This is a genomic window from Sphingobium sp. TomTYG75 (genome assembly GCF_054771635.1).
In genome coordinates, this window is the sequence record NZ_BSRE01000001.1 from 1,468,776 (window position 1) to 1,692,449 (window position 223,674).

General features: G+C 62.7%; 225 protein-coding genes, 4 tRNA genes and 2 riboswitches (2 of these 231 running past the window's edge). Of the genes, 136 read left to right on the forward strand and 93 right to left on the reverse strand.

Annotation, left to right across the window (positions count from 1 at the left end):
* Both ACYU81_RS07440 and ACYU81_RS07445 read right to left on the reverse strand, forming a co-directional pair.
* On the reverse strand, positions 1–364 hold the 5' portion of the coding sequence (locus ACYU81_RS07440) for a YcgN family cysteine cluster protein (protein ID WP_230463201.1). Its footprint begins 62 nt before the window's first position; 364 of the gene's 426 nt are visible here — the first part of the coding sequence; it begins with the start codon at positions 362–364; its stop codon lies off the left edge, out of view.
* A gap of 4 nt (positions 365–368) precedes the next feature.
* Positions 369–1,025, reverse strand: coding sequence for an SCO family protein (locus tag ACYU81_RS07445; protein WP_460987058.1), 657 nt, complete (start codon positions 1,023–1,025; stop codon positions 369–371).
* A gap of 46 nt (positions 1,026–1,071) precedes the next feature.
* Between ACYU81_RS07445 and ACYU81_RS07450 the strand changes: the two genes are divergently transcribed.
* A complete protein-coding gene (locus tag ACYU81_RS07450; protein WP_460987059.1) occupies positions 1,072–1,695 on the forward strand; it encodes an ankyrin repeat domain-containing protein in 624 nt (207 codons plus the stop codon).
* A gap of 289 nt (positions 1,696–1,984) precedes the next feature.
* Positions 1,985–2,218: a hypothetical protein gene (locus ACYU81_RS07455; protein WP_449474527.1), complete on the forward strand. Its 234-nt coding sequence runs from the start codon at positions 1,985–1,987 to the stop codon at positions 2,216–2,218.
* A 24-nt stretch (positions 2,219–2,242) separates the two neighbouring features.
* Here the strand turns inward: ACYU81_RS07455 and ACYU81_RS07460 are convergent, their stop codons facing one another.
* The 11 genes from ACYU81_RS07460 to ACYU81_RS07510 all read right to left on the reverse strand — a co-directional run bounded on the left by ACYU81_RS07460 (position 2,243) and on the right by ACYU81_RS07510 (position 9,310).
* On the reverse strand, positions 2,243–2,734 hold the full coding sequence (locus tag ACYU81_RS07460; RefSeq protein WP_460987060.1) for an MmcB family DNA repair protein: 492 nt from the start codon (positions 2,732–2,734) through the stop codon (positions 2,243–2,245).
* Between the two features lie 109 nt (positions 2,735–2,843).
* Entirely contained in the window at positions 2,844–3,491 is a 648-nt protein-coding gene (locus ACYU81_RS07465; protein ID WP_449474529.1) for a cell wall hydrolase, read from the reverse strand.
* Between the two features lie 181 nt (positions 3,492–3,672).
* Positions 3,673–4,011, reverse strand: coding sequence for a DUF1491 family protein (locus ACYU81_RS07470; RefSeq protein ID WP_460987061.1), 339 nt, complete (start codon positions 4,009–4,011; stop codon positions 3,673–3,675).
* Entirely contained in the window at positions 4,001–4,540 is a 540-nt protein-coding gene (locus ACYU81_RS07475; protein ID WP_449474531.1) for a PaaI family thioesterase, read from the reverse strand. Before ACYU81_RS07475 ends, ACYU81_RS07470 begins: the two co-directional genes overlap by 11 nt.
* Positions 4,458–4,925, reverse strand: a complete 468-nt coding sequence (locus ACYU81_RS07480; RefSeq protein WP_449474532.1) for a PTS sugar transporter subunit IIA — start codon at positions 4,923–4,925, stop codon at positions 4,458–4,460. The genes ACYU81_RS07475 and ACYU81_RS07480 overlap by 83 nt, the downstream gene beginning before the upstream one ends.
* A 137-nt stretch (positions 4,926–5,062) precedes the next feature.
* Positions 5,063–5,668: a ribosome hibernation-promoting factor, HPF/YfiA family gene (gene hpf, locus ACYU81_RS07485; protein ID WP_449474533.1), complete on the reverse strand. Its 606-nt coding sequence runs from the start codon at positions 5,666–5,668 to the stop codon at positions 5,063–5,065.
* A gap of 80 nt (positions 5,669–5,748) precedes the next feature.
* A complete protein-coding gene (dnaQ, locus tag ACYU81_RS07490; protein WP_460987062.1) occupies positions 5,749–6,441 on the reverse strand; it encodes a DNA polymerase III subunit epsilon in 693 nt (230 codons plus the stop codon).
* A gap of 34 nt (positions 6,442–6,475) precedes the next feature.
* Positions 6,476–7,069 carry a dephospho-CoA kinase gene (coaE, locus tag ACYU81_RS07495; protein ID WP_460987063.1) on the reverse strand — a complete coding sequence of 198 codons (594 nt, stop codon included), beginning with the start codon at positions 7,067–7,069 and terminating at the stop codon, positions 6,476–6,478.
* 5 nt (positions 7,070–7,074) lie between these two features.
* Positions 7,075–7,896, reverse strand: coding sequence for a shikimate dehydrogenase family protein (locus ACYU81_RS07500; RefSeq protein ID WP_460987064.1), 822 nt, complete (start codon positions 7,894–7,896; stop codon positions 7,075–7,077).
* Complete coding sequence (locus ACYU81_RS07505) at positions 7,893–8,486, reverse strand: Maf family protein (RefSeq protein WP_449474537.1); 594 nt, start codon at positions 8,484–8,486, stop codon at positions 7,893–7,895. Before ACYU81_RS07505 ends, ACYU81_RS07500 begins: the two co-directional genes overlap by 4 nt.
* Complete coding sequence (locus ACYU81_RS07510) at positions 8,483–9,310, reverse strand: pyruvate, water dikinase regulatory protein (protein WP_449474538.1); 828 nt, start codon at positions 9,308–9,310, stop codon at positions 8,483–8,485. The genes ACYU81_RS07505 and ACYU81_RS07510 overlap by 4 nt, the downstream gene beginning before the upstream one ends.
* Positions 9,311–9,598: 288 nt before the next feature.
* On the opposite strand from ACYU81_RS07510, the gene hemE reads away from it, so the two are divergent.
* Positions 9,599–10,660 (forward strand): uroporphyrinogen decarboxylase, encoded by a 1,062-nt coding sequence (hemE, locus tag ACYU81_RS07515; protein WP_460987065.1) that lies wholly within the window; start codon positions 9,599–9,601, stop codon positions 10,658–10,660.
* Positions 10,660–11,100 (forward strand): CopD family protein, encoded by a 441-nt coding sequence (locus ACYU81_RS07520; protein WP_460987066.1) that lies wholly within the window; start codon positions 10,660–10,662, stop codon positions 11,098–11,100. Before hemE ends, ACYU81_RS07520 begins: the two co-directional genes overlap by 1 nt.
* A gap of 350 nt (positions 11,101–11,450) precedes the next feature.
* On the opposite strand, the gene panC is transcribed toward ACYU81_RS07520, so the two are convergent.
* Positions 11,451–12,314 carry a pantoate--beta-alanine ligase gene (panC, locus tag ACYU81_RS07525; protein WP_460987067.1) on the reverse strand — a complete coding sequence of 288 codons (864 nt, stop codon included), beginning with the start codon at positions 12,312–12,314 and terminating at the stop codon, positions 11,451–11,453.
* 103 nt (positions 12,315–12,417) lie between these two features.
* Here panC and ACYU81_RS07530 point away from each other — a divergent pair, with 103 nt between their 5' ends.
* From ACYU81_RS07530 to ACYU81_RS07580, 11 genes are all read left to right on the forward strand, one after another.
* A complete protein-coding gene (locus ACYU81_RS07530; RefSeq protein WP_449474542.1) occupies positions 12,418–13,227 on the forward strand; it encodes a division plane positioning ATPase MipZ in 810 nt (269 codons plus the stop codon).
* Entirely contained in the window at positions 13,227–13,673 is a 447-nt protein-coding gene (locus ACYU81_RS07535) for a J domain-containing protein (protein WP_460987068.1), read from the forward strand. The genes ACYU81_RS07530 and ACYU81_RS07535 overlap by 1 nt, the downstream gene beginning before the upstream one ends.
* Positions 13,674–13,691: 18 nt before the next feature.
* The gene (gene pgmG / locus ACYU81_RS07540) at positions 13,692–15,062 is read left to right on the forward strand and encodes a phosphoglucomutase/phosphomannomutase PgmG (protein ID WP_460987069.1); all 1,371 of its coding nucleotides are present in this window, start codon (positions 13,692–13,694) and stop codon (positions 15,060–15,062) included.
* Between the two features lie 322 nt (positions 15,063–15,384).
* Complete coding sequence (locus ACYU81_RS07545; RefSeq protein ID WP_460987070.1) at positions 15,385–16,692, forward strand: OmpP1/FadL family transporter; 1,308 nt, start codon at positions 15,385–15,387, stop codon at positions 16,690–16,692.
* A gap of 51 nt (positions 16,693–16,743) precedes the next feature.
* Positions 16,744–17,904 (forward strand): flavodoxin-dependent (E)-4-hydroxy-3-methylbut-2-enyl-diphosphate synthase, encoded by a 1,161-nt coding sequence (gene ispG, locus ACYU81_RS07550; protein WP_460987071.1) that lies wholly within the window; start codon positions 16,744–16,746, stop codon positions 17,902–17,904.
* Positions 17,905–18,076: 172 nt separating this feature from the next.
* Positions 18,077–19,000: a DMT family transporter gene (locus ACYU81_RS07555; RefSeq protein ID WP_460988134.1), complete on the forward strand. Its 924-nt coding sequence runs from the start codon at positions 18,077–18,079 to the stop codon at positions 18,998–19,000.
* A 145-nt stretch (positions 19,001–19,145) separates the two neighbouring features.
* Entirely contained in the window at positions 19,146–21,473 is a 2,328-nt protein-coding gene (locus ACYU81_RS07560) for an FtsK/SpoIIIE family DNA translocase (protein WP_460987072.1), read from the forward strand.
* A gap of 264 nt (positions 21,474–21,737) precedes the next feature.
* The gene (locus ACYU81_RS07565; protein ID WP_460987073.1) at positions 21,738–22,376 is read left to right on the forward strand and encodes a LolA family protein; all 639 of its coding nucleotides are present in this window, start codon (positions 21,738–21,740) and stop codon (positions 22,374–22,376) included.
* Between the two features lie 268 nt (positions 22,377–22,644).
* A complete protein-coding gene (locus ACYU81_RS07570) occupies positions 22,645–23,442 on the forward strand; it encodes an exodeoxyribonuclease III (RefSeq protein ID WP_449474550.1) in 798 nt (265 codons plus the stop codon).
* Between the two features lie 13 nt (positions 23,443–23,455).
* Positions 23,456–24,514 (forward strand): GTP cyclohydrolase II, encoded by a 1,059-nt coding sequence (ribA, locus tag ACYU81_RS07575; protein ID WP_449474551.1) that lies wholly within the window; start codon positions 23,456–23,458, stop codon positions 24,512–24,514.
* Positions 24,511–25,011, forward strand: a complete 501-nt coding sequence (locus tag ACYU81_RS07580; protein ID WP_449474552.1) for a L,D-transpeptidase family protein — start codon at positions 24,511–24,513, stop codon at positions 25,009–25,011. The genes ribA and ACYU81_RS07580 overlap by 4 nt, the downstream gene beginning before the upstream one ends.
* A 2-nt stretch (positions 25,012–25,013) precedes the next feature.
* Here the strand turns inward: ACYU81_RS07580 and ACYU81_RS07585 are convergent, their stop codons facing one another.
* Positions 25,014–27,776, reverse strand: a complete 2,763-nt coding sequence (locus tag ACYU81_RS07585; protein WP_460987074.1) for a [protein-PII] uridylyltransferase — start codon at positions 27,774–27,776, stop codon at positions 25,014–25,016.
* 15 nt (positions 27,777–27,791) lie between these two features.
* On the reverse strand, positions 27,792–30,437 hold the full coding sequence (gene mutS / locus ACYU81_RS07590; RefSeq protein WP_460987075.1) for a DNA mismatch repair protein MutS: 2,646 nt from the start codon (positions 30,435–30,437) through the stop codon (positions 27,792–27,794).
* A gap of 127 nt (positions 30,438–30,564) precedes the next feature.
* Here mutS and ACYU81_RS07595 point away from each other — a divergent pair, with 127 nt between their 5' ends.
* On the forward strand, positions 30,565–32,826 hold the full coding sequence (locus ACYU81_RS07595) for an NADP-dependent malic enzyme (protein ID WP_460987076.1): 2,262 nt from the start codon (positions 30,565–30,567) through the stop codon (positions 32,824–32,826).
* A 12-nt stretch (positions 32,827–32,838) separates the two neighbouring features.
* On the opposite strand, the gene cofC is transcribed toward ACYU81_RS07595, so the two are convergent.
* Genes cofC through cofE form a run of 3 tightly spaced genes read right to left on the reverse strand, consistent with a single transcriptional unit; the run spans position 32,839 to position 35,105 of the window.
* Positions 32,839–33,417, reverse strand: a complete 579-nt coding sequence (gene cofC, locus ACYU81_RS07600; RefSeq protein WP_460987077.1) for a 2-phospho-L-lactate guanylyltransferase — start codon at positions 33,415–33,417, stop codon at positions 32,839–32,841.
* Between the two features lie 3 nt (positions 33,418–33,420).
* The gene (cofD, locus tag ACYU81_RS07605) at positions 33,421–34,353 is read right to left on the reverse strand and encodes a 2-phospho-L-lactate transferase (protein ID WP_460987078.1); all 933 of its coding nucleotides are present in this window, start codon (positions 34,351–34,353) and stop codon (positions 33,421–33,423) included.
* Entirely contained in the window at positions 34,350–35,105 is a 756-nt protein-coding gene (gene cofE, locus ACYU81_RS07610; RefSeq protein ID WP_460987079.1) for a coenzyme F420-0:L-glutamate ligase, read from the reverse strand. Before cofE ends, cofD begins: the two co-directional genes overlap by 4 nt.
* Positions 35,106–35,207: 102 nt before the next feature.
* Between cofE and ACYU81_RS07615 the strand changes: the two genes are divergently transcribed.
* Positions 35,208–36,188, forward strand: coding sequence for a polysaccharide deacetylase family protein (locus ACYU81_RS07615; RefSeq protein ID WP_460987080.1), 981 nt, complete (start codon positions 35,208–35,210; stop codon positions 36,186–36,188).
* Positions 36,189–36,220: 32 nt separating this feature from the next.
* Here the strand turns inward: ACYU81_RS07615 and ACYU81_RS07620 are convergent.
* Positions 36,221–36,312 (reverse strand) — tRNA-Ser (locus ACYU81_RS07620).
* A 233-nt stretch (positions 36,313–36,545) separates the two neighbouring features.
* On the opposite strand from ACYU81_RS07620, the gene ACYU81_RS07625 reads away from it, so the two are divergent.
* Positions 36,546–37,340: a DUF1134 domain-containing protein gene (locus ACYU81_RS07625; RefSeq protein WP_460987081.1), complete on the forward strand. Its 795-nt coding sequence runs from the start codon at positions 36,546–36,548 to the stop codon at positions 37,338–37,340.
* A gap of 6 nt (positions 37,341–37,346) precedes the next feature.
* On the opposite strand, the gene dinB is transcribed toward ACYU81_RS07625, so the two are convergent.
* Genes dinB through ACYU81_RS07640 form a run of 3 tightly spaced genes read right to left on the reverse strand, consistent with a single transcriptional unit; the run spans position 37,347 to position 39,525 of the window.
* Positions 37,347–38,426, reverse strand: coding sequence for a DNA polymerase IV (gene dinB / locus ACYU81_RS07630; RefSeq protein ID WP_460987082.1), 1,080 nt, complete (start codon positions 38,424–38,426; stop codon positions 37,347–37,349).
* 56 nt (positions 38,427–38,482) lie between these two features.
* Complete coding sequence (locus ACYU81_RS07635) at positions 38,483–39,013, reverse strand: YceD family protein (protein WP_449470539.1); 531 nt, start codon at positions 39,011–39,013, stop codon at positions 38,483–38,485.
* Positions 39,010–39,525 (reverse strand): ubiquinol-cytochrome C chaperone family protein, encoded by a 516-nt coding sequence (locus ACYU81_RS07640; RefSeq protein WP_460987083.1) that lies wholly within the window; start codon positions 39,523–39,525, stop codon positions 39,010–39,012. Before ACYU81_RS07640 ends, ACYU81_RS07635 begins: the two co-directional genes overlap by 4 nt.
* 88 nt (positions 39,526–39,613) lie before the next feature.
* Between ACYU81_RS07640 and ACYU81_RS07645 the strand changes: the two genes are divergently transcribed.
* From ACYU81_RS07645 to ACYU81_RS07660, 4 genes are all read left to right on the forward strand, one after another.
* A complete protein-coding gene (locus ACYU81_RS07645; protein WP_460987084.1) occupies positions 39,614–40,171 on the forward strand; it encodes an outer membrane protein assembly factor BamE in 558 nt (185 codons plus the stop codon).
* 532 nt (positions 40,172–40,703) lie between these two features.
* Positions 40,704–41,465, forward strand: coding sequence for a LuxR C-terminal-related transcriptional regulator (locus ACYU81_RS07650; protein ID WP_449470543.1), 762 nt, complete (start codon positions 40,704–40,706; stop codon positions 41,463–41,465).
* A 174-nt stretch (positions 41,466–41,639) separates the two neighbouring features.
* Positions 41,640–42,272: a DUF1326 domain-containing protein gene (locus tag ACYU81_RS07655; RefSeq protein ID WP_460987085.1), complete on the forward strand. Its 633-nt coding sequence runs from the start codon at positions 41,640–41,642 to the stop codon at positions 42,270–42,272.
* A gap of 46 nt (positions 42,273–42,318) precedes the next feature.
* Positions 42,319–43,089, forward strand: a complete 771-nt coding sequence (locus ACYU81_RS07660; protein WP_460987086.1) for a DUF2182 domain-containing protein — start codon at positions 42,319–42,321, stop codon at positions 43,087–43,089.
* Between the two features lie 80 nt (positions 43,090–43,169).
* Here the strand turns inward: ACYU81_RS07660 and ACYU81_RS07665 are convergent, their stop codons facing one another.
* Positions 43,170–44,534, reverse strand: coding sequence for an aspartate aminotransferase family protein (locus ACYU81_RS07665; RefSeq protein WP_460987087.1), 1,365 nt, complete (start codon positions 44,532–44,534; stop codon positions 43,170–43,172).
* A gap of 337 nt (positions 44,535–44,871) precedes the next feature.
* Between ACYU81_RS07665 and putA the strand changes: the two genes are divergently transcribed.
* Entirely contained in the window at positions 44,872–48,477 is a 3,606-nt protein-coding gene (gene putA, locus ACYU81_RS07670) for a trifunctional transcriptional regulator/proline dehydrogenase/L-glutamate gamma-semialdehyde dehydrogenase (protein ID WP_460987088.1), read from the forward strand.
* 45 nt (positions 48,478–48,522) lie between these two features.
* Here putA and ACYU81_RS07675 read toward each other — a convergent pair whose 3' ends face one another.
* Positions 48,523–49,299 (reverse strand): 3-keto-disaccharide hydrolase, encoded by a 777-nt coding sequence (locus tag ACYU81_RS07675; RefSeq protein WP_460987089.1) that lies wholly within the window; start codon positions 49,297–49,299, stop codon positions 48,523–48,525.
* Between the two features lie 219 nt (positions 49,300–49,518).
* Positions 49,519–49,605, reverse strand: a tRNA-Leu gene (locus ACYU81_RS07680).
* A 142-nt stretch (positions 49,606–49,747) separates the two neighbouring features.
* Between ACYU81_RS07680 and ACYU81_RS07685 the strand changes: the two genes are divergently transcribed.
* Together ACYU81_RS07685 and ACYU81_RS07690 are read left to right on the forward strand one after the other, a co-directional pair.
* Positions 49,748–50,506 (forward strand): alpha/beta fold hydrolase, encoded by a 759-nt coding sequence (locus ACYU81_RS07685; protein WP_460988136.1) that lies wholly within the window; start codon positions 49,748–49,750, stop codon positions 50,504–50,506.
* Positions 50,503–51,333, forward strand: coding sequence for a tetratricopeptide repeat protein (locus ACYU81_RS07690; RefSeq protein WP_460987090.1), 831 nt, complete (start codon positions 50,503–50,505; stop codon positions 51,331–51,333). The genes ACYU81_RS07685 and ACYU81_RS07690 overlap by 4 nt, the downstream gene beginning before the upstream one ends.
* A gap of 6 nt (positions 51,334–51,339) precedes the next feature.
* Here ACYU81_RS07690 and ACYU81_RS07695 read toward each other — a convergent pair whose 3' ends face one another.
* Positions 51,340–52,044, reverse strand: a complete 705-nt coding sequence (locus tag ACYU81_RS07695; protein ID WP_449470630.1) for an SIMPL domain-containing protein — start codon at positions 52,042–52,044, stop codon at positions 51,340–51,342.
* A 103-nt stretch (positions 52,045–52,147) separates the two neighbouring features.
* Here ACYU81_RS07695 and ACYU81_RS07700 point away from each other — a divergent pair, with 103 nt between their 5' ends.
* Genes ACYU81_RS07700 through ACYU81_RS07710 form a run of 3 tightly spaced genes read left to right on the forward strand, consistent with a single transcriptional unit; the run spans position 52,148 to position 53,768 of the window.
* Positions 52,148–52,582 (forward strand): VOC family protein, encoded by a 435-nt coding sequence (locus ACYU81_RS07700; protein ID WP_449470631.1) that lies wholly within the window; start codon positions 52,148–52,150, stop codon positions 52,580–52,582.
* Positions 52,583–52,586: 4 nt separating this feature from the next.
* Positions 52,587–53,309, forward strand: a complete 723-nt coding sequence (gloB, locus tag ACYU81_RS07705) for a hydroxyacylglutathione hydrolase (RefSeq protein WP_460987091.1) — start codon at positions 52,587–52,589, stop codon at positions 53,307–53,309.
* Between the two features lie 57 nt (positions 53,310–53,366).
* Positions 53,367–53,768 (forward strand): hypothetical protein, encoded by a 402-nt coding sequence (locus ACYU81_RS07710; RefSeq protein ID WP_449470635.1) that lies wholly within the window; start codon positions 53,367–53,369, stop codon positions 53,766–53,768.
* A 3-nt stretch (positions 53,769–53,771) separates the two neighbouring features.
* Here ACYU81_RS07710 and ACYU81_RS07715 read toward each other — a convergent pair whose 3' ends face one another.
* The 3 genes from ACYU81_RS07715 to ruvA form a co-directional block, all read right to left on the reverse strand.
* Positions 53,772–55,514 carry an AMP-dependent synthetase/ligase gene (locus tag ACYU81_RS07715; RefSeq protein ID WP_460988137.1) on the reverse strand — a complete coding sequence of 581 codons (1,743 nt, stop codon included), beginning with the start codon at positions 55,512–55,514 and terminating at the stop codon, positions 53,772–53,774.
* Positions 55,515–55,646: 132 nt separating this feature from the next.
* On the reverse strand, positions 55,647–56,666 hold the full coding sequence (gene ruvB, locus ACYU81_RS07720) for a Holliday junction branch migration DNA helicase RuvB (RefSeq protein ID WP_460987092.1): 1,020 nt from the start codon (positions 56,664–56,666) through the stop codon (positions 55,647–55,649).
* Complete coding sequence (gene ruvA, locus ACYU81_RS07725) at positions 56,663–57,271, reverse strand: Holliday junction branch migration protein RuvA (RefSeq protein WP_460987093.1); 609 nt, start codon at positions 57,269–57,271, stop codon at positions 56,663–56,665. The genes ruvB and ruvA overlap by 4 nt, the downstream gene beginning before the upstream one ends.
* A gap of 136 nt (positions 57,272–57,407) precedes the next feature.
* Between ruvA and ACYU81_RS07730 the strand changes: the two genes are divergently transcribed.
* From ACYU81_RS07730 to ACYU81_RS07740, 3 genes are read left to right on the forward strand one after another with little or no spacing between them, the layout of a single operon-like run.
* On the forward strand, positions 57,408–57,983 hold the full coding sequence (locus ACYU81_RS07730) for a peptidase S14 (protein WP_460987094.1): 576 nt from the start codon (positions 57,408–57,410) through the stop codon (positions 57,981–57,983).
* Positions 57,984–58,024: 41 nt separating this feature from the next.
* A complete protein-coding gene (locus tag ACYU81_RS07735) occupies positions 58,025–58,663 on the forward strand; it encodes a DUF1345 domain-containing protein (RefSeq protein WP_460987095.1) in 639 nt (212 codons plus the stop codon).
* Between the two features lie 44 nt (positions 58,664–58,707).
* Entirely contained in the window at positions 58,708–60,009 is a 1,302-nt protein-coding gene (locus ACYU81_RS07740; RefSeq protein WP_460988138.1) for a methyltransferase family protein, read from the forward strand.
* A 1-nt stretch (position 60,010) separates the two neighbouring features.
* On the opposite strand, the gene ACYU81_RS07745 is transcribed toward ACYU81_RS07740, so the two are convergent.
* Both ACYU81_RS07745 and ACYU81_RS07750 read right to left on the reverse strand, forming a co-directional pair.
* Positions 60,011–61,384, reverse strand: coding sequence for a glutamate--cysteine ligase (locus tag ACYU81_RS07745; protein ID WP_460987096.1), 1,374 nt, complete (start codon positions 61,382–61,384; stop codon positions 60,011–60,013).
* A 112-nt stretch (positions 61,385–61,496) separates the two neighbouring features.
* Positions 61,497–62,243 carry a 16S rRNA (uracil(1498)-N(3))-methyltransferase gene (locus tag ACYU81_RS07750; protein WP_460987097.1) on the reverse strand — a complete coding sequence of 249 codons (747 nt, stop codon included), beginning with the start codon at positions 62,241–62,243 and terminating at the stop codon, positions 61,497–61,499.
* 120 nt (positions 62,244–62,363) lie between these two features.
* On the opposite strand from ACYU81_RS07750, the gene ubiA reads away from it, so the two are divergent.
* Positions 62,364–63,266, forward strand: a complete 903-nt coding sequence (gene ubiA / locus ACYU81_RS07755; RefSeq protein WP_460987098.1) for a 4-hydroxybenzoate octaprenyltransferase — start codon at positions 62,364–62,366, stop codon at positions 63,264–63,266.
* The gene (locus ACYU81_RS07760) at positions 63,263–64,711 is read left to right on the forward strand and encodes a phospholipase D-like domain-containing protein (RefSeq protein WP_460987099.1); all 1,449 of its coding nucleotides are present in this window, start codon (positions 63,263–63,265) and stop codon (positions 64,709–64,711) included. The genes ubiA and ACYU81_RS07760 overlap by 4 nt, the downstream gene beginning before the upstream one ends.
* Before the next feature lie 15 nt (positions 64,712–64,726).
* On the opposite strand, the gene smc is transcribed toward ACYU81_RS07760, so the two are convergent.
* The 4 genes from smc to ACYU81_RS07780 all read right to left on the reverse strand — a co-directional run bounded on the left by smc (position 64,727) and on the right by ACYU81_RS07780 (position 70,308).
* Positions 64,727–68,167: a chromosome segregation protein SMC gene (gene smc / locus ACYU81_RS07765; RefSeq protein ID WP_460987100.1), complete on the reverse strand. Its 3,441-nt coding sequence runs from the start codon at positions 68,165–68,167 to the stop codon at positions 64,727–64,729.
* 92 nt (positions 68,168–68,259) lie between these two features.
* Entirely contained in the window at positions 68,260–68,994 is a 735-nt protein-coding gene (locus ACYU81_RS07770) for a thioredoxin domain-containing protein (RefSeq protein ID WP_460988139.1), read from the reverse strand.
* Between the two features lie 45 nt (positions 68,995–69,039).
* Positions 69,040–69,720, reverse strand: coding sequence for a thioredoxin domain-containing protein (locus ACYU81_RS07775; RefSeq protein ID WP_460987101.1), 681 nt, complete (start codon positions 69,718–69,720; stop codon positions 69,040–69,042).
* A 45-nt stretch (positions 69,721–69,765) separates the two neighbouring features.
* A complete protein-coding gene (locus ACYU81_RS07780) occupies positions 69,766–70,308 on the reverse strand; it encodes a DUF721 domain-containing protein (protein WP_460987102.1) in 543 nt (180 codons plus the stop codon).
* 26 nt (positions 70,309–70,334) lie between these two features.
* On the opposite strand from ACYU81_RS07780, the gene mutY reads away from it, so the two are divergent.
* The 4 genes from mutY to ACYU81_RS07800 are packed head-to-tail and all read left to right on the forward strand — an operon-like array spanning position 70,335 to position 74,478.
* Positions 70,335–71,402, forward strand: coding sequence for an A/G-specific adenine glycosylase (gene mutY, locus ACYU81_RS07785; RefSeq protein WP_460987103.1), 1,068 nt, complete (start codon positions 70,335–70,337; stop codon positions 71,400–71,402).
* Positions 71,392–72,294 (forward strand): NAD(+) diphosphatase, encoded by a 903-nt coding sequence (gene nudC / locus ACYU81_RS07790; RefSeq protein ID WP_460987104.1) that lies wholly within the window; start codon positions 71,392–71,394, stop codon positions 72,292–72,294. Before mutY ends, nudC begins: the two co-directional genes overlap by 11 nt.
* Positions 72,295–72,335: 41 nt before the next feature.
* Complete coding sequence (locus tag ACYU81_RS07795) at positions 72,336–73,682, forward strand: TldD/PmbA family protein (protein ID WP_460987105.1); 1,347 nt, start codon at positions 72,336–72,338, stop codon at positions 73,680–73,682.
* Positions 73,669–74,478, forward strand: a complete 810-nt coding sequence (locus ACYU81_RS07800; protein WP_460987106.1) for a 3'(2'),5'-bisphosphate nucleotidase CysQ — start codon at positions 73,669–73,671, stop codon at positions 74,476–74,478. The genes ACYU81_RS07795 and ACYU81_RS07800 overlap by 14 nt, the downstream gene beginning before the upstream one ends.
* Positions 74,479–74,510: 32 nt before the next feature.
* On the opposite strand, the gene ACYU81_RS07805 is transcribed toward ACYU81_RS07800, so the two are convergent.
* Positions 74,511–75,236 carry a GDSL-type esterase/lipase family protein gene (locus ACYU81_RS07805; RefSeq protein ID WP_460987107.1) on the reverse strand — a complete coding sequence of 242 codons (726 nt, stop codon included), beginning with the start codon at positions 75,234–75,236 and terminating at the stop codon, positions 74,511–74,513.
* A 114-nt stretch (positions 75,237–75,350) separates the two neighbouring features.
* On the opposite strand from ACYU81_RS07805, the gene ACYU81_RS07810 reads away from it, so the two are divergent.
* Positions 75,351–76,310 carry an acyltransferase family protein gene (locus ACYU81_RS07810; protein WP_460987108.1) on the forward strand — a complete coding sequence of 320 codons (960 nt, stop codon included), beginning with the start codon at positions 75,351–75,353 and terminating at the stop codon, positions 76,308–76,310.
* Here the strand turns inward: ACYU81_RS07810 and ACYU81_RS07815 are convergent.
* Together ACYU81_RS07815 and purD are read right to left on the reverse strand one after the other, a co-directional pair.
* Positions 76,307–76,819 carry a hypothetical protein gene (locus tag ACYU81_RS07815; RefSeq protein ID WP_460987109.1) on the reverse strand — a complete coding sequence of 171 codons (513 nt, stop codon included), beginning with the start codon at positions 76,817–76,819 and terminating at the stop codon, positions 76,307–76,309. The two genes, ACYU81_RS07810 and ACYU81_RS07815, sit on opposite strands and share 4 nt — an antisense overlap.
* Before the next feature lie 78 nt (positions 76,820–76,897).
* Positions 76,898–78,175, reverse strand: coding sequence for a phosphoribosylamine--glycine ligase (purD, locus tag ACYU81_RS07820; protein ID WP_460987110.1), 1,278 nt, complete (start codon positions 78,173–78,175; stop codon positions 76,898–76,900).
* A 7-nt stretch (positions 78,176–78,182) separates the two neighbouring features.
* Between purD and xseA the strand changes: the two genes are divergently transcribed.
* The 4 genes from xseA to ACYU81_RS07840 all read left to right on the forward strand — a co-directional run bounded on the left by xseA (position 78,183) and on the right by ACYU81_RS07840 (position 84,160).
* Positions 78,183–79,688 (forward strand): exodeoxyribonuclease VII large subunit, encoded by a 1,506-nt coding sequence (xseA, locus tag ACYU81_RS07825; RefSeq protein WP_460987111.1) that lies wholly within the window; start codon positions 78,183–78,185, stop codon positions 79,686–79,688.
* 33 nt (positions 79,689–79,721) lie between these two features.
* Complete coding sequence (locus ACYU81_RS07830; RefSeq protein WP_449470660.1) at positions 79,722–79,934, forward strand: DUF2093 domain-containing protein; 213 nt, start codon at positions 79,722–79,724, stop codon at positions 79,932–79,934.
* Positions 79,931–80,770, forward strand: a complete 840-nt coding sequence (locus tag ACYU81_RS07835) for a M23 family metallopeptidase (protein WP_460987112.1) — start codon at positions 79,931–79,933, stop codon at positions 80,768–80,770. Before ACYU81_RS07830 ends, ACYU81_RS07835 begins: the two co-directional genes overlap by 4 nt.
* 318 nt (positions 80,771–81,088) lie before the next feature.
* Positions 81,089–84,160, forward strand: coding sequence for a TonB-dependent receptor plug domain-containing protein (locus tag ACYU81_RS07840; protein ID WP_460987113.1), 3,072 nt, complete (start codon positions 81,089–81,091; stop codon positions 84,158–84,160).
* 101 nt (positions 84,161–84,261) lie between these two features.
* Here ACYU81_RS07840 and clpB read toward each other — a convergent pair whose 3' ends face one another.
* On the reverse strand, positions 84,262–86,841 hold the full coding sequence (gene clpB, locus ACYU81_RS07845) for an ATP-dependent chaperone ClpB (RefSeq protein WP_460987114.1): 2,580 nt from the start codon (positions 86,839–86,841) through the stop codon (positions 84,262–84,264).
* 74 nt (positions 86,842–86,915) lie between these two features.
* Positions 86,916–87,089, reverse strand: coding sequence for a hypothetical protein (locus ACYU81_RS07850; protein ID WP_460987115.1), 174 nt, complete (start codon positions 87,087–87,089; stop codon positions 86,916–86,918).
* On the opposite strand from ACYU81_RS07850, the gene ACYU81_RS07855 reads away from it, so the two are divergent.
* From ACYU81_RS07855 to ACYU81_RS07865, 3 genes are read left to right on the forward strand one after another with little or no spacing between them, the layout of a single operon-like run.
* The gene (locus tag ACYU81_RS07855; protein ID WP_460987116.1) at positions 87,088–89,964 is read left to right on the forward strand and encodes a M16 family metallopeptidase; all 2,877 of its coding nucleotides are present in this window, start codon (positions 87,088–87,090) and stop codon (positions 89,962–89,964) included. The two genes, ACYU81_RS07850 and ACYU81_RS07855, sit on opposite strands and share 2 nt — an antisense overlap.
* A 23-nt stretch (positions 89,965–89,987) precedes the next feature.
* Positions 89,988–90,290 (forward strand): hypothetical protein, encoded by a 303-nt coding sequence (locus ACYU81_RS07860; protein ID WP_449470669.1) that lies wholly within the window; start codon positions 89,988–89,990, stop codon positions 90,288–90,290.
* A gap of 48 nt (positions 90,291–90,338) precedes the next feature.
* Positions 90,339–90,788, forward strand: coding sequence for a MarR family winged helix-turn-helix transcriptional regulator (locus ACYU81_RS07865; protein WP_460987117.1), 450 nt, complete (start codon positions 90,339–90,341; stop codon positions 90,786–90,788).
* Between the two features lie 168 nt (positions 90,789–90,956).
* Here ACYU81_RS07865 and pal read toward each other — a convergent pair whose 3' ends face one another.
* The 6 genes from pal to ACYU81_RS07895 all read right to left on the reverse strand — a co-directional run bounded on the left by pal (position 90,957) and on the right by ACYU81_RS07895 (position 95,590).
* The gene (pal, locus tag ACYU81_RS07870; RefSeq protein WP_449470672.1) at positions 90,957–91,472 is read right to left on the reverse strand and encodes a peptidoglycan-associated lipoprotein Pal; all 516 of its coding nucleotides are present in this window, start codon (positions 91,470–91,472) and stop codon (positions 90,957–90,959) included.
* 59 nt (positions 91,473–91,531) lie between these two features.
* Complete coding sequence (gene tolB / locus ACYU81_RS07875) at positions 91,532–92,854, reverse strand: Tol-Pal system beta propeller repeat protein TolB (RefSeq protein ID WP_460987118.1); 1,323 nt, start codon at positions 92,852–92,854, stop codon at positions 91,532–91,534.
* Positions 92,851–93,777 (reverse strand): cell envelope biogenesis protein TolA, encoded by a 927-nt coding sequence (locus ACYU81_RS07880; RefSeq protein WP_460987119.1) that lies wholly within the window; start codon positions 93,775–93,777, stop codon positions 92,851–92,853. The genes tolB and ACYU81_RS07880 overlap by 4 nt, the downstream gene beginning before the upstream one ends.
* 18 nt (positions 93,778–93,795) lie before the next feature.
* Complete coding sequence (tolR, locus tag ACYU81_RS07885) at positions 93,796–94,275, reverse strand: protein TolR (protein WP_460987120.1); 480 nt, start codon at positions 94,273–94,275, stop codon at positions 93,796–93,798.
* 125 nt (positions 94,276–94,400) lie between these two features.
* Positions 94,401–95,123: a protein TolQ gene (gene tolQ, locus ACYU81_RS07890; RefSeq protein ID WP_449470678.1), complete on the reverse strand. Its 723-nt coding sequence runs from the start codon at positions 95,121–95,123 to the stop codon at positions 94,401–94,403.
* Positions 95,120–95,590 carry a YbgC/FadM family acyl-CoA thioesterase gene (locus ACYU81_RS07895; protein WP_460987121.1) on the reverse strand — a complete coding sequence of 157 codons (471 nt, stop codon included), beginning with the start codon at positions 95,588–95,590 and terminating at the stop codon, positions 95,120–95,122. The genes tolQ and ACYU81_RS07895 overlap by 4 nt, the downstream gene beginning before the upstream one ends.
* A gap of 213 nt (positions 95,591–95,803) precedes the next feature.
* On the opposite strand from ACYU81_RS07895, the gene ACYU81_RS07900 reads away from it, so the two are divergent.
* Complete coding sequence (locus ACYU81_RS07900; protein WP_460987122.1) at positions 95,804–96,682, forward strand: 3-hydroxybutyryl-CoA dehydrogenase; 879 nt, start codon at positions 95,804–95,806, stop codon at positions 96,680–96,682.
* 63 nt (positions 96,683–96,745) lie between these two features.
* Here the strand turns inward: ACYU81_RS07900 and pspF are convergent, their stop codons facing one another.
* Positions 96,746–97,762, reverse strand: coding sequence for a phage shock protein operon transcriptional activator (gene pspF, locus ACYU81_RS07905; RefSeq protein WP_460987123.1), 1,017 nt, complete (start codon positions 97,760–97,762; stop codon positions 96,746–96,748).
* A 147-nt stretch (positions 97,763–97,909) separates the two neighbouring features.
* Between pspF and pspA the strand changes: the two genes are divergently transcribed.
* The 6 genes from pspA (at position 97,910) to ACYU81_RS07935 (ending at position 100,534) form a co-directional block, all read left to right on the forward strand.
* Positions 97,910–98,578: a phage shock protein PspA gene (gene pspA / locus ACYU81_RS07910; protein ID WP_460987124.1), complete on the forward strand. Its 669-nt coding sequence runs from the start codon at positions 97,910–97,912 to the stop codon at positions 98,576–98,578.
* Positions 98,579–98,595: 17 nt separating this feature from the next.
* Positions 98,596–98,877 carry an envelope stress response membrane protein PspB gene (gene pspB / locus ACYU81_RS07915; protein WP_460987125.1) on the forward strand — a complete coding sequence of 94 codons (282 nt, stop codon included), beginning with the start codon at positions 98,596–98,598 and terminating at the stop codon, positions 98,875–98,877.
* Position 98,878: 1 nt separating this feature from the next.
* Positions 98,879–99,259, forward strand: a complete 381-nt coding sequence (gene pspC / locus ACYU81_RS07920) for an envelope stress response membrane protein PspC (protein WP_449470685.1) — start codon at positions 98,879–98,881, stop codon at positions 99,257–99,259.
* A 21-nt stretch (positions 99,260–99,280) separates the two neighbouring features.
* Positions 99,281–99,514 carry a hypothetical protein gene (locus tag ACYU81_RS07925; RefSeq protein ID WP_449470687.1) on the forward strand — a complete coding sequence of 78 codons (234 nt, stop codon included), beginning with the start codon at positions 99,281–99,283 and terminating at the stop codon, positions 99,512–99,514.
* Between the two features lie 35 nt (positions 99,515–99,549).
* Positions 99,550–99,972: a SufE family protein gene (locus tag ACYU81_RS07930; RefSeq protein ID WP_449470688.1), complete on the forward strand. Its 423-nt coding sequence runs from the start codon at positions 99,550–99,552 to the stop codon at positions 99,970–99,972.
* Positions 99,973–100,039: 67 nt separating this feature from the next.
* On the forward strand, positions 100,040–100,534 hold the full coding sequence (locus ACYU81_RS07935; RefSeq protein ID WP_460987126.1) for a hypothetical protein: 495 nt from the start codon (positions 100,040–100,042) through the stop codon (positions 100,532–100,534).
* A gap of 112 nt (positions 100,535–100,646) precedes the next feature.
* Here the strand turns inward: ACYU81_RS07935 and ggt are convergent, their stop codons facing one another.
* Positions 100,647–102,347, reverse strand: a complete 1,701-nt coding sequence (gene ggt, locus ACYU81_RS07940) for a gamma-glutamyltransferase (RefSeq protein WP_460987127.1) — start codon at positions 102,345–102,347, stop codon at positions 100,647–100,649.
* Positions 102,348–102,405: 58 nt separating this feature from the next.
* Positions 102,406–103,476, reverse strand: a complete 1,071-nt coding sequence (locus tag ACYU81_RS07945; protein ID WP_460987128.1) for a quinone-dependent dihydroorotate dehydrogenase — start codon at positions 103,474–103,476, stop codon at positions 102,406–102,408.
* 342 nt (positions 103,477–103,818) lie between these two features.
* On the opposite strand from ACYU81_RS07945, the gene ACYU81_RS07950 reads away from it, so the two are divergent.
* The 12 genes from ACYU81_RS07950 to ACYU81_RS08005 all read left to right on the forward strand — a co-directional run bounded on the left by ACYU81_RS07950 (position 103,819) and on the right by ACYU81_RS08005 (position 112,434).
* Entirely contained in the window at positions 103,819–104,763 is a 945-nt protein-coding gene (locus ACYU81_RS07950) for a helix-turn-helix domain-containing protein (protein WP_460987129.1), read from the forward strand.
* 113 nt (positions 104,764–104,876) lie between these two features.
* Positions 104,877–105,287, forward strand: a complete 411-nt coding sequence (locus ACYU81_RS07955; RefSeq protein ID WP_449470695.1) for an RrF2 family transcriptional regulator — start codon at positions 104,877–104,879, stop codon at positions 105,285–105,287.
* A gap of 13 nt (positions 105,288–105,300) precedes the next feature.
* Positions 105,301–106,800, forward strand: coding sequence for a Fe-S cluster assembly protein SufB (sufB, locus tag ACYU81_RS07960; protein ID WP_460987130.1), 1,500 nt, complete (start codon positions 105,301–105,303; stop codon positions 106,798–106,800).
* A 134-nt stretch (positions 106,801–106,934) separates the two neighbouring features.
* Positions 106,935–107,183 carry a DUF559 domain-containing protein gene (locus tag ACYU81_RS07965; RefSeq protein WP_460988140.1) on the forward strand — a complete coding sequence of 83 codons (249 nt, stop codon included), beginning with the start codon at positions 106,935–106,937 and terminating at the stop codon, positions 107,181–107,183.
* The gene (locus ACYU81_RS07970; RefSeq protein ID WP_460987131.1) at positions 107,180–107,635 is read left to right on the forward strand and encodes a hypothetical protein; all 456 of its coding nucleotides are present in this window, start codon (positions 107,180–107,182) and stop codon (positions 107,633–107,635) included. The genes ACYU81_RS07965 and ACYU81_RS07970 overlap by 4 nt, the downstream gene beginning before the upstream one ends.
* A 3-nt stretch (positions 107,636–107,638) precedes the next feature.
* Positions 107,639–108,385 carry a Fe-S cluster assembly ATPase SufC gene (gene sufC / locus ACYU81_RS07975; protein WP_196225023.1) on the forward strand — a complete coding sequence of 249 codons (747 nt, stop codon included), beginning with the start codon at positions 107,639–107,641 and terminating at the stop codon, positions 108,383–108,385.
* The gene (locus ACYU81_RS07980) at positions 108,382–109,134 is read left to right on the forward strand and encodes a SufD family Fe-S cluster assembly protein (protein ID WP_460987132.1); all 753 of its coding nucleotides are present in this window, start codon (positions 108,382–108,384) and stop codon (positions 109,132–109,134) included. Before sufC ends, ACYU81_RS07980 begins: the two co-directional genes overlap by 4 nt.
* A complete protein-coding gene (locus tag ACYU81_RS07985) occupies positions 109,131–110,354 on the forward strand; it encodes a cysteine desulfurase (RefSeq protein ID WP_460987133.1) in 1,224 nt (407 codons plus the stop codon). The genes ACYU81_RS07980 and ACYU81_RS07985 overlap by 4 nt, the downstream gene beginning before the upstream one ends.
* Positions 110,347–110,826, forward strand: coding sequence for an SUF system Fe-S cluster assembly protein (locus ACYU81_RS07990; RefSeq protein WP_460987134.1), 480 nt, complete (start codon positions 110,347–110,349; stop codon positions 110,824–110,826). The genes ACYU81_RS07985 and ACYU81_RS07990 overlap by 8 nt, the downstream gene beginning before the upstream one ends.
* A gap of 107 nt (positions 110,827–110,933) precedes the next feature.
* Positions 110,934–111,296 (forward strand): HesB/IscA family protein, encoded by a 363-nt coding sequence (locus tag ACYU81_RS07995; RefSeq protein ID WP_196225027.1) that lies wholly within the window; start codon positions 110,934–110,936, stop codon positions 111,294–111,296.
* Between the two features lie 93 nt (positions 111,297–111,389).
* The gene (locus tag ACYU81_RS08000) at positions 111,390–112,196 is read left to right on the forward strand and encodes a Rossmann-fold NAD(P)-binding domain-containing protein (RefSeq protein WP_460988141.1); all 807 of its coding nucleotides are present in this window, start codon (positions 111,390–111,392) and stop codon (positions 112,194–112,196) included.
* Positions 112,197–112,278: 82 nt separating this feature from the next.
* Positions 112,279–112,434, forward strand: a complete 156-nt coding sequence (locus tag ACYU81_RS08005) for a hypothetical protein (protein ID WP_460987135.1) — start codon at positions 112,279–112,281, stop codon at positions 112,432–112,434.
* Between the two features lie 136 nt (positions 112,435–112,570).
* Here ACYU81_RS08005 and ACYU81_RS08010 read toward each other — a convergent pair whose 3' ends face one another.
* Entirely contained in the window at positions 112,571–113,473 is a 903-nt protein-coding gene (locus tag ACYU81_RS08010) for a DMT family transporter (protein ID WP_460987136.1), read from the reverse strand.
* Positions 113,470–114,483 carry a threonine aldolase family protein gene (locus ACYU81_RS08015; protein ID WP_460987137.1) on the reverse strand — a complete coding sequence of 338 codons (1,014 nt, stop codon included), beginning with the start codon at positions 114,481–114,483 and terminating at the stop codon, positions 113,470–113,472. Before ACYU81_RS08015 ends, ACYU81_RS08010 begins: the two co-directional genes overlap by 4 nt.
* Before the next feature lie 158 nt (positions 114,484–114,641).
* Between ACYU81_RS08015 and ACYU81_RS08020 the strand changes: the two genes are divergently transcribed.
* Together ACYU81_RS08020 and ACYU81_RS08025 are read left to right on the forward strand one after the other, a co-directional pair.
* Positions 114,642–115,733, forward strand: coding sequence for a branched-chain amino acid aminotransferase (locus ACYU81_RS08020; RefSeq protein WP_460987138.1), 1,092 nt, complete (start codon positions 114,642–114,644; stop codon positions 115,731–115,733).
* 185 nt (positions 115,734–115,918) lie between these two features.
* Positions 115,919–117,127, forward strand: coding sequence for an FAD-dependent monooxygenase (locus ACYU81_RS08025; RefSeq protein ID WP_460987139.1), 1,209 nt, complete (start codon positions 115,919–115,921; stop codon positions 117,125–117,127).
* Between the two features lie 72 nt (positions 117,128–117,199).
* Here ACYU81_RS08025 and ACYU81_RS08030 read toward each other — a convergent pair whose 3' ends face one another.
* Both ACYU81_RS08030 and acs read right to left on the reverse strand, forming a co-directional pair.
* Positions 117,200–117,715, reverse strand: a complete 516-nt coding sequence (locus tag ACYU81_RS08030) for a cytochrome b (RefSeq protein ID WP_449470716.1) — start codon at positions 117,713–117,715, stop codon at positions 117,200–117,202.
* A 24-nt stretch (positions 117,716–117,739) separates the two neighbouring features.
* Positions 117,740–119,683, reverse strand: coding sequence for an acetate--CoA ligase (gene acs, locus ACYU81_RS08035; protein ID WP_460987140.1), 1,944 nt, complete (start codon positions 119,681–119,683; stop codon positions 117,740–117,742).
* Positions 119,684–119,853: 170 nt separating this feature from the next.
* Here acs and ACYU81_RS08040 point away from each other — a divergent pair, with 170 nt between their 5' ends.
* Entirely contained in the window at positions 119,854–120,525 is a 672-nt protein-coding gene (locus tag ACYU81_RS08040) for a glutathione S-transferase family protein (RefSeq protein WP_196225035.1), read from the forward strand.
* A 4-nt stretch (positions 120,526–120,529) separates the two neighbouring features.
* On the opposite strand, the gene ACYU81_RS08045 is transcribed toward ACYU81_RS08040, so the two are convergent.
* Both ACYU81_RS08045 and ACYU81_RS08050 read right to left on the reverse strand, forming a co-directional pair.
* On the reverse strand, positions 120,530–121,693 hold the full coding sequence (locus tag ACYU81_RS08045; protein WP_460987141.1) for a GGDEF domain-containing protein: 1,164 nt from the start codon (positions 121,691–121,693) through the stop codon (positions 120,530–120,532).
* A gap of 92 nt (positions 121,694–121,785) precedes the next feature.
* On the reverse strand, positions 121,786–122,667 hold the full coding sequence (locus ACYU81_RS08050) for a LysR substrate-binding domain-containing protein (RefSeq protein WP_449470721.1): 882 nt from the start codon (positions 122,665–122,667) through the stop codon (positions 121,786–121,788).
* A 337-nt stretch (positions 122,668–123,004) separates the two neighbouring features.
* Between ACYU81_RS08050 and ACYU81_RS08055 the strand changes: the two genes are divergently transcribed.
* The 3 genes from ACYU81_RS08055 to ACYU81_RS08065 all read left to right on the forward strand — a co-directional run bounded on the left by ACYU81_RS08055 (position 123,005) and on the right by ACYU81_RS08065 (position 127,566).
* Positions 123,005–125,299: a CDC48 family AAA ATPase gene (locus tag ACYU81_RS08055; protein ID WP_460987142.1), complete on the forward strand. Its 2,295-nt coding sequence runs from the start codon at positions 123,005–123,007 to the stop codon at positions 125,297–125,299.
* A 151-nt stretch (positions 125,300–125,450) separates the two neighbouring features.
* Entirely contained in the window at positions 125,451–126,077 is a 627-nt protein-coding gene (locus tag ACYU81_RS08060) for a class I SAM-dependent methyltransferase (protein WP_460987143.1), read from the forward strand.
* Between the two features lie 223 nt (positions 126,078–126,300).
* Positions 126,301–127,566: a glutamate-5-semialdehyde dehydrogenase gene (locus tag ACYU81_RS08065; RefSeq protein WP_460987144.1), complete on the forward strand. Its 1,266-nt coding sequence runs from the start codon at positions 126,301–126,303 to the stop codon at positions 127,564–127,566.
* Between the two features lie 114 nt (positions 127,567–127,680).
* Here ACYU81_RS08065 and kdsA read toward each other — a convergent pair whose 3' ends face one another.
* Together kdsA and ACYU81_RS08075 are read right to left on the reverse strand one after the other, a co-directional pair.
* Positions 127,681–128,508, reverse strand: a complete 828-nt coding sequence (gene kdsA / locus ACYU81_RS08070) for a 3-deoxy-8-phosphooctulonate synthase (protein WP_460987145.1) — start codon at positions 128,506–128,508, stop codon at positions 127,681–127,683.
* Between the two features lie 5 nt (positions 128,509–128,513).
* Positions 128,514–128,807 (reverse strand): hypothetical protein, encoded by a 294-nt coding sequence (locus ACYU81_RS08075; RefSeq protein WP_449470727.1) that lies wholly within the window; start codon positions 128,805–128,807, stop codon positions 128,514–128,516.
* 21 nt (positions 128,808–128,828) lie between these two features.
* On the opposite strand from ACYU81_RS08075, the gene ACYU81_RS08080 reads away from it, so the two are divergent.
* Entirely contained in the window at positions 128,829–129,956 is a 1,128-nt protein-coding gene (locus ACYU81_RS08080; protein WP_460987146.1) for a tudor domain-containing protein, read from the forward strand.
* Entirely contained in the window at positions 129,953–131,317 is a 1,365-nt protein-coding gene (locus tag ACYU81_RS08085) for a cytochrome P450 (protein ID WP_460987147.1), read from the forward strand. The genes ACYU81_RS08080 and ACYU81_RS08085 overlap by 4 nt, the downstream gene beginning before the upstream one ends.
* A gap of 141 nt (positions 131,318–131,458) precedes the next feature.
* On the opposite strand, the gene ACYU81_RS08090 is transcribed toward ACYU81_RS08085, so the two are convergent.
* Entirely contained in the window at positions 131,459–131,755 is a 297-nt protein-coding gene (locus ACYU81_RS08090; protein WP_460987148.1) for a hypothetical protein, read from the reverse strand.
* Positions 131,756–131,834: 79 nt separating this feature from the next.
* Positions 131,835–131,945: riboswitch (TPP riboswitch) on the forward strand.
* 55 nt (positions 131,946–132,000) lie between these two features.
* Here ACYU81_RS08090 and ACYU81_RS08095 point away from each other — a divergent pair.
* The 8 genes from ACYU81_RS08095 (at position 132,001) to ACYU81_RS08130 (ending at position 140,397) form a co-directional block, all read left to right on the forward strand.
* Positions 132,001–132,408: a DUF2065 family protein gene (locus tag ACYU81_RS08095; protein ID WP_460987149.1), complete on the forward strand. Its 408-nt coding sequence runs from the start codon at positions 132,001–132,003 to the stop codon at positions 132,406–132,408.
* Positions 132,409–132,422: 14 nt separating this feature from the next.
* Positions 132,423–134,270 (forward strand): phosphomethylpyrimidine synthase ThiC, encoded by a 1,848-nt coding sequence (gene thiC, locus ACYU81_RS08100; RefSeq protein WP_460987150.1) that lies wholly within the window; start codon positions 132,423–132,425, stop codon positions 134,268–134,270.
* Between the two features lie 136 nt (positions 134,271–134,406).
* Positions 134,407–134,691, forward strand: coding sequence for a hypothetical protein (locus ACYU81_RS08105; protein ID WP_449470733.1), 285 nt, complete (start codon positions 134,407–134,409; stop codon positions 134,689–134,691).
* 59 nt (positions 134,692–134,750) lie between these two features.
* The gene (locus tag ACYU81_RS08110) at positions 134,751–135,851 is read left to right on the forward strand and encodes a hypothetical protein (protein WP_460987151.1); all 1,101 of its coding nucleotides are present in this window, start codon (positions 134,751–134,753) and stop codon (positions 135,849–135,851) included.
* Entirely contained in the window at positions 135,796–136,905 is a 1,110-nt protein-coding gene (locus tag ACYU81_RS08115) for a nucleotidyltransferase family protein (protein WP_460987152.1), read from the forward strand. Before ACYU81_RS08110 ends, ACYU81_RS08115 begins: the two co-directional genes overlap by 56 nt.
* A 115-nt stretch (positions 136,906–137,020) precedes the next feature.
* The gene (locus ACYU81_RS08120; protein WP_460987153.1) at positions 137,021–138,961 is read left to right on the forward strand and encodes a DUF4838 domain-containing protein; all 1,941 of its coding nucleotides are present in this window, start codon (positions 137,021–137,023) and stop codon (positions 138,959–138,961) included.
* Positions 138,962–139,027: 66 nt separating this feature from the next.
* Positions 139,028–139,819 (forward strand): transporter, encoded by a 792-nt coding sequence (locus ACYU81_RS08125; protein WP_460988142.1) that lies wholly within the window; start codon positions 139,028–139,030, stop codon positions 139,817–139,819.
* 11 nt (positions 139,820–139,830) lie between these two features.
* The gene (locus ACYU81_RS08130; RefSeq protein ID WP_460987154.1) at positions 139,831–140,397 is read left to right on the forward strand and encodes a DUF4337 domain-containing protein; all 567 of its coding nucleotides are present in this window, start codon (positions 139,831–139,833) and stop codon (positions 140,395–140,397) included.
* A 19-nt stretch (positions 140,398–140,416) separates the two neighbouring features.
* Here the strand turns inward: ACYU81_RS08130 and ACYU81_RS08135 are convergent, their stop codons facing one another.
* Both ACYU81_RS08135 and ACYU81_RS08140 read right to left on the reverse strand, forming a co-directional pair.
* Positions 140,417–141,856 carry a hypothetical protein gene (locus tag ACYU81_RS08135; RefSeq protein WP_460987155.1) on the reverse strand — a complete coding sequence of 480 codons (1,440 nt, stop codon included), beginning with the start codon at positions 141,854–141,856 and terminating at the stop codon, positions 140,417–140,419.
* Positions 141,853–143,379 (reverse strand): virulence factor family protein, encoded by a 1,527-nt coding sequence (locus tag ACYU81_RS08140; protein WP_460987156.1) that lies wholly within the window; start codon positions 143,377–143,379, stop codon positions 141,853–141,855. Before ACYU81_RS08140 ends, ACYU81_RS08135 begins: the two co-directional genes overlap by 4 nt.
* A 308-nt stretch (positions 143,380–143,687) precedes the next feature.
* Between ACYU81_RS08140 and ACYU81_RS08145 the strand changes: the two genes are divergently transcribed.
* The gene (locus ACYU81_RS08145; protein WP_460987157.1) at positions 143,688–143,858 is read left to right on the forward strand and encodes a hypothetical protein; all 171 of its coding nucleotides are present in this window, start codon (positions 143,688–143,690) and stop codon (positions 143,856–143,858) included.
* Between the two features lie 267 nt (positions 143,859–144,125).
* Here ACYU81_RS08145 and ACYU81_RS08150 read toward each other — a convergent pair whose 3' ends face one another.
* On the reverse strand, positions 144,126–144,341 hold the full coding sequence (locus ACYU81_RS08150; RefSeq protein WP_460987158.1) for a hypothetical protein: 216 nt from the start codon (positions 144,339–144,341) through the stop codon (positions 144,126–144,128).
* A gap of 494 nt (positions 144,342–144,835) precedes the next feature.
* On the opposite strand from ACYU81_RS08150, the gene ACYU81_RS08155 reads away from it, so the two are divergent.
* The 4 genes from ACYU81_RS08155 (at position 144,836) to ACYU81_RS08170 (ending at position 150,007) form a co-directional block, all read left to right on the forward strand.
* Positions 144,836–147,322 carry an autotransporter domain-containing protein gene (locus ACYU81_RS08155; RefSeq protein WP_460987159.1) on the forward strand — a complete coding sequence of 829 codons (2,487 nt, stop codon included), beginning with the start codon at positions 144,836–144,838 and terminating at the stop codon, positions 147,320–147,322.
* Positions 147,323–147,697: 375 nt separating this feature from the next.
* Positions 147,698–148,153, forward strand: a complete 456-nt coding sequence (locus ACYU81_RS08160; protein WP_460987160.1) for a carboxymuconolactone decarboxylase family protein — start codon at positions 147,698–147,700, stop codon at positions 148,151–148,153.
* On the forward strand, positions 148,153–149,004 hold the full coding sequence (locus ACYU81_RS08165) for a sigma-70 family RNA polymerase sigma factor (protein WP_460988143.1): 852 nt from the start codon (positions 148,153–148,155) through the stop codon (positions 149,002–149,004). Before ACYU81_RS08160 ends, ACYU81_RS08165 begins: the two co-directional genes overlap by 1 nt.
* A gap of 223 nt (positions 149,005–149,227) precedes the next feature.
* Positions 149,228–150,007 (forward strand): transglutaminase-like domain-containing protein, encoded by a 780-nt coding sequence (locus ACYU81_RS08170; RefSeq protein ID WP_460987161.1) that lies wholly within the window; start codon positions 149,228–149,230, stop codon positions 150,005–150,007.
* A gap of 320 nt (positions 150,008–150,327) precedes the next feature.
* Here the strand turns inward: ACYU81_RS08170 and ACYU81_RS08175 are convergent, their stop codons facing one another.
* Together ACYU81_RS08175 and ACYU81_RS08180 are read right to left on the reverse strand one after the other, a co-directional pair.
* A complete protein-coding gene (locus ACYU81_RS08175) occupies positions 150,328–150,648 on the reverse strand; it encodes a hypothetical protein (RefSeq protein ID WP_449470751.1) in 321 nt (106 codons plus the stop codon).
* 40 nt (positions 150,649–150,688) lie between these two features.
* Positions 150,689–151,048 (reverse strand): hypothetical protein, encoded by a 360-nt coding sequence (locus ACYU81_RS08180; protein WP_449470753.1) that lies wholly within the window; start codon positions 151,046–151,048, stop codon positions 150,689–150,691.
* Between the two features lie 111 nt (positions 151,049–151,159).
* Here ACYU81_RS08180 and ACYU81_RS08185 point away from each other — a divergent pair, with 111 nt between their 5' ends.
* The 4 genes from ACYU81_RS08185 (at position 151,160) to ACYU81_RS08200 (ending at position 152,612) form a co-directional block, all read left to right on the forward strand.
* Positions 151,160–151,498, forward strand: a complete 339-nt coding sequence (locus ACYU81_RS08185) for a hypothetical protein (protein ID WP_449470754.1) — start codon at positions 151,160–151,162, stop codon at positions 151,496–151,498.
* Between the two features lie 253 nt (positions 151,499–151,751).
* On the forward strand, positions 151,752–152,123 hold the full coding sequence (locus ACYU81_RS08190) for a DUF6481 family protein (protein ID WP_449470756.1): 372 nt from the start codon (positions 151,752–151,754) through the stop codon (positions 152,121–152,123).
* Positions 152,124–152,238: 115 nt separating this feature from the next.
* Positions 152,239–152,430, forward strand: a complete 192-nt coding sequence (locus ACYU81_RS08195) for a hypothetical protein (protein WP_449470757.1) — start codon at positions 152,239–152,241, stop codon at positions 152,428–152,430.
* Complete coding sequence (locus ACYU81_RS08200) at positions 152,427–152,612, forward strand: hypothetical protein (protein WP_449470759.1); 186 nt, start codon at positions 152,427–152,429, stop codon at positions 152,610–152,612. The genes ACYU81_RS08195 and ACYU81_RS08200 overlap by 4 nt, the downstream gene beginning before the upstream one ends.
* A 359-nt stretch (positions 152,613–152,971) precedes the next feature.
* On the opposite strand, the gene ACYU81_RS08205 is transcribed toward ACYU81_RS08200, so the two are convergent.
* Positions 152,972–153,058, reverse strand: a tRNA-Leu gene (locus tag ACYU81_RS08205).
* A gap of 151 nt (positions 153,059–153,209) precedes the next feature.
* Between ACYU81_RS08205 and ACYU81_RS08210 the strand changes: the two genes are divergently transcribed.
* On the forward strand, positions 153,210–153,692 hold the full coding sequence (locus tag ACYU81_RS08210) for a hypothetical protein (RefSeq protein ID WP_460987162.1): 483 nt from the start codon (positions 153,210–153,212) through the stop codon (positions 153,690–153,692).
* Between the two features lie 81 nt (positions 153,693–153,773).
* Here the strand turns inward: ACYU81_RS08210 and gltB are convergent, their stop codons facing one another.
* The 7 genes from gltB to ACYU81_RS08245 form a co-directional block, all read right to left on the reverse strand.
* Entirely contained in the window at positions 153,774–158,294 is a 4,521-nt protein-coding gene (gltB, locus tag ACYU81_RS08215; protein WP_460987163.1) for a glutamate synthase large subunit, read from the reverse strand.
* Complete coding sequence (locus tag ACYU81_RS08220; RefSeq protein WP_460987164.1) at positions 158,291–158,827, reverse strand: DUF2059 domain-containing protein; 537 nt, start codon at positions 158,825–158,827, stop codon at positions 158,291–158,293. Before ACYU81_RS08220 ends, gltB begins: the two co-directional genes overlap by 4 nt.
* Complete coding sequence (locus ACYU81_RS08225) at positions 158,824–160,275, reverse strand: NAD(P)-dependent oxidoreductase (RefSeq protein ID WP_460987165.1); 1,452 nt, start codon at positions 160,273–160,275, stop codon at positions 158,824–158,826. The genes ACYU81_RS08220 and ACYU81_RS08225 overlap by 4 nt, the downstream gene beginning before the upstream one ends.
* A gap of 163 nt (positions 160,276–160,438) precedes the next feature.
* Positions 160,439–161,248 carry an undecaprenyl-diphosphate phosphatase gene (locus ACYU81_RS08230; RefSeq protein ID WP_460987166.1) on the reverse strand — a complete coding sequence of 270 codons (810 nt, stop codon included), beginning with the start codon at positions 161,246–161,248 and terminating at the stop codon, positions 160,439–160,441.
* Between the two features lie 174 nt (positions 161,249–161,422).
* Positions 161,423–162,370, reverse strand: coding sequence for a complex I NDUFA9 subunit family protein (locus tag ACYU81_RS08235; protein WP_460987167.1), 948 nt, complete (start codon positions 162,368–162,370; stop codon positions 161,423–161,425).
* Positions 162,371–162,459: 89 nt separating this feature from the next.
* Positions 162,460–163,038 carry a TMEM165/GDT1 family protein gene (locus ACYU81_RS08240; protein ID WP_460987168.1) on the reverse strand — a complete coding sequence of 193 codons (579 nt, stop codon included), beginning with the start codon at positions 163,036–163,038 and terminating at the stop codon, positions 162,460–162,462.
* Positions 163,039–163,137: 99 nt separating this feature from the next.
* Positions 163,138–163,266: riboswitch (yybP-ykoY riboswitch) on the reverse strand.
* Between the two features lie 68 nt (positions 163,267–163,334).
* The gene (locus ACYU81_RS08245) at positions 163,335–164,765 is read right to left on the reverse strand and encodes a pectate lyase (RefSeq protein ID WP_460987169.1); all 1,431 of its coding nucleotides are present in this window, start codon (positions 164,763–164,765) and stop codon (positions 163,335–163,337) included.
* 348 nt (positions 164,766–165,113) lie between these two features.
* On the opposite strand from ACYU81_RS08245, the gene ACYU81_RS08250 reads away from it, so the two are divergent.
* Together ACYU81_RS08250 and ACYU81_RS08255 are read left to right on the forward strand one after the other, a co-directional pair.
* Positions 165,114–166,244 carry a hypothetical protein gene (locus ACYU81_RS08250; RefSeq protein WP_460987170.1) on the forward strand — a complete coding sequence of 377 codons (1,131 nt, stop codon included), beginning with the start codon at positions 165,114–165,116 and terminating at the stop codon, positions 166,242–166,244.
* A 33-nt stretch (positions 166,245–166,277) separates the two neighbouring features.
* Positions 166,278–166,721, forward strand: a complete 444-nt coding sequence (locus ACYU81_RS08255; protein WP_460987171.1) for an EamA family transporter — start codon at positions 166,278–166,280, stop codon at positions 166,719–166,721.
* A 27-nt stretch (positions 166,722–166,748) separates the two neighbouring features.
* Here the strand turns inward: ACYU81_RS08255 and ACYU81_RS08260 are convergent, their stop codons facing one another.
* From ACYU81_RS08260 to rpsM, 11 genes are all read right to left on the reverse strand, one after another.
* Positions 166,749–167,507: an HAD family hydrolase gene (locus tag ACYU81_RS08260; protein WP_460987172.1), complete on the reverse strand. Its 759-nt coding sequence runs from the start codon at positions 167,505–167,507 to the stop codon at positions 166,749–166,751.
* Positions 167,462–168,451 (reverse strand): UbiA family prenyltransferase, encoded by a 990-nt coding sequence (locus ACYU81_RS08265; RefSeq protein ID WP_460987173.1) that lies wholly within the window; start codon positions 168,449–168,451, stop codon positions 167,462–167,464. Before ACYU81_RS08265 ends, ACYU81_RS08260 begins: the two co-directional genes overlap by 46 nt.
* A 567-nt stretch (positions 168,452–169,018) precedes the next feature.
* Positions 169,019–170,452: a DNA recombination protein RmuC gene (locus ACYU81_RS08270; protein ID WP_460987174.1), complete on the reverse strand. Its 1,434-nt coding sequence runs from the start codon at positions 170,450–170,452 to the stop codon at positions 169,019–169,021.
* A 70-nt stretch (positions 170,453–170,522) separates the two neighbouring features.
* Positions 170,523–171,695 carry an aminotransferase gene (locus ACYU81_RS08275; RefSeq protein WP_460987175.1) on the reverse strand — a complete coding sequence of 391 codons (1,173 nt, stop codon included), beginning with the start codon at positions 171,693–171,695 and terminating at the stop codon, positions 170,523–170,525.
* A gap of 221 nt (positions 171,696–171,916) precedes the next feature.
* Entirely contained in the window at positions 171,917–173,476 is a 1,560-nt protein-coding gene (gene guaA / locus ACYU81_RS08280; protein WP_460987176.1) for a glutamine-hydrolyzing GMP synthase, read from the reverse strand.
* Between the two features lie 42 nt (positions 173,477–173,518).
* On the reverse strand, positions 173,519–174,772 hold the full coding sequence (locus ACYU81_RS08285; protein WP_460987177.1) for a TCR/Tet family MFS transporter: 1,254 nt from the start codon (positions 174,770–174,772) through the stop codon (positions 173,519–173,521).
* Positions 174,773–174,947: 175 nt separating this feature from the next.
* Positions 174,948–175,514, reverse strand: a complete 567-nt coding sequence (locus ACYU81_RS08290) for a hypothetical protein (RefSeq protein ID WP_460987178.1) — start codon at positions 175,512–175,514, stop codon at positions 174,948–174,950.
* 183 nt (positions 175,515–175,697) lie between these two features.
* Positions 175,698–176,123 carry a 50S ribosomal protein L17 gene (rplQ, locus tag ACYU81_RS08295; RefSeq protein WP_460987180.1) on the reverse strand — a complete coding sequence of 142 codons (426 nt, stop codon included), beginning with the start codon at positions 176,121–176,123 and terminating at the stop codon, positions 175,698–175,700.
* A 172-nt stretch (positions 176,124–176,295) separates the two neighbouring features.
* On the reverse strand, positions 176,296–177,357 hold the full coding sequence (locus ACYU81_RS08300; RefSeq protein ID WP_449470787.1) for a DNA-directed RNA polymerase subunit alpha: 1,062 nt from the start codon (positions 177,355–177,357) through the stop codon (positions 176,296–176,298).
* A gap of 118 nt (positions 177,358–177,475) precedes the next feature.
* Positions 177,476–177,865 carry a 30S ribosomal protein S11 gene (gene rpsK / locus ACYU81_RS08305; protein ID WP_004208752.1) on the reverse strand — a complete coding sequence of 130 codons (390 nt, stop codon included), beginning with the start codon at positions 177,863–177,865 and terminating at the stop codon, positions 177,476–177,478.
* A gap of 101 nt (positions 177,866–177,966) precedes the next feature.
* Complete coding sequence (gene rpsM, locus ACYU81_RS08310; protein ID WP_007707977.1) at positions 177,967–178,335, reverse strand: 30S ribosomal protein S13; 369 nt, start codon at positions 178,333–178,335, stop codon at positions 177,967–177,969.
* A gap of 394 nt (positions 178,336–178,729) precedes the next feature.
* On the opposite strand from rpsM, the gene ACYU81_RS08315 reads away from it, so the two are divergent.
* Positions 178,730–179,254 (forward strand): hypothetical protein, encoded by a 525-nt coding sequence (locus tag ACYU81_RS08315; RefSeq protein WP_460987183.1) that lies wholly within the window; start codon positions 178,730–178,732, stop codon positions 179,252–179,254.
* A 599-nt stretch (positions 179,255–179,853) separates the two neighbouring features.
* Here the strand turns inward: ACYU81_RS08315 and ACYU81_RS08320 are convergent.
* From ACYU81_RS08320 to ACYU81_RS08330, 3 genes are all read right to left on the reverse strand, one after another.
* Positions 179,854–180,138 (reverse strand): 3TM-type holin, encoded by a 285-nt coding sequence (locus tag ACYU81_RS08320; protein WP_460987185.1) that lies wholly within the window; start codon positions 180,136–180,138, stop codon positions 179,854–179,856.
* Positions 180,131–180,670, reverse strand: a complete 540-nt coding sequence (locus ACYU81_RS08325; RefSeq protein WP_460987186.1) for a glycoside hydrolase family 108 protein — start codon at positions 180,668–180,670, stop codon at positions 180,131–180,133. Before ACYU81_RS08325 ends, ACYU81_RS08320 begins: the two co-directional genes overlap by 8 nt.
* Before the next feature lie 165 nt (positions 180,671–180,835).
* A tRNA-Pro gene (locus ACYU81_RS08330) sits at positions 180,836–180,912 on the reverse strand.
* A 185-nt stretch (positions 180,913–181,097) separates the two neighbouring features.
* On the opposite strand from ACYU81_RS08330, the gene yajC reads away from it, so the two are divergent.
* The 7 genes from yajC (at position 181,098) to ACYU81_RS08365 (ending at position 187,911) form a co-directional block, all read left to right on the forward strand.
* Entirely contained in the window at positions 181,098–181,433 is a 336-nt protein-coding gene (gene yajC / locus ACYU81_RS08335) for a preprotein translocase subunit YajC (protein ID WP_196225079.1), read from the forward strand.
* 7 nt (positions 181,434–181,440) lie between these two features.
* Complete coding sequence (gene secD, locus ACYU81_RS08340) at positions 181,441–183,039, forward strand: protein translocase subunit SecD (protein ID WP_460987187.1); 1,599 nt, start codon at positions 181,441–181,443, stop codon at positions 183,037–183,039.
* Between the two features lie 18 nt (positions 183,040–183,057).
* On the forward strand, positions 183,058–184,044 hold the full coding sequence (gene secF / locus ACYU81_RS08345; RefSeq protein WP_460987189.1) for a protein translocase subunit SecF: 987 nt from the start codon (positions 183,058–183,060) through the stop codon (positions 184,042–184,044).
* A 53-nt stretch (positions 184,045–184,097) separates the two neighbouring features.
* Positions 184,098–184,439 carry an MTH938/NDUFAF3 family protein gene (locus tag ACYU81_RS08350; RefSeq protein WP_449474570.1) on the forward strand — a complete coding sequence of 114 codons (342 nt, stop codon included), beginning with the start codon at positions 184,098–184,100 and terminating at the stop codon, positions 184,437–184,439.
* Positions 184,440–184,573: 134 nt separating this feature from the next.
* Entirely contained in the window at positions 184,574–185,692 is a 1,119-nt protein-coding gene (locus ACYU81_RS08355) for a Ppx/GppA phosphatase family protein (RefSeq protein WP_196225081.1), read from the forward strand.
* Positions 185,689–186,363: an RlmE family RNA methyltransferase gene (locus ACYU81_RS08360; protein WP_460987190.1), complete on the forward strand. Its 675-nt coding sequence runs from the start codon at positions 185,689–185,691 to the stop codon at positions 186,361–186,363. The genes ACYU81_RS08355 and ACYU81_RS08360 overlap by 4 nt, the downstream gene beginning before the upstream one ends.
* Before the next feature lie 39 nt (positions 186,364–186,402).
* On the forward strand, positions 186,403–187,911 hold the full coding sequence (locus ACYU81_RS08365; protein WP_460987191.1) for a YifB family Mg chelatase-like AAA ATPase: 1,509 nt from the start codon (positions 186,403–186,405) through the stop codon (positions 187,909–187,911).
* Between the two features lie 72 nt (positions 187,912–187,983).
* Here ACYU81_RS08365 and ACYU81_RS08370 read toward each other — a convergent pair whose 3' ends face one another.
* Positions 187,984–189,090 carry a M23 family metallopeptidase gene (locus tag ACYU81_RS08370; RefSeq protein ID WP_460987192.1) on the reverse strand — a complete coding sequence of 369 codons (1,107 nt, stop codon included), beginning with the start codon at positions 189,088–189,090 and terminating at the stop codon, positions 187,984–187,986.
* Positions 189,091–189,293: 203 nt separating this feature from the next.
* On the reverse strand, positions 189,294–191,579 hold the full coding sequence (locus ACYU81_RS08375) for a putative bifunctional diguanylate cyclase/phosphodiesterase (protein ID WP_460987194.1): 2,286 nt from the start codon (positions 191,577–191,579) through the stop codon (positions 189,294–189,296).
* A gap of 365 nt (positions 191,580–191,944) precedes the next feature.
* Between ACYU81_RS08375 and rpsL the strand changes: the two genes are divergently transcribed.
* The 28 genes from rpsL to ACYU81_RS08515 all read left to right on the forward strand — a co-directional run bounded on the left by rpsL (position 191,945) and on the right by ACYU81_RS08515 (position 210,557).
* Positions 191,945–192,316, forward strand: coding sequence for a 30S ribosomal protein S12 (gene rpsL, locus ACYU81_RS08380; protein WP_007686591.1), 372 nt, complete (start codon positions 191,945–191,947; stop codon positions 192,314–192,316).
* A 13-nt stretch (positions 192,317–192,329) separates the two neighbouring features.
* The gene (gene rpsG / locus ACYU81_RS08385; RefSeq protein WP_013847768.1) at positions 192,330–192,800 is read left to right on the forward strand and encodes a 30S ribosomal protein S7; all 471 of its coding nucleotides are present in this window, start codon (positions 192,330–192,332) and stop codon (positions 192,798–192,800) included.
* A gap of 152 nt (positions 192,801–192,952) precedes the next feature.
* Entirely contained in the window at positions 192,953–195,046 is a 2,094-nt protein-coding gene (fusA, locus tag ACYU81_RS08390; protein ID WP_460987195.1) for an elongation factor G, read from the forward strand.
* A gap of 137 nt (positions 195,047–195,183) precedes the next feature.
* Positions 195,184–196,374: an elongation factor Tu gene (gene tuf, locus ACYU81_RS08395; protein WP_449470807.1), complete on the forward strand. Its 1,191-nt coding sequence runs from the start codon at positions 195,184–195,186 to the stop codon at positions 196,372–196,374.
* 208 nt (positions 196,375–196,582) lie between these two features.
* A complete protein-coding gene (rpsJ, locus tag ACYU81_RS08400; RefSeq protein WP_004208724.1) occupies positions 196,583–196,891 on the forward strand; it encodes a 30S ribosomal protein S10 in 309 nt (102 codons plus the stop codon).
* A gap of 274 nt (positions 196,892–197,165) precedes the next feature.
* Positions 197,166–197,921, forward strand: coding sequence for a 50S ribosomal protein L3 (gene rplC / locus ACYU81_RS08405; RefSeq protein WP_449474571.1), 756 nt, complete (start codon positions 197,166–197,168; stop codon positions 197,919–197,921).
* Positions 197,922–197,924: 3 nt separating this feature from the next.
* On the forward strand, positions 197,925–198,548 hold the full coding sequence (gene rplD, locus ACYU81_RS08410; RefSeq protein WP_460987196.1) for a 50S ribosomal protein L4: 624 nt from the start codon (positions 197,925–197,927) through the stop codon (positions 198,546–198,548).
* Positions 198,541–198,858 carry a 50S ribosomal protein L23 gene (locus tag ACYU81_RS08415; RefSeq protein WP_021239762.1) on the forward strand — a complete coding sequence of 106 codons (318 nt, stop codon included), beginning with the start codon at positions 198,541–198,543 and terminating at the stop codon, positions 198,856–198,858. Before rplD ends, ACYU81_RS08415 begins: the two co-directional genes overlap by 8 nt.
* 2 nt (positions 198,859–198,860) lie before the next feature.
* Positions 198,861–199,697, forward strand: a complete 837-nt coding sequence (gene rplB / locus ACYU81_RS08420; RefSeq protein WP_196225088.1) for a 50S ribosomal protein L2 — start codon at positions 198,861–198,863, stop codon at positions 199,695–199,697.
* Between the two features lie 5 nt (positions 199,698–199,702).
* Positions 199,703–199,981 (forward strand): 30S ribosomal protein S19, encoded by a 279-nt coding sequence (rpsS, locus tag ACYU81_RS08425; RefSeq protein ID WP_007686576.1) that lies wholly within the window; start codon positions 199,703–199,705, stop codon positions 199,979–199,981.
* Positions 199,981–200,367: a 50S ribosomal protein L22 gene (gene rplV, locus ACYU81_RS08430; RefSeq protein ID WP_449470811.1), complete on the forward strand. Its 387-nt coding sequence runs from the start codon at positions 199,981–199,983 to the stop codon at positions 200,365–200,367. The genes rpsS and rplV overlap by 1 nt, the downstream gene beginning before the upstream one ends.
* Before the next feature lie 4 nt (positions 200,368–200,371).
* Positions 200,372–201,067 carry a 30S ribosomal protein S3 gene (gene rpsC / locus ACYU81_RS08435; protein WP_196225090.1) on the forward strand — a complete coding sequence of 232 codons (696 nt, stop codon included), beginning with the start codon at positions 200,372–200,374 and terminating at the stop codon, positions 201,065–201,067.
* Between the two features lie 21 nt (positions 201,068–201,088).
* Positions 201,089–201,520 carry a 50S ribosomal protein L16 gene (gene rplP, locus ACYU81_RS08440; RefSeq protein ID WP_267249803.1) on the forward strand — a complete coding sequence of 144 codons (432 nt, stop codon included), beginning with the start codon at positions 201,089–201,091 and terminating at the stop codon, positions 201,518–201,520.
* Between the two features lie 3 nt (positions 201,521–201,523).
* Positions 201,524–201,727 carry a 50S ribosomal protein L29 gene (gene rpmC / locus ACYU81_RS08445; RefSeq protein WP_326289522.1) on the forward strand — a complete coding sequence of 68 codons (204 nt, stop codon included), beginning with the start codon at positions 201,524–201,526 and terminating at the stop codon, positions 201,725–201,727.
* Between the two features lie 12 nt (positions 201,728–201,739).
* Positions 201,740–202,003, forward strand: coding sequence for a 30S ribosomal protein S17 (gene rpsQ / locus ACYU81_RS08450; protein WP_006960320.1), 264 nt, complete (start codon positions 201,740–201,742; stop codon positions 202,001–202,003).
* A gap of 164 nt (positions 202,004–202,167) precedes the next feature.
* Positions 202,168–202,536 (forward strand): 50S ribosomal protein L14, encoded by a 369-nt coding sequence (gene rplN, locus ACYU81_RS08455; protein ID WP_007686569.1) that lies wholly within the window; start codon positions 202,168–202,170, stop codon positions 202,534–202,536.
* A complete protein-coding gene (rplX, locus tag ACYU81_RS08460) occupies positions 202,536–202,847 on the forward strand; it encodes a 50S ribosomal protein L24 (protein WP_460987199.1) in 312 nt (103 codons plus the stop codon). The genes rplN and rplX overlap by 1 nt, the downstream gene beginning before the upstream one ends.
* Positions 202,847–203,419 (forward strand): 50S ribosomal protein L5, encoded by a 573-nt coding sequence (rplE, locus tag ACYU81_RS08465; RefSeq protein ID WP_449470813.1) that lies wholly within the window; start codon positions 202,847–202,849, stop codon positions 203,417–203,419. Before rplX ends, rplE begins: the two co-directional genes overlap by 1 nt.
* Positions 203,420–203,471: 52 nt before the next feature.
* Positions 203,472–203,777 carry a 30S ribosomal protein S14 gene (gene rpsN, locus ACYU81_RS08470; protein ID WP_007707881.1) on the forward strand — a complete coding sequence of 102 codons (306 nt, stop codon included), beginning with the start codon at positions 203,472–203,474 and terminating at the stop codon, positions 203,775–203,777.
* A gap of 12 nt (positions 203,778–203,789) precedes the next feature.
* On the forward strand, positions 203,790–204,185 hold the full coding sequence (rpsH, locus tag ACYU81_RS08475; RefSeq protein WP_021239751.1) for a 30S ribosomal protein S8: 396 nt from the start codon (positions 203,790–203,792) through the stop codon (positions 204,183–204,185).
* The gene (gene rplF / locus ACYU81_RS08480; RefSeq protein ID WP_460987202.1) at positions 204,185–204,718 is read left to right on the forward strand and encodes a 50S ribosomal protein L6; all 534 of its coding nucleotides are present in this window, start codon (positions 204,185–204,187) and stop codon (positions 204,716–204,718) included. Before rpsH ends, rplF begins: the two co-directional genes overlap by 1 nt.
* A 1-nt stretch (position 204,719) precedes the next feature.
* Positions 204,720–205,085, forward strand: coding sequence for a 50S ribosomal protein L18 (gene rplR / locus ACYU81_RS08485; protein WP_449470817.1), 366 nt, complete (start codon positions 204,720–204,722; stop codon positions 205,083–205,085).
* A gap of 2 nt (positions 205,086–205,087) precedes the next feature.
* Entirely contained in the window at positions 205,088–205,813 is a 726-nt protein-coding gene (gene rpsE / locus ACYU81_RS08490; RefSeq protein WP_449470819.1) for a 30S ribosomal protein S5, read from the forward strand.
* Between the two features lie 5 nt (positions 205,814–205,818).
* A complete protein-coding gene (rpmD, locus tag ACYU81_RS08495) occupies positions 205,819–205,998 on the forward strand; it encodes a 50S ribosomal protein L30 (protein WP_196225097.1) in 180 nt (59 codons plus the stop codon).
* A 279-nt stretch (positions 205,999–206,277) separates the two neighbouring features.
* Positions 206,278–206,802, forward strand: a complete 525-nt coding sequence (rplO, locus tag ACYU81_RS08500; RefSeq protein WP_449470820.1) for a 50S ribosomal protein L15 — start codon at positions 206,278–206,280, stop codon at positions 206,800–206,802.
* Between the two features lie 216 nt (positions 206,803–207,018).
* A complete protein-coding gene (gene secY / locus ACYU81_RS08505; protein ID WP_196225099.1) occupies positions 207,019–208,383 on the forward strand; it encodes a preprotein translocase subunit SecY in 1,365 nt (454 codons plus the stop codon).
* Between the two features lie 45 nt (positions 208,384–208,428).
* Positions 208,429–209,085: an adenylate kinase gene (locus ACYU81_RS08510; protein ID WP_449470821.1), complete on the forward strand. Its 657-nt coding sequence runs from the start codon at positions 208,429–208,431 to the stop codon at positions 209,083–209,085.
* A 431-nt stretch (positions 209,086–209,516) separates the two neighbouring features.
* On the forward strand, positions 209,517–210,557 hold the full coding sequence (locus tag ACYU81_RS08515; RefSeq protein WP_449470822.1) for an acyltransferase family protein: 1,041 nt from the start codon (positions 209,517–209,519) through the stop codon (positions 210,555–210,557).
* Positions 210,558–210,647: 90 nt separating this feature from the next.
* On the opposite strand, the gene ACYU81_RS08520 is transcribed toward ACYU81_RS08515, so the two are convergent.
* Positions 210,648–211,460, reverse strand: a complete 813-nt coding sequence (locus ACYU81_RS08520) for a CsgG/HfaB family protein (RefSeq protein ID WP_449470823.1) — start codon at positions 211,458–211,460, stop codon at positions 210,648–210,650.
* Positions 211,461–211,624: 164 nt separating this feature from the next.
* Here ACYU81_RS08520 and lepA point away from each other — a divergent pair, with 164 nt between their 5' ends.
* The 3 genes from lepA to ACYU81_RS08535 all read left to right on the forward strand — a co-directional run bounded on the left by lepA (position 211,625) and on the right by ACYU81_RS08535 (position 214,792).
* Complete coding sequence (gene lepA, locus ACYU81_RS08525; RefSeq protein WP_460987206.1) at positions 211,625–213,430, forward strand: translation elongation factor 4; 1,806 nt, start codon at positions 211,625–211,627, stop codon at positions 213,428–213,430.
* Positions 213,431–213,555: 125 nt separating this feature from the next.
* Positions 213,556–213,942, forward strand: a complete 387-nt coding sequence (locus ACYU81_RS08530) for a PH domain-containing protein (RefSeq protein WP_460987207.1) — start codon at positions 213,556–213,558, stop codon at positions 213,940–213,942.
* 166 nt (positions 213,943–214,108) lie between these two features.
* A complete protein-coding gene (locus ACYU81_RS08535) occupies positions 214,109–214,792 on the forward strand; it encodes a hypothetical protein (protein ID WP_460988144.1) in 684 nt (227 codons plus the stop codon).
* Positions 214,793–215,158: 366 nt separating this feature from the next.
* Here the strand turns inward: ACYU81_RS08535 and ACYU81_RS08540 are convergent, their stop codons facing one another.
* Both ACYU81_RS08540 and rnd read right to left on the reverse strand, forming a co-directional pair.
* The gene (locus ACYU81_RS08540) at positions 215,159–215,455 is read right to left on the reverse strand and encodes an I78 family peptidase inhibitor (RefSeq protein ID WP_460988145.1); all 297 of its coding nucleotides are present in this window, start codon (positions 215,453–215,455) and stop codon (positions 215,159–215,161) included.
* A 12-nt stretch (positions 215,456–215,467) separates the two neighbouring features.
* Positions 215,468–216,634, reverse strand: a complete 1,167-nt coding sequence (gene rnd / locus ACYU81_RS08545; RefSeq protein WP_460987208.1) for a ribonuclease D — start codon at positions 216,632–216,634, stop codon at positions 215,468–215,470.
* Positions 216,635–216,762: 128 nt separating this feature from the next.
* Between rnd and aspS the strand changes: the two genes are divergently transcribed.
* The 5 genes from aspS (at position 216,763) to ACYU81_RS08570 (ending at position 222,607) form a co-directional block, all read left to right on the forward strand.
* A complete protein-coding gene (gene aspS, locus ACYU81_RS08550) occupies positions 216,763–218,547 on the forward strand; it encodes an aspartate--tRNA ligase (protein WP_460987209.1) in 1,785 nt (594 codons plus the stop codon).
* Between the two features lie 164 nt (positions 218,548–218,711).
* On the forward strand, positions 218,712–219,485 hold the full coding sequence (locus ACYU81_RS08555) for a polyphosphate kinase 2 family protein (RefSeq protein WP_460987210.1): 774 nt from the start codon (positions 218,712–218,714) through the stop codon (positions 219,483–219,485).
* A gap of 94 nt (positions 219,486–219,579) precedes the next feature.
* Positions 219,580–220,899, forward strand: coding sequence for a methyl-accepting chemotaxis protein (locus ACYU81_RS08560; RefSeq protein ID WP_460987211.1), 1,320 nt, complete (start codon positions 219,580–219,582; stop codon positions 220,897–220,899).
* An 80-nt stretch (positions 220,900–220,979) separates the two neighbouring features.
* Entirely contained in the window at positions 220,980–221,165 is a 186-nt protein-coding gene (locus ACYU81_RS08565) for a hypothetical protein (RefSeq protein WP_196225106.1), read from the forward strand.
* 92 nt (positions 221,166–221,257) lie between these two features.
* The gene (locus tag ACYU81_RS08570) at positions 221,258–222,607 is read left to right on the forward strand and encodes a S41 family peptidase (protein WP_460987212.1); all 1,350 of its coding nucleotides are present in this window, start codon (positions 221,258–221,260) and stop codon (positions 222,605–222,607) included.
* Between the two features lie 258 nt (positions 222,608–222,865).
* Here the strand turns inward: ACYU81_RS08570 and greB are convergent, their stop codons facing one another.
* Together greB and ACYU81_RS08580 are read right to left on the reverse strand one after the other, a co-directional pair.
* On the reverse strand, positions 222,866–223,348 hold the full coding sequence (gene greB, locus ACYU81_RS08575; RefSeq protein ID WP_460987213.1) for a transcription elongation factor GreB: 483 nt from the start codon (positions 223,346–223,348) through the stop codon (positions 222,866–222,868).
* 106 nt (positions 223,349–223,454) lie between these two features.
* Positions 223,455–223,674: the 3' portion of a lytic transglycosylase domain-containing protein gene (locus ACYU81_RS08580; protein ID WP_460987214.1), read on the reverse strand. The gene runs 1,820 nt beyond the window's last position; 220 of the gene's 2,040 nt are visible here — the last part of the coding sequence; the start codon falls outside the window, past its right edge — the gene reads right to left on this strand; the stop codon is at positions 223,455–223,457.

The following is a 223,674-nucleotide window of genomic DNA, read 5'->3' on the forward strand; positions in this document are numbered from 1 at the left end:
AGCCGCGCACCGACTCCTTCGCGCGATGCACCGCCTCGCGATCGCCGCTGATCAGATAGTGCCAGGACGGCAACGGCTTGCCCTCACCCCGTAGCCGATAGGCGCAGGTCCGCGGAAGCCAGCTGATCGTCTTCACCTTTTGCGGGGTCAGCCGAACGCAATCGGGCACGAAACGCCGCCGTTCGCTGTAATTGCTGCACTGTCCGCTATGCCGGTCGAGCAAGCGGCAGGCGACGTTGGTCGGATAGACGCGCCCGGTATCCTCATCCTCCGCCTTGTGCAGGCAGCATTTGCCGCAGCCATCGCACAGCGCTTCCCACTCTGCGCGGTCCAGCTTGTCGAGGGGCTTTTCCCAGAAGTTCAAACCGTTACTTGACCCATTTTTCCAGGAAAGCGCGCACATTGTCTCGTCCTCCCTCATCTTGGTCCGGCGTCCCCGGATCGTCCACCGGCACTAGCGCCACGGGCTGGCCGTCCGGCCCAAACAAATAGGGCGTGCGTGTGTGGCTGACCAGATACTCGCTGTCGCCCTTCACTGGTTCCTTATTAGCGATGACGACGAAATCCTTTTCCACCTTGGCGATTTCCTCGGGCGTGCCGGTCAGTCCAATCAGCTTGGGGTGAAACGCCGCCACATAAGTCTTCAGCACCGCAGGCGTGTCACGCTCCGGATCGACGCTGATGAAGATCGGCTGCACCTTCGCCGCCCGCTTCGCATCCGCCTTCTCGAACTGCGAAAAGCCCTGCATGATATGCTGCAAATCCAGCGGACAGACGTCAGGGCAATAGCTGTAGCCGAAATAGACCAGCCGGTACTTGCCCTTGAAATCGTCCCACCGCACCTTCTTCCCATCTTGGTCGGTCAGGGTGAAGGGCGCGCCGATCCGCGCCCCGGCGAGATCGCCGCGCGTCCCTTCCATCTCGCTTGATGCATTGCCGCCAGCACCCATATTGCAGGCGGCCAGCAGGGCGGTGAACGGCAGGATGAGGGAACGGATCGCTTTGTTCATGGCGCCGCCAGCCATGCCCTGCTATGGGCGCTATTGCAAATGCCAACGGGGCTTAAGGACGATGATGAAGGCTTTTCCGGCTTGGATAGGCGCAGCGCGCGCGGCGGCTCTGGCACTCGCGCTGCTGTCGCCAGTCGCGGCGCAGGCGCAATTTTCGGACAGCTATAATTTCCTGAAGGCGGTCAAGGACGCCGACGGGCAGAAGGTCACCGACCTCATCCAGAAGCCAGGATCGACCGTCATCAACAGCCGCGACGTCACCAGCGGCGAAACCGCGCTGCACCTCGTCATCGCCCGTCGCGACAATACCTGGCTGTCCTTCCTGCTCGCCAAAGGTGCCAATCCCAACCTTGCCGACAATCGGGGCAATACCCCGCTCATGAACGCGGTGCAGGCCCGGTTCGAGGACGGGGTCCGCACATTGCTCGCGGGCGGCGCACAGATCGACAAGACCAATGGCAGCGGCGAAACCCCGCTGATCCGCGCGGTGCAGATACGAGACATCGGACTCGTCCGCCTGCTTGTTGCTCAAGGGGCGAATGCGGACAAGCGCGACACGATCGCTGGCATGTCCGCGCGCGACTATGCGGAACGGGATGCGCGCACCTCCGGAATTGTCGAGGTGTTGGCGGCATCAAAGCCGAAGGCCGCGCCTTCTGGGCCGGTGCAGGGTCCAACCTTCTAGGACGACCGGGTTAGACGCCTTCCTTGCGCCTGCTTTCGGGAATTGTGCCCCATATCGCGCTTACCTAACCCCGTTCGGGCTGTCCGAACGAGTCACTTGCCTCGTTCGAATGTCGAAGCCCTTTCCGTGTTCTGAAAAGAAGGGGAGCCCTTCGACAAGCTCACGGCGAACGGAGCGCTTTTCATTGGAGGCACGACGCTCCGGTCTCACGTCAAGCATGCCATGCCTTGTCTCACGCCCTCTGCCTTCCCATCTCCTTTATATCATCCCAAGCCCGGAGAGGCAGGTTATGGAGCGCAAGAACGACATCGAGAAAGCCTGGGAACAGGCCCTCGGCAATATCTTCCAGCCCTATACGCATGCACCGCATGAAACGAAGAAGGCGCTGGAGTCATTTCATACCGGACTGAACAACAGCAGCTATGACATACGCCGCCACATGGCGCGGACAGCAGCGCGGCAGGGATCGACGGCGCTCCACCGATTCCTGGCCGATGAATATTGGGGTACGCGCCCCCGCTGACGCCTCATGGTGGATGTCCTTACGTCACCATCCCAGTTCGGCGGCATGATCGGGATCGGCCAATGCAGTCAGCCGCCGTGCCGCCCGCCGTGCAAAGCGCAGGGTCTCCGCTTTCCGTCGTGCCGCCGCGAGCGGTTCCACGGGCGCAGGCCGCAGCAATTCGGCATCATATTGATCCGCGACGATCAGGCCCGTACGCGCTGGCCATAAAGCCTCGCTGTCGAACAACGACAGGTCAAAGCCGGAAGGCACCGCCCAGAAGAAGCGATCGCAATAATCGAGATAGTCCGGCCATTTCATGTCACCCAGCAGGTCGGCGCGGCTGCACTTGATCTCGACGATGCTGATCCGCCCCGCGCTGTCCAGCGCCATAATGTCAGCCCGGCGGCCATTGGGCAGCGGCACTTCCAATATCCCGCTCATATCATGGCGAAAAAACAGCCGCAGCGTGCCACGCGCTACGGCCAGCGCCGTACCATCGGTCAGGGGAGAGCAATCCCGATCGGGGGCGGGCATGGAAGAAACCGGACTCATGCCCATATCTTAGAACAAGAAGGGAACAAAAGAAAAGGCCGATTCAGTTTCCTGAACCGGCCCGCTGTCCTTGTGATGTGCGACCCGAGGATCAGCGATAGAAAATATGATTGTCGATCGAGGCCAGTTGGCGCTTGCCCCAGCTCGGCGACACGCGGCGGGCATGGAAAAACAGGGCGCCTTCGGCCTTGCTGTTCCAGCTGTCCTGCATTGCGATCTGCGCGATCGCGACAGCATTGCGCCAGCTTTCGCTGGCCATCGGGATTGCCGGCATACCACGGCCACGGACAAAGCTGAATTGGCCCGGCTGATAGACGACGCCGCACAGGCTGCTGGCGAAACGGCCCGACTTCACGCGATTGATGATGACGCGGGCAACGGCCAGCTGGCCTTCCAGGCTCTCGCCCTTCGATTCGAAATATACCGCGCCAGCCAGGCATTTCATGTCGCTGTCCAGGTCTTCGGCTGCACCCTGTGCATCGACCAGAGCGGACAGATTGTCGGCACGCACATCGGCGCTATTGGAAAGATCGGCCAGCGGCTGGGCGACTTCGCGCGGCGCGGCAAAAATAACAGCGGGCTTGGAAGCCGCCGGAGCTGCATTCAGCTCTTGATTCCCGGCAAGGGATACGACCGAAGGAGCGACTTCGCTAGCGCTCGACATGTCGGCCGCCGTAACCGCGACGGTGGCGGTCAGGGCAAATGCCGCGGCAGTCGCGGCCTTCAAACGAAAACTCATTACAACTCAGAAACATGCGGTTCTTGGCCAGGGACGTCGGGAAAAACCCCATCACATAATCGACGTCAGGCCGCCCCCCGTCTGCGTGTTTACCTCGCCCGCCCCCCACGGGCGAATTTGGCAACCTGCGCGTTAAGCGTTGGGTGGGGCCAGTGCCTTTCCATCTGTTCAGAGTCAACGATCAACAGATCGTTTCAGCGGCGAACCGTTCCGCATCCGCGATATCGAGTTCCACGACCCACAGATCGGGGTCTGATCTGCGACGCCTCGCTATATATTGATTGAGGGACTCGGTTCCCTCATCCGGCGCGGGTCCGCAACGCTCCAACCTATATCCACCGGCAAAGTCGGAAACCCGTTCGAACAGGCCCATAGCCTGCCCTCTTTCAGCGGTTTCGATAAGGATTGCGCCGCTAATCTCGTCACCCTTGACCAGTACCGTGGCGAATCCGCCTGCCCCGGCCGCGCGCCTTACCAGCACGCCAACCAGCATCGCGCTGGTCAGCCGGTCAGCCTGCATAGCCCGGCAGCGAAGACAGCGGGAATTGTGACCGCATGAAGGTGCCCGTTCCCCGGCCTACCTCTTCGCCGTCCATGTCGATCAGGCTCGCTTCGGCGACGAACACCCGCCGCTTCCCGCTGATCCACCGCCCTTCGGCCCGAATCCGGCCCGGCCCGATCGGGCGAGTGAACAGCAGGTTGAAGGCGGTCGTCAGCAGGAATCGATCGCTGACAAGGCTGTTCGCCGCATAAAAGGCGGCATCGTCCATCATCTTGAAATAGACGGTGCCATGAACCGCGCCCGCCGCGTGGAACTGTTCTTCATCGACATCGAACTCGATGATCGACCGGCCGGCCTCGGGAATCGTCAGCTCCGACCGGAACATCCGGTTGATCGGCGCGGAACGGTAGAGATTCTCCAGCGCACGGAAATGCGCCGCCTCGCCGCTCGGCGCGCCGTCCACCTCAGGCGGCGTCACGCGCTTCGCCACCGGCCAGCAGCGCGTGCAGCGCCTCCGCCGACTTCGCGCCACGCAGCCGGGCGACATGCCCCTCATCGCGCAGATAGCGCGACACGCGGGCCAGCGTTTTCAGATGTTCCGCGCCGCTATCGACCGGCGACAGCAGGGCGAAGACAATGTCGACCGGCGCATCATCGACCGCGTCGAAGGCAATCGGGGGATTGAGCAGGACGACGACGCCCCTCATCCGGTCCAGACCGGGAATCTTCGCATGCGGGATGGCGACTCCGCCGCCAAAGCCGGTCGACCCCAGTCGCTCGCGCTCGAAAAGCGCTTCCGATACCGCGCTCGCGTTCAGACAATAGGCGGACGCCGCCAGTTGCGCGATTTTCTGGAACAGCGGCTTCTTGCCGTTTGTCGAGACCTCTGTGGCAAGTGCCTGCGGCGCGACGATGTCGTTGAAATGAACCATGACCAACCTGGAACAGCCGGCATGCGCGCTGCCCCTTAAAAACCGCGCTTGTCCGGGGATATAAAGCCCGGCCCCATAGGCTGCCTGCCGCTCTGGGTCAATGGCAGCCGGGGCCGGACCCCAGTGTCAGGCACCTGTCAGGCGCGCGCTTCCAACCGCGGTTCCACCCAGCCAATCGTCCCGTCGTGGCGGCGATAGACCATGTTATAGGCGGCCGTTCCGGCATTCAGGAACAGCAGAGCATTGGTGTTGCGCAGGTCCAGCATCATCACCGCATCGGACACGCTGGCTTCAGGAATATCGACCCGCGTTTCCGCCACGATCAGCGGCGCGTCGGCCGGTTCCTCCTCCTCCGGCGACGAAGCAAAGATGGTATAGCCCGCGCCGTCCATGCCGTTCAGCTCATATCCATTGGCCCGCTGAGCCTCCGCCGCAATGGCTTGAGGGTGGCGGTCCTTCAGGCGTCGCATGTACCGCCGCAGCTGCCGTTCGATCTTTTCCGCGGCCTGGTCGAAAGCCGGATGCGCTTCCTGCGCTTCACCGGACCCTTTCAGGATCAGGCCGGTCATCACATGGCAGACGATATCGCAATGGAAGGCGCCGTGCGGCGCGGGCCGGAACGTGACATGAGCGGAAATCGTGCGCGAAAAATATTTCTCGGCCATGGCCTCCAGCCGGGTCGCGACATGCTCCTTTAGAGCGTCGCCCGTATCGACCTGATGCCCAGAAACACGAATATCCATATGCCTTCTCCTTGTTCTTGCCGGGCTGCAGGAGGCAGTCCGGGTGGGCGAAGCGTGAAGGGCAGTATGTCAGCCAGCCTTCAAGCCTCCTCCAGCCAGAGCGGCTTTTCCAGCGTCGCGACAAACGCTGCATGCCTCTCCAGCTCCATCGCGCTGGCCATGAAAACCCGCGCGGGACGAACAGGGCGAACCGCGATACCGCTCGCAAGTTCCACCCGAATGGCGTCTTTATCCTCCTCCTGTGCAAGACCGAGGCCGATCTGACGGCCTCCCCTAAGTTCGATATACAGTTGCGCCAGCAATTCGGCGTCCAGCAAAGCGCCATGCTTGATGCGATGGCTGCGATCGATCCCATAGCGTGTGCAGAGCGCATCCAGGCTATGCTTCGCCCCCGGATGCATCTGCCGCGCGATCGCGACCGTATCGATCATCCGGTGCAAGCCCACTTCCGGCAGGCCGCACAGTTTCAACTCATGGTTGAGGAAGCCGAAGTCGAACCGCGCGTTGTGCGCCACCAGAGGGCTGTCCTCCAGAAAATCCAGCAACTCCTCCACTCCATGAGCGAAAAGCGGCTTGTCCTTCAGGAATATGTCTGACAGCCCATGAATCGCCTCGGCGGCGGCGGGCATCGCCCGCTGGGGATTATAATAAGCATGGAAGGTGCGGCCCGAAGGCACCCGGTTCACGAGTTCGATACAACCGATTTCCACGAGCCGGTCGCCCGATACAGGGTCAAATCCAGTCGTTTCGGTGTCGAAAATAATCTCGCGCATGGACCTCTTCACACCGACTCTGCCGGGTTTTTCCTTATCGACCTGTCTTTGATCCAAGGCAAGCCGCCAAGCGCCTCACCTGTACCCGCGTGGCGGCAAATGTGGTGCCTGTATAGATGATATAGTCCGCCCGCCGCCGTTTTTCAGCATCGGGCGTCTGCAAGTGCAGGATTCTGCGAAATTTCGCCGCCGTCATGCCCTTGCGCGCCAGTACGCGCTTGCGCTGCTTCCAGGCGGGCGCCGTCACCACGATGACTCCGGCCAGCGTCCGCTCCATATGGCCTTCGAACAGCAAGGGGATATCCAGCACGACGAAGGCGCGCGAGCGGTGGCGGCGCAGGAAAGCCTTCCGCTCCTCCTTGACCGCCGGATGGACGATCGCCTCCAATGCCTTCAATTCCTGGGGATGCCCAAACACCGCCGCGCCGAGCTTCCCCCGATCCACGCCCTCTGGCCCCGTCGTTCCCGGAAAGCGCGCCTCGATCGCGGGCAGCAACCTGCCGCCGGGTCCCTGCAACCGATGCACCTCGGCGTCCGCGTCGAACAAGGGCACGCCTTCTTGGCCAAACATGGCGGCGACGGCCGACTTCCCCATGCCGATAGATCCGGTCAGCCCATAGACTTTCATGGCCTTCAGGCCGCCAGCAGCAGCGCGCGCAATTCATCGTCCCGGTCGCGCGGCGCTTGCGCATCGAAGAAAATATCGAACGCCAGCGCGGCCTGCCCGATCAGCATCTCCAACCCATCCAACGCCTTCAAACCCCGCGCCCGTGCTGCCTTGAGCAGCCCAGTCTCCAGCGGCGCATAAACGATGTCATAAACCGTCGCATCGCAGGCCAGCGGCGATAGATCGAGATCAAGCACCGGCTGCCCCACCATGCCGAGCGAACTGGTGTTGACCAGAAGATCGGCCGCCGGAAGCGGATCACCCATGCCGATCACCCGCCCCTTGACCTTGGCGCGGTCCAGCAACGCCTGCCCCTTGGCTGCATCGCGCACCATGACGGTGATGTCCTCCACCCCCAGACTCGTCAGCGCAAACAGGATCGCTCGCGCCGCACCGCCCGCGCCGACCAGCACGGCGCTTGTCCCCGTCCATTTGTCGCGCAGCAGCGGCTGGAGGAATCCGCCCGCATCGGTATTGGTGCCGATCAAAGGTCCGCCGGTCTCGCTGGCGATCGTGTTCATCGCCCCGATCCGCTCGCGCACGCCGCCCGGATCGTCGGTATAGTCCATCACCGCGATCTTGTGCGGAATGGTGACATTGCATCCCAGCCAATCCGGATCCGCCCGCCGCTCCAGAAAATAGGCGGCCAGACCCTCGGCCGTCACATGCGTCTTGCGATATTCCGCCTCGATCCCCAGGCAATCGAGCCAGAAATTGTGGATCAGCGGCGATTTGCTGTGCGCGATCGGATCGCCGATCACTTCTGCATAAGGGAGGTTGTCGGTCATGCTGGCAGAACGCCCCGGACGCGTAGAAAGTCAAGCAGCGGCAGCAACGGCAGCCCTTGAATCGCAAACTGGCTACCCTCAACCTTGCTGAACAATTGCACGCCCGGACCCTCGATCCGGTAATTGCCGACGCACCAGCGGCAATGTTCCCACTCCTCATCAAGATACTTAGCTATGAAACTATCTGACAACGTCCTTACCGTCATCCGCACCCGCTCGACATGCCGCCAGATCGGCTCGCCGTTCAGGGCAATCACCGCTGCGCTGTGCAAATGATGCACCCGCCCCGACAACGACCGCAAGATTTGCTCCGCATCAGCGCGGTCCACCGCCTTGTCGATCATGCTGCCATCATCCAGGCTCAGCGTCTGGTCGCAGCCCAATATCAACCCGCCCGGCACCCGGCGCGACACCCGCAATGCCTTCAATTCCGCCAGCGCATCGGCCAAAGCGCGCGCATCCAGTCCATCACCGCGCAGCGCTTCCTTCGCCGCCTCTTCATCCACACCGGGCGACATAGCCTCGAACGGCACCCCCGCCGCCTGCAACAGCGCCCTGCGGCTCGCGCTTTGCGATGCCAGCACGATCATAGGTCACTCCCTTCCGCCAATACGCGGTCGTTGAACAGATTGATGATAGCCGCCGCCGCTTCCTCGATCGACCGGCGCGTCATGTCGATCACCGGCCAGCCATTGTCGGCGAACATCCGCCGGGCAAAAGCCAATTCCTCCTGCACCTTATCCAGATCGACATAACTGGTTTCCGGCGCCTGATTCAAAGACAGCAGGCGATTACGGCGGATCTGCACCAGCCGCTCGGGACTGACGGTCAGGCCCACAACCATCGGATGCTTCAACCCGTAAAGGCTACGCGGTGGCGGCGACTGCACCACCAGCGGGATATTCGCCGTCTTGTACCCACGGTTGGCGAGATAGATGGAGGTCGGCGTTTTGGAAGCGCGTGACACGCCCGCCAGAACGATGTCGGCCTCCTCCCAATTCTCATGCCCCACGCCATCATCATGGGCGATGGTGAACTGGATCGCCTCGATCCGCGCGAAATAGGCTTCGTCCAGGATATGTTTGCGCCCAGGTCGGTTGCGCGTTTCCTGCCCCAATATGTTGGAAAGCGCGTCCGTCACGCTGTCCAGCGCCGCAACATGCGGCAGGCCGAGCGCCCGGCAGCGCGTTTCCAGCCGCCGTCGCAACTGATGATTGGACAATGTGAACAGCACCAGCCCTGGATTAGCCGCAATCTCTTCCATGATCCGGTCGAGATGGACATCGGACCGCACCATCGGCCAGAAATGGCGCACCGCTTCCACATTTTCGAACGCGCCGATCGCCGCCTTGGCGATATTTTCCAGCGTCTCGCCGGTGGAGTCAGACAGCAAATGCAGATGGATACGCGACATGACGCATATCTCTGTGGGGAGCCTGTGGATAAAGCAAGGGATAGGTTGCGGGCAAAACTACCCCTTCTGGATAGTACCCATTGGCCGGAATCTTATCCACATGCCCCCAACAGGTCCTCATTTTCATCCACAGCCTGTGGATAGCGTGGATGGCCTGCACTGACTCGGTCCCGAATCCGTAGGCTTGGAGAGTCAAGCTGTTGGCAAATCCGGGCGCTGCGCATAAACCCCGCTACCAACTGACCTACTATCTCCATCATCCTTTTAAGAATCTAAATAAGAGAGTTTATGACGGGACCAGATACCGGCCTTTCCGCTGGGCCTTCCAAGCCGCTGCTTTCCGTCCTGAAGGGGGAATGCCTCTCCCCGCCGCCTATGTGGCTGATGCGCCAGGCGGGCCGCTATCTGCCCGAATATCGCGCCTTGCGGGCTGAAAAGGGCGGATTCCTCGAACTCGTCTATGACAGCCCCACCGCCGCCGAAGTCACGCTTCAGCCGCTGCGCCGTTTCGGTTTTGACGGCGCGATCCTCTTTTCCGACATTCTGATCGTGCCCTATGCGATGGGTCAGGACCTTTGGTTCGAAACGGGGGAGGGACCGCGTCTCGCCCCGATCCTCAGCGAAACCGACCTTTCCGCGCTCAAGCCTGATCTCAGCCGCTACGAGGCTGTCTATGAGACCGTTCGGCAGGTGAAGGCAGCGCTCGACCCCTCCGTCACTTTCCTGGGCTTTGCAGGCAGTCCCTGGACCATCTCGACCTATATGGTGGCCGGGCAGGGCAGCAAGGATCAGGGCGCGGCCCGCCGCCTCGCCTATCAGGACCCTGAACGCTTCGGCGCGATCATCGACGTGATCATTGAATCTACCGTCACCTATCTTTCGGGCCAGATCGAGGCAGGGGTAGAGGCGGTGCAACTGTTCGACAGCTGGGCAGGCAGCCTCGCGCCGCTCCAGTTCGAACGCTGGGTAATCGAACCCAATCGCCGGATCGTGGAAAAGCTCAAAAGCCTGCATCCCAATATCCCCGTCATCGGCTTTCCCAAGGGCGCGGGCGCCAAACTCGCCGATTATGCGGCAGGCACGGGCGTCGATGCGATCGGCGTGGATGAAACCATCGATCCGCACTGGGCCAATCGCGTCCTGCCACAGGGCTTGCCGATACAGGGAAATCTCGATCCGCTGGCGCTGATCGCTGGGGGCAGGGCGGTTGAGCAATCGATCGACAATATCCGCTCCGCCTTCGCCGACCGGCCCCATATCCTGAACCTGGGCCATGGCATTCTTCCCGACACGCCCATCGCCCATGTCGAAGCGTTGATCGCCTATGTCCGGCAAGGAAAGAGAAGCTGATGCCCTATCTCGGTGCCGCCTATCTGTGGGTGAAGGCCGCCCATGTGATCTTCGTCATCTTCCTGATGGCGGGATTGTTCATGATGCCCCGCTTCTTCGTCTATCACCACCAATGTGCCGTGGGATCAGACGAGGACCGAAAATGGATCGATCGCGAACGGCGTCTGCTCAAGATCATCCTCAACCCCTCGCTGATCCTCGTCTGGGTCTTCGGGCTCATGCTGATGGTCGAAATCGGCGCCTGGCATTTCGGCTGGTTCCACCTGAAACTGCTCTTCGTCCTTGGCCTCTCCGCCTATCATGGCTGGATCGCAGGCTATGCGAAGAAACTCGCCAGGGGTGAGCGTCCCTTGCCGGAGGGGAAGCTCCGTCTCATCAACGAAGTCCCCGGCATCGCCGCTGCGGTGATCGTCGTCGCGGTGATTGTCAAACCCTTCTGAAGAAAACCGTCACTCCCCAAAAAGTCCGTCATCCCAGCTTTCGCTGGGATCTCGTGAGGCCGGACCAAACATCAAGAAAGTTTCAGCTTCCGTCGAAATGACGGCGGTCCGCTGACCCGTTCAACCAGTCTGGTCTGCTGCCACCCCTAACTTAATTCGCATGTCGATCGACATATTGCAGCAATGAAAGCCGACGCTAATTTCCTCGCCAAATAATAAGGGGAGAAGGGTCGTGAGCAGCTTCGTTCTGCGCGCATTGCGTGCATTCAGTCACCGTCGCCATGTTCGCCAGCGTCTTGAACAGATCAGGCATGAAAATGCGGGCTCAGGCGCCAGCAGATTCAATCTGATTATGTAGTTGGGGCAAGCTCGGGCGGATCGACCGCGATATTGTCGATCAGCCGCGTCCGCCCCAATTTCGCCGCGCCCAGCAACCGCGCCGGACGATCCAGCACATTCATCGGCTCCAGCGTCATCGCATCGCACAGCGTCACATAATCAATGGGATCAAAGCCATGCGCGGCCAGCATCGTGATCGCCTTGGCAATCGCCGCCTCGACGCTCGCGCCCTTCTCCATCTGCCGCGCCGCTTCACCCAGCGCGCGGGGCAGGGCGAGCGCATCCTTGCGCTCATCCTCGGTCAGATAGGCGTTGCGCGATGACAAAGCGAGGCCATCCTCGGCCCGCTGCGTCGGCACGCCGATGATCTCGATCCGCATATCAAGGTCGCGCACCATCTGCCGGATCGTCGCGAGTTGCTGATAATCCTTCTCGCCGAACAGCGCGACATCGGGCTGCACCTGGTTGAACAGCTTGGTAACGACCGTCGCCACCCCGTCGAAATGCCCCGGCCGCGCCGCGCCATCGAGTCCCTCGGTGACACCCGAGACGGAAATATTGGTCGCATAGCCCGCCGGATACATGACCTCGGCCGTCGGCGCCCACAGTGCATCGACTCCCGCCGCTTGGCACATCTGCGCGTCCTTGGCCTCGCGCCGGGGATAAGCGTCCAGATCCTCATTGACCCCGAACTGTCGCGGATTGACGAAGATCGACACGACCACATGCCCGGCATGCCGCCGCGCTTCCTCGACCAGCGCCATATGCCCTTCATGCAGAGCGCCCATGGTCGGCACCAGCGCGACAGGCCGCCCATCGCTTTTCATCGCATCGATGGCGGTTCGCAGGGAAGGAAGGTCACGCAGGGTTTGCACGGGACGAGGGGCTCCGATATGGCAGGGGCACGGGGACTATCCTGCTAAAGGCACGACCCGGCAAGTGGGTCAAGAATCGTTGCGGCAATAAACGGGGATATCAATGGGTCCGAACACCCAAACGCATCATATCGTCTTCGCCAATGAAAAGGGCGGGACCGGCAAGTCGACCACCGCCGTGCACACCGCGATCGCCTTGACCGCGCTCGGCTACAAGGTCGGCATGATCGACCTCGATCCGCGCCAGCGCACCGTCACGCGCTACATGGAAAATCGCGCGGAAACGGCCCGCCGCCGGAACATCGACCTGCCCGCGCCCGATTTCGCCGTGCTGAAGGGCGACACGGTCGAGGCGCTGGAGGAAGAATCCGCCGCCGTTGCCGAGGGCAAGGATTTCCTGGTCGTCGATACGCCCGGCCGAGATGACCTGTTCGCCCGCCACATGGCCGCCCGCGCCAACACGCTGGTGACGCCGATGAACGACAGCTTCGTCGATTTCGACCTCATCGGCCAGGTGGACGCGGAAACCTTCAAGGTCCGCCGCCTGTCCTTCTATTCCGAACTCATCTTCGAAGCGCGCAAGACCCGCGCGAAGGCCGATGGCGTCTCGATCGACTGGGTCGTGCTGCGCAACCGCGTCCAGCATCATGACGCCCGCAACAAGAAGCGCGTGGGTGATGCTCTCATGGAACTGTCCCGCCGCGTCGGCTTTCGCGTGATCCCCGGCCTGTCAGAACGAGTCATCTTCCGCGAACTCTTCCCGTCCGGCTTGACCCTGCTCGACAAGGGCCATCTGGGCGACCTTGGCGTCAGCCACATCGCCGCGCGCCAGGAACTGCGCGAGATGGTTTCCGGCCTCGCCCTCCCCGCCCGTGAGGAAAATTCGCCGGTCGATCTTCTCGGCGCGGCCTGATGGGCCTTTTCGCTTTTCTTCTTCTCGGGCTGGCCGCCTGGCTCATCTGGACGGGACGACTACAGCGCATGAGCATGAAGGATGGCATGGTGCTCGGCGGCGCGCTGGTCGGCGCGGTCATGGCGGCCAAGGGCAAACCGCTAGCCGGAGCGCCCCTGCTCCTCGGCGCGGCACTCTTCTTCCTGTCCCAATCGCAGCAGAAGAAAAGGCGATCCGCCACTCCGCCCAAGGCGCCCCCCGAAGCCCCCAGCATAGCAAGAGCGCGCGCCCTGCTCGGCGTACCCGAAGATGCCGATGAGACCATGATCCGTTCAGCCCACCGGCGACTCATCGCCTCGGTCCATCCCGATCGCGGCGGCACCGAAGCCTTGGCGGCGGAAATCAACGCAGCCCGCGACCTGCTACTCGCCGAGCCCGAGAAAAAAGAAGCCGCCCGCCGCCGCTAAGGCTGTAGAACAGAGCCCATGGCCCACCGCTTCCATCCCTCGCTGCTGCGCGAATATGACATGCGCGGCATCGTCGGCAAAACCTTGGGAGAGGAAGACGCCTACGCGCTGGGCCGCAGCTTCGGCACGATCGTCAGGCGCAAAGGGGGATCATCGGTCGCGGTCGGCTATGACGGCCGACTCAGCTCACCGATGCTGGAATCGGCCGTGGTCGATGGCCTTGCCGACAGCGGCACCAACGCCCTGCGCATCGGCATCGGCCCCACGCCAATGCTCTATTATGCCGAAGCGACGCTCGATGTTCATGGCGGCATCCAGATAACCGGCAGCCATAATCCCGCCGATCACAATGGCTTCAAGCTGGTACTTGCGCATGAAGCCTTTTTTGGCACGGACATCAGCCGGCTGGGCGAAATCGCAGCCGCTGGCGATTGGGAACAGGGCAGCGGGGGCTGTGCCACCATCGACATCATGGACCGCTATGTCGCCCGCCTGATGGAAGGATTCGACGGTGCCCCCTGCCGCATCGGCTGGGACGCGGGCAATGGCGCCGCCGGTCCGGTCGTGGACAAGCTCGTCCAACTGCTCCCGGGTGAGCATCACACGCTTTTCACCGAAATAGACGGCAATTTTCCCCATCATCACCCCGACCCGACGATCGAGGCGAATTTGCACGACCTGCGCGCCCTTGTCCTCGCCAACAACCTCCATTTCGGACTGGCCTTTGACGGGGACGGCGACCGCATCGGCGTGGTCGATGGGCAGGGCCGCACCATCTGGGGCGATCAGCTGCTATCCCTGTTTGTAGAACCCGTGCTGATCGACCGGCCTGGCGCCACCATCGTCGCCGACGTGAAATCCAGTCAGGCGCTGTTCGATCGCGTCACGGCGCTGGGCGGCACCCCGCTGATGTGGAAAACCGGCCACAGCCTCATCAAATCGAAGATGAAGGAAATCGGCAGCCCATTAGGCGGCGAAATGACCGGCCACATCGTCTTCGCCGACGATTATTACGGCTTTGATGATGGCCTCTATGCCGCCGTGCGCCTGATCCGGCTGGTCAGCCGCCTCGGCCAGAGCGTGACCGCCCTTCACGACGCGCTGCCGCTGCTGGTAAACACGCCCGAATTGCGGTTCCCGGTGGAGGAAGACCAAAAATTCGCGATCGTCGCAGAGATAGTTTCGCACTTGCGGGCGGAAGGCGCGAGCGTCAACGCTATCGACGGCGCCCGTGTGACAACCGAAGACGGCTGGTGGCTGCTGCGCGCATCCAACACCCAGGCGGAACTGGTGGCCAGAATCGAATCGACGAATCAGCAGGGCCTCGTTCGCCTGCGGGCCGATCTTTTCCGCCATTTGTCCGAATCGGTGCTCGATTTCTACGCTTGAGTCGGATCGCCACAGCCGATCCCTCCCAAATCTTCACCGACCGCCTTCTCCATTTCCGCTACGGAAATCGCCCCAAATGTTGACAGTTGCAATAAACGCAACCGTATACTTGTCTTTCGCAGTTGCGAAAGAAAGCGTCGGCCCGCAAAGAGGACGGGCCTTTCAGGCATCCTCTCCTAAAACTTTCCAAGCCGTCCTTCGGGGCGGCTTTTTTTTCGCCTGGCGCACAGGCTGCCCGAACCGGAAATTAACCATATCGCTGCCATAGCGCGGGATGATAATGCGTGCCCGACGCCGCAACGGGATTTCAAAGGGGAATTGCATGTTTTCAAGCCGCCGCATTGCCACCACTTTCCTGTCTGCGGGCTTTCTGGCGCTTCCCATGCCCGCGCTCGCCGGCGGCTTCTATCTTCAGGAACAATCGCCCAAGGAAACGGGCAGGGCGCTTTCGGGTGCCGGTGCGGCGGCGGATGATCCGTCGGCCATCTATTTCAATCCTGCCGCGATCACCGAACTTCCCGGCGTGCAATTGTCCGCTGGCGCCGTGGCGCTTTTCGCCACCGCTCAGCAATCGAACCAGGGCAGCGATCGCACCGTGCCGGGTTTTCCGGGTGTCACCGTGCCGATCACCGGCAATTCGGGCGGCAATCCGTTTGACAAGGTCATTCCCGTGCCCAGCTTCTATGTCACTGGTCAGGTCACCGACCGGCTGTGGCTCGGGGCGGGCGTCAACGCCCCCTTCGGCCTGAAGCTGGATTATGACCCAGGCTTCTTTGGTCGCTATGAATCGCTCCACACCGACCTTAAGGCTTATAATGTCCAGGCGTCCGCCGCCTATAAGCTCGACGATCATTTCTCCATCGGCGGCGGCGTGGACGTCCAATATGTGAAGGTTACGCTGACCAACGCCCTGCCGCAACTTTCGCCCCTGATCACGACCGATGGCCTTGCTCGTGTGACGGGCAAGGATTGGACGCTGGGCTGGAATGCGGGCCTTTTCTATACCGATGGCGACACGAATGTCGGCATCTCCTATCGCTCTGGCATGGGCCATCATCTGACCGGCACGCAGACGATTTCGGGCCTCCAAAGTCTGCTGGCGCCGCAAAATGGCAGCAGCGACGCCACCGCGCCGCTTGAACTGCCCGACATCGTGACCGTCGGATTCATGCATCGGCTGACGCCCAGCCTTCGCGCCATGATCAGCGCACGCTGGTATAATTGGTCGGTCTTCAAATCGATCGCGATCACGGCGGCTGGCCGCACCTCGGTCAAGGAACTGGATTACAAGGACAGCTACAGCGTCAGCCTGGGCGGCGAATATGACGTTAGCCCCGCGCTCACCTTGCGCGCGGGCACGATGTTCGATCGCTCGCCCACCAATCCTCAGCATCTGACGACGCGGGTGCCCGATGGCGATCGCGCCTGGCTGTCGGCCGGGGCGACCTACAATATCTCGCCCGCCATCGGCCTCAACCTCAGCTACGCGCATAATTTCGTGGAAAAGGCGAATATCATCCGCCCCGAAACCTATTATGCCGGGACTGCGGCGGCGACCACCGTCACCACCCTGTCCCGGACCAGCGGCAATGCGGACCAGATCGCCGCATCAGTGACGGCGCGCTTCTAACTTGGCTCGTGAATCACTATAGGGGCTCCATCAGCACGGAGCCCCTAGTTCATGTCCGACCATAATCCCCGCCTGCGTCCCTGGCGCGACATCGCCCGTCGCCCATGCCGCCAGATCATGGTGGGCAATGTGCCCGTCGGTGGCGGCGCGCCCGTCACCGTGCAGACGATGACCAACACGCCGACCTTCGATGTCAAAGCGACGATCGACCAGATCCGCCGCTGCGAGGAAGTGGGCGTGGACATCATCCGCGTGTCCTGCCCGGATGAGGAATCGACCGCCGCGCTGAAGCAGATCGTGCGCGCCGCCCGCGTGCCGATCGTCGCCGACATCCATTTCCACTATAAACGCGCGCTCGAAGCCGCCGACGCGGGCGCCGCTTGCCTGCGCATCAACCCCGGCAACATCGGCTCGGAAGCGCGCGTCAAGGAAGTGGTCGACGCCGCCAAGTCCAATGGCTGCGCCATCCGCATCGGCGTCAATGCAGGCTCCCTTGAAAAGGACCTGCTCGAAAAATATGGCGAACCCTGCCCGGAAGCGCTGGTCGAAAGCGCGCTCGACCATATCAAGCTGCTCCAGGATCAGGATTTCCACGAATATAAGGTCGCGGTGAAGGCCAGCGACGTCTTCCTTGCCGTCGCCGCCTATATGCAGCTGGCCGAAGCCGTGGATTGCCCGCTCCACCTTGGCATCACCGAAGCGGGCGGCCTGATCGGCGGCACCGTCAAAAGCGCCATTGGCATTGGCAATCTCCTCTGGGCCGGGGTCGGCGACACCATCCGCGTCTCCCTCTCCGCCGAACCGGAAGAGGAAGTGCGCGTCGGCTATGAAATCCTCAAATCCCTCGGCATCCGCACGCGCGGGGTAAAGGTCATCTCCTGCCCCAGCTGCGCGCGTCAGGGCTTCGACGTCATCCGCACGGTGCAGGCGCTGGAGGAACGGCTTCAGCATATCCACACGCCCTTGTCGCTCTCCGTCCTCGGCTGCGTCGTCAACGGCCCCGGCGAAGCGCGGGAGACCGACATCGGCCTCACCGGCGGCGGCGCTGGAAAACATATGGTCTATCTCTCCGGCCTCACCGACCACACCATCCAGGACGAAGGTATGATCGACCATATCGTCGGGCTGGTGGAAGCCAAGGCGGCGGAGATCGAAGCGGCCAAGCTCGAAGCGGAAACGACCGACGCAGGTCGGGCGGAGGCGGCGGAATAGGGCAGGGGGCCTCCCGCCACCCGCACACTCGCCGCCGTCACCTTTATGGGTAGGGTACGGTCCTCCAAGCCACCCCACCCCGTTCGGGCTGAGCCGGTCGAAGCCCTTTCCTTCTTCTATTTCCCCGCTCGAAAGTGCCGAGCGCCTTGACCGTCACCCCCATGCTATGACCATGACCCAGCCCCGCTCCCTCGCCATCCCCTTCGCGGTCTGCTGTGCCGCCGTCCTGCTCTTCGCCATCATGGACGCGGCGATGAAGGGGTTGAGCCTCTCCATCGGCCTCTTCAACGCCTTGTTCTGGCGCGCCCTCGCGGGAACGCTGCTCGGCCTTGCGATCATGCTGCCGGGCCGCCATCGCTGGCCGGGCAGGGCGGCCCTGCGCCTGCATGTCCTGCGCGGCTGTGTCGTCACGCTGATGGCCAGCCTCTTTTTCTTCGCGCTGATGCGCATGCCGCTCGCCGAAGCCATAGCGCTGTCCTTCATCGCGCCGCTCATCGCCCTCTATCTCGCCGCGCTGCTCCTGGGCGAACGGATCGGGAAGCGCGCCATCAGCGCCTCGCTGCTGGGCCTCGTCGGCGTCGGGGTGATCCTGTCGGGTCGAATGCAGGACAGCTATAATTGGGACGCCCTGCTTGGCGCCGCCGCCGTGCTGATTTCGGCGGTCCTCTTCGCCTGGAACCTCATCATCCAGCGCCAGCAGGCTCAGCTTGCCTCACCGGTCGAGGTCGCCTTCTTCCAGCACTGCGTCATGCTCATCCTCTTTGGCCTGTGCGCGGCCGCCGCATGGGTCGCGCCTGATCTGGTGCCGCTGCACCTCGACCTCCCCCGACCTGATTCCGCGCTCCTCATCGTCGCCTGCGCGGCCTTCGCCTTCACCTCGCTCGCCGCCTTCGCCTGGGCCTATGCGCGGGCAGAGGCCCAGCATCTCATCCCCGTCGAATATACCGCCTTCATCTGGGCAGCGATCATCGGTTGGCTCGCCTTCGGGGAGCGGCTGACTCTCACCACCCTCGCGGGCGCGGCGCTGATCATCGCCGGATGCCTCATCGCCCTGCGCGCCGCGCCCGCCGCGCAAATGCATGAAGGAATCGCATAGCGTTCCGATTCACCTGCAAAATCCGTTCTTCTCGCCACTTTCTTCATGACTTTCCCACGACCAGCCGAAACGCCGGACTCTTGACGCGGACTCCCCGCTCGGCGCATTGTGCCGGAACGGAACATTTGGGGGACATTCAAAAGCCATGGCTGTCAGCCGCGGAGCCAAGCGCACGCCGGAATGGCGCGAGATGCTGAAACGCAGCCTCATCCGCAGCGGCGCGCTCATCAGCGCGATCGCGCTGATGCTGGCGACCTTGTTCCTGGCGCTCGCGCTGCTCAGCTTTCGCCTCAGCGATCCATCAATGATGACCGTCGCCGATAATCAGGTCCAGAATATCATGGGCTGGCCCGGCGCCTGGGTTTCCGCCTTCCTCTTCACCCTGCTCGGCGTGCCCGTCGCGCTCGTCCTTCCGCTGCTTGCAATCACCGCCCGTCGGCTTTGGGGTGATCAGGACATGACCGGGTGGAAAGGGCAGTTTGGCAAATGCTTCCTCGGTATCATCCTCATCGGCATCGCGCTGGCGATGTTCCAGCCTGACTCGCTGATCGATCTGCCTTCGGGCTGGGGCGGCCTCATCGGCCTGGCCACCGCTAACGGCGTACGCAGCCTGACGTCCGCCGCGCCAGCTGCCCAAGGCTGGATCACCGGCATTCTCGTGGTGCTGATGCTGCTCGCCGGTTTCTTCACCTGGTATCGCAGCCTTGCGCTGGAAAAGCCGATCCTCGCCCTGCGCCGTCCCACCTTGCCGCGTCTCAGCCTTCCCAAACCGGCCCTCGCTTTCGCGGGCGGCGGGAGCGTTACTGCCGACGCGCAAGATGACGACGACGAAGCGGCAGAACGCGTCATCGCTCCCCGCCGCGCCGTGTCCAACGAGCCGAAGCCGCCGATCACCATCCAGACTCCGAAACCCGCGCCCGCCCAGCGACAGATGGCGCCAGTGTCGCAGGATGACCTGTTCGGCCACAGTTCGCTGCCCTCGGCCGACCTGCTCAATCCGATCCCGGCTAGTCAGGCGCAGAAGATCGACAAGGCCGCGTTGGAACGTAACGCCCGCCTGCTCGAATCCGTGCTCGACGACTTCCATGTAAAAGGCAACATCGTCGAAGTGCGACCCGGCCCGGTCGTCACCATGTACGAGCTGGAGCCCGCGCCCGGCATCAAGGCGAGCCGCGTCATTGCTCTGGCCGATGACATCGCCCGCAACATGTCGGCTCTTTCCGCCCGCGTCGCGACCATTCCCGGCCGGACGGTCATCGGCATCGAACTGCCCAACGCCAACCGGGAGGGCGTTTCCTTCCGCGAACTGATAACCTCCGAACAGTTCGTGCAGGATGCGACTCTGCCGATCATCCTGGGCAAGAATATCTCAGGCGAGCCGATCATCGCCGATTTAGCTCCGATGCCCCACCTGCTCATTGCGGGCACCACCGGGTCGGGTAAGTCGGTTGGCCTTAACGCCATGATCCTGTCGCTGCTCTACCGCATGACGCCGGACCAGCTGCGCCTGATCATGATCGATCCCAAGATGCTGGAACTGTCGACCTATGACGACATCCCGCATCTTCTATCTCCGGTCGTCACCGAGCCTGCCAAGGCGATCCGCGCCCTCAAATGGGCGGTGGAGCAGATGGAGGACCGCTATCGCATGATGGCGTCCATCTCCGTCCGGAACCTCGCTAATTATAATGAGAAGGTTCGGGCAGCAAAAGCCAAGGGCAAGCCACTCGGCCGCCGGGTGCAGACGGGCTATGACCCGGAAACCGGCAAGCCGATCTATGAGGAAGAACAGCTCGACTTCCAGCCATTGCCGCAGATCGTGGTGGTGGTCGACGAACTGGCCGACCTCATGATGACGGCGGGCAAGGAAGTCGAGTTCCTGATCCAGCGCCTGGCGCAAAAGGCGCGCGCGGCGGGTATTCACCTGATCCTCGCCACGCAGCGCCCATCCGTTGATGTCATCACCGGCGTCATCAAGGCGAACCTTCCGACTCGGATCAGCTTCTTCGTCACTTCGAAGATCGACAGCCGAACGATCCTGGGTGAGCAGGGCGCCGAACAGCTGCTGGGCAAGGGCGACATGCTCTACATGCACGGCGGCAAGGGCCTGATGCGCGTTCATGGCCCCTTCGTTTCCGATGACGAGGTGCGCGTGGTCGCCGACCACTGGCGGGCACAAGGGCAGCCGGACTATATCTCGGCCGTGACCGAGGAGCCGGAGGAGGGCAGCTTCGCGCTCGACGGTGTGGATTTGGGCGATGATAGCCCCGATGCGCAACTGTTCCGGAAGGCATGTCAGCTGGTGTTTGAAAATCAGAAGGCTTCGACCAGCTGGCTGCAACGTCAGCTCCGCGTTGGCTATAATTCGGCTGCACGCCTCATTGAGCGGATGGAAGAAGAAGGACTGGTCGGCCCTCCCAACCATGTCGGCCGACGTGAGGTATTGCGCGACGAAAATGGCAATCCGCTATGACGGTTGCGTCAAACGCAATCGAGCTGGCCCTCTATGCATTTGCGAAAAGGATCAGCGCCGTTCAATAAGAGCGGGCCTTTCAGGCATCCTCTCCTAAAACTTTCCGGCTGGTCTTCGGACCAGCCTTTTTTGTTCGCCGCGCGAGCTACCCCACGGCTGCAAAGCGGCCCATGCAGGGTTCGGAGATCAGGAACGCATCAGTTCACAATGGGTTCAACGCCTGATCGCTACTCCTTGACCTCTCAACAAAGCGGAGAAGAATGCATGAAGCGCTTGTTTGCGCCACTCGCCCTGGCCCTGGCCGCCGCACCGTTGTTCGTTCCAGCCGCGCGCGTTGCCGCGCAGCAGTCGTCGGACGGCATGGACCGGGTAAATGCCTATATTCGCGGCGTCACCACGATGACGGCCGATTTCGTGCAGACCGACCGCGCCGGTCAAACCCTGACGGGCAAACTGACGATCAAGCAGCCCGGCAAGGTGCGGTTTCAATATCAAAAGGGTGTACCGCTGCTGATCGTCGGCGACGGCAAGGCCTTAACCATGATCGACTATGAAGTCCGTCAGGTACAGCGCTGGCCCATCGGCAGCTCGCCTTTGGGCGCCTTGCTCGATCCGAAAAAGGACCTGTCCCGCTTTGGCAAGCTGATCCAGACGGGGGATCCGAAGGTGATCAGCGTTCAGGCACGCGATCCCAAGCGTCCGGAATTCGGCACCATCACGATGATCTTTGAACGGGATCCGGCCGGGCCGGCAGGTCTTCAGCTTTACGGATGGGTAGCGCTCGATTCTCAGAATAACCGCACTAGCGTGCGCTTGTCGAACCAGCGTTATGGCGTCCCGGTTGCGAATTCCGCCTTTCGTTGGACAGACCCGCGCCCGAAGGGTCGCGTAGCCGGGGGGTGAAACGGGCCTGGCATGAGATGGATGGTGCTCACCTGAATCTTGTTCATCTTCGGCTCATATCCGGAACCCTAATAAGAACTCCACGGCGCGAGACGAAGTCCGGGATTTCCCCCCTGTTACTCGGAACGCAGCTCCCGCCGCAAAGCGCTTCAAGGGCGCGATCGAGACCCCCGTTCCATGCCCCCGGAGCGGGGGTCTTACTTTGCCAGCGGCAGGTCGGCGCAGAGCCAAGCTTGCGAAGCCGTTCGCAGGCCCTTAGGGGATCAGCATGCCGAAAACACTGAGCATCGCATCCTGGAACATCAACAGCGTCCGCGCCCGGATCGACATCGTCGAACGTTTCCTGACCGAAGAGGCGCCTGACCTTCTTTGCCTTCAGGAGACGAAGGTGGTGAATGACATATTCCCCACCGACATGTTCAGGCGTCTGGGCTATGTTCATCAGGTGCTGAATGGCCAGCGCATGCATCATGGCGTGGCGATCATGAGTAAAGTGCCCATTCATGAGGATGACCGGCTCGATTGGCAGGCCAATGGCGAAGCGCGTCATGTCGGCGTCCGTTTGGACAACGGCGTGCGGATAGAAAATGTCTATGTCCCTGCCGGAGGCGATATTCCCGACCGGACAGTCAATCCGAAGTTCGGTCAGAAGCTCGATTTCATTGAGCGCATGATCGAATGGTCCTCCCAGCTTGAAGACAAGCCGACGATCCTCACTGGCGACTTCAATATCGCGCCTATGGAATGCGATGTGTGGAGCCATAAGCAGCTGCTCAATGTCGTCAGCCATACGGCAACCGAATGCGAACTGCTGGCCCGGTTGCAGGAATCGAACAATTGGATCGATATCGGCCGCCAATTCTTTCCTGCTCCGGAGCGGCTTTATACCTGGTGGAGCTATCGCGCGCGGGATTGGGCGGAATCGGATCGTGGGCGGCGGCTGGATCATATGTGGATGACGCAGGATGTCGCGGCAAAGGCCATCGGGCACCGTGTTGTCGAACCGGCGCGCAGCTGGACCAAGCCATCGGATCATGTCCCGATCATCACGGAGTTCGCCTTCTGATGGACCGTCTGCCATGAACGGGCGCGCCGCCGCCCGCGCGATTGACGCTCTGCGCCGTGGTTGGGCGGTTACCGTTCGTGCGACTGACGGCGCCATACGCGTCATGGCGGTTGAGGGCGCGGATGCGGTGACGCTGAAGACTTTCGATCCTGCGGGCAAAGCGGACATATTGATAGCAGCAGCCCGGGGCGAGACATTGAAGCTCGCCAACCAACTGGCAGCGGCTGATCCCGACATGCCCGTGCTGATCGCCCGCGCGCCCTGGATCGATGGCGATGTTGCTACCGCGATCGCTGACCCGGTACTGGACCTCTCATCACCGCTGAAGGGACCGTTTGCGGCCAAACCCCTTGCCGCGCCGCTGGCGGCAAAGGCGACGCTCAAGCTCGCCCGGCTGGCGGGTATCCTGCCTGCTTTCTTTTTGGGATCGGAGGGAGAGAGCGAGGCCGAGGTCAGTGCCGATGACATCGACGCTTATGATGACGCCGCTCATCTTGCCATAGCGACGCGCGCGCGGCTGCCGGTGTCAGCCTGCGAGACCGCCGAGATCATCGCTTTTCGCAGTCCGGACGAGCCCCGAGAGCATGTCGCCCTGATCGTCGGGACGCGGGATTCCTCGCCGCCGGTCATCAGGCTGCACAGCGAATGCCTGACTGGGGACGTGCTGGGCAGCCTCAAATGCGATTGCGGGCCTCAATTGCATGAGGCGCTGCACCGGATCGCGGACTCACGTTGGGGCGTGTTGCTTTATCTGCGGCAGGAGGGGCGCGGGATCGGCCTCATCAACAAATTACGGGCCTATGCCTTGCAGGATCAGGGGTTCGATACCGTCGATGCCAATGTCCGCCTTGGCTTTGCCATCGACGCGCGTGATTTCTCGGTCGCGGCGCGCATGCTAAAGCTGCTGGGCATAGAAGAAGTGCGGCTGCTCACCAACAATCCCAAGAAGGTGGAGGGGCTTGAAGGCGCGGGTATCAAGGTGGCTGAACGCCTGCCCATCATACTGCCCGCCAACCCGCACAATGAACAATATCTGGCGACCAAGCGCGATCGTACCGGGCACCAGCTGTGACCACAATTCGCGTGGGCAGCGCCGCCGGGCGGTTGCGGTTAGGCATGCTGGACATCCCATGCACGCTGGGCCGGGGCGGCGTGTGCGCGGCGACCGATAAGCGGGAGGGAGACGGCTGCACGCCGCTAGGGGCCTGGCCGCTGCGGGGCGTTCTGCTGCGGCCGGGAAGGGTGGAGCCTGCCGCAATCCGGCTTCCATGGCGCTGGGTGAGGGAAGGTGATGGCTGGTCCGACGACCCTGCCGATCCCGCCTACAACCGGCCGGTCCATCTGCCACGGCGCTTTTCGGCGGAATCGCTCCTGCGCGGCGATGATGCCTATGATGTGATCGTCGTGCTGGGACATAATGACGCGCCGCCTGTGCCAGGGCAGGGCAGTGCGATCTTCCTCCACCTGTCCGAAGGGCGTCCTACGGCGGGCTGTATTGCTATCGACCGTGGCGACATGTTGAAACTGCTGCCGCTGCTGGCTGCCGGCGACGTTGTGGAGATAGTTTAGGCTCAGGCCTGCTCAAGAGCCTCATCGACCTGATCGCCAGCAGCTTCAAGCAGCCGCCGCTCGAGCGTCTGGATACGCGCCTTGCTCTCGATCTTGCCGCCCAAAAGGTCGGTCACATAAAATGTATCGACCGCGCGTTCGCCATAGGTGGCGACATGTGCGCTGTGCACGGTGACCTTCGACTGGAACAACGCGTTGGCAAGGCTGAAGAGCAGGGCCGGGCGATCGCGTGCATTGACCTCGATCACCGTGAACCGATTGGAAGCCTTGTTGTCGATCAGCACATTGGGCTCGATCCGGAACGCTTCGGCGCGGGTGCGGGGCAGGGGACGCGCTTCCAGCTTCGTTATCATGCGATGACGATTCGCCAGCGAATCCTCGATCGCATTGCGGATACGGGTCAGCTGTTCCGGGCTATGGAAAGCGCCGCCCAAAGGGTCCTGCACCAGGAAGTTGTCGATGGCGACGCCGTCGCGCGTGGTGTGGATACGCGCATCGATGATATTGCCGCCCGCCAGATGGATCGCTCCGGCAATCCGGTAGAATAGGCCCGGATGGTCAGCGGCATAGACGGTGACAAGCGTGGCGCCGCGCTGCGGATAATATTGCGCGGCAATCGACAGCGGCGAATCGGCTGACGCCAGGATATGCTGCGCGTTGTGGATCAGGATGTCCTCAGGCTCGGCGATCCAGTAGGATTCGGGCAGACGCTTGCTGAGCTTCTGGAAGTCGGCCTTCGACAAGCCGAGCGCTTTGCGCAGTGATTCCTGCTTGGCGGTGACGCGTTCGCCACGCCCCTTTTGCTTGTGGCCAAGCCGCAGCACTTCCTCGGCAGCCTCATAGAGGTCTCCCAGTAGTTGCCGTTTCCAGCTGTTCCACACGCCGGGACCCACGGCGCGGATGTCCACGACGGTGAGGCAGAGCAGCAGGCGAAGCCGCTCGGGGCTCTGCACCACCTCGACGAAATCGAGGATCGTCTTGTAATCGGCCAGATCACGCTTGAACGCCGTGGCCGACATCAGCAGGTGATGGCGCACCAGCCAGGCGACAGTTTCCGTTTCGGCCGGCGTCAAGCCAAGGCGCGGGCAGAGATGATCGGCAACCTCGGCGCCAAGCACGCTATGGTCGCCGCCGCGGCCCTTCGCGATGTCGTGCAGCAGAACCGCGACATAGAGCACCCGGCGCGACACCAATTTGCCCATGATCTCGGTGGACAGTGGATGGTCTTCCACCAGAGCGCCCTTTTCCACGCGGGCCAGAAGCCCGACTGCGCGAATGGTATGCTCGTCCACCGTATAATGGTGATACATATCGAACTGCATCTGCGCCACAACGCGGCGGAAATCGGGAATGAACCGGCCAAACACCGTCGATTCATTCATCCAGCGCAGCACCGTTTCCGGATCACGGGGCGATGTCAGCACATCCATGAAAGCGGCGTTGGCGCGAGCATCGCGGCGGATTTTTGCCGTGATCAGACCTGCGTCCCGGCTGGCGGTGCGCATGGCGCTTGGGTGGATGCCCAATTCATGACGATCGGCTACCGCGAAGATTTCGAGCAACCGCACCGGGTCCTGCTGGAAAAAGTCGTCGCTTGGCAGCGCGAGCCGACCACGGTCGAGCACGAACCCGTCCAGCTTCTTTGGCCGACGGAATATGGACGGAATATAGCGCCGCCCCTTCGCCGCCATCTGGTCGTCCAGATGCGCCAGGAACACCGCGGTCAGGTCGCCCACGATTTTCGCGTTCAGGAAATAATAGCGCATGAAGCGCTCCACGCCAGAGCGGCCCTGCCGCCCCGTAAAGTGCATCCGCGTGGCGGTTTCCAGCTGTAGATCGAACGTCAGGCGATCTTCCGCCCGCCCCGTGATCATGTGCAGATGGCATCGGACGGCCCAAAGAAAATCCTCAGCCTTCTGGAATTGCCGCAGTTCCAGATCGGTCAGCAAGCCCACGTCCACCAGTTCGGCGACGGACTTCACCCGATTCACATATTTGCCAATCCAGAACAGCGTGTGGAGGTCGCGCAGCCCCCCTTTGCCTTCCTTGACATTGGGTTCAACGACATACCGGCTATCGCCCATGCGCTTGTGCCGATCGTCCCGCTCCACCAGCTTTTCGGTGACGAAAGCGCGCGCCGTCCCCTGCATTACCTCAGCATCGAATCGCTTGGCGGTGTCCTCGTACAGCGCCCGGTCGCCCCAGACATAACGCGATTCGAGCAGTGCCGTGCGCACGGTCAGATCCGCCTTGGCCATGCGCATGGTTTCATCGATCGACCGGCTCGAATGCCCGACCTTCAGGCCCAAGTCCCAGAGCGAATAGAGCATGGATTCGATGACCTGCTCGGTCCACCCGGTGGGCTTCCATGGCGTGATGAAGGCGATATCCACGTCGCTGTGCGGCGCCATCTCGCCACGGCCATAGCCGCCTACGGCCATCAGGGTAATGCGCTCACCCGTGCTGCGATTGCTGGCAGGGTATAGATGATGCGTCGTTGCATCGTAGAGCAGGCGCAGAATCTGGTCGATCAGAAACGCAAAGGCGGTCACGGCCTCGCGCCCGCGCGTAGGCTTGGCCTCCAACCGCTTTGCGACGTCGACCCGTCCGGCATCCAGCGCGGTCTTCAGCTCGCGGACCACCAAGGCCCGCAGCTTCGCCGGATCGCCCCGATGCTCCTGCGCCAACGCGTTGATGCTGTCCGAAATCGCGCGCCGGTCGATGATGGAGCGGCGAGAGCCAAGGGAGGGAAACTGCATGACCATGGGCGCAGTCTAGTGTCAGCTGCTGGCCGCGGCCAGTTGTTTCAAGCGATAAAGCTGTTCCAGCGCCTCCCGGGGAGAAAGCGCATCGGCATCGATCATGTCGAGCGCGGCGCGCAGGGCATCGACCGCTTCCTCTTCCTGCGCCGCGGCGGCGGCGAAGAGCGGAAGGTCGTCCAGGCCCGCCGCGATGCCGCCCGTCTTTGCCCGGCCAGCCTCCAGTCGGGTCAACACATCCTTGGCACGCTTCAGAACGGCGGGCGGCAGCCCGGCAAGTCGAGCGACGGCGAGGCCGTAGCTGCGGTCTGCTGGTCCCTCCGCCACCTCATGAAGCAGAATGAGATCGCCTTTCCATTCGCGGGCACGCACATGATGCAGCGATAGCGACGACAGAGTCTCCGCGAGCCGCGTCAGTTCATGATAGTGCGTCGCGAAGAGACACCGGCAGCGGTTGACCTCATGCACCGCTTCGACCACCGCCCAGGCGAGGGCCAGCCCGTCATAGGTGGAGGTGCCGCGTCCGACTTCATCCAGGATGACGAAGCTGCGTTCCGTCGCCTGCGAAAGGATCGCGGCGGTCTCCACCATTTCGACCATGAAGGTCGATCGCCCGCGTGCAAGATTGTCCGATGCCCCCACGCGACTGAACAACCGATCGACCAATGTCAGGGTCGCCGACTGAGCAGGGACATAGCTGCCCGCCTGCGCAAGAATCACGATCAGCGCATTCTGTCGCAGGAAGGTGGATTTGCCGCCCATATTGGGGCCGGTGACCAGCCAGAGCCGGTCTTCGGCACCCAAACAGCAATCGTTGGCGACAAAGGGCTGCCCTTCCTTCCGCAGCGCGTCCTCGACCACCGGATGTCGGCCGCCGATGATCTCAAGGCACGGCTCGCCGCCCTCCTGAGGTAGAAAATGCGGCCGCTGCCAGCCTCCTTCGGCTGCGCGTTCCGCCAGCGCTGCTGCAACGTCCAGCCGGGCCAGCGCGTCAGCGGCCAGCGCGATCTCTGCCTTGCGAGCCAGGGCGGCTTCGACAAGATCCTCCAGATGCGCGGCCTCGGCCACCAGCGCATGGGCACCCGCCTGCGCCACCCGCCCCGCCTGTTCATGCAGGTCGACCGAATTGAATCGCACCACGCCCGCCAGCGTCTGGCGATGCGTGAAGCCGCTGTCCGGTTGCATCAGTGGATCGGCGGCCCGTGCGGGCACTTCGACATGATAGCCAAGTACGCCATTGTGCCGGATCTTCAGAGACGCGATGCCGGTGCGCTCGCGATAGCTTGCCTCCAGTGCAGCGATCGCCCGCCGTCCGTCGCCTGCCATCCGCCGCAGTTCATCCAGAGCCGGATCGTAGCCGTCGGCAATATATCCGCCATTGGCCGTCTCGGTCGGCGGGCTGGGCACCAGCGCCCGCGAAAGGCTGTCCACCAATGCTCCGTGGCCATCGAGGGCTGGCAGCAGTTGCTGGAGCAGCGGTGGCTGATCAGGCAACCGTCCCAGCCTTTCGCGCAGCATCCGCGCTTCATTGAGCCCGTCGCGCAGCTGTCCCAGATCGCGTGGACTGCCCCGGCCTACGGCGATGCGTCCGAGTGCTCGCCCTACGTCGGGCAGAGCCCTCAACGCGGCACGCAACTGGTCGCGTAGTAGCGGGTCATCATGGAGGAGTTGCACCAGACCCAGCCGGGCCTCGATCAGCCCTTGATCCATCAACGGCGCCGACAGGTCCTGCGCCAGCAGCCGGGCGCCTGCGCCCGTGACCGTCCGATCCACCGCCCCCAACAGGCTGCCCGCCCGCGCGCCGCTCATCGTCGCGCTGATCTCCAAACTTTCCCGGGTGGCCGCGTCGATCGCCACATGGGCGCCGCTCGCCTTGCGAACGGGGGGCGCCAGAAAGGGCAGGGTGCCCTTGCCCGCATGATCCAGATAGGAGACCAGTCCGCCCATCGCGGCCAGCTCCGCCCGGCTGAACTGGCCGAATCCGTCGAGGGTAGCCACGCCAAACAGCCGCTTGAGCGCTGACTCGGCCCGATTGCTGGAAAATGCCGCACGATCGAACGGATGCGCCTCGGGCAGATCGAGGGCGAGCCCGTCGGGCACGACGATTTCGCTCGGCCGCAGCCGCGCCAGTTCGGCAGGCAGGTCGCTGGTCCGCAGCGTCAGCGTTTCGAACCGTCCGGTGGAAATGTCGGCTGCGGCTATCCCGATCTCGCCCGCGCCATCGCCGCCCGTCTGGGCCAGCGCCACCAACATGTTGTCGCGCCTGGAATCGAGCAGCGTCTCCTCGGTCAGCGTGCCCGCCGTGACATAGCGCACGATGGCGCGGGCCACGAGCGCCTTGCTGCCGCGCGCCTTAGCCTCTGCGGGCGTTTCGGTCTGTTCGGCGATGGCGACCCGATGCCCCGCCTTGATCAGCCGGGCCAGATAATTTTCCGCGCTATGCACGGGCACGCCGCACATGGGAATCGGCGCGCCGCCATGTTCGCCCCGGCTGGTAAGCGCGATGTCCAGCGTCGCTGCGGCAGCCTTTGCGTCGTCGAAGAACAGTTCGAAAAAGTCGCCCATGCGGTAGAATAGCAAGCAATCCTGCGCCTCAGCCTTCAACGCCAGATATTGCGCCATCATCGGCGTCGGCTGGGTCGCGGCGTTTTCCTTAGGGCTGTGCATGACCGTCAGGCGATAGCGGCAAGCGGCAGTTCAGGAAAGGGCGTGAAAAAACGTACCGCTCGCGCTTGCCGACAGGTCGGGCTTGCCGCTAGGGCCTGTTTACTAGGTAAAGAGGGGCGGATGCGTCATGGCTGATAAGTCGAGTGTGGAATTTTCCGAGCGCGAGGCGCTGTTCTTCCATTCGACTGGCAGGCCGGGCAAGATCGAAATCATCGCGTCGAAGCCTATGGCGACGCAGCGTGACCTCAGCCTTGCCTATTCGCCGGGCGTCGCCGTGCCGGTGCGCGCCATCGCCGCCGATCCGCAGGCCGCCTACGACTATACGGCCAAAGGCAATCTGGTCGCGGTCATTTCCAACGGCACGGCTATCCTTGGCCTTGGCAATCTGGGCGCGCTTGCATCGAAGCCGGTGATGGAAGGCAAGGCAGTGCTCTTCAAGCGCTTCGCCGACGTGGACTCGATCGATATCGAGCTTAAGACCGAGGACGTCGATAAGTTCATCGATGCGGTGGAACTGATGGAGCCGAGCTTTGGCGGCATCAACCTTGAAGATATCAAGGCGCCGGAATGCTTCATCATCGAACAGACGCTGAAAGAGCGGATGAACATCCCGGTTTTCCATGACGACCAGCATGGGACGGCGATCATCGCCGCCGCTGGCGTCATCAATGCGGCGATGCTGACCGGGCGCGACCTTAAGGACATGAAGGTCGTGGTGAATGGCGCAGGCGCGGCCTCCATTTCCTGCACCGAACTGATCAAGGCGATCGGCGTCTCGCACGACAATGTCATCATGTGCGACAGCAAGGGCGTGATCTATCAGGGCCGCACCGAAGGCATGAACCAGTGGAAGTCGGCGCATGCGGTGAAGACCGACGCCCGCACGCTGGGCGAAGCGATCAAGGGCGCCGACGTGTTCCTCGGCTTGTCCGTCGCGGGGGCGGTATCGCAGGACATGGTCAAGGCGATGGCGGAAAAGCCGATCATCTTCGCCATGGCCAATCCCGACCCGGAAATCGCGCCTCCCGAGGTTCTGGAAGTTCGCCCGGATGCGATCGTCGCTACGGGCCGGTCGGATTATCCCAACCAGGTCAACAATGTGCTGGGCTTCCCTTTCATTTTCCGGGGCGCTCTGGACGTGCGCGCAACGGGCATCAACGAACCGATGAAAGTGGCGGCGGCGCATGCCATTGCCGAACTGGCGCGCGAACAGGTGCCGGAGGAAGTGGCCAAGGCTTACGGCCGTTCGCACAGCTTTGGTCCCGACTACATCATCCCCGCGCCGTTCGACCCGCGTCTGATGGAGGTTGTGCCTGCCGCTGTCGCGCAAGCGGCGATGGAAAGTGGGGTCGCGCAAAAGCCGATCGCCGACATGGCGGCCTACCGCCAGTCTCTCAAAGGCCGATTGAATCCGACGACGTCGGTCCTCACCACGGCCTACGAGGTCGCCAAGGCCAATCCCAAGCGCGTCGTGTTTGCCGAAGCGGAGGAGGAAGTGGTGCTGCGCGCCGCCATCCAGTTCCGTGACCTCGGCTATGGCATCCCCGTCCTCGTCGGCCGGAACGAAGTCTATGACAAGCTGAAGGCGCTTGGCGTCCGCGATCCTGAAAGTTTCGAACTGCATAACAGCGTCAATTCGCCTCTGGTGCCCGAGATGGTGGATACCCTCTACAGTCGGTTGCAGCGGCGCGGTCATCTGCGGCGCGACTGCGAACGCATGGTCAATCGCGATCGCAATATCTTTGGTACCTTGCTTGTCAGCATGGGCCATGCTGATGCGATGATCACAGGCGTGACGCGGCCCTTCGCCCAGACTCTGCGCGAGGTGAAGCGCGTCATGGACCCGGTGGTGGGGCGCACTGCCTTTGGCATCCATATCATGGTGTCGAAGGACAAGACGGTGTTCCTGGCCGACACCACCGTCAATGAACGGCCCTCCGCCAGCGAGCTGGCCGACATCGCCGAGGGCACTGTCGCGGTCGCACGGCGCATGGGTCATGACCCGCGCGTCGCCTTCCTGTCCTATTCCAACTTCGGCAACCCGCCAGGCGGCCATCTGGAAAATGTCCGCGATGCGCTGAAGGTTCTCGATGGCCGTGACGTCGATTTCGAATATGAGGGGGAAATGACGGCGGATGCGGCGCTTAATCCCGCCGTCATGAAAAATTATCCCTTCAGCCGCCTGTCCGGCCCGGCCAACATCCTGGTCATGCCCGGCCTGCAATCAGCCAACATCTCGGCGAAACTGTTGCGCGAACTGGGCGGCACGACGATGATCGGCCCGATGCTCGTGGGCATGGAGAAGTCCGTGCAGATCGCGACCATGTCTTCAAATGCGTCCGAACTGCTCACACTGGCGGTACTCGCTTCGGCAGGGGTGGCCCTCTAAGGCAGGGACGGGCTAGCCCCGCCGCCAGAGCGCGAGCTCTTCCGGCCGATCGATATCGAGTTCCAGTCCGGGTCGTTGCACGCTGCGAAAAAGCAGGCCGAGCCTGTCCGCTTCGGCCTCATGCGCGGCAAAACTGCCCTCTCCATAATGGAAGCGGAACTCGGCCGCGCCGGGGAGGGGTAGTAAGAGCGCGTTGGTGCCCGTGCCCGCATGATCGGGCGCGACCGCGATGCTATCCCTCGGCAGGTTAAGCAGTGCCGTCACATCATCAGGCCCGATCAAAGGAAGGTCCGCCGACAATATCAACAGCCGGTCGACCCCTTCCCCGATCGCCGCGTCTCGCGCACTCATCAGGGCTGCGTTCAAGCCGCGTCCCGGGTCAGCAAGTAGCGGAATATCCTCTGCCAGATCATGCCGCGACGGCCCCAGCAACAAAACCTGCTCCCGCCCCGCAACTGCTTGAGCGGCAGTAACGGTTCGGCGCAGCATCGTCGCCACCAGCCTTCGCCTCTCATCCTCGCCAAGCACAGCGGATAGCCGCGTCTTGCACAATTGCGGCGCCTTGACCGGGATGACGATCCAGCAGCGCACGGTTCAGCTGGCGATCCGGTCGGCCAGCATCAGAGCAGCACGCGCAACTCTTTCCCGGTCCTCCAGCGTCTTCATCAGCGTGTCGCAAACGTCGTGTGGGATCGAAATGTCAGAGGCGTCGTCGCGTTCGTCGATCAGTAGCCCGTCGATCACATCGGCGTAATGGGCCGCGATGCTTTTATTGGTCACGGTCAGGCCCAACTCCTGCATGAGCTTGGCGGTGGGTCCCTTGACCGCCCGCCCCCCGACGATCGGCGACACCGCAACAACCGGCGCGCGAGCGGAGACCAACGCTTCCCGGATGCCAGGCACCGCAAGGATCGGATCGACACTCAGCCAGGGATTGGACGGTGCTATCACAATGGCCCGTGTGTCAGGGGCGGTGATCGCTTCGATCACGCCTGCCGCCGGTATAGCGCGCTCTGCGCCTTCGAAACGAATGGCCCGCACCTCCGGCGCGCAGCGGCGTTCGACGAAATAGCGCTGGAAGGGCATGTCGCCTTCGCTGGTGTTGAGATGCGTCGCAACCGGGTCATCGCTCATCGGCAGGATGGTAAGGTCCAGCCCCCATGCAGCAGCGAAGCGGGCGGTAATCGAGCTCAGCGTCTCTCCCCGCGCCAGCAGATGAGATCGCAGCACATGCAGCGCCAGGTCGCCATCGCCTAGCAGGAACCAATCTTCGCCGCCCAAGGATTTGAGGGCGTCCATGAAGCTCCAGCTCTCGCCTTCCCGGCCCCACCCCTGTGCTGCATTGGCCTTACCGGACAGGGTGTAGAGAAGGGTGTCGATGTCAGGAGAGATGGTGAGCCCGAAGTGCCGGAAATCGTCGCCCGTATTCACGATGGCGGTAATCTGTTCTGGCGGGCAAATGCGCATGAGGCCCAGCACCAGCTTGGCGCCGCCCACGCCACCAGTCAGCGCCACGATACGGCTCATCGAAACAGATCCTCCTCCAGCGGCCGGACAAGCGCCGTTGCAGGCGCATCACCCATGGGTAACCGCAATCCACGCATCAGCACGGCTGGAATGCCTTCAGCCCCTTCGCCTGTGACCAATGCGGCGGCGGTCGCAATCTGGTCAGCCAAGGCGATCTGCGTCACTTCCAGGCGGCGGCCATCCCTGTCCCTGTCTCCCCTTCGGTCGATCAGCGCAGGCAAACGTGCCGCGCCTATGGCAACGCCGACCACCCCGTAGCGCCATGGCCGCCCGAAGCTGTCGGATATCACCACCGCAGGCGCGATCCCGCCGTCGGTAAGGGCATGGCTGATCGCGGCAGCTGAGCGATCAGGATCGAGGGGCAACAGCAACGCCCGTTCCGGGCCGCCCGGGCCGATATTCGACCGGTCTATGCCGCTATTGGCCATGACATGGCCCAGCCTGTGACGAGTGATCAATATGTGGGGCACGGCACGGACGACGGCGACGCTTTCCCGCAGCACAAGCTCGACAAGGCGCGGGTCCTTTTTGGTGATTGTCGCCAGTTCCAGAGCCTCCGGCGTCGGCTCGACCTGGGTAAGATCGACCATGCGACCTTCCGCCTTGGACAATATCTTCTGCGTGATGACCAGCACGTCGCCGTCCAGCAACGGCCAGAGCCCTGCCACTTTCAAAGCGTCTCTCAACAGCGCGGCCAAATCGTCACCGGCACAAATTTCAGCCATGCCGGTCAGCGGGTGAATTGAAATCATAAGGCGATGTAGCGCGCGACTGGTCCAGTGGGTAGCCGCCCTGTCGCCATAATCAGGGCGGTGTTACGGCTCCTTAACATGGATGGGGTAGGGGCTTTGACAATGACTGCCCTGCTGATCACCGTGGACACAGAATTATCGTCACTGCTTCACGAGCGGGGAATAAGCCTGGAGGATAATATCCGCCTGTCCATCTGGGCGGAGTCTCAGGGCCAAGCCTACGGCATCGGCTGGCAAATGGCCGAACTGGAAAAGCATGGTCTCAAAGGCGTGTTCTTCGTCGATCCGATGCCCGCGCTGCTTTATGGAACCGCGTTTTTGAAGCCCATCGTCACCTCAATCGTGGACCGGGGGCACGAGGTGCAACTGCACGTTCACAGCGAATGGCTCCGCTGGGCGCGCCACTCCCCTGTCGAAGGGAGGCTGGGCCGCAATATCGGTGACCTTTCGATGGATGATCAGTTCACCTTGCTGCGCTTGGGCAGGCAATGGCTGGAGGAGGCTGGTGCGCCTGCGCCCATGGCCTTTCGAGCAGGCAATTTTGGTGCCAATGACGATACGCTGCGCGCCCTCGGTCATGTCGGCATGACCTGGGACAGCAGCGTAAACCCCGCCTATCACCGCTATGGCTGCCGCATCAACGGTGCGCGCGATCAGGTCGCACCAACGCGCAGCTTCGGTGTCTGTGAGCTTCCGGTTTCGGGCATCACCGACCGGCCCGGCAGCTTTCGCCCTGCGCAAATCTGCGCGATGTCGGCGAAGGAGATGCGCACCGGGCTGCATCACGCGGTGCGCGAGCGGCACGCCGCGTTCGTCGTCGTCACGCACAGCTTCGAAATGCTGACCCGCGACCGCCAACGTCCCAATCATGCAGTGATGCGTCGGTTCACCGCTCTCTGCCGGGAGGCCGCGAAGCTGACGGGCCTTAGTGTCTGCGGCTTCCATGACCTGCCGCCCAGCCTGGAGACAAAGGCGAACTCCTCGCACAGCCGCGTCCCGCCCGATCGTCTTCGCACCACCAGCCGGATGGTTCAGCAGCTATGGGCCAGCTGGCGCTACGAACGCCGCTTCATCCCGGCCTGAACAGCGGCGGCGGACGGGATTTTACGGAAAGGTGGCGGAGACGGAGGGATTCGAACCCTCGGTGCCGAATTCTCAGCACGACGGTTTAGCAAACCGTTGGTTTCAGCCACTCACCCACGTCTCCAAACATGGCCTGAACACCCGCTTGGGGCGGGACAGCGGCTAGGCGAGAAGCGCTATAACGGTGGCTTTCGCGCAAGGCAACGGGTGTATGCCATGAAATTCTTACAAACTTGTCCGCAGGATTCGTTCCAGCCCAGAATCGACTCGGGTCGCCGTTCGTTCATTGTCGTTTCAGCTTGCTTTCCGATAATCTGATAGTTGGTCGAAGAGCGGAAAATTCGGGGAGTAGCGGGCATGATCGGGATTTTAAGGCGTGCGGCGGCTCGCAATGTGCGGCGGGGTGCGATGGCATTTGCCGCCGCGGGCATGGCGTTCAGTCCAATTGTTGCGACTGCGCAGGTGCGCACGGTCGATCCCAATACCGCGATCGACGCGGACCTCGCGCCCGTTCCGCCCGCGAACAGCACCCCCACCGACCCCGGCGTCGACCACAGCGTTCCGCCCCCCAGCAATACGGCGCCGGATTATGCCCCGCCTGCGGCGAACAGCACCGCCACCGGCGCGCCGGTAACGTCCAACTCGCCCCCCGCCGCCTTGAGCCCGAGCGAATCCTATCAGGAAGATGACCTGATCGGGGCGGCCGAGGGCGTCTTTGGCAAGGGGGCCGAGGGGCTTGCCGGCATGATCGAGAAGATCCTGAAGGATCAGGGACGTCCCAACGCCTATATTGCCGGTCGGGAAGCATCCGGCGCCTTTGTCGTTGGCTTGCGCTATGGATCCGGCACGCTCAACCATAAGGTGGAAGGCAAGCGGGAGGTGTATTGGACCGGGCCATCCATCGGCTTCGATGTGGGCGGCAATGCGTCCAACACCTTCGTCCTGGTCTATAATCTCTACGACACGCAGGACCTTTATCACCGCTTCCCCGCTGCCGAAGGCACGGCCTATCTCGTCGGTGGCTTCACAGCCAGCTACCTGCGTTGGGGCAGCGTAGTGCTGATCCCGATCCGTCTGGGCGTTGGTTATCGACTGGGCATCAATGCTGGCTACATGAAGTTCACGGAAAAGCGGAACTGGCTGCCTTTCTGATCTGGTTTAAAGGACAAAGCTGAGTTGCTGGCCTCCCTCGACCGGCTCTTCGGCGTCAAGATTATGCACCCCAAGACCCAGCAGCCGAGCCCCCATGGGTAGCGGCAGCTGGGCGAGTAGCAGGGCACGCGCCGTTTCCGCCAGCAAGTCGGGCGACCGTACTGGGGCGCCCATGCTTTTCGACCGGGTGATGATTCGGAAATCGGCAAATTTGATTTTCAGGACGATGGTGCGGCCATAGGCGCCGCTCTTCTCGATCCTTCCCCAGAGGCTTTGCGAGATACGGTCTATTTCTGTGACCAGCGCGTCCTGCGTTATCAGGTCGTCGAAAAATGTGTCCTCAACGCTGACGGACTTCCTTTCCTGCCGCTCGTGGACCGGCCGGTCGTCCTCCCCGCGCGCGGCACGATAATAGAAGGTGGCGGCGCTGCCGAAATGCTGCTGAAGGAAAGGCAGGTCGCGGGCGCGAAGGTCGGCGCCGGTTTCAATCCCCAACGCCTGCATCCGCCGTGCCGTCACCGGCCCCACGCCATGGATGCGTCGCACAGGCATCTCCGCCATGAAGCCTGCTCCTTCGCCGGGTCGCACGACGCAAATGCCGTCCGGCTTGTTCTGATCTGAAGCGAGTTTGGCTATCAGCTTGTTGTAGGAAACGCCGGCCGAGGCGGTGAGGCCCGTTTCTTCGTGGATCATGCGCCGGATTTCCTGGGCGATGACCGTTGCGGAGGCCAGGCCCGGCTTGTTCACCGTGACATCGAGATAAGCCTCATCAAGCGACAGCGGCTGAATGATGTCGGTGAAGCGGGCGAAAATCTCCCGCACATGAGCCGAAACGGCGCGATATACTTCGAACCGAGGCTTCACGAACAGAAGGTCCGGACAGAGCCGCCGCGCCCGCGCGCCGGGCATGGCCGATTTCACGCCAAATGTGCGAGCCTCATAGCTGGCGGTGGCAACGACCCCTCGCGGGCCGCCTCCGCCCACGGCGATCGGCTTGCCCTGCAAGGTTGGGTCGTCGCGCTGTTCGACCGACGCATAAAAGGCATCCATGTCGATATGGATGATCTTGCGCGGCCCGGAATCCATGGCAGGGGTTTATGCCACAGCAGGAACGAAAGCAAAACGCGGAAGGCGTCGTCAGGTCAGGACTTCTTGTCCTTCAAAGACTGGAGGACAGCGAAAGGACTGGCCTGTTCTTCCGAAAGGACGCCCGCTTCCCGCAAATAGGAGTCTGCGTCGGCAGAACGGGGATAGGGCGCCATGGCCAAGGCCATAGTTTCGGCGACCGCTTCCCCCATGTCGATTGTCTGCCCATCAAAGCCGATGATGTCGCAATCCTCCGAATCGATCTCCATCTCTTCGTCATCGCCTTCATCGCCGCGCTCCGCGACGAAGCGCAGCAGGAATTCGGTGTCGATCTTCTCGGGCACGGCCACGCCGGTAGCGACGCAGGGCTGGGCCAGTTCCGCCCGCACGCGCCCGCGTGCCTCGATGCCGCTATCATTTTCGCTCAGCGTATAATCGGCTTCAAGGCGGCTGAGCGAAAGCAGATGGAAACGCTTCGCCAGTGCTTCCCGCTCGTTGGCGTCGGCGGTGATCGTCACTCCTTGCGCATGCCGCACGATCTGATCAGCGCGCACCGGGCGAGAGAATTCGGGTGCAGGGTTGCTCATCCAATATCTCCGGTCAGCAATGCGTCCAGCGGCAACGCGGAAAGCCGAACCCAGCGCGATCGCAAGCGAGATTCGACATGATTGATCGCACCATCACCCGGCGTCGCGCCACGATACAGGTTGCGCTCCAGCGCTTCCCGCAGCTCCGCCTCGCCCAGTAGTGCAGCTTTATAGGCTGACAGCCTGCCGCCCAGCGCGCTCACCATCCGGCCGATATGCTTGCCCACCACGACGTCGCCCACGCCTTCCTGACGCAGCTGGCCGTCCATGTCATCGACGAATAATTCCGTCAGCCAAACGCTCTCCTGCGCGGCGCCGATCGCTTCCATCCGCATCAGCACCTGCGCGAGGATGGCGACGATCATGTCGAACCGGCCGTCCATGGTGTCGGGGACCTGGCCTTCCATATACCAGTGCGGCTGACGCCCCTCGTGGACGATGGCCTGATAGAGCGGCTGCATCGCTTCCTTGGGATCGGTTCGCGCGAACAGGCGCTGGAATAGGTTTGGCATGTCGAAGCAGTTTCCTGGCTGAGCTGAGCGGAGGCCCCCTTGCCGGGGGTCGCGCATTTCCATATTGATCGGCGGGCCGCGCGATGCAATGGCGGCTTTGGTTTTCGCGTTTTCCCGGGGCCTGTCCCGGCAGGAGAAGTTCATGCGTCAGTTCAGCCGACATCTGTTGCTCGCCGTCGGCCTTGGCGCGCTGGTCCTCGGCACATCCGCCTGCACCCGCATCCGGACGCATCAGGGCTATCAGGTGGACAAGCTGTTGGTCGATTCGATCCAGCCGGGCATCGACAACCGTGCCTCCGTTGAAGGAACGCTGGGCCGACCCAGCTTCACCGCGCAATTCGGTGATCAGGACTGGTATTATGTGTCGCGCGACATGCGGGCGCTTGCCTTCTCCAATCCCAAGCCCGTGGCCCAGACCGTGTTGCATGTCCGTTTCGACCCGGCGGGCAATGTGACTGCCGTGGATCGCATGGGGCTTGAGCAGGTCGCCAAGATATCGCCCGCGGGCGACAAGACGCCGACCCTTGGCCGTCATCGCAGCCTGTTCGACGAGATTTTCGGGAACATCGGCACGGTGGGAGCCGGTGGCATGGGCGGCGGCGGTGGCGGCAGCAATACCGGCGGCGGCGGTCCCAACGGTTCCTAAAGACAGGATAGCAAGACTGTCCGGGGTCAACGCTCCCTTTTAGCGGAAGCCTTATTACCGGATTCCCCCTGGCGGCTGTGGCAAGAAAGCCCCGCCTTCGCGAGTCTCGAGCAGGCTTGCGCGCCAGCAGCGGCGACATCAAAAAATTCCGGCGATCCAAGTCATTGGACTCGTTTGGAAACATGGTTAATTTTTCGCGTTAACAAATAGAGACTCGCAACTGCGACGGCTCAGGCATATGCTTGATCAGTGTCGTCGGCCGTAAGACTAAAGTAGTATATCTCGCGCTGCACGTACGGCATACTACATAAGGTTAAAGTCAGAATATAACGCATTAACAGTTCGTTAGCGAATTCTGACACTAACCCCAAATTTCCGCGAGCAGTTCAGGACTCTTGTCGCGCAAATATGCTAGTCATAACTTATTGAAACGAAAAGAAAGGGTCGCACTGCAGGCATTTGGAAACTGGTCTTTCACGCTTCGTTTGGGGCCTGCTAACGAAGGTGGAAGGGATCATGAGGGGAATACCCAATGGCTTACCCAGTCAATGTGCGTCTGTTGTGCGGTAATGCAATTGTTAGAGAAGGGCTGAGCCGGATTCTCACTGAACGAGATTTCCGGGTTAACCAATATCCCAATATTGCCGCTGCACTCCAGAAGGCGGAGGTGCCGGAAGAAGATACCGGACCGTCGCTGCTCCTGGTCGATAATGGAACCGAAGAACTTGATGCGGACAGCGTCGCCGTCCTTCAACGGCGATTTCCCTGTTCCTATCTGGTGGTTCTGTCCGACCGGTTCGATTTCCAGACGATGCTGAAGGCCTTCCGGCTTGGTGCAATGGGTTATATCATCAAGGAAATCAGCTGCGACCGCCTGGTGGCGACGCTGCATCTGGTGGCGATGGGCGAACGGGTGCTCCCACCGCAACTCGCCGATGAATTGCAGTCGCGACCGACACTCACGGACGCGCTGGAGGTTGAACGGCCAGTCGATGCCGCCAGCCTGTCGGATCGCGAGCTGGAAATCCTGCGCTGGTTAATCATGGGGTGCCCCAACAAGGTGATCTCCAAGAGAATGGAAATCAGCGAGGCGACGGTGAAGGTCCATGTGAAGGCGGTGCTGCGCAAGCTGCGCGTCAAGAACCGCACCCAGGCTGCGATCTGGGCAGCCAATCATGGAATGCGTGGACGGGTGCCGGAGGTAGAGCCCGTAGTGCCAGTGGAGGTGACGATCCCCCATCCCGCGCAGCTGCCGCCGCTTGAAATGGCTGCCATGCCGCTTAGCCGTGCCTGAACTGGATCGTCGCCCGAAAAGGGCTGCGGTCACCCCCTCATAAATTCTGAATGATGCTCCTGCGCGCAAACGCAGGAGCCTCAGAAGCCCAAGGCAGAGCAGGCTTCGGCCTGTTGAACAACAGCAAAAGCTGCTATGCTGACCCCGTCCAAGACTCAAGGCGGGAGAGGTCCCATGGCCACGCGCTGGACCATCAAGGGCAAGGAATTTGTCCACTGCAATTGCGCCTATGGTTGTCCCTGCCAGTTCAATGCGTTGCCGACGCATGGCCATTGTCAGGCCGTTGCCGCGATCGACATCGAACAGGGCCATCATGATGACACCGACCTGTCGGGCTTACGCATCGGCCTGATCGTCGCCTGGCCGGGGCCGATCCATGAAGGCATGGGCGAAGCCGTTCCGATCGTCGATGAGCGGGCGGACCCGACGCAGAGAGAAGCGTTGCTGCGCATCATGAGCGGGCTGGACACTGTGCCTGGCGCCACCTTCTTCCAGGTTTTTGCCACGACCTACACCAAGGTGCACGATCCCGTATTCGCGCCCATCGACCTACGGGTGGACATTGACGGCCGATCCGCCCGGCTGAATGTTCCCGGCTGGATCGACGCGCGTGGCGAACCGATCGTCAACCCGGTGACGGGAGAAGCGCATCGCGCGCGCATCAACCTGCCCCAGGGTTTTGAATATGATGTGTGCGAGGTCGGTCGCGGTTGGGCGAAAACCCAGGGGCCGGTCGATGTGCAGCTCAGCGATTCCCATGCGCAGTTCGCCGAGCTTCACCTGACCGAGAGTGGCGTTGTCCATTAGGCCGGTGCCACCACCAGACGGCACCCCTTCTGTTGTCCATCAGCTATTGTCGCGAAACAACCTGATCGTCGGAGCGGCGCTGCTGCTGCTGGTGATGATGGCCTGGATGTGGCTCATTTCCACGCCGGACGCCTCAATGGGGGACATGGCGGGGGAAGGAATGGCAGACATGCCGATGGGCGCGATGCCCATGGCCATCCAGCCCTTGTCGCCCAGCTATTTTCTCGCCGCCTTCGCCATGTGGTCGATCATGATGGTCGCCATGATGCTTCCTTCCGCCGCGCCCATGATATTGCTGCATGCGCGGATTGATCGAGCGACCAGTGACTATGCGCGTTTGCTGCACAGCCTTACGGTCATGGGCTCTTATCTGCTCATATGGATAAGTTTTTCAGCGATCGCGGCTGGTGCACAGGCCTTGCTGCTGCATGGTGGCTATTTGTCCGCCGCGACCTTGTCTCTGGGTGGTCGCCTGGGCGCTGCTGGCCTGTTGCTGGTGGCGGCTTTCTATGAATTGACGCCCGCCAAGCATCGCTGCCTGGAAAACTGCCAGTCGCCGCTCATCTTCATTCATCGCTACTGGCGCCCCGGTGCAGGCGGCGCGTTCCAGATCGGCATGCGGCATGGACTTTATTGTCTGGGCTGCTGCTGGGCGCTGATGCTGCTGCTGTTTGTGGGCGGCGTCATGAATCTCGCCTGGATAGCATTTTTCACATGCCTGGTCGCAGCCCAAAAGATGGCGCCGCCGCGCTGGCGGTTGGACCGATGGACCGCTGCATTCCTGTTTTTCGCGGCACTGTTTGTCGCGCTTCGCTGACGCTAGGTGAGCCGCGCGGCAACCGGGGCCGGACCGGAGCAACCGCTGCGTCGCGCAGCCGTTACTCCGATGCCGGACTGTCAGCCGATGGTTTCTTCGAAGATAGCCATCGTACGTTCGAACCGAGCGAACAGATCATCAAGCTCTTCGGCGGTGATGATCAGCGGCGGGCAGAAGACGATCGTATCGCCCAGCGCCCGCACGATCAGGCCCTGCGTCAGCCCGATTTCGACCAATCGCGCCCCGGCCTTTGCTGCGGGGTCGAAGCTGGTCCGGTTTTCAGGATCGGCATAAAGCTCGATGGCGCCGACCAAGCCGACCCCACGTACTTCGCCCACATATTTGCGGCCTTCATAGCTGCGCAGCGCCTTCGAGAATTGCGGCATCAACGACTGCACGTGGCCGACGACATTATCTTCTTCGTAGATTTTGAGCGTTTCCAGCGCGATGGCGCAGCTGACCGGATGGCCCGAATAGGTGAAGCCGTGGCCGAAGGTGCCGATGGTGCCGCTGTTCCGGGCGATCGGCGCATAGACCTTCTCATTCACCATCACGGCGGAGATCGGTGCATAACCAGATGACAGCCCCTTCGCCGTGGTGAGGATATCGGGCTTCATGCCGAAAGTGGTCGAACCGAACATCTCCCCCGTCCGGCCGTAGCCGCACACCACTTCGTCCGCGACGAGAAGCACGTCATATTTCGCCAGTACCTTCTGGACCTTTTCGAAATAGGTAGCCGGCGGCGTAAGCACCCCGCCCGCACCCATGACTGGTTCGGCGAAGAAGGCGGCGACCGTCTCCGGACCTTCTTCCAGAATGAGCTTTTCAAGATTGTCGGCGAGGCGAGTCGCGAAATCCTCTTCGCTTTCGCCCGGTTCGGCATAGCGGAAGTAATGCGGGCAATCGGTATGCAGAATATTATGGATGGGTAGGTCGAAATCGCGATGATTGGTGACAAGCCCGCTCAGGCTGGCCGACGCCACGGTAACGCCGTGATAGGCGTTGCGTCGGGCGATGATCTTCTTCTTCTCCGGCTTGCCGATGGCATTATGATAATACCAGATCAGCTTCACAGCAGAGTCGTTTGCTTCAGATCCGCTGTTGGCGAAGAACACCTTCGACATCGGCACGGGCGCGATCGACAACAGCTTGTTGGCCAGCGCGATCACGGCTGGATTGGAACGGCCGGTGAAGGTGTGATAATAGGGTAATCCACGCAGCGCTTCGCTGCCCGCCTTGGCCAGACGCTCGTTGCTGAAGCCCAGAGAGGCGCACCACAGCGCTGATACAGCTTCAAGATAGCGGTTCCCCCGATCGTCTTCCACGAAGACGCCGTCGCCCTTGGTTATGACAAGGGGGCCGACCTCAGGATGGGTCGCCAAATTCGTGAAGGAGTGGAGGTGAGCTGCAATATCAGCTGCAGCATTTTCTCTGGGATCGTACATTATCTTCGTGCTTCCGATCTTTTAGAAACTGACATTTCGGCCGTCCCGGAGATGGATATGCGCCCGACGACCATTACGCGCAGAATGTGGGGATCGACTTACCCTCATCCATGCAGGGAAGTAGCGTGCCCGCCGGATGCATAAGAATTTTGTGGACACTTATCAACACATGATCATGGGACGGGGCGGTTTGTCTGAGATTTCCGTCGATTGAAGGCGGCGAACAAGTCCAGATAGAGTGATTTTCCAGCTTTTCCCCGACCGGGATGCTGAATTGGGTCAATCCATCCATATATGCGATTCTTAGGCCCAATGATGGAGGGTAGTTGGAGCTGCCATGACCAGACGCGTGCCCTTCCAAGGCTTTGCGCCGCCCATACGTCCCCAGTCACCTCTTCGGCGAGCGATCACCGCCGCCTACCGGCGGGAAGAGCCCGCGTGCATCGCGCCGCTGCTGGAAGCCGCGACTCTTGAGCCATCGGATCGCGAAGCGATCAGAAAAGTCGCCCGCCTGCTCGTGACCACGCTCCGCGCCAACCACAGGGGCAACGGCGTGGAAGGGCTGATCCAGGAATATTCACTTTCCAGTGAAGAGGGCGTGGCGCTGATGTGCCTCGCCGAAGCCTTGCTGCGTATCCCCGATCAGACGACACGCGACGCATTGATCCGCGACAAGCTTTCTGAGGGCGATTGGGGATCGCATCTGGGCGGTGGCAAATCACTGTTCGTCAACGCCGCGACATGGGGCCTGGTCGTGACCGGCAAGCTGGTCGGCAGCGTCGATGATGATGGGCTGGGCGCCGCGCTGACCCGGCTGGTGGCGCGCGCGGGGGAGCCAGTGATCCGTCGCGGCGTGGATCTCGCCATGCGGATGATGGGCGAACAGTTCGTCACGGGCGAGACGATCGAGCAAGCATTGAAGCGAGCGCGCAGGCTGGAAGCGAAGGGCTTCCGCTACAGCTACGACATGCTGGGTGAGGCGGCGACGACCGGGGCCGATGCCGACCGCTATCATGCCGATTATGAGCGTGCCATTCACGCGATCGGAAAGGAGGCGCGCGGACGCGGCGTGTATGAAGGCCCCGGCATCTCGATCAAGCTTTCGGCGCTGCATCCCCGCTATGCCCGCTCTCAGGCGGATCGGGTGATGGGGGAATTGCTGCCCCGCGTGCGGCAACTGGCTCTGCTCGCCAAAAGCTATGATATCGGCCTCAACATCGATGCCGAGGAAATGGACCGGCTCGAACTCTCCCTTGACCTTCTCGAAAGTCTGGCGACAGACGCGGAATTGGCAGGATGGGATGGCCTGGGGTTCGTCATTCAAGCCTATGGCAAGCGCTGCCCCTTCGTCATCGACTGGATCATCGATCTTGCCCGGCGTGCAGGACGCCGCATGATGGTCCGTCTGGTGAAGGGCGCCTATTGGGATGCGGAGATCAAGCGCGCCCAGGTGGACGGCCTTGCCGACTTCCCGGTCTACACGCGCAAGGCGCACACCGATGTCGCCTATATCGCTTGCGCAAAAAAGCTGCTTGCGGCCCCCGATGCGATCTTTCCGCAATTTGCGACCCATAATGCGCAGACCCTCGCTACCATTTACCGCATTGCCGGGCCGGATTTCAGCGTCGGCCAATATGAATTTCAGTGCCTGCACGGCATGGGAGAGCCGCTATACGAACAGGTCGTGGGCAAGGAAAATCTCGACCGCCCGTGCCGCATCTATGCGCCGGTTGGCACGCATGAGACGCTGCTAGCCTATCTGGTCCGCCGCTTGCTTGAGAATGGCGCCAACTCTTCCTTCGTCCATCGTATCGCGGACCCGGCGGTTTCGGTCGAGGATCTGATCGCTGACCCGGCCGAGGTCGTCCGTGCCATGCCCCATCCCGGCGCGAAGCATGACCTGATCGCCCTGCCTGCCGATCTGTATCCCGATTGGCGCAATTCAACTGGCTTCGACCTTAGCGACGAAGGCACGCTCGCCGCCCTGTCGCAGGCCCTTCGCGATAGCGTCGCGATCGAATGGATGGCGGCCCCGACCTTCGGTTCAGGCGAGGAGCGCGCCATACGCAATCCAGCCGATCATCGGGACAGGGTCGGCACGGTGGTGGAACTGGCGGCCGAGAGCGCCGCCGCCCTCGTTTCCCGTACCGCGACATCCGATTGGGGAAGCGGGCCGGTGGAGGAGCGCGCAGCCATTCTGGAACGCACCGCCGACGCGATGCAGGCGCGCATGCCCATCCTGCTCGGCCTGTTGATCCGCGAAGCCGGAAAATCTCTTTCCAACGCGATCGCGGAGGTTCGCGAGGCGGTCGATTTCCTCCGCTATTATGCCGCGCAGGCACGGGCTAATCTCGGCGCCGGGCAGGAGCCTCTGGGACCGATCCTGTGCATCAGTCCGTGGAATTTTCCCCTCGCGATCTTCACCGGTCAGGTCGCCGCCGCTCTGGTTGCAGGCAATCCGGCGCTGGCAAAACCCGCAGTCCAAACGCCACTGATCGCGGCGGAGGCCGTGCGCTTGCTGCATGAGGCGGGCGTGCCCCGGCATGCTCTTCAATTGGCGCCCGGCGATGGTGCCTTGGGCAGCGCTCTGGTGGCGGCGCCGGAAACCGCCGGCGTCATGTTCACAGGATCGACCGCCGTCGCGCGACTGATTCAGGGCCAACTTGCCAAGAGGCTTTCACCCGCAGGCCGCCCTATTCCGTTTGTCGCTGAAACGGGCGGGCAGAACGCGATGATCGTCGACTCGTCCGCTCTCGCCGAACAGGTGGTAGCGGACGTGCTGGTCTCCGCATTCGACAGCGCGGGTCAGCGCTGTTCCGCGCTGCGCATACTCTGCCTGCAGGAAGAGGTGGCGGATCGCATTCTCCTGATGCTCAAGGGCGCGTTGGGGGAAATGCGCGTTGGCAGCACCGATGCGCTGAGGACGGACATCGGCCCGGTGATCACGCAGGCGGCAAAGGCGGGGATCGATCAGCACATTGCCAGAATGCGCGTGCGCGGAAAACGGGTTGATCAACTCACCCTGCCTGCCGAGGCGGCACACGGCACCTTCGTTGCGCCAACGATTATCGAGATCGACGATATAGCCGAGTTGGAGCGGGAGGTTTTCGGCCCGGTCCTGCATGTCGTGCGTTTTCGCCGGGAGCGGTTGGGCACGCTGATCGATTCGATCAACGCCACTGGCTATGGGCTGACCTTCGGCCTTCACACCCGGCTCGATGAGACCATCTCTTATGTCACATCGCGGGTGAGGGCGGGCAACCTTTACGTGAACCGCAACATGATCGGCGCAGTTGTCGGCGTCCAGCCGTTCGGGGGCTGCGGGCTTTCTGGAACGGGACCCAAGGCTGGCGGGCCGCTTTATCTTAACCGACTGGTGACGCGGCCATTCGCATGTGGATGGAAGTCGCGGCATCCTGTTTCACCCATCCATGATTTCGCGGATTGGCTGGAAGAAAAGGGAGAAATCGGCAGCGCGAGGAAAGCTCGTGCCTATGCCGCCGCCTCTACTCTTGGAGTGGAACGCGCGCTCGCCGGACCAGTCGGGGAACGCAACCTTTACAGCCTGCATCCCCGTGGTCAGGTGTGGATGATGCCGCAGAGCCGGGATGGCTTGTTCGAACAGATGGCCGCCATCCTTGCGACCGGGAACCGGGGCGTGGTTGTGGAGGCGCTTCCCGACGATTTGCCCCCAAATGTCGCCGCTGCATTCGCTGGCCTGCCTGACGGGCCTTATGCAGTTGCGCTGGTGGAAGGACACAGGGCAGCCGTTGCCCGAGCCCTGGCGGAAGTCACAGCGATGCCGGGGCCTATCATTTCCGTTCATGCAGCTGAGCCGGACCAGCCCCTTGCCTATCATTGCGATTGGTTGCTTGAAGAAGTGTCGATTTCCATCAACACGACCGCTGCTGGAGGTAATGCCAGCCTGATGATGATCGGATAAGCGCCAACGCCGACGCTTCCATAGCCGATCCCTTCACGGATTGCGCTACAGCAGCTTCAACCGGATGTTGCGGAATTCCACCTTCATCGGCGGACCTACGTGCGCCTGCATCCCGATTTCGCCCTTGCGCCGACGATCCGCCGACTCATCGATCGCGGCCGCCATCAATTGGCCGTTCAACAGATGATAGATGGCCGGACCCTTGGCGATGATATGGGCTTCGTTCCATTCAGCTTTGATCGCTGCTTTCAGAGGGCCGGACTCACCAATGGAACTGATTATTTGCGACGGCGGTGACGTTGTTCGCGCAAACTGACCACGGCGGGCGATAAAGCCGCGCCCCCGTTCCTCGTAGACCATGGCCGTGAAGAGATTCCGGCCGTCGATATCAAACTGTAGCCCCGACATGGCGAAGCGATTGGTAGGCGTGATCGCGTCTTTGACAACGGTGCTGCGGTAATTGACGCCGCTATTGCCTTCAGGGGTGATCCGATACTCCGCCTTCAATTCGAAATCCTCGGGCCTCCCGCCTTCCCAGATCAGGAAAGTGTTGCTCCGAAGCAGGGTGTCCGGCGTCACTTCGCCAACTATGCAGCCGTCTTCCACGCGCCAGTATCGCGGATCACCGCGCCAGCCCGCCAGAGTGTGACCGTCAAACAAGGATCTGAACCCCGGCCCGTCGCCGTCAACCGGCCGGGGCATCAGGGGCATGGCTTTTGGCGCAGGTGCCTCTGGCCGTTGCGCCGCTACGGCCAAGTGCGGGAACAGCGTCAACGTGGTCGCTCCGGCGATGAACGTCCGACGTCCGGTCCTTTGATCCATGCTGCTCTCCAATGTCGATACGCTGGTTCGACGATTAACAGCATGGTCGCGAAAAGTCCTGCTTGGTCAAGCCGGGTACCGCCCGCACCGCCGGAAGGATCATCAAAAGCGATATATTACTGGAGATTATAATTGGATTTCGCAGGACAGCGTCCGGCAATTTTCTGTCGAAAGCGCTGTAAAATCAGTCGCTCGCTTGGCGCCTTTAGCGTCCAAAAATGGTGCCCAGAAGAGGACTCGAACCTCCACGACCTTGCGATCGCCAGCACCTGAAGCTGGTGCGTCTACCAATTCCGCCATCTGGGCACGGGGTAGGACGGCGCGATTAGCCGTTGGTCCTCACACTGTCAATTCCGCGACGGGCATTATTTTTCTTCCTTTCTGGTTTTCTGCGCGTCAGCGTCTATTGCATCAGGCAGGATGCATTGATCGCCAGTGGAGACAGCCGATAGCCCCCTTCCAAGCCGCGCCGCTCGCGCTGTTCGCCCGTCCCGATGGGGTCCGGCTCGCCTACCGGCATCGCGGGGGTGCCGGGCCGACGATCGTCTTTCTGCCTGGCTACATGTCCGACATGGAAGGCGGCAAGGCGGTGGCGATCGACGCTTGGGCGGCGGAGGCGGGAAGGGCGATGCTGCGGCTCGACTATGGCGGCAACGGCGCCAGCGAAGGCCGCTTTGAGGATGGTACGCTCGCCAGCTGGCGCGACGATGCGCTACTGCTGGTCGACGCCCTGACGGAAGGGCCGTTGCTGCTGGTGGGGTCGTCCATGGGCGGCTGGATTGCCCTGCTCATCGCGCTGGCTCGCCCTGACCGGGTTGTCGGGCTGGTCGGCATCGCGGCCGCGCCGGATTTCACCGAATGGGGCTTTAGTGACGCGGACAAGGCTTTGTTGGCAACCCAGGGGCGGCTGACCGAACCCACGCCCTATGGCGATCAGCCGCTGGTGACGACGCTTGCCTTCTGGCAGTCGGGCCAGGCGCTACGCTTGCTGAACGGTCCTGTCGCCATCGATTGCCCTGTGCGGCTGATCCAAGGGCAGGAGGACCGCGACGTCCCTTGGCAGACCGCGCTGCGGCTAGCCCAGCGCCTGCATTCATATGATGTGCAGACGCTGCTGATTAAGGATGGCGACCACCGTCTGTCGCGCGATGGCGACATTGCATTGCTGATCCACACTCTCGGCAGTCTTTTGGACAATCTTCGATGAGCTTTATCCTTCCGTTGCTGCTTTTGACGCCGCAAGCCTATGATCCGGAAATTGAGGCGGTGATGAACCGGCCCAAGAAGGAGGCGCAGGCGCCCGCACCAAGCCCCGCTGCTGACGGTCGCATTCCCGTTCCGGAAAAATATGCGAAGCCCTTCCAGGCCTGTCTCGACGAGGCGCTTCAATCGCCCGAGCAGGGCGTCGCGTTCGCGCAGAAATGGCGGTTGGAAGGGGGCAGCTTCTACGCGCGCCATTGCATGGGTTTCGCCTATGCCCGTGCGGAGCGGTGGGCGCCCGCGATTGTGTCTTTTGAACAAGCTGCTGATGAGGCCGAGCGTAGCGGTGAAATGGCGCAGAGCGCGCGCTTATGGGCGCAGGCCGGTAATGCCGCGCTGGCGGCGGGCGATCCCGCCAAGGCGCGCACCAGTTTCGACGCGGCACTGGCGCGCGGCCTGCCCGACGGCGTGGAAAAAGGCGAAACCCATCTCGATCGCGCCCGCGCCCTCGTCGCGCTGGGTGAGGTCAAGGAAGCGCGCGATTCGCTCGATGTGGCTCTGGCGCAGGTGCCGCAGGACCCGCTGGCGTGGCTGCTATCGGCCACGCTGGCCCGCCGCGCGGGGGAGTTGAAGCTGGCGCAGGCGCATATCGCGCGGGCGGTGCAGCTCTCTCCCGATGATGCGTCGGTGGCTTTGGAGGAGGGCAATATCGCTGTCCTGACTGATCATGCCGACATCGCCCGATCGGCCTGGCAAAGAGCAGTCAAGCTCGCGCCGCAATCGCCCGCAGGCAAGGCGGCCGCCGATAATCTCACCCGGCTGCCGCCCGCCTGAGCCCGTCTATTTAAGGTAGAAGTCGACGGTCGTGACGACGCGGACCTTCTTGTAGGGGGTGTCGCTCGATCCGTCCGCCTCTCCATCGCGTGGATCGATGGAAAAATAGCCCTGGGTGGCGCTCTTGATGCCGCCGACGCTTGCCCCGCTGTCGCGCGCGAATTGTTCGGCTGCGGCGCGGGCATCGCGGGTCGCGGCGGCCACCATGGGCGGCTTGACGTCGTTGAGCTTTGTGAAGCTGTAGCGCATGCCGGAACCTTCCTGGAGCGTGACGCCCCGCCGGACGAGGTCGAACTGCTGCGCGACTGCTTTCTGAGCGCGTGCGATGTCGGTCGTGCGCAACAACATACGTTGAGTGATAGTGATCGTGTTGACGCCGTTGTTGATATATTGATTGACGCCCGCGCCCGTAGGGGTCAGCGCCTCCGGCTTGAAGCCGAGGCTTGCGAAATAGGCCTTCAGCTCTCGCGTATTATTGTCGATCTCCGCACGCACCGCAGGCAGGTCGAAGCCGGTTGCGGCATAGCTGATCGACCAGGTCGCAAGGTCGGCCGTGACATTGCGCTCGGCCAGACCCCTGACCGTGACGGATCGGTCCGCAGCCTTTGCGCGCTTCAGCCCGTCACCCAGCAGATAGCCGCCGCTGACCAGCCCCAGCGCCAGCAACCCGGCACAGCCCAGCAGCACCTTGTCGCGATACTCGATTGCCATTCGCGTCTCCTCTTCCATCCACGCCTGCGCCGCCCTATCTTGAGATCATTCCTGCCATTGCCGAGATGAACCGTTGCTTGATGGCGACGAACGGAGCGACCGCTTGACCAAATATCTGCATACCATGATCCGCGTGACTGACGTTGACCGCACGGTCGCCTTCTTCAAGCTGTTGGGGCTGGAGGAGCAGAAACGCTTCGACAATGAAAATGGACGCTACACCCTCGTTTTCCTAGCCGCGCCGGGCGATGAGGATGCTCAGGTGGAGCTGACCTACAACTGGCCACCGGAAGACGGCAGGCCAGCGGAAAGCTATGGCGAGGGCCGGAATTTCGGCCATCTCGCCTATCGCGTCGATAATATCTACGCGGTGTGTCAGCGGCTGATGGATGCAGGCGTCACCATCAATCGCCCGCCACGCGACGGCCACATGGCCTTTGTCCGCACGCCCGATAATATCTCGATAGAATTGTTGCAGGACGGATATCTCGATCCTGCCGAACCTTGGGCGTCGATGCCCAATACCGGCGTCTGGTAAGCCGATGCTGAGCGTTGTCCGAATCCCGGTGCTGTCCGATAATTATGTCTGGCTGCTGCATGATGATGCCAGTGGCGAGACCGTGGTGGTCGACCCGGCGGTGGCGGACCCTGTGCTGGCGGCGGCGGCCGAGCGGGGCTGGACCATCAGCCAGATCTGGAACACGCATTGGCATGGCGATCATGTGGGCGGCAACGCGGCGATCAAGGCGGCGACCGGCTGCCGGATCACCGGGCCGACCGCAGAGGCGGCCAAGATCGGCACGCTCGACCGCGAAGTGGGGGAAGGGGATGAGGTTCGCATCGGCGATCATGTTGCCACAGTGATGGAGGTGCCTGCCCATACGGCGGGGCATATCGCCTATCATCTGGCCGCCGATCACATCATCTTTGTCGGCGACACGTTGTTCGCCATGGGCTGCGGGCGGCTGTTCGAAGGGACGGCGGATCAGATGTTCACCAACATGACCCGCCTCGCAGCGTTGCCAGACGAAACGATGGTCTATTGCGCCCATGAATATACGCAGGGGAATGGCCGTTTTGGCCTGACGATCGAGCCGGACAATGAAGCACTCGCCGATCGCATGGTGCAGGTCGATGCCGCCCGCGCACGCGGCGAGGCTACCGTGCCCACGACCATAGGGCTGGAGCGCGCGACTAATATCTTCATGCGCGCCAGCGACGCGGATGAGCTGGCACGCCGCCGCAAGGCCAAGGATACCGCCTGACGGTTCGGGCGTTACGCCGACGTCTCCATTCATGGAGACATGTGCAGGAGGATTGCCATGCGTGCATCGATATGTCTGGTGCCACTGATGCTGGCAGCGTGCGCAGGCGGTAGCGAGCCCCCGCGCCTTACGGAGAAACAAGCGGCCCGGCTTGAGGCCGCACTGGAAGGCAAAGTCGCGGGCGAGCCAGTCAACTGCGTGAGCCGCTATCCGGGCTCCAGCCTCACCGCTGTCAGTGAAAGCGTGCTGCTGTACCGGGTGAGTGGGCGGCTGATCTATCGCAACGACCTGATCGGTAGTTGCACCGGGTTGGGGAGGGGCGATACCCTCATCATCAAGCCGACAGGCTCGCAATATTGCCGGGGCGATCTCGCGCGGAGCGCCGATCTGGTCACCGGGTCGATCACCGGCGGTTGCGCGCTGGGGTCATTCACGCCCTATCGCACCCCCGGCCGCTGACGGTCAGCCCTTGTAGAGCGCGTCCAACCGTTCCTGATAGCGCGCCTTGATGATATGGCGGCGGATCTTCATCGATGGCGTCATCTCGCCATTTTCGATGGTGAAGGGTTCGTCGGCCAAGATGATGCGCCGGACCCGTTCGGTGACGGACAGGTCTTCATTGACCCGATCGACCGCCGCCCTTAATGCTGCCTGATAGGCGGCGTTGGATGCGGTGTCGTCCGCGTCAAGGCCGTGCGCCGCCGCCCATTCGCGCGTCCACTCGGCATCGGGCACCAGCAGCCCGACCAGATGCGGACGCCGGTCGCCATAGACCATGGCCTGACCGATCTCCGGCTGTAGCGTCAACATGCCCTCGACCTTCTGCGGCGACACATTGTCGCCCTTGTCATTGACGATCAGGTCCTTCTTGCGATCGGTGATGCGGATGCGCCCCTTGGCGTCGATCTCGCCAATGTCTCCGGTGTGCAGCCACCCGTCCTTCAGCGCCTTTTCGGTTTCGGCGGCATTGCGCCAATAGCCCTGCATCACCAGTTCGCCGCGCACCAATATTTCGCCATCCTCGGCGATCCTGACCTCCACCCCGTCGAGCGGCGGGCCGACCGTGTCCATCGCGATACCCGCGCGCGGCCGGTTGCAGCTGACCACTGGCCCCGCCTCCGTCTGACCATAGCCCTGCAACAGCGTCAGCCCCATCGCGTCGAAAAACAGGCCGACATCCGGATTGAGCGGCGCGCCGCCCGATACCAGTGCCTTCATCCGCCCGCCAAAGCGCTTGGCGATCTTGGGCTTCAGCGTCCGGTTCAGCAGCAGCTTGATCGGCAGGTCGGCGATCGATGTGTTACCGTTCTGCTCCTTCGCGGCGATCCGCAGCGCTTGCGCCAGCAGCCAGGCGGGGAACTTGCCCTGCTTCTCGATCGACTTGATGATCCGGGCGCGCAGCACCTCGAACAGGCGGGGCACGACGACCATGATCGTCGGGCGCGCTTCCTCTATGTTGCTGGCGAGCTTTTCCAGCCCTTCCGCATAATAGATCTGCCCGCCCAGCATGATTGGCAGAAACTGGCCGCCGCTATGTTCATAGGCGTGGCTGAGCGGCAGGAAGGACAGGAAAACTTCATCCCCCCAGCCGAAATCCTCCGCGACCAGCCTGCCCGCGCCTTCGATATTGCACAGTATCGCGCCGTGATGCTGCATGACGCCGCGTGGCGCACCACCTGTGCCGCTGGTATAGATGATGCAGGCGAGGTCATCCCGTCCGGCCGTCTGTTCGGCGGCGCAGGCGTCGGGATCAGCGATGCGGGACGCGACCATGTCGGCCCACAGATGACAGGACAGATCGCCCTGCGCGCCCCGGAGCGGCTCCATTCCGATGATGAAACTTGCTTGCGATCGCAACACGGCGGGCATCAGCGTCTGCGCCAGCTTGGCCGTCGACACGATCACCGCGCGGGCGCCGCTGTCCGTCAGGATATGCTGATGATCGCGCGTGGTGTTGGTGGTGTAAGTCGGCACCGTCACGCATCCCGCCGCCATGATGGCAAGGTCGGCGATGCAGAATTCGGGGCGGTTCTCACTCACCAACATGACCGGGTCGCCCGGCTTCAGCCCTTGCGCCTTGAGCGCGGCGGCAAGTCCCGCCACCTGCAAGGCCACCTCGGTCCAGCTGAGCGATTGCCAGCCGCCGACCGTCTTGCGCCACAGGAAGGGAAGGTCGCCCATTTCCTTCGCCCGGGCGAAGAACATGGTCACCAGATTGGGATACTGTTCGATCGCCCGCAAAGCAGCGCAACTCCTTGATTCAAGAGCGCGTCCGATGCGCGCATCCGCTCCTTGCCGACGCTATAGCCGCGCCTTGCCGTAGCGGTCACGCATTTTTCAGTCGAATAGCCCGTCCTGCAATCCGGCGGGCGGATTAAGCCCCAGATGCTTCCATCCCGGCCCATTCAGGCAGCGGCCCCGCGCCGTGCGAGCGATCAGGCCAAGCTGGATCAGATAGGGTTCGATCACTTCTTCGATCGTGTCGCGCGGCTCCGACAAACCGGCCGCTAGTGTCTCGACCCCGACCGGACCACCCCGATAGATGTCGGCGATCATCATCAAATAGCGCCGGTCCATCAGGTCGAGGCCCAGCTGATCGACCTCCAGCCGCCTCAGCGCCGCGTCCGCCGCCTTGGCATCCACTGCTTCGACGCCCGCGACATTCGCAAAGTCGCGCACCCGCCGCAGCAGCCGCCCCGCGATGCGAGGCGTTCCGCGCGACCGCCGGGCAATCTCGATCGCCCCGTCGGACGTGATACGAAGGTCCAGCAACCGCGCCGCGCGCCGCACCACCAGCTCCAGTTCCTCGACGGTATAGAATTGCAGCCGCACCGGAATGCCGAAGCGATCTCGCAGCGGCGTCGTCAGCAGGCCCTGCCGCGTCGTTGCGCCGACCAGGGTGAAGCGGGGCAGGTCTATACGCACCGACCGGGCAGACGGACCCTCGCCGATCATCAGGTCAAGCGCCCGGTCCTCCATCGCCGGATAAAGCACCTCTTCCACCGCCGGGTTGAGCCTGTGAATCTCATCCACGAACAGCACGTCGCCCTCATCCAGATTGGTCAGCAGTGCCGCCAGATCGCCCGATTTGGCGATCACCGGCCCTGACGTCGCGCGGAAGCCGACGCCCATTTCCTTCGCCACGATCTGCGCCAGCGTTGTTTTGCCCAGCCCCGGCGGGCCAAAGAACAGCACATGGTCCAGCGCATCGCCACGCTGCTTCGCCGCTTCGATAAAGACCCGCAAATTGCCGCGCGCAGCCTCTTGCCCGATGAACTCGGTCAGGGATTTGGGCCGCAGGGCAGCATCCACATCCTCCGCCCGGCGCGTGGAGGCGATCAACCGTTCCTCGCTCACTTGGCCGCCTTCCGCAGCGCCAGTCGGACCAGCGCATCCAGCGTCGCGCTATCGCCCAGCTCTTCCTCCGCAGCAGCAACCGCGCTGCTCGCCTCGGCAGGCTTGAAGCCGAGATTCTGAAGGGCGGAAATCGCATCCGCTCCCAGTCCTCCGGCCATTACAGGCGCGATGCCCGCGCCCAACACGCCGCCAGCGCCCGGCGCCGCGCCGATCTTGTCCTTCAATTCGTTGACGATCCGCAGCGCCAGCTTCGGCCCCACGCCATTGGCGCGCGCCACCATCGCCTTGTCCCCGGTCGCCACCGCGCGATGCAGTTCGGCCGGTTCGAGCGCCGACAAGATCGCCAGCGCCACGCGCGATCCCACGCCCTGAACGCCGATCAGCAGGCGGAACCAGTCGCGCTCTTCTCCCCGCGCAAAGCCGACCAGCCTAATCGAATCGTCCGACACCAGCATTTCGGTATGCACCGTCACCGCTTCGCCTACCGGCCCCAGCGCCGACAAGGTGCGCGACGATGCGCCGACGAGATAGCCCACGCCCCCCACGTCGATGATCGCATGGTCGGTGCCCGTGCTATCCAGCCGCCCTTTGAGTTTCGCGATCATGCCCCGCACCCTTTGGTCATGATCTGTTCTTTACAGCCTCTTGAGCGCAGCGCCAGTCAAAAGCGCGCCTGCCTTGGCACCAATTCCCGCGCCGGACGTAGTGCAGCCCGATCCCTAGTCTATCAGGAACCCATTGATGTCGATGCAAGCGCCCTTGCTCTCGCCCCAGGACTTCGCCTGTCCCGCCATCCGCCTCTCCGGTCCCGTCGATCAGTCCATGTATCTGTACTTCAAGGACGCGCTGGCGGGGGCGCCCTCCGAGGGGCTGGTGGTGACAGAAATTTCGACGCTTGGCGGCGATCCCGAAATCGCCCGGATGATGGGCGAGGATATACGCTTCCATTCGGAACTCAGCGCCGCGCGGCGGCTGGTGTTTCTGGGAAAGACCGCCGTCTATTCGGCTGGCGCGACCTTCATGGGCTTTTTCGCCAAGGAGAACCGCTACCTCACGCGTGGCACGCGGGTGATGATCCATGAACGGCTCATCACCAAGGAGATCCACTTGCAGGGGCCGCTGTCCACCTGCATCGCACCGCTAAGGGCCGCTTTGAACGAAATAGAGGCGTCGATCGCCATCCAGAACGAAGGCTTTTCCAACCTGATCCTGGGCTCCAGCATCTCGCTTGACGAAGTGCTGAAGCGGGCACCGGAAAACTGGTATCTCGAAGCGAATGAAGCCGCGGCGCTGGGTCTGGTGGCGGCGGTGCTCTGACGCCGCTTGCCAGCCCCGTCATTTTGCGGCTTTCTGGACGGATGAAGTCTTCTTCCTCCCGGTCCCGGGTTTTTCCCTGGCGTTACGGCATGTTCCTGGTGCTGCTGGCGACTGCCCTGCCGTTCGGCTGGGTGATGCCCTGGCATCAGGCGGTGATGGCGGGGTTCGATTGTGCCGCTCTTGCGTTCATCGCCGCAGCCGCGCCGCTTCTGAAAGCCGATCCTGACAGCATGCGCCGCACAGCGCAGGAAAATGATGCCAATCGCCGCCTGATGCTGCTCCTGACGGGCATTGTCTCGCTGGTGGTGCTGGTCGCGGTGGGAGCAGCCGTCAGCCAGCATGGCGGCCCCAATGCAGCCGCTGTCGCGCTGTTGCTTGTGACGCTGGCGCTTGCCTGGCTCTTTTCCAACCTCGTCTATGCGATGCATTATGCGCATCTCTTCTACCTCGCCGATCAGCGCGGGAAGGATCAGCAGGGCGTCGACTTCCCCGGCACGAAGGAGCCAGGATACAGCGATTTTCTCTATTTCGCCTTCACCCTCGGCATGACCTTCCAGACGTCCGATGTCACGGTGACCGGCACATCCATGCGTCAGGTGGTGACCGCGCATTGCCTCGCGGCGTTCCTGTTCAACCTTGGCATTCTGGCCTTCACCATCAATGTTCTGGGCGGCGCCTGAGGCGGCTTCACGGCTTGATTACCATTTCCCGGCATAAGCCGGGCATGTCTTCCGCTACCGATCCTTGTCCACCCTCTGCCGTCAGCCATGGCGTAGGCTTCGCCGGACTGGCCGGTCTTGCCCTTTGGGCGGTGGTGGCGCGGCATTATGGGATGAATGGCCCCAATGCGGGCTTCGCGGCGGTAATCGCCTGCGGGCTGCCGATGATCTTGTGGTCGCTGCTGGTGGACAAGGTTCATCGCAATCCATCGACCGGTATCGACTGGCAGGCGCCTCCCCGACCATGGCGCGCCGTCCTCGACATCAGCCTCGTCAAGATCGCTGGCCTTTGGGCGACATGGCTGGCGATCGCGATCTTCTACTGTTTGGCCCGCTGGTACTGGAGCGGAAACTATCATTATTCCATGAACCTGTTCATGGGCGCGGCCCCTTGGCTTGTGCTGTTCTCTGTCCCTTATGTCGTCTGGCTGGATCGGCGGCTGGTCGAACCCCGCGATGCCACCCATGCCTTTGGACAATGGATCATCGGGGGAGCAGCGGGCGCAGCCGACATGGCGCAGGTCGCCAATCATGCCCGCGCATGGGCGGTCAAAGGCTTCTTCCTTGCCTTCATGCTCTCCATCGTGCCGGGCAACTTTGCCAGCGTGGTGGACTGGCGGTTGGATCATGCCTTCGCCAATCCGGTGAACCTTGCCGCCTTCCTGATCGCGGTCATGTTCATGATCGATGTCTGCATGGCGACGGTCGGCTACCTGCTGACATGCAAGCCGCTCGATTCCCACATACGCTCGGCCAATCCGCTGCTGACCGGTTGGGTAGCGGCGCTGATCTGCTACCCGCCCTTCGTGCTGATGGGGTCGGGGGGGCCGCTCGACTATCATGCAGGCGGCGCGGAATGGGACGTTTGGACGCAGGGACATACGACCTTGCAATGGATATTGGGCAGCTGGCTCGTCCTGCTAACCGCCATCTATGCTTGGGCGACGGTGGTGTTCGGCATCCGCTTCTCCAACCTCACCCATCGCGGTATCCTGACGCATGGGCCTTATCGCTGGACGCGGCACCCCGCTTATCTGTCGAAGAATCTCTTCTGGTGGTTTTCAGCACTACCCTTCCTCACGGTCTCGGGAAGCCTCACCGACATGGTGCGCAACTGCGCGATGCTGGCGGCGACCAACGCCGTCTATTATTGGCGAGCCCGGACGGAAGAAGCCCACCTCTCCACTGATCCCGCCTATCGCGCCTACAGCGAATGGATGGAGCGCAACGCGCCTGTGCCACGTCTGTTCGCGTGGGCAACGGGCCGCCGCCGCAAGACTCAAACAGCCCTGACGCCAGCGGAATAGGTTAGAAGCTTTCCTCGGCGTAGACGCGCGAAAGATCGCCCGCCCATTCGCCATGATAGCGCGCGAGCAGATCTTCGGCATGCGTCCGCCCAGCCGCGACGATCTCGTCCAGCGGTGCCAGATAGGCGGTTTCATTGTCGCCGATATCGTTCAGCCGCGCCCGCGCCCTCAGCCCGCTGCGGCTGATATCCAGTACTTCGGCCGCGATGTCGCGCAGCTTGCGCCCGCCCGGCAACGGCGCATCCAGCGCCAGCTTCGGCGCGGTGTCGCGCAACGTCTGGCGGTCCTCCATGGTCCAGTCCTTCACCAGATCCCAGGCTGCGTCCAACGCGCCCTGATCATAGAGCAGGCCAACCCAGAAAGCGGGGAGGGCGGTGATGCGATCGGCGCGTCCGCCATCGGCCCCGCGCATTTCAAGGAAGCTCTTTAGCCGCACTTCGGGGAAGGCGGTCGACAGATGATCTTCCCAATCCTTCTCGGTCGGCTTCTCGCCGGGCAGAATGGAAAGCTTGCCGTCCAGGAAGTCGCGGAAGCTGAGGCCCGCCGCATCGATGTAGCGGCCGTCGCGATAGACGAAGTACATCGGCACATCGAGTGCATAGTCCGCGTACCGCTCATAGCCAAAGCCGTCCTCGAACACGAAGGGCAGCATGCCCGTGCGGTGCGGGTCGGTGTCCGACCAGATATGGCTGCGATAGGACAGGAAGCCGTTGGGCTTGCCTTCGGTAAAGGGCGAATTGGCGAACAGCGCAGTTGCCAGCGGTTGCAGGGCCAGGCCGACGCGGAACTTCTGCACCATGTCCGCCTCGCTGCCATAGTCGAGGTTTGTCTGGATGGTGCAGGTCCGCAGCATCATGTCGAGGCCCATCGACCCCACGCGCGGCATGTGCCGCAGCATGATGTCATAGCGCCCCTTAGGCATCACGGGCAGCTCGGCCCGAGTCTTGTCCGGCCACATGCCCAGGCCCAGGAAGCCCAGACCCAACATGTCGCCCACATATTTGACCTGTTCCAGATGCCGCGCCGTCTCCGCGCAGGTCTGGTGCAGATTTTCCAACGGCGCACCGGACAGTTCCAGTTGACCCGCCGGTTCCAGGCTGACCGTCCCCTCGGCACTCGACAGGGCGATGATGTTATCGCCCTCGAACACCGGGCTCCAGCCATAGCGGGTCAGCCCGATCAGCAGCGTGTGGATGCCGCCCTGCTCGCTGTAGGACGGCGCATGATGATCCGCCCTGGAATAGACGAACTTCTCGTGCTCGGTGCCGATGCGCCAGCGGTCCTTGGGCTTGGCGCCCTTGGAAAAGGCCACGATCAGCTGGTCGCGGCTTTCGATGACGGGATCGTTGCCCCCTGAGTCGGTTCTCGTGCTCATGCCCCGCCTTAGCCTGTCCCCCTTGCGCGTCAATCGACAGCGCGCGGAGGACAAATAGGTTGCGTCCACCGGGGCTGCAATCCCATTTCGGATTGCAACTGGAACAGCTATCCTATCGCCAGTCGCCGTTCAGCGTCATCCACGCCGACGTCGCGGCGATCGCCGCTGTCTCCGCGCGCAGGATTCGAGGGCCAAGGGACACGGGCACGGCCCTAGCCACAGCGCGGATCGCCTCCCGTTCTGCCGGGTCGAAGCCGCCCTCCGGTCCGATCAGGAACGCCGCAGGGCCTTTATGCGCGCGCAGCGTCTCGCTCAAAGGCTCACCCCCGCTTTCATCGGCGAAAAACAGCCAGCGATCCTCCGGCCAATCGCGCAGCAGCGCGTCCAGCTTCACCATGCCGCCGAGGTCAGGAAGCGCGGTGCGCCCGCACTGCTCGGCCGCCTCGACCAGATGGGCGTGCAGCCGGTCGAGATTGAGTTTGTCCACCACCGCCCGGCGGGTCAACACTGGCTGCAACTTGGCGACACCTAGTTCGCAGGCTTTTTCCGCGATCAGGTCGATGCGGCCTTTCTTGATCGGCGCGCAGCATAGCCAGAAGTCTGGCACCTGCTCCGGTGCCTTGGTCTGGCTGACGCATTCCAGCACCAGATCGCGCTTGCGCATGTCCCGCACCCGCGCGGCCCATTCGCCGGACCTGCCGTCGAACAGCAGGACGATGTCGTCGGGCTTCACCCGCATGACGCTGATCAGATAATGGGCCGGGTTGCCATCGATCGGCACGGCCACGCCGTCGCCCAACTGCGTTTCGACATGCAGGCGCGGCGCGCTTTGCGGCGGCCAGGCAGGGGTTGCGGTCATTTCGCCTCTTCCGTTCGCCCTGTTTGACTGAGCCACTTGTCTCAGCCAAATGTCGAAGGGCTTTCTTTGCTCTTTAGAGAAGAAAGGGGCTTCGACAAGCTCAGCCCGAACGGAGAAAAGGTGAGTCAGACCATAGTCCCCGATACCGAGGCCCGCGGCCTGCTCGCGCGCTTGCCCGCGATCCCCCGCGCGCTTGCGCTGCTGGCTCGGCTCGATCGTCCGATCGGCTGGTGGCTGCTCTTCTGGCCGGGCGCCTGGGCGGCGGTTCTGGCGGGCGGGGCAGGGGAGCGCTGGCCTCTGATCCTTTGGCTGTTGCTCGGCAGCATCGCGATGCGGGGCGCCGGTTGCGTGTTCAACGACATCGTCGATCGCGATCTTGACCGGAAAGTCGCCCGCACCGCCGCCCGGCCGCTCGCGAGCGGTGCTCTTTCCCTGCGTACCGCCTGGGCATGGCTCATCCTGCTTTGCCTCGTCGGCCTCGCGGTCCTCCTGCAATTGCGCCCTTATGCGCAGATCGTCTCGCTCGGCAGTCTCGCGCTGGTCGCCGCCTATCCCTTCATGAAACGGATCACCGGCTGGCCGCAGCTTTGGCTTGGCCTCGTTTTCTCCTGGGCGGCGCTGGTCGGCTGGAGCGAGGTCGCAGGGGCGCTTACCCTGCCGGGGCTCCTCCTTTACGCAGGCACCATCTTCTGGGTCGTGGGTTATGACACCATCTATGCATTGCAGGACCGGGAGGATGATGCGTTGATCGGTATCGGGTCGAGCGCCTTGTCGATGGGACGTCATGTGCGCGGCGGCGTAACGCTCTGCTACCTGATTGCACTTTCCCTCTGGGCTGCCGCTATTTGGCAGGTGCGGCCGCAATGGCTTGCTCTCGCTGCGCTGCTGCCGATGGCGGTTCAACTTTTCTGGCAGGTGGGAACGCTCAAGGAGGATGGAGCCGATCCGCTCACCAAGTTCCGTTCCAACCGTTTCGCGGGGCTCCTGATGTTTCTTGCCTGCCTCGTCGTGGGGAGTGCATGAGCATGCCGCAAGAGGGTGAGGATTGCTGGCGCATCGCCCGCGCCGCAAAAGCCAGCGTCATTATCGACGCGGATTGCTATTTTCGCCACGCGCGCGCCGCCATGCTCAAGGCGAAGCGTCGGATCATGCTCATCGGCTGGGACTTCGACGCGGCGATCAGTCTGATCCGCGAGGATGAGGTCAAGGACGGAGCCCCGGTCATCATCGGCGACTTCATCAGCTGGCTTGTCGCGCAAAAGCCTGACCTCGAAATCTTCCTCCTGCGTTGGGACATCGGCGCGATGAAGTCGATGGTGCAGCCTGCCAACCTCTTCACCACCGTCAAATGGATGGCGCACAAGCGCATACAGGTGAAGCTGGACAGCCATCACCCGCCAGCGGCTTCGCACCATCAGAAGATCGTCGTGATCGACGATTGTTTCGCCTTTTGCGGCGGCATCGACATGACCAGCGACCGTTGGGACACGCGCCATCATCGGGACGAGGATCCCGGCCGCCGCCATCCGGACGGTTCCGCCTATGGGCCATGGCATGACGCGACCACGGCCTTACAGGGCGATGTCGCGATGGTGCTGGGCGACCATGCCCGCGCCCGTTGGAAGGGGGCTGGCGGCGGCGATCTGGAGCCGATCTTCGGCGAGCATGATTGCTGGCCCGACGCGCTGCCGGTGCAGTTCGAAAATGTCGATATAGCCATTTCCCGCTCTGCGCCGGAAATGGACGACCAGCAGCCGTTGCGAGAGATTGAGCGACTCTATCTCAACCAGATCGCGTCGGCGAAGCGGACCATCTATGCCGAAAGCCAGTATTTCGCCTCCCGCCGCATTGCGGAGGCAATCGCCGCGCGGCTGGGTGATCCCGATGGGCCGGATATCGTCATCATCAATCCGGAACAGGCCGATGGCTGGCTGGAACAGCAGGCGATGGATACCGCCCGCGCGCGCCTGTACGAGGCCCTGCGCGCCCGCGACACATACGGGAAGCTGCGCATCTACCATCCCTTCACCGTGCGCGGTGAGCCCATCTACGTCCATGCCAAGATCATGATCGTGGATCATCGAACCGTGCGCGTGGGCTCGTCCAACATGAACAACCGCTCGATGCGGCTCGATACCGAGTGCGACGTGACGATCGACGGGGCACTGCCCGTCAATGCGGGGCACGAAACGACCATCCTAGGCATCCGTGATGACCTGATCGCCGAACATCTGGACCTGCCCGTCGAGCGGGTGGCGGCCGTCATCGCCGAGCGCGGGCTGATTGCCGCGATTGAGCAACTGCGCGACAAGCCCGGCCGCACCCTGCGTCCCTATGTGACGCCGAATCTCAACGACGTGCAGGCGTGGCTGGCCGACAATGAAGTGCTGGACCCCGAAGGGCCTGAGGAGATGTTCGAGCCGGTTGCCGACCGCAGCCTGTTCCGCCGCATGCGCAAGAAGCGCTGAAGCGCCGCCGCTTTCCTATTCCGCCGCCAGCAGCGCTTCCGCGCCGCCCAGATTGACGGAAACGAGGCGGCTTACCCCGCGCTCCACCATAGTCACGCCGAACAGCCGGTGCATGCGCGCCATCGTCACCGCATTATGGCTGACGATCAGATATCGCGTGTCGGTCTGCCCGACCATGACATCGAGAAGGTCGCAGAAACGCTCCACATTGGCATCGTCCAGCGGCGCGTCGACCTCATCCAGGACGCAGATCGGCGCCGGGTTGGTCAGGAACAGGCCAAAGATCAGCGCTACCGCCGTCAACGCCTGCTCCCCGCCGGACAGCAGCGTCAGCGCGGCCAGCTTCTTGCCCGGCGGCTGCGCCATGATCTCCAGCCCCGCCTCCAGTGGATCGTCGCTGTCGATCAGTTCCAGATGCGCCTGCCCGCCATTGAACAGCGTCGTAAACAGCCGCCGGAAATGCCCATCGACCGCCTCGAACGCCGCCAACAGCCGCTGCCGCCCTTCGCGATTGAGGCTGCCGATCGATCCGCGCAGCCGGTTGATCGCCTGGCTTAGCTCCTCGCTCTCGGCCCGGCTGGTCGTTTGGGTCGTTTCCAGCTCCTCCAGCTCCTGCGCCGCCACTAGATTGACCGGCCCGATCCGCTCGCGCTCGGCGGCAAGGCGGTCATGTTCACCCTGTTCGCTCTGCGCGATCCTTATGTCGGCACTGGCAAAGCCCAGCTTCTCGGGCAGCACGGGGGGCGGGCATTCAAAGCGTTCGCCCGACAGGCGATTGGTCTCGACCCGCTTCTCTTCCGCCGCCTCGGCTCGCGCCGCGGCAGTCGCCCGCCGCTCGCGCGCCTGCGCCAGCGCCTCGCCTGTCTGCGCGGCCCGTTCCTCGGCGACGCGCAGCGCTGCCTCGGCCTCGCTCTCCGCCCGCCGTGCCGCTTCCGCTGCGTCGGCCAGCCCAGCGCCCTGTTCGGACAAGGCAGCGATTGCCGTCGCCAGCGTGTCGGGCTGTTGCGCCAGTCCATCGCGCTCGGATGCGATCGCTTCGCCGCGCTCCACCATGGCGGCGATCCGCTTCGCCGCCTCGCCTGCTCGCGCGCGCCAGCCCTTGGCTTCCGCGTCAGCCGCAGCCATGCGTTCACGATCGCTCGCCAAAGCGCGGTCGGCCAGGGCCTGATCCGCCTGCAATTGGCTCACAGCCATGCGCGCCTTTTCGCTCGCCTGCGACAACGATGCCACCAGCGTCCGCGTCCCGGCCCCGTCCGGCACCGCCGCCCGTGCCGCGTCCACCTTGTCATGCTCGGCCCGGGCAGCGCCCATATCAGCGCGTGCTTCGGCAAGTCTTTCCTCGATCGCCTCACGCCGCCCGGAAAGCCGCTCCAGCGCCGTAGCCGCTTCGTCGGCAGCACGAAGCGCGGCGCGCAACCGCTGGTCGGCCGCGCCAAGGTGCGTCCTCGCAGCCCCCAGTGCCTCGGCCGCCGCCCGTTCTTCACCAGCCGCGCTATCCTGCGCGGCGCGTGCCGCCTCGACCTCCGCTTCGGCCGCCGGTCGTGCCGCCGCGATCGCCTCCAGCCGATTGAGCCGGATCAGCCGTTCGGCCGCCGCCGCGCCGCCCTCGGCCGCGACATAGCCGTCCCAGCGCCGCAGCTGACCATCCTTGGTCACCAGCCGCTGCCCCACCGCCAGCGTCTGTCCATCATCCGTTTCGGCGACGGCGACCTGCGCAAGCCGCCGCGCCAGTTCCGCAGGCGCGCGCACATGATCTGCCAGCGAAGCGCATCCAGCGGGCAGGGCTGGATCGCTCTCCAGCGCCGCCGCCCCAGTCCAACGCCGCGTGCCCTGCGTGCCGACCGGCGCCTCCAGGTCATCGCCCAGCGCGGCGGCCAGCGCCCGCTCAAACCCCGGCGCGGCCTTCAACTGGTCCAGCGCCCGTTCGGGCCCGCTTCCGCTCTCGACCGCCCGCTTGAGCGCCGCCGCCTCGCTATCCAGCGCTGCCAGTCCCGCGCGTGCAGACGACACCGCCGTTTCAGCCGCCGCACGCGCCTCGGCCGCCGCCTGCCGCGCCGTTTCCGCCTGTCCGATCGCCGCCTCGGCGGCATCGCGATCCGATCCAGCCGTCGCCTGTGCGGCCAGCGCCTCGCTTCGCTTCGCCTCCAGCGGCGCCGCATCGGGCAGGGCGCCCGCTTCTGTTTCCAGCCGCGTGGCTTCCCGCTCCGCTCGCTCCAGGCGGCTTCGCGCCGCCGCCAACGCTGCCTCGGCCACACGCAACTCAGCCTGCTCGCCCGCCTGTCGCGCCATCGCCTTGGCGAGGTCCAGCTCGGCATCCCGCGCCGCATCCTCTGCCCGCGCGATCCGCCCGGCAAAGTCAGGCCGCATTGCCTCAGTCTCGGCAGTCCGTTCCTTCAGAACAGAAATCTCGGCCGTAAGCCGCGCAATCGCCTCGGCCGCGTCGTTGGCCAGCGTGCCTTCACGCGCGCGATCTTCTTCCAGCCGCTCGGCCTGCTGCGCCAGATCATGCAGCCGCCGCACCACCCCATCGCGCTCAGTCCTCAGCGCCGCGAGCCGATGCCCCGCCTCATTCGCTTCATCCCGCGCGGCTTGCGCCGCCGCCCGCCGCTGGGCGAGCGCATCCACTGCCGCATTTGCCTGAACCGCCGCCGCCGCCTGCGCCTCCTGCGCAGCGCCAACGGCGCCCTCCGCCTCCGCCGCTTCCTTACGAGCGGCATCCGCACTCGCCGCCGCCTCGCGCCAGCGGGCGAAGATCACGCGCCCTTCGGCGACCCTGATCTGCTCGGACAGCTTGATATAGCGCTCGGCCGCCTTGGCCTGCCGCCGCAGGCTGCTGGCCCGCGCTTCCATGTCGGTCAGTATCTCGTCCAGCCGCACCAGATTGGCCTCGGCCGCGCGCAGCTTCTGCTCGGCATCCTTGCGCCGGACGTGCAGCCCGGAAATCCCTGCTGCTTCCTCCAGCATCGCGCGCCGTTCCTGCGGGCGCGCGGCGATGACGGCGGCGATCCGCCCCTGACTGACCAGCGCCGGGCTGTGCGCTCCGGTGGCGGCGTCGGCGAAGACCAGCGCGACATCCTTCGCCCGCACGTCGCGGCCATTGGCCCTGTAGGCGCTCCCCGCACCGCGTTCGATCCGGCGGATAACTTCCAGTTCGCCGTCCGCGCCCACTTCGACCGCGTTGAACAGTTCGCCCTGTTCCTGCACCGTCAGCAGCGACACTTCGGCAAAGTCGCGTTGCGGCCGGGTGGACGTGCCTGCGAAGATCACATCTTCCATGCCGCCGCCGCGCATCGACTTGGCGCTGGATTCTCCCATCACCCAGCGGATCGCTTCCAGCAGGTTGGACTTGCCGCAGCCATTAGGCCCGACAATCCCGGTCAGGCCGGGCTCGATGCGCAGCTCCGTCGGATCGACGAAGCTTTTGAAACCGGAAAGCTTGAGGCGCTTTATCTGCATGGCCAGCCGCCGGGCCAATTGCCGGGGCAGCGTGATGCTGCCCCGCCTTCAGCGGGCAAACTCATCGCAAATGTCTGCCCCCCTTGAGCCAATCAGATACCCGCTTCCTTGAGCTTGGGCTGCAATGTCGCCCAGTTCGCGACATTGTCGATCTTCACATCATTCAGGATGAAGGTCGGCGTGCCCTCGATCTTATATTGATTGTTCGCGGCCTCGACGCCCTTGGCCAGCTTTTCGGCGGCGGCGGTATCGGCCAGGCACTGCTTGGCCTGATCCTCGGCAATCCCACGCTGCTTGGCAAAATCGATCAGCCCGACCGCTGCAGCCAGATTGCCGAAACGCTGCGCAGGCGGCGCGCTCATCAACGCCTGATATTTGGCGTCGCCCAGCGACTGCGCCTTTTCAAACATGGCATTCTGGTTGGCGAAGAACTGCTCGCTCAGTGGATAGAAGACGTCCTTGCCGCCGCAACGGGCCAGCAGCGACGTGGAAATGTCGATCGGGTCGCGCACGAAATTACGCAGTTCATAGCTCATCTTGCCGCTATCGACGATCTTCCGGATTTCCTCCGATGCTTCGGCCGAAAAATCGCGGCAATGGCTGCAGGTGTAGCTCGCATATTCGATCAGCTTCACCTTCGCCTGCGGGTTGCCCATGACGAAGTTGCCATCGGCGGTCTGGTTGACCGTGGTCGACCAACTCGCGCCTGCTGGCGCGGCGACGGCGGCGATGGGCTCGGCAGACGTCGTGCGGGTGGCGTCCTTGTCTCCGCAAGCGGAGACGGTCAACGACAGGGCGATAAGGGCAAGTCCGGTAATGGCTTTCACAGGGTGCAGGCTCCGTTGCTCGGGCATCAGGATCAGGGGTTTAGTTTACTGCGCGGCGGCGGGCAATGCATCGCGCAAGCTGGCCCAGCTCGATCCGTCCACGCGCGTCCCGTTGATAGTGAAGCTAGGCGTGCCGCCAATCTTCACCTTGTTCCATGCTTCGTCGGTCATCGCCAATATCTGCTTCATCGCCGCTGGATTGGCGATGCAGGCGTCAAGCTGCGCAGGCGTGAACCCGCGCTTGCCCATCAATGTGTAAAGGCCCGTATTGCGGCCGATGTCGCGCAACAAGGCGATCTGCTCGGATGGCTTGGCCGCGCCACGGTCATAGGCCTGCAACTGTTCCATCCAGGCGTCCTGATTTGCAAACAGCGCCTCATGATTGCCAAAGAAGCGTTTAGGCCCGCCGCATCGCGCCAGCAGCGCCGCCGTCAGGTCATATTTGTCCCGCACCGCATTGCGCGCTTCCACGCTCACCTTGCCGCCCTTCACATAGTCCGCTTTCAGCGGCGCGCTCGCCTCACCCACGAAATGGGCGCAGTGCGAGCAGGTATAGCTCACATATTCGACCAGCTTGGTCGGCGCGGCCGGGTTGCCCATCACATGTCCCCCAATGGGCGACAGCGCGACTCGTGTCGTCCAGTTGACGGCGGGCGCGGCGATCAGCGTACCGGGGAGGGTGATCAACGCGAAGAGGCCAAGGATTAGCAAGCGCGATTTCGTCATGCGTTCTTCCAATGAAAGGCCGCCCCTGTACGGCAATTGAACGGTTCAGCTGATTTTCGGCAAACCATTGGAATTGACAAGCCCCTGCGCGAGAGACTCCAGAACGGCGCGCAATTCGGGGTCGCCAATGTCACGCAGCGAATCGCCAAGTTCCACCGGCACCGGCCTTAAATTACGCGGCGGCGGGCGGCGTTCGGGCGTGGAACCGCGCACCTCGCCCTGCTTCATCGCGACCTTCGCCACGGCGGCATAGCCAAAGAAGCGGTTCACCCGATCGATGACGTCGGGGAGCACATGCTGAATCATCGGCGCATGGCCGCTCATCACCGTCAGTTGCAGCGTCCCGCCTGCTTTCTTGCCTACCGGAAAGCGGATCGATTCGGGGGCGGAAATCTCTGCATAATGCTGCCCAACAATCTCGGCCCAGCGCGTGACGATGCTCGACTGGACAAAGCCGAACTTGCGGAAAGCGGCAGCGCCGATCTGCGGCATCAGGTCGGCAATCTGGCGCGGGCCGCCGACGCGAGGCCGCTCAGCCGCTGCTTGCGCGCGGCTTTTCAATTTGGGTGTCGCGGGCCGTTCCGTCATGCGCTGCTTAATGGCATAGGGCGGCCATGGACGTCGAGCGGAACCTCATGAAAATCGCAGCAGATCTGCTCAAACATTACGACGTCCATGCCCGTCGCCTGCCTTGGCGTGCCCCGCCGGGCGCCAATGCGGCGGACCCCTATCGCGTCTGGCTGTCCGAAGTCATGCTTCAGCAGACGACGGTCGCCGCGGTCGGCCCCTATTTCGCGAAGTTTACCGATCGCTGGCCGTCGGTGGAGGCGCTCGCTGGGGCAGAAGATGCCGACGTCATGGCGGCATGGGCGGGCCTTGGCTATTATGCCCGCGCCCGCAACCTGCTCGCCTGCGCCCGCGCGGTGGCGGATCAACATGGCGGCATTTTCCCGGACAATGAAGAAGGCCTGCGCGCCCTCCCCGGCGTTGGTGTCTATACCGCTGCCGCCGTCGCCGCCATCGCCTTCGGCCGCCGCGCCGTAGTGGTGGACGCCAATGTGGAGCGCGTCGTCGCCCGCCTGTTCGCCATCGACACGCCGCTGCCCGCTGCCCGCCCCGCCATTCGCGCCGCTGCGGACAGCATCACGCCCGATGCCCGCGCTGGCGATTTCGCCCAGGCGATGATGGACCTTGGCGCGACCATCTGCACATCTCGCAACCCCGCCTGCGGCATCTGCCCGCTGCGGCAGGACTGCGCGGCGTTCCTCACCGCCGACCCCGCCGCCTTTCCGGTCAAGGCTGCGAAGAAGGCGAAACCGCACCGTCTCGGCCACAGCTGGTGGATCGAGCGCCCTGACGGTCATGTCTGGCTCGTCCGCCGCCCGGCCAAGGGTCTGCTCGGCGGCATGCGCGCCCTTCCTTCCTCACATTGGAGCGCGACGCCCGACGCAACTCCGCCGCTCGCCGCCAAGTGGAGCGCCCTGCCGGAACCTGTAGCCCATGTCTTCACCCATTTCTCGCTGGCCTTGACCGTCCATGTCGCCCATGTGGCAAAGGAAATCATGCCGCCGGGCGAGGGCGAATGGTGGCCGCTCGAACGCATAAGGGAAGCAGGCCTGCCAACCCTGTTCAGCCGCGCGGCGCAGGCAGTGATGAAGGAGAGCAAGCCCCATGTCCCCTGACCAACTCGGCTTTGTCGGCGGTTGCCTCGACCGCGCCGACCATATCCGGACGAAGCCGGACCTTGTGGCGCAGGTGCTGGCCTCTCCAGACGCCCGTTATCTCGTCCTCGACGGACTCGACCCGGTCACGCAGGACGGCCATCTGCTGATGGAACCGCTGCCTGCCGATGCCAAGGTGGAGGATTATCTGCTCCTCGGCATCGACGAAGAACAGCGGCCCATTTTCGCTCGGCTGGCCGAACAGGTGGACAGTAATTTCGTCCCCAGCGCCCGCAGTCGTACCATAGTTACCGAAGTCCCCGCCGACGAAGTCGCGCTCTATGGCGCGGCGCGCAGTCTCGTCCACTGGCATGGCCGCCATCCCTTCTGCTCGGTCTGCGGATCGCCCACCCTTCCGGAAAAGGCGGGCTGGGCGCGCCGCTGTGGCGCTTGCGATGCGGAACATTTCCCCCGCGTCGATCCGGTCGTCATCATGCTCGCCGAACATGACGGCCGGGTGCTGGTCGGACGGCAGCATAGCTGGCCGCAGGGCTTCTACTCCGCCCTCGCCGGTTTCGTGGAGCCGGGTGAAACCCTCGAGGAAGCCGTCGCGCGGGAAATCAAGGAGGAAGCGGGCGTTACCGTCCATTCCGTCCGCTATGTGATGAGCCAGCCATGGCCCTTCCCCTCCTCGCTGATGATCGCCTGCATCGCGCGGGCTGACGACGATGCGCTGACGCTGGACGAGACCGAAATTCAGCATGCCCTCTGGTGCAACGCAGCCGGAGTCCAAGCGGCGCTGGCAGGGGATGCAGACGCGCCCTTCACCTCGCCTCCGCCAATGGCCGTCGCCCACCATCTCCTCAAACACTGGGCCGATGCGCAGGTTGCCCAGCCGGGTTCAAGCGCGTAAGGCCCATGGCCTGACCCCCTCAGCAGGAACGCCCCGCACCCATGCTCAGCCTCGAAGAAGCCCAGTCGCGCGCGCAGGATCTGGTGACGGCGGCACGCAGGGCCGGAGCGGACGCGGCCGACGCCATCTATGCCTGCAATGCCTCGACCACGGTCGCCGTGCGCCTTGGCGCGCTGGAGGATGTGGAGCGATCGGAGGGCGAAGAAATCGGCCTGCGTGTCTTCGTCGGTCAGCGCTCCGCCAGCATCGCCGCGTCGGACATGAATCCCGCGACCTTGAGCACGCTGGTCGATCGTTCGATCGCCATGGCGCGGGAGGCGCCGGAAGATCCCTATGCGGGTCTCGCGCCTGAAGACAGGCTGCTGCGTGGCGCCTTGCCCGCACTGGACCTTGCCGATCCGAGTGAGCCTGAACCCGCGAAACTGCGCGAGCGCGCCCTCGCTGTCGAGGAAGCCGCCCGCGCCATCGCAGGCGTCACCAACAGCGAAGGCGGCGGCGCATCCAACGGCCGCAGCCAGGTCGCGCTCGCCACCAGCCACGGTTTTGCCGGTGCCTATGCGGGCACCAGCCATTCGACCTGGGCCAGCGTCCTTGCGGGCACCGGCGCGGACATGCAGCGGGACCATGCCAGCCACAGCGTCCGCCATCTGGTAGATCTCGATGATGCCGCGACGATCGGCGCCCGCGCGGGGGAGCGCGCCGTTGCCCGCCTCAACCCCGCCAAACTCGAAAGCGGCGTCCTTCCCATCCTGTTCGATCCGCGCATCGGTTCCAGCCTGCTCGGCCATCTGATCGGCGGCATGGTCGGCCCGGCCATCGCCCGGCGATCGAGCTTCCTGCTCGATTCCCTCGGGGAGAAGCTGTTCGACAGCGCCATCACCATCATCGACGATCCGCTCCGTCCACGCGGGATGCGCTCGCGCCCCTTCGACGGAGAGGGGCTGCCGGTCGCCCGTCGTGCCCTGATCGATGCTGGCGTGCTGACCGGCTGGCTGATGGAAAGCGCCTCCGCCCGCCAGCTCGGCCTTCAGCCCACCGGCCATGCCAGCCGGGGCGGCAGCGGCGCGCCCGGCGCAGGCGTCACCAATGTGCACATGGAACCGGGCAACATCTCTCCCGCAGCCCTGATGGCGGACATAAAGCGTGGCCTCTATGTCACCGAACTGATCGGCATGGGTGTGAATGGCGTCACCGGCGACTATAGCCGCGGCGCCGCCGGTTTCCTGATCGAGGATGGCGTGATCACCCGCCCGGTTTCGGAAATCACCATCGCCAGCCATCTGAAGGACATGTTCCGCGCTCTCGTCCCGGCGAACGACCTTGTATTCCGCTATGGCATGAACGTGCCCACCATCCGCATCGACGGGATGACCGTTGCCGGGGGCTGAGATCGATCTGCGCGCGCTGGTCGGCGCGGTATCGGACGCGGCCGACCGAGCGCTTACCCTCTGGGCGGGCGGTCAAACGCAGGTGCGTCAATGGGAAAAGGTCCCCGGCCATCCTGTGTGCGAGGCGGACCTCGAAATCGACGAGATGCTGCGCCAGAGCCTCGGCGTCATCGATCCCACCGCCGGCTGGCTGTCGGAAGAAACCGCCGACACCGTCCATCGCCTGGACCTCGATCGCGTCTGGGTGGTCGATCCGATCGACGGCACCCGCGACTATCTGCGCGGCCGCCCCGGCTGGTCCGTATCGGTCGCGCTGGTCGAACATGGCGCGGTACGCATCGGCATCCTCGCCGCGCCTGCCCGCAACGAATTGTGGATCGCGCGGGCGGGGGAGGGCGCCACCCGCAACGGCCGCATGCTTTCTGCAGGGTCCCGCATGATCCTGCCCGGCGCTCGCGTCCCCGCCGATCAACTCCCCCGCTACGACCGCGACCTCGTCACAGTCCACAAACCCAACAGCATCGCGCTGCGCATGGCGATGGTCGCCGCCGATGAGGCCGACCTTGTCGCCACCGTCCGCTGGGGCAATGAATGGGATGTCGCCGCCGCCGCGCTGATCGCGCAGGAAGCCGGGGCAACCGTCACCGACGCGCTCGGCGTTCCCCTGTCCTTCAACCGCCCCGATCCCACCGCCTTCGGCCTGCTCTGCACAGCCCCCGGCATCCACGAAGCCGCGACGCAGCGCCTCGCCCCCCGCGCCCGCGAACTGCTGCGCGATCAGAGCATCGTCCGTTAAACTGCCTCCGTTCGGGCTCAGGGAGAACCGGTTTAAAACGGCGTTCCCGGATCGCAGCGTTTCACCACTCCCGCAGGCAACGCTTCACGCAGCCGTTGGCGCACCACCCGTGCCCAGATATGATAGCCCGCCGGGTTCATATGGATGCCATCGGGCCGGTAATTATCGCCCGTCCTGCCATTGGTCAGCAGCGGCGAGGTAATATCGACATAATAGGCCTGCCGCATCCGGGGCAGGAGCCGCTGGGCCGCTGCATTATACAGTTGCTGCGCCGGGAAGTGAGTCCAGCGGCCGGGGCTCGGCTTCATCGACAGCACCAGCACTGGCACATCGCCCATTATCTGGCGGCGCAGTTCCAGAAAACTGGCCAGGTTGCGCACCACCGTCCGCACCGGTACGTCGCGCGCAATGTCATTTTCGCCAGCGTAGAGGATGATAGCGACGGGCCTTGCCTCGCCCCGCACATTGGCGAAGCGCGGTACGATTTCGCCAAAGCCCGTATCGTCAATGCCGCGATTATAGGTGACCCACGGCGCCATGTCCCGTTCCAGGCTGGTCCAACGATGGATTGAGGAACTGCCGATGAACCAGAGCGCGCAGCGTTCCGCCCGGGGGGGCACGTCGGGCAGACCGGCGCGCGCCTCGCGATAATGCTGAAAAGCAGCCCAGCCGCCGAAGATCAGGCAGAAGACAGCCACCGCCATCACCGCCTTTGCAGCCCGCGACTTTTCCAGCCGCTCAAGAGCGCCCATCCCCATCGAAAGTTATAGGTAGAGTATTTTTCGTGCCTGGAAAGCAGGAAAATAATCTGTGTTAACTAAGCGGCAAGGCTTGTGACGGCATCGTTCCGACTGGGGCGTGCGGGAAATGTCGTGACGAAGAATCCATCGATCGACCTGGCCAAGGGCGTGCTTATGCTGCTCGTCATGGCTGGTCACGCCATGGAACTGGTCGGCGCTCATGGTCTTATTCTGTGGGTAGGATCGGGCTTTCGTATGCCGTTGATGCTTGGCATTTCCGGCTACCTCCTCAACGTCACCCGCATTCGCGGCGGTAGTTTTACCGAACTGCTATCCCGTTATGGACGGCGCATGCTGCTGCCATGGTTGGTCGCGACCATTATCTATCTGATTTCCAGCCAATGGCTCATGTCATGGACCACGCTTTTTGACGTGCTGCTCCGACCGCCTTTCCATCTCTGGTACGTTCCGGTCCTTTTCTTTCTCATCCTTATGACCTGGATGTTGCCCTTCTCGCCACTGATACTGCTCGCCCTCAGCGCGCCTTGCAGTCTGGCCGTCATGTATGCGTTCGGGCTGGGTCATGGTCCGATCTTCGACGGTCTCTTCGCGCCCGATAGCCGCTTTCTGCGCTACTCAGTCTATTTCTTCTTTGGGATGACGCTTGCGCAGACTGCTTTGCCGCGCCGTTTCCTGGCTCCCACCCTGCTTCTCTGCGGTCTGGGCCTAGCCTGGTGGTCGGGGCTTTATCGCAGCGGTTGGGAACTGGCTTATGTTCCCGCACGCCTGCTGATGTGCCTCGGTCTCATCGCGCTGCTGCCGCTCACGACGGCAGTCAGGCTTGAAGTGCTTCCTTTAAACGCGATTGGCCGCAACAGCCTGTTTTTCTACCTTTGGCACCCGCTGCTGATGGGATCGATGATCCTTACCGGGATCGGTCCCTCCGCAACGCTGGCGCTTTCCATTTTGCTGCTGGCTATCGGCAGCCGCTTTACCGCGTATAACGGGCTTGCTGCGCTGCTCTTGGGAGCGAGCCCAGTGAAGCAGCGCACCCAACAGGCTGCTCCCACACCCGCACTCGCTACGCCCTAAAGCCTGCCGTATTTCGCTTCGAACCCGGTAGTATCGCCAGCCGCCAGATATTTCGCCTGATCAACCCATTGGTCGCGCACCGGCCGACCCTTGAAAGTACCGAGCTTGGTATCGATCGCCGCAATGTCGGCTTCGCTCCAATTGGCGATTTGCGCATAGCGGGTCACGCCCAGTTCGATCAGCAGTTGATTGAGCTTGGGGCCGACCCCCTTCATCCTCAGCAGATTGTCATGCGCGTCCGATGTGGCCGCCGCCGCCGGGGCAGCGGAAATCGGCGGCGACACCGGCGCGACTACAGGCTGAGGCTCAGCCGCGATCGTCGTGGGTGCAACGGTCACCGGCTCTGCGGCGGGTGCTACCGGCGGCTCTTGCCGTTCCACCACGGGGGCACGCTCGGCCGGGGCGTTGTCGATGGGCGTCTTGCGCCCCGACAGCAGGAACACGACGCCGATCAGGACCAGAAGCCCGATCAACAACCACAGGCCATAGTCCATGAAAAATTCCTGCATCACGCTCCCTCCCGTTTTTTTCAGGCTCTTATCTAAGGGCGCTGGCGCACGATCGGCAAGAGCCTGCGTTGGATGCCTTCAGCGCCCCTCGCGCTCCACTTCGCGCCAGCCGATATCGCGGCGGCAAAATCCGGTCGGAAATTCAATAGCGTCCACCGCGCGATAGGCCGCCGCCTGCGCCTCACCCACGCTGCTGCCGCTGGCCGTGACGTTCAGCACCCGCCCGCCATTGGCGACCAGCACCCCATCCTTGTCCGCTGTTCCTGCATGGAACACCCGTGCGCCGCCCTCTTCGGCCGCGTCTATGCCGCCGATCGCGCCGCCCTTTTCCGGCGTGCCCGGATAGCCGTTCGCCGCCATCACTACCGTCAATGCGGTGCGGTCGGCCAGCTTTACCGGCCCCTGCTCCGCCAGCCGTTCCTGCGCCACCGCCAGCAGCAGTTCGACCAGATCGCCGTCGAAGCGCATCATCAGAACCTGGCATTCCGGATCGCCGAAACGCGCGTTATATTCGATCAGCTTCGGCCCCTCATCGGTCAGCATCAGTCCCGCATAAAGCACGCCCGAATAAGGCGTCCCCTCGGCGGCCAACGTTTCAACGGTCGGCCGGATGATCTTCTCGATCACTTCAGCTTCCAGCTCGGGCGTCAGCACCCGCGCCGGGCTATAAGCGCCCATCCCGCCGGTATTGGGGCCGGTATCGCCGTCACCCACCCGCTTATGGTCCTGCGCAGAGCCGAAGGGCAGGATGGCGCTGCCGTCGGTCAGAGCGAAGAAGCTCGCCTCCTCGCCCGTCATAAACTCTTCCAAGACTACTTCCGCGCCCGCCGCGCCAAATGCGCCGGAGAACATGTCCTCGATCGCTTCGACGGCCTGATCGCGCGTCTCCGCAATAATCACGCCCTTGCCCGCCGCGAGGCCATCGGCCTTGATCACCACCGGCAGGCCGAAATCGCCAAGCGCCGCGATCGCACCATCCTTGCTGTGGGTGCGCTCATAGGCGGCGGTCGGAATGTGCGCGCGCTTGCACAGATCCTTGGTAAATCCCTTGGACCCTTCCAGCTGGGCTGCCTTCTTGCCCGGCCCGAACACCGGATAGCCCTTGACCCGCAGATTGTCGGCCAGCCCATCGACCAGCGGCGCTTCCGGCCCGATCACCACCAGCCCGATCGCATGGCGCAAGCAGAAATCGACCACCGCGCGATGATCCGTGGCATCCAGGTCGACCAACGTCGCATGCTGGGCTATGCCGGGGTTGCCGGGCGCTGCATAAAGGGTCGTGAGGCTGGGCGATTGCGCCAGCTTCCAGGCCAAAGCATGTTCGCGGCCGCCGCTGCCCAACAAAAGGATGTTCATTTCGCCCATGTCCCCGGAATATGAAGCTGGTTTGGATGCATCGGGCCGCCTGTTAGCCGAGGAACGGGCGGGGGACAACGCGCCGCCGCTTTCGGTGAGCGAATTGTCGGCCATATTGAAGCGCACGGTCGAGGATCGCTTCGGCCATGTCCGCTTGCGCGGCGAGATTTCCGGCTTCAAGCGCGCTGCGTCGGGCCACCTCTATCTGTGCCTGAAGGATGACAATGCCGTCATCGACGGGGTGATGTGGAAGGGCGGGGCGCAGCGCCTGCCCTTCGCGCCGCAGGACGGGGTGGAGGTGATCGCCACCGGGAAGCTCACCACCTATCCCGGCCGCTCCAAATATCAGATCGTGATCGAGCGGATGGAGCTGGCGGGCGAGGGCGCGCTGATGGCGCTGCTCGAAAAGCTTAAAGCAAAGCTTGCGGCCGAGGGACTGTTCGACCGCTCCGCCAAACGCCCGCTCCCCTTCATGCCGCGCACCATCGGCGTCGTGACGTCGCCCACCGGCGCAGTCATTCGGGACATTCTCCACCGGCTCGAGGACCGCTGTCCCACCAATGTCCTGCTCTGGCCGGTGCTGGTGCAAGGGCAGGGGGCGGCAGAGCAAGTCGCCCGCGCCGTGCGCGGCTTTTCGGCCATGCAGCTTGGCGGCCCGCTGCCTCGTCCCGACCTCGTCATCGTCGCGCGCGGCGGTGGATCGGTTGAGGATCTTTGGAGCTTCAACGAGGAAATCGTCGTCCGGGCCGTGGCGGAATGTTCGATCCCGATCATCTCCGCTGTCGGCCATGAGACCGACACCACACTCTGCGACTATGCCGCCGACATGCGCGCGCCCACGCCGACCGCCGCTGCCGAAATGGCGGTGCCGGTGCGCGCCGATCTCATGGCGATGCTGACCGAACAGGGCCTGCGCATGAACCGCGCGGTGTGTCGCGGTGCCGCGCAGGCGCGTGAGCGGCTGGAGGTGCAGGCCCGGCTCATGCCCACTCCCGACATGCTGCTCGCACCCCAGCGCCAGCGGCTCGACCAGCTGTCCGGCGATCTTGGCAATGGTCTGCGCCACCGCGTCGCCGACGCCCGCGCGCATCTGGGGCAAGCCGGCGGCGCGCTCCGTCCCGCGCTCCTGCACCAGCATTTGAGCCGGGCGAAGGAACGGCTCGACCGTCAGCGCCTGCGCCCCGATTATCTGACCCGCGTTTTTCACGACCGCGCCACCGCCTTCGACCGCCTGTCGCGCCTGTTCGTCTCGGTCAATCCCGACCTGCCACTCAAGCGCGGCTTCGCCCGCGTCATGGCGGGGGACCGCCTCGTCAGGACGGTCGATGAAGCCCGTGCGGCAGGCACGGTCTCGCTTCATTTCGACGATGGCGCGGTCGCGGCGACGGTGGAAGGCGGCCCACCATCGCCAGACCTTGAGAAGGCGCCGCCGCAAGCTATATCCCCTTCATCCCGCCCTTCCCGCAAATCGCAGGAAGGCGGCGAAATCCGCCAGCAGGATCTGTTCTCCTGATGTGCATGAATGTGAAAAAGGCCGCCTGATCCCATGCTGATGTCCAACCGCGATCGTCCGGCTCGCCTCCACTATATGGCCTACAGCTTCCGCGTGCTTCAGGCGGGCGACCATGTCGTTTGCGCCGTCACCGGCCAGCAGATTCCGCTCGACGACCTGCGCTATTGGAGCATCGCCCGGCAGGAACCCTATGCCAGCGCCGAAGCCTCGGCCCAGGCGGAGCTGAAGGCGCGCGGCCTGCGATGAAACGCTGGGCAGCCGCGCTTCTGCTGATGACCGGCAGTGTGGGCGCGGCGAGCAATCCGGCTCCCGTCGCCGCCGCCAGCATCACCCTTCAAGGCACCGCGCAACAGGGCGGCACGCTCACCGGCACCACGCCGCCCGCGACGACGGAATTGCGCCTCGACAATCAACTCGTCCGCGTCGATCCCGATGGCCGCTTCCTCATCGCTTTCGACCGCGACGCCGGGCCGCAGGCGCAGCTCACCGCCCGCCTCTCCGACGGTCGCACAATCAGCCAGACGATCAGCATCGCCCCACGCGCCTGGCGGATAGAGCGCGTCAATACGCCGCTCCGCCCTGTGCGTGACAATGAAGCCTTCCTCGCGCTGCGCCGCCCGGAACTGGCGCAGATCGCCGCCGCCCGCGCGCAGGAAACCGGCGCTGAAGGCTGGCGCCAGCGCTTCCTCTGGCCGCGCGTCGGGCGCATCTCCGGCCTATTCGGATCGCAGCGCGTCTATCAGAGCGTACCCGGCGCCTATCATGGCGGCATCGATATCGCCGGGGCGACCGGCGATCCCGTTCTGGCGCCTGCTGACGGCGTGGTGACGCTGGCGGCCGATCATCCCTTCTCGCTGGAGGGCAATCTGCTGATCATCGACCACGGCCACGGCCTCAACAGCGCTTTCCTCCATCTGTCGCGCATCGACGTGCAGCTTGGCCAAGCCGTCCGCCAAGGTCAGCGCATCGGCGCGGTTGGTGCGACCGGCCGCGCGACAGGTCCGCATCTTCACTGGGGTTTGCGCTGGAATGAAGCGCGGATCGACCCGCTTCTGCTCACCGGACCAATGCCAGCAAACTGAACTGAGATGCATTTGCGCAACTTAGTGTAACCTGCGGCAAGGGCAGAGCATCAAAGTTCCACCTGCCATAAATGACGCCAAATAAAGTTGTTAAACGAACGTAAAACCGCGCTTATCGCGCATGTGGCAAATTTACGACAGTGAAACAGCAAAGTGCGCTCCGCTCCCTAGCATTGCTTTACACGCATAAAACGACTGCGCAGACTATCGCACAGCACGGATGAAGAGGGGTTTGCTGTCGGGCTCCTAGGCCCCTCTCCATGCGTCGGTAACTAGGCGCAGGTTCGCTTGCGCCGCTCCAGAGCAAGGGACTGGACTGTGAAGAAAATCTCGAACAATGCGTGGCTGCGCAATAGCGCAGCGCTGCAGGCGCTCGCATGCGCGGGCGCCGGTTTCGCGGCGCTCGCCGCTCCTGCCTTTGCGCAGGACACTCCGGCTGGCACCGTGGCCGAAGAACCTCAAGCGACCATCGTGGTCACCGGCTCCATCCTGCGGCAGGACGTGAACAACACGCCTTCGCCGATCTCAGTCCTGACGTCCGAGTCGCTTGAACAGCGCGGCATCCAGACCACGCAGGAAGCACTTCAGCGCATATCGTCCAACAATGGCGCTGCGCTCACCAACAGCTTTTCGGCGAACGGAGCCTTCGCGGCGGGTGCATCGGCCGTATCGCTGCGCGGCCTCACCACCAGTTCCACGCTGGTCCTTTTCGATGGCCAGCGCGCCGCTTATTATCCGCTGGCGGATGACGCGACGCGCAACTTCGTCGATCTGAACACCATTCCGGACGACATCGTCGATCGTGTCGAAGTGCTGCGCGACGGCGCCTCATCGACCTACGGTGCGGACGCCATCGCGGGCGTCATCAACGTCATCACGAAAAAGCAGTTCAAGGGCATTGGAGGGCGCATTGAAGGCGGCCTCACCGAGCGCGGCGATGGCGAAAACTATCGTATCAGCCTTACCGCAGGCACCGGCGACCTCGGCCGCGACGGCTACAACATCTACGCCAGCGGCTTCTGGTATCGCCAGAACGCCCTCTACAACCGCGATCGGCCTTACCCGTATAACTCGCAGGATCAGTCGGGCATCTGCCGCGACGGGGTCTGCGGGCCTCAGGTTGGTCCCAATGGCGGCTCGATCAATCCGTCGAGCACTGGCTATGTTGGCTGGGCCGATGCGACCTCCTCAAGCGATCGCCGCTCCTTCGCGACCACCTTCTTCGTTGCTCCCACCGATTCTCTTAGCGCGCTCGATGATCCGCTCGGGCGCTACCAGTTTCTCAACCCGGCAGCAGGTTGTATCGCAGGCGAAACGCCCTATACGCTCACTCCGGCCGAGCTTGCCGATACCGACCAGAACGCCTTCGCCCCCAACACTGTGTGCCAAGGCGATCTGGTGCGCCAATATGGCGTTATCTCGCCCCGTATCGAACGTTTCGGCGGCGCGCTGAAGGCGACTGTCGCGGTCACCGACGATATCGAAGCGTCCTTCACTGCCAATTATTTGCAAAGCAAGGTAAGTTATAGCGGTGAACCGGCGACTATCCGTGCCAATGGCCCGGCAGGCATCGCGTTTCCCCGGTTCAGTACCTATAATAACGGCCTACCCAACGCTCCGGGCTCTTTCGCCCTGGCGCTGCCGGTCTATGTCTGCCCGCTGGTCAATGGTGTCCCGCAGGCTACCTGCGATGCCAGCAACGGCACGCTCAATCCGAACAACCCTTTCGCGGCACAGGGCCAACTGGCGCGCATCCTTGGCCGCATTCCCAATCTACAGGAATATAATGAGACGCTGAGCCGCACCTATCGCGGCGCCTTCTCCATTTCGGGTCCGATCACCGACAATTGGAACTTCGCGGCGGACATCGTCGGCATGCGCACCGACCTCACCCGCACGTCGAAGGGCTATGTCTACATTCAGCGGCTACTGAACGTCGTTGCCGATGGCAGCTATAATTTCGTCGACCCCCTGTCGAACAGCCAGTCGGTACTGGATTATCTGTCGCCGGATAACATCACCAAGTCGACATCAGAGCTTTATGCGGCGCAGGTGAGCTTCAACGGCACGCTGTTCGAACTGCCTGCGGGTCCGGTGCAACTTGGTTTTGGCGGCCAGATCAGGCTTGAGGCGATCAATGCTCCCAGCGCCAATGATGACTTTGCCGGGCCTACCGAGCGCTATTTCGTCCTGAACGCCTTCGGCACGAAGGGCGAGCGCGTTGTTAGATCCGGCTTCGTTGAACTGAGTGTGCCCGCATTCGAGGGCTTCGAAATCAATGGCTCGGGACGTTACGACAATTATAATAGCGGTCAGGATGCGTTCTCTCCCAAGCTGGGCTTCCGCTACAAGCCGATCGATGCGCTGACGCTGCGCGGCACCTGGTCGAAGGGGTTCCGCATACCCAGCTTTGCTGAAGCGAACGCGCTTCCGACGACGGGCTTCGTCAACAACACGGCGTCGACCTTCCCTGAATCCTATTTGGCGCAATTTGGCTGTACCCGGGACACCTTCACCAGTTGCCCGACCTATCTCAGCTCCAGCAGCTATGGTCAGACTCAGTTGGCGAGCCCCGATCTTAAGCCCGAAAAATCGACCAGCTGGACGGCAGGCGTCATCTTCGAACCGACCCGCAACATCCGGTTGAGCGTCGATTATTATAATATCAAGAAGACCGGCGCCATCATCCCCGCTCCGTTCGGGCCAGCCCTGGCGGCCTATTATACCGGTCAGGCCATTCCGGCGGGCTACAATATCATCCAGGATTCGCCCGATCCGCAGAATCCCACCGCGCTGCCGCGCGTCGCCTATGTCCAGGCGCCGCTCATCAATGCGACAACCATTCGTTCGGAAGGTCTGGATTTTGCCGCCTCGGGCCGGTTCGATTTTGGCGATGTCCGCTTCACCAGTTCGCTGGAGGCGACCTACATCATCAATCTCGACACGACCTTCGCTGACGGCAGTCGCGAAAGCTATGAAGGCACAATAGGCAATTACAGCCTGACGGCCGGTTCGGGCACACCCGAATGGCACGGCAGCTGGACGAACACGCTGGAATGGAACAAGTTGACGGTGTCCGCCACCGCCGAATTTTTCGGCGGATACAACCTTTCGGCTGAAGATGTGGAAGGCCCCGGCGCATCGGGTGGTTGCGGTCTGCTCTCGCCCCGCTTCGTCAAGTGCAACGTCGCCGACTATATCACCGTCGATCTCACCACCAGCTACAAGCTCAACGACAATTTCACGGTCTATCTGAACGTGCTCAATGTCTTTGACGATCTGCCGCCGATCGATCCGGTTACCTATGGCGCCAACAACTACAACCCGGTTCAGGGTGGCACCGGCATCTACGGCCGCGCCTACCGGCTGGGCGTGAAGGCCAACTTCTGATCTGAAGTCGTAACGCCAGGAAAAGGAAGGGGGCGCGTCCAAAAGGATGCGCCCCTTTTTTCGATATATGCCCCTTCCCTTCAGGGGAGGGGTGATGAACATTACCCCACCCGCAACTGCAAGGCTCCATCCCCCTCGTCCACACGCACCGTCGCGCCGTCCGGCACCTCGCCGCGCAGGATCAGATCCGCTAGCGGATCCTGCAAATAGCGCTGCACCGCCCGCTTCAACGGCCTTGCGCCATAGACCGGGTCATAACCGACCCGTCCCAGCCAGGCCCGCGCACCATCTGTCAGGTCCAGCTTCACCTTGCGGTCCTTCAGCAGCTTGCCGATGCGCGCGACCTGAATGTCCACGATCGGCGCCATGTGGCTCGCACCCAGCCGGTGGAACAGGATCACTTCATCAAGGCGGTTCAGGAATTCCGGCCTGAAATGGCCCCGGACGATGTCCATCACCTGATCCTCGACCTTCTCGACAGGCTCATCATCGGCCAGCGAAGCGATGAACTGGCTGCCCAGGTTCGACGTCAGCACGATGATCGTGTTGGTGAAGTCCACTGTCCGGCCCTGCCCATCGGTCAGGCGGCCATCGTCCAGCACCTGCAACAGCACGTTGAACACGTCGCTGTGCGCCTTCTCGACCTCATCGAACAGCACGACCTGATAGGGCCGCCGCCGCACCGCTTCGGTCAGCACGCCGCCTTCCTCATAGCCGACATAGCCCGGAGGCGCGCCGATCAGCCGGGCGACCGAATGCTTCTCCATGAACTCGCTCATGTCGATCCGCACCATCGCGCTGTCGTCATCGAACAGGAATCCGGCCAGCGCCTTGGTCAGCTCGGTCTTGCCCACGCCCGTGGGGCCGAGGAACAGGAAAGACCCAAGCGGCCGGTTTGGGTCCTGCAAGCCCGCGCGGGAGCGGCGCACGGCGGTCGATACGGCCTTCACCGCGTCGGCCTGGCCGATCACCCGCTTGCCCAGCATTTCCTCCATGGCGAGCAGCTTTTCACGCTCGCCCTCCATCATCTTGTCGACAGGAATGCCCGTCCAGCGCGACACGACCGAGGCGATATCCTCCGGCGTCACTTCCTCGCGCAGCATCGCGCCTTCGGTCGCGCCCTCTGCCTCCGCAATCTTGCGCTCCAGATCGGGAATGCGCCCATAGGCCAGCTCGCCCGCCTTGGCGAGGTCGCCCGCCCGCTGCGCCTGCTCCAATTCGACGCGGGCAGCCTCCAGCTGTTCCTTCAGCTTGCTGTCGCCCGCGATCTTGTCCTTTTCCGCCTGCCAGCGCTGGGTCAGCGCCGCCGACTGCTCCTCAAGATTGGCGAGGTCCTCCTCCAGCGCGTCCAGGCGATCCTTTGACGCCTTGTCGGTCTCCTTCTTCAACGCCTCGCGCTCGATCTTCAGCTGGATGATCCGCCGATCGAGATTTTCGATCTCCTCGGGCTTGCTCTCCACCTCCATGCGCAGACGGCTGGCGGCTTCGTCCATCAGGTCGATGGCCTTGTCGGGCAGGAAGCGGTCGGTGATGTAGCGGTTGGACAGCGTCGCCGCCGACACCAGCGCGCCATCGGTGATCCGCACGCCATGGTGCAGCTCATATTTTTCCTTCAGGCCGCGCAGGATGGAGATGGTGTCCTCCACGGTCGGCTCGCCCACGAACACCGGCTGGAACCGCCGCTGGAGCGCGGGGTCCTTCTCGACATATTTGCGATATTCATCGAGCGTCGTCGCGCCGATGCAGTGCAACTCGCCGCGAGCGAGGGCTGGCTTCAACAGATTGCCCGCGTCCATCGCGCCCTCAGACTTGCCCGCGCCGATCAGCGTGTGCATCTCGTCGATGAACAGGACGACCTGCCCTTCGGCGCCCTTCACTTCGTCCAGAACGCCCTTCAGACGCTCCTCGAACTCCCCGCGATATTTCGCGCCCGCGATCAGCGATCCCATGTCAAGCGCCATCAGCGTGCGGTCTTTCAGCGTATCGGGCACGTCGCCATTGGCAATGCGCAGCGCGAGGCCCTCCGCAATCGCGGTCTTGCCCACGCCGGGATCGCCGATCAGCACCGGGTTGTTCTTGGTTCGCCGCGCCAGAATCTGGATCGTCCGTCGAATTTCCTCGTCGCGCCCGATCACCGGGTCCAGCTTACCCTCGCGTGCCGCCTCGGTGAGGTCGCGGGCGAATTTCTTCAGCGCATCATAGCGATCCTCCGCGCCTGCCGTGTCGGCCGTGCGCCCGCCACGCAGATCGTTGATCGCGCTATTCAGCGCCTCCGCCTTCAGTCCCGCCGCCGCCAGTGCCTTGCCCGCCGCGCTCGTGGTCGCGAGCGTCAGCGCCAGCAGCAGCCGCTCAACCGTGACAAAGCTGTCCCCGGCCTTCGCCGCGACCTGCTCGGCGCTGTCCAGCACCCGCACCGCGTCATTGTCGAGGCCCGGCGTTTGCTGCGCCCCGCTGCCCGACACCGCAGGCACCTTGGCCAGCGCCGCATCCGTTTCCCGCAGCGCGACAGCGGGATCGCCGCCCGCCGCCTTGATCAGGCCGGAAGCCATGCCCTGATTGTCTTCCAACAGCGCCTTCAGCAGATGCTCCGGACTGATCCGCTGATGGCTCATGCGGATCGCGACGGTTTGCGCCGATTGCAGGAAGCCCTTGGCGCGGTCAGTGAATTTTTCGAGGTTCATAGGAAGCCCTTCGTGAAACTAGCCACGATGTAATGTTGCATAAAAGCCACACAAGAGGCGCTACGCAATTATCCTTAGCATTGCTCGACCGCCCGGCGCAAACCTGCCCATATTAGAGGGAGATAAGCCTCCGATCCCGACGCGCCGTCCATCCAATGCATATTGCGCCGTCCCCATGCGCCGCTATGCTGCGGCCAGCCATTGCCGCCTCCCCGGCGATGATCTCCAGCTTCGATGAGGGCGCCCATGATTTTTTCCTCCACCTCGCGTCGCCTGGCTCTGTCGCTTGGCCTGTCTTCATTGAGCCTGTCGATCATCGCCTTTCCTGCCCCTGTCGCGCTTGCCGCCCCAGCGGCTCAGACGTCTCCAGCCCCGCTTTCCAGCCTCGTTTCCGCCGTCGATATTCCCTATGAGCAGTTCACGCTGAAAAACGGCCTGCGCGTCATCGTCCATACCGATCGCAAGGCTCCCGTGGTGGCGGTGTCGGTCTGGTATCATGTCGGCTCGCGCTTCGAGCCTGCGGGCAAGACCGGCTTTGCCCATCTGTTCGAACATCTGATGTTCTATGGTTCGGAAAATGCCGATGGGCCTTTCTTCGGACGGCTGGAGGATATCGGCGCGACCGACTGGAACGGCACGACCTGGTTCGATCGCACCAATTATTTCGAAACGGTGCCGACCGGCGCGCTCGACCGGGCATTGTTCCTCGAATCCGACCGCATGGGTCACCTGCTCGGCGCGGTGACGCAAACCAAGCTCGATGCGCAGCGCAGCGTCGTGCAGAATGAAAAGCGGATGGGCGAGAATGAGCCCTATGGTCTGGTCGAATATGCCCAGCTCGCCGCCATGCTGCCCGAAGGCCATCCCTATCGCCACTCGACCATCGGATCGATGGCGGACCTGAATGCAGCCAGCCTTGCCGACGTGCAAAACTGGTTCAAGACCCATTATGGCCCGAACAATGCCGTGCTCGTGCTGGCAGGCGATATCGACTTGGCGACTGCGCGGGCGAAGGCCGAAAAATGGTTCGGCAACATCTCGGCCGGTCCCGCGCCCAAGGATGTGGACGCCACCGTGCCGACGCTCGACAGGCAAGTCGACAAGCTGATGCACGACAATGTCGCGGCGACGCGGCTCTACCGCAACTGGATCGTGCCGGGCGTCAACTCGGCCGACCTGCCCCAACTCGATCTGGCGATGTCGGTGTTCGGCGGGCTCAAATCCTCCCGCCTCGACAATATATTGGTGCGCGACGAGAAAGTGGCCGTCGGCGTTAAGGCCAGCATCCAGCCATTCGAAAAGCTGTCGATCGCGGAAATCACCGTTGACGTGAAGCCGGGGCAGGATGCCGCCGCCGTCGGCAGGCGGCTCGACCAATTACTGGCCGACTATCTCGCCAAGGGTCCCACCGCCGACGAAGTTCAACGCGCCGCGACCCAGCAGCTGTCGGGCACGATCGGCGGTCTGGAAAAGGTCGGCGGCTTCAGCGGCAAGGCGGTGACCCTGGCGGAAGGCGCGGTCTATTCCGACGATCCGGGCAAATATAAGAAGGACCTCGCCCTTTACGCCGCCGCCACGCCGCAGTCGGTGGGCGACACCGCCCGCAAATGGCTCGGGCGTCCGGCATTCCGGCTGACCGTGGCGCCCGGTGAACGGACGGCGGAGGATAATGCGCTCGCGGGCAATGCCACGCACCACCCCGCCTATTTACGCGATCCCAAAAAGCCCGCGCCGGTAGCCGCCACGCCTCCGCCACCCACACGGGTCGCCGAACCGCCGATCGAGCCGGTCAAGGATCTGGATTTCCCCGCTGTCGAGGAAGCGCGGCTCAAGAACGGCATTCCGGTCGTTTTCGCCCGGCGCGCGACCGTCCCGGTGGTGCGGGTGTCGGTGTCCTTCGACGCGGGCAACGCAGCCGACGACAAGGCAAAACTGGGCACGGCTGCGCTGACTACGGCCCTGTTGGATGAAGGCACGAAAACGCGCAGTTCGGTGCAGATCGCGGAAGAACAGGAACGGCTGGGCGCGTCGATCGGCGCGAGCAACGGCATGGATAGCACCAATGTCGGCCTCTATGCGCTCAAGCCCAATCTCGATGCGTCGCTCGGCCTGCTCGCCGACGTCATCCGCAACCCCACCTTCGCTCCGGCAGAGGTGGAGCGCATCCGGGGCCAATTACTGGCTCGCATCGCCGCTGAGAAAACGGAGCCGATGCCGATCGCCCAGCGCCTGCTGCCGCCGTTGCTCTATGGCGCCGCACATCCCTACGGCATCCCCTTCACCGGATCGGGCACGGCCAGTGGCGTCAAGGCGGCGACCCGCGCTGATCTTGCCGCCTTTCATGACAAATGGATGCGGCCTGACAATGCCACCATCTTCGTGACCGGCGACGCCAGCCTGGCCGAAATCATGCCGCTGCTCGAAAAGCGCTTCGGCGACTGGAGGGCGCCTGCCGTGGCCAAGGGCAAGAAGCTGTTCCGCATGGACCGGATGGCGCGCCCGGCGCGGATCATCCTGGTCGACAAGCCGCAAAGCCCGCAATCGATGATCCTGGCGGGCCTGTTGACGGGCAAGCAGGGCACCGACAACCCATTGACGCTGCAGACCGCCAACGAAGTGCTGGGCGGCAGCTCCACCTCGCGCCTGATCATGGACCTTCGTGAAACGAAAGGCTGGGCCTATTCCGCTGGCACCGCGTTGCCCGGCGTCAAGGAAACCATCCCCCTGCTGGTCTATGCTCCCGTCCAGACCGACAAGACCGGCGCCTCCATCGCCGCCGCGCGCCAGGACATTGCCGATTTCCTGACCGCCAAAGGCACGACAGAGGGCGAACGCAGCCAGACCATCAACAGCCAGATTCTGTCGCTGCCCGGCAGCTTCGAAACATCGTCGGACCTGATGGGGGCGATGATGCGCAACCGGCTGCTCGGCCGCCCGGACGATTTCTATGAAACGCTGCCGGGCCTCTACCGCGCCATGACCGCCGCCGACCTCGACAAGGCCGCACGCGAGGCGATTGATCCCGCGCGGCTGATCTGGGTCGTCGTGGGCGATGCAAAACTCGTCCGGCCGCAGCTTGACGCGCTGGGCTTGCCCGTCGAAATGGGAACCCTTGCCGATTGATGGCAGCTTGAGGAGATGAAGTGATGGCGAATGTCGATGGCGCTTATGACTGCGTGGCAAAGACGCCGCTGGGCGATCAGAAGGGCGTGTTCACCGTCATCAGCAACGGCACCAGCTTCCACGGCACCTTCGCGGGCATGATGGGGTCGCTGGACGTCGCCGAGGGCAAGGTCGACGGCGACAAGCTCAATTGGAAGATGAACATGACCATGCCCATGCCCATCACGATGGAATGCGAAGCGGTCGTGGAAGGCGATGCGATCAACGGCACCATGCAGCTGGGCGCGTTTGGCGCGGCGGGCTTTTCCGGCACGCGGCGCGTTTAAGCGGGCGTTTCCGCCAATGACCGGCCGCGCCACCCTGGGATTATCCTGATGTCTAGTTCCGGCCTGACGCAGGGGCTGGTGCAGCAGTTCCCGCTGGTCGCGCGCGGCTGGCGGCAACTGGCTGATGAAGCGCTGGCGGAATTGCGGGTGTCCTCCAGCGCGGGCTGGTGCCTGGTGCACCTCGCCCGGCTGGGTCCCGACGTAAGGCAGGCCGATCTCGCCGATCAGCTGGGCATTACCCAGCCCTCGCTGGTGCGGACGCTGGACGGGCTGGCGGCGATGGGATTGATCGAGCGCCTGCCGCATCCGGATGACAAGCGATCGAACCGGGTGGAGTTCACCGATGCAGGTCGCGACGTTGCAGCACGGATCGAAGCACGACTGGATGACCTGTCGCAGCAGCTGTTCGACGGCGTCCCCGAAGCTGCCGTCGAGATCACCGTCAACATGATGCAACTCCTCACTCGCCGCATCGCTGAACGGCGCAAACAGGCTTAGGACGCGCCGCCCTTCGTGGGCGCTCCCAAAGCTGGGCCGCTCATCCTAAGCGCCTACCGTAAGCAGGGAGAGGCACGGAACGCCCGTTGCCATATCCTGACACAGAAAAAGCCCGCCGGTCCGAAAACCGGCGGGCTTTCTAATAGCCTGGTGCGACCCGAAGGCTTTTTAATACTGAACAGTCACGGTTACAGCGCGGCGGTTCTGTGCCCAGGCGGCTTCATCCGAACCCAGCGCAGCGGGGCGTTCCTTGCCATAGCTGACCGTGTTGATCCGGCTGGGGTCGATGCCGAGTGAAGCGAGATAGTTTTTCGCGGCATTGGCGCGGCGATCGCCGAGCGCGATATTATAGTCGCGGGTGCCACGCTCGTCGGCATGGCCTTCGATCGTGACGCGAACATTGGGGTTCTGCTGCAACCATGCCGCCTGGCTCTGCAAGGTCTGCTGGTCCTGCGCATCGACATCATATTGGTCGGTGTCGAAGAAGATGCGGTCGGATGAGACCGACGCGACGAAATCTTCCTGGCTGCCCTTGACCGGACCAGTGGTCGTGCCGGTCCCGGTGCCGGTCTGCGCACTGGTATCGGTTGCGGGCGGGGGTGGCAGGTCCTTGGGCGCCTTCTTGCCGCAGGCGGCGAGCGCGAGGACGGACACGGCGATCAAAAGGGGGCGGTTGAGTTTCATGGGAGGCTCCTCAAAAAGTCCATGCGGTCGTTACGCTTGCGCGATGATGTGGTTCCCTGTCAGGGCAGCAGCGGACCCCATGCAGGGTCGGAGCCGCTCAAGGGCGTGGGGATGCGGCGCTCGTTGACGCCGGTCAGGTCGACTTGCCAGACCTGGCTGGTGCCTTCGCGCCCGGCGGAGGTGCGGAAAAATTGCAGGACGCGGCCGTTGGGCGACCAGGTCGGCTGCTCATCCTGCCAGCCATTGGTGAGGATGCGTTCATTGCCGCCGTCCGGCGTCATGACGGCGATCTTGAAGTCGCCGCTGATCTTGGTGAAGGCGATGAGGTCGCCGCGCGGGCTCCATTCGGGCGTCGCATAGCGGCCGCCGCCGTGGCTGATGCGGCGCTGTGCCGACCCATCGGCGTTCATGACATAGACTTGCTGGCTACCCGAACGGTCGCTTTCAAAGACGATGCGGGTGCCATCGGGGGAATAGCTGCCCCCGACATCGATGCCCGGAGCGGTGGTGAGGCGGACGGGCTGCCCGCCCTGCGCCGACACGCGATAGATGTCGGTATTGCCCGCGACCGCCATCGAAAAGAGGATGTTGCGGCCATCGGGCGACCAGCGCGGAGCAAAAGTGGCATTGTTGCTTTCGGTGACGAGGCGCTGACGGCCGGTGCCGATGTCATAGACATAGATGCGCACCCGGCTGCCCAGATAGCTCACATAGACTATCGATTTGTAATCGGGCGAAAAGCGCGGGGTCAGCGCAATCGACTGGCCGTTGGTGATGAAGCGGTGGTTGGCGCCATCGCTATCCATGATGGCAAGGCGCTTGGTGCGGTTCCCTTTGGGGCCGCTCTCCGCGATATAGGCGATGCGGCTGTCGAAGAAGGGGCTTTCGCCCGACAGGCGCGCATAGATGGCGTCTGCGCATTTATGCGCGGCGCGCCGCCAGTCGCGGGGGGCGACGACATAGCCCTGGCGGGTTAGCTCCTGCTTGAGCGCCACGTCATAGAGATAGCAGCCGACCGTGATGTCCGCCTCGCCACCCGTGGTGCGGACGAAGCCCTGCACCAGCGCCTGATAGGCGCCCCATTTGTCATAGGCCGGGTTGGTGACTTCGGGAAAGGCGATGGCGGGGATGCCGCCGGGACCGGACGGATCGAACAGGCCCGAGCCCTTGAGGTCCGAGGCGATTACTTCGGCGATCTTGCGGCCAAGTTCGCTGGACGAACCAGCCGGGGTAGACACCTCCGCCTGTGGGGGGAGGGCGGGCACGACGATCTTGAGGTTGCTGTCGATGTCGCCGGTCACATCGACCGACAACTGGGCCATCGCAGGGCTGGCAAAGGCTGCGCAAAGGGCGAGCAGTGCGGTTATTCCAAAGCTTCTCATCGCGCTTTCCTTGCGTAGACTCTCAACGGCTTGAGCCATTTCCACTGTTCATAATATTCGTCCGGCAGCCCCTGGAAAGGGGACGCCTGCATGACCGCCTGCACGGCGCGTTCCTTGTAGATGGAGACCTGCGGCTTGTTGCTGGCCGTCTGGCCCTGCACGTCGATCACTTCGGGCCTGCCGATTACTCGGCCGTTGCGGTCGATCTTCACCTCCAGAAAGGCCACCAGCTGCTCGACATCCGCGCCGGAAGGGAGCTTCAGATGCCGATAGATCTGATCGCCGATCAGGCGATCAAGCGCAGCCTTCTGGACGGGACCCATGGTCGCAGCGGGCGGCGGCGCGGCCCTGCGCGGAGCGTCGGCTTCGGTGTCGATGCCCTTCAGGAAATCCTTGCCGAGCAGCGACCCCTTGGGCTTTTCCGCCTTGCCCTGACCGGACGCGCGGGCAGGGGCATTGGGCTTGGCCTTTGCGGCAGGCTTTTGCGCGGCCTTGGCCGGGGCCGGCGCGGCGGCGGGCTTCGCTTTGGCGGGCGTCGGCTTGGCCGCTGGCCGTGTAGGCGCGGGCCTTGGCTTCGGCTTTGGCTGGGGCTTTGCCACGTCCTTCTTTGCCGGTGCCGGGGCCGGTTCGGGCTTGGCGGGTGTCGGCTCCGGCTCCGGCACAGGCGCGGGTTCAGGAACGGGCGCCGGTGCCGCATCCTCGGTCGGGCCTGCTTCCGGCGCGATGCTGGGCGGCGGCGGCTGGGTCGAGATTTGCGGCGCGGCGGATTGCAGTGCGGCCTCGTCCACCAGACTGACGTCCATCGGCGGCGAATTTAGTTTGAGCGGATTGGGGGTGGCGAGAAAGCCAACCGACAGCAAGCCGAACAGCAGGACATGTCCCGCCGTCGCCACGCCAAGGCCGATTTTCTCCGCACGTTCCATCCCCGAGTCCTATGGTCCCTATTCTGAACCGCCGCTGACGGCGCCTGAGGAGATTGGGGCATCGTCACCGCCGGTGCTGACCAACGCGACCTTGTTAAGCCCGGCGCGGTTGAGTTCGCCCATGACGCGCATGACCCGGCCATAGTCGAGGCCAGTGTCGGCGCGCAGGAAGATTTGCGGCGGCTCGGCCTTGCCTGCGTTGGCGGACATGATCTCGGCCAGGCGGTCGGGCAGGTCAGCATCGCTGATCTGGGTCTCGTCGATGTAGAGGCCGCCGTCGCGGTCGATGGATACGACGGTCGGCTTCTGATCTTGATCGAGCCCTTTGGCGCGGGTTTCCGGAAGATTCACAGGAACGCCGGTGACGAGCAGCGGCGCGGTCACCATGAAGATGATGAGCAGCACCAGCATGACGTCGACCAGAGGGGTGACGTTGATGTCCGCCATCGGCGCGCGGCCCCGGCCACGGCGGTGAGAGGGTGGGCCGGACATGGCCATTTACACGACCTCCGTCATGCCAGCGAAAGCTGGCATCTCAGGAGGGATAGGGCCGGGCGTGAGGCACGAGATCCCAGCTTCCGCTGGGATGACGAAATGGGGTGGGATGACGGTGAAGGGTGCCATCACCGCTGCGCCTCCAACTCCCGGCTGAGCGTCGAATAAAAGCCGTCCGCAAAGCGGGTGAGCTTGGATTCCATGCGGTTGATGCCGTGGCTGAAGCGGTTGTAGGCGATGACGGCCGGGATCGCCGCGAACAGGCCGATCGCCGTGGCGAAGAGCGCTTCGGCAATGCCGGGCGCGACGACGGCGAGCGAGCTGTTCTGTTCCTTCGCGATGGCGGTGAAGGCGCGCATGATACCCCACACGGTGCCGAACAGGCCGACAAAGGGCGCAACCGAGCCGATCGTCGCAAGGATGTTCAGGCGATCGGACAGGCGATCGACCTCTGCCGCGATCATGCTGGACATAGCCGTCGACAGCCGGTCGCGCGTGCCGTCGCGGTCGATGACCTTCTGCGCGGTGGAGCGGCGCCATTCGGTGACGCCTGCAGCCATGACCTTGGCTGCAGGAAAGTCGGATGACTTGCCCCGCGCCTCATAGAAGCGGTCTATATCTTCCGCTTTCCAGAAATCATCCTCGAACGCGCTGCTGTGGCGGCTGGCCTTGCGCAGGGTGAAGGTGAAGCCGATGATCATCGCCCAGGTCCAGATGCTGGCGAGCACGAGGCCCAGCATCACCACCTTCACGACAATGTCGGCCTGCAGGAACAGGGCGAGCGGCGAAATGGTCGCAGCTTGGGTGGCGGCGCCGACAGCGGCGCCGACGTCGGGCATCGAAAGGCTCATGGGTTGATGTCTTCCCCTCTCATCAAACGGCTGAAAATGTCGATCCAGGGCTTGGGTTGCCGGGTGGGACGGCCCTGGCTGGTCAGGAAGGCGACAGAGACTTCGCCGTCCGTCAGTATTTCATCGCCGCACCTGACTCTTTGATGAATGGTGCAGGCGACAGGGCGAATGGCGGTCACGCGGCTTTCGACCAGCAGATCATCGTCAAGCCGGGCCGGGCGCTTATAGGCGATTTGGAGGCTGGTGACGGCATAGACGCCGGTGCCATCTTCCTGCGCGGCGCGCTGATCGATCCCAGCCACGCGCAGCATGTCGGATCGCGCGCGCTCCATATAACGTAGATAATTGGCGTGATAGACGAGCCCGGACAGGTCCGTATCCTCAAAATAGACACGCAAGGGAAAGTGATGCACGGCGGCAATGAACCTTCCGGTTGCCGGCTCGGGCATGGACGCTGAAACGGACATGCGCGGCCTTTTAACCATCAAGCAGGCGGCAGGCAAAGGCGGAAATGAACAGGGTCGAAGCAGCCTGCCGGGCGACGGGGGCTATCCGTCCCACAAACGCGGCGTGCTAGCCCTGATTAACACAGCAGCCGTTGTGATGGATGCTCGAAAGCGCTGGCCCCCTGCTTCCCATAGCGCTAGTGGGCGGCAAATTATTTTTGCGAGGACATTAGCATGACCGACATTCAGACCGTGGGCGTCATCGGCGCTGGTCAGATGGGCGCGGGGATCGCGCAGGTCAGCGCGCAGGCTGGCTATGATGTGATCCTGTGCGACGTCGATCTGGCGCGCGCGCAAAAGGGGCTTCAGGGCATTTCAAAGCAGCTTGCTCGCGCGGTCGAAAAGGGCAAGTTGAGCCAGGAAGATTCCGAAGCCGCCTTCGCCCGCATCCGGCCGAGCGGTGACCTGGCTCCGCTGGCCGAAGCTCAACTGGTGATCGAAGCCGCGACCGAGCGGGAAGAGATCAAGCGCAGCATCTTCACCAATGTGAGCGCGGTGATCACGGCCGGCACGATCCTGGCGACCAATACGTCGTCCATCCCCATCACTCGTTTGGCGCAGGTGGTGCCCGATCCGGCGCTGTTCGTGGGCATCCACTTCTTCAACCCCGTACAGGTCATGGCGCTGATCGAGTTGATCCGCGGGCTGGCGACGTCCGACGAGACGGTCGCGACGATCGAAGCCTATACCAAGCGGCTGGGCAAGCACGTCGTGCAGGCGTTCGATTCCCCCGGTTTCGTCGTCAATCGCATCCTGCTGCCGATGATCAACGAATCCATCTTTGCGTTGGGCGAAGGGGTTTCCAACATTCGCGACATCGACACGGGCGTGCGGCTGGGGCTGAACCATCCCATGGGTCCGCTGACGCTGGCGGATTTTGTTGGGCTCGATACCTGCCTTGAGATTCTGAACGTGCTGCGGTCGACAACAGGGGATTCCAAATATCGCCCCGCGCCGCTGCTGGTGAAATATGTCGAGGCTGGCTGGCTGGGACGCAAGACCGGCAGGGGCTTTTATGACTATTCGGGGCCGGAGCCTGTCCCGACCCGCTAAGTGAGGGACTTCGACATTTGAACGAGACAAGCGGCTCGTTCAAACAGCCTGAACGGCGGTAGGCTAGAGAGGGCGCTCAGCACCCAAGCCATGTTTCCTCAAACAATGGCGAAGCTGGTCATAGCTTAGGCCAAGAGCCTTGGCGGTTGCGCGTTGGTTGTAGCGGTGGTGTTCCAGCGTTGCGTGCACGATTGCGGCCTCATGCGCGTCCACGGCTGCGCGCAGGTCGCTGACGTTGGTGAAGCCGGTTGCGGGGGCGGGCTTGGGTTCCTCTGCACTGGCGTTGGGCGGCGGCGCCTGCGGCTTCCAGGGCGAGGCGAAGGGGTCGAAGATGATCCGGCCGACCGGATCTGAGGGCTCTTCCCAGCGATAGACGGCCCGCTCCACGACATTGCGCAGTTCGCGGACATTACCGGGCCAGCCATGCGCTTCCAGCGCGGCGAGGCAGTCGGGCGTGAAGCCACGCCATTCGGGCCGTCCCAGTTCGGCGGCCATGCGGCGGCCGAAATGATCCGCGAGCACGGCCACATCGCCCTCGCGAACCCGAAGCGGTGGCAGGGTGATGACTTCGAAACTGAGCCGGTCGAGCAGGTCCGCGCGGAAGCGGCCCGTTTCGGCGAGCAGGGGCAGGTCTTCGTTGGTGGCCGCGATGATACGGACGTCCACCGTCATTGACCGGGATGCGCCGATCCGGGTGACTTCGCCATATTCGATGACGCGCAGCAGCCGTTCCTGCGCGGCCATGGAGAGGGTCGCCAGTTCATCGAGAAAGAGCGTGCCGCCATCGGCTTCCTCGAACCGCCCGGCGCGGGCGCGGGTGGCGCCGGTGAAGGCGCCCTGTTCATGGCCGAACAGTTCCGCCTCGATCAGCGTTTCCGGAAGCGCGGCGCAGTTCATGACGATGAGCGGCTCGCCCCAGCGCGGGGAGAGGCGATGGAGGCGTTCGGCGACCAGTTCCTTGCCCGTGCCACGCTCGCCAACAACCAGGATCGGGCGATCGAGTTCGGCGGCGCGTCCTGCCTGCTCGACTGCGTCAAGGAAAGGCAGCGACTGGCCGATGAACTGGCTGTTTCGTTCCATGACCATATTATGGTGAAAATCACCACTTATTGGCAAGATTAATTGGAGCTGGAGGGAGTCAACGCAGGAAATTCCGGCTTTTCACGAATTGGCACGGCTCCTGCAAAGAAGGCGGGCAAAGCCGCTGAACGAAGGATTGCAGTTCCGATGGGTATCTTTTCTCGCACGCGCGACATCATTGCCGCCAATGTCACAGACCTGCTCGACCGGGCCGAAGACCCCGCGAAGATGATCCGCATGATCATCCTGGAAATGGAGGAAACGCTGGTCGAAGTGCGTGCGTCCGCCGCGCGGACCATTGCTGATCAGAAGGAGATGCGCCGCCATATCGGCAAGCTGCAAGGCTTGCAGGACAGCTGGACCGAGAAGGCGCAGCTGGCGCTGAGCAAGGATCGCGAGGACCTGGCCAAGGCGGCGCTGGTGGAAAAGCAGAAGGCGGCCGACATGGCGGAGAAGCTTTCCCATGAGATCGAGGTGCTGGACGAGGCACTGAAGGCTTCGGAGGAGGACATCGCCAAGCTGCAAGGGAAGCTGCGCGAGGCGCGGACCCGGCAGAACAGTCTGGTCACGCGGATGGAAAGCGCGCAAAATCGTGCGCGCATGCGCGAAGCCTATGCCGGGGAAAAGGTGAATGAGGCCTTCGCCCGCTTCGACATATTGGAGCGCCGGGTCGACATGGCCGAAGGGCGTGCGGATGCGCTGAATCTCGGCCAGGGTCAGAAGACTCTGGAGGAGGAAATTGCCGAGTTGCAGTCGACCGAGAAGGTCGATGCCGAACTCGCCGCGATGAAAGCCAGCATGAACAGGACAGCTTGAACAGGGGAGCGTGACGCATGGAGGATGTGTTTTTACCGATCATGATCTGCGGCATGCTGTTCATCGGCATGCCCTGGCTGATCCTGCACTATACGACCAAGTGGAAGCAGGCGCCCAAGATCACCGATGAGGATGAGCGGTTGCTGGACGAAATGCACCTGCTCGCGCGGCGGTTGGAAGACCGGCTGCAGACGGTCGAGCGGATCGTCGCCGCCGACAATCCCGATTTTCGTCCGTCGCGCTCCGCGCTCGACGACGCTTATGATCTCGACGGCCAGGATATCGGCAGGAGGAACTGACATGGCTGCGCGCCGTACGAAATTCTACCTCGACAAGCAGAATGGCAAATGGATGGGCGTGTGCTCAGGCATCGCCGACTATGCGGGCATCGACGTGACGTGGGTCCGCGTCGGCGCGGTGCTGGTGACGCTGATGGGCGCCTTTCCCTGGTCGCTGATCGCCTATTTCGCCGCTGCTTATTTCGCCGAGAACAAGCCGCTGGGCCTTTATGCCGACCGGGATGACGAGAAATTTTGGCAAGGCGTGCGGACCAATCCGGCGCGGTCGGCACGGGACGTGCGATCGAAGTTTCGCGACATCGACCGGCGTCTGGCGGATATCGAGACATTCTACACCAGCCGCAACACGAGGCTGGCGGACGAGATCGACAGCCTGCGTTGAGCAAGGCGTTCGGAGGACGGCATGCAGGAGCTGGCTTTTACGCTGACCATCGCGGCGAGCTGCATTATCGCACTGTTGATCGTCGCGGCGGCCACTTTGCGCGGCTGGAACGGCTGGCTGGCACTGAAGCGTGCGGAGCTGGCGCGGCCGGACGTTGACGCTGTGCCGCCTTCGGCCAGCGCGCGCATCGAGGTCGCCGACCTCAAGGAACGTATCCGCAAGCTGGAAGCGATCGCGGCGGGCGTCGATCTGTAAGGAAAGCGGCTTTCGCGGGCCGCTTTTCTGCCTATATGCGGGATATGACCGATGTGCCTGCCCTTGCCGATCTTCAGGAAGAATATGAATTTCTGGACGCGGATGACCGTTACCGACTGCTGATCGACCTTGGGCGCGCGCTGGAGGCGATGCCCGACGCGCTCAAGACCGATGCGACGCTGGTGCGAGGCTGTTCGGCGGCGGTGTGGGTCTACCCGACGGTGCGCGACGATGGGCGGCTGCATTTCCTGGCGGACAGCAATGCTGCGATCACCAAGGGGATCATCGCGCTGGTCCTGCTGACCGTGCAGGATCAGGCGCCCGCCGAGATTGGCGCTGCGGACATCGAAGGCGCGCTGGCGCCGTTCGACCTCAAGAATCAGCTCAGCTCCAACCGGACACAGGGCATCCCCAACATGATTGCACTCATTCGGCAGACTGCGGAGCGATACAGCTAAGTAGGAAACCTGCGGGCGCCTGGGCGTTCTCCTTGCGTGATCGAAACGGAAGTTGAGGAGATGCGCGATGCGGAGCCTATTGGCGCTGGCGGCGATCAGCCTGCTGGCGGGCTGTTCTGGCAGCGATAAGGAGGGGCCGACCCAGCGCGAGCAGATCGGTCAGACGTGGAAATATGAGGGAGGCGAGGGCGGCAAGCCCAAGGTCGCTTATATCGGCAGCGCGAATAGCGTGCAGACGATGACGGCCGAAGACACATTTTCCGTGCTGCTGGTACAACCGATGCCGGAAGGTGGCGCGGACGTGACCGTGAAGCTGGTGGGCGCGCCTTTCAGCTGCGACTTGTCCGACTGCCGCGTCACGGCGGTGACCGATGATGGCAAGAGCCACGACTGGCGCGGGCGGATGACGGAAAACAAGGACGGGATAGAGGTGCTGCCAGCCGCCAAGGCTGATCAGGCGATCAAGAGGACGAAGATGATGAAGGTCAATCTGGTCGTTGGACCGAAGGACAAGACCTTCCCGTTTGAGTTTAAGGTCGCGGGGCTGGATTTGAAGAAGTGAGGGCCGCCGCCGCGAACACCCGTCATCCCAGCGAAAGCTGGGATCTCGTGCGGGTGCGCTCATAGGCCTGAGATTCCAGCTTTCGCTGGGATGACGGGAGGTAGGTGGACGGTTATTCCTGAAGCGAAACCCCGGGGCTTCTAGGATCGGCCGCGCCCCGCCAGTGGCCGTCGGGCGCGCGCTCCGCCGCATTTGCTTTCAATCCCATCGGAGCGATCGTGACCTTGTGGCCCCAGCCTTCGAGCGGCGCCTTCATCGCTTCGAGCGGCGTCCCCTGCTCCAGCACAAGGCCGTTGGCGTCGAAGAACTCCAAGCCCAGCGCGATGGCATCCTGCGCGGACAAGCCCCAGTCGAAATGGGCGATCAGGGCCTTCGCCACCTGCATGATAATCGTTCGCCCCCCCGCAGCGCCGACGGTGAAGACCGGCGTTCCTTTCCCGTCATAGACGATCGTCGGCGACATGGAGGACAGCGGCCGCTTGCCCGGTTCTACCCGGTTGGCGACAGGCGCGCCGTTCTTTTCGGGCGTGAAGCTGAAATCGGTCAGTTCATTGTTTAAGATGACGCCATCGGCGATCAGCTGACTGCCGAAGAAGCTTTCGATGGTGGAGGTCCAGGCCGCGATATCGCCATCCCGGTCGATCGCCACGAAATGGCTGGTGCCGCTTTCCGGCTGTGGCAGGGCCGCAGTCCGTGCCTCGGCGCCCGGCGGGCTGCCCGGGCGATAGTCGTTGAGGGTGCGGCCAAGCGCGATGAGCGCCGATCGCTTCTTGAGATAGGCCGGGTCGATCAGCCCCGCGATCGGCACGGACACGAATGCGGGATCGCCCAGCCAGGTGTCGCGGTCGGCATAGGCGAGGCGCATGGCTTCGCCGATGACATGCCAGGAGCGGGGATCATCCTTCCCCCATTGCGCCAGTGGGAAGCGTTCGACCATCCCCAGGATTTGCAGGACGGTGATCCCGCCGGACGAAACCGGACCCATGCCGCAGATGCTGTAGCCGCGATACGGTCCGCAGACCGGCTTGCGCGCCCTCACCTGATAGGAGGCGATATCGGCCTCCGTCATGGGCACGGGATTTTTGGGCGCGTTGGTGACTGTGCTGGCGATCGCCCGTGCGGTCTCGCCCTTGTAAAAAGCGTCTGGCCCTTCCGCGGCGATGCGCCGAAACAGGGCAGCGAGCGGAGGGTTTTTGAGCATCGTGCCAACCGGCGCGGGCGCGCCATCTATCCAGAAGAACTTCTGAATCTCGGGAAAGTCGGCCCAGATGGGGGCGACCGCCTTCATCGCGGTGTCGAGCCTCTGACGGACCTCAAAGCCATCTTCGGCCAGGCGGATCGCAGGCGCAAACAACGCCGCCCACGGAAGCTTCCCCCATTTGCGATGCGCTTCCCAAGCGAGCCGGAGGTTGCCGGGCACGCCTACGGAATACCCGCCGGGCCAGGCCGACCTGAAGGCGAGTGGCTGACCGTCCGCACCGATGAAACGGTCGGGCCGGGCCGCTGCCGGTGCGGTTTCGCGCCCGTCGATCGACTCCAGCACCCCCGTTTCGCCATCATGATGCATCAGGAAGCCGCCGCCGCCGATTCCGCTATTATGCGGTTCGACCACGTTGAGGGCGAGCATCATGGCGATCGCGGCGTCGGTCGCGCTGCCGCCCTGGCGAAGCATCTCCTGCCCCGCCGCCGCCGCGCGCGGATCGGCGGCGGAAACCGTGGCATTGAGTGAGACAGGCTCGCGCGCCGCCACGGGGGCGGCATATAGAAAAGCGAGTATTATAGGGGCCAGCAGGCCAGTGAGGCGAGGCGTCATGCCCCGCACCCTATCGTCCGACCGGGCCGCCGCAAGCCCCTGAGATCAACCATCGAGATCAGCTGTCGATGCCGATGACCTCACTGATATGGGTGAAGCCATCCCGTGCCATCAGCTTTTTCAGCCCCGCATTGATGCGCCGGGCGAGATACGGCCCTTCATAAACAAGCGCGCTGTAAAGCTGGATCAGGCTCGCCCCCGCGCGGAGCCGGGCATAGGCCTGTTCCGCATTGCCGATGCCGCCCACGCCGATCAAGGGCAGGCGCGCGCCCAATATCTGGCGAAAATCGCGCAGCCGCTGAAGCGACAGATCGGTGAGCGGCGCGCCTGACAATCCCCCACTTTCATTGGCATGAACCGACCGGAGCGGGGGCCGCGAAATCGTGGTGTTGGACACGATCAATGCGTCCACCCCATGGTCCAGGCAAGCGGCGGCGATATCCTCGACATCGGCAGGCTCCAGATCGGGCGCGACCTTCAGGAAGACGGGCGGCAGGTGACCTCCGTCCCGGCCCCCGTTCATGCCACGCGCGGCCATGACGGCGCCCAACAACTGGTCCAGCGCTGCCCTGTCCTGCAAGGCGCGCAGTCCCGGCGTGTTGGGGGATGAGATGTTGACCGTCAGATAATCGGCAAGCGGCGCCATGCAGGTCACGCCGGTGACATAATCGGCGATGCGGTCGGTAGCGTCCTTGTTCGCGCCGATATTGATGCCGACGATCGGTGCACGCCCATCGCCAGCAGGACGGCGGCGCTTGGCGACGCGCTCGGCCGCCGCCGCCAGGCCGCCATTGTTGAAACCCATGCGGTTGATGACGGCGCGATCCTCGACCAGGCGGAACAGTCTAGGCTTGGGATTACCCGCCTGCGGCATCGGGGTGAGCGTTCCGAGTTCGGTGAACCCAAAGCCCAGCGCATGCATCTTGTGCGCGACCAGCCCTTCCTTGTCATAGCCGGCAGCCAGTCCGACTGGATTAGGAAAGCGGATGCCCGCCACCGTCTGGGCCAGCGCGGCGTCCGGTGCGGGTGGAGGGGAAACGGGCATCAAGCGGAGCAGCATGACCGAAAAATGATGCGCGCGTTCTGCATCGAGCGCGAAGAAAAGCGGGCGGACAAGGCGATAGGACATGGGGCGCCTATGCCATTGCGGCAGGCCGGCGTCGAGTCGCTGTGGCAAAGGGGCAACAGATGGCCCACAACAATAAATTCTGCTGCGAAATCATTCATTTTAGTCCTGATTCAACCCACGAGATGTCCGATCCATCCAATCAACCGAGTCCGATTCGGACTTATGAAAGTGCTGCGACCCGAAGGCTCTTGGCCATCTTTGGCTGACGAGACCTTTTACTGGCCCGGCGGGTAAAACCGCCGGGCCATTTTTTTTCGAAGCCGTTCGGAAAAATCGGTGGTTTCCTCAGTATCGCTCTTGCGCGGGCGCGAAGAAGCATCATAGTGCGCTGGTGGGGTGAATATGGGGCCGCATCGCGACAGTGCATCCGGGGGGGTGCCAAATGGCAGGGAAAAGGTCGGAGACCCGTCGCTTTCCTATATGGTGGAAGCGGCTCAAGGTCCGGTTCGATTAAGCTATTTCGCGCCGCCCGAACATCTGCGGGCCTATTTCGGGTCGGTTTACCTCTTTACCGAAAGCGCTGACCGCTATCTGGACGTGACACGTGCCGACGTTCCCCAGTTGCGGTTCATGGTGCAAGGGACAGGAAGCTACCATTTCCATGATGGAACGGTGGAGGCCACACCGGATATATGCCTGCTAGGCCCGACCCTCGGCGCGACCCGGTTTGAACTGGATGGACCCGCCTGCGTCGTGGGCGTGTCGTTGCTCCCGGCCGGGTGGGTCAGTCTGGACGGTGGCGACGCCAACGCGCTTGCCGATCGTGTACGGGACATGGCCCCTGAGAAAAAGGGAGCGATGGCCGCGCTTCGGGCCAGCCTGGCGACCATGCGTGACCCGGAGGCCATAGCTGCCCATTGCTGGTCGGTTCTGGGACAATTGGTGAAACCCTTGCCCATTTCGACCTGGCAATTGCTGGAATCCATAGATGCATGGCTGATGGGGGAAGGATCGCCCCGAATTGAAGCGCTGGTGGAGCGAACGGGGTTGTCACCGCGCCAACTTGCCCGGCTGACCAATCGCTATTATGGCTGCCCGCCCAAGCTGCTGGCGCGGAAATATCGGGCGCTGCGATGCAGTGCGCGCATCGCGCTGGATCAGCATAGCTGGCAGGAATTGTGCGAGGATGGCCGCTTCTACGACCAGTCGCACTTCATCCGCGAGATCAAGCATTTCATCGGCTTGACCCCCCACCAGTTGCAGACCGAACCGACGGCCGTGGCACAGCTTACCCTGCTGCGGCGCTCGCTGGGTGCGGACGTGGCGGTGCTGAACCGTTTCAGCTGAGACGAGCGGACTCATAGAAATGGCTTGATTCCACGCGCCCGCGCGACCACATGCGCAATCGGATTGATTCGATCCGATTTGAGAATGGTTCGCAACCGGGACGCTTGCCAACGATGAGACTTTCGAGTTTCGCAGATTATGCCGTGGTGCTGATGTCCGCCGCTGCGCGCCATTGCGGAGCGGCGAAGATGAATGCGACCACGCTTGCCAGCGAAACCGGCATCCCGCTGCCCACCGCGCAAAAGCTGGTGAGCCGTCTCTCGGCTGCGGGGCTGCTGGAATCAAGTCGCGGAACGGGCGGCGGCGTGCGGCTCGCGCGCCCTGCGGCGGCGATCACCTTGGTGGATGTCGTGGAAGCGGTGGAGGGACCGATCGCCATGACCGCCTGTGCCGAACAGGGCGCCCATGATTGCACGCTGGAACATGGCTGCCGCGTACGCCCGCACATGAATGTCGCGAACAATGCGATACGATCCGCCTTGGCCGGGGTGACGATCGCCAGTTTGACCCGAGAATTGGCCTGACACGAGAAATGGCATGACCGAAGAGACGACCACTGTTCAGGGTTTTTCTGGCCGCAATCTGGAAGCGCATGAGGCCGCCGAGCGTGCCTCTGCCTATGAACATGGCTGGTCATCGGCCATCGAGCAGGACTTCGCGCCCAAGGGCCTGAATGAGGATACCGTCCGCTTCATCTCCGCCAAGAAGAAGGAGCCGGAATGGCTGCTGGACTGGCGGCTGAAAGCCTTCGCCATGTGGCAGAAAATGGAGTCGCCGGACTGGGCCAAGCTCAACATTCCGCCGATCGACTATCAGGACGCCTATTATTACGCCGAGCCGAAAAAGAAGGCAGAGCTGGACTCGCTGGATCAGGTCGATCCCGAAATCCTCGCCACCTATCAGAAGCTGGGCATCCCCATCGCCGAGCAGGAGATGCTGGCGGGGGTGAAGGGTAGCCGGAAGGTCGCGGTCGATGCCGTATTCGACTCCGTGTCGGTCGCCACCACCTTCCGCAAGGAGCTGGAGGAAGCGGGCGTCATCTTTCGCTCGATCAGCGAGGCGGTGCGCGAATATCCCGACCTCGTGAAGAAGTGGCTGGGCAAGGTCGTGCCGATGCACGACAATTATTTCGCTACGCTCAATTGCGCGGTCTTCTCTGACGGCACCTTCGTCTACATCCCCAAGGGCGTGCGCTGCCCGATGGAGCTTTCCACCTATTTCCGCATCAACGCGGAGAATACCGGCCAGTTCGAGCGCACACTGATCGTCGCGGATGAGGGGAGCTATGTCTCCTATCTCGAAGGCTGCACGGCGCCGATGCGGGACGAAAATCAGCTGCACGCCGCCGTGGTCGAACTGGTCGCGCTGGACGATGCGGAGATCAAATATTCGACCGTCCAGAACTGGTATCCTGGCGACGAGAACGGCAAGGGCGGCATCTATAATTTCGTGACCAAGCGGGCGCTCTGCCAAGGTCGCAACAGCAAGGTCAGCTGGACGCAGGTAGAAACCGGTTCCGCCATCACCTGGAAGTATCCCAGCTGCGTGCTGAACGGCGAGAACAGCGTCGGCGAGTTCTACTCGGTGGCGCTGACCAACAATATGCAGCAGGCCGACACCGGCACCAAGATGATCCACAATGGCAAGGGGTCGCGATCGACCATCGTGTCGAAGGGCATCAGCGCGGGCCGCTCGAACAACACCTATCGCGGTCTGGTGCGCGTGGCGCCGGGCGCGGAGGGCGTGCGCAACTTCACCCAGTGCGACAGCCTGCTGCTCGGCGACCAGTGCGGCGCGCACACCGTGCCCTATATCGAGGTGCGCAACCCCTCGGCGCAGATCGAGCATGAGGCGACGACCAGCAAGATCAGCGACGACCAGCTCTTCTACGCAATGCAGCGCGGACTGGATCAGGAAAGCGCCGTCTCGTTGATCGTGAACGGCTTCGCTAAAGAGGTGCTGCAACAGCTGCCGATGGAGTTCGCCGTCGAGGCGCAGAAGCTGTTGGGGATTTCGTTGGAGGGTTCGGTCGGTTGAGGCACAACCCCACCCCAACCCCTCCCCGGAAGGGGAGGGGCTTGAGCGTCAGCGATGAAGCACGCCGCCTGAACTCCCCTCCCCTTCAGGGGAGGGGCCGGGGGTGGGGGCTGTCGGCTGGGCATCTCGCTCAGTTGGATGGCTTCGCCCGCGAGCTGCGTCGTGAGCCGACAGAGCCTGAAAAGCGTCTTTGGGCGAAACTCTCTCGGTCCCAACTCGGCTATCAAGTCGTGCGCTTCTCAAACCATGACGTGATGACAAATATTGAAGGCGTGTGCGAACGGTTGCTGGCCATCTTGGACGGCGCGCCGGATCGCTGGCACAGCCCCCACCCCAACCCCTCCCCTGAAGGGAAGGGGCTTTCAGAGGAAGCCCACTCTTGAGCGACGAAGACGATATCCAGGATGCTCTCGCCGATTTCGCGGAGGATGTGACCAATGGCCAGTCATGGACCGCCGCGATCCGCATCCTGACCGAGGATTATGAGCTGGAAGAGGGCGAGCTTCAGGCCCGCGCCGCCAAGGATTTCGGCGATCTCGACGCCTATCAGGCCGAATGCCGCGCCGCGCTGGAGAAAGGCGACGTCGCCTTCACCGAGAAGCTGAGGACCGACAAGGCTTTCCACAAGGCAAAGGCGCCCAACCTCGCCCGCATGGGTCCGGTGACAGAGTTCGTGACCGGCCTTTTGGAAAAGGGTTCGCCCGAGCCTAGCGCCGACTGGTGGCCCTATATGCCGATCAAGCGCCATATCGACACGCTTTTCCCCGCGCCGGGCGATGTGCGCGACATGGCCTTCTGGACCGCGCGGACGCTTCAGCGCGCGCACAAGGGATAACAAATGCTGACGATTGAGAACCTGACCAACGAAATCGACGGCAAGGCGATCCTGAAGGGCCTCTCGCTCTCCATCAAGGCGGGGGAAATTCATGCGATCATGGGGCCGAACGGCGCTGGCAAATCCACGCTGGCCTACACGCTCGGCGGCCGTCCGAACTATGAAGTCACCGGCGGCACGGCATCTCTGGACGGTGTGAACTTGTTCAGCATGGACCCGCATGAGCGCGCCGCTGCTGGGCTGTTCCTGGGCTTCCAGTATCCCGTCGAAATCCCCGGCGTGTCCAACCTCCAATTCCTGCGCGAGAGCCTCAATTCGCAGCGCCGCGCGCGCGGAGAGAAGGAACTGAATGGCGGCGAGTTCATCAAGCTCGCCAAGGAAAAGGCAGCGCTGCTCGGCCTCGACATGGAGATGCTGAAGCGTCCGGTGAATGTCGGCTTTTCCGGCGGCGAGAAGAAGCGCGCGGAAATGGTGCAGATGGGCATCCTCGATCCCAAGCTGGCGATCCTCGACGAAACGGATTCCGGCCTCGACATCGACGCGCTCAAGATCGTGGGCGCGGGCATCAATGCCATCATGCGCAAGCCTGACAAGGCGGTGCTGCTGATCACCCACTATCAGCGCCTGCTCGATTATGTGAAGCCGGACTATGTCCATGTGCTGGCTGGCGGCCGGATCGTGAAGTCCGGTGGGCCGGAACTCGCACTGGAACTGGAGCGCGAAGGCTATGCGGAGGTGGTTGCGGCGTGACGACGCTCACCCTTCCCACGCGCAAGGCGGAAGAATGGCGCTATAGCGACTTGGAAGCTGTCGCCTCGATCTGGCCGACGCCCGCGCCGACGCGCATCGATGTCGCGGCCGGACAAACGTCGCGCCACCATCTGTTGCAGGATGCGGGCGAGGGCGCGGCGGTGGTGCATGATTATGTCATCACCATCGCGGACGGCGCGCGCTGCGATTTTCATGTGCTCAACATCGGCGGCAAGTTGGGCCGCGTGACCTTCGCGGTGACGCTGGGCAAGGGGAGTCATTTCGAACTGAACGGTGCGATCATCGGCGGCGGGGATCAGGTGCTGGAGATCATCACCAAAGTCACCCATGCCGAGCCGGACGCGACCAGCGGGCAGACGATCCGCTCGATCCTCGGCCAGCGCGCAACGGGCAGCTATCTCGGCTCGATCAATGTCGCGCGCGATGCGCAGCGAACGGACGCTTTCCAGTCGGTGAAGGCGATGCTGCTCGACCGCACCGCCACGGCCAATGCCAAGCCGGAACTGGAAATCTACGCCGACGACGTGAAATGCGCCCATGGCGCGACCGTGGGTGAACTGGACCGTCAGGCTCTGTTTTACATGGCGAGCCGGGGCATGGACCCGGCCACCGCCAAGACGCTGCTGCTGAAGGCCTTCGTCGCTGGCGTGTTCGACGACGTGGCCGATGAGGCGGTCAAGGACAGCCTCGAAGCCGCTGCGATCGCCAAGCTGGAGACGCTGGTATGACCGACCAGACTCAACAGCCGAACGGAGGTTTGCAGTTGCGGGATGACTTCCCCGGTGTCGGCAGCTGGCACTATCTCGACAGCGCCGCCACCGCGCAGAAGCCCAACGCCGTCATCGACGCCATCGCCCGCGCCTATGGCCCGGACTATGCGACGGTCCATCGCGGCGTCTATGAGCGCTCCGCCAACATGACGCTCGCCTATGAAGCCGCCCGCCGCAAGGTGGCCCAATTCATCGGCGCTGCGTCTGATAGCGAGATCGTCTACGTCCGTGGCGCGACTGAGGGCATCAACCTCGTCGCGCACAGCTGGGCCGGAACGCAGCTCAAGGCAGGCGACCGCATCCTGCTGTCGATGCTGGAGCATCATAGCAATATCGTGCCCTGGCAGATCGTGGCTGAGAAGGTTGGCGCGCAGATCGATGTCGTGCCGCTCACCGCCGACGGCCAGATCGACCTCGACGCCATGCAGGCGATGATCACGCCTGCACACAAGCTGGTCGCGCTTGCCCATGTGTCTAACGTGCTGGGCAGCGTGCTTGATGTTCGCCGCGCCGCCGACATCGCGCATGGCGTAGGCGCGAAGATATTGGTCGACGGTTGCCAGGCCGTGCCCCGCCTTGCCGTGGATGTGCAGGCGCTCGATTGCGATTTCTACGTCTTTTCCGCGCACAAGCTTTACGGCCCGACCGGCATTGGCGTGCTGTGGGGCCGCAAGGAATTGCTCGACGCCATGCCGCCCTATCAGGGTGGCGGGTCGATGATCGACAAGGTGACCTTCGAAAAGACCACCTACGCCCCTGCACCGACCCGGTTCGAGGCGGGGACACCGCATATCACCGGTGTCGTCGGCCTGTCCGCCGCTATCGACTATGTGCAGGCGATCGGGCTCGACGCGATCCATGCCCATGAATGCATGCTGGTGGCCAAGGCGCGGGTGGCGCTGGAGAGCCTGAACAGCGTGCGCGTTTTTGGCCCGGAGGACAGCGCGGGCATCCTTTCCTTCGAAGTTGAGGGGGTGCATCCGCACGACGTCGGCACCATATTGGACGAAACGGGTGTTGCGATCCGCGCCGGGCATCATTGCGCCCAGCCGCTGATGCGCCATCTGGGCGTCGAAGCGACGGCCCGGGCCAGTTTCGGCATTTATAGCGATGAGGGCGATGTCTATGCCCTCGTCAAGGGCATAGAGCGAGTGAGGAAGATCTTCGCCAATGACTGAGGCAAATTCCGGGGAACGGCAGATTCTGGTGGAAGAGGTGGATGCCGTGGACGCACCGCCCAAGGCGCGTGTGGAGGAGACCGCAGCGGATGCCGCCCCGCGCCAGCGCGACTATCTGGACGGCTTCCTCGCACAGAAGCCCGCGCAAACGCCTGTCGGTGAGCCGGGCGGCAGTCTCTATGATGGCGTCATCGACGCGCTGAAGGAAATTTACGACCCGGAAATCCCGGTGAACATCTATGACCTCGGCCTGATCTATGGCGTCGACGTCACCGAGGACGGCCATGTCGTCGTCACGATGACGCTCACCACGCCGCATTGCCCGGTGGCCGAATCCATGCCGGGTGAAGTCGAACTGCGCGTCGGCGCGGTGCCGGGCGTGGGCGATGCGCAGGTCAATCTGGTCTGGGATCCGCCATGGGACCCGCAGAAGATGAGCGACGAGGCCAAGCTCGAACTAGGGATGCTCTAACCATCTCCCCTCCCGCAGGTGGGAGGGGACCAAGGGGTGGCGCGAGCGCAGCGAGCTTCGCGCGGAACCCTGACCCTCCCGCCAGCGGGAGGGGAGGAGAACGAAGAATGACCGAGACGACCACCAAGACCCGTGCCCGGCCCGCCGCTGTCATCCTGACGCCCAACGCGGAAGCGCGCATCGCCGACCTGATGCGCCAAGCTCCCGAAGGGGCGATCGGCGTCAAGCTGTCCACGCCACGCCGCGGCTGCTCGGGCCTTGCCTATTCGGTGGACTATGTGACCGAGGAAGCGAAGTTCGACGAGAAGATCGAAACGCCGGGCGGCACCTTCTACATTGACGGCGCGTCGGTCCTCTATCTGGTGGGATCGACGATGGACTGGGTGGAGGATGACTTCACCGCAGGGTTCGTCTTCAACAATCCCAATGCCAAGGGCAGCTGCGGCTGCGGCGAAAGCTTCACGGTCTAGCAGTCGTCCCGGTTCGGTTCGAGCGAAGTCGAGAACCGGGTAGGGCTGTCCTGAAAGTTTCTCGACTCGCTCGAAACGAACGGAGCGTCGCTTATTCCCCACATGCTGATCCTTGGCATGGGCTACACCGCCTCCCGCCTTGCCGCCCGACTGCGCGGCGAGGGGTGGGACGTGACAGGCGTTCGCCGGGCTGCCGATGCCGATTCACTCGCCTTCGATGACGACGATGCCGTGCGCGCCAGCATCGCCAAAGCGACCCACATCCTCTCTTCCGTCCCTCCGGAAGGCGAGGCCGACCCTGTGCTCACCCGCTATGGCGCGTCGATCGCTGCCGCCGCGGCCCTCTGGAGCGGCTATCTGTCCTCGACCGGCGTTTACGGCGATGCTGCGGGCGCCTGGGTGGACGAAGCGAGCCCCATCGGCTCGGGCCGCCGCGCCGCGCGGGTTCAGGCGGACAGCGACTGGCGCGGGCTTCGCGAGGACATGCGCTGTTTCCGCCTGCCAGGCATCTACGGCCCCGGCCGGTCGGCGATCGAGCGTGTACGCGAAGGCAAGGCGCACCGGATCGACCTGCCCGATCAGATTTTCAGCCGCGCCCATGTCGATGACATCGTGAGCGGCATCATCGCCTCCTTCGACGGGCCGCCGGGCACCTATAATCTGGCCGACGACCTGCCCTGCGCGCAAAACCGGCTGATCGAGGCGGCCTGCGCCATGCTGGGCGCACCGCTTCCGCCGCTGCTGACGCTGGACGAGGCCCATCTGTCGCCCATGGCGCTATCCTTCTATGCGGAAAATCGGCGGGTGGCGAACGGCCGGGCCAAGCGGCTCCTGGGCTGGGCGCCGCGCTATCCCACCTATCACGAAGGCCTTGCCACCTGCCTCGCCGGGGCGAGATGACTCAGGTCACCGCATCGCTTACGCGGCGTTAACCAAAGCGCCCCATGGATGGTCCCACAGCTTACGCCAAGGACTTCTCGCCATGGAACGGATCGACCGCAACTTCGCCGCGCTGAGTCAGCGCATGAGCCGCCTGGCGATGCCCGAAACCGCCAATCCCGCGCCGCAATCGCTCGCCAGCCTGATCGACAGGGTAAATGCGGCGAAGCGTCATTATGAGCCGCGGGTTCGCCGTTAAGGCGTCGATCGGGAAGCAAGCATCGCTTCCTCCCGTTCCCGTCCCACCTGAGCCTGTCGAAGGGTTCTACTTGTTCTTGGAGAAGGGAAGGGCTTCGACAGGCTCAGCCCGAACGGTTGGGGTGATAGAAACAGCCTTACGCCGTCTTCGCCCGCAGCGCGATCACCATGCCAGCCACCGCGAGCACCGCGCCTACCGCGCTCAGCGTGGACCAGCGATAATCCTCGAACAGCGTGGAAATCAGCATGGCGATAACGGGAATAAGTACGCTGCTATAAGCGGCCCGCCCCGGTCCCACTCGCTGAATAAGCTGGAAATAGAGCGGGAAGGTCACCACCGACCCCGCAATGCCTAGCCAAGCGATGCCGAACAGATAACCCGCGCGCCACTCGATCACTGGCGGTCCCACGGTCACCAACGCATAAGCCGCATCGACCGCGCTGCCGATCAGCATGCCCCAGGTGAGCACCGCCGCCATCGGCAGGCGGCGGGCGATCTGCATACCCTGCATGACATTCGCCGTGGATGCGCTGAGCAGCCCCGCGACGCTGAGCCCGATGCCGACCAGCACGGCTTCGGCCGACACCGGCGCCGCGCGATATTCGCGCAACAGCAGCAACATGATCCCCGCAATCGCCACCAGCGACCCCAGGACGAAGGCGCGGCTGACCGGCTGGCGAAAGGCGATCCAGGCGAGGACGCTGTTGGGGATCAGCAGCAGCGCATAGACCGTCGCGACGACGCCTGAGGTCAAATAATGTTCTGCCCGATAGACGAAGTTGAAGTTGAGCACGAACTGCGCCACGCCCAATGCGCCCGCAAAGGCGATCCCCTCCGGTGGCAACCGCAAGGGCACTCGGCGGATCATCGCGAACAACGCCATGCCCGCCGCGCCCAGCAGGAAGCGGTAGCAGACTGACCAGCTCGGCGGCACCGCGCCCAACTGATCGCGAATGACGATCCAGGTCGAACTCCAGATCAGCGTGACGAGTAGGAAGGGCAGGATGACGCCGCCCCGCGCCTCGGACGATACGCTCATGCCAGAGCCTTAAGAGCATCGGCGAGTGGCTGGACCGCCGCAGCATCCTGGGCCCAGTTGGTAACGAGGCGCGCAGCCCCTTCGCCCCAGTCGTAAAAATCGAAGCCTTGCGCACGCAGACCCGCTGCCTCGGCAGGAGAGAGGCGGATGAACAACTCATTGGCCTCCACGGCGTGGAGCAGTCGATCCGGCACAGCCCCCGCCAGCGCGGCAGCGGCGGCATTGGCGGCGCGGGCGTTGGTCAGCCACAGCTCATCCTCCAGCATCGCCAATATCTGCGCGGCAAGATAGCGGCCCTTGGACAGCAGATGCCCGCCGCGCTTGCGCCATCGTGCCGCTTCGGCCGCACGCGCATCTGCCTGCGGACCAAAGAAGAGCAGCGCTTCGCCCACCATGCCGCCATTCTTGACGCAGCCGAATGTCAGCACATCGACGCCAGCCCGCCACGACACATCACCCGGATGGCAACCCAGATGCGCCACGGCATTGGCAAAGCGGGCGCCGTCCATGTGCAGGCCAAGATCATGGCCCCGCGCCACATCCCCGATCGCGGCGACCTCCTCCGGCGTATAGACGCGGCCATATTCGCTCGCCTGGGTTATGCTGATCGCACGGGCCGGAATCTGGTGCACGTCCGGCCGTATCCCCTGCAATCGTTCGGTCAGCGTGTCAGGCGAGAGCTTTGCGCCATCTCCCGGCAAACTCATCAGGCTCGCACCATGGGTGTAGAAGCCCGGCGCCCCGCATTCATCGACCATGATGTGCGATTCTTCATGGCAGAGGATGCCGCCATAGGGCGGGCAGAGGCAGGCAAGCGCGATGCTGTTCGCCGCCGTGCCGGTCGCCACCCACAGCGCCCGAACCGGGGTGCTGAACAGGTCTGAAAAGGCGCCGTCCATCCGCGCGCTCCACGCGTCGCCATCATAGCCGTGGTCAGCCAGATCAGCCGCCGCCATCGCAGCCATTACTTGCGGGCAGACCGGGGTCGCATTGTCCGAAAAGAAGTGCATGGTTGAGGGCATAAGCGCGCCGCAGCGCTGCGCCAAGATGCCAGCAGGTAACGAGCGGCCCTTTCGAAACCGGAACAAATTGGACAGTAATCATGACCCATTGTTTCGGCCAGCCGTTTGTGACATAGGCGGCCGGTCCTACTAGAGGAGCATTGATCATGGACGTCCAGCAGAAGTCGCGCTTTACTGTCAACCCGAGCAGCAAGGCTGTGGCGGCTGACCAGCGCGCGGTAATGCTGGAGGACCCCGGCTTTGGCCGCCTGTTCACCGATCATATGGTGACGATCCGCTATACCGAGGGGCAGGGGTGGCACAGCCATGCCGTCGGACCGCGTGAGCCGTTCCAACTCGATCCTGCCTGCGCCGTTCTGCACTATGCGCAGGAAATCTTCGAAGGCATGAAGGCCTACCGGCTTGAGGATGGCAGCATCGCCATGTTCCGCCCGGAAGAAAATGCCCGCCGCTTCGCCGAATCGGCGGAACGCATGGCGATGCCTGTCCTGCCCGAAGACATTTTCCTGGAGGCTGTCGAGTTACTGGTGAAGATCGACGCCGCGTGGATACCCACCGGCGAAGGCAGCCTCTATCTGCGCCCCTTCATGTTCGCGAGCGAGAGCTTCCTGGGCGTGCGGCCCGCTGCGGAATATATCTTCTGCGTCATCGCCTCGCCCGCAGGGGCCTATTTCAAGGGCGGCAAGAAGGCCGTCACGCTCTGGGTGTCGGAACATTTTACCCGCGCGGCGAAGGGCGGCACGGGCGCTGCCAAATGCGGCGGCAATTATGCGGCGAGCTTGGTCGCGCAGTCCGAAGCGACCAGGCATGGCTGCGATCAGGTCGTCTTCCTCGACGCCGCCGAGCATAAGTGGGTCGAGGAACTGGGCGGCATGAACGTCTTCTTCGTGATGGATGACGGGTCGATCGTCACCCCGCCGCTGTCGGGCACGATCCTGCCCGGCATCACTCGCAACAGCATCATCACCCTCGCCCGCGCCAAGGGGCATGAGGTGCGCGAAGAACCCTATAGCTTTGCGCAATGGCGCGACGATGCGGCTAGCGGCAAGCTGCGCGAGGCGTTCGCCTGCGGCACCGCTGCGGTCGTGACGGCGATCGGCACGGTGAAGAGCGTCGATGGCGACTTCACCATCGGCAATGGCGACGGCGGCATCGTGACCGAAGCCCTGCGCGCCGAGCTGACTGGCATCCAGCGCGGAACGGTTGCGGACCCCGCTGGTTGGGTGCGCAAGCTTTAAGGCAGCGAACCCCTCGCCCCCGAACGGGGGATGTGGATAGATTATTCGCGCAGAGGCGCAGAGGTCGCAGAGAGAGAAAAACCTCCGCGTCCTCTGCGCCTCTGCGCGAACCAATGTGACTCAGCACTCTTTGATCGGGGTTCGTCACGCTTCCCAATCGGCCGCCAAGCGCCTAGATAGCTTGCATGCAACGTTTTGACGTCGTCATCTTGGGCGGGGGCCTTGTCGGGCTGACCCTAGGCATCGCGCTTTCCGGTCATGGGGTGCGTTGCGCCGTCATCGATCCTGCTGATCCGGTCGAAACCAGCGCAGTCGGTTTCGACGGGCGCGTCTCGGCCATTTCCTCGACCAGCCATGCGATGCTGTCCGCGATCGGTGTTGCCGCATTGCTGGAAGGGAAGGGCTGCCCCATCGACCGCATCTGGGTCAGCGACGGGTTAGAGCCGGGTGCGCTCGACTTCGCACCCGATGCCGACGATGGGGTCATGGGGATCATGTTCCCTAATCGCGACCTGCGCGTCGCCCTGGCTCAGGCAGCGGAGAAAGCGGAAAATCTCACCCGCTTCCAGCCAGACCGCGCCATCCATGTCGATCGCAATGCCGATGGCGTCAGCCTGACGCTCGCCAGTGGGCAGGTCCTGCACGGCGCGCTTCTGGTCGCGGCCGAGGGCCGGAACAGCCCGACGCGCGAAGCGGCGGGCATCCGCACAACCCGCTGGCAATATAAGCATACCGCCATGGTGACGGCGATCGATCATGAGGTGCCGCACGCCAACACGGCCTACGAGATTTTCTATCCCGGTGGCCCTTTCGCGCTGCTGCCGATGCTGCCGGGCACGCGATCGGCGATCGTGTGGACCGTGCCGACCGAGCAGGCGCCGGTGATGCTGAAATTGTCCGAGCGGGCATGGCTCGCCGAAGCACAGAAGCGCATGGGCGGTTTCCTGGGCGAAATATCGCTGGCCGGGCCGCGTTCCAGCTACCCGCTCGGCTTCCACCATGCCGCGCGGATCACCGACACTCGGCTGGCGCTGGTCGGTGACAGTGCGCACGCGATCCATCCGATTGCCGGGCAGGGCCTGAACCTCGGCTTCCGCGACGTCGCCGCGCTGGTGGAGGTCCTTGTCGATGGCATACGCCTCGGCCTTGATCCGGGCGACGCGCAGTTGATGGCACGCTACCAGCGTTGGCGCGGGCTGGACGCGATGTCCGTCAGCGTTGCCATGGACGGTCTCGTCCGGCTGTTCGATGTACCCGGCCGCATTCCTTCAGCCGTCCGCCGCTTCGGCCTCGCCGCCGTACAGCGCACACCGATGCTCAAGAACCGCTTCATGGCGGAGGCACGCGGCGAATCCGGCGCGCTGCCCAAGCTGCTGATCGGGGAACTCGTCTAAGTTTTTCCGTCATGCCAGTGAAAACTGGCATCTCGCTTGGACCCCAGCTTTCGCTGGGTGACGACGAAGAGCTTACCCCCACATCCGCCGCATCACGTCATCCTTCAGGATGAAGTGATGGCGCAGCGCCGCCGCGACATGCAGGACGAGGAGCGCGATCCAGGCGAAGGCGAATATCTCATGCGCCTCGGCGGAAAAGCCAACGATCGCGTCATCCTTCGTCACCGCAAATTTCGGCACATCGAACAGGAAGAACCAGTTGAGCGGCCATTTCCCCGCCGAACTCATGATCCAGCCGGTGAGGGGCACCAGCAGCATGAAGGCATAGAATGTGTAGTGCGTAACCTTCGCGGCCAGCCTTTCCCAGGCGGGCAAACCCTCAGGCAAAGGCGTTTGCCGATGGGTCAGACGCCAGACCAGCCGAAGGATCGCCAGCGCCAGCACGGTGAGGCCGACCGATTTATGCACCGGCATCACCTGCCAATCGCGCGGCAGGGAGTCATGCGCCAGTCCCAGCCACAGGTTGAATAGGATCAGGATCGCCATGACCCAATGCAACGTGCGGGCAACCAGGCTGTATCGTTCCACCGGCGTCTCCTGATCCTTGGCGCTTTATCCGTGACGGTTGGCGACCAGATTATCCACCACCGAAGGATCGGCAAGGGTGCTTGTGTCGCCCAGAGCCTGCGCCGACACCTCGCCTTCCGCGATCTTGCGCAGGATGCGGCGCATGATCTTGCCGGAGCGGGTCTTGGGCAGGCCGGGGGCGAACTGGATGACGTCGGGCGTGGCGATCGGGCCGATCTCGGTGCGGACCCAGGCGATCAGCGTCTTGCGCAATTCCTCGCTCGGCTCCTCGCCGCTGTTCAGCGTGACATAGGCGTAGATGCCTTGGCCCTTGATGTCATGGGGCATGCCAACCACAGCCGCTTCGGCGACCGCTTCGTGCAGCACCAGCGCGCTTTCGACCTCGGCCGTGCCCATGCGGTGGCCGGACACGTTGATCACATCATCGACGCGGCCGGTGATCCAATAATATCCGTCGGCATCGCGGCGCGCGCCGTCGCCGGTCGTATATTTGCCGGGGAATGTGGTGAAATAGGTCTGGAAAAAGCGCTCATGATCGCCCCAGACGGTGCGCATCTGACCCGGCCAGCTTCCGGCGATGACCAGATTGCCCTCCGCCGCTCCTTCCTGCACCTTCCCCTCGCTATCGACGATCTGCGGGATCACGCCCGGCATCGGCAGCGTTGCCGAACCCGGCTTCAGGTCAGTGGCCCCCGGCATAGGCGCGATCATCGCCGCGCCCGTTTCCGTCTGCCACCAGGTATCGATGATCGGGCAGCGATCCTCACCCACGACATGATGATACCAGCGCCACGCCTCGGGGTTGATCGGCTCGCCCACGGTGCCCAGCAGGCGCAGCGACTTGCGGCTGGTGGAGCGCACAAACTCGTCGCCCTCCTTCATCAACGCGCGGAGGGCGGTGGGCGCGGTGAAGATCGTCTGAACCTGATGCCGGTCGACCACTTCCCAGATGCGGCTAGGCGTCGGATAGTTGGGCACGCCCTCATACATCAGCGTCGTCGCGCCGTTCGCGAGCGGGCCATAGACGATATAGCTGTGCCCGGTGACCCAACCGATGTCGGCGGCGCACCAGTATATGTCACCTGGGCGATAATCGAAGCAAAGCTCATGGGTAAGGCTGGCCCACAGCAGATAGCCGCCGGTCGTGTGCAGCACGCCCTTGGGCTTGCCGGTCGAACCCGAAGTATAGAGGATGAACAGCGGGTCTTCCGCATTCATCGGCTCGGGCGGGCAGTCGGCTGAGACCTTCGCGGCTTCCTCATGCAGCCACAGGTCGCGGCCTTCCTGCATGGCGATGGCGCTGCCGGTCGCCTGCACCACCACGACCTTTTTGACGCTTGGGCAATCCTTGAGCGCGGCATCGACATTGGCCTTGAGCGGCACTTGTCTGCCCGCGCGGCGGCCTTCGTCGGCGGTGATGACGATGTTGGAATCGCAATCGATGATCCGTCCCGCCAGCGCCTCGGGCGAGAAGCCGCCAAAGACGACCGAATGGATCGCGCCGATCCGCGCACAGGCGAGCAGGGCGAACGCCGCCTCCGGGATCATCGGCAGATAGACGGTGACGCGGTCGCCCTTCTTCGCGCCCGCAGCTTTCAGCACATTGGCGAAGCGGCAGACTTCCTCATGCACCTCAGCATAGGTGTAGCGGCGCGGCTCGGCATCGGGCGAGTCCGGTTCCCAGATGATCGCGGTCTGATCGCTCCGTTCGGCCAGATGCCGGTCGATGCAGTTGGCGCTGACGTTCAGCACGCCGTCGGCAAACCATTTCACGCCGAAATCCGCTTCGTCGAAGCTGCTTTCGTCCGTCTTGCTGGGGAAAGTCAGCCAATCCAGGCGCTTTGCGCGCTCCAGCCAGTAGGATGCCGGCTCGTTGATCGACCGCTGATAATCTGCCTCACGCCCATCCCGGTCGAGCAGCGCCGAAGCGGCCCATTCCTTGGATACCGGGAAAAAATCGTCAGACATCGAGTATCCTTTCCTGTGCGTTGCCTGCCCCTCTAGAGGGTAGAGGCGATCATCGGAAGCCCGGATCGTTCCGGTGCCGCCAAAGTTTCCACCATTTTCGCCGCGCATTAAAGCAAGGGCCACCCAATTTGCCGCTTTTCGCAGGCGCCGCCTCCGCTTAACAGGAAGCCATGTGGCAGCTCTTCCAATTCCCGCTTTGTCCCTTCTCCCGCAAGGTGCGCCTGCTGCTTGGCGAAAAGGGGATCGGCTATGATCTGGTACGCGAATCGCCCTGGGAAGCGCGCGACGAGTTTCTGGATCTCAACCCCGCCGGGACGACGCCCGTCATGGTTGATCAGGAAAAGGGATCGACGCTGATCGACAGCCAGGCGATCTGCGAATATTTCGAGGAGACGGTCGAGAAATTCCCGCTGATCTCCGGCACGGCTGCGGGCCGGGCGGAGGTGCGGCGGCTCGTCGCCTTTTTCGACCAGAATTTCTACGGCGACGTCGTCGGCCCGCTGCTGCATGAGCGGATGAAGAAACGGCTGATCGAACGCGCGCCACCCGATGCGCGGGTGCTGCGCGAGGCGATGAAGCGCGCCAATGTCCATATGGATTATATGGATTATCTGCTCGATCACCGCAGCTGGATGGCGGGTGGCACGATGAGCCTTGCCGACATCGCGGCGGCCGCGCACCTTTCAGTCGCGGACTATCTGGGCGGCATAGACTGGGCTGGACATGAGACGGTGAAGCGCTGGTATGCAGGCTTCAAGTCGCGCCCGTCCTTCCGGCCCCTGCTGTCGGAGCGGATGGAGGTCATTACCCCGCCGCCCCATTATGAAAAGCCGGATTTTTAGGGAGTCATTCGCCCTCAACCGCGAGATAGACGCGGTTCCGGCCATGCTCCTTGGCCAGATACAACGCCCGGTCGGCCGCCTTCAGCGCCGCGCGTGGATCGTCATGGGCCAGCACATTGGCAACGCCCGCCGAAAAGCTGACTCGTTCCATGCGCTCGCCATTGGTGCGGTTGACCAGGCTGCGCGTGGCAAGGTCCCGCCGGACATCGTCCACCGCCTCGCACGCCTCCGCCGCCGTCTTGCCGCGAAACAGCATGACGAATTCCTCGCCGCCGTGCCGCGCGACATGGCATTGGTCATTACTTGCCTTGGCCAGCAGCCCCGCGACGAACTTCAGCACGCGGTCGCCCGTGTCATGGCCGTGCGTATCGTTGATCACCTTGAAATGATCGATATCGCAGAAGGCGACGGCCAGCGGCTGGCCTTCCTTCCGGGCCATCGCCACCTCTTCTCGCAATGTGCTTTCAAAAGCGCGCCGGTTGGGCAGGCCCGTCAGATGGTCATGCTCTGCCGCCCGCCGCGCATTGGCAAGGCTGGAGCGCAGCGCATGATTCTGCTTCTGGTTCTGGCGTAGCTGCCCTTCGACCTGACGGGTCTTTTCGACCATGGACCGCGTAAGGGCTACCAGCCGCGCGAGGACGGGTTCATTTTTCGCGCCAGCGGCAAGGCCCTTCACTTCTTCCTGCAGCGCCGCGCCATAATCCTTCGCGGAATTGCGCGATTCGGTCATCAGGCCGGTGAATTCGGAGAGATTCTCCTCGACCTTCGCCAGCATCGTGGACAGCGCCTCGGGCGTCACCTCGTCCCCACGCTGCTCCGCCACGATTTCTTCGACCCAGCTGTTGCTGATCTTGCCACGCTCCGCCAGCACTGCCTTAATCGCCTTTTCCACGCCGATCTGCGATCCGGTCAGATAATCATGCGCGACGCCGAAATTTAGCGGCGTCAGGTCAAGGTCGTGCGCGAACAGGAAATTGCCGATCTCGTCATACAGCTTGCGGCGCCGATTGATCTCGCGATGCGCGGTGCTGCCAGAACGGGCGCGCTGGGGTTCAGCTTCGTCCGTCTCTTCCTCTGCGTCCGGTTTGCCCGACAGGCCGCGAGCCCATCGAGTCAGTCGATCGGCCAGGCCGTGCTGCGCGTTTGCGGATGATGATGCCCCAGTCATGCCGGTAATAACGGACCGAACTGACTAAGGTTAAGAGCGCGGGAATCAAAAAAACGCCCAGCCCCCCGATCCACCGACAATATTGGCGTCGATCAGATATCCGCCGCGATCAGCCAGTCGCGGAAAATGCGCACCGCGCGTGTCTGCAAGGCGCGGGGCCGACAGACGAAATAATAGCGATAGGGGCTTTCCACCCGCGTTTCGGGGAACAGGCGAACGAGGCGTGCGTCGTCCGCTTCCTTGAAGTGGCTCGCATGCATCACCGCGACGCCCAGGCCCTGCGCCGCCGCCTCCAGCATCAACTGGCCCGAATCATAATTGTCGATCGCGAGCGGTTGCAGGTCCGGCAACCCCACCGCTTCCTTCCACGCCTCGAACGAAAGGTTCATGTCGCGATGAAGCAGGATGGTGTGCTCCGCCAGGTCCGCGGGAGTCGCGATCTTCTGCGGCGATTCGAGCAGCGCCTTGCGGCCGATCAGATAAACTTCGTCATGATCCAGCTCATGGGCATAGAGCGCCGGGTCGATATCCTTCGCAAGCACGATGGCGGCGTCTAGCCCTTCGCCCAGTCGCGCGACCGCATGCGGCGTCGTTTCGATGTCGATGTGCAATTGCGGATGCTTCTGCCGCAACGCGCCCAGATGGGGGAACAGCCGCTGCGTCGCGAACAACGGCATCACCGCGAGGCGCAGCCGAAGCTGGTTGCCGCCGCTCTGAATATTCTCCAGCGCCTGGCTCAGCGAATCCAGCGCTGGCGCGATATCGTCGAGCAGCTTCTGGCCATCGGCATTGATTTCCAGCGCCTGATGCTTGCGGTCGAACAGAGGGCGGCCGATGAATCGTTCCAGCGCCTGAACGCGGCGGCTGAGCGCGGGCGTGGACAGCGCCAGTTCTTCAGCCGCAGCCTTGACCGAGCCAAGACGGGCTACCTGAACAAAGGCCTCAAGGGCGGTAAGGGGCGGCAGTCTGCGCATAATCGATCTGTAGCTAAGCCATAACTCTGTTGCGACGCGTCATCGGTACGCTTCGAAGGTTGAGCGGCCTATCCCAAGTCATCCTCTTTTCACCAGCATGAAAAAGCGTCAACCGGTAAGATGCAAATTTTGCAACTGTCTAGTTCTTTTCGCAATTGCAAAATATCATGCTGCACCGCACATAGGAAAGGCCTTTCAGGCATCCTCTCCTAAAACTTTTCGGGCTGGCCTTCGGGTCGGCCCTTTTTTTTGTCCCGGCCTGTCATGATCGCTGGCCCCTTTCCTTGGCGACTGGCGTTTCCTATCTCGTTACGCAGTGACAAGAATGGGGATGGCAATGGCCGAACAGGAAAGCGCGGAACGCCGAATTCAGGTAGCAAATGCGCGACCCGAAGACGCAGGACGCGGGCTTGCGCGCATTCCGCTGGCGGTAATGGCGGAACTTCATCTGTCCGAGGGCGACGTGATCGAGATCGCGGGGAAGCGGTCGACGCCTGCCCGCGTGGTCCGCCCTTACAAGGAAGATGAGGGGCTCGATGTCCTTCGTCTCGACGGGTTGCAGCGCGCCAATGCGGGGGTCGGATCGGGCGATTTCGTGCATATAACCAAGATCGAGCCGCGCCCCGCGCAGCGGGTTGTGTTCGCGCCTGCACAAAATAATCTGCGACTTCAGGGCAATCCGGAAGCGTTGAAGCGTGTTTTCTTCCAGCGTCCGCTCGCGGCTGGCGACATCGTTGCGACGGCAGGCCAACAGCAGGTCCCGCCAAACGATATGCCCCCGCAATTGCGCCAGATGCTCGCCGCGCCGGCCTACGCGCTTCAGGAAATCAGGCTCGTCGTCGTGTCCACCGTGCCCAAGGGGTACGTGCAGATCGACGCCGATACCGAGATTGACCTGCGCGCCGAATATGAGGAGCCCAAGGAGTCCCGGCGCGCCGATGTCACCTATGACGATGTGGGCGGCATGGCTGAAGCGATCGACCAACTGCGCGAAATGGTGGAGCTGCCGCTCCGCTACCCTGAATTGTTCGAACGGCTGGGCGTCGACCCGCCCAAGGGCGTGCTGCTCCATGGCCCGCCGGGAACGGGCAAGACGCGCCTCGCCCGCGCCGTCGCCAATGAATCGGAGGCTGAGTTCTTCCTGATCAACGGGCCGGAGATCATGGGTTCGGCCTATGGCGAATCGGAAAAGCAGCTGCGCGAAATATTCGAGGCAGCGGCCAAGTCCTCCCCCTCGATCCTGTTCATAGACGAGATCGATTCGATCGCGCCCAAGCGCGGCAGCGTGACCGGCGAAACCGAAAAGCGGCTGGTGGCCCAGCTACTGACCCTAATGGACGGGCTGGAGCCGCGTACCAATCTGGTCGTCATCGCCGCAACCAACCGGCCAGAGGCGATCGACGAGGCGTTGCGCCGCCCGGGCCGCTTCGACCGCGAGATCATCGTCGGCGTTCCCGATGAGCGTGGGCGTCGTGAGATCATGGGCATCCATACCCGCGGCATGCCGCTGGCCGAAGGCGTCGATCTTGGTGAACTCGCGCGGATGACCTATGGCTTTGTTGGCGCGGATCTGGCGGCGCTCACGCGGGAGGCGGCGATCGAGACGGTGCGCCGTTTCATGCCGCGCCTCAATCTGGAGGAAGGGATCATCCCGCCCGACGTGCTGGAGGAGCTATCCGTCACGCGCGAAGACTTCATGGCGGCGATCAAGCGCGTCCAGCCATCGGCCATGCGCGAGGTGATGGTGCAGGCGCCCAATATCGGCTGGTCCGACATTGGCGGCCTCGACGAAGCGCAGATGCGCCTCAAGGAAGGGGTCGAGCTGCCGCTCAAGGACCCCGACGCTTTCCGCCGCATCGGCATCCGTCCTGCCAAGGGCTTCCTCCTCTATGGCCCGCCCGGCACCGGCAAGACGCTGCTGGCCAAGGCGGTCGCACGGGAGGCTCAGGCGAACTTCATCGCGACCAAATCAAGCGATCTGCTGTCCAAATGGTATGGCGAAAGCGAACAGCAGATCGCACGCCTGTTCGCCCGAGCGCGGCAGGTGGCGCCCACGGTCATCTTCATCGATGAGCTGGACAGCCTTGTCCCCGCGCGTGGCGGCGGGCTTGGCGAACCGGCGGTGACGGAGCGGGTGGTGAACACCATCCTTGCCGAAATGGACGGGCTGGAGGAACTGCAATCGGTGATCGTCATCGGCGCGACCAACCGGCCGACGCTGATCGACCCCGCGCTGCTGCGGCCGGGCCGCTTCGACGAGCTCATCTATGTCCCGGTGCCCGACAAGGCAGGGCGCAGGCGCATCCTGACAATCCATACCGGCAAGATGCCGCTGGGTGAGGATGTCGACCTTGACGATCTGGCGGAGCGGACGGAGCGGTTCACGGGCGCGGACCTGGAAGATCTGGTCCGCCGCGCCGGTCTGGTCGCGCTGCGCCAATCCCTGTCGGTGGAGCGGGTCGAGCAGGCGCATTTCAATGAGGCGCTGGAGGAAACCCGCGCGTCGGTGACGCCGGAAATGGAGCATGAATATGAAAAGATTCAATCCCAGCTGAAGCAGAGCGCCATGCGGGTAGACCCGATCGGCTTTGTGGCGCCGGGGATGCTCCGATCCCGCGAATCGCAATCTTAACAAGGGCTAGCGGATTGCGGATTGAACCCATCCGCAGTCCGCGCGTTCGCTTACCCATGGCCGGGCAATATGCCCGCCAGCATGCAAAGCGGCTTGCCAGGCTTGCCGATATTTGCAAGGCCCAGACGTGAAGGCAAACAGGCGAGTATTGATGGCCTCCATTCCCTTGAAGAAAAAAGCAGATCCGGCGTCATTCCTGGGTCAGTGGAGCATGTTTTTCCGCCAGTTCGTGAAGCATCCCGGGATGATCGGTTCCGTGATCCCCTCTTCGGCTGCATTGGTGAACAGCATGCTGGACCGGGTGGATTGGCAGCATACGCGCCTGTTCGTGGAATATGGGCCGGGCGTCGGCACCTTCACCCGCCCGATCCTGGAGCGCATGCACCCGGACGCGAAACTGGTGGCGATTGATCTTAACCTTGACTTCGTCGCATGGCTCGAAGCGCAGATCGACGATCCCCGCCTGCGGGTCGTGCATGGATCGGCGGCGGACGTACGCCGCTTCATTGTTGAGGCCGGACACCGGCAGGCCGATTATATCCTCTCGGGAATTCCTTTCTCCACGTTGCCGGAAGGGGTGGGCGAACTCATCTGCGCGGAAACGCACCGGGCGTTGCGACCCGGCGGCGAGTTTCTGGTCTATCAATATTCTGCCTTCGTACGTCGGCTGCTCACCGGGCAGTTCAACCAGATCGCCGAGCGGGTCGAATGGCGCAACATTCCGCCCTGCCGCACCTTCCGCGCGCTGAAGGCGGAAAGCTTGGCGCAGGCCGCTTAGGGACATAATAGATCATCCCAACACCCGTTCGCCCTGAGCCTGTCGAAGGGCTTTTCTTCTTTTGAAGAGAAGAAAGCGGCTTCGACAGACTCAGCCCGAACGGAGTAGAGTTTTCGAGCAAAACACTCTGCCTAATGTAGGCCGAGGCTACCATTGGTAGCTGTCAGCGCCTTTCGTCCCACGACGCTTTCATGCTAAGGGCGCGGGCGAAAGGCTCGACCAGATGAATGACCTGACCCAGACTCCCGAAATGCTGATTGCCTCAATGGGCGCGCGCGCCCGCGCCGCTGCCGCAACGCTGGCCAGCGCAAGTGACGCGCAGAAGATCGACGCCCTGCGCCGGGCCGCTCAGGCGCTTCGGGATCAGGCGCCGCAAATCCTTGCCGCGAACGCGCGCGACGTGGAAAACGCCGCCGCCAACGGTCTTTCGCCAGCCATGCTCGACCGTCTGCGACTTGACGAACCCCGCGTGGCGGCAACGGCCGCTGGCGTCGATCAGGTCGCCAGCCTCGACAATCCACTCGGCAGCGTCATCGACAAGCAGGTCCGGCCCAACGGCATGGAGCTTTCGCGCGTCCGCGTACCCTTGGGCGTGATCGGCATCATCTATGAAAGCCGCCCCAATGTGACCGCCGACGCGGCCGCGCTGTGCCTGCGCGCGGGCAACGCCGTCATCCTGCGTGGTGGCAGCGAGGCGAAGGAGAGCAATCGCGCCATCCACGCCGCCATGGCCGAAGGGATCGCCGCCGCTGGCCTGCCCGCCGACGCGGTGCAGCTTGTGCCCACGACAGATCGCGCCGCCGTTGGCGCATTACTCAAGGCGTCTGACTTCATCGACCTCATCGTTCCGCGCGGCGGCAAGAGCTTGGTTGCCCGCGTACAGGAAGAGGCGCGCGTGCCCGTGCTCGCGCATCTCGACGGCATCAACCACAGCTATGTCGATGGCGCGGCCGATCCGGACATGGCGGCCAAGCTGATCGTCAACGCCAAGATGCGCCGGACGGGCATCTGCGGCGCGACCGAGACCGTGCTGATCGACAAGGCGTTCGGCGCGGCCCCCGCCATCGTGAAGGCCCTGCTCGACGCCAAGTGCGAAGTGCGCGGGGACGCGGCGGTGCAGGCGATGGACGCCCGCGTCATCGCTGCGTCGGACGAAGATTGGGATACCGAATATCTCGACGCCATCGTTTCCGTGCGGCTGGTCGATGGGCTGGACGAAGCGCTAACCCATATCGCCGCTCACGCGAGCCATCACACGGACGCGATCATCACCGAAGACGGGGAGAAAGCCGAGCGCTTCCTCAACGCCGTCGATAGCGCGATCGTCATGTGGAACGCCTCCACTCAATTCGCCGACGGCGGCGAATTCGGCCTTGGCGCGGAGATCGGCATCTCAACCGGCCGCCTCCACGCGCGCGGCCCAGTGGCGCTGGAAGGCCTCACCACCTACAAATGGCTGGTGCGCGGAACAGGCCAGACGCGGCCTTGATATAGGGGACGACCTCTCACCGTTCGGGTCGAGCCTGTCGAAGCCCTTCACTTTGCTCAAAAGAAGTGGATACCTTCGACAAGCTCAGGCGAACGGGGAATGAGAGGGGCGTACTCAGCCTTTCACCACCTCATCGATAGTCTTCAACTTCCCAAGCAGCATCCCCATCCACTCCAGCGGCAGCATGACAGGCCCATCCGAAGGCGCCCGATCCGGATCATCATGCGCCTCGGCAAACACCGCTGCGACGCCCGCCGCAACCGCACTGCGCGCCAGAACGGGCGCAAATTCCCGCTGCCCACCCGAAGCTGACCCCAGCCCACCCGGCTGCTGCACCGAATGGGTGGCATCGAACACCACCGGATAGCCGGTCTCACCCATCACCGGCAGCGACCGCATGTCGCTGACCAGCGTATTGTAGCCAAAGCTCGCGCCGCGCTCGGTCAGCAATATCCGCTCATTGCCGGTGGAAGCGACCTTCTGTGCCACCGCCGCCATGTCCCAGGGCGCAAGGAACTGCCCCTTCTTCACATTCACTACAGCGCCCGTCCGCCCCGCCGCCAGCAACAAGTCCGTCTGGCGACAAAGGAATGCCGGGATTTGCAGGATATCCACCGCCGACGCCGCTGCCTCCACTTGCCCCGCCTCATGCACATCGGTCAGTACCGGACAGCCCAACTGTGCCTTCACCTCGGCCAGTATCGCCAGCCCCGCATCGATCCCCACGCCGCGCTGACCCGACACCGAAGTCCGGTTCGCCTTGTCAAAGGAGGATTTGAAGATGAACGGCACGCCTGCCTTTCCCGCTACCTCCGCCAGCTTTTCCGCCATCATCAGCGCATGATCGCGGCTCTCAATCTGGCAGGGACCGGAAATCAGGACGAAAGGAAGGTCATTGCCGATCGTCACCGACCCGATCGAAACATGGCGTTGCTGTGTCATGCCGCTCACTTTGGCGCTTTCGCAAAACGGCGCAAGAGCTGTCCCCGCCACAGCCCCTTGCCCGGATGATAGTTCCAGCAGAACCAACCAAAGACGAGGCAGGCGAGAAGCGCAGGCAGCGCCATCGGATCGCCATTGCCTCGCATATGCCGGTAAAAGGCCAGATCCGCCCGCCACCGGTCCCGCTCGCTGCCGCCGCCATTGATGCCATAGGCATTGTCATGTTTCCGGCAGCCGATGTTTCGGTTGTATTTGCGGTGATCTATGAAATAGCAGTAGTCGCGTTCGGGTGTCGTCATGGCCCGATGTGGAACAGGGCCGTGCAAAAGTTCAAGCGTAAAGTCTTCTACCTTGGCGGTTTCGATCCGCGCGGGGTGCGTTTTTATCACCAACTCTATCGGGAGCAGGCGGAGCGTTATGCGCGCCTCTCCGGTGAACAGGTGGAGGTAAGCGCGCGTCGGTCAGGCCCGGCCTCGTCCGCCATCTGGACCGTCACCAACCATAGCGCAGGGGTCGAAACCGACTATGAATTCCTCCGCTGGGAGGATTTGGTCGGCAAGGTTTGGATCCGCAACCCGCTGCTCCTCGCTTGGCGATCGATCGCCACCTACGCCGCCCACGCCCGCCACATGCAGTTCCTGCGGATGAGGAAGCTGCGCCCCGGCCCGGTCATCACCATCCTGTACCCGCCGCTGCTCGCCATCCTGATCCCGCTCGCGGTGGCGCTAATCCCCGCCTCGCTGCTGTCGCTGCTCATGCCCTTCTGGGCGGCAGCGCTGATCGGCATCGGCATCAGCGCGCTGCTGTCCGGTAGATTGCTTAACAAACTAATTGTCCCCTGGCTGCTGCGCTTCATGTACTACAACCACAGCGTCGCCGCGCGCGGTCCCGGCGAGGAAATGGACGCTCGCCTCGATCACTTCGCCGCCCGAATCTTACAAGAGATGGACGGACCCTGGGACGAAGTCATCTTCGCCTCTCACAGCAACGGCACCATCTACGCCATGAGCGTCCTTCGCCGCATCTTGGAGCTGCGCGAGGGTAGACCGTTGCCGGACAACTTCACCGCCCTGACGCTGGGGCAAGTCGTCCCCGTCATCGCCCTGCGCAAGGACGCGCGCTGGTATCATGCCGACCTGAAGGCGTTGAACGAGGGGCAGTTCCGCCTCGTCGATTTCTCCGCGCCCCCCGATGGCGCAGCCTATCACGACGTGCACCCCATTCGCCTCGTATCGGATCGCTGCGCCGCCCGCGTCGATCTACTCTCGCCGCGCTTCCACCTCTTCTACGACCCGGAAAATTATAACAGCGGCTGGTCGAACAAATATGAAGCGCATTTCGACTATCTGCGCGTCGGCGATCGCCTATCTCCCGTCGACTATGTCAGCCTGACCGCAGGCCGCCGCACCATTGACGAAGCCATCGCCGCATTCAGGGCCATCCCGTGACCGAACCCTTCACGCCTCCCTATCCACAGCCGCCCCGGACCAAGCGCGGCCTGATGAAGCGTTTCCTGCGCGGCTGGCATAGCTGGATCCATGTGCTGTTCGAAAAAAGCTACACGATGAAGCTGGGCGAAATCCGCATGCCCGGCCAGATCATGTATATCGCGAACGAATTGCCGCTGGTGGACAAGGTGCTGCGCGGCGGCACCGCCTTCCCCAAGCATCGCGAACTGGTCCGCAACCTGTCGCCCCTGATCGGCAACAGCGTTTTTTCCGCCAATGGCGAGGATTGGGAAAGCCAGCGCGCCATGGTGAACCCGGCCTTCGCCCACACCGCGCTGCACCGGTCCATGCCGTTGATGGTAGCAGCGGCCGACGAACTACTGGCCCGCATCGATGCCGCCGACCGTACCAAGCCCGTCGATATCGACCCGATGATGACCCATGTCGCGGCCGACATCATCTTCCGCACGCTCTTTTCCGAAGCGCTGGACGAGCATCGCTCCAACATCATCCACAACGCCTTCGGCAAGTTCCAGCGCTACGCCCACAGCGCATCGATGCTGCGCCTCTATGGCTTTCCCGCGCGCTGGTTCGAACAGCGATCGCTCAAGCCCGCCAAGGCAATCCACGACGTATTCCGCCCGATCGTCGAGGCCCGCTACCAGGGCTTTCATGAGCGCGGCGAGGCCCCGCACAAGGACATTCTCCAGTCGCTGATCGAGGCGAAGCATCCCGAAACCGGCGATCCCTTCACCCTGCAACAGGTGATGGATCAGGTCTCGACCGTCTTCCTCGCGGGCCATGAAACATCGGCCAGCACCATGACCTGGGCGCTCTATATGCTGGCCGAATGCGCCCATATCCAGAATGCCGCGCGCGCCGAAGTCGTGGCGCTGGCGGACCAGGAGGCGCTCACCGCCGCAATGCTCAAGGACATGGGCCATGTCCGCAACATCTTCCGCGAAACGTTGCGCCTCTATCCCCCCGTCGCCTTCTTGCCCAGAGAAGTGCCTTGCCCCATGCCGATGCGCGACAAGAATCTTGAGGAGGGAGCGATGCTGGTCGTCGCGCCCTGGCTCACCCAGCGGAACAAGGATAATTGGGGCTGCCCGCACAGCTTCGATCCCGATCGCTTCGACGATCCCGCCAATGCGGAGATGGTGAAACAGGCATGGTTCCCCTTCGGTCGAGGCCCCCGCGTCTGCGTCGGCGCAGGCTTCGCCCAGCAGGAGGTGATGACGGTGATCGCCAGCGTCCTGCGCCGCTACCGCCTGTCCGTGCCGGAAGGGTTCAAACCAGAACCGATCAGCCGCCTGACGATAAGGCCAAGGACGGGCATGAAGCTGATGTTCAGAACCTAATTATTTCCCCTCCCGCAGGCGGGAGGGGTTAGGGGTGGGCGCGAGCGAAGCGAGCTTCATCGCCAGCGCCCTAAAGTAAGCAGATGTTGCGCAGGCCCACCCCCGGCCCCTCCCGCTTGCGGGAGGGGAGCAGAAACCGCCTCAACCCCTGATCCGCCCCACCATCACCTGTCCCGCCGCACGCTCCCGCACATAACGCCGCTTCAACACCACGCTCGCCACCAGCAACGGCACGCCAACAATCACGCAAATCGCCCCCAACATCGGCGGCCACAGCCCGAACAGGCTATGCACATCCAGCGCCGACGGCGTCAGCACCAGCAGGAAACCGGCGGTCAACAGCCACAATCCCCACCGCCTCGGCCGCACAGCCACCATGCGCATTTCATGCCGGTGCGCCTTGCGGCCTTCCCTGGTGGACAGATCATGATGCTTCATCGCCTGCCATAAAAGCGGCAAAGCGCCCCTTATGTCCAGCGCAATGGGCTGGCGTCGCCTGCACATTTCCGCTATCGCCACCCAATCCCCGGGGGACCGCTCACAAGCGGTTGAGAGGCGGCTGATGTGGCTGCGACCCGTTGAACCTGATCCGGATGAGACCGGCGTAGGGAGGGAGGGCTTGCCACAGGCATGTCCGCGTCCTCCTTCCGCCCAGCGAAGAAGAAGAGGAGGACGGAGCTGCCATGGACACCATCTCCATCCTCACCCTGCGCCTGTCCGAAGCCATCGGCCTGTACATGATCGTCGTCGGCATCGGCGGGCTGATCGCACCGTCCCGCTGGCGCGCGATGATGGACGATCTGGAACGCTCGCCCGGCCTCGTCATGACGCTCGGCTTCCCCGTCTTCGCGATAGGCACAGCCCTCGTCCTCATCCACAGCATCTGGACCGATCCACTCGCCGTCATCGTCAGCCTGATCGGCTATGTTGCACTGATAGAGGGCGCCCTGCTGCTCGCCATCCCTGCGCCGCTCATCAGGATCGGCCGCTGGTCCCTCAACTTCACCCGCGCCTGGGCCGCTGTCAGCATCGTCCTGGGCATCCTCCTCTTCCTCGCGGGCCTCACCGGCCGCGCAACCGTCATCGCCTGAAAGGAACCACCACCATGGCCGACATTTCCGCCCGCACCGAAATGCGAGTCACCACCGGCCCCATTCGGGGTAGCCGTAAAATCCATGTCGGCCCGCTCAAGGTCGCCATGCGTGAGATTGACCTGGAACCCGGCAGCGGCGAGCCGCCCGTTCGCGTCTACGATACCTCCGGCCCCTACACCGATCCCAATGCGCGCATCGACATCATGGCGGGCCTGCCCACGCTCCGCCGCGACTGGATCATCGGCCGGGGCGATGTGGAAGAATATGACGCCCGCGCCATCCAGCCCGAGGATAACGGCCTCAAAGGCCCCGACCGCAGCGGCGGCGTCCAGCCTTTCCCCCATGTCGTAAAGCGCCCCCTGCGCGCCAAGCCCGGCATGAACGTCTCCCAGATGCACTATGCCCGTCGCGGCATCATCACGCCGGAGATGGAATATGTCGCCGAGCGCGAGAATCTCGGCCGCGCCCGCCTCGCCGAATATGTCCGCGATGGTCAGGACTGGGGCGCGGAAATCCCCGACTATGTGACCCCTGAGTTCGTCCGCGAGGAAGTTGCGCGCGGCCGCGCCATCATCCCGTCGAACATCAACCACGCGGAAAGCGAGCCGATGGCGATCGGCCGCAACTTCCTGGTGAAGATCAACGCCAATATCGGCAATTCGGCGGTCGCCTCCGACGTGGCGAGCGAAGTCGACAAGCTGGTCTGGTCGATCCGCTGGGGCGCGGACACGGTGATGGACCTGTCGACCGGCCGTAACATCCACGACACCCGCGAATGGATCATGCGTAACTCGCCGGTCCCGATCGGCACCGTGCCCATCTATCAGGCGCTGGAAAAGGTCGGCGGCATTGCCGAGGAACTGACCTGGGAAATCTTCCGCGACACCCTCATCGAACAGGCCGAGCAGGGCGTCGACTATTTCACCATCCATGCGGGCGTGCGCCTGCCTTACATTCCGATGACCGCCAAGCGCGTCACCGGCATCGTCTCGCGCGGCGGGTCGATCATGGCGAAATGGTGCCTCGCGCACCACAAGGAAAGCTTCCTCTACGAGCATTTCGACGAGATCACCGAGATCATGAAGGCGTATGACATCGCCTATTCGCTGGGCGACGGCCTGCGTCCTGGATCGATCGCGGACGCCAATGACGAAGCGCAGTTCGCCGAACTCTACACGTTGGGTGAACTGACCAAGCGCGCCTGGGAACAGGATGTGCAGGTGATGATCGAAGGGCCGGGCCATGTCCCGATGCACAAGATCAAGCAGAATATGGAAAAGCAGCTCGAAGCCTGCGGCGAGGCGCCCTTCTACACATTGGGGCCGCTAACCACCGACATCGCGCCGGGTTACGACCATATCACCAGCGGTATCGGCGCGGCGATGATCGGCTGGTACGGCACGGCGATGCTCTGCTACGTCACGCCCAAGGAGCATCTGGGCCTGCCCGACCGCGATGACGTGAAGGTCGGCGTCGTCACCTACAAGCTCGCCGCCCACGCTGCCGATCTGGCGAAGGGCCATCCCGCCGCCAAGGTCCGCGACGACGCGCTCAGCCGCGCCCGCTTCGAATTCCGCTGGCGCGACCAGTTCAACCTGTCGCTCGATCCTGACACGGCGGAGAAATATCACGACCAGACCCTGCCCGCCGAAGGCGCGAAGACCGCGCACTTCTGCTCCATGTGCGGCCCCAAATTCTGCTCGATGAAGATCACGCAGGAGGTCCGGGACTTCGCAGCGAAGCAGAACCAACCCGCCGACTCATTCATCGCGGCCGAAGACGCGGAAAAAGGCATGGCCGAAATGAGCGAGACGTTCAAAAACAAGGGGGGTGAGATTTACCTGCCAGCTTCGGAATAATCCAACCAAGCTCCTGAAATATCATAGGCTGTAGAGGGCGGGGGGGTTATACCTTCTGATATACCCCGCCATAGCAGTGCGGTCGGCCCGACCCAGGTGGTAGCTTGCCTCAACCCTGAAAAAGAGGAGGCTACCCTTGGCTGAGGAACCCACCATTTTGGCTGCGGCCGAAGATCGCCGCCGCTTTCTGAAAACCTGCGGTCGCTTCGCTGCGACCGTTCCCCCAGCGATGACGATCATGTTGTCGACCTCCCTGTCGTCACAGGCAATCGCGGCATCGGGCGGCGGCGGCGGCGGCGGCCCCAAGGGCAATAATGGTGTCGGCAACGGCCCCGATCCCCAGCCCCCGGGCAACCCGCCGATCAATGACGGCCCTGGCACCAGCCCCGGCAATCCGGGCAACAAGGGCGGCAAACACTGAACGCCAAGGTTCAGCTGATTGATGGCGAATGGGCGGAGCGCCCTGACGGGGCGGAATTGATGCTGCGCCTTACACCCGGGACTTCGATGACCTTCATCGGCGATCAGCCGGTGATCGTTTCGCAGTCCCGGCACGCCATTTATGAACTGAACCAGATAGCAGGCTATATCGGATGTCGCCTCGAGGACGGCGTGTCCCTGTCGCAACTCGCGCAGGAAGTTGCCGACCGGGGCGTCGATCAGGCCGCGTCCATGCTCGACACGGTGCTGGCGGAATGGTCCCACTCCGGGCTGGTCCACGCCACTGTCCGACCGCCCGCATCCGCGCCCCTCCTGACGCAATCCATATCGCTCGGCAGTCGCGCCCTCATGCTGCGCTATCATGATGAGGCGCTGGTACGGCACGTGGCGCCGCTTTTCGCCCATCTTCAAATGGACGCGGCCTCAACGCCGCCCTCCACCATCTATCATCTCTGGCAAAGCAACGGGCTTTGCCTCTTCAGCCGTGATGCGGGCGATGCTTCTGTCCTGCAACTCCCTCAGGCCGCCACCCTGGTCAAGGCGCGGATCATCCAGGACATCATCGATGATCCCCGCTGGAACCTGGCGCTGCATGCAGCCTGCGTCAGCCGCAACGGAAAGGCGCTCCTGCTGACCGGACCGCCGGGGGCGGGGAAGACGACCCTGACCTCGTGGCTGGTCGGCAGCGGCTTTGCCTATCACGGCGATGACATCAGCATGCTGGGACCAGACGGCAATGTCCTAGGCCTTCCCTTTCTGCCAACCGTGAAATCGGGCGCCTGGCCGATGATGGCCGCGCGTTACCCGGGGCAGCTTCAGCCGCTGATCCACTGGCGGCCCGATGGGCGGCGGGTGCGTTACCTCGCCTTGTCGCCGCCTTCGGGGCAAGCGCCCCTGCCGGTTGGCTGGATCTTGAAGCTGCGGCGGACGAAGGGCGCGCCCGCGCGCCTGATCCCGCAACATCCCACGGCACTGGTCAAGCATCTGCTATCCGAAGCCGCCTCATGCAGCGGAGAGGCCAGCCGCCCCGCTATCGACAGCCTGATCCGCGCCGTCGGCGGCGCCCGGACCTGCGAACTGGAATATGACGATCTGGATGAAGCGGCCGCTCTGCTGGGAGCATTTTGTGATCCGGCTTGATCACCTCAATGGCCTCTTGTCCTGCCTGCGCGGCCAAACACCCTCGCATGCCGATTGGCCCCGCATCATTGCCCTCGCCAACAAAACCCTGTGCAGCCCCGCCGTGGCCGCGCGGCTTAGAAAAGCCGGACGCTTTCCCGCGCTGCCATCGGATGTCGCGACGTTTTTCGCCGAGATGGAAAGGCGCAATGGCGACCGTAACGATCGCATCATGGCGCAACTGGACGAGGCCGCTGCGACCATGAACGGGGCCGGCGTGTCGCCGATCCTGCTGAAGGGCACGGCATGGCTGGCCCATGCGCCACCGGACGAACGTGCTGCCCGGATGCTGGCGGACATCGACCTGATGGTGCCCGCCGATCGTTTCCTGCCCATGATTGATCAGCTGCGCGGCATCGGTTACTGCCTCGACACGCCCGATCCCCAACCCGGCGTGCCCGTTGTCCTCTCGCGCCCGCAGGATACGGCGACGATCGACCTTCACTCCGATTATGGCAGCGCCAACACGCTCTCCTATAGCTTTGATGACCTGGCGCAAAATGCCGCCCTGCTGGACCTGGCGGGCGGGATCGTCCTGCTGCCATCGCCGGTCGCATGCACCGCGATATTGCTGCTGCATGACCAGTTGAAGGGGAGGGACTATTTGCGCGGCCGGATCGACCTGCGCCATCTGCTCGACATGCAGTCCTTTGCCAGCCGTTTCCAGCAGGATGATTGGGATGAGCTGAACCGGCATTTCCAATCCGGCTATGCCCGCAACGCGATGCGCACCCAATTGCTCACGGCGCGCAAGTTGCTCGGCATGGAAATGCCTCGCGCCCTGACGTGGGGCATCCGCGCGCGGCTTCAATATATACGGCGCCTGGCCCAATTGCGTTGGCCGGGTCTGGCGCCCTTTCTGACCTTCCTGTCCCTCCTTGATCCCAGTTATATCCTCGCCCGCCGCGCCGCCCGAAGGATGCTGCTCGGCGGCGAGCCGATCGCGGCCTCCGGACTCCCCCGCCGCGAAAGTCTGGAACGGCTGTTCATCCGCAACGAACTGGGGAAAATATAGGAAAGGCCCTGCTGTCCTTTCACCATTTGGACGTACTCCCTCCGCCACCGCCCCCAGAACCGTCAATTGGATTAAGAGGGGCGGCACCCCTGATCAGAAGGGAGGAGGGCTGCCAATGGGACAAGCCATTTCACGCAGGACATTTTCCTTCGGATCGGCGGCAGCCCTGCTTTCGGCGCAAACCATGGGCCAGGGTCAAGCAGCATCCCCATCCAGCGTAACCCTGATCGAGGGCGGCATCCCCCGCCCGCTGGTCATACCGGATCAGCCGCTAGATTGCGTCGTCTATGCCGCGCGGGAACTCGCCGCGCATCTCGCGAAGGCCACCGGCACGCTGCCCCAGATCATCCCGGAACACGTAGCGTCGGGGCAAAGCACGTCAGGAGGTTTCTTCTTTCTGGGTGATGCCGCCATTGCACGCGCATCGATCGATCTCAGCAGCCTCGCCCCTGAAGCCTGCGTCCTTCGCACGATTGGAGGAAATTTCTGTATCGCGGGGCGCGATGGCCCCGGCGACCCGCTGGACCCCGATGTCACCGCAGGCACGCTGTTTGGCGTTTACCATTTTCTGCAAAACTACATGAAGGTCCGCTGGCTGTGGCCCGGAGATCTGGGAACCATGGTGCCGAAAACGGCATCCCTCATCGTGCCGAGCCTTGACGAGGTCGTCACTCCCCATTTGATGCAGCGTCATGTTCGCCTGTTCAAACCGGGCAAGATCGATCGTCCGGAACTCGGCTTTTCCACTGCGGCGGCGGCGGACTACCGTGCGGAGGAGCGCATATTCATCAGGCGCCACCGGATGGGCCGCCGCCAGCACATCGGCTATGGCCATGCCTTTGGCGACTGGTGGGCCAAGTATGGCGATCAGCATCCCGAATGGTTCCAGCTTGTCGATGGACGGCGCGGGCCGGTAAAACCGGGCGCCCGCTTTTCGATGTCGATCGCCGACCCCGGTCTGCACCAACAGATCGTCACCCTCTGGCGCGAGAAGGGCGGCGCCAGACGAGGGGCAAGCTTCATCAACGCGGTCGAAAACGACATGCCCGGGCTCTGCGAATGCGCGCTCTGTCGCGCGCTCGATAGCCCTCCACCGGCTGACTATCTGACATTCATTCCACCCCAATCGAAAATGGCCCGCCATCCTTTCGTCACGGATCGGTATGCGCGCTCCTGGCTCGAAATCCAGCGCCTCGCGGCGCGGGATGATCCGGACGTCACGGTCGTGGGCTACGCCTATTTTAACTATTTCGCGCCGCCGACCTCTGGCGTGCGGCTCAACAAGAACATCCTCGTCGGCTTCTGTCCTTCGTCATGGTTCTACCCGCGCACGGCGGCGGTGCAGGAGTGGATGAAAAAGCAATGGCGCGGCTGGGCAAACACTGGCGCGCGCATCTTTCTGCGCACGAACCATTTTCTCGATGGCTATTGCATGCCGTTCGTCTTCGCCCACCAGTTTGCGGACGAATTCCGGAACGCGGCCACGAACGGCCTGGTGGGCACCGACTTCGATTCCCTCACCGGGCAATGGGCGACCCAAGGTCCGACGCTCTACCTGCTGATGCGTCTTCAGTCTCAGCCGGACGCAGATGCCAATGCGTTGCTGGAGGAATATTATGCCTGCTTCGGCCCCGCCGCTGCGGACGTGAGGGCCTATTTCGAGCATTGGGAAAACTACACGATGAACCTCAGCGGAAGGCTGGAGCAGACCTTCGCCGAATTGAAGGCGTCGCGCTGGAAAAGCTGGGCCAGGGCAGCGGCCATCGTCTATCCGGAAGGGAGCTTTGCGGCAGGGCAAAAACTTCTGTCCAGAGCCGCGCAATCTGCGGCGCATGATCCGCAAGCGGCTGAGCGGGTGAACTTCCTGCAACTCGGGCTGGAACATGCGCGGCTCTGCTGCCGGGCGGCCAGCGAGCGCAGTGCGGGCGGGGTGCAGAAGTCCGAAGCGGCCGGGCAGGCGGCCGATGCCCTTATCCAGTTCCGGCGGACGCACGAACGCACGTGGATCGCAAATTTCGATCATTGCGCCTGGGTCGAGGGTGAGAGCTGGAATTGACCTGAGCAAATGCGCGTGAAGGCGCTGCTTTACAATGCATGCGGCGGCAATTAGCCCAGAGCCGTGATGAAGCTCTTCGTGCTCGTCGCTGCCCTTTTGACGCTTCTGGCGAATGGGGCGGCGGCGCGGGACTATTGTCCCGACCGCCCCGGCTTGGACACGCCGCCCTGTACCCTTGAACCGGGCGCGTTATCGGTGGAAACATCGGCCGTCGACTGGACGCATGACACATCGCCGGACTCGGTAAGCGATACCATTTTGCTGGGCGATGTCGCACTGCGCTATGGCATCGCAGAGCATGCCGAGCTGCGCCTGGGCTGGACCGCTTCCGGCATCGTCCGTACCCGCGATCGCCGAACCGGCGACGTCCAACGGCAATCAGGCTCAGGCGACGTCAGCATCGGGATCAAGCGCAACCTGATCGACCCGGAAGGACATGATCTGTCGTTCGCTCTTCTGCCCTGGATCAGCGTGCCGACGGGCGGTAGTGCCATTGGCGCCGGTGATTGGGGCGGCGGCGTACAGCTTCCCATCAACGTACCCGTGGCCGAGAAGCTTTCCCTGCTGCTCACGCCGGAAATAGACGCAGCCGTGGACAGCGACCGCAAGGGGCGGCATCTGGCCTATGGCTCAGCGGGCGGCATCAACTTCTCCGCAAGTCCGGTGTTCAACCTTGCCGTTGAGGGCGCCGTGATGCGCGACGATGATGCGGGGAGAGTGAGCACGCAGGCCGTCGCGGGACTCTCCGCCGCGCTGATGGTCGGCAAAGCCGCGCAGGTCGATATCGGCTCTGAATTCGGCCTCAACCACGACACGCCTGAAAGGCGCATCTATGTCGGTCTCGCCCGGCGCTTTTGATAGAGGACGCCATGGAAGTCGAACTGAATGCAGAGGCGAAGGATAAGCGGCTTAATCGCATGGTCGCGATCACGGTCGTCATCCTCTCCATCTTCACGGGCCTGTGCAACATCAAGGATGGCAACATAGTCCAGGCGATGCAGCAGGCGCAGTCCAACGCGGTAGACAGCTGGAATGAATATCAGGCGGCCAAGACCAAACTGCATATCAGCCAGACCAGCCGCAGTCAGATTGTCCTTCTGGCCGACACGCCTCATTGGCAGGCGCTGTCGAAACGCACCGTCGATGCGCTTGATGCCAGCATCGCGAAATATATCCGGGAAGTGCCTGCTCTGGCTCGGCAAGCAAAGGCCGATTCCGCCCTTTATGATGCCCTCAACGTCCATGACGACCAATTCGACGCGAGCGAGGCAATGATTTCCACCGCCATATCACTCGCCGCCGTCGCCGCGCTGGTGGAAAGCGCCTGGCTGCTCGGCGTCGGCTGGATGTTCGGCGCGTTCGGAATGTTCCTGGGCCTATGCGGCTTTGCCGGTTGGGCGTTTCACCCGGACATCCTCAGCCATTTCCTTGGCTGACCCCGCGCCGATCCGGCTCTCAGTTCATCAGGCTGGCATAGCGCGCGGGTGGGGTCGGCAAGGTGAAGCGGGAGACAGTCCCCGACAGAATAACCAGCGCAATCACCAGCGCGGCCCACCTTTTCCCGCGAACGGCTTCGTCGCGTCGCCACAGGATGATCCAGCCTAGCGCCGTCGCCAACATCGCCCAGAGATGATAGCGAAGGTCGGATGATATGCTGAGCAGGATGAAGCTCGCTTCCTGAAAGAGCGTCGAAACGAAGAGGGCCGTTGCGAGTTCGCGCTGCGCTCCCTCGGGCCGACACCAGCAGTTCCACAACCCCCACGACGCCGCGACGATCCAGAAGATCGGCCATGCCGCAGGCGCTTCGGTCAGCAATCTAGCCACCCCCTGCCACCGCATCGCCATGGACGAGGGATTGGGAAAACCCAGGTCATTGGGCTCCGATCGGGCAGGCGGTGCGGCCAGCGGCCAATGCAGCGGCACCAGCCAGCGCTCGGTCGAATTCAGATGGCCAAGCCGGTGCGCGAGATAGGCATAGGGATGCGCAATGACAGCCTTGGCAAACTGCCCATAAAGCTGACCGAGGGGCATCTTGTCCCATGGCCGGATTGCCGACGCGCAGAAGGCGTTTTCACCCAGCGAATCCCAGAACAGCGGCTTGACGCAATGATGCGCCGCGAGCGTCCGGATCGCTTGAGCAGAGACGCCTGTCGCCGGGTCGCCCGTCCGAACGGCAATAGCTGCAAGATCATATATGGGCTGGCTGCTGCGTACCCCACTGTCCCGCGCACCCAGCAGGCTGTGGTTGATCGGTTGAGAAAGGAGCAGGACCACGGGAATGGCGGCGATCATCGCGGCGAGGCGGAGAATTTCGTTCCGGGGACGCGGCACCACCAGAAACGCCAGCGGGACGGTCGAGAATGCCCCGTTCGCGCGAACCAGCGTGGCATAGATCAGGCACAGGATGACGATGACGAAGGCAAATGGCGGGATGGGCCGGTCGCGCAGGCGGAACGTGGCAATCAGGCCAAGGGGAAGGGTGAGCGCGCCCACGAGCTGACTGTCCTTGACCACGATGGCGAGCCAGCCCAGCAGAAGCGGTGTCGCGCCCATGGCGAGCAGGACGACGGTCCTTCGCTGGCCAAGTGCCCGGCCGAGCAGCCCGATCCCGATCCAGTAACCGGCCATCTGAATTATGAACATCGGCGCGGAGCTTGGCCGGGCGAAGGACAGCACGGCCCAGAGGCGAGCCATGATGGGAGGATGCCAGTCGTCGTAACTCTGGCTCAAAACCTGCCGATATTGAACGATCGAGTCATATTCGGCGATCCCCGGCCAGAAAAGCAGCAGGGACGCGAGCAGTAGGGCGCAGGCGGCGAGGATCGGCCAATGGGATGAGGCCGAAGTCACCTGCTGCGGCCCTGCGGTGGCGGGCATGTCCTGTGCTTCCATCATCTGGGCATGTGCCGGAGGATCTGCGCCACCAGAAATGGCGCGTTGCGTTCAAAATGATGCCCGCCCGGCACCGTGACGACCGTTGCTATGCCTCGTGGGATGTCAGGACAGGCGCTGTCGGTTTCCAGATTGCCCCGGATGCACAGCATAGGCACGCCGCGCAGCCGCGTTATGGCGGGAATGGTCGGGTAGGCGCCTGGCGAACTCATGTTCAGCCAGTTGCTCAGATGGAACTGGAAATCCGCCGTTCCGCTGAGGCCGAGCAACGCCATTCCCTTCACTTGCGATCGCACGGGCCGGGCCAGATGCCCCGCAATATAGGGCAATACATCCGCACCAAAGCTGTAGCCGACCAACAAGACCTTGGGGCGACCCCAATGTTGCGAATAGCTCCGGATGATGGAGGCGAGATCGGCGGCGGCACCGGCCGGGGTGCGTTCGCTCCAGAAATAGGACAGGCTATCCACTCCCACGACCCGCACCCCTGCCTTTGCGAGTTCCGCGGCGACCCCTTTGTCCAGGCCGACCCATCCGCCGTCCCCGGAATAGATCACCGCCATCCTGTCGGTGCGCCGCGCGGCGGGATCGTCAACGATGGTGATCGGCAGGTTCGCAGGCATTGGCACAAGATTTTGCGAAGATCCTGGCGCGGCATACCGGGCCGCAAGGAATGGCTTCACTTGCGCCGCGAGTTGCGCATCGAGACTGAAATGCGGATCAAGCCCGACCGCCGTGGCGCCACGATATTGTGCGAAGTCAGCGGCCTGCGCATCTGCGCCTTCCCTATTCAAACTGATCCAGGGGGAAGCCAGGCGGGCCGGAGGGGCGATCGTCCGGCCAGCGTGAGAATATGTGCGGGCCGTTAGCGAGAGCATGGCCGACTTGCACCAATGGGTCCGGCCCGGCAGAAATGGACGAAACCCAGCCGTGACCACCGCGCGATAGGCCCCATCCGGTCCCGTGACGAGCGTGGCATAGGCGAACGTGGCTCCCAGCCCTCGCCCCACCAGCACTGGTTTCATATACATGGGCACGCCGAGCCGGTGCTGAATTTCGCGCGCCAGCGGAACGATGGCATAGTTCGGATTGATGCATGTCTTCTGCGAACCGAGCGCGTGCAGGAAGACCGGGGTCGAAATGCCGGTGACCAGCGCGCCCTCGGCCGTCAGCCGATCAGCGAGCGCGCGGTCATCCTTCGTCCAACCCCGCGCATCAGATAGCAGGATGACCAGCCCTCGCGGCGAGGTCTTGCTCCGGAACATTGCCACCCTGCCCAACAGGGCCGAGAAATGAGCCATGCCCGATCGAACTGGCGTCGTCGGCGAAGGCCGATGGATCACGGCCGCCGCTCGTCCGAAATCCGTCAGGATCAGGAGTGAAGCGACCAGAAACAACAAGAGTCGGCCAGCGCCCGATCGGCTAATTTTTTCTGACCGCGTCTCCATCTTATCGCCATCCAGCCGCCCGCCACCATCGGTAGCGCTTCGCCGCAGCCTGAGCAATGTGGCGACTGTCCCATCCATAGCCCTTGCTACGCCCACTGCCAAAGCCCGCCTGAAGCCCAGGCTGTGACCCAAGGAATCTCAGCGCGGGGAATCGGCCGGAAAGAAGGGCGCGGATCTGCTGTTCAATCCTACCTCAAGCCTCGCGGGGGGGGGATCATCCATCCGCAAACGGCGCAGAGCAGCACGGCATCATGCGGGGCGCCCCCAAGGGGGTGAATTCTGCCTGCTGTGAAGACTGTTGGTGCAGTGGGCAGTCTGGAGCGAACGCGTCTCTTCCCTGCTTTTCCCTGATGTCGCCCCAAATTCCGGTTCTGCTTCTGGAAGGAATGAGCGAGGCCGACCGCAAGGCCTATGTCATTGCCGTCAACAGGCTGGCGGAGCTCGCTGGCTGGGACCGCGAGCTGCTGGCCTGGAGCTGGGCGATCTGTCAGCGCTGGTGCGAGACTTCGACTTTGACGCCATCGGCTTTGAAATCGCGGAGGTTGAGGCGCTGCTGAACGAGGCGAATCCGAAGGAGGTAATCGAAGACGCCGTTGAGGAGCCGGAGCGGAAGGCTCCGCCTGTCACGCGCAAGGGGGGATATCCCACCTGCCGGAGCCGAAGAGCAATATTATGCCGTGCTGGACGACGTATTCATGGCTGCGTAACTTAAACCAAATAGCCTCCGGCAAACCCGCATCAGTTCAATCACCCTTTCCCATCGGTTCCGATTGCGGCGCCTGTGGCGTGCGAGCCAATCGTTATAGGGCGCCCAGTGATTTGGCTCAGATGGCAAAGATCTTCATCAGCGCCTTGTCGTCGCGCACCAGGGGATGATTGAGCAGGATTTCCACCTGGCGGAAGCCGCGCTGTTCGGTGAGCGAAATAACGCGACACAGTTTTTCGAACTCGTCGTCGCTGTCGATCACCTTCTGCGTGTCGAGGTCATCAATGCTGGTGCGGAATATGATTTCCACGAAGCGATCGATGTGGAGCGGCATCGTGCCCCCGTAGTTCGAACCAACGACGAAACATGAGATAATGCGTGCGTTCGTCGGCACGATGCTTTCGACCGCAGAGATACACCGCCGCGAACGAATGCGGCGGGTGGCTGACGTTACCTTGCATGTTGCAACGCCGCACCTATCCGCTGCACCCCAGGCATCGTCGGCCTCTTCGAATTCAGATACTCGACCTGACCAGTTCTTAATCTATATCAATATTAATGGGAATTTTGAAGACGGGTTGTGTGGACGTACAATATTAGAATCGTAATAACTCAGCAATGGAATGTTAATCTATAATAAAATGTTATTGAAGAAACGGGGGAACTTTCATTTATCATCATCGTTTCCCGATATAGCTCCCTGCCAGGGAGGAAAAAAGGGATCAATATATGGATTTGAAAAAATTTGGGCATTCCGCTCGTCGGAATGCTACGTCTTCGCGCGCACTTTTGGGTGCGACTGGCCTTGCAGGTTCGCTCGGAATTTTGATGTTGGCCTTGCCTAATACCGCGCTGGCTCAGAATGAATGCGGCGCGCTGCCTGGGGCCGGTGGTCTGGTTTCCTGTCCTGCATCCGGCAATCCCTATCCGGCCGGCATCACCTACCTTCCCACGGCCGGCCTAACGGTTGTTCTCCCGGCCGACGTTTCCATTCAGACGGCTACGCCTGCAACCCCCGGTGTTCAGATGGTCGGCGCGGGTGATCTGGCAGTCGACGGCAGCGGCGCGTCAATCGCGACCGGCGGCGCGCTTTCCAATGGCGTGACGGTTTCCAGCCTGGGCGGTTCGGCAGACGTGGGACTTGCATCGGTCTTCACGACCGGTGCGGGATCGACGGCGGTCTCTGCCCTATCAGACACAGGCGCCGCCAGCGTGATAACGACCGGCAACGTCACCTCCACCGGCCGCGGTGGAGCAGGCATTTCGGCAGTGTCGGCAACGGGCGATGCATTCGTAACCGCAAACAATGTCAGCACCGTCGCTGCGCTGCCCGCGGACACGGCGACTAGCCGCAGCGCCATTTTCGCGCAGGGCGCCAACGCAGCGGTAATTTCCACCGGCACGGTGACGACGGCGGGTCGTGCTTCCTTGGGTGGAGTCGCCGATGCCATCTCCGTCACGGGGACGGCGGGTAATGCCAGCGCAGTCGTGAATAATGTCGCGGCCAGCGGCGACACGTCGCGCGCGATCGCGGTGACGGCCAGCAACAATGCCAGTGCTACGGTGAATGGGCTGGTTTCGGCTTCAGGCCTCGGGGCAGATGCGTTGGCGGTCACGGGCGGAAATCTCGCGCTGGTCACTGTGGGGCCGAATGGTCGCTTATCAGCGGCTGACGGCAACCTCATCACGCTAACGTCGGTCAATGGCAGCACCCTGTCCAACTCCGGCACGATCGGTTCCAATCCCAATGGTTTGGCGGTCCAGGCGCTTGGCGGTCCGGCAACGATCAACAACAGCGGTTCCTTGTCCAGTGACATTGTCCTGACTGCCGGCAACGATACGGTGAACAACAGCGGCACATTCGTCGTTGGCCCCAACCCCGATTTCGGAGCGGGAACCGACGCCTTCGTCAACACTGGCGTGGTCAGCCTTGGCGCGGGCGCAACGGTGGCGGGTGCATCGACATTCACGGATCTGGAGAGCTTTTCAAACGCCGGCCTGATCGATCTGCGCAACGGTGTAGTGGGCGATAGCCTCACGCTTCCGGGCACCTTCTCGGGCACGGGCGCAAGCCAGTTGGGCGTCGATGTGCGGGCTGGCGGCAGCGATCGTCTGATCCTGGGTGGCGCTGCCACGGGGACAACGACCGTGCTGCTTGATACGCCGTCCCTTACCGCACCCATCTTCACCTCGGGCGCCGTCATCGTTCAGGCGGGTGCCCCGTCCGCGGCGTCGGCTTTTCAGTTCAACGGGGGCTTCCAGAATGCAGGCCTCGTTCGATATGAAGTCGCTTATGACCCGGCTACCCTGTCCTACAGCGTCACGGGCGGACCAAGCGACGCGGCGTTCCGCACGCTCAATTATGTGGATGGCGCCCGCAGCCTGTGGATGAAGTCCGCAGACGTGGTCACCGCGCAACTGCGGTCGCGCCGCGACTCACTCTGGGCTCATGGCGATGCTGCGAACTCCGGCAAGTTCTGGCTACACATGCACGGATCGGTTGAGGATCGCGGTGGAAGGCGGACGGTGTCCAGCTTTGGGCAGAGCCGTGTCATCAACACAGGCTATAAGCAGGATTATTACGGGGGACAGGCCGGCTTCGACTTCGGTGGTGGCGTTGGTGAAAAGGGTGGCTTCGCCCTCGGTGTGACCGGCGGCTATATAAACTCCTCGCGAAACTTCGCTGCTTCGCCGGACAGGATCACCTTCAACGCGGTTAATGCCGGTGTCTATGGCAGCTTCACCTCGGGCAACATATTTGCAAACGTCCTCGGCAAATATGATCATTATTGGGCCAACGCCAACAGCCCGACCGGCGGCTTCAAACAGAAATTTAATGGCTCCGTCTATGGTGTACGGGGCGAGGTCGGTCTGCGGTTCGGCAGCGACGCCTTCTTCATCGAGCCTGCCGCAAGCCTGTCCTACACGCGCTCGGACATCGACAACTTCTCGGTCCTTGGCACCACTGCGGACTTTAACGAGGACGATGGCCTGCGGGGCCGCATCGGTGGGCGTGTCGGCGGACAGGTGCACATTGGGGACACGGCCGTGCTGGCACCCTATATAGGAGCCAACTATGTCCACGAGTTCAAGGGACGGGACGAGGTAAGCTTTAGTAACGGCGTGCAGACGGTCGCCTTCACCAATGACCGCATGAGGGATTATGGTGAAGCGGTTCTGGGCGTCACCATTGGCCAGACGAGCGGCATTTCCGGCTTCTTGGAGGCCAATTATGTGCGCACTTTCAGCAACGGCGGTGGCTCCAACAGCCTTGAAGGCGCTGGCGGACGGGCGGGCTTGCGCATCCGCTTCTGAATGCACGGGTGCCGCGGTCGATCAGGCCGCGGCACCTGATAGCGAACAGGATCGGAAGACGCCTTTGGCCGGATTTTCATTCTAAGGGGCCGGTCGGGGACGCGACGCTGGCCAGACCATGGGCCTCTAAGGAGTGGCTCCTGGGCAGACTGGGCAGCTGAAAGCTGCCCTATGTGTTTTGCCCCACGAGGCGCCCACCCGTTTCGGTCACTTAGCCATCAACTTTGCATTCTCTTAAGCAGACACTCGACGTAGCCAGAACAACGCTCACACGGAAGATGACAATGAACAGCCGATAAAAAATGCGGAGCATGTCACACGGCCATCCTCTGCCTCGTCATGACGGTATCCAACAGCGATGAAAGGATCCGACACATGAATGACCGCGCTGATGTCTACGCCGCTGGCGGGCCTCTTTTCAAAGCCTGGTACGATCTGTCGATGCAGGTGGAGAAATCCGGTCTCGAAAAAAGCCTGCTGGAACTGGTTAAGATCCGTGTCTCCCAGATCAACGGCTGCGCCAACTGCCTCAACATGCACACGTCCGATGCACGCAAAGCGGGCGAGACGGAGCAGCGCATCTATTTGCTCGGTGCGTGGGCGGAGGCGCCATGCTACAGCGCCCGCGAACGGGCAGCTCTCGACTGGACCGACCATCTAACGGAAGTTGCCACGAAGCGGGCACCTGACCATGTTTATGCTGAGCTGGCGTCGGAGTTCAGCGCGGAGGAGCAAGTGCAACTGACGCTGGCGATCAATATCATCAACGGCTGGAACCGTCTGGCTGTAGGCTTCCGTCTCTACGATCCCGCGCTCGGCTGGCCGTCTTGATCGACGATGGCGTTACCAGCTTCGACACGCAGCGAGCCACCTTGCTGCGCGTCGCCTATCGCATGCTCGGCTCGATGGCCGATGCGGAGGACATGCTGCAGGAAGCATTCATCCGCTGGGCCAGAACCGACAGGCAAGCTGTGCGCGTCCCCGCCGCTTTTCTCCGCCGCATGGTGACACGCCTCTGCCTCGATCACCTCAAGTCCGCGCGGGTGCGGCGGGAAGACTATATCGGGCCCTGGCTCCCCGACCCGATCGTGGAGGCGGAACCGCTGGATGATGTCACCCTCCCCCTCATGCTTGCGCTTGAGCGCCTTTCCCCACTCGAACGAGCGGCATTCCTGCTTCACGACCTGTTCGGTGAGAGCTTCGATGATATAGCCCGGTCCGTCGGCCGAGACGCTGCCGCCTGCCGCCAGCTTGCAGCCCGTGCGCGAGAGCATGTACGCAGCGAACGAACGCGATTTCCTGTCGAACGCGACCATGGACTGGCGATCGTTGAAGCCTTTTACGAAGCATCCCGGGCTGGTGACGCCGCAAAGCTCGGCTCACTGCTCGCCGACGATGTGCGCTTCCATTCCGATGGGGGCGGCAGACGTCCAGCCGCAGGTCGTATTCTCGATGGCGCCGTTGAGGTTTTGCGCGGACTATCCGCGATTTTTCGCCTGCGGTGCGGTCATCCTGAGTTGGTCAAGCAGGCTTTCGTGAATGGTCTGCCCGGCTTTGTCACGCGCGAGGCAGATGGCATATTGCAGACGACAGCTCTGCTCATTGAAAATGACCATGTGAAAGCGATCTATGTCATGCGGAACCCCGACAAGCTCCGGCACGTGGAAAAACTGATCCACTAATCGCTGCAGACATATATCATGTACCGAACGGCGATCGACTACAGACGTTGGCGCGATGGAATCAATCCACGGAAAGGTCGTTATTCAGCAGATAGATCACACGAGATTTGCCCTACGCTGCGGTGCCCGCAAGCCCCTTTTACCAGAATTAATTCGTCGCCGAAGGAGCTGAGGAGCGCCTCAGGCTTTGTGCGGCGAAGCACTCGTAAAGCAAAGACTTCCCATGAAGATCGCGATCTCGACCGAGCTCAACTACTACGTGCCTGAAAAGGCCGATCTGCTGCTGCAGCTGGAGGCGGCGATCATCCCTGAACAGCGGGTGCTCGACGCGTACATCCAGCTGCCGCCAACGGAACACTTTGCACGTATCGCGGGGCACGACACCATCGGCGACCGAATCTGGCTGCGCACCCAGGGTCAGCTGACTGTGCGATACGACGCCATGGTCGAGATCAACCGGCTGACGGCCGACATCGCCCAGTTCGACGCGGTGCCCCCGCACCGTTTGCCGGGTGAGGTAATCGAGTACATCCTGCCCTCTCGCTACTGCGCCTCGGACGAGTTTCAGCCGATCGTTTCTGACCTGTTCGGTGACACCATCGGCGGGCAGCGCGTGGCTGCGATCCGTGATTGGATCGCGGCGAATCTGACTTACGAGGCGGGCAGCTCGACCGCAGCAACCGGTGCCATGGACACCTACCATTCGCGTGATGGTGTCTGCCGCGACTTCGCGCACCTGATGATCAGCATGACAAGGGCGAGCGCCATCCCTGCGCGCTTCTGCAGCGTTTACGGCATCGGCGTGGAACCGCAAGACTTCCACGCTGTGGCCGAAGTCTTCCTCGACAACACCTGGTACATGATAGATCCGACGGGCATGTCTACGCCCGACACGATGGCGAAGATCGGCGTCGGCCGCGATGCCGCCGACGTGTCATTCCTTACCAGCTACGGCAGTGTCGAGATGCAAAGCCAATCGCTTCAGGTAACCCCGGTGACCTAAAGACCGTCCGGGTCAATTCTGCGAGGATGGTTTGTCCAGACCCCCACCGGAATTGATACGCGTTCTTCCATCTATTCGCGCTTCAGGCCGGCCGCACGACGACGCGGACGTCTGGCGCATCAAATGGGAGCGACGGTCCACCCCATGAGCTCGCAGGGGCTTCCGACCCATCCCGGTTGTTCAGCCGCTAATTTTCCGTTCTCAACTGCGGTCGGTCTGCTTCTTCATTCTGCATGCCCAAGACTGGCCGATTTCGGACTGACGCGTTCGGAGCGGAGATGTAGGGATCGCGGCCGTTCATATGGCTTTGACTATCGCCCCTAGTCGCCGTTGGCATCGACTGTGAAAATCATCGTTTTACCTCGTGACGCAGGATCCCATCCTGCCAATAACGCCGCCCGCACGCCCCGTGCGGCAATCGTGTCGTTGATGTGGGAACGCCCTTTCGGCAATCCTTTCATCAGGCGCTTGGGCGTAGGAAATTCCAGTATGGCCTCGCGCGGCATGTCTTGCTGACGCAACGAGACAGTCATGCCCTTCCAGCCATCACCAGAGGATAGCTGGGGCTCGCTCAGCAGTTCCCAGTCATATTTGAATCCGTCGATTTCGACTGTGCCGCCATGGCTGCGGATATTGGACATGGTTCGCCCCTAGCATGCAGATGTCGGTACTTCACCCCCTTCACTGATAGTGCAGCGTCTTCCCGAACCCCTCATTCGCCTTGGTCATCCTGGCCAGCTTCCTGAGGTGACTGCGAACATGCCGCTCGAACCGTATATCGTCATGGATGCTCGTCGCCGGATATTCGTCCTGGCCGATCAGTTCCTTAAGGCGATTGGCGAACGCGGCCTGCTTTTGGGGGCAATCGCCATGCCTGAGCGCGCGACAAACCCACTCTTCGGCAGCGGCCTTGTCATAGTCGTCGCGCGCCTCATAACCGCGCCGGTCCGCCGCCGCCTGATCCAGCCTTGACGCCTCAATCCGGCGTTCCAGCCACATGCGGACCTGTTCTCCGTCCCATGGTTTCAATGAATCCGTCATCGCTGTTTCCCATTCCAGTTCTCGGCAAGGCGCGGAGCGATATACTTGCCCGAATAATGCAGCAGTGCGCATCGCTATAGCCGACAGACAATCAGGCGGTTAAATCGACCCATGGCCCGCAAGCGTTCGAAATACGATCCCTATGACCATCTCCCACAGGAAGATGAGGCTCCTGAAGCCCCCGTGCCCTGTTGGCTGTGCGGCCGACCAACCGGCAAGACCATCGTCTGGCATCACCCCATACCCAAGAGCCGCGGCGGGCGCGATGTCGTGCCGATGCACTCCATTTGCCAGCAGACGCTGATTGCCAACTTCACCAATTCCGAACTTCAACGCCACGGGATGGAGGTGGCGGGCCTGTTGGAAAATCACAACGTGCGCAAATTCGTCGACTGGGTGGCGAAGAAGGATCCGGACTTCACGGCGACCATCGCGAAGAAGCAACGCTGATTGGGCGGACTGTCGGCGCTACAGTCCCTCGTTCGATAACAGGAGTCATGACCTCCTGGACCCAGGGAATGGAAGATCGGTGGTCAGAAAGCGGCAGTGCGGATCAGACCGAAGGGATCGCATTCGCATCGCGCAATCTCGCGACCTTGAGATCAAGAAGGTTTTTTGCTAGCGGCTCTGGCTTCAACGGCAAATACGACGTGCCTTTGCAACACGCGGTGCGTCATCTAAATCGAATGTTCAAGGATAAACATTGCCTTCCTATAAAGCTCCCTCGTTCCAAGACCGTATTGCCGCAGCAGGATCGGCCAAGCAAAAGGCCTTGGATGCACTGAAAGCCAAGCCGCCCATCGACGAGGCAGTTATGGCGGAACGGCGCCGAGCGCGCGAAGCGCAGGATCAAGCAATTGCAATCGAGCGGGCGGCCAAGGCTGAAGCCGCTGCTTTAGCCAAAGCTCAAAAGGCGGAACGCAGAGCGGCCGAGCAGGCGGCGGAAGCTGAAAAACAAGCCGCCGCTGAGGCTGCGGCAGCACTCAAGGCCGCCAGGCTGACGCCCCCCAGCGCTGCTGAAATGAAAGCCGCTCGGGATGCTCGCTACGCTGCGCGCAAAGCTCGAAATAAATAGCTGATGCAGCCCTCCTACAGGAGGGCTGCGAGGATGCCCGACGCGCACCGTCCAGGGCGAGTTGCTCAGGGCAACGTGCCGACACGCAGCATCCACGCTAATTCTGGAGAACAGTATGGCCGATTTGTATCAGAAGGCATTGGAGTCGGAACGCCGAAGCCTGTGGGCCGAATGCAGGCTGAAAGGCCTTGCAAAGGATACTCCGGAGCGCATCCGTATAGCGGAACTGGACGAATTGCTTGCGAAGCATAAAGCCAAGAAAGGCGGCGGATCTGCTCCGTCCGGCCCTGAGGCGGAAATTCCATGAACGGGTACATCAAATTCGAGACGCCCGATGGCGATGTCCTCGCGATTAATGCAGACCGTGTCAGCTTTGTTCGACGTTACAGAGGAACTGATCAAGCCAGCGCCATTAATTTCGAAAAGGGGCATTACATCGTCGTCAGGGGCGACCTCGATGCAGTAATGGAAGCGCTCGCCGAGGCGTAATTCGCTGAGTTTGACCCTTTGTAGCCGTTCGGCGGCCAAATTTCCGGCCCTAGCTGCGGACCATCCGCTTTTTCAACTCCTCCATTCTGGGATGGCCGTTTGCTGACTGGCGACTTTCCGGGCAGCGGGAGCCGGAAGCTGCCGCTCCGCCGCGACCATCGTACGATGCAACAAAATCGGCAATAGGGTTGCGGAGATAAATTCTAGATCAGGTTGAAAACTACGCAGCCTGAGCAGATGCGAGGATAGCATCTCTGACCCACGTGCCCAAAAACCACGCCGGCAAACCCTTCAGAACTGCGCCATTCCTCAGGCGCAGCATGCCCGAAGGCGAAAATTAGTTACCTTGTCAAACTGAATGGTGCGGTCGAGAAGACTCGAACTTCCACGGCCTTTCGGCCACAACGACCTCAACGTTGCGCGTCTACCAATTCCGCCACGACCGCACATCTGAAGGGAAACCGGCGGTGCCGGTGCCTTGGTAGGAGGCGGCCCTTAGCAAAGGCCTTGGACCCATGCAACAACCGATCTTCATGTGCGTTTCTTTTGCCGGGTGTTGGCGATGATTCAGGCGAGCGCGGAAGAGGAGAAGGTCGCATGTCCCCCCGTTTCTGGTTGTTCAGCTTGGCGAGCGCGGGGGCCGCGTTGGTCAGTGGGCTAGGCCTTGGCCTCTACGCGACGACGCCGCCACGGCTGTCCTTCACCGATGTGCAATCCTCCTCCTATCCCGCGTCACCTATCTCGGTCGCGCAATCGGAAAGCAGCACCGATCTCGCCGGGCCTGAGGAGATCAACTGCAAGGGGTGCGGCCCGACCCTCGCAGACCGGCAAATGGCAAGCATGACTGCGGGCTGGAGCGGCTATGATGATCCGGTTGTGCAGCATTATGAAGCGCAGGATCAGCAAGCCGACGATTGGCAACCGCTTGAGGATGCCCCGCCATCGCCGATGCACAGACTGCCAGCCAACATAGACCGGTTTGCGAACGGTGACGATGCGCAGCCGCAGCCGACGCAACTGGCGCAAGGCAATGGCGCGAAATTCGATTCTGCGCCTGCCGTTTCACCCGTTCCCTATTAGGCAAGGCAGCGCAGAGGCCCGACGCACTGGCTGACCCAAGCAAAAGGGGAGGAAAGCGCTCTGCCTTTCCTCCCCCTCATCCTATTCCGCAGCCACCACCTCGGCGCTTGCATCGCTCAAAGGATGGGTCAGCCGGTGCACCATCTCCTTGGGGCAAACCTGCCAGAAATGACGCCGCCAGCGATCCCAATCATCCAGGATCGTGTTCGACCATTTGCTGTCGGTCGTGACCGCATGCTCGGCGATCAGCGCCTTTAGCTGCGCTTCCCAATGGGCGCTTTCCAGCCGCTGCCAGATGATGTTTTCCGGGTTGGCGCGCCGTTCGAAGCTGCCGTCCTCGTCCAGGATGAAGGCCATGCCGCCGGTCATACCCGCGCCGAAGTTCGCGCCCGTGCGCCCCAAGATCACCGCCGTGCCGCCGGTCATATATTCGCAGCCATTGGCGCCACAACCCTCGACCACCACCTGCGCGCCCGAGTTGCGGACGGCGAAGCGTTCACCCGCCTGTCCCGCCGCGAACAGCTTGCCCGCCGTCGCGCCGTAGAGGACGGTGTTGCCGATGATGGTGTTGTCCTTGCTCGTCAGCGGCGAGGAAACGGTCGTGCGCACGACGATGGTGCCGCCCGACAGGCCTTTGCCCACATAATCATTAGCATCGCCAAAGACTTCCAGCGTGATGCCCTTGCACAGGAACGCGCCCAGCGACTGACCGGCCGACCCCCGCAGCCGCACGGTCAGGTGCCCGTCCGCTAGGGCAGACATGCCGAACCGCTCGGTCACCGCCGCCGACAGACGGGTGCCAACCGCACGATGCGTGTTGCGCACCGTATAGGTCAGCTGCATCTTCTCGCCCCGCTCGAACACGGCCTTGGCATCGCGCATCATCTGCGCGTCCAGGCTGTCGGGCACCTCGTTGCGCCAAGCCGTCAGGCTGAAACGCCGCTGGTCATCAGGCGCGTCCACTTTCGCGAGGATGGGGTTCAAATCGAGGTCGTCCAGATGCTCGGCACCACGATTGACCTGCTTCAGCAGTTCCGTGCGCCCGATCACTTCGTCCAGGCTGCGATAGCCCAGCCGCGCCAGCACTTCGCGCACTTCCTCGGCGATGAAGGTCATGAGGTTGATGACCTTCTCCGGCGTACCGGTGAACTTCTCGCGCAGCTTCTCATCCTGCACGCACACGCCCACGGGGCAGGTGTTGCTGTGGCACTGGCGCACCATGATGCAGCCCATCGCCACTAGCGACAGCGTACCGATGCCGAACTCCTCCGCGCCCAGGATCGCCGCGATCACGATGTCGCGCCCGGTCTTTAGGCCCCCGTCCGTGCGCAGCTTCACCCGATGGCGCAGGCCATTGAGCGTCAGCACCTGATTGGCTTCGGAAAGCCCCATTTCCCACGGCGTGCCAGCATATTTGATCGACGTCTGCGGCGAAGCACCGGTGCCGCCGACATGACCCGCGATCAGGATGACGTCGGCATGCGCCTTCGCCACGCCCGCCGCGACCGTGCCGATGCCTGCCTGGCTCACCAGCTTGACGCACACCCGCGCGCGCGGGTTGATCTGCTTGCAGTCGTAGATGAGCTGCGCGAGATCCTCGATCGAGTAGATGTCATGGTGCGGCGGCGGCGAGATCAGCGTCACGCCGGGCGTCGAGTGGCGCAGCTTCGCGATGAACTCGGTCACCTTGAAACCGGGCAGCTGGCCCCCTTCGCCGGGCTTGGCGCCCTGCGCGACCTTGATCTCGATCTCCTCGGCGGACCCCAAATATTCGGCATGAACGCCAAAGCGGCCCGACGCGATCTGCTTGATCACGCTGTTCGCATTGTCGCCATTCTCATAGGGCTTGAAGCGGGCCGCATCCTCGCCGCCTTCGCCCGACACAGCCTTTGCGCCGATCCGGTTCATCGCGATCGCCAGCGTTTCATGCGCTTCCGGCGACAGCGCGCCCAGCGACATGCCGGGCGTCACAAACCGCTTGCGGATTTCGGTCGTGGCCTCAACCTCGTCAATCGGCACCGCCTCGCGGGCAAAGTTGAACTCCAGCAGGTCGCGGAGGTACACCGGCGGCAAGTCGCGCACCCCGCGCGAAAATTGCAGGTAGGTCGAATAGCTGTCCGTCCCGACCGCCGTCTGCAACAGGTGCATCAGCTGCGCCGAATAAGCGTGGCTCTCGCCGCCGTTGCGCTGACGGTAGAAGCCGCCGACCGGCAGGCGCACCACCGCGCTGTCATAGGCTGCCTCATGCCGCAGCACGGCGTTATGATGCAGCGACGCATAGCCTTCGCCTGAAATCTTGGCGGGCATGCCGGGGAACAGGTCGTTGACCAGCGCGCGGGACAGGCCAACCGCCTCGAAATTATAGCCGCCGCGATAGCTGCTGATGACCGCAATGCCCATCTTGGACATGATCTTCAGCAGGCCTTCGTTGATCGCCGTGCGGAACCGTTCGAAGCAATCTTCCAGCGTCAAATCGCCGAACAGGCCGCGCGCATGGCGATCGGCAATGCTGGCCTCGGCGAGATAAGCGTTCACCGTGGTCGCACCGACGCCGATCAGCACCGCGAAATAATGGGTGTCGAGCGCTTCGGCGCACCGCACGTTGATCGACGCGTAGCTGCGCAGCCCCTTGCGGACCAGATGCGTGTGCACTGCCGCCGCCGCCAGCACGCCCGCTATCGCCACCTTGTCGGCATTGACATGCTCGTCGGTCAGGAAGATTTCGGTGCAGCCTTCGCGCACAGCCTGCTCCGCTTCCTCTCTGATGCGGGTGATCGCGGAGCGCAACTGTTCCTGCCCGCCTTCCGCCGGGAAGGTGCAGTCGATTTCCGCCACCGCCGGGCCGAAATGCGCCTTCAACCGCGCCCATTCGGACGAGACCAGCACCGGCGATTCCAACACCAGCACATGGCTGTTCTGCGTATCCTGCTCCAATATGTTGTGCAGATTGGAAAAGCGCGTGCGCAGACTCATCACATGCCGTTCGCGCAAGCTGTCGATCGGCGGGTTGGTGACCTGGCTGAAATTCTGGCGGAAGAAATGGCTGACCGTGCGCGGCTTGTCGGAAATGACGGCCAGCGGCGTGTCATCACCCATCGATCCGACGGCTTCCTTCGCATCCTCGACCATCGGGGCGAGGATCAGCTCCATATCCTCCAGCGTCAGGTTTGCGGCAACCTGGCGGCGCGTCAGCTCGGCCTTGTCCCACGCGGGCAGGGCGCTGGCGGTCTGCGGCAGATCGCCGACCTTCATGAAGTCCTTGATCAACTCGGCATAGGGCCGCTCGCCCGCAATCTGGTCCTTGATCGCGCGGTCGTCATAGATTGCGCCTTCCTGCAAATCGACGGCGATCATCTGCCCGGGACCCATGCGGCCCTTCTTGACGATGGTGGTTTCGGGCACGACGACCATGCCGGTTTCCGACCCCACGATCAGCAGGTTGTCGCCGGTCAGTGTGTAGCGCAGCGGCCGCAGCGCATTGCGATCGACGCCCGCCACGACCCAGCGGCCATCCGTCATCGCCAGCGCGGCGGGGCCGTCCCACGGTTCCATCACGGAGGCGAGATATTCATACATGTCGACATGCGCCTGTGGCGTTTCGCCAGCAGCGGCCTGCCAAGCTTCCGGCACCAGCATCAGCTTCGCCGTCGGCGCATCGCGGCCAGACCGGCAGATCGCCTCGAACACGGCGTCGAGCGCGGCGGTATCCGACGCGCCAGCCGGGATCACCGGCTTGATGTCCTCCGAATGATCGCCAAAGGCTAGCGAAGCCATCTTGATCTCGTGGCTCTTCATCCAGTTCTTGTTGCCGCGAATGGTGTTGATCTCACCATTATGCGCGAGCGTGCGGAACGGCTGGGCCAGCCACCATTGGGGGAAGGTGTTGGTCGAATAGCGCTGATGGAAGATCGCGACCCGGCTTTCGAACCGCTCGTCGCGCAGGTCCGGGTAGAAGACCGACAGCGACTCCGCGAGGAACAGGCCCTTATAGATGATCGACCGGCAGCTCAGGCTACAGATGTAGAAATCCTGTATCTGCGCGGCAATCACCTTCTTCTCGATCCGGCGGCGGATGAGGTAGAGGTCCTTTTCAAACTCGACCTGATCGCGCTCCTCCGGCATCGGCCCGGCGATCATGATCTGCTCGATCTCGGGACGGGTGCGCTGCGCCTTCTCGCCGATGACGGACACATCGACCGGCACCTGACGCCAGCCATAGATGGTGTAGCCCGCCTCGATGATCTCGGATTCGACGATCGTGCGGCAGGTCTCCTGCGCGCTCAAATCCGTGCGCGGCAGGAAGATCATGCCGACGGCCAGCCGGTTGGGCAGGGGCTTATGCCCGGAATCCGCGATCGCATCGTCAAAGAAGCGCACCGGCAGGTCGACATGAATGCCCGCGCCATCGCCGGTCTTGCCATCCGCATCGACCGCGCCACGGTGCCACACGGCCTTCAGCGCATCGATCGCCGAAGCGACCACGCGGCGGCTCGCCCGGCCATCCGTCGCGGCGACAAGGCCGACGCCGCAGGCATCGCCTTCAAATTCTGGGCGGTACATGCCTTCACGCGCGAGGCGGATGCGTTCGCTTTCCGTGGTCATGATGAACTTCCCTTGATCTTCTGTGACGCGGCCCACTCTTCGACCGCTTGTTTGATTTTGGCCTCCAGAGCAGGCTGATGCTCGCTGGATGCCTTAAGGCCGATCTGCGCCAGTCGCGGCATCATCTGTGGCATGACACTTTGCGCCTTGCGCATCACAGGATCAGTTTGGAGGACGGCTAAGCGTTGTAACTCTGCTGCACTGAAATAATCCGCATAGATCTGCGCCGCGTCATCGAGCGCCGTCCGCTTCATATCAGCAAGCATCGCTACCAGTTCCTCGTTCACGACACGGCGTAATGTCTGTTTCAGATCGGCGGGCATGGTGATGCCCAACTTCGATTCTTGCTGGACGACATTATGTTCGAAAGCAGTAGTAGCCATCGCCAGACCCGTCTGTTCCATCTGCCGCTCAAAGTCGGTGGCCACCAGCAGGTCGCGCGCAGCCGCGAGGGCGGCCAGCCGGTCGCCGGTTTGGGCGCTCGCTGGTGCGACTGCAAAGGCCAGGGCCAGGGGGATAGCAATCAGCCTCATGCCGCTTGTCTCTCGCCGACCGCAGCCTTGGCCTTCGCCTTCAGATAACGGTGCATATGCTCGGTCACATCACGGCCGTCGCGGATCGCCCATACGACCAGCGAAGCGCCCCGCACGATGTCGCCAGCGGCGAACACGCCGTCCATCGACGTCATCATCGTCTTGTGATCGACACGCAGCGTGCCCCAGCGGGTGACCGACAGATCCTCCGCGCCGAACAGCCTCGGCAACTCTTCGGGATCATAGCCTAGCGCCTTGATGACGAGATCAGCGTCCAGCGTGTGTTCAGTGCCCGGATCGGCCTCCGGCGCGCGGCGGCCCGAAGCGTCGGGCTGGCCGAGGCGCATCTTCGTCACCTTGACGCCGGTCACATGTTCCGTGCCCTCAAACGCGATCGGCGCGGAAAGCCAGACGAACTCGACGCCTTCCTCCTCGGCATTCTGCACCTCGCGCTGCGATCCCGGCATATTCTCCCGGTCGCGGCGATAGAGGCACTTCACCGAAGTCGCGCCCTGACGCACGGCCGTGCGGACGCAGTCCATCGCCGTGTCGCCGCCGCCGATGACGACGACCTTCTTGCCATTGGCGTGCAGCGATCCGTCCTCATGCTCCGGCACTGCGTCACCGAACCCGGCCTTGTTGGAAGCGATGAGGAAGTCGAGCGCCTTGACCACGCCCGGCGCGCCGACCCCCGGCGCCTTGATGTCGCGCGGTTTGTAGACGCCGGTGGCGATCAGGATGGCGTCATGGCGGCTGCGCAACTCTTCCATCGACGCATCGCGGCCGACCTCGAAACCTTCATGGAAGATGATACCGCCATCCTTCAGGCGCTGGACCCGGCGCATGACGACGTCCTTCTCCAGCTTGAAGCCGGGGATGCCATAGGTCAGCAGCCCGCCCGCGCGGTCGTGCCGGTCATAGACATGCACCTCATAGCCCGCGACGCGCAGATATTCGGCGGTGGTAAGGCCCGCCGGACCCGCCCCGATCACGCCCACCGACTGACCCAGCGGCTTGCCAGGAACCAGCGGCTCAACCCAGCCTTCCTTCCACGCGGTGTCGGTGATGAACTTTTCAACAGAGCCGATCGTGACCGCGCCATGGCCCGAAAACTCAATAACGCAATTGCCTTCGCACAGCCGGTCCTGCGGACAGATGCGGCCGCAGATCTCCGGCATCGTGCTGGTCAGGTTCGACAGCTCATAGGCTTCGCGCAGCCGTCCCTCGGCCGTCAGGCGCAGCCAGTCGGGGATATGATTGTGCAACGGGCAATGCGTCGCGCAATAAGGCACGCCACATTGCGAGCAACGCGCCGCCTGCTCTTCCGCTCGCTCCAGAAGAAAGCTGCTGCTGATCTCCAGGAAATCGTCGGCGCGATCGTGGGCCGAACGCTTCTCGGGATAGGCTTGGCCCGTTCCCACAAATTTCAGCATCGGATTGTCAGCCATGGTGAGTCCCTAAAATCTGTTCAGGGCTCACATAGCAGAAAAACCGCCAAAGTCACGCGGATTCGAGTATAAAGGTCATATTGGCTGACCTAAACTGAGGCTATTCCCAACACGCTTGGTCGAATGAGCGATCGGCAAGGCTAAATCTATGACCGATTCGGACCTACCTTAACCACAGCCATATGAGTGTGCCCGTCCCAGCGATGATCCGATACCAGGCAAAGGGGACAAAGCCCTGCCGAGAAACCAGGCCGACGAACCACCGGATAACCAGCAGCGCGACGATGAAAGACACGACAAAACCCAAGGCAATGCTGCCCCAGCCCACCGTGGCGGAGGTGACATCGCTACCCTTTTTCAGCAGCTCCAGCGTCGATGCGCCCAGCATCGTCGGGATAGCCAGAAAGAAGCTGAACTCCGCCGCTGTCCGCCGCTCGACCCCCAGCGCCAGCGCGCCCATGATCGTCGCGCCCGACCGGCTGACCCCCGGGATCATGGAGATGCACTGGATAAACCCGATGCCGATAACCCGCGCCAACGGGATGTCGGCTATGCCGTGAAAGCGGTTATCCTTCGCCATCCGCTCGATCGCCAAAATGGCGATGCCGCCGATGATCAGCGCCCAGGCGACCACCTGCGGCGCCCCCAGAAGCACCTCGATATAATCATGCATCGCCAGCCCGATGACCACGGACGGCAAGAAAGCGACTAGCAAATTGCGCAAGAACCGCCAGCTCATCGGTTCCTTTCGCAGCAGCCCCATCGCCACCGCCCAGAATGTCCGCCAATACAGCACGACCACCGCCAGGATTGCGCCCAGCTGGATGATGATGTTGAACATCGCCCAGGTCGCCGCGTCATAACCCAGCAGTTCGCTCGCCAAAATCAGGTGCCCGGTGGAGGACACCGGCAGGAATTCGGTCAGCCCCTCGACGATGCCAAGCAGGATGACCGTCAGAAAATGGAGGTCCATGGGCGGCTCTGGTCCTTGAACTGGAAAGGGAAATCCGCGCGGAACCCGGCGGAGGAAAGATCGCGCTTATTGTGCAGATGCGGGACGCGCGTGCAATGCACGGCAACGCTCATCGCCGCGCCATCCCGTCATTCCATCGACAGCTGGCAGGCGGCGATGGCTCGCGCGCTCAGGTCAGGCCTTTACGCGCCCGGCGAAGCGGCCATGGCGGCGGTAGCGGACCAGCCAGCTATCGGCGATCGCTTCCATCGGCGTGGGTGATACGCCCAACTCAGCAAGCCCCGGCATCCCCGCTGACACGATATTGTCCTTCTGCAACATCGCATATTGATCCCGCGTGATCGGCGCGCCCGGCAGCCAGCCAAAGCTCGCGATGGCCGATGCGATCGGCGCAGGCACCGCGATCAGGCTGCGATTGCGACCAATGGCCTTGGCGATCCAGCTGTTCAGCTCCATCATGCTGAGCTGTCGCGGGCCGCCCAGTTCGAATGTCTTGCCGCCATGAAGGCCGGGGTCCGCCGCCGCATTGACGATCGCCTGCGCGACGTCGGCGACATAGACCGGCTGGAATTTCGTATCGGCGCCGATCACCGGAACCACCGGCAGGCGGCTGATCAGCTCGGCGAAGCGGTTGAGGAACTGATCTTCCGGCCCAAAAATGATGGACGGACGAATGATGGTCGCGGCAGGGAAAGCTGCCCGAACCGCCACCTCGCCCGCAGCCTTGGACCGTCCATAGGCCGAAGGGCTCTCCGCATCCGCGCCGATGGCCGACACATGAACCAGCGCCTTGACCCCGGCCTCCGCCGCAGCCCTCGCCACATTGGCCGCGCCGTCATGATGCGATCCTTCCAGGTCGCCGCTCAGCACGCCGACCAGATTGATGACGATATCGCTCCCTGCGATCGCCCGAGCGACGCTCTGCGCATTCCGAATATCGGCCGCAATGAGTTGCTTTTGCCCCAACGCGCCCAGAGGCTGGATGCGAAAGGCGCTCGCCAGGTCGCGCTGGGCTATGCGCACCCGCGCGCCGCGTTCCATCAGGGCCTGGGCGACCTGTCGGCCAAGGAAGCCGCCGCCGCCGAACACCGTAACCAGATTGTCCTTCATCACGCGTTCCATGCCTGTCCTGCTTGGGGAAAATGACTTAGCTCCCCTTGCAACAGCCGCCGCCCGCTGACAACAGCCGGGCGGCGGTCCCTGTTCCTTTTTTAACCGATCCAGCCTTGCAAGTCCGCGATCATCCACAGGCCAAGGGCGAGGAACATCAGCGCCGCGCCGATCTGCAACGCGCGCATCGGCACTTTCTTGGCCAGCGCCTCGCCAAACAGCACCGCAGGCACATTGGCGATCATCATGCCCAGCGTCGTGCCCGCCGTCACCATCAGCACATTGTCGAACTGCGCGCCCAGCGCCACCGTCGCGACCTGCGTCTTGTCGCCCATCTCCACCAGGAAGAAGGCGATCAGCGTCGTCACGAAAACCCCCGCCTTCGACGGCGCCTTCAGCGGCTCGTCCTCATCGATCTTGTCGGGGATCAGCGTCCATCCCGCCATCGCGATGAAGCTCGCCGCCACGGCATAGCGGAACCATGGCTGCGTCAGCACGCCCGCGATCGAATGACCGACCAGCGCCGCGAGGAAATGATTGGCCATGGTGGCGAACAGGATGCCGAGTATGATCGGCACCGGCTTCCTGAAACGGGTGGCGAGCAGCATGGCCAGCAACTGCGTCTTGTCGCCCATCTCGGCGAGCGCGACCAGTGCGGTGGAGGTGAAGAGAGCGTCCATCGATAACAATCCGGGGCCGGGCGTAGGGTTGAAGACGCAATGCCACCGCCTCTTCCCGCCCGGCCGGACAGGGAAGAGCCGATGCCATTGGTCTCGCCCGATACGGCCCGCTCAAGGCGTTCGCCTTGGCTTCCCATATCCCGCATGCCACGGCCTCTCGGCCAAATATGTTGACATACGGCCCGTTCGACCAAGCGAACGGCTGGCTACTCCCCAGATGACCGCCCGCCTTTAGGAGAGATTGGTGGTGTATGCAATGGAGGGAAGGGCAGGGGAGGGAAGGGCAGGGGAGGGCTTCACATCATCGCCGCTCTCAAAAGGCCGCCCAGCCCAGCGAGCGCGGCTACGGTCAAAGCGACCGCCCACGCCGTAACAGTCCGGGGTTTGTCTTGATCTTCCTGCCTTTCCGCGAGGCTGGCGCCCGCCAGCATCTGGCGATGCGCATAATCCAGAAACTCGTCGAAATTGCTCCACCCGTCGCGGTTCGCATCTTCCCAGGCGTCGTTTCTGGTCGCGTCGGTGCCGTTCGCCTTTTCCCATTGGTCGGACATGCCGTCTCCGTCGGAATCCGCATAAGGCGTTCCATCGGCTATCTCGGGAAGGATGCCGGGCTCATGGCGGATCTTGCCAGTGCCCTGCCTCACCTCCTTCACGATCCGTGTGTCCACCGTATCGCGGGGAAACGCCCCGGCCGTCGTCAGCGCGCGATGATAGGCCTGCCTGGCGTCGATGACCGGGGCGCCGATGGGACATGACGGCGTCTGCACCATCGCTTCGCGCACATAGGGCGGCGGCTCCCGGACGATCCTGCCATCAATATAATTGCCCGCCTCATATATCTGCGCGCGGCCGGTCGAATTCACCGACTGGCGAGCGATAATGTATCGCCCGGGCACCATATTGGGTCCCGCCTTGAAATAGTTTCCCACGATATTGACCGGGCTTCCGCCATGCTGTTCCCAAACTTCGACGAAATCGGAACGCGCATTGTAGATCAGGTTGTTGACCACATCGACGCAGGAACCGGGGAAGAAGTTGACGTCGGGATTCCTGTCGCCGTTATGGGCGCAGATATTGCCGATGAACGTCAATTTCTGGCTGCCTGTGGCATCGCTGCTTAGAAGCGCGCATTTGTCATGCCTGCGCAATCCCTCGGCAAGGATGGAATTGGATATCGTTATATTGTCGTTCTGCCCCTGACCGCCGACGGTTTCATCCTCCGACCACGACACGCTGACATGGTCGATGATGACGTTGCTGCTCTTCTCGAAAATGATCCCGCTGTCGGAAGCGCGCGTGTCCCCCCGATTGTCCAGCCGCACCCTGATGTGGCGAATGATGACATCATGCGTATTTTTGGCGACAAGGGGCGTCAGGCCATATCGGCCTCCTGCATGGGTGATCAATATGCCGCCACCGGGGGCCGTCTGTCCCGCAATGGTTATGTAGGGATTACGGATCACCGGCCGCTCGGTCGTCCAGCGGATGACCCCGCCGACCCGGAAAACGCATGTGCGCGGCCCGCGCGCATCGATGCAGGCGCGCAAGGTTCCCGGGCCGCTGTCGGCCAGGCTCGTCACCGCTATGATGGCGCCGCCTCGCCCGCCCTGGGTGAACCGGCCATAGCCCACCGCACCGGGAAAGGCTTCCAGGGTCCTGGCCTCGGCGGCAACGGGCATGATCGCCAGTAATAAGGCGACCGCTTTCGGCAGACCCCAGGCGCGCATCGACGGCTCCCCGCCCGCGGGCAAGGGATGCCGCCTGATGTGCCCGGCGGGGACTATTTCCCCGGCCATGCCTGTTTCTCGCGCCGATTTCATGCCCCGATGATCGCCAAAGCGCCGCAAATCGAAACAACTATTCCGGACCTATCCGGGGAGTAAAAGCGATCCCCCCAAGGAGTGGCCCTTGTCCGAAATCGCAAGTGTGGACCCGGTGGGGCTCCTGTAGAAAATCGGGATGGATCAAAGCCATGGGAAAGTTTCGTGACCGTCCGCCATGCCCTGCGCGCCATCACGATCAACCTGTCCCGGCCGATGATATCCACGGCGGCGCTGAACTGAGGATGGTGGGGGATGGCCTTGGAAATGCACTCTAAGGAACTGCGCGGCGGAACCTACCTCGCCCCGATCTTCATGGCCACCATGCTCGTGGCGCTCGTCCTGCCGATGTTCTTCGAGGTCTACAGGACCGTCTATTATGGCACCATGTCCTATGATGACTATTCGCGCTATCTTCTGTGGGTGCTGGGCGAACCGGGCGGAAAGATTCCACCCAGCCCGCACGTCTATCGCATCGGTTCGGTAATCCTCGCCGCACCCTTCTACCAGCTGCCGGTCATCCTGTTTTCGGGTCAGGGCATTCATCACGCGCCCGTCATGATGCAGCCGGAATATGTAAGGGCCTTGCAGGCGATGTGCGCGGCTAACGCGGCCTATGCGGCGATATCCGGCTGCCTTGTCGGCCTTTATCTCGCCTTCTGGCGCAATGTTTCGGTGGGCTGGGCCTTTTCCGCCACCCTCATCTTCCTGTTGCTGACGCGCTATCTCGGCATGGGCTCCGCCGACGGCATAGCGACGCTGCCGCTCGTAATCGCGGCCATTGCGATGATAGAGCGCAGGATCGCCATCTTCGCCGCCGCCGTTATCCTCGGGACTATCGTCAATGAAAAGGTGGCCCTGATCGCCTTCTTTGGCGCGAGCCTCCGCATGCTGTTCGTGGTGGAGCATCGCAAGGTCTATTTCGTCATGGCATGCGTCGCCGCAGTCGCGCTGGCAGCCTATGCGGCGACGGTCCTTACCCTCGCCATGCCGGGCCTCGACAATCAACGGGACCCCGGCACCTATGTTTCGGGGATGATCGGTTCGATCCGCCATCTTTTCGGCATGAAGGGCGCCTATCAGAATCTCTGGCCCGCGATCGTCGTGATCATCCTGTGGTGGACCGCGCTTCGGCCGGGCCGTGACCCCATCGTCTATCTTTGCGACATCGGCGGCGTCATCGCCTTGTTCCTGTTCGCGCTGGCGCTGGACGTCCAATATAATGTCGGCCGCATCGTGATGTTCTCGATGCCGCTGTTTCTGCTCGGCGCTGTGGAGAGCATGGCACGGTCGCGACTGGGCGCGGCATCAGATACCTCGAACCGTCCGGTGGGTGGTGCGGCAAAATCCTCCGCCCCGATCGCGGCATTTCCCGAACATTCCTAAGGCATCAGCGGTGGCGAAAAGGAAAGGCGATTTATGGCAAAGGCAATGCTCCTCGGACTGGTTCTGGCAAGCGTCTTCCTGTCTGCGGCGGCGCAGTTGATCCTGAAGCTCGGCATGTCGAGCGCGGCGGTGCAGAGCGCTCTGGCCCAGCCGGAGCAATCGCTGTTCCGTACGGCGATGGTGATCGCGACCTCGCCTCTGGTCATCCTCGGGCTCAGCTGCTTTGTGCTAAGCGCCCTCATATGGCTGCTGGTTCTGGCGCGCGTCGATCTCTCCACCGCTTACCCCTTCATCGGGCTGGGCCTCGTCATCACCGTGGCGTCGAGCTATTTCATCCTTGGCGAGCCGATATCGACCACCAAGCTTGTCGGCGTTGCGGCCATTGTCTTCGGCGTGGTGCTGATCGGCCTTTCCGTCTCCCCGACGGACAAGCCGGAACAGCTTTCCGGGAAGCTCGAACAGGCGTCCCGTCTCTGATTCCCGGTCCCCACGAGGGGACCATCATCACGCCATTTTCATGAGCAGCGGCTGAAACAGCGCGTCCCCGAACGAACGGAACCGCTCGACCTCGCCTGATGCGCCCCGCGACAGGATCAGCGCGCGCATGTTCAACCGCGCGGCCACCGCCCAATCCCGTTCGACCCGATCGCCGATCAGCACCGCGCGATCGGCTGCGACACCCGACAGGCGCAACAGCTTTTCAAGACCTGCTGGATCGGGCTTGGGACGGCCAACGTCGGGATCAGTGGCCGCGACGATATAGTCGGCGGTCAGGTCCAGCGCCGCAAGTTTCGCGACTGCGGGATAATCCGAAAAGATCGCGATCCGCTTACCCTCGCGCGCTATCGCCTGGAACAGCTGCTGGATACCCGGACGGCGGCAGGCGGCAAGCATGGACAGCGGCCGCTCTTCCATCCATTCGGCGACCAGCCCGCGCACCTCATCGGGGGTGCAGCCCCTCTCGGCCGCCGGAATGCTGTATTGATCGGCCAGGAAATCCTGCGACCCTTCGGCCAGCGCCTCGCGACAGCGGCGGAAGGAACGCAGCGTCAGCAGCGTGTCCAGACTTCGCCGGGCGATCGCATCCCGCAGCAGTGCCGCCAGCATCCGCGCGCGCAGCTGCCTTTGATCGTAGAGCGTGCCATCCATGTCGAAGATGACGAGGTCGATCGCGCTCCAATCGATCGGGATGGACTGCGCCGCCATGCCGGACCCGATCAGCCGACCTTGATGAGATAGGGCTGCGACAGCGAACTCAGCCACGGCAGGTCGACAAAGGTGGCGACCACCACCGCCAACACGGCAAGGCCGGTCGCGGCGAGCAGGCGGCGCGAACGGAACAGCCGTTCCGGCCGCTGCGCCACCGATCCCTGCCGCAACGCCAGCCACATATAGATGGCGAACAGGCCCGCGATGAAGGGAAAGGCGATGATATATTCAAGGCGATATTTGATCAGGAACACCGCAATGAAAAAGGCCGACAGCATGGCGTAGAGGAAGCAGGATACGGTCAGGTTCTCGCTCGTATAGCTGCGGAACGACTTGCGATAGCGGTGCAGCATCTCGACGCCCTGATCCGCCACGACGTCACGATATTCGCTCAGCCGCTTGGCGCCCATCAGGAACGCGCCGCCTGCCCAATAGGCGATGAACAGGCTGGCCGGGGGCAGGGCGGTCGGGTCCACCATGGCCCAGCCCAGCACCAGACGAATCGGATTGTTCACAGACTCGCTGATGACATCCAGATAGACCTTGTCCTTCGTCCGGATCGGCTCGACATTATAGGTGATGCCCGACAGCCCGAACGCCACCGAAGCGACGAAGAACAGCTGCCCCAACTGGTAGCCGAGCAACAGCCCGAGCAGCAGCAAGGCGAGATATTCGGCATAGACCAGCGTCGGCGAAAGCGCCTGATGAACGGCCGTGCGCTGCGACTTGACCGGATGAAAGGCGTCAAAGTCCCGATCCAGCCATTCGTTGATCACATAATTGGCCGACGCGATCAGGATGGCGCTCGCAAACCCCAATAGCAGGCGATCGATCGACAGATGCGCCGCGCCATGGTGGACAGCATAGGCCAACACGATGCCCGGAATGATGAAGACATGCTTCGTCATATGGTCGAAGCGCGCAATCGAAAGATAATCGCGCAGCGACGCCTGGGATGCAATGGCGCCACGGGCGGTGGCGTCAGACTGGTTGATCATCACTTACTGCTCCTTCAGGGCATGCAGATAAGCTCATCCCATTCGCGGCATTGGGCGGCGAAACGGGCGTTACTTGCTGTCCATTATCGTCCACGATGTTGCCGATATTATTGCCATAGGGACCTGGGTCAGGCCAGTGGCGCCCCCGGTTCAAAGGGGGCAGAAGCGCGACGCATTTGGATACGGATCAGAGGCATTCTGTCCCGAAAGAGCCTTGACCCATATGGCAATTCCGGGCGGTAGGACGACCGACCCCCCGTCTCCGAGAGCGGGCAATGGCGGCGCAGCCCGATGTCCGGCGAGCCGTCATTGACCGCAGGGCGCATCCCCATGGGCTTGCCAGCCCGTCAAGAACGATAGCGGGGGCGCCTAAAGCATTTTCGAAACGGAAGGCATCATCTGCTGGCTCGGGAAAAAGCGGCCATCAAAAGACAAATGGAGCATGAGCCGATTCAGCCTGATTGGATCATGCTCCAATCGCGCTGGGAAAGCCTGCCGCACCCTTGTCAGCCGGTGTCGGCTACTTGTTCACGATAACCGGAACCAACAGGCCCCGGCCGACAAGCCTCACTCCGCCGCGTCTGCCACGGCCTCGGGTAACGCCCGTACCGCCTCGGGCGAAGCAGGCTCGCGCACCAGCGCCTCGACCGGCTCAAGCTCCTCCAACTCGCGCCCGCCCGTCTCGATATTGAGGTCACGCAGCTTGCGCCCGGTCACCAATACCCGGCCCTCGAAGCTGCCGACGAAGCTGTTATAATCGCTCACGGCCCCGGTCAGCCGGTTGCCCAGCTTCTTGAGCGACCCGGCCGCAGCCGCCAGCCGTTCATATAGCTCCTTGCCCAGCGCGCCGATCCGCTTGGCTTCGTCCGCCATCTTCTCCTGCCGCCACACCGCCGCCACGGTGCGGGCGATGGCGATGAGGTTGGTCGGCGTCGCCAGCAGCACCCGCTTGCCAAAGGCATGATCCCACAGCTGCGGATCATGTTCCAGCGCGGCTGACAGGAAATGCTCGCCGGGCACGAACATGATGACATAGTCCGGCGCTTCGTCGAACTGGTCGGCATAGCTTTTGCGCCCCAGCGTCTCGACATGCGCGCGCATCGCGGCGGCATGGGCGGACAGCAGCCGCTTGCGCTCCTCCTCGCCCTCCGCGCTATAAGCATCCTGATAGGCGTTCAAAGACACCTTGGCGTCGATCACCAGAGCGCGGCCGCCCGGAATCCGTACGATCGCGTCAGGCCGCAACCGCCCATCCTCACCCTCGACGCTCACCTCGGTGCGGAAATCGACATGTTCGGACAGCCCGCACGTCTCCAGCACGTTGCGCAATTGCTGCTCGCCCCAGCGGCCCCGTGCCTTGGGCGCATGGCGCAGCGAATCGACCAGCCGCTGCGCTTCCGCGCGCACGGCTTCCTGCCCCGATTTCATCGATTCGATCTCGCCGCGCAGGATGCCGTAAGCCTCGGTGCGCTGCTGCTCGATCTGGCTGATCTTCTGATCATAGCGCTGGATCGTCTCGTTGACCGGGTGCAGCAATTGCTTGAGCTGCGCCTCGCTCTTCTCATGCGCCTGCGCCAACCGCTGATCGGCGCGCTCCAGGAAATGGCTCTGCGCCTGATGCAGCAGCTTGCCGCCAATCTCGCTGAACTGCGCCGACAACTGCTCCTTCGCGTCCTTCAGCGCCACGATCTGCGCTTCGAAAGCCTCGGCCCGTGCCTGCGTGTCGGATTTCAGCGCCGCCAGTTCCCGCTCGGCCAAGCCCCGCGCCGCCCGCTCATCCTCCAGCCGCTGCGCCAGCACGCCCGCCTGCGCCGCCCGCTCCTGCGCCACAACCAGTTCCTGCAACGCGCCGTTGCGCTGCGCTTCCGCCTGCGCCAGCTTCGCAACAAGCTCGGCCTTTTCCGCCACCAGCGGCGCCACCGCCTTGCCACGCAACAGCCAGCCCAACGCCAACCCTGCTATCAGGGCGGCCAGACTGAGGATGATGGCAAGGCTGTCCATTAATGATCCCCCGTGGAACGAAAGGTGAACCTAGCGGCCGCTGCACGGTGCCGCAAGCGCTAGTTGCGCCTCACCCGAGCATAAGGCGAAAACGGCCAAGCCGCGCAACCGCCTCATCGATCACCGCATCGCTTTTGGAAAAGCAAAGCCGGACCAGATGCGTGACCGCCGCATCGGGATAAAATGCCGATATCGGGATGGCCGCCACGCCCGCTTCCTCGATGATTCGCTCGCAAAAGCCGACATCGTCGAGCGCGATCCCGGAAGCGGCCAGATCGACCGTCACGAACCAGGTGCCCGCACTCGCCTGCACGTCATAGCCCACTAGTCGCAGTCCCTCGACCAGCCGGTCACGCGACGCCTGATAACCCGCCCGCATGTCCGTAAACCACGCTTCCGGCTTGGCCAGCCCCTCTGCCACGGCCCATTGCAGATTGGGCGGACTGGTGAAGGTCAGGAACTGGTGCGCCCGGCCCAACAGCCTCGCCACCGGCGCCGCCGCGCACATCCAGCCAATCTTCCAGCCGGTGACCGAAAAGATCTTGCCCGCCGATCCGATCTTCACCGTCCGCTCGGCCATGCCGGGAAACCGCATCAACGGCTGATGGACCCGGCCATCGAACGTCACATGCTCCCACACCTCGTCGCAAATGGCGATCAGGTCATGCTCCACGCAAAAGGCCGCCAGCATGGCCAACGCCGCCTCGTCCATCACGCTGCCGCTGGGATTGAGCGGGTTGTTGAGGATGAGCAGGCGCGTGCGCGGCCCCACCGCCGCTTCCAGTACCTCGCGCGTCACGCGCCAGTCTGGCGGCGTCAGCCTGATCACCCGCGCCACCCCGCCCGCGCGCTCCACCAAAGGCAGATAGGCATCGTAAAGCGGCGCCAGCAACAGCACCTCGTCCCCCGGCTGCACCAGCGCAAACAGGCTGGCCGCAATCGCCTCGGTCGCGCCGGAGGTGATGATGATCTCTTCCGGGGTTAACGGCAGCCCCTGATGCCGCCCATAATGCGCCGCCACTGCCGATCGCAATTCGGGCAGACCACCGCTTGGCGGATATTGGTTGGACCGGGTCATCAGGGCGTCGGCGGCGGCGCGCAAAATATCCTCCGGCCCCTGCGCGTCGGGAAAGCCCTGGCCGAGGTTGATCGCCCCCGTATCCCGCGCGCGGGCCGACATTTTCTCGAAGATCGTGGCGGGCATGTCCCGATAGACGGGATGGCCAAGAGGCACGCTGGTCATCCCGTCAGCCTAAAGCCTGCAACCGCCCGAGTATAGCGCGCTCAAGGGCTGTAAATCCCCCTTAGCCCCGTTCGGGCTGAGCTTGTCGAAGCCCTTCCCTTCTCCATGCCCAATGGGTGGAGGGAGGCGCGGTATCGCCGAACCGTCAACCTGTAAGGCGCGGCACCTTGCGGTGCCGAATGACGCGGGCAGGCATCCCTCGGATGCCTGCTATTTCCGCGTCATTCCCATTCGATCGTACCGGGAGGCTTGGACGTGAAGTCATAACATACCCGGTTGATACCCTTGACTTCATTGATGATCCGCGTCGCCACCCGGCTCAGGAACGCGGCATCGAACGGATAGATATCCGCCGTCATGCCGTCGGTCGATGTCACCGCCCGCAGCGCGCACACGCTGTCATAAGTGCGATGGTCGCCCATCACGCCCACCGTCCGCACCGGCAACAGCACGGCAAAGGCCTGCCAGATCGCATCGTACAGCCCGGCGTTGCGGATTTCCTCCAGATATACGGCGTCAGCCTTGCGCAGGATATCGCAACGTTCCTTGTTCACCTCGCCGGGAATGCGGATGGCAAGGCCCGGGCCGGGGAAGGGGTGGCGCCCAACGAAAATCTCCGGCAGCCCCAATTCACGGCCCAGCGCGCGCACTTCGTCCTTGAACAGTTCGCGCAGCGGCTCGACCAGCTTCATGTTCATGCGATCGGGCAGGCCGCCGACATTATGGTGGCTCTTGATCGTCACCGAAGGCCCGCCGGTGAAGCTCACGCTCTCGATCACGTCGGGATAGAGCGTCCCCTGCGCCAGGAAAGCCGCGCCGCCGATCTTCTTCGCCTCATCCTCGAACACGTCGATGAAGGTCTTACCGATGAACTTGCGCTTGGCTTCGGGATCGGTGACGCCTTCCAGCCCCTTCATGAACAGCGTCTCCGCGTTCACATGGACCAGCGGAATATTATAGCTGCCCCGGAACAGCGATACGACCTGCTCGGCCTCGCCGCTGCGCATCAGGCCATGATCGACGAAGACGCAGGTCAGCTGGTCGCCGATCGCCTCATGGATCAGCACGGCGGCCACCGCGCTATCGACGCCGCCCGACAGGCCGCAGATCACCTTGCCATCGCCAACCTGTTCGCGAATTTCGGCGATCTTGGTCGCGCGGAACTCGGCCATGGTCCAGTCGCCTTTCAGGCCGCAGACATGCCGCGCGAAATTGGCGATCAGCTTGCCGCCGTCGGGCGTATGCACGACTTCGGGATGGAATTGCGTGGCGTAGAAGCGCTTTTCCTCATTTGCCGTCATGGCGAAAGGAGCCCCTTCGCTCACCGCCACCACTTCAAAGCCCGGAGCCAGCTGCGTCACCTTGTCGCCATGGCTCATCCACACCTGATGCCGCTCGCCCTCGGCCCACAGGCCATCGAACAGGGCGCAACGCTTCTTGATTTCGATGAAGGCGCGGCCGAACTCGCCGCTTTCGCCGCCTTCGACATTGCCGCCCATCTGCTGCATCATCGTCTGCTGGCCATAGCAGATGCCCAGGATCGGAATGCCCGCGTCAAAGAAGCTTTGCGGCGCGCGCGGGCTGTCTTCCCACATCACCGACGAAGGGCCGCCCGACAGGATGATGCCCTTGGGCTGCATCCGCTTGAATGCGGCATCGGCGCTGTTGAACGGCGCAATTTCCGAATAGACGCCCGCCTCGCGCACGCGGCGCGCGATCAGCTGCGTCACCTGGCTGCCGAAGTCCACGATAAGGATGGAATCCTGAAGGGGCAGCGTCATCGAATCGCCTTTATGAGCCGAGAGAAATGGGATGTGGCGCGGTTAGTGCGCTTGGCCCCGCTTGTCCAGCGAGGGGACGTCATGCGCCCGGCCCGCCGCCCAGCCGAGCAGCGCCGCGCCAGCCAGGACCGCCGCAGCGATCAGGAAGGGGCTACCGATAAAGGGCAGCACCGGCCGATCGCCCACCGACAAGCTATATACAGCGCCAAAGAAAATGGGCGAGAGAACCCCGGCGATCGATCCGACGCTGTTGTTCGCGCCCTGCAACTGCCCTTGCTCGGATTCGGACACGCGTTGCGTCATCAGCGACTGGATCGTGGGCATGGCGAGCCCCCACAGCGCATTGGGGAACACGGCCGCGATGAACAACGCCTCCGTGGACGCCAGGCCCATGGCCGCCAACCCCAGCGCGCCAAAGGAAAGTCCGATGATCATCGTCCGCCGGTCGCCCAGCCGCTTGGCCATTGGCCCGACAAGCAGGCCCTGCACGCCCATGTCGAGCGCACCGACGAGCGCGAACAATATGCCCACCTGCCAAGGCCCCCAGCCATAACGATCGCCCGCATAAAGAACGAACACCGCCGAAAACAGGTGATGCGCGAAATGGAGCAGGAAGTTGACGGTGGCGAGGCTCGACAGCTCCGGATGCGACCGCAACAGCTTCAGCGCGCCGAACGGATTGGCCCGCTTCCACGAAAAGGCCATCCGCTTCTCCGGCGCTAGCGACTCAGGCAGGACGATCAGGCCGTAGAGGAAGGCGAGGGCGGAAAAGCCCGCCGCCGCCCAGAAAGGCGCCCGCACCGAAATCTCCCCCAGCATGCCGCCCAGCAGCGGTCCGGCGACAAACCCCCCACTGAACGCCGCACCGATCAGCCCATAGCCCCGCGCGCGCTTCTCCGGCGGCATGATGTCGGCCATATACGCAAAGGTCGACGTGAAGCTCGACGACGTAACCCCCGCCAATATCCGCCCCAGCGCCAGCCACCACAGATTGGGCGCCAACGCCATCAGCAGGAAGTCGAGCGCCAGCCCGGCAACGGAAATCAGGATCACCGGCCGCCGCCCGAAGCGATCCGACAGCGATCCAATGATCGGCGAACACAGGAACTGCATCACCGCCCACAACGCGACGAGCAGGCCGTTCCACAAGCCCGTGCCCGTGGTCGATCCGGTCAGCTCCTCGATCAGCTGCGGCACGACCGGGATGACGATGCCCATCGACATGACGTCGAGCATCGCCGTCAGGAGGATGAACGCGATGGCGGCGGTACGGGGCGGGACGGGCGGCGGGGACATGATGGCTCCTCGCGCTGCGACGGCCTTAAGCCTTCAAAAGCAGAAGACGCCACCAGCTCAGCGCATGCATTGGATCGGGGACTCTCCTGACGCGCTCGGTTCAATCACGCCATGACGAAGCCCGACCTCCTAGCGGCTTCGCTGACCGAAAAAAAGGGGTTTGCTCCGGCCCCGGCTATCGCGCCGCCGGGTTCCGGGGAAACTGGAGATTGGCGATCCGGCCATTCTGCACCGAACAGGTGAAATGCAGCGTCCGGCCGTCCTCCGACCGCCAGCTGGAACGGGCATCGATGTCCCCCTCGACCTGATAGTTCCCGCGGGTCTCCACCGGCTCCTGCACCTGCCGTACCTCGGCAAAGCCGCCGTCCCGTTCTGCCTCGTCACGGGCCGCGACCGCGCATTCGGTGATCGCCTCCTCGCGCTCCCGGTCGACCCGCGCGTCTTCAGCCCGCTCGCCCGGACGGGCATAAGCTTGACTGCGCGAAGGGGAACCGGCCTGCTCATCCATCCCGCCCGTCACATCGGAAAAATCATCGTCCGCCCGCTGCTGCGCCTGCGGCTGGCTGCCCCGCTCCTCGCCGCCGGTCACATCCTCGTTCGCATAGGGATCATCCTGCGCCTGCCGGTCGCTCGCGCCAGGATAGCCATAATCCGGCTGCGTCTGTGCGTGGACCACGCTGCCGGGCACCAGTGCCGCCACGCCCAGCATCGCTCCCGTCATCCAACCCGCCTTGCCGGTCATCCCATCACTCCTTGTCAGCTGCGCGACATGTCTAGGCTTGACCGGCTGTCGCACGGCTGAACGTGGCCGGGGCATCGTCGAGGCAGAGGTAGACAGCGCAAAAACAAAACAGGCCGCAGCTCCATCGAGCCGCAGCCTGTTTCGATTTATCCGGCCGCCCCTAAAAGGAGCGCCTTGCCTTGATCAGGCCGCTTCCAGCTCGTCCGCGTCGGCGTTCTGGACCGGACCTGAATACTTGCCCTTCGCATCGACGTCGCGGTCGACCAGCTCGATGATCGAGATCGGCGCAGCGTCCGAAGCGCGGATGCCCGCCTTGATCACGCGGGTGTAGCCGCCGTTGCGATCCTTGTAACGCTCGGCCAGAACTTCGAACAGCTTGATCAGCTGCGTGTCGTCCTGCAGGCGGGCGTGGGCCAGACGGCGGTTCGACAGGCCACCCTTCTTGGCGAGGGTGATCAGCTTTTCGACGTAGGGACGCAGTTCCTTCGCCTTGGGCGTGGTCGTCAGGATCTGCTCATGCTTGATGAGCGAAGCCGCGAGGTTGCGGAGCAGCGAGTTACGATGCCCGGCGCTGCGCTGCAGCTTACGATGACCAACCTTATGACGCATATCTCTTTCCTTCCGTTCGTTAAGGGGCCGTTTGAGGTACCCCAGACCAGGCGACCGTTAGAGGTCGTCGCCCATTCCACCTAGATTGGACCGTCACCCCAGCGAAAGCTGGGGTCTCAGGCCCGATGTTTTGCCATGAGGCACGAGATCCCAGCTTTCGCTGGGATGACGCTTACCCCAGCAGCTCCTGTTCGAGCTTCTTGGCCATTTCCTCGATATTTTCCGGCGGCCAGCCGGGGATGTCCATGCCCAGACGCAGGCCCATGGACGACAGCACTTCCTTGATTTCGTTCAGCGACTTGCGGCCGAAATTGGGGGTGCGCAGCATCTCGGCTTCGGTCTTCTGGACCAGATCGCCGATGTAGATGATGTTGTCGTTCTTGAGGCAGTTTGCGCTGCGAACCGACAGTTCCAGTTCGTCCACCTTCTTGAGCAGGTAGCGGTTGATCTGGTTCGTGTCGCTTTCGCCCTCGGCGGCGGCAGCCGCAGCGGTGCCAGCAGCCGGAGCGGCCACGGGCAGCGCGTCTTCGAAGTGGACGAACAGCTGCAACTGGTCCTGCAGGATGCGGGCGGCATAGGCCACCGCGTCTTCCGGCGTGACGGTGCCGTCGGTCTCGACGGTCAGCGACAGCTTGTCATAGTCCAGTTCCTGGCCGACGCGGGTATTGTCGACCTTGTAGGCGACCTGACGCACCGGCGAATAGAGCGCGTCGATCGGGATCAGGCCGATCGGGGCGTCCGCCGGACGGTTGGCGACGGCGGGGACATAGCCCTTGCCGACGTCAGCGGTCAGTTCCATGTTCAGCGTCGCACCCTGGTCCAGGTGGCAGATCACCAGATCGGGGTTCATCACTTCGATGTCGCCCACGGTGGTGATGTCACCGGCGCGCACTTCGCCCGGACCAGTCGCGGACAGCTGCAGGCGGCGGGGACCGTCGCCTTCCATGCGGAGCGCAACCTGCTTGATGTTGAGGACAATGTCCGTCACATCTTCACGCACGCCGGCCAGCGACGAGAATTCGTGGAGCACGTTCTCGATCTTGATCGAGGTGACCGCCGCGCCCTGGAGCGAGGACAGAAGAACCCGGCGCAGCGCGTTGCCAAGCGTCAGGCCGAAACCACGCTCCAACGGTTCGGCAACGAAAGTCGCCTTCCGCTTGCCGTCGCCCGTCGCCTTGATCTCAAGGCTGTTGGGCTTCTTCAATTCCTGCCAGTTCTTCATGTTGACAGTCATGTATTTCCCCTGGGGATAGGCCGGAACGTTTGAAATCCTGAACCCGACAGGACCGCTCGGCGATGTAGATGGGTTAGCGGGCGGCGCGTCCGCCGCCCGGAAAACTCAAGCGCAGCGGTTAGACGCGGCGGCGCTTGGAAGGACGCACGCCATTGTGCGGGATCGGCGTCACGTCGCGGATCGAGGTGATGTGGAAACCGACGGCCTGCAAGGCGCGCAGAGCCGATTCACGGCCCGAACCCGGACCCTTCACTTCGACTTCCAGGGTGCGCACGCCATGTTCGGCAGCCTTGCGGCCAGCGTCTTCGGCGCAGACCTGCGCGGCGTACGGGGTCGACTTGCGGCTGCCCTTGAAGCCCATCATGCCGGCCGAGGACCAGCTGATCGCATTGCCCTGGGCATCGGTGATGGTGACCATCGTGTTGTTGAAGCTGGCGTTGACGTGCGCGACGCCGGCCGAGATGTTCTTGCGCTCGCGCCGCTTAATGCGCTGGGGTTCGCGTGCCATGTTGCTCTATCCTACTTGAAACTTGTACTGCTGGAGGCGTCTCGCTTGGGGAGAGCTGCCTCCGGCGGAGAAGAAGACGAAATAGTCCCCCGGACTATTTCTTACTTCTTCTTGCCGGCGATCGGCTTAGCCTTGCCCTTGCGAGTGCGCGCATTGGTGTGCGTGCGCTGGCCGCGAACCGGCAGGCCCTTGCGGTGACGCAGGCCGCGATAGCAGGCCAGATCCATCAGGCGCTTGATGTTCATCGCGGTTTCACGACGCAGGTCACCTTCAACGGTGAGGTCGGCGTCAATGGCTTCGCGGATCTGCAGGACTTCGGCGTCCGACAGGTCCTGAACGCGGCGACTGTGGTCGATGCCCAGCTTGTCGGCGAGGTCGACGGCGGTCTTGCGGCCGATGCCGTGGATGTAGGTGAGCGCGATGATCACGCGCTTGTTGGTCGGGATGTTAACACCCGCAATACGTGCCATGGTAATCTGTACTCCTGCTCCACGGGGCGGTTGGCGCCACCCCATCTCAAAGCGTCCGGGCCGAGCCCTAGAAGGACTTCGGCCGATTCGATAGCCCCCGAGACGCAAAAAAGACGGCCAGTGCCATGCACTGCCGCTCACCAGCGTGTCCGGGATGCGTCCGCCCCTAGCGATTCGGCGGGAAACTGTCAATTGGCAAGGGTGTTTAGGGCTGCGTTCTAGGGATAGCACACTCCTGCTCCCCCTCCCGCAAGCGTTCAAACGAGGCACGTGACTCGTTTGAAGGGGCCGGGGGGTGGGCCAGTGCAACGCCGATACTAAATCGCAATCCACCAGCCCAAAAAATGCATTTCCCGGTTGAACCCGTTCCACCCCCTCGGGCATTGAGTGGCGCATGCGCATGATCCCCGCCTCCGCCACCCTCGCCTCCCTGCTCCTCCTCCCCGCCTGCGTCGGCGCCCCAGAAGCGCCCCCGCCGCCAGCTCCGCGCCCTGCGCCCGCGCCCTCGGCAAGGCCGCCTCTACCCGTTCCCGGACCGGTCGAATGGCAATATCGTCCCGCGACGCCCGGCAACTGGAGCTACCACGCGGAAGGATCGGGATCCGTCGCCTCCTTCGCCAGTCCCGCATCCGGCACGCTGCTTTCCTTGCGATGCGATCCCGCCGCAGGCCGGATCAGTCTTCTGCGCGCGGGGGCAGGGCAGGGGAACGTCACGCTCCGCACCAGCTATGGCGCGGTCAGTTGGCCCGCCACGCCGAACGGTTCGGGAGCCCTCGCAGTCCGCGCCGCCAGCGACACAGTGCTGGATCAGATCGCCTACAGCCGGGGCCATTTCGCCGTGGAGGTGCAGGGGCTCGAAACCCTGATACTGCCCGCCTGGGCAGAGGTCGGCCGGGTCATAGAGGACTGCCGTCGCTAAAGGGTCGGTTTCCGACCGCTTGCCGTGCATCTTGTGGGGGGATCGACTGAAAAGCACCAGATCAGCTTTTCAAGCGGACGCGCCATTATGATTCGAAAAAAGAATTTTACAAGTCTTGATCATGCTTCCCGTCTGATTCACAGTCCATGTCGTGGCCAGGTCAAAAACGGTTTTCCAGGGCGGGCTGCGCGGGCTTTAACAAGCGAAAGGAGGTGATCCGATGTCTCATGGTTCAGCAGTGAGGTCGGTCAAGTCCATTCGGGAAACGCGCCGCTGAGCGACGTCATAACGTCGGTTTTTACAGACATTGAAACAGCCTCTGCCGCGACCAGTCGCGAACGGGCCTTCCTTGCCTGCAAATATAGCGCGATCAACGTTTCCGTGTGGCGGCACTTCCGGCCGCTGTGACCATGTCAATGATGGGCCGCTGGGACTTATCTACCCAGCGGCCCCTCTCATTTTTGTGGCGTAAGCGCGAACTATGACGGGCTGGCGCGCACCGATATAGGCTTAAGCGCAACCCAGTTCCCTCTCTTCTTCAGGGGAGAGGGTTAGGGAGAGGGGGCTGCGCAACGCTTAACGCGAAGCGCAACTCTCCCCTACCGCTCCACCCCTCGCACCTTCCCCCAGGTCCGCGCCGCTGTATATCCAAGATACCCCGTGCCAAACAGCGCATAGAGCGGCTCCGGCAGCGCCTCGAAATAGCCCCGCATCGCCCGGACGATCGCCGCCGCCCCCTCCGGCCACACACCCCCGATCAGCCCAACCGGCACCGACCACAGCAGCAGGGCGTACATGACATATAGAAAGGCTGGCCGCGCCCGCAGCGTCCAGCGATCGGCGCGCCGCCTCCGATTGCCCGCAGCCGTCCCGCCTCTAACCAAGTCGGTTCGCCAACCAGCCGTAGAGGAAGGCTTCGTTGGCAGGCCTGCTCTCCGCCAGCGCCAGATAACGTTCCCCTTGCAGGGCCTCGATCGCCTTCAGCAGCACCTTCTCCCCTGCCTTGCCCCGCAGCGCCATGAATGCGCGGAGCGCCGCCAACGTCTTGGCGCCGATCGTGCGGTCGACCTTCAGGTCGGGATAGTCCTTCTGATTGCGATTAAGCGCGTTGAGCGCCCGTTGCAGGAAGCCGGTCGCCGTGCCCGGCCCCATATTCACCGCGTTGTCGAACAATTCGGCGGCGATGTCCGGCGCGACCTCCGCGACAAAGGCATAGCCCGGCCGTTCCCAGTAAAGCCTTCGGTAGATCGTCTCGGCCAGCGTCCGCGGCAATTTCCGCATGTCGCCCGCATAGCCATTGGCCCGCGCGACGGCCTGGGTGATTCCGAAATTCGTAGGCCCGCCCCGATCCGCCGGATGATGGCCATAGCCCCCTTCTCGCGCGATCACCTCGTCAATCAGTGCCGAAATATCCATGAACCCGCCTCCCTCGTCGAATGAGGCAGGGTATTTATCCCATTTGGTTAGCTGTAGGACAGCAAAAATTCGCGTCTGGCGCAGAAATAGGAAAAATAGGATTTGCCGGGGCAGGAAAGGCGAACCCGCAAAAATGCGTTCTTTTCGCCATTTCCTTCATGAATTTGGTCGGGACGAGAGGATTCGAACCTCCGACCCCCACACCCCCAGTGTGATGCGCTACCAGGCTGCGCTACGTCCCGACCGGAGCGGCGGCACATAGAAGCATGTTTGAGAACATGCAAGCGTTTCGGCGCGCGCTTTTTGCCGCTTTCTTCCTTCCCTAATCATGTTGCCTCCCTATCCCGATCTGTGTTAGCCGCGCGCCTTTGATCCGCAGGCATTTGCCTGTCTGCGGCTGGACAAGAGATAAGGCGAAAGTCCCACAATGTTCATTACCCCAGCCTTTGCCCAGACCGCGGGCGAACAGTCGTCCGGTGCCTCCATGCTGGTGCAGATGGCGCCGCTCGTTCTCATCTTCGTCGTCTTCTACTTCCTGCTGATCCGTCCCCAGCAGAAGCGGATGAAAGACCATAAGGCGAAGATTGGCGCGGTTAAAAAGGGCGATCAGGTCGTGACCGGTGGGGGCCTTGTCGGCAAGGTAGCCCGCGTCGATGAATTCTACGTCGATGTCGAACTCGCGCCGGGGATGAAGGTGAAGGCGGTCAAATCGACGCTTACCGATGTCATCGACCCGGCGACCGCCAAGCCTGCGAACGACTGATCGGCCGATGCTGAACTTCTCGCGCTGGACTATCGCAGCGATCCTGCTGCCCCTGTTGATCGGCATCACCTGCGCCATCCCCAGCTTCCTGCCGGACTCTGCGGTGCAGCGGCTGCCCGGGTTCATGCAGACCCGGGTGAACCTTGGCCTTGACCTTTCCGGTGGTAGTCATCTTCTGCTCGAAGCATCGACGCAGGACGTGGCTAAGCAGCGCCTCACCAACATGGAGGAGCAGGTCCGCACCGAGCTTCGGCGCGGCAGCCCGCGCATCTCGGTCGGTGACATTTCCAGCCGCGACGGAAAGCTCAGCTTCATGGTCCGCGATCCCTCGCAGGTCGATGCTGCGGTGGAGCGTATCCGTCCGCTGACGCAGGGCGCGGGCCTCACAGGGCAGCGCGACTTCAATGTGGAGGTCGTCAACAGCTCGACGATCGTGATCACGCCGACCGAGGCGGGGATCGACAATGCGGTCAAAAGCGCGATGGAGGTGGCGACAGAGGTCATCCGCAAGCGCATCGACGAAATGGGCACGCGCGAGCCGACCATTCAGCAGCAGGGTGGCAATCGCATTGTCGTGCAGGTGCCCGGCCTCCAGAATCCGAAGGCATTGAAGGACCTGCTCGGCCAGACCGCCAAGTTGGAATTCAAGCTGGTCGATACCAGTGCCAATCCGTCGGAAGTTGCTCAGGGCCGCGCGCCGGTCGGCAGCGAAGTGCTGCCTTATCCTGGCAACCCATCCGGCGTTCCGGCGATCGCGGTCAAGCGCCAGGTCATGGTGTCCGGCGAAGACCTGACCGACGCGACGCAGGGCTACGACCAGAACAACCAGGCGATCGTCAACATCCGCTTCAATGGGTCAGGCGGGCGCAAGTTCGGCCAAGTGACGTCCCAGAATGTCAATCGGCCCTTCGCTATCATCCTGGACGGCGAGGTCCTGTCGGCGCCGAACATCAATGAACCGATCCTCGGGGGCTCCGCCCAGATCAGCGGCAATTTCACCGTTGAAAGCGCCAACCAACTTGCCATCGCCCTGCGATCGGGCAAGTTGCCCGTCGCCCTGACCGTGGTGGAAGAGCGCACCGTCGGCCCACAGCTCGGCGCCGATTCAATCCGCGCCGGATTGTTGGCTTCGGTGATCGCGGTAGCTGCGGTCGCGATCTTCATGTTCGCGAGCTACGGCCGCTTCGGCATGTATGCGAACCTCGCGGTCGCCATCAACGTGCTCGTTATCCTTGGCGTCATGGGGATGCTGGGAGCGACGCTGACGCTTCCGGGGATCGCGGGCTTCGTCCTGACCATCGGTACGGCCGTCGATGCCAACGTCCTCATATATGAGCGTATCCGCGAAGAACGGCGGCGCGGGCGCGGCGTGGTCCAGGCGATCGAGTTTGGTTACAAGGAAGCCAGCCGGACGATTTTCGAAGCGAACGTGACCCATGCGATCGCTGGCGGCATCATGCTTGCGCTGGGCTCTGGCCCGGTCAAGGGCTTCGCGATCGTGCTATTGATCGGCATCGCGACCAGCGTGTTCACCGCCGTGACCTTCACCCGCCTGCTCGCGTCTCGATGGCTTCGTGCCAAGCGCCCGACCGAGATCCACATTTAAGGGGCCGGGAGAAAACCCATGAAACTTCTTAAGCTCGTCCCCGACAATACGAACATCGGCTTCGTGAAGCTGCGCCATTGGGCGTTCGCCCTTACCGCGCTGCTGACCGTGCTCGCCGTGGGCGCGACGATCCATCGTGGCCTCAACCTTGGCGTCGATTTCGTCGGCGGCCTGATGATAGAGGCCCGGTTCCAGCAACCAGCGCAGCTCGATCGGGTTCGCACGACGATTGACCGGCTCGGCGTAGGCGATGGATCGCTGCAACAGTTCGGCGATCCCAAGACCGTACAGATCCGTCTGCCGCTACCAGAGCAGGGCGGGGCAGGCGCGGCCAATGCGATCGTGGAAAAAGCGCGCAAGGCGCTGACCGCTGAATTTCCCGGCGTTACTTTCTCCCGCTACGACACGGTGTCGGGTAAGGTGTCCGGCGAGTTGATCCAGAATGGCGTGCTGGCAGTGATGCTGGCGGTGATCGGCATCGCTATCTTTTCCTGGTTCCGCTATGAATGGCAGTTCGGCGTATCGACCTTCGTGGCGATCATGCACGACGTTCTTATGACGCTCGGCTTTTTCGCGATTACCCAGCTGGAATTCGACCTGAACATCGTCGCTGCCGTCCTCACGATCGTCGGCTACTCGATCAATGACAAGATGGTGATCGACGACCGTATCCGCGAAAACATGCGGAAATATCGCAAGATGGATATGAAGGCGCTGATCGACCTTTCCGTCAACGAAACGCTGCCTCGAACCGTGATGACGTCGCTCACGATCATGCTCGCCCTGGGCGCGCTGTTGCTGTTCGGCGGCCATGTGTTGCGTGGCTTCACCGCTGCCATGATGCTGGGCATCGTCGTAGGCACCTATTCGTCGGTATATGTTTCGTCGTCGTTGCTGATCACGCTGGGGCTCTCGCCGCAGCTGACGGAACGGAAGGCGGGCAAGCCGAACATCGCCGCGCAGGCAGAGCGCATGGGTCCGCGTGATGACGGGGCGCGGCCCTGACCGACAAGCGCACTGGTATCGAGTTCCGTCGTGATGAGACGGGGCAGGGGCCGATTGTAACCGGTTTTTCGGGCAGAGGCTTTCGCGTCAGGGATGACGTCTTTCCCGAAGGGCTGTTGCTCACCCCGGTCCGCGCATCGAAGTGGAGCGAGGCGCCCTCTTCGGAGAAGCTAACGCTTGCCTCCCTGGGTGACCTGCTGACGATCGATCCCCTGCCGGAATTTCTCTTGCTCGGCACCGGGGGAGGTTTGCGCCAGCCGCCTCGGGTTTTCGTTCGCGAACTCGAAAATATGGGCATCGGCGTGGAAGTGATGGACAGCCGTGCCGCAGCCCGCGCCTGGGGCGTGTTGCGGGCCGAAGAGCGCTGGATCGTGGCGGCCTTGCTCCCGCTTTGACGGGTGCGGCGCTCGGCCGCGCGCTATGTCATTGGCTTTTCTGGCGCCGTCTTGCGCTTTGCGCGGCATCCGCATAGTTTGGCATCAAGTTCCGCCACCTGTCGGTGTCGGCGAAGAAGAAAAGTGATCCGGCCATGGTGCAGCAAAGCCGCCCATCGCCGCAGAGTTCCGGTCCCGCCGGGGGTGTTTCGGGCAAAGCTGCCCGCTCCGGCCAGGGTAATGGGAGCACGGCTGCGGCCATACCTCCCCCGTCGAAGCAGCGGGGCTCATTGCCTCATCCACCGCGTGGCAGGCGGTCTTATGCTGCGATAGATTTGGGCACCAACAATTGCCGTTTGCTGATTGCCAAGCCATCGGCTGACGGCTTCATCGTCGTCGACGCCTTTTCTCGTATCGTGCGATTGGGTGAAGGCCTGGCTGCGACCGGACGGATCAGCGATGCCGCGATTGACCGAGCGATCGCCGCGCTTTCCGTATGCGCTGACAAGCTGCGACGAAGGCACGTGACGTTGGCGCGATCCGTCGCAACCGAGGCATGCCGCCGCGCTGTCAACGGCGCGGAGTTCATCCAGCGCGTCTATCGCGAGACGGGGATCGCTCTCGACATCATCAGTGCGCAAGAAGAGGCGCGGCTTGCCGTCATGGGCTGTCACGCGCTGCTGGAGCCTGGCGACGGTCCTGCATTGATCTTCGACATAGGCGGCGGATCGACCGAACTGGTGCTCGTCGATGCAAACCGGGCGGGCGCGCCGCACATCGTGGATTGGGTCAGCGCGCCATGGGGCGTGGTGTCGCTCACCGAAAGCGAGTTGTTCGATCATGCCGATCAGAATGAGCGTCTGGCTGCCTACGGCCGAATGCGTTCGCGTGTGGCGGATGCCTTTGCGCCACTCGCCCGTCGCTTGCCGCGACAAACTTCCTCGATACGTTTGCTGGGTACATCGGGCACGGTGACGACACTCGCCAGCGTGCATCTCAATCTGCCGCGCTACGATCGGCAGGCGATCGATGGGCTGATTGTACCTTCGACATCGATGCGGTCGATTTCCGGCAGGCTGTCCACCATGTCGTTGGCCGAACGGCAAAAATTACCCTGTATTGGTTCTGAGCGAGCTGATCTGGTAGTGGCCGGATGCGCCATCCTGGAATCCATCCTGGACATCTGGCCCGCCGAGCGGTTGGGCGTGGCTGATCGCGGCATTCGCGAGGGTATATTGCGCGGCCTTATGGATCGCGATGGAGCAATGATGTGAGAGGCGCGGGCGCCGGCAAGGTTCGGGTCAAATCGGCAAAAGGGCGGACGGCGCAATCCACCCGCTGGCTGGAGCGGCAGCTGAACGACCCCTATGTTCGCAAGGCAAAGGCGGAGGGGTGGAGAAGTCGGGCCGCCTTCAAGCTGATCGAACTGGATGAGAAGTTCCATTTCGTGAAGGGTTCACGCGCCGTCGTCGATCTGGGCGTCGCGCCCGGTGGCTGGGCTCAGGTGGTACGCAAGCTGTCGCCCAAGGCGAAGGTCGTGGGGATAGATTTGCTCCCGACCGACCCCATCCCCGGCGTCACGCTGTTCCAGATGGATTTCATGGATGACAAGGCGCCCGCTGCTCTCGCCGAAGCTCTGGGCGATGCGCCTGATCTTGTGATTTCCGACATGGCCGCGAACACAGTTGGCCATCCGCAGACCGATCACCTGCGCACCATGGCATTGGTCGAGGCAGCGGCCTGGTTTGCAGTGGAAAATCTGCGCAAAGGTGGAACGTTCGTGGCCAAGGTGTTCGCGGGCGGTACTGACGCCGATCTGCTTGCGGTGTTGAAAAAGCATTTTACGACGATCAAGCACGCGAAGCCGCCCGCCAGCCGCAAAGGCAGCGTGGAATGGTATGTCGTGGCGCAGGGTTTCAAGGGACGGCCCGACGAACAGGGCTGACGCAGCCACGCGCAGCGTTTTTCAGAAAATGGGGGCACATTGGTTTCGACGGTATCGACGGTCGCCTATCTCGGGCTGGACGCGCGCAGCGTGGAGGTGCAGTGCCAGCTCGTTCCGGGCCTCCCCAACTTCATCCTTGTCGGCTTGCCGGACAAGGCCGTGGCGGAAAGCCGTGAGCGGGTGCGCAATGCCGTCGCCGCGATCGGCCTGTCCCTTCCGCCCAAGCGAATCACGGTAAATCTTTCACCTGCGGACCTCCCGAAGGAAGGATCGCATTTCGATCTCCCCATTGCACTTGCGCTGCTCGGCGCGATGGGGGTGATCGATGCTGAGACTCTATCGGGCTATGTCGTCGTGGGAGAATTGGGGCTTGATGGCCGCATCGCTTCCACCCCCGGTGTGCTGCTCGCCGCATTGCATGCTGGCGAAAAGGAGTTGGGCCTCATCTGCCCGGTCGCTCAGGGTCCGGAAGCGGCCTGGGCTGGTCAGGTGGAGGTCATCGCCGCCCCCGATCTGCTGAGTCTGCTTAATCACTTCAAGGGCAATGCCGCGCTTTCCCCGCCACAGCCGGGCGTCGTCGAGGTTCCGCATCGTACGGCAGATCTGCGCCAGGTGAAGGGGCAGGAAACGGCAAAGCGCGCGCTGGAGATTGCCGCCGCCGGAGGCCATAATCTATTGATGGTGGGACCACCGGGCGCAGGCAAGTCGCTGATGGCAAGTTGCCTGCCCGGTATCCTGCCGCAACTCACCCCGGCCGAAGCGCTGGAAACGTCCATGGTGGCAAGCGTCGCAGGCTCACTGGAAGGCGGCCGCATCAGCCGCGCACGGCCGTTTCGCACTCCACACCATAGCGCATCGATGGCGGCGTTGGTCGGCGGCGGGCACAAGGCGCGGCCGGGTGAGGTCAGCATGGCGCACCTTGGCGTCCTCTTCCTCGACGAGCTGCCCGAGTTCCAGCGCACTGTACTCGACTCGCTGCGTCAGCCGCTGGAAACAGGCGAGGTTACGGTTGCTCGCGCCAACGCCCATGTCACTTTCCCGGCGCGGGTCCAGCTCGTCGCCGCAATGAATCCTTGTCGCTGCGGCCATCTTGCCGATCCAGCCCTTGCCTGCTCACGGGCGCCGCGCTGTGCCGCGGATTATCAGGCCAAGGTTTCGGGACCACTGCTTGATCGTATCGATCTGCATGTCGAGGTTCAGGCCGTGACGGCGGCAGATCTCGTCCTGCCTCCTCCAACTGAAGGTTCGGCGGAAGTAGCAGGCAGGGTGGCGGCCGCGCGCGACCGTCAGACGCAGCGCTATGCCGGAACCCGCGTGCGAACCAATGCGGAAGTCGATGGAGAGCAGCTTGAGGAAGTTGCCGGTCCTGATGCCGCTGGGCGGGAACTGCTGGCGCAGGCGGCTGCGGCGATGAAGCTCTCTGCCCGGGGCTATACCCGGGTATTGCGCGTAGCCCGGACGATCGCCGACCTTTCTGGCGCGGAACAGGTCGGCCGCGTACATATAGCCGAAGCGCTCAGCTACAGGCGGCGGGCGCCAGTCAACTGACGCGAAAAGTCTCGGCGAGTATGATGCTTGTGGGTGAACCGCCGGACTATCGACCGTTGAAGTCGCAAAGCTTCAGCCGCGGCTTCGGATATCAGCGTTCCGAGCAGCGGCGACTTGTTGGACGTTTCGGGCGGCTTCCAGGAAAGGTCGCGGATTGACGGGCTCCCCCTTCAAGCGCACTTCGAAATGGAGGTGGTCACCCGTTGAACGGCCGGTTGAACCCATACGCGCGATCTGATGTCCACGGAGCACCTGTTGCCCAACACGGGCATTGAAACCGGACAGATGGGCATATCGCGTCATCAAGCCGTTACCATGGGTGATCTCCACCACATTGCCATAGCCGCTCCGCTGACCAACGAAGCTGACACTGCCTGTCGCGGCGGCCAATATGGGTTCGCCGTGACGGCCGGGAAAGTCGATACCCGCATGGAATGCGGCATGGCCATTGAACGGATCGCGGCGATAGCCATAGGAACTGGATTGCATCGGGGCCATCGTCGGGAGGCCAGATGGAATGGTCTTCAGACTGGTCTCCAGAGATTCCATCCGGGCAAGAGCATCAGAAAGACGTTCGAATTCCTGGGGCATCGGCCTCTGCCCATCAGGCCAGGGCACGAAGGGACCGCCTTGCGCCCGGGGAGCGGCACGCGCCAATAGGTCGGGATTAAGACCCAGGCGGCGAATTGCATGCGCCGTTTCGTCCGCCCGGCGCTTGACCGCATGAGTAAGAAGCGCCGCGAACCGGCGCTGTCTCGCGTCAATCGCTCCCAGAGGATGAATGTCTTGAGTGGCACTGATGCGCACCTTTGATGAATCGGCCCCGCCTTGCGTGGAAGCTTGTCCGGACAGGTTTTTCAGTGCCACGCCAGCTTGGGAAGCGTCCTCGCCAAAATGAGTGTGATAAAGATCGTCCATGAAGTCTTGCCGCGCTTCCAGGTCGCGCGCACGTTGTTCAATGGATTTCTTGTACTCAGCTATCGCCCTGGTTTTCGCATTGATCGCGGCGCTTTCCCTCTCCATTTCAGACCGATTCCAGGAAAGCGACAGAGCCAGCGTGGCCGCGCCGATAATCAGCGCTGCGGATAGGAGAAGCGTCGATATCTGGGTGCGGCTCGAGATGCGGACACGCTGCAGCTTTCCGCCAGACTGGAAGAGGAATTGCCGCTCCGGGCACAAAGCGGCAATCCTCGCCCATAGGCTGAAAATGCCCAATCTACACCGCTGCAACAATGACGACCCCGTGCTCAATTCTTAGAGAATCGGCCCGTTAGCAAAGGGACGAACAGCACGCGAATCCGCCAAGGCAGACTCGTGATGAGTCGAAATCAGATCGGGGCGAAACGTGCTTCGGCCGTTCCGGTTCCTGACAAAAAGTAAAATTATGCCTCGGTGGGACGAGCTGCGACATGCAGCCCCAGTAGCGCGGGAACTTCGCTAGCCGGGACAGCTGCCCCGAAATGAAAGCCCTGCGCATAATGGCATCCACCAGCACGCAGATAATCAATCTGATGAACATTCTCGACGCCCTCGGCGACCGTTCGAATGCCAAGGCTGTAGGCAAGGTTCAGCAATGTTCGCACAATGGCGGCGTCATCCGGATCGGTTTCCAGGTCCCGGACGAAACGCTGATCTATCTTGATGATATCTATTGGAAACTGCTTCAGATGCGAGAGTGACGCATAGCCGGTGCCGAAATCATCCAGCGCGATGGACAGGCCCGCAGTACTCAATTGATGAAGACTGCGTTCCACGACCTCCGCATTCCGGCCAAGAAAAACCGACTCCGTCACCTCCAATTCGATCCTTGCAATGGATACCCCCGTCGCGGCGAGTCGGGAGAGCAAACGATTAGGGAAGCTGCCATCGTGAAGCTCAACCCCTGGCACATTGATGGCGACATGACCGAAATCCAGTCCCTGATCCTGCCAGCGTCGACAGTCGGCCAGAATCCGATCCAGCATCCGCTCGTTGATTGTCCGGCCTAGCTCGGAATGTTCGAACGCAGCGGCAATCTCGGACGGCATGATGATTGAGCCGTCAGTACGAACGCATCTCAGCAGCGCCTCGAAGCCGATGATGGCGCCCGTCGATAGATCGATCTTGGGCTGATACCAGGGGACGGGTGGGGCATGGACCAAGGCGTGGCGTGCGCGATCCAGCATTCGGGCTTCTTGCTGCCAGCGTTCGAGCAGCGAGGGCTCGAACAGGCACGCGCGACCTCGTCCGCCATTTTTCGCTTCATACAGGGCGATGTCTGCGAATTTTATAAGGTCCGCAATGTCCCCGGCATGTTCTGGAAAAAGTGCGACACCCATGCTGACACGGCAATCAACGTCACGAGGGCCGTAGGCGAGTGGCTGATGAAGTTGAGCCATCATGCGCGCCAGGATCGCTTCCAGATCCGGTCCATTGCGCAGACGCGTCAACAGAATGGCAAATTCGTCGCCGCCCATGCGCGCAACCAGATCTCCCGGCCGCACTGCGCGCCGCAGGCGTTCGGCTACAGCGCAAAGGAGCGCATCGCCGACCGCATGCCCGGCGCTGTCGTTGATTCGTTTGAACTCATCGACATCGATCAGCACAACGGCCATCTGCCCGCCCGCATGGCCTGTCGCACTTGCCGCCTGCGTCAGCGTCGCCATGAAATGCGAGCGGTTTGCCAAGCCTGTCAGCGCGTCGGTCATGGCAAGATGGGCAAGATGCCGCTCGGCATCCTTCCGGTCGGTAATATCAACGATACTGGAAAGGATGCAGTCTTCGTCGTCTATCTGAATCGGGCGCGTCGCGAGCAACACATCGTGGACCACCGCATCTTTTCCGACGATCCGGCATTCCTGATTGTTGAGCGCATCTCCGCTTGCGATCTGGTCCCGCAGGCTTGCCTGCGCGGCGGAGCCCTCGCCAAGCAGGTGAACGCGCGAAATGTCGCCGTCTGATCCGAAGGCCTGAGCAGCAGCATCGTTGAAGCGGATTACTGTGCCGTCCTGACGCGTGACCAGCAGCGGGATTGGCACGCTCATGAACATGCGCTCTAGCGTTTCGCTGTTGCGCGCCAACGCGGCTCGAGCCGTACCGGCGGCCTGGCTCGCTATCCACTCGAGGCGCTGGAGGCGGTTTGTCCGCATGATCGTGATCCACATGCCGCAATGAAGGATCAGCACGGCCATGATCATGCCGGGGGCGGTGGGGGATAAGGGCGCAGGCGCCAGATAGCCGATGAGTAGCGCAACTCCACATCCCAGCCCGCCGCCGAAATTGCCCCGGAAGCTGGTAGGCACGCCAAGGTAAAAGATCAGCGGCAGCATGACGAGCACGAAAATCGCGATATCACTGCGGGAACTGACCAGGAATGCCACACCGATTGCGGTTACGATCTGCCAGGCCAAGCAGAGCCGCTCGACCTTCTGGAAGGACTCCAGCTTCCGGCTGAAATACAGGCATCCAAGTGACCATAGCACCACAATGAGGCGCGCCGGTACTGCGATCCAGAAATGGGGCGTGTCGAAAAAGCGCCAATCACTCAGCAGGAAAAGCGCATTCAGGGCGACCGAGCAGAGGAAGACTATACGGGCGTGCCGACGCGACTCGGTGAGGCGCTCCGCTTGAAAAGCGGCTTCCTGTGTCCGGCTGAGAAACTCACCCGTGAAGAGAGAAAGATGGGTCACGGCCAATCCACGTCGGCGCACCCGGTGGCGCCACTGGAAATCAATAGAATAATGTCGGTTATCAATCTGCTAATGAAGGCTTCACCATCTTGGAACGAAACCGAAACGAGGTGGCGCGCCGCCGTTCTTGACCGGATTACCCTGCCTCGCTATAGGCGCGCCTGCCCAGCGGCGATCCACTTGGAAAGATTCGGTCTTTCTGGTCGGTGACATGCCAGGCGACATAGAGCTGAACATTGCCGGTGCTCTTGCGGCTCCAGGCGGGTTTCCCGCCGGGGCCTTTGCTGTTTGGAAGGTCATCCTTTTCAGGCCGTGAAGAACGCGGGAATGCTTGCGGTAAAGTAACTGAAAAGGTGAAGGGCTTCATGCCAACAATCAACCAGCTGGTCCGCAAGGGCCGCGAACTGCAGAAGACCAAGTCGAAGGTCCCTGCAATGGAAGCGAACCCGCAAAAGCGCGGCGTTTGCACCCGTGTTTACACGACGACCCCGAAGAAGCCGAACTCGGCTCTCCGTAAGGTGGCGAAAGTGCGTCTGGTCAACCAGCGCGAAGTCATCACCTACATTCCGGGTGAAGGTCACAACCTTCAGGAGCACAGCGTTGTGCTGATCCGTGGCGGCCGCGTACGCGACCTTCCCGGTGTGCGCTATCACGTGCTGCGCGGCGTTCTGGATACCCAGGGCGTCAAGGACCGTAAGCAGAGCCGTTCGAAGTACGGCGCGAAGCGTCCGAAGTAAGGGAGACTAGAATATGTCACGTCGTCGTCGCCCCGAAAAGCGCGTTATCCTCCCCGATCCCAAATTCGGTGATATCGTGCTGTCGAAGTTCATGAACAGCATCATGCAGGACGGCAAGAAGGCCGTCGCCGAGTCCATCGTTTACGGTGCGCTCGAAACTGTCGAAGCGAAGTCCAAGAAGGACCCGATCGGCATGTTCCATGACGCGCTGAACAATGTGAAGCCCGGCATCGAAGTCCGCAGCCGCCGCGTCGGCGGTGCGACCTACCAGGTCCCCGTCGAAGTGCGCCCCGAGCGCGCCCAGGCGCTGGCGATCCGCTGGTTGATCACCGCGTCGCGCAACCGCAGCGAAACCACCATGGCCGCGCGCCTGTCGGGTGAGCTGCTGGACGCTGCCAACAACCGCGGCAATGCCGTCAAGAAGCGCGAAGACACGCACCGCATGGCGGAAGCGAACCGCGCCTTCTCGCACTACCGCTGGTAAAAGAAGGCGGGCGCTTTGGCACCCGCTTTTTCTATCTGGTTTTGAATATCGGTCCGTTCGCCGTGGGGCTACCCATGGCGGACGGATTGGTTTAGGGGCCAGCCGCAAGACTCACTCACTCACCGCCGGTGCGCCGGCAACGGAGAAGCATCATGGCCCGCAGCCATCCGCTCGAACGCTATCGCAATTTCGGTATCATGGCGCATATCGACGCCGGCAAGACCACCACGACCGAGCGTATCCTTTATTACACCGGCAAGTCCTACAAGATCGGCGAAGTCCATGACGGCGCCGCCACCATGGACTGGATGGAGCAGGAGCAGGAGCGTGGTATCACCATCACGTCTGCGGCCACCACTTGTGTGTGGAAGGCCGAAGAGGGCAAGGGTCCTGAGCATCGCCTGAACATCATCGACACCCCCGGCCACGTCGACTTCACCATCGAAGTTGAACGTTCGCTGCGCGTGCTCGACGGTGCGGTCGCCGCGTTCGACGGCGTTGCTGGCGTTGAGCCGCAGTCGGAAACCGTGTGGCGCCAGGCCGACAAGTATCGCGTGCCGCGCATGTGCTTCATCAACAAGCTCGACCGTACCGGCGCCAACTTCTATTATTGCGTGCAGACGATCATTGATCGCCTGGGCGCTACCCCGGCTGTACTCTATCTGCCCATCGGCGCGGAATCGGAGTTCAGGGGGCTGGTCGACTTGGTCGAGAATCGCGCGATCATCTGGAAGGATGAAAATCTGGGCGCAGAATTCTCCTATGAAGAGATTCCCGCCGACCTCGCCGACAAGGCTGCCGAATATCGCGAGAAGCTGATCGAGCTTGCCGTCGAGCAGGACGATGCCGCGATGGAAGCTTATCTGGAAGGTAACCTCCCGGACGTTGCGACCCTGAAGGCGCTGATCCGCAAGGGCACGCTGGGCCAGGCGTTTACCCCGGTGCTGTGCGGCTCGGCGTTCAAGAACAAGGGCGTTCAGCCGTTGCTCGACGCGGTCGTCGACTATCTGCCTTCGCCGCTCGACATTGAGGACGTGCAGGGCATCAACCCCGCGAACGATCAGCCCGACAGCCGTGCAACCGCTGACGACGCGCCTTTCTCGGGCCTAGCGTTCAAGATCATGAACGACCCGTTCGTCGGCTCGCTCACCTTCCTGCGCGTCTATTCGGGCACCCTGACCAAGGGCACCTATCTGAACTCGGTCAAGGACAAGAAGGAAAAGATCGGCCGCATGCTGCTGATGCATGCCAACAGCCGTGAGGATATCGACACCGCCTATGCGGGCGACATCGTTGCGCTGGCCGGCATGAAGGAAACCACCACCGGTGATACGCTGTGCGCCGAGCGTCAGCCGATCATTCTGGAGCGGATGGAATTCCCCGAGCCGGTCATCGAACTTTCGGTGGAACCCAAGACCAAGGCTGACCAGGAAAAGATGGGCGTCGCGCTCAACCGTCTGGCTGCTGAGGATCCGTCCTTCCGCGTCACGACCGATCACGAATCGGGTCAGACGATCATCAAGGGCATGGGCGAACTTCACCTCGAAATCCTGGTCGACCGCATGAAGCGCGAATTCAAGGTCGAGGCGAATGTTGGCGCGCCGCAGGTGGCCTATCGCGAATATCTCAAGAAGCCGGTCGACATCGACTACACCCACAAGAAGCAATCGGGTGGTACGGGTCAGTTCGGCCGCGTGAAGGTGAAGTTGACCCCGGGCGAGCGCGGCGCGGGGATCCAGTTCAAGGATGAGATCAAGGGCGGTAACATTCCCAAGGAATATATTCCCGCTATTGAAAAGGGCTTCCGTGAGACGGCGGCAACCGGTTCGCTGATCGGCTTCCCGATTATCGATTTCGACATCGTGCTTTATGATGGCGCGTACCATGACGTCGACTCGTCGGCGCTGGCGTTCGAAATCTGTGCTCGCGGAGCAATGCGCGAAGCGGCGCAGAAGTCGGGCATCACGCTGCTCGAACCGGTCATGAAGGTCGAAGTCGTAACCCCGGAAGAATATCTGGGCGATGTCATCGGCGACATGAACAGCCGTCGTGGTCAGATTCAAGGCACCGACACGCGCGGCAATGCCCAGGTGGTCGAAGCCATGGTGCCGCTGGCCAACATGTTCGGCTATGTGAACTCGCTGCGTTCCTTCACTCAGGGCCGCGCGAACTACTCGATGATCTTCTCCCACTATGACGAAGTGCCGCAGAACGTGGCGGACGAAGTCAAGGCGAAGATGGCCTGATGATTTTCCTTAATCGGGCCGTGCAAACGGCTCGGTTAGGGGCTGGTAATCTGTGAATTTGCTGCTATGGACGCGCCTTCGCGAGGCGCGGCCGAGCGGTCAGACCAAAGCTGATTTTGATTAGAAGGTAGGAAAAAATGGCTAAGGCTAAGTTTGAGCGGAACAAGCCGCACTGCAACATCGGCACCATCGGTCACGTTGACCATGGCAAGACCTCGCTGACCGCGGCGATCACCAAGGTGCTGGCTGAAACCGGCGGCGCGACCTTCGTTGACTACGCGAACATCGATAAGGCTCCCGAAGAGCGCGAGCGCGGCATCACCATTTCGACGGCGCACGTTGAATATGAGACCGAAGCCCGTCACTACGCGCACGTCGACTGCCCGGGTCACGCTGACTACGTCAAGAACATGATCACCGGTGCTGCTCAGATGGACGGCGCGATCCTCGTCGTTTCGGCCACCGACGGCCCGATGCCGCAGACCCGTGAGCACATCCTGCTCGCCAAGCAGGTTGGCGTTCCCCAGCTCGTCGTGTTCATGAACAAGGTCGACCTGGTCGACGATCCGGAAATCCTCGAGCTGGTCGAGCTGGAAATCCGCGAGCTGCTGAGCTCGTATGATTTCGACGGCGACAACATCCCTGTCATCCCCGGTTCGGCGGTCAAGGCTCTTGATGGTTCGAACGACGAGATTGGCAAGAACGCTGTTCTCAAGCTGATGGAAGCTGTTGACAGCTTCATTCCGCAGCCTGAGCGTCCGATCGACAAGCCCTTCCTGATGCCGATCGAAGACGTGTTCTCGATCTCGGGTCGTGGTACCGTTGTGACCGGTCGCGTCGAAACCGGCATCGTCAAGGTTGGCGAAGAAGTCGAGATCGTCGGCATCAAGGACACCCGCAAGACCACCGTCACCGGCGTTGAAATGTTCCGCAAGCTGCTGGACGAAGGTCGCGCTGGCGACAACATCGGTGCACTGGTTCGTGGCGTCGGCCGTGAAGACGTTGAGCGTGGTCAGGTTCTGGCCAAGCCCGGTTCGGTTACGCCGCACACCGAGTTCGACGCTGAAGTGTACGTTCTGTCGAAGGAAGAAGGCGGCCGTCACACCCCGTTCTTCGCGAACTATCGTCCGCAGTTCTACTTCCGCACCACGGACGTCACCGGCGAAGTCATCCTCCCCGAGGGCACTGAGATGGTCATGCCCGGCGACAATGTGAAGCTGAACATCAAGCTCATCGCCCCTATCGCGATGGACTCGGGTCTGCGCTTCGCCATCCGTGAAGGCGGCCGCACCGTCGGCGCCGGGGTTGTCGGCACGATCTCGAAGTAATATAGGACCGCAGCGGCGCGAATCGCCTGATTCGCGCCGCTCGGAATTTCTACCGCCCCGGATCGCCTTTCTCCGGCTCGACTGAGCTAGAAGGGCCGGAAACGGGGCGGATATTTTTTGGTGGTGCATTCTCACAAGTCATCGGCTGCTCCAGCTGATTTCTGAAAATGCTCCAGGTTTTTGGCTCTTTCGCATCGGTACAGGAACAATGGACAGCAACATCCGCATTCGCCTCAAGGCGTTCGATCACCGCGTGCTTGATCAGGCGACCGGCGACATCGCCGAAACCGCCCGCCGCACCGGCGCCCTTATTCGCGGTCCGATTCCCCTTCCGACGCGCATCGAAAAGTTCACGGTCAACCGTGGTCCGCACATCGACAAGAAGTCACGCGAGCAGTTCGAGGTCCGCACCTACAAGCGTATGCTTGACATTGTGCAGCCGACGCCGCAGACGGTCGACGCGCTGATGAAGCTGGACTTGGCTGCCGGCGTGAACGTGGAAATCAAGCTGGCTTAAGCTGGCAAGTCCCTGCTTTTCCGCAAGGATGGCAGGGTATCGGGCATTCCGGGAGACCGGAAGCTCAAACGACACAAGGGATACCGCACGGCCTCTCCGGTAAACTGGAAATGGCTCGTGGTCCTGGTCCCCCGTCGCTGTTCCCGAGTAGGGAGTGGCAACCAACCCGGACGGGGTGATTGTTATTTGGGTTGGCCGCGAAGGAGGGATCCTGAGCGGTTTTTTCGTTGGATACGCCCGCTGCTAAGGCGGGCCTCTATGGGAGTAATCAGTGATGCGCACAGGCGTGATCGCTAAGAAAGTCGGGATGACCCGTCTGTTCCAGGAGGACGGACGGCATGTACCGGTTACGGTTCTGGCCCTTGAGGGCAATCAGGTCGTGGCTCGCAAGGAAGTTGATCGTGACGGTTATGTCGCGGTTCAGCTTGGTGCGGGCGTCGCGAAGGTCAAGAATGTCGCCAAGCCGCAGCGCGGTCACTTCGCCAAGGCGGAAGTGGAGCCGAAGGCGCGCCTGGTCGAATTCCGTGTCGCCGAGGACGCGCTCCTCGATGTCGGCGCCGAGATCGCGGCCGATCACTTCATCGCCGGCCAACTGGTCGATGTTGCCGGTCACACCCAGGGTAAGGGTTTCGCCGGCGCCATGAAGCGCTGGGGCTTCGGCGGTATGCGCGCCACCCACGGCGTGTCGATCAGTCACCGTGCCCATGGTTCGACCGGTAACCGTCAGGATCCGGGCCGCGTCTTCAAGAACAAGAAGATGGCAGGTCATATGGGCGACCGTGAGCGGACCCAGCAGAACCTCGAAATCGTGCGCACCGATGTCGAGCGCGGCCTTCTCTTCGTGAAGGGCAGCGTTCCGGGCGCGAAGGGGACCTGGCTCACCGTCAGTGACGCTGTCAAGGTCGCCCGCCCGGCGGACGCACCCTATCCCGCCAGCCTGAAGCAGGCTGCGAACAGCAATAGCGCTCCGGCGAACACCCCGGCTGAAGAAGCTGCGGCTCCCGAAGTCACCGAAGGCCAGGAGGGCTAAACCATGAAGGTCAATGTACAGACCCTCGACGCGCAGACTGCTGGCGAACTGGAGCTCAGCGATGCCGTGTTCGGCCTCGAGCCTCGCGCCGACATCCTGCACCGCGTCGTCACCTGGCAGCTCGAAAAGCGTCGCGGCACTGCCCGCGGCACGCGCGAGCGTAGCGACGTTGCCCGCACCGGCAAGAAGTTCGGCCGCCAGAAGGGTGGCGGCACCGCCCGTCACGGCGATCGCCGCGCACCGGTGTTCATCGGCGGTGGTAAGGCTCACGGTGCCCGCGTCCGCGACTTCAATCCCTCGCTGAACAAGAAGGTTCGTGCGCTGGGCCTGAAGATGGCGCTGTCGTCGAAGATCAAGAGCGGATCGCTCACCATCATCGACAGCCTCGACGTCAAGGACGGCAAGACCCGCGAGTTGGTCGCCAGCCTCGCCAAGCTGAACCTCACCAAGGCGCTGTTCATCGACGGTGACGCCGTGAACATCAGCTTCGCCAAGGCTTCGGCTAACATCATCGGCGTGAACCTGCTGCCCGCTGTGGGCGCCAACGTTTACGACATCCTGAAGGCCGACTCGCTGGTGCTGACCCGCGCCGCGGTCGAAAAGCTGGAGGCGCGTTTCAATGGCTAAGAAAGAAGCTGCGAAGGTCGACAACCGTCATTATGACGTCGTTGTCGCCCCGGTCATCACCGAGAAGTCGACGCTTCTCTCCGAGAATAACGCCGTGGTCTTCAAGGTCGCCAATGATGCGACCAAGCCGGAGATCAAGGCGGCCGTCGAGGCTCTCTGGGGCGTGACCGTCAAGAGCGTGAACACGCTGGTCGCCAAGGGCAAGACGAAGAAGTGGAAGGGCAAGCCCTACACTCGTTCGGACGTGAAGAAGGCGATCGTTCGTCTGGCTGACGGCCAGTCGATCGACATCACCGAAGGAGTGCGCTGATCATGGCGCTTAAGAGCTACAACCCGACCAGCCCCGCGCAGCGTGGCCTGATCCTGGTCGACAAGTCCAGCCTGCACAAGGGCAAGCCCGTCAAGGCGCTGACCGAAGGCAAGCGCAAGACTGGTGGCCGTAACAACAAGGGCCATGTGACCTCGCGCGGTATCGGCGGCGGTCACAAGCAGCGCTATCGCATCATCGACTTCAAGCGCCGCTTGTGGGATGTTGAAGGTACGGTCGAGCGTCTGGAATATGACCCCAATCGCACAGCCTTCATCGCTCTGGTGAACTATCCCGATGGCACCCAGGCCTACATCCTGGCACCGCAGCGGCTTGCGCCGGGTGACAAGGTCATCGCGGGCAAGAAGACCGACGTGAAGCCGGGCAATGCGATGGAACTGGGTCAGATGCCGGTTGGCACGATCATCCACAACATCGAGATGAAGCCGGGCAAGGGCGGTCAGCTTTGCCGGTCGGCGGGCACCTACGCCCAGCTGGTCGGCCGCGATCGCGGCATGGTGATGGTCCGCCTGTCCTCGGGCGAGCAGCGCTACATCCGTTCCGATTGCATGGGCACCATCGGCGCCGTGTCCAACCCGGACAATGGAAACACCAACCTCGCCAAGGCAGGCCGCAACCGTTGGAACGGTATCCGTCCTCTGACGCGCGGTGTGGCGAAGAACCCGGTCGATCACCCCCATGGCGGTGGTGAAGGCCGGACCTCGGGCGGCCGTCATCCGGTTACTCCCTGGGGCAAGCCGACCAAGGGTGCGCGCACCCGCCACAACAAGGCAACGGACAAGTTCATCATCCGTAGCCGCCACGCGAAGAAGAAGAGGTAAGCGAGATGGCTCGTTCCGTCTGGAAAGGTCCTTTCGTGGACCTCAGCCTTCTGAAGAAGGCGGAAGTGGCGCAGGACGCCGGTGGCCGTTCGGGTCCGATCAAGACCTGGTCGCGCCGTTCCACCATCCTGCCGCAGTTCGTTGGCCTGACGTTCAACGTCTATAACGGCCGCAAGCATGTGCCGGTCTCGGTGAACGAGGATATGGTGGGTCACAAGCTGGGCGAATTCGCTCCGACCCGCTACTTCCCCGGCCACGCTGCCGACAAGAAGGGCAAGCGCTAATGAGCAAGGAAAAGGCTCCCCGTCGCGTCGCCGACAATGAGGCGCTGGCCGTTGGCACGCAGATCCGTGGTTCGGCCCAGAAGCTGAACCTGGTCGCCACGCTCATCCGCGGCCGTAAGGTCGAAGAGGCGTTGAACATCCTTGCCTTCTCGAAAAAGGCGATGGCTGTCGACGTGCGCAAGGTGTTGGCTTCGGCCATCGCCAATGCGGAAAACAATCACAATCTGGACGTCGACTCGCTGGTCGTCGCGGAAGCATCGGTGGGCAAGAGCTTCACCCTGAAGCGCTTCCACGCCCGCGGCCGCGGCAAGTCGACCCGGATCCTGAAGCCCTTCAGCCGCGTGCGCATCGTCGTTCGTGAAGCAGCTGAAGAAGCGGAGGCGTAAGACTATGGGTCACAAGAGCAATCCGATCGGTCTGCGCCTGCAGATCAACCGCACCTGGGATAGCCGTTGGTACGCGGAAGGCGCCGACTATGGTCGCCTGCTGCTGGAGGATCTCAAGATCCGCCAGTATATCATGAAGAACCTGCCGCAAGCCGCGATCTCCAAGGTCGTGATCGAGCGTCCGGCTAAGCTGTGCCGCGTGTCGGTATATGCTGCTCGTCCCGGTGTGATCATCGGTAAGAAGGGTGCGGACATTGAGAAGCTGCGCAAGAAGCTGGGCAGCCTGACTTCTTCGGACGTCAGCCTGAACATTGTCGAGATCCGCAAGCCGGAAGTAGACTCCAAGCTCGTGGCACAGGGCATTGCCGACCAGCTGGAGCGTCGCGTGGCGTTCCGCCGTGCGATGAAGCGCGCGGTGCAGTCCGCCCTGCGTCTCGGCGCGGAAGGGATCAAGATCACTTGCGGCGGCCGTCTGGGCGGCGCGGAGATCGCACGTGTGGAATGGTATCGCGAAGGCCGCGTTCCGCTGCACACGCTCCGTGCGAACGTCGACTATGCTGAAGCCACGGCGCACACCGCCTATGGCGTTTGCGGCATCAAGGTCTGGATCTTCAAGGGCGAAATCCTTGGTCATGATCCGATGGCTACCGACCGGCTGATGCTGGAGGCTCAGACCTCCGGCGTACGCCCGGCGCGCTGAGAATAAGGTAGGTATAGCGTCATGCTGCAACCGAAAAAAATGAAGTTCCGCAAGACCTTCAAGGGCCGGATCAAGGGCGACGCCAAGGGCGGTTCGGACCTGAACTTCGGCTCCTATGGCCTGAAGGCTCTGGAACCCGAGCGCGTTACCGCGCGTCAGATCGAAGCGGCCCGCCGCGCGATCACCCGGCACATCCGCCGCCAGGGTCGTCTGTGGATCCGCGTGTTCCCCGACGTTCCGGTGTCGAAGAAGCCTGCCGAAGTCCGTCAGGGTAAGGGCAAGGGTTCGGTCGAATATTGGGCGGCTCGCGTCAAGCCAGGTCGGATCCTTTTCGAACTCGACGGCGTTCCTGGCCCGCTCGCAGCAGAGGCATTCTCGCGCGCCGCGATGAAGCTGCCCATCAAGACCAAGGTCGTTGCCCGCCTCGGCGACACCTCGCACCTGGAGGGCTAAGCCGTGGCCAACGTTGCCGACCTCAAGACCAAGACGGACGACGAACTGTCGACCGAACTCAACAACCTGAAGCGCGAGCAGTTCAACCTGCGTTTCCAGGCGGCCACCAACCAGCTGGAAAAGCCCAGCCGCGTGAAGGAAGTCCGCCGTTCGATCGCGCAGATCAAGACCCTGCAGACGGAGCGTAACAGCTCCGTCGCGAAGTAAAGGAAACACACGATGCCCAAGCGCGTGCTGACGGGAACGGTGGTTTCCGACAAGACCGACAAGACGGTGGTGGTTCGCGTAGAGCGCAAGGTTAAGCATGCGCTCTATGGCAAGATCATCCGCCGATCGAAGAAGTACCATGCCCATGACGAGGGCAATGTTTACAAGGAAGGCGAAACGGTCCGCATTGAAGAGACCGCTCCGATTTCCAAGCTCAAGACCTGGAAGGTCATCGAGCGCGTGGACACCCACAAGTCGCCCGAAACGGCGGCCTGAGGTTAGTCACCGGCCTTAAGGGTCGAAATTTCGGACGCGGGGCTGGCCTTTTCTTGTCGGAGAGGTTACAGGCCCGCGCTTCGTGTTTCGAATCTTCCGGTCGAAACCCGAATTCGGAACCGCCGGGACAGTCTCGGTAGGCCAGACAAGAAGGAACCGGATCAATGATCCAGATGCAATCCAATCTTGACGTTGCTGACAACAGCGGCGCCAAGCGCGTCCAGTGCATCAAGGTGCTGGGCGGCTCGAAGCGTCGCTTCGCGAGCGTGGGCGACATCATCGTCGTCTCGATTAAGGAAGCTGCGCCTCGTGGCAAGGTGAAGAAGGGTGACGTGCATCGCGCCGTCATCGTGCGCACCGCTAAGGACGTGCGTCGCGCTGATGGCAGCGTGATTCGCTTTGACGGCAACGCCGCCGTGCTGATCAACAAGAACGAGGAGCCGATCGGCACCCGTATCTTTGGCCCGGTCGTTCGCGAACTGCGCGCCAAGAAGCACATGAAGATCATCAGCCTTGCTCCTGAGGTGCTGTAATGAGCGCTGCTAGAATCAAGAAGGGCGACAAGGTCGTCGTGCTCGCTGGCAAGGACAAGGGCCGTACCGGCGCTGTCTTGGCTGTGCTGCCCAAGGACGACAAGGTCCTGGTGGAAGGCGTCAACGTGCATGCGCGTCACCGCAAGCCCGACCAGGCGAACCCGCAGGGTGGCATCGAGCGCAAGCCCGCGCCGCTCCACATTTCGAATGTCGCTGTCGCCGACAAGGATGGCAAGCCGACCCGCGTCCGTTTCGAGGACCGCGACGGCAAGAAGGTCCGCGTCGCCGTCAAGTCCGGTGAGGTGCTGTAATGAGCGACAAGTACACTCCGCGCTCCAAGGCGCAGTATGACGCTGAAATCGCCAAGGCGATGACCGAGAAGTTCGGTTACGAAAACGTCATGCAGGTTCCGAAGATCGAGAAGATCACGCTCAACATGGGCGTGGGCGAAGCGACCCAGGACAAGAAGAAGGTCACGTCGGCGGCCGAGGAAATGGAACTGATCGCTGGCCAGAAGCCGGTGATCACCAAGGCTCGCAAGTCGATCGCGCAGTTCAAGCTGCGTGAAGGCATGCCGATCGGCGCCAAGGTCACGCTGCGTCGTGAGCGCATGTACGAGTTTCTTGATCGTCTGATCAACGTTGCTCTGCCCCGCGTGCGCGACTTCCGTGGTCTCAATCCGAAGAGCTTCGACGGCCGTGGCAACTATGCTTTCGGCATCAAGGAGCAGATCATCTTCCCGGAGATCAACTATGACCGCATCGACAAGGTGCGCGGCATGGACATCATCGTGACGACCACGGCGAAGACGGACGAGGAAGCGCGCGAACTGCTGCGTCTCTTCGGCTTCCCCTTCCCGATCGAAGAGAAGCAGGCGGCCTGAACCAGGTCCCGCTTCTCTTTCCAAAGACACCCAAGGAAAGAGAACTTAAGTCATGGCGAAACTGAGTTCGATCAACAAAAATGAGCGCCGCAAGAAGCTGGTCAAGAAATATGCCGGCCGCTATGCGAAGCTCAAGGCGATCGCGAATGATACCGCGGCCGACGACAGCGATCGTCTGATCGCGCGTCTGAAGATGGCGGAGATCCCCCGCAACGGCAACCCGACGCGCGTTCGGAACCGCTGCGAACTGACGGGGCGTCCCCGCGCTTACTACCGCAAATTCCGCCTCTGCCGCGTGCAGCTGCGTGATCTGGCCAACAAGGGCCTGATCCCCGGCGTCACCAAGTCGAGCTGGTAAGGATCATTTGAGATGGCATTGACCGATCCCCTGGGTGATATGCTCACCCGCATCCGCAACGGGCAGCAGGCGAAGAAGGACAGCGTTGTGTCCCCCGCTTCGAAGCTGCGCGCCCGCGTGCTCGACGTGCTGCAGCGCGAAGGCTATATCCGTGGTTATTCCGAGGAAGCTCTCGGCAAGCACCCGGGCCTGCGCATCGAGCTGAAATATTTCGAGGGCCAGCCCGCGATCAAGCATGTCGCCCGCGTGTCCAAGCCTGGCCGCCGCGTCTATTCGGGTTCCAAGGAACTGCCGGTGGTCCGTAACGGCCTGGGCATCACCATTGTCTCGACGCCTCGCGGCGTTCTGTCCGACGCTGAAGCGCGTGAGCAGAATGTCGGCGGCGAAGTGCTCGCGGAGGTGTTCTGATGAGCCGCACTGGTAAGAAACCGGTTGCCGTCCCCGCGGGCGTCACCGCCGCCATCGAAGGCGGTCAGCTGTCGGTGAAGGGTCCCAAGGGTACCCTCGCCATTCCGCTCGCCGACGAAGTCACCTACAGCATCGAAGACGGATCGATCGCCGTGAAGCCTGCCAATGACAGCAAGCGCGCCCGCGCTTTCTGGGGCATGCAGCGCACGCTGATCGCTAACCTGATCACCGGTGTTACCGAGGGCTTTTCCAAGAAGCTGCTCATCACCGGTGTCGGCTACCGCGCCAACTCGCAGGGCAAGACCCTGAAGCTGCAGCTCGGCTATTCGCACGACGTCGATTTCGCGATCCCGGAAGGTATCGAAATCAAGACCCCGGATAACACCACGGTCGAGATTAGCGGTATCGACAAGCAGAAGGTGGGTCAGGTTGCGGCCGAGATCCGCCGCTGGCGCAAGCCCGAACCCTATAAGGGCAAGGGTATCAAGTACGCCGGCGAGTTCATCTTCCGCAAGGAAGGGAAGAAGAAGTAAGATGGCAAAGCTTTCCCTCTTCGCGCGGCGCCGTCGCCGCGTTCGCACCGCGCTCAAGGCAGTTTCAGGCCACAAGCCCCGCCTCAGCGTTCACCGTTCGGGCCGTCACATCTACGCCCAGGTCATTGACGATGCGCAGGGCAAGACCCTGGCCGCCGCGTCGACCCTGGACAAGGACGTCGGGTCGAAGGCTCTGGGTAAGACTGGCGCCTCTTCCGAAGCCGCTGCCGAAGTCGGCAAGCGCGTTGCCGCTGCGGCGACCGCTGCCGGCGTCACCAAGGTCGTGTTCGATCGTGGTGGCTTCCTGTTCCATGGCCGCGTCAAGGCGCTGGCCGATGCCGCCCGCGAAGGCGGGCTGGAGTTCTGATCATGGCTGACGAAAACGAAATCCAGGCCCAGGCGGGCGCACCTGCTGCTGTCGAAGGCGGCGAGAATGCACCGACCGAGGGCCGTGGTCCCGGTCGCGGTCGTGGTCGCGGCGGTGACCGCAACCGTGGTGAGCGTGGCGGCCGTGGCCGTCGCGACGATCGTCGCGGTGGTAACCGTGACGAGGAACAGGGCGAAGAGCTGATCGAGAAGCTGGTTCACATCAACCGCGTCTCGAAGACCGTCAAGGGCGGTAAGCGCTTCGGCTTTGCTGCTTTGGTGGTTGTCGGCGACGGCAAGGGTCGTGCGGGCTTCGGCCATGGCAAGGCGCGCGAAGTGCCTGAAGCCATCAGCAAGGCGACCGCTTCGGCCAAGAAGGCGATGGTTCGCGTTCCGCTGAAGGAAGGCCGCACGCTGCACCATGACGGCCTTGGCCATTTCGGTGCGGGTAAGGTGACGGTTCGGTCGGCCCCCGCCGGTACGGGTATCATCGCCGGTGGTCCGATGCGCGCGGTGTTCGAAAGCCTAGGCGTTGCAGACGTCGTGACGAAGTCGAACGGCACCTCGAACCCCTACAACATGATTCGTGCGACCTTCTCGGCGCTGGGCGAACAGACCAGTCCGAAGTCGGTGGCGCAGCGTCGTGGCAAGAAGGTTGCTGACCTGCTTCGTCGTGGTGGCGCCTCGGCCGAAGTCGCGCAGGCTGATGCCGAAGCGATCGTGGAGTAACGGATATGGCGAAGATCAAGATCAAGCAGATCGGCTCACCGATCCGCCGTCCCGCCGACCAGAAGAAGATTCTGATCGGCCTCGGCCTTGGCAAGATGCACCGCGTGGTTGAACTGGAAGACACAGCGGAAGTCCGCGGTGCCATTGCCAAGCTTCCCCACATGGTCGCAGTGGTCGAGGGCTGAGCCTTCCGATCACAATGGAATGAAGCGGGAGAGGGGGAAACCCCTCTTTCGTTTTTTTGGAAGACGCGCTAAAGGCGCGACTTCCAAAATCCCAGCATAGGCTGGGATTTCATGCCGGATGGCGAGTCCTCTTGTGAGGAGACCCCCGGTTTCATTTGGCTAGGCGCGACCCGAGAAGTCGCGTTCAGCCGCCAGCGGTCCCAGCCTTCGCTGGGACTTCGGCATGACTGCTCAAAGAGCAATCATGCCTCGCGCGAACATAGCGAAAGCGAGTGCACAATGACGAAGCTTAACGAACTCAATGACAATGCCGGTGCCCGTAAGGGTCGGATGCGCGTCGGCCGTGGTATCGGCTCGGGCAAGGGCAAGACCGCTGGTCGCGGCCAGAAGGGTGCGAAGGCGCGTTCGGGCGTTGCGATCAACGGCTTCGAGGGCGGCCAGATGCCGCTCCACATGCGTCTGCCGAAGCGCGGATTCAACAACATCTTCGCCAAGGATTACGCGATCGTGAACCTGGGCGCGCTGCAGAAGGCGATCGACGCGGGTAAGCTCGACGCGAACGCCACCATTGACCATGCTGCGCTGAAGGCAGCCGCACTGGCTCGCGGTGGCAAGGACGGCGTTCGCCTGCTCGGTAAGGGCGAACTGACCGCAAAGCTCAACCTGCTTGTTGCGGGCGCGTCGAAGGGCGCGGTGGAAGCGGTCGAGAAGGCTGGCGGCAAGGTCGAAGTGATTGCTGTCGTTCCGGCCGCCGAAAAGGCCGCTGCCAAGAAGGGCAGCGCCAAGGCCGCCAAGAAGGCATAACAAGCCGCCGAGGCTTGCAAGCATGGCCCCGCTGCCCGATATGGGTGAGCGGGGCCTTGTGTGTTTTAGGATCAGGGACCTTTATCGCTGGCTCTGGTCTGGTTCAGAATGAACGGTGTGAATTTCCGCGTTCGACAGGGCGCGATCACGCCGCTAAGGGGTTAGCGATTCCGCGCCGGGTATCTGACCGGCAAGATGTTTTGAAGGGCAGCCAAGATGGCATCGAGAGCCGACCAGCTCGCATCCAATCTCAGCCTGGCAAAGTTCAGCCAGGCGACCGACCTCAAGAAGCGCCTATGGTTCACACTGGGCGCCTTGATCGTGTTTCGCTTCCTGAGTTTCGTGCCGCTACCGGGCGTCGACCCGACCGCGCTGTCTCAGCTTTACAAGCAGACGAACGGTGGTGTCCTGGACATCTTCAACACCTTTTCGGGTGGTTCTCTGTCACGCATGAGCCTGATCGCGCTCGGGGTGATGCCATATATCACGGCCTCGATCGTCGTACAGCTCGCGGCCAGCCTTTCGCCGCAGCTCGCCGCGATTAAGAAGGAAGGCGAGAGCGGTCGCAAAAAGCTCAACCAGTATACGCGTTACGGCACGGTTGGCCTGACTGCGGTGCAGGGCTATTTCATCGCGGTCGGCCTCGAAAGCTTCGGCGCACAATCGGGTGTGCAAGCAGTGGTTGATCCCGGTTTTCTGTTCCGGATCGCAGCGGTCGTGTCGCTAATCGGGGGCACGATGTTCCTGATGTGGCTGGGTGAACAGATCACGTCGCGCGGTATCGGCAACGGCGTCAGCCTAATAATCATGGCTGGTATCGTTGCTCAGCTTCCGGTCACCCTAAGCAATCTTTTCAAATCGGGCAGCGAGGGATCGATCTCGGGCCTGTTGATCGTGATGGTCATCGCATTGGCGGTCGGCTTGATCCTGCTGATCTGTTTCATGGAGCGCGCGCAGCGCCGCGTGCTGATCCAGTATCCCAAGCGCCAGACTCGTCAGGGATTGATGCAGGCGGATCGCAGCCATCTGCCGCTCAAGGTAAATACCGCCGGCGTTATCCCGCCGATCTTCGCCAGTTCGCTTCTGCTGATGCCACTCACCATTTCCCAGTTCGCGGGTAGAACCATTGCCGGTGAGAGCAGGCTTGGGGATTTCGTACTGACGCTGAACCAATATCTGTCGCACGGCAGCCCGGTTTACATGGGCCTTTATGGCCTGGGTATCGTGTTCTTCTGCTTCTTCTACACCGCGGTTGTGTTCAATCCTGAGGAGACGGCAGATAATCTCAAGCGGAATGGCGGGTTTATACCGGGCATCCGTCCCGGCAAGAACACCGAAAATTATCTGGACTATGTGCTGACCCGGATCACGGTGATTGGTGCTGCCTATCTGGCCATCATATGCCTGGTGCCGGAATTTGCCATCGCCCGGGCGGGTATTCCCTTCTATCTGGGCGGGACGAGTCTGCTGATCGTGGTCAATGTCACGGTGGATACCGTGACGCAAATCCAGAGCCATTTGCTGGCGCACCAATATGGGGATCTGATCAAGAAGGCGAAGCTGAAGGGACGCCTTCGCTAAAAAGCGCATCGAGGCGCGGCGCAAGAACAGGGGAGTATGCGCAAAATGAATATCATTCTGCTGGGTCCTCCAGGAGCAGGGAAGGGCACGCAGGCGAGCCGCCTGGTCGAAACCCGTGGCATGGTTCAGCTGTCGACGGGTGACATGCTCCGGGCGGCGGTAAAGGCGCAGACGCCGATTGGCCTCAAGGCCAAGGCGGTGATGGAGGCGGGTGAACTGGTTTCGGATGAAATCGTTTCCGGCATCATCGGCGAAGCATTGGATGGGTTGGCCGACAGCACTGGCGTGATCTTCGACGGCTATCCGCGCACCGAAGCTCAGGCCCATTCGCTCGACGCCATTCTTGCCGATCGCGGCCGTACATTGGACCATGTCATCGAACTCGACGTCGATGAGGACGCTCTGGTTGAGCGCATCACGGGCCGCTTCACCTGCGCGACCTGCGGTGAGGGCTATCACGACAGCTTCAAGCAGCCCAAGGTCGCTGATGAGTGCGACAAATGCCATGGGCATGAGTTCAAGCGCCGTCCCGACGATAATGAAGAAACGGTTCGCACCCGGATGGCGGAATATCGCGCTAAGACCGCCCCCATCCTTCCAATCTATGAAGCGCGAGGGATCGTGTCCCGTGTGGACGGCATGGCTGACATGGACGATGTGACTGCGGCAATCGCGGGCATATTGGATCACGCCAAAGGCTGAGGTAATTTCTCCCGTCTTTCAGAGGCGGGAGGAGGGCAAGAGCAGCTTCCCGGCCCGCGCCGGTTGGCGGGCAGTATCGAACATGCTCGCATGATCTTTGCCGCACCATATAAGCATTTAAGGCGCCTTTCCGGGGCCTTGGGGCCTCTCCAAGCTGAGGCGGTCACTGGTACGCTCGACATCGCGCTCGATCCGGCGGGCAAGGACGTTTGTGTAAGCATGTCGCGAGAGGCTATATGCGAATGGGTCCGGTGCAGATCGCGCCCATTGTGGACAAGGTTCTGGCCGAGCAACTTGCACGGCTGAAGCGCACAGCGGAGCAGGGAGACTGACCTTCCAAGCTGGACTCAGCATGGAGGTGCCAGCAACAATATATATCCGACCCTAATATCTTAACCGATTGATTGCTGTTTCATTGCTAATGCATCCGGGTGACTGCTTCGCTCACTCGGAACCGCCTGGTCGAACTAGATGCCTTGAGAGGCATAGGCGCGCTGTGCGTGCTGATTTTTCATTATTCCACGCGTTTCCACGAGCTTTTTCCCCAAGCGGCGCACGTGCCCTTCAGCTTTCCCGGGGGCAATTATCGCGTCCTGCTGTTTTTCACGATCTCGGGCTTCGCCATATTCTTCACGCTGGATCGGATCGGTAGCGTCGCCGACTTTGCGGTAAACCGGATCGCTCGGCTTTATCCGGCTTATATCGTCGCGATGTTGCTAACCTTGTCGATCGAATATGCGGCAAAGGCGTCCCAATTGCTGGTAGGTCCCAGCGCGATCCTGGCTAACTTCACGATGTTGCAGGGGTTCGCGTTTCTTCCTGAGGTAGACGGCGCTTATTGGACTTTGACCGTCGAAATCGCCTTTTACTTCTGCATGATATCGATCTGGAAATGGGCTGGATTGAAAAGGCTCGAACCGATGCTGGCATTGTGGCTCGCGGTTCGCGCGATTTATGGGTTATGGCCCGACATGCCAGAACGCATCGTCATGCTTTTGGTACTGCGCTATCTCCCCTTCTTCATCATCGGGATGCTGTCGTACCGTGTATGGTCCGGTCAGCGAAGCTGGCGCCAGCAATCTCCCTACTCCCTCCTTGCACTGCTGTCGGTCGCCTTCGTGGAAAGTTGGGACGTCACGCTAATGGCTTGTATTCTGCTTGCAGGCTTTGCAGCGCTGATCAGAGGGCATTTGCAGTGGATCGCGTCACGTCCACTGCTCTGGATGGGTGGGATCAGCTATTCCTTCTACCTCATCCATCAGCATGTGGGTTTTGTCGTGATGCTGAAAATGGCGGAGCAGGGCTACAGCCCGTGGCTTGCCTTCTTCTCCGCGTTTCTTGTCGCGTTAACTTTGGGCACGGGCATCAACAGGCTGGTGGAGCGCCCCGCCGGTGAGGCGATAATATCGTGGTGGCGACGGCGGCGTGGAAAGAGGTTTGTGCACGCTGAAGCCTCGTCCCGGCCTATTTGATGAAGATGTCTATTCTGTCGCACAGACAGTGGGGGTGAGCGGAAGGAGAAGCACAGGGGCTCGGCATTGGTGCCAAGCCCCTGCAAAGATTTATTGCGCGCGGGGGGCGGCTGCTGCCGCGTTGGCAGGCAACCCGCCCATCTGCGTGACCAGCTTGGTATAGGCGTCCAGATAGGCGAGCACGATCACCTGACCGATTTCGGTATTCTGGTAGCCGCTAGCACCGGCAGCAGCAAAGCCACCCCACCAACCGGCACCACCGCCACCACCGAAGCCGATGTCGGTCTTGCGCGCATAGCCTTCGGTCAGCGCCTCTTCTTCAGTCGTACGGGCGTTGACGATGGAAAGCGTGACGTTCGCTTCCTTCTTCTTGATGTTCAGGCCGCCAGCAAGTGCGCCGAACGTGCCGCCCATCAGGCCGCCAAGTGCCGCGCCGAAGCCGCCGCCGCCAGAATTGCGGTTGGACGAGACGATATCAGGCTCCAGATAATAGTCGGCTGCCTTGACCTGGCCCCGGCCAAGGTTCGATCCAGCCTGCAATTCGCCCGAGTCCGCCATGGCGCGTTCCATCGCCCGACTCTGCATGGCGCGGCCGCGGTTGACGATGCCAAAGCAGCCGGACTGCTGGATGAACACCTTTAGGATGGCTTCCGGGCTGCCCAGGTTTAACTCGCGCCACCACTGGTTGTCGGGTTCGACGATCGCGACAGTGCCAAGGCGGCGGGTACAGCGGGGAATCTCCTGCTGAGCGCGCTCCTGCGACCTGCGGCCCGAGGAGGCGCCTTTGGTGGTGCCATCCTTATAGGTCTTGCCAGAAGAACTCATATTCGTCTGCGCCATCGCAGACATCGGCGTAACAAGCATCGATGCTGTCGCGACGAGCGCGGAAACCGTCTTGAACATTGCCCCAAATCCCTTTCGAGCGGTTAATTATGGAATTTTTATTATGGTACGACCCGTTTAAGGCTCGCGTCAATTACCATAGCTCGCGGGCTTTTCCTACTGATGGTCAGGCTGTTTGCAAGCTCTGCTGACAGGCCCGCAAATGGCTGCTATCGGCGCGGTCCATGACCAACCTTTCGCACATCCGTAATTTCTCGATCATCGCGCATATCGACCATGGCAAGTCAACGCTGGCCGACCGGCTGATCCAGCGCACCGGGGGGCTGACCGACCGGGAGATGTCGGCCCAGGTCCTCGACAATATGGATATCGAGAAGGAGCGGGGCATCACCATCAAGGCGCAGACCGTGCGCCTCGACTATGTCGCGAAAAATGGTGAGACGTATGAGCTCAACCTCATGGACACGCCGGGCCATGTCGACTTCGCCTACGAAGTGAGCCGGAGCCTCGCTGCGTGCGAGGGCGCGCTGCTGGTTGTCGATGCGGCGCAGGGCGTGGAGGCGCAGACGCTGGCCAATGTCTATCAGTCGATCGAGCATGACCATGAGATCGTGCCGGTGCTGAACAAGATCGACCTGCCTGCCGCCGAACCGGAAAAGGTCCGAGCGGAGATCGAGGAAGTGATCGGCCTGGACGCTTCGGAAGCGGTGCTGGCGAGCGCGAAGTCGGGTATCGGCATCGACGATATTCTCGAAGCCATCGTCGCCAAGATTCCGCCGCCCAAGGGCGACCGCAACGCGCCGCTGGAAGCGATGCTGGTCGACAGCTGGTATGACCCTTATCTCGGCGTCGTCATCCTGGTCCGCGTCGTCAATGGCGTGATCAAGAAGGGGCAGCAGATCAAGTTCATGATCGGCGAGACCGAGCATCTGATCGACCGCGTGGGCTGCATGCGGCCCAAGATCGAACAGCTGCCGGAACTCGGTCCGGGTGAGATCGGCTTCATCACGGCGCAGATCAAGGACATCAGCCAGACCCGCGTGGGCGACACGATCACCACGGTCAAGAACCCTGCCGCCAATCCGCTGCCGGGCTTCAAGGAAGTGCAGCCGGTGGTCTTCTGTGGGCTGTTCCCGGTCGATGCCAATGATTTTGAGAAGCTGCGCGATTCGATTTCGAAGCTGCGGCTGAACGATGCGTCCTTCTCCTTCGAGATGGAGACGTCGGCGGCGCTCGGCTTCGGCTTCCGTTGCGGCTTCCTGGGGCTGCTGCATCTGGAGATCATTCAGGAGCGGCTGACGCGCGAATATGATCTCGACCTCATCACCACCGCGCCGTCGGTGGTCTATGAGATGCACATGAAGGATGGGGAGGTGAAGCACCTGCACAACCCCGCCGACATGCCCGACCCGAACCATATCGAGATGATCGAGGAGCCGTGGATCGAGGCGGTGATCTACTGCCCCGACGAATATCTGGGGTCGATCCTGAAGCTCTGCCAGGACCGGCGCGGCATCCAGAAGAACCTGACCTATGTCGGCGGGCGCGCGCAGGTGACTTATGAGCTGCCGCTCAACGAAGTGGTGTTTGACTTTTACGATCGCTTGAAGTCGATTTCGCGCGGTTATGCGAGCTTCGACTATCATCAGATCGGGACGCGCGAAGGCGACTTGGTCAAGATGAGCATCCTCGTCAACAATGAGCCGGTCGATGCGCTGTCGATGATTGTTCACCGCAGCGCGGCCGAAGCGCGCGGGCGGCATATGTGCGAGCGGTTGAAGGACCTGATCCCCCGCCACCTGTTCAAGATTCCGATCCAGGCGGCGATCGGCGGTAAGGTGATCGCGCGGGAGACGATCGCGGCGATGCGCAAGGACGTCACGGCGAAATGCTATGGCGGCGACATCACGCGTAAGAAGAAGCTGCTGGAGAAGCAGAAAGAGGGCAAGAAGCGGATGCGGGAATATGGGTCTGTACAGATCCCGCAGGAGGCATTCATTGCGGCGCTGCGGATGGGGGATGAGAGCTAACACTCCTTCGTTCGGGGTGACCTCCTCCAAGCCCCCTCCTTTCGTGGAGGGCCGCGTTAGCCAAGGATTGACGCGGGCGGCGCATCCATGATCATGTCCGTGCGCACTTCTTGATGGGACGAATGATGAGCGACGCCTGGTTGTATGACGAGCATCCTGCGATGTTTCGCGCGCATCCGTTTCTGTTCATCCTGCTGCTGATTTCTGTCGTGGGGCTGCTGGCGATTGGGGTCTGGTGGCTGCGGACGAAGGGGGAACGGTTGGCGTTGTCCGACCGGGAGGTTCTGATGGAGCGCGGGCTGCTGGCCAAGCAGCGGACCGAGATCGCGCTGTCGAGCATTCGCAGCGTGCGCATCACGCAGACGTTCGGCCAGCGCATCTTCGATGTCGGCAATGTCGAACTGTTCAGCGCGGGCGACATCGCGGAAATCGCGGTCAAGTCCATGCCCCGGCCGGGGCACATCCGGAACATCGCGGCGTCGCGCAATCTGGATTTGCTGCCACAGCGTTGACGGGCGTTCGCGCCCCCTTGACCTGACGCCAATTTATTTCGACCATATGTCCTGACTGAAGGGACAGTGAAAAGCCTGTATCCGGGGAAGGATGCCGCTGGGTAACGCTGCTTCGCAATGGCGCGGGGCGCGGTTGCAAAGGGTGCCCTTCATGGCTTTGCCGGTGATGCTTTCGCTGCCTGAATTAACCGAGCCGCAGCGTGAGGCCGTTCGTGAGGCCTGCGGCTTTGCCTGCGTCCGATGCGGCGTCACGATCTATCGCTATCTTCGCCTGCCCGATTCGCCGCAAGCGACATTGCTCTGCCCGACTTGCCACGCGCTTGTGGAGGAGGGGCGGCTGACCACGGCGCAGGTGCAGGGATTTCATACCAATCCTGTAGTCCGACAGCGGCACTTCGCCCGGGATCGCATGCCATTTTCTTCGGAGTTGCCGACTTTGATCGTAGGGGGCTCACGGCCGCTGCGCGACACGCCAATCCCTCTGGTACTGGATGGCGAGCCGATCCTGATGTTCGCGCCGCCGCGCCGCAGCCGGGGCGCGACGCGGATCAGCCTGCGGCTCGGCGATCCGGACGGCCACCCGGTGCAGGTGATCCAGGGCAATGAATGGCTGGCCGCCAATGGTAGCTGGCGGTTTCTGCTGCGTGGCGATCGCTACAGCGTCATGGCGGCGCGCGGCGAGGGGTTAGCCATTTTGCGGATCGTGGCGCGTAACCGGATTGCGGTGGAGCATCTGCGCACGACGATCCGGGGGCGGCGGTTGGAGGTGACGCCGGATTGGCTGGAGATCGACGGTAAGCGCCATGTGAACCGGATCGGTAGCGGCGCGCTTGTAGGACTGGAATGTTGAGGTGAGGCGCCAAAAACGGCGGATTTCCGTCGAAGTTCACAGTGTATGCGCGCGCGAGGGCAGGCGCGCGTGGGCGCGAGGGGGTTATGTGGGACGTTTCAAAGAGAGGGGCTGGATAGGGTTGTTGTGGGGGAATAGGACAGGCGGAATTTTGGGCTGGTGGTGGGAATAGGATGGTTTTTGGAGCGGGCGTGGTGTTTGGGTGACGGTAGCCGTTCCCTGCCGCAAGCCTTCAAAGGAGGCAGGTGACTCGTTTGAAGGGTTAGGGGTGGGCGCGAGCGTAGCGAGCTTCTTCACTAGACACTTGCGTTGCGCTGGCTCACCCCCCGGCCCCCTCCCGCTTGCGGGAGGGGGAGCAGGAGTGCGCTAACCGCACCTTGCGGAGGTGATTACCATTTTCTCGTCATAGCTGACGGTGAGGCGATCGGGGCGGAAGTCCATGGTCATGGCCATGCCGGGGGCGCCCCAGCGGAGGGTGCGGGCGCCGGATGCTTCCAGCAGTTGCGCGCCGATGTCGGCGCTTGCGGTCTGGCCGACGAAGCGGTCGAGGCCCTCGTTGCGGCAAGGCCCCTCGGCTGTCGCGGGCGTGGTGGCGGGGCCTTGTCCGTCAGCCGTGGTGCAGGCCGCAGCCAAGAGAGGAATCATTAGCGCCGCTGCCCGCATCATTCCTACTTCCTATTCGGTGCGTGTCATCTTGAGGCGGCCGCCCTTCACCGCAAAGGCCAGGCGTCCTTCCACAAGGTCAACGGCATCGCGGCCGAATTGTTCATAGCGCCAGCCTTCCAGGATCGACAGGTCATCGCGGACACCTGCGGCCAGTGCGTCCAGATCGTCGCTGCGGGCCAAGAGGCGGGCGGCGACGTTGATGTCGCGCGAACGAATCTTGAGGAGGAGCTTCAATAAATCCGCGACCAGCGCGCCGTCCTTGCCAAGGCCGGGGCGCTTGGGATCGCGTTCGGGCATCTCATCCTTGTCGAGCGGGGTGTGGCTGCCGAGCGCCGCCATCAGGCGCGCGCCGATGTCGTTGGTCTTCCAGGTGGCGGACAGGCCGCGAACCTTGCCAAGGTCGTCCTGAGACCGGGGCGGGTGGCTGGCGATGTCGGCCAGCGTCTCATCCTTGACGATGCGGCCACGGGGAAGATTCTTGTCCTGCGCCTCGATCTCGCGCCATGCGGCGAGCGCCTTCAGGCGGCCGAGCACATCGGCCTTGCGGCTGGCGATGCGGACGCGTTTCCAGGCTTCATGCGGCTCGTTCACATAGTTGGAGGGATCGCAGACACGCTCCATTTCCTGGTCCAGCCAATCGCCGCGGCCGGTCTTGCGCAATTCCTCCAGCATCATCGGGAAAATCTGGATCAGATAGGTGACGTCGCCGATGGCATAATCGATCTGCCGCTTGTCGAGCGGGCGGCGTCCCCAGTCGGTGAAACGCGCGCCCTTGTCGAGTTGTACGCCGAGCCACGCGTCGATAAGGTTGCCGTAGCCGATCTGTTCGCCAAGGCCCAATGCCATCGCCGCGATCTGCGTGTCGAACATCGGATGCGGGGTGCGGCCGGTCAGGTTGTAGATAATCTCCAGGTCCTGCCCGCCTGCATGAAAGACCTTCAGCACATCCTCATTATCGACCATCAGGTCGAGCAGGGGGCTAAGGTCAAGGCCCGGCGCCTTGGGGTCGATCGCGGCGGCTTCGTTGCTGTCGGCCACCTGGACGAGGCAGAGGTCGGGCCAGTAGCTGTTTTCGCGCATGAACTCCGTATCGACCGCGATGTAGGGTGATTTGGCGATACGGGCGCAGAATTGGGCGAGTGTCTTGCTGTCGGTGATCAGCGGATGGATTTGCATATGGTCTTCGATCTTATTATGGGCTGGCCCGCTCCCTGGCGGGCTCGTCGATGTTCGACATGAGTGCCCATAGCGGGGCTGCAACAATTTGTCATTTCCGTAAAACGAAGCTGAAAGACCAAAACGCCATGCACGCCTATCGCACCCACACCTGCGGCGCCCTTCGTGAAGGTGATGTCGGCGCGACTGTCCGCCTGTCGGGATGGATACATCGCAAGCGCGATCATGGCGGCGTGCTGTTCATCGACCTGCGCGATCATTATGGCGTCACCCAGATCGTCGCGAAGGCGGACAGCGATCCGCTGAGGGTGCTTGAGGCCTTGCGTCTCGAATCGGTCGTGACGATCGACGGCACGGTCGTCGCGCGTGGTCCCGAAGCGACCAACCCAAAGATGGCGACTGGCACGATCGAGGTCGTGGCCGACAGCGTAACGGTGCAATCGACCGCCGCTGAATTGCCGCTGCCAGTGGCGGGCGAGCAGGAATATCCCGAGGATATTCGCCTGCGCTATCGCTTCCTCGACCTGCGCCGCGAGACGCTGCATGCGAACATCGTGAAGCGCACGAAGATCATTTCCGACATGCGCCGCCGCATGGAAGGAGTGGGCTTCACCGAATATTCGACGCCGATCCTAACCGCGTCGAGCCCGGAAGGCGCGCGGGACTTTCTGGTGCCGAGCCGCATCCATCCGGGGAAGTTCTACGCCCTGCCGCAGGCGCCGCAGCAATATAAGCAGCTGCTGATGGTGGCGGGCTTCGATCGCTATTTCCAGATCGCGCCCTGCTTCCGCGACGAAGACCCGCGCGCCGACCGCCTGCCGGGCGAGTTCTACCAGCTTGACCTGGAAATGAGCTTCGTCACGCAGGAGGATGTGTGGAACACGATGGAGCCGGTGATTGCTGAGGTGTTCGAGCAGTTCGCCGACGGCAAGCCGGTGACGCCTGCGGGCAGCTTCCCGCGCATTCCTCATGACGAGGCGATCCTGAAATATGGATCGGACAAGCCGGACCTGCGCAATCCGATCCTGATTCAGGACGTGACCGAGCATTTCCATGGGTCGGGCTTCGGCATCTTTGCGTCGCTGGTCGAGAGCGGCAGCGTCATTCGTGCGATCCCGGCTCCCGGCGCTGGTGCGGGCAGCCGTAAATTCTTCGATGACATGAATAATTGGGCGCGGGGCGAGGGCTATTCCGGCCTTGGTTATATCAACATCAAGGATGGCGTGCCCGGCGGTCCCATTGCCAAGAACCATGGCGAGGAGCGGACGGCGAAGCTGATCGAGTCGCTGGGCCTTGGCCCCAATGACGGCGTGTTCTTTGCGGCGGGCAAGGAAAGCCAGGCTGCGAAGCTGGCGGGTCTGGCGCGCATTCGCGTGGGCGAGCAGCTGGACCTGATCGACAAGGACCGGTTCGAACTGTGCTGGATCGTCGATTTCCCCTTCTACGAATATGATGAGGAATCGAAGTCGATCGACTTTGCGCACAATCCCTTCTCGATGCCGCAGGGCGGAATGGACGCACTGGAGCATCAGGACCCGCTGACGATCAAGGCGTATCAGTATGACATGGTCTGCAACGGCTATGAGATTGCTTCGGGGTCGATCCGTAACCAGTCGCCGGAGCTTATGGTCAAGGCGTTCGAGAAGGTCGGCCTCAGCCAACAGGATGTGGAGGATCGTTTCGGCGGCCTCTATCGCGCTTTCCAGTACGGTGCGCCGCCGCATGGCGGGATGGCCGCTGGTGTCGATCGCATCGTGATGCTGCTGTGCGGGGCGCAGAATCTGCGCGAGGTGACGCTGTTCCCGATGAACCAGCGCGCCGAGGACCTGCTCATGGGCGCGCCGAGCGCGGCGGAGTTCAAGCAGCTGCGTGAACTGCATGTCCGGGTCGTGGAGCCGCAGGCCAAGGCTTGATCACCCTACCGTCATCCCAGCGAAAGCTGGGATCTCGGTCGAGATCGCACTTCGCCTCTTGAGATCCCAGCGTTCGCTGGGATGACGGGGCAGGGGCGGGGTAGATTTGACTTTTCGTCGCTTCAGGCGTTGCTTTCCTCATCTGCACAGGAAGGATGACGCGCATGGCGATAGACCTTGCCGATTATGAGAAGGGCAAGCCTCTCAAAGGCGACTATGAGGCGGAGCTGGAAAAGCTGCAGGAGCGGCTGGCGAAGATTCAGGTTGCCCATGTGATCCATGACCGGCGATCGGTCATCCTGTTTGAAGGCTGGGACGCGGCGGGGAAGGGCGGCATCATCAAGCGGATGACGGCGCAATGGGACCCGCGCTATTATCGCGTCTGGCCCATCGCCGCGCCGTCCGCCGAAGAATGCGACCATCATTTTCTCTGGCGTTTCTGGACCCGACTGCCTGCGGGCCGCAACATCGCGGTGTTCGACCGCAGTTGGTACGGGCGGGTGCTGGTCGAGCGAGTGGAAGGGCTCTGCTCCAAGGGCGAATGGAAGCGCGCCTATGACGAGATAAACGCCTTTGAAAAGCAGCAGGAGGACGCGGGTACCAACATCATCAAGCTGTTCGTCCACATTACCCAGGAAACGCAGGACAAGCAGCTGGCGCAGCGGCTCGATACGCCGTGGAAGCGGTGGAAGACGGGCGCGGAGGATTATCGCAACCGGGCGCGGCGTGACGATTATCTCGACGCGATGCACGACATGTTCAAGAAGACGGACAGCAAATATGCGCCATGGCAGGTGATCGACAATAATCACCGTGCGGCCGGGCGTATCGCCGCGCTGAAATATGTCGCCAAGTCGTTGGAAAAGTTGGTGCCGATGGATTTTCCTGAGGCCGACCCGGAGGTGGTCAAGCTCGCCAAGGAAGCATTCAACTATTAAATGCCGTAAAAAACCAAGACAAAACAGTGCGTTGTCATAAATCTGTCATCAAAATCTAACTGCTCATTTACCATTCGGGCGCTACCAGCAACTCATGTACGCGCCCATGATGCTCGATCCTTCGCCGTCGCTGCCTCGCTGGCAGGGCTTGCCCTTCGTCTCCACCAGTCCGGCGATCCGGATCGGACGGCCGTTGAGCGAAGCGGTGGAGCATTTTCAGCAAAATCCTTCGCTGCGGCTCCTGCCCGTTCTGGACGATGCGGATCGGCCCAAGGGCGCAATCTACGAGCGGGACATGCGACGGATTCTGTTCAATCCGTTCGGCCATGCGCTGCTGCGTAACCCCAGCTTTGGCGGGCGGCTGGATGATCATATCCGGCCCTGTGCCTCGGTCGAGCGGAGCGCCACGATCGAGATGCTGATCGACCTCTACGCAGCGCAGGGGCAAAAGTGCGAAGGGCTGATTGTCATAGAAGGCGGCCGTTATGCCGGGATGGTCGGCGGGCAGTTGCTGCTGAAGCTGGCAGCGGAGCGGGATGCGCGCGTGGCGATCGCGCGGGCGGAGCGGCTGGAGCGCGTGACGCGGGAGAGCGGCAGTTTTCGCGACGATATCGCAACGCTGATCGCCGATCTGGTGGGGATGGCGGATATGCTGTCCCGGCTGGCGAGCGACGCCGCGGAACGCGCGGCCCATAACGGGCAGGCGGCAGCAGGCATGGCGGTGGCCGCCGCGCAAACCGCTGACAATCTGTCCGGCATCGCAGGGTCGGCCAACGACCTTGGCCTGCTGTTCCAGTCAATCGAGGATGAGGTGCGTCAGGCTGGTGCCGCGATCAAGGCGGCGGTCGAACAGACGCGGCTGGGGTCAGCACAGACCCAACAATTGCGTATTCAGGCAGATGGCATCGGAGAGGTTACGGCGCTGATCGACGCGGTGGCGCGGGCGACGGCCACGCTGGCCCTGAACGCGGGCATAGAGGCCGCGCGAGCCGGGGAGGCGGGGCAAGGCTTTGCCGTTGTCGCGCGCGAGGTGAAGCTGCTCGCGGGGCAGACCCGCGAAGCCGCGGCGGAAATTGCCGACCGGATAGACCATATCCGCGCGACTGTCGGTCATGTGGCGCAGGGCCATGAGCTGATGGGGTCCGCGATTGAGACGGCGGATCGGCTGTCGGCTTCCGTGTTCGACGCGGTGGCCCGCCATGGCGCCTTCAGCCGCGGCATCGCCGCCAGCCTGTCCGAAGCGGGCGAGTCCAGCGATCATGTCCGGCTGAGCGCCAGCCAGATCAGCGGCAATGCCGACGCGGCGGTCGATGGCGCGCGCAACATCCGGCATGCGGCAAGCCAATTGGCGAGCGAAGCGCAGCGGCTGGACGCGCGGGCCAGCCTTTTTATCGAGGCTATTCGATTGGATTGACGCCGACTTCAGGGAAAAATGGCTGGCGCCATGCGCAAATGCGGCTAACCTCAACATCCAACAAGAAGGAGAGGACAGCCATGCTCGTGATGTTCGTGGGCGCCGACCGGACCGAAACCGCCATCAATGCCGCGCAGGTCACCTTCGTATCATCCGTCACGGACGGCACCCGCATCCGCTTTGGCGAAGGCCGCAGCGTAACCGTGGTGGAACCGATCGCCCAGGTGATGGAGGATCTCAATCAGGCATTGCGGCCGCACGAATAGCGCCGCTGCGGGCGCTATGCCGTAACCGATGCTTTGCGTATGCCTGAGAAGCATCCTATACTGATGGCTTGATGCCAGGACTCAGGACAGCAATGAAATCCAATTTCTTCCGGGGCGCCGTTGCCCTTGGCGCACTCGCGCTCATCCCCGCCACCACCGCCGCGCTCGCGGACGGGGAAGCGAGCAGCTACAAGGCGCTCGACGAGTTCATGGACGTTTTCCAGAAAGTCCGCAGCGACTATGTGGAGAAGGTGGACGACGAGAAGCTGATAAAGGGCGCGATCGACGGCATGCTGGCCAGCCTCGACCCGCATTCCAGCTTCCTCGACGCGCGCGATTTCCAGAATCTGCGGACCCAGACGGAGGGCAGCTATGGCGGCCTGGGCCTGTCGGTCACGCAGGAGGATGGCGCGGTCAAGGTGATCGCGCCGACGCAGGACACTCCCGCCTGGCGCGCGGGGATCAAGGCGGGCGATTATATCACCCATCTCGACGGGCAGCTCATCTATGGCGGCACGCTGGATGAAGCGGTCGACAAGATGCGCGGCGCGCCGGGCACGTCGATCAAGCTGACCATCGTGCGCGCGGGCCGTGACAAGCCGATCGAAGTAACGCTGACGCGGGAGATCATCCAGCTGAAGCCGGTGAAGTGGGAAGTGAAGAACGGCGTTGGCGTGATCAATATCGTCAGCTTCTCCGCCAATACCGGCGCTGACCTGCGACAGGCGATCCGTAGCATCGACAAGAGCCTTGGGCATAAGCCGACAGGCTATATCCTCGACCTCCGGTCCAATCCGGGTGGGTTGCTGGATGAAGCCGTTTCGGTGAGCGACGCCTTCCTGGAGCGTGGCGAGATCGTTTCGCAGCGCGGCCGCAACAAGGGCGATGTCGAGCGCTATTATGCCAAGCCCGGCGACGACGCGAAGGGCCTGCCGGTCGTTGTTCTGGTCGATGCGGGGTCTGCTTCAGCGTCCGAAATCGTCGCGGGCGCGCTTCAGGACCAGCATCGCGCACTGGTCATGGGTGAGCGCAGCTTCGGCAAGGGCAGCGTGCAAACGATGCTGCCGCTGACCAATACGACCGCGCTCAAGCTGACGACGGCGCGCTATTATACCCCGTCAGGGCGTTCGGTCCAGGAAGGCGGGATCGAGCCTGACGTTCGCGTGCCGCAGTTGTCGGACCCCGATTACAAGAACCGGCCGAAGTTCCGCGAAAGCGACCTGCGCCGTCATCTAATCAATGAGATCAAGACGGACAATGCCGCGCTGGAAGAAGACACCAAGGAAGATCCGCGCTTCGCCATGTCGGCTGACGAGCTGAAGAAGAAGGGGATCGAGGATTTCCAGCTGGATTATGCGCTGAAGACGATCGCGCGGCTGGCGGCGAAGCCGGGTGCGGTGATCGCGCAGGCGCAGACGGTGGGGAAGAACGCGGTGCGGTGAGCGGGCCGGTTGGTTTCGCCTTTCGAGGGGCCAGTCATTTCCCTTTCGGCGAGCGGGCGAGGAATGCGTTGGACGAGTAGCGGACTTCCTCCCTCTCCCCTTTAGGGGAGAGGGCTGGGGAGAGGGGAATGAGGAAACGGCGTCCTAACAGTCCCCTCTCCCGCCTTCGCTAAGCTCGGCACCTCGGCCAGAGGCACATGACTCTGGCCGACCCCTGAAGGGGAGAGGGAATGGTTCGAACCCTTAACGAGCTTCGCGTCACTCCGGATAACCGATCTCCATCACCTCATATTCCTTTTCCCCGGCGGGCAGCATGACTCGGCGTAAATCGCCTACCGCGGCATTACGCAAGGCGCGTGCGATGGGGGAGCTCCAGCCGATCCGGCCCGCGCTGGCGTCGGTTTCGTCATTGCCGACGATGGTGACGGTGCGGTGATTGTCGTCTTCGTCGGCGATCGTCACGGTCGCGCCGAAGAAGACGCGGCTCTTGTCGGGTTGCTGACGAGGATCGACGACTTTCGCATCCTTCATCTTCTTTGACAGGCGGCGCAGTTGGCCGTCGATCTCACGCATGCGCTTGCGGCCGTAGAGATAGTCGCCATTCTCACTGCGGTCGCCATTGCCCGCTGCCCAGCTGACGATCTCTACGATGCGGGGCCGCTCCTGCCCAAGCAACTGGTCATATTCGGCGCGCAGCTTCGCGAAGCCTTCAGGGCTGATGTAATTAGGGTGAGGGGTCATGACCAGACGTTCCTATCCCTTCGAATGCAGCTTGTCGAAGTCCTCATCTCAACGAAGAGAAGTGGGGGGCTTCGACAGGCTCAGCCCGAACGGAGAATAAGGGCGGTCAGCCCGGGGTTTGCTTGCCCAGATATTTGGAGAGTGGGGTATTGGAACCCCGGAAGCGGGCGCGTTCGGGGTTCATCGCTTCATAGACAACCGCATTTTCCAGCACGCGCTGTACATAGTTGCGCGTTTCGAAAAGCGGGATCTGCTCGATCCAGCGCAACATGTCGGCGCCCGGCAGGCGCGGGTCGCCATTGGCCGAAATCCAGCGGTTCACATTG

Coding starts and splice junctions, on each gene's coding strand:
- ACYU81_RS08355 (WP_196225081.1), top strand. CDS start 184,574: ATGGTGCAGCAAAGCCGCCCATCGCCGCAGAGTTCCGGTCCCGCCGGG.
- ACYU81_RS07990 (WP_460987134.1), top strand. CDS start 110,347: ATGACTGAGGCAAATTCCGGGGAACGGCAGATTCTGGTGGAAGAGGTG.
- ACYU81_RS08135 (WP_460987155.1), bottom strand. CDS start 141,856: ATGATGGAAGCACAGGACATGCCCGCCACCGCAGGGCCGCAGCAGGTG.
- ACYU81_RS08065 (WP_460987144.1), top strand. CDS start 126,301: ATGAATGACCTGACCCAGACTCCCGAAATGCTGATTGCCTCAATGGGC.
- ACYU81_RS08090 (WP_460987148.1), bottom strand. CDS start 131,755: ATGAAGCATCATGATCTGTCCACCAGGGAAGGCCGCAAGGCGCACCGG.
- ACYU81_RS08095 (WP_460987149.1), top strand. CDS start 132,001: ATGGACACCATCTCCATCCTCACCCTGCGCCTGTCCGAAGCCATCGGC.
- ACYU81_RS07945 (WP_460987128.1), bottom strand. CDS start 103,476: ATGTCCTATCGCCTTGTCCGCCCGCTTTTCTTCGCGCTCGATGCAGAA.
- ACYU81_RS07520 (WP_460987066.1), top strand. CDS start 10,660: ATGCCCTATCTCGGTGCCGCCTATCTGTGGGTGAAGGCCGCCCATGTG.
- ACYU81_RS07665 (WP_460987087.1), bottom strand. CDS start 44,534: ATGTACGATCCCAGAGAAAATGCTGCAGCTGATATTGCAGCTCACCTC.
- ACYU81_RS07925 (WP_449470687.1), top strand. CDS start 99,281: ATGCAGGAGCTGGCTTTTACGCTGACCATCGCGGCGAGCTGCATTATC.
- dinB (WP_460987082.1), bottom strand. CDS start 38,426: ATGGATTCCGGGCCGCGCAAGATCATCCATATCGACATGGATGCCTTT.
- ACYU81_RS07775 (WP_460987101.1), bottom strand. CDS start 69,720: ATGACGAAATCGCGCTTGCTAATCCTTGGCCTCTTCGCGTTGATCACC.
- hemE (WP_460987065.1), top strand. CDS start 9,599: ATGACGGGACCAGATACCGGCCTTTCCGCTGGGCCTTCCAAGCCGCTG.
- guaA (WP_460987176.1), bottom strand. CDS start 173,476: ATGACGCTGCCCCTTCAGGATTCCATCCTTATCGTGGACTTCGGCAGC.
- ACYU81_RS07955 (WP_449470695.1), top strand. CDS start 104,877: ATGAGACTTTCGAGTTTCGCAGATTATGCCGTGGTGCTGATGTCCGCC.
- smc (WP_460987100.1), bottom strand. CDS start 68,167: ATGCAGATAAAGCGCCTCAAGCTTTCCGGTTTCAAAAGCTTCGTCGAT.
- ACYU81_RS08155 (WP_460987159.1), top strand. CDS start 144,836: ATGTTGGCCTTGCCTAATACCGCGCTGGCTCAGAATGAATGCGGCGCG.
- ACYU81_RS07560 (WP_460987072.1), top strand. CDS start 19,146: ATGGCTGTCAGCCGCGGAGCCAAGCGCACGCCGGAATGGCGCGAGATG.
- ACYU81_RS07715 (WP_460988137.1), bottom strand. CDS start 55,514: ATGTTCTTCGCCCGGGCGAAGGAAATGGGCGACCTTCCCTTCCTGTGG.
- ACYU81_RS08140 (WP_460987156.1), bottom strand. CDS start 143,379: ATGGATGGGACAGTCGCCACATTGCTCAGGCTGCGGCGAAGCGCTACC.
- ACYU81_RS07745 (WP_460987096.1), bottom strand. CDS start 61,384: ATGAGCACGAGAACCGACTCAGGGGGCAACGATCCCGTCATCGAAAGC.
- fusA (WP_460987195.1), top strand. CDS start 192,953: ATGGCCCGCAGCCATCCGCTCGAACGCTATCGCAATTTCGGTATCATG.
- ACYU81_RS08120 (WP_460987153.1), top strand. CDS start 137,021: ATGGGACAAGCCATTTCACGCAGGACATTTTCCTTCGGATCGGCGGCA.
- ACYU81_RS08250 (WP_460987170.1), top strand. CDS start 165,114: ATGGCCTTGGAAATGCACTCTAAGGAACTGCGCGGCGGAACCTACCTC.
- kdsA (WP_460987145.1), bottom strand. CDS start 128,508: ATGACACAGCAACGCCATGTTTCGATCGGGTCGGTGACGATCGGCAAT.
- ACYU81_RS08185 (WP_449470754.1), top strand. CDS start 151,160: ATGGCCCGCAAGCGTTCGAAATACGATCCCTATGACCATCTCCCACAG.
- ACYU81_RS08315 (WP_460987183.1), top strand. CDS start 178,730: ATGCGCATGATCCCCGCCTCCGCCACCCTCGCCTCCCTGCTCCTCCTC.
- rpsK (WP_004208752.1), bottom strand. CDS start 177,865: ATGGCACGCGAACCCCAGCGCATTAAGCGGCGCGAGCGCAAGAACATC.
- rpsC (WP_196225090.1), top strand. CDS start 200,372: ATGGGTCACAAGAGCAATCCGATCGGTCTGCGCCTGCAGATCAACCGC.
- ACYU81_RS08195 (WP_449470757.1), top strand. CDS start 152,239: ATGGCCGATTTGTATCAGAAGGCATTGGAGTCGGAACGCCGAAGCCTG.
- ACYU81_RS08005 (WP_460987135.1), top strand. CDS start 112,279: ATGGAACGGATCGACCGCAACTTCGCCGCGCTGAGTCAGCGCATGAGC.
- ACYU81_RS08290 (WP_460987178.1), bottom strand. CDS start 175,514: ATGACCGGCAAGGCGGGTTGGATGACGGGAGCGATGCTGGGCGTGGCG.
- ACYU81_RS07470 (WP_460987061.1), bottom strand. CDS start 4,011: ATGCAGGCTGACCGGCTGACCAGCGCGATGCTGGTTGGCGTGCTGGTA.
- ACYU81_RS07735 (WP_460987095.1), top strand. CDS start 58,025: ATGAAGTCTTCTTCCTCCCGGTCCCGGGTTTTTCCCTGGCGTTACGGC.
- coaE (WP_460987063.1), bottom strand. CDS start 7,069: ATGAAAGTCTATGGGCTGACCGGATCTATCGGCATGGGGAAGTCGGCC.
- ACYU81_RS08045 (WP_460987141.1), bottom strand. CDS start 121,693: ATGACTGGGGCATCATCATCCGCAAACGCGCAGCACGGCCTGGCCGAT.
- rpsL (WP_007686591.1), top strand. CDS start 191,945: ATGCCAACAATCAACCAGCTGGTCCGCAAGGGCCGCGAACTGCAGAAG.
- ACYU81_RS07565 (WP_460987073.1), top strand. CDS start 21,738: ATGAAGCGCTTGTTTGCGCCACTCGCCCTGGCCCTGGCCGCCGCACCG.
- rpsN (WP_007707881.1), top strand. CDS start 203,472: ATGGCGAAACTGAGTTCGATCAACAAAAATGAGCGCCGCAAGAAGCTG.
- ACYU81_RS07480 (WP_449474532.1), bottom strand. CDS start 4,925: ATGGTTCATTTCAACGACATCGTCGCGCCGCAGGCACTTGCCACAGAG.
- ACYU81_RS08245 (WP_460987169.1), bottom strand. CDS start 164,765: ATGCGCGCCTGGGGTCTGCCGAAAGCGGTCGCCTTATTACTGGCGATC.
- ACYU81_RS07465 (WP_449474529.1), bottom strand. CDS start 3,491: ATGAGTTTTCGTTTGAAGGCCGCGACTGCCGCGGCATTTGCCCTGACC.
- ACYU81_RS07900 (WP_460987122.1), top strand. CDS start 95,804: ATGACCGACATTCAGACCGTGGGCGTCATCGGCGCTGGTCAGATGGGC.
- ACYU81_RS07795 (WP_460987105.1), top strand. CDS start 72,336: ATGCTCAGCCTCGAAGAAGCCCAGTCGCGCGCGCAGGATCTGGTGACG.
- ACYU81_RS07450 (WP_460987059.1), top strand. CDS start 1,072: ATGATGAAGGCTTTTCCGGCTTGGATAGGCGCAGCGCGCGCGGCGGCT.
- secY (WP_196225099.1), top strand. CDS start 207,019: ATGGCATCGAGAGCCGACCAGCTCGCATCCAATCTCAGCCTGGCAAAG.
- ACYU81_RS08520 (WP_449470823.1), bottom strand. CDS start 211,460: ATGTTCAAGACGGTTTCCGCGCTCGTCGCGACAGCATCGATGCTTGTT.
- rplB (WP_196225088.1), top strand. CDS start 198,861: ATGGCGCTTAAGAGCTACAACCCGACCAGCCCCGCGCAGCGTGGCCTG.
- ACYU81_RS08555 (WP_460987210.1), top strand. CDS start 218,712: ATGGCGATAGACCTTGCCGATTATGAGAAGGGCAAGCCTCTCAAAGGC.
- ACYU81_RS07865 (WP_460987117.1), top strand. CDS start 90,339: ATGTCTAGTTCCGGCCTGACGCAGGGGCTGGTGCAGCAGTTCCCGCTG.
- ACYU81_RS08230 (WP_460987166.1), bottom strand. CDS start 161,248: ATGGACCTCCATTTTCTGACGGTCATCCTGCTTGGCATCGTCGAGGGG.
- ACYU81_RS07545 (WP_460987070.1), top strand. CDS start 15,385: ATGTTTTCAAGCCGCCGCATTGCCACCACTTTCCTGTCTGCGGGCTTT.
- ACYU81_RS07675 (WP_460987089.1), bottom strand. CDS start 49,299: ATGGATCAAAGGACCGGACGTCGGACGTTCATCGCCGGAGCGACCACG.
- ACYU81_RS07615 (WP_460987080.1), top strand. CDS start 35,208: ATGACTGCCCTGCTGATCACCGTGGACACAGAATTATCGTCACTGCTT.
- ACYU81_RS07830 (WP_449470660.1), top strand. CDS start 79,722: ATGCTGATGTCCAACCGCGATCGTCCGGCTCGCCTCCACTATATGGCC.
- ACYU81_RS08285 (WP_460987177.1), bottom strand. CDS start 174,772: ATGTCCCCGCCGCCCGTCCCGCCCCGTACCGCCGCCATCGCGTTCATC.
- xseA (WP_460987111.1), top strand. CDS start 78,183: ATGTCCCCGGAATATGAAGCTGGTTTGGATGCATCGGGCCGCCTGTTA.
- ACYU81_RS08130 (WP_460987154.1), top strand. CDS start 139,831: ATGGAAGTCGAACTGAATGCAGAGGCGAAGGATAAGCGGCTTAATCGC.
- ACYU81_RS07640 (WP_460987083.1), bottom strand. CDS start 39,525: ATGCCAAACCTATTCCAGCGCCTGTTCGCGCGAACCGATCCCAAGGAA.
- ACYU81_RS07995 (WP_196225027.1), top strand. CDS start 110,934: ATGACCGAGACGACCACCAAGACCCGTGCCCGGCCCGCCGCTGTCATC.
- ACYU81_RS07930 (WP_449470688.1), top strand. CDS start 99,550: ATGCGGGATATGACCGATGTGCCTGCCCTTGCCGATCTTCAGGAAGAA.
- rplF (WP_460987202.1), top strand. CDS start 204,185: ATGAGCCGCACTGGTAAGAAACCGGTTGCCGTCCCCGCGGGCGTCACC.
- ispG (WP_460987071.1), top strand. CDS start 16,744: ATGTCCGACCATAATCCCCGCCTGCGTCCCTGGCGCGACATCGCCCGT.
- ACYU81_RS08225 (WP_460987165.1), bottom strand. CDS start 160,275: ATGGCTGACAATCCGATGCTGAAATTTGTGGGAACGGGCCAAGCCTAT.
- ACYU81_RS08275 (WP_460987175.1), bottom strand. CDS start 171,695: ATGACCAGCGTGCCTCTTGGCCATCCCGTCTATCGGGACATGCCCGCC.
- ACYU81_RS08300 (WP_449470787.1), bottom strand. CDS start 177,357: ATGACTGTCAACATGAAGAACTGGCAGGAATTGAAGAAGCCCAACAGC.
- rnd (WP_460987208.1), bottom strand. CDS start 216,634: ATGCAAATCCATCCGCTGATCACCGACAGCAAGACACTCGCCCAATTC.
- ACYU81_RS07510 (WP_449474538.1), bottom strand. CDS start 9,310: ATGTCGCGTATCCATCTGCATTTGCTGTCTGACTCCACCGGCGAGACG.
- sufC (WP_196225023.1), top strand. CDS start 107,639: ATGCTGACGATTGAGAACCTGACCAACGAAATCGACGGCAAGGCGATC.
- ACYU81_RS08010 (WP_460987136.1), bottom strand. CDS start 113,473: ATGAGCGTATCGTCCGAGGCGCGGGGCGGCGTCATCCTGCCCTTCCTA.
- ACYU81_RS07730 (WP_460987094.1), top strand. CDS start 57,408: ATGTCGATGCAAGCGCCCTTGCTCTCGCCCCAGGACTTCGCCTGTCCC.
- ACYU81_RS08415 (WP_021239762.1), top strand. CDS start 198,541: ATGGCTAAGAAAGAAGCTGCGAAGGTCGACAACCGTCATTATGACGTC.
- cofD (WP_460987078.1), bottom strand. CDS start 34,353: ATGAGCCGTATCGTGGCGCTGACTGGTGGCGTGGGCGGCGCCAAGCTG.
- ACYU81_RS07950 (WP_460987129.1), top strand. CDS start 103,819: ATGGGGCCGCATCGCGACAGTGCATCCGGGGGGGTGCCAAATGGCAGG.
- rplD (WP_460987196.1), top strand. CDS start 197,925: ATGAAGGTCAATGTACAGACCCTCGACGCGCAGACTGCTGGCGAACTG.
- ACYU81_RS08075 (WP_449470727.1), bottom strand. CDS start 128,807: ATGACGACACCCGAACGCGACTACTGCTATTTCATAGATCACCGCAAA.
- rplE (WP_449470813.1), top strand. CDS start 202,847: ATGAGCGACAAGTACACTCCGCGCTCCAAGGCGCAGTATGACGCTGAA.
- tolQ (WP_449470678.1), bottom strand. CDS start 95,123: ATGAGCCTTTCGATGCCCGACGTCGGCGCCGCTGTCGGCGCCGCCACC.
- ACYU81_RS07455 (WP_449474527.1), top strand. CDS start 1,985: ATGGAGCGCAAGAACGACATCGAGAAAGCCTGGGAACAGGCCCTCGGC.
- rplV (WP_449470811.1), top strand. CDS start 199,981: ATGAGCAAGGAAAAGGCTCCCCGTCGCGTCGCCGACAATGAGGCGCTG.
- ACYU81_RS07445 (WP_460987058.1), bottom strand. CDS start 1,025: ATGGCTGGCGGCGCCATGAACAAAGCGATCCGTTCCCTCATCCTGCCG.
- ACYU81_RS07860 (WP_449470669.1), top strand. CDS start 89,988: ATGGCGAATGTCGATGGCGCTTATGACTGCGTGGCAAAGACGCCGCTG.
- rplR (WP_449470817.1), top strand. CDS start 204,720: ATGGCAAAGCTTTCCCTCTTCGCGCGGCGCCGTCGCCGCGTTCGCACC.
- ACYU81_RS08325 (WP_460987186.1), bottom strand. CDS start 180,670: ATGGATATTTCGGCACTGATTGACGAGGTGATCGCGCGAGAAGGGGGC.
- ACYU81_RS08240 (WP_460987168.1), bottom strand. CDS start 163,038: ATGGACGCTCTCTTCACCTCCACCGCACTGGTCGCGCTCGCCGAGATG.
- rpsE (WP_449470819.1), top strand. CDS start 205,088: ATGGCTGACGAAAACGAAATCCAGGCCCAGGCGGGCGCACCTGCTGCT.
- ACYU81_RS08150 (WP_460987158.1), bottom strand. CDS start 144,341: ATGCCGCTCCACATCGATCGCTTCGTGGAAATCATATTCCGCACCAGC.
- aspS (WP_460987209.1), top strand. CDS start 216,763: ATGCACGCCTATCGCACCCACACCTGCGGCGCCCTTCGTGAAGGTGAT.
- rplC (WP_449474571.1), top strand. CDS start 197,166: ATGCGCACAGGCGTGATCGCTAAGAAAGTCGGGATGACCCGTCTGTTC.
- nudC (WP_460987104.1), top strand. CDS start 71,392: ATGTCCCCTGACCAACTCGGCTTTGTCGGCGGTTGCCTCGACCGCGCC.
- pspB (WP_460987125.1), top strand. CDS start 98,596: ATGGAGGATGTGTTTTTACCGATCATGATCTGCGGCATGCTGTTCATC.
- secF (WP_460987189.1), top strand. CDS start 183,058: ATGAAACTTCTTAAGCTCGTCCCCGACAATACGAACATCGGCTTCGTG.
- ACYU81_RS08210 (WP_460987162.1), top strand. CDS start 153,210: ATGTCCCCCCGTTTCTGGTTGTTCAGCTTGGCGAGCGCGGGGGCCGCG.
- cofE (WP_460987079.1), bottom strand. CDS start 35,105: ATGATTTCAATTCACCCGCTGACCGGCATGGCTGAAATTTGTGCCGGT.
- ACYU81_RS07555 (WP_460988134.1), top strand. CDS start 18,077: ATGACCCAGCCCCGCTCCCTCGCCATCCCCTTCGCGGTCTGCTGTGCC.
- ACYU81_RS07505 (WP_449474537.1), bottom strand. CDS start 8,486: ATGATCGTGCTGGCATCGCAAAGCGCGAGCCGCAGGGCGCTGTTGCAG.
- tuf (WP_449470807.1), top strand. CDS start 195,184: ATGGCTAAGGCTAAGTTTGAGCGGAACAAGCCGCACTGCAACATCGGC.
- ACYU81_RS08170 (WP_460987161.1), top strand. CDS start 149,228: ATGAAGATCGCGATCTCGACCGAGCTCAACTACTACGTGCCTGAAAAG.
- ACYU81_RS08510 (WP_449470821.1), top strand. CDS start 208,429: ATGAATATCATTCTGCTGGGTCCTCCAGGAGCAGGGAAGGGCACGCAG.
- greB (WP_460987213.1), bottom strand. CDS start 223,348: ATGACCCCTCACCCTAATTACATCAGCCCTGAAGGCTTCGCGAAGCTG.
- ACYU81_RS07635 (WP_449470539.1), bottom strand. CDS start 39,013: ATGAGCAACCCTGCACCCGAATTCTCTCGCCCGGTGCGCGCTGATCAG.
- secD (WP_460987187.1), top strand. CDS start 181,441: ATGCTGAACTTCTCGCGCTGGACTATCGCAGCGATCCTGCTGCCCCTG.
- ACYU81_RS07760 (WP_460987099.1), top strand. CDS start 63,263: ATGAGCATGCCGCAAGAGGGTGAGGATTGCTGGCGCATCGCCCGCGCC.
- putA (WP_460987088.1), top strand. CDS start 44,872: ATGACCAGACGCGTGCCCTTCCAAGGCTTTGCGCCGCCCATACGTCCC.
- rplO (WP_449470820.1), top strand. CDS start 206,278: ATGACGAAGCTTAACGAACTCAATGACAATGCCGGTGCCCGTAAGGGT.
- rpsH (WP_021239751.1), top strand. CDS start 203,790: ATGGCATTGACCGATCCCCTGGGTGATATGCTCACCCGCATCCGCAAC.
- thiC (WP_460987150.1), top strand. CDS start 132,423: ATGGCCGACATTTCCGCCCGCACCGAAATGCGAGTCACCACCGGCCCC.
- ACYU81_RS08270 (WP_460987174.1), bottom strand. CDS start 170,452: ATGGACAGCCTTGCCATCATCCTCAGTCTGGCCGCCCTGATAGCAGGG.
- tolR (WP_460987120.1), bottom strand. CDS start 94,275: ATGGCCATGTCCGGCCCACCCTCTCACCGCCGTGGCCGGGGCCGCGCG.
- acs (WP_460987140.1), bottom strand. CDS start 119,683: ATGTCTGACGATTTTTTCCCGGTATCCAAGGAATGGGCCGCTTCGGCG.
- ACYU81_RS07690 (WP_460987090.1), top strand. CDS start 50,503: ATGAGCTTTATCCTTCCGTTGCTGCTTTTGACGCCGCAAGCCTATGAT.
- rplQ (WP_460987180.1), bottom strand. CDS start 176,123: ATGCGTCATAAGGTTGGTCATCGTAAGCTGCAGCGCAGCGCCGGGCAT.
- ACYU81_RS08115 (WP_460987152.1), top strand. CDS start 135,796: ATGACGATCTGGATGAAGCGGCCGCTCTGCTGGGAGCATTTTGTGATC.
- ACYU81_RS07585 (WP_460987074.1), bottom strand. CDS start 27,776: ATGGTCATGCAGTTTCCCTCCCTTGGCTCTCGCCGCTCCATCATCGAC.
- pspA (WP_460987124.1), top strand. CDS start 97,910: ATGGGTATCTTTTCTCGCACGCGCGACATCATTGCCGCCAATGTCACA.
- ACYU81_RS07695 (WP_449470630.1), bottom strand. CDS start 52,044: ATGGCAATCGAGTATCGCGACAAGGTGCTGCTGGGCTGTGCCGGGTTG.
- ACYU81_RS07805 (WP_460987107.1), bottom strand. CDS start 75,236: ATGGGGATGGGCGCTCTTGAGCGGCTGGAAAAGTCGCGGGCTGCAAAG.
- rpsQ (WP_006960320.1), top strand. CDS start 201,740: ATGCCCAAGCGCGTGCTGACGGGAACGGTGGTTTCCGACAAGACCGAC.
- ACYU81_RS07935 (WP_460987126.1), top strand. CDS start 100,040: ATGCGGAGCCTATTGGCGCTGGCGGCGATCAGCCTGCTGGCGGGCTGT.
- ACYU81_RS07750 (WP_460987097.1), bottom strand. CDS start 62,243: ATGACCGCAACCCCTGCCTGGCCGCCGCAAAGCGCGCCGCGCCTGCAT.
- ACYU81_RS07500 (WP_460987064.1), bottom strand. CDS start 7,896: ATGACCGACAACCTCCCTTATGCAGAAGTGATCGGCGATCCGATCGCG.
- ACYU81_RS08530 (WP_460987207.1), top strand. CDS start 213,556: ATGAGCGACGCCTGGTTGTATGACGAGCATCCTGCGATGTTTCGCGCG.
- ACYU81_RS08025 (WP_460987139.1), top strand. CDS start 115,919: ATGCAACGTTTTGACGTCGTCATCTTGGGCGGGGGCCTTGTCGGGCTG.
- ACYU81_RS08110 (WP_460987151.1), top strand. CDS start 134,751: ATGCTGCGCCTTACACCCGGGACTTCGATGACCTTCATCGGCGATCAG.
- sufB (WP_460987130.1), top strand. CDS start 105,301: ATGACCGAAGAGACGACCACTGTTCAGGGTTTTTCTGGCCGCAATCTG.
- ACYU81_RS08255 (WP_460987171.1), top strand. CDS start 166,278: ATGGCAAAGGCAATGCTCCTCGGACTGGTTCTGGCAAGCGTCTTCCTG.
- rpsG (WP_013847768.1), top strand. CDS start 192,330: ATGTCACGTCGTCGTCGCCCCGAAAAGCGCGTTATCCTCCCCGATCCC.
- mutY (WP_460987103.1), top strand. CDS start 70,335: ATGGACGTCGAGCGGAACCTCATGAAAATCGCAGCAGATCTGCTCAAA.
- ACYU81_RS08015 (WP_460987137.1), bottom strand. CDS start 114,483: ATGCACTTCTTTTCGGACAATGCGACCCCGGTCTGCCCGCAAGTAATG.
- rpsJ (WP_004208724.1), top strand. CDS start 196,583: ATGGACAGCAACATCCGCATTCGCCTCAAGGCGTTCGATCACCGCGTG.
- ACYU81_RS08220 (WP_460987164.1), bottom strand. CDS start 158,827: ATGAGGCTGATTGCTATCCCCCTGGCCCTGGCCTTTGCAGTCGCACCA.
- ACYU81_RS07855 (WP_460987116.1), top strand. CDS start 87,088: ATGATTTTTTCCTCCACCTCGCGTCGCCTGGCTCTGTCGCTTGGCCTG.
- rplX (WP_460987199.1), top strand. CDS start 202,536: ATGAGCGCTGCTAGAATCAAGAAGGGCGACAAGGTCGTCGTGCTCGCT.
- tolB (WP_460987118.1), bottom strand. CDS start 92,854: ATGAGAAGCTTTGGAATAACCGCACTGCTCGCCCTTTGCGCAGCCTTT.
- pspC (WP_449470685.1), top strand. CDS start 98,879: ATGGCTGCGCGCCGTACGAAATTCTACCTCGACAAGCAGAATGGCAAA.
- rplP (WP_267249803.1), top strand. CDS start 201,089: ATGCTGCAACCGAAAAAAATGAAGTTCCGCAAGACCTTCAAGGGCCGG.
- clpB (WP_460987114.1), bottom strand. CDS start 86,841: ATGAACCTCGAAAAATTCACTGACCGCGCCAAGGGCTTCCTGCAATCG.
- ACYU81_RS08050 (WP_449470721.1), bottom strand. CDS start 122,667: ATGCGCAGACTGCCGCCCCTTACCGCCCTTGAGGCCTTTGTTCAGGTA.
- ACYU81_RS08540 (WP_460988145.1), bottom strand. CDS start 215,455: ATGCGGGCAGCGGCGCTAATGATTCCTCTCTTGGCTGCGGCCTGCACC.
- ACYU81_RS08125 (WP_460988142.1), top strand. CDS start 139,028: ATGAAGCTCTTCGTGCTCGTCGCTGCCCTTTTGACGCTTCTGGCGAAT.
- ACYU81_RS08570 (WP_460987212.1), top strand. CDS start 221,258: ATGAAATCCAATTTCTTCCGGGGCGCCGTTGCCCTTGGCGCACTCGCG.
- ACYU81_RS07625 (WP_460987081.1), top strand. CDS start 36,546: ATGATCGGGATTTTAAGGCGTGCGGCGGCTCGCAATGTGCGGCGGGGT.
- ACYU81_RS08180 (WP_449470753.1), bottom strand. CDS start 151,048: ATGACGGATTCATTGAAACCATGGGACGGAGAACAGGTCCGCATGTGG.
- ACYU81_RS07710 (WP_449470635.1), top strand. CDS start 53,367: ATGCGTGCATCGATATGTCTGGTGCCACTGATGCTGGCAGCGTGCGCA.
- ACYU81_RS07535 (WP_460987068.1), top strand. CDS start 13,227: ATGGGCCTTTTCGCTTTTCTTCTTCTCGGGCTGGCCGCCTGGCTCATC.
- ACYU81_RS07645 (WP_460987084.1), top strand. CDS start 39,614: ATGGCGGCTTTGGTTTTCGCGTTTTCCCGGGGCCTGTCCCGGCAGGAG.
- ACYU81_RS08040 (WP_196225035.1), top strand. CDS start 119,854: ATGTGGCAGCTCTTCCAATTCCCGCTTTGTCCCTTCTCCCGCAAGGTG.
- pal (WP_449470672.1), bottom strand. CDS start 91,472: ATGAAACTCAACCGCCCCCTTTTGATCGCCGTGTCCGTCCTCGCGCTC.
- gltB (WP_460987163.1), bottom strand. CDS start 158,294: ATGACCACGGAAAGCGAACGCATCCGCCTCGCGCGTGAAGGCATGTAC.
- ACYU81_RS08235 (WP_460987167.1), bottom strand. CDS start 162,370: ATGGAACGCGTGATGAAGGACAATCTGGTTACGGTGTTCGGCGGCGGC.
- ACYU81_RS07850 (WP_460987115.1), bottom strand. CDS start 87,089: ATGGGCGCCCTCATCGAAGCTGGAGATCATCGCCGGGGAGGCGGCAAT.
- ACYU81_RS07655 (WP_460987085.1), top strand. CDS start 41,640: ATGGCCACGCGCTGGACCATCAAGGGCAAGGAATTTGTCCACTGCAAT.
- ACYU81_RS08060 (WP_460987143.1), top strand. CDS start 125,451: ATGGCCTCCATTCCCTTGAAGAAAAAAGCAGATCCGGCGTCATTCCTG.
- ggt (WP_460987127.1), bottom strand. CDS start 102,347: ATGACGCCTCGCCTCACTGGCCTGCTGGCCCCTATAATACTCGCTTTT.
- yajC (WP_196225079.1), top strand. CDS start 181,098: ATGTTCATTACCCCAGCCTTTGCCCAGACCGCGGGCGAACAGTCGTCC.
- ACYU81_RS07570 (WP_449474550.1), top strand. CDS start 22,645: ATGCCGAAAACACTGAGCATCGCATCCTGGAACATCAACAGCGTCCGC.
- ACYU81_RS08175 (WP_449470751.1), bottom strand. CDS start 150,648: ATGTCCAATATCCGCAGCCATGGCGGCACAGTCGAAATCGACGGATTC.
- ACYU81_RS07460 (WP_460987060.1), bottom strand. CDS start 2,734: ATGCCCGCCCCCGATCGGGATTGCTCTCCCCTGACCGATGGTACGGCG.
- ACYU81_RS07815 (WP_460987109.1), bottom strand. CDS start 76,819: ATGCAGGAATTTTTCATGGACTATGGCCTGTGGTTGTTGATCGGGCTT.
- lepA (WP_460987206.1), top strand. CDS start 211,625: ATGACCAACCTTTCGCACATCCGTAATTTCTCGATCATCGCGCATATC.
- ACYU81_RS07880 (WP_460987119.1), bottom strand. CDS start 93,777: ATGGAACGTGCGGAGAAAATCGGCCTTGGCGTGGCGACGGCGGGACAT.
- ACYU81_RS08565 (WP_196225106.1), top strand. CDS start 220,980: ATGCTCGTGATGTTCGTGGGCGCCGACCGGACCGAAACCGCCATCAAT.
- rpsS (WP_007686576.1), top strand. CDS start 199,703: ATGGCTCGTTCCGTCTGGAAAGGTCCTTTCGTGGACCTCAGCCTTCTG.
- ACYU81_RS08020 (WP_460987138.1), top strand. CDS start 114,642: ATGGACGTCCAGCAGAAGTCGCGCTTTACTGTCAACCCGAGCAGCAAG.
- hpf (WP_449474533.1), bottom strand. CDS start 5,668: ATGGATATTCGTGTTTCTGGGCATCAGGTCGATACGGGCGACGCTCTA.
- ACYU81_RS07895 (WP_460987121.1), bottom strand. CDS start 95,590: ATGTCCGTTTCAGCGTCCATGCCCGAGCCGGCAACCGGAAGGTTCATT.
- ACYU81_RS07835 (WP_460987112.1), top strand. CDS start 79,931: ATGAAACGCTGGGCAGCCGCGCTTCTGCTGATGACCGGCAGTGTGGGC.
- ACYU81_RS07985 (WP_460987133.1), top strand. CDS start 109,131: ATGACCGACCAGACTCAACAGCCGAACGGAGGTTTGCAGTTGCGGGAT.
- pgmG (WP_460987069.1), top strand. CDS start 13,692: ATGGCCCACCGCTTCCATCCCTCGCTGCTGCGCGAATATGACATGCGC.
- ruvA (WP_460987093.1), bottom strand. CDS start 57,271: ATGATCGCGAAACTCAAAGGGCGGCTGGATAGCACGGGCACCGACCAT.
- ACYU81_RS07650 (WP_449470543.1), top strand. CDS start 40,704: ATGGCTTACCCAGTCAATGTGCGTCTGTTGTGCGGTAATGCAATTGTT.
- ACYU81_RS07780 (WP_460987102.1), bottom strand. CDS start 70,308: ATGACGGAACGGCCCGCGACACCCAAATTGAAAAGCCGCGCGCAAGCA.
- ACYU81_RS08200 (WP_449470759.1), top strand. CDS start 152,427: ATGAACGGGTACATCAAATTCGAGACGCCCGATGGCGATGTCCTCGCG.
- rpmD (WP_196225097.1), top strand. CDS start 205,819: ATGGCGAAGATCAAGATCAAGCAGATCGGCTCACCGATCCGCCGTCCC.
- ACYU81_RS08265 (WP_460987173.1), bottom strand. CDS start 168,451: ATGATCAACCAGTCTGACGCCACCGCCCGTGGCGCCATTGCATCCCAG.
- rplN (WP_007686569.1), top strand. CDS start 202,168: ATGATCCAGATGCAATCCAATCTTGACGTTGCTGACAACAGCGGCGCC.
- ACYU81_RS08055 (WP_460987142.1), top strand. CDS start 123,005: ATGGCCGAACAGGAAAGCGCGGAACGCCGAATTCAGGTAGCAAATGCG.
- ACYU81_RS08160 (WP_460987160.1), top strand. CDS start 147,698: ATGAATGACCGCGCTGATGTCTACGCCGCTGGCGGGCCTCTTTTCAAA.
- ACYU81_RS08560 (WP_460987211.1), top strand. CDS start 219,580: ATGTACGCGCCCATGATGCTCGATCCTTCGCCGTCGCTGCCTCGCTGG.
- mutS (WP_460987075.1), bottom strand. CDS start 30,437: ATGCACAGCCCTAAGGAAAACGCCGCGACCCAGCCGACGCCGATGATG.
- ACYU81_RS08535 (WP_460988144.1), top strand. CDS start 214,109: ATGCTTTCGCTGCCTGAATTAACCGAGCCGCAGCGTGAGGCCGTTCGT.
- ACYU81_RS07475 (WP_449474531.1), bottom strand. CDS start 4,540: ATGTCGCCCGGCTGCGTGGCGCGAAGTCGGCGGAGGCGCTGCACGCGC.
- ribA (WP_449474551.1), top strand. CDS start 23,456: ATGAACGGGCGCGCCGCCGCCCGCGCGATTGACGCTCTGCGCCGTGGT.
- purD (WP_460987110.1), bottom strand. CDS start 78,175: ATGAACATCCTTTTGTTGGGCAGCGGCGGCCGCGAACATGCTTTGGCC.
- pspF (WP_460987123.1), bottom strand. CDS start 97,762: ATGGAACGAAACAGCCAGTTCATCGGCCAGTCGCTGCCTTTCCTTGAC.
- ACYU81_RS07595 (WP_460987076.1), top strand. CDS start 30,565: ATGGCTGATAAGTCGAGTGTGGAATTTTCCGAGCGCGAGGCGCTGTTC.
- ACYU81_RS08145 (WP_460987157.1), top strand. CDS start 143,688: ATGAGCGAGGCCGACCGCAAGGCCTATGTCATTGCCGTCAACAGGCTG.
- gloB (WP_460987091.1), top strand. CDS start 52,587: ATGCTGAGCGTTGTCCGAATCCCGGTGCTGTCCGATAATTATGTCTGG.
- dnaQ (WP_460987062.1), bottom strand. CDS start 6,441: ATGCGCGAGATTATTTTCGACACCGAAACGACTGGATTTGACCCTGTA.
- rpsM (WP_007707977.1), bottom strand. CDS start 178,335: ATGGCACGTATTGCGGGTGTTAACATCCCGACCAACAAGCGCGTGATC.
- ACYU81_RS07530 (WP_449474542.1), top strand. CDS start 12,418: ATGGGTCCGAACACCCAAACGCATCATATCGTCTTCGCCAATGAAAAG.
- ACYU81_RS07740 (WP_460988138.1), top strand. CDS start 58,708: ATGTCTTCCGCTACCGATCCTTGTCCACCCTCTGCCGTCAGCCATGGC.